The following is a 230,686-nucleotide window of genomic DNA, read 5'->3' as shown; positions in this document are numbered from 1 at the left end:
CAAAAGTAGTGGGACTTCCGCAGAGGTGCGAAGTCCCGCCCACCGGTATTCGGACGTGCGGTTTTGTGTTTCCGCCGTAAGTCGGGCGCGTGACTGTCTGTCCGATGATACCGTCATGGACAGGTCGGGACTGTAACCAGTTGCCGACGGCTCCACAAGCGCCGGGCCGGTTTTTGAGTCTGTCCCCGGCGCCTCAGCATCCACCCAATAATAAGGTCATACCATGTCAACGAATGTTTCGATCATTGTCCGCGCCTGCCTGATCAGCAGCCTGTTCAGTCTGGTGGCCTGCGGGAGCTCCGGCTCCACGCCCGAGCTTCCGAGCTCCAGCAGCGAAGCGAGTTCCAGCAGCAGCTCGGAAACGTCCTCCAGCGCCAGCGCACCGGCCATGACCGCGCCCGATGACCCTCTGGAGCCTCACGCGACGGTGGCGGAGATGGGTATCGGTATTAACCTGGGTAACACGCTGGACGCTTACCCCAATGAGGGCGACTGGGCGCTGCCCGCTCAGGAGCGGTATCTGGAGGATTTCAACGAGGCCGGCTTCCAGCATGTCCGTATCCCCGCCACCTGGGATGATCACACCGCTGAATCCGCGCCCTATACCGTCGACAGTGGGCGTATGAATCGCGCTGAAGAAGTGGTGGACTGGGCGCTGGACCAGGGCTTCTACGTCATTCTCAATGCGCACCATGAGCGCTGGATCTGGGAGGGTGAAGGCCTGACCGAGGAAAAGCGGGCGCGCTTCCAGGCCATCTGGACTCAGATCGCGGAAAGCTTCAGTGGCAAATCCCACCGGCTGATATTCGAAATTCTGAACGAGCCCATTGGCTTGAGCGCCGAACAGACCAATGAGTTGAAAGCGGACATCCTGCCCATCATCCGGGCGCAGAATCCGACCCGTCTGGTGATCATTTCGGGGCACAACTACAGTGGTGTTCACACCCTGAGTGATATCAACCTGCCGGAAGATGACTACCTGATTGCCAACTTCCACTCCTACGACCCCTGGGCTTTTGCCGGCCAATGCACGCGCCGGTGGGGCAGTGAGGCGGATCGAGCGGAGCTGGCCCAGATCTACGCCACCGCCGCCGCATGGCGTGAGCAGAGCGGCGTGCCGGTGATGCTCAATGAGTTTGGGGCAGCAAAGTTCGACTTCCAGAACCCGGAGAACGTCTGTGAGCTGGAAGACCGGCTGGCGTATATCGGTCACCATGTGAATTTGGCGATCGAAAACGGCATCCCGGCCACTTTCTGGGACGACGGCGGCTCCTTCTCCACCTACGATCGTGAGGCCGGAACCTGGGGGCCGGAGAAGGATGTGCTGGTTGCCCCCAACAATCCCTGAGCATTACGGTTCCAGCCCCCGGCTCTATCCGACCGGGGAGCAGCCGGTGTCCGGCGCCATTCTGGTGCAGTATTTGGAGTTGCACGGGCGCGTGCTTCATTTAGGTGCCCACGATAATATTCTTTCGCGTCAGCTAGCGGTTGCCATGAACCTGGGACTACACTTTATAGAAGGGACTCGCGCGGTTGGGAGTGGCTGGCATGGGAATTGCCCATCGGAATAGTGTAGATGGGCTTTTGCGGTGCGGTGGCCGAGTGGTTTCAGCGGCGAAAGAAGTCCTGCAAGAGACACAAGAGACAACCCCGATTCACCGGTGAGGGGATGCACGATGCAGGCCCTCCCGATTGACAGGACAACAGCGAATGGCCAAAAACTTGTATATGCTGCCCGAGGGCTTACCGGAGCCTCAGGACGATGGCGCCTGCGATCATCTGCAGGGCATGGCAGTTCCCAGTCTGGCGCTCCCGAGCACCGGGAAGGAAACGGTAGACCTCAGTGCAATCAGCGGCACCGCCGTGGTGTTCTTTTACCCCATGACCGGCAAGCCGGAACAGCCACCCATGAGAGGTTGGAACAAAATTCCCGGGGCACGAGGGTGCACCACCCAGTGTTGCGCGTTCCGGGATCGGTATCCGGAGTTCCAACAAATGGGGGTGGAAGTGTACGGGGTGAGCGCCCAGCCCCTCGAGGATCAGCGCGAAACCGTCGCGCGCTTGCGCCTGCCGTACCCCCTGCTCAATGACAGCGAGCTCAAGCTTGCTCAGGCACTGGAGCTCCCCACCTTCGATTACGATCAGTCCCGTTACATCAAACGGTTGACGCTTTTGATCGAGGGGGGCGTGATCCGGCAGGTGTACTACCCGGTGTTTCCGCCCCACCTCAATCCCACGGATATTCTCACTAAGCTCAGGCGTTGAGACGCAGGCCGATATCCAGGTTGGCCGCCAAGCAGGGCCAGCGACGCAGCTCCTCGGACCAACCCCGGTCCCGGTGCTGCGCAATATAGGCGTTGAAGTTATCGCCCTCGAACGGGTACTCGTTGAGCAGTAGTTCGGCGGAGAAGAGTACCGCCTGATCCAGCTCGTTGGCGAAAGGTTCCCCGATCAGTTCATGAGCAATGACGTTGGCGCGGGTGGTATCCATGGGCGCCAGTGGAATGCCGCAATAGCCGATGAAACGGTCGTTGACCTCTTCAAGCAGGCGGTGGGCCAAGTAGGCTTCGTCCAGCAATGCCACCAGATGACTGCGGCCTCTGACCAGATCCGGGGGGGACAGAAAATAATCGCAGGCGATATTGAGCAGTGGCGCCACCCGATCATTGACCCCCGCCTCCCGAGTGAGGGCATCAATGGCCCCGATAAACGCGGGCACATGCTCCACGTAGCGCACCACGAAATCATGAAGTGCGGCCTCGGCCTGAAGGGGTGGTAACTGAATCGCCACGTGCAATCGATCCGCCCGACGTTGAATGATCCGGCTCAGTTGCCCTGTCTCCAGGTCCTGTTGTTTCGCGGCCTGAATCAGGGCGCGAATGTCGTCGAGTGGTCGCAGACACATGACCTTGGCATGAACCTCCCGGCCCGTGATGGTAAATGCTCGATGAGTGTGGCGGTGGCGGTATGCACCGCGGTCGGCGTCCAGCCAGGGTCAGTCGGGTGTCGACTCGGCCGGTAATGCGTCGGCGGGGGATACCCGCAGAGCGAACAGTCGCACGGCGTGTGCTCACCCTTAAACTTAATTCAAAACCCGGTAAATACAAGGCGGTTTTAAGAGTGATTGCTTATAACCGTTGGCGAAAAACGTATGGAACGTTACTTGGGTCAGGCCGGTAGCAGCCAGCGACGGCGACGATTCAGGTAGTAATACACCGCACCCAGGGAAATCCCCCGGGCGCCGTTAAAGGCCAGAAACGCCAGCCAGAGGCCGTGATTGCCCAGTGGCTGCAGCCACCACCATAGCGGCAGAAACACCAGCAGCGCCGACCCGACGACGGAGTACTGCATGATAGCGGTCCGGCCGCTGCCCAGGTAAACCCCGTCCAATTGATAACCCCAGACGCCCACCAGAGGAACCAGGCAAATCCAGAGGTAGTGCGCCCGGACCTGTTCGAGGACCGGCTCCAGGCTGGTGAACAACCCGGGCCACCAGGGCGCGCCGGCGATAAAAACCAGACTGATCAGCGCCGCGCAGGCCAGGGCCCAGAGGGTAGTCAGCCGCACCGTCTGGCGCAGAGCGTCAGCCTGACGGGCGCCCAGCGCTCGACCCGCCAGCGCCTCGGCGGCGTGAGCGAAGCCGTCCAGTGCGTAGGAGGTCAGCATCAGGAACTGCAGCAGAACCGCATTGGCCGCCAGTATCTGGTCGCCCAGTCGGGCCCCCTGGGCGGCAAAAAAGGCAAAGACCAACAGCAGACACAAGGTGCGGACAAACAGGTGGCGATTGACCTGCAGCAGTGCCCGGTAGGCGTGCCACTGGCGCAGATGGAGCCGATCAAGCTGTCCGGGAAGCCGAATCAGGTGGTGCCTGAGCAGGCCCAGACCGACCAACAGCCCACCATACTCGGCCAGCACACTGGCCCAGGCGGCACCGTCGCTCTTCATCCCCAGCCCCAGAATCAACAGGGCGTCGAGCAGGATATTGAGCAGGTTGGTGGTCAGCAGAATCATCAGCGGGCGTCGGGTATCCTGACGGCCAATAAACCAGCCGATCAGGGCGAAGTTCATCAGGCTGGCCGGGGCGCCCCACAGGCGGATCTCGCCGTAACTCTGGGCCAGCGCGGCCACCTCCGGGCTGGCTCCCATCCAGCCCAGCGCCGTGGGGATCAGCCAGGGGCCGAGGGCGATGATCAGCAGTGCCAGGCCCAGGGCGAGTATCAGACTCTGGGCGAGCACCAGGCGGATGGCGTCATGGTCTTCCGCGCCGGTCGCCCGAGCGGCCACGCTGGTGGTGCCCATGCGCAGAAATCCGAAGGACCAGAACAAGAGTGTCAGAACGCTCGCCCCCAGGCTCACGGCACCGAGATAAACCGGGCTGCCCAGGTGGCCGAGAATGGCGGTATCCACGGCGCCGAGCAATGGAATGGACAGGTTGCTCAGCATCATCGGCCAAGCGAGTTGCCAGATCTGTCGGTGGTTGGGGCGGGTATCGGTCATGGCGGCAGTATCAACTTGGAGGTACCCGTTAAGGCCCGGGCGGAGCGGGAGTGTAACGCCTGTCTACGCAACAATAAATAAACGCTAAGGGTATAAAAGCATTGACTTTTTTTTGTCGCTATGGCCTCCTTGTTGTCGGTGGTTGCGACAATTAGCCGCAGTGCACTGGCCGTACCCCGCCACGCGAACCCGTTGGTTATTCAGCCGACATTGACTCTTACCCCTGATTGCCGATGAATGACGGCAAGTGAGGGAGTGTCGTATCGTGTGTCGGTTGATCCCGGGCCGCGGGGCGACGCGTCGCAACGGTGGGGCATTGAAAGAGCCCCGGTAGTTTCACAATAAACATAAGCTAGCTACACGGAGAATTTGGGCGATGTTTAAACGAGCGCATAGGCGGTCTGCCTGGCTGCTTGCCCCTGCCGTGCTGATGACCAGTTATCAGACCCTGGCAGACGAGGTTGAGCGTTGGAAGTTTAATATGACCGAGGGGGTAACGCCGGTCAGTCGCGAGATCCAGGGTCTCCATATGGAGATGTTCTGGTGGTGCGTGGCGATTGGTGTAGTGGTCTTCGGGATCATGTTCTACAGCATGATCATGCACCGCAAATCCCGCAACGTAAAACCGGCCAACTTTCACGAACACGTCGGCCTGGAGATTCTCTGGACGGCCATTCCGCTGGTGATTCTGGTCATCATGGCCATTCCTGCCACCAGTAGTCTGATCAAACTTTACGATTCCACAGAAGCGGAAGTCGATGTCCTGATCACCGGCTATCAGTGGCGCTGGAAGTATGATTACGTCGAAGACGATGTCAGCTTTTTCAGTAACCTGAGCACCCCGCGGGACGAAATCGACGGCTTTGCCCCTAAAAACCCCAACTATCTGCTCGAAGTGGATGAGCCTCTGGTGTTGCCTGTGGGTCAGAAAGTCCGCTTCCTGATTACCGCCTCGGACGTGATTCACGCCTGGTGGGTGCCGGATCTCGGAGTGAAGAAAGACGCTATTCCCGGCTTCATCAATGAATCCTGGGCGCTGATTGAAGAGCCCGGTATCTACCGCGGTCAGTGCGCCGAATTGTGCGGCAAGGACCACGGCTTTATGCCGATTGTGGTCGAGGCGCTGCCGGAAGAAGAGTACAACCAGTGGCTCGCGGACAAGAAGGCCGAGGCCGAAGAGCTGGCCAAACTGACCGAGCAGACCTTCAGCTTTGATGAACTGTATGCCCGGGGTGAAGACGTCTACGGTCGCTGGTGTGCCGCCTGTCACCAGGCCGACGGCTCGGGTGTGCCGGGAGTCTTCCCATCCCTCAAAGAGGGAAGCTTGGCGGTGGGTGCGATTGAAGATCATATCGATGTGATCGTCAATGGCGTTCCGGGTACCGCGATGCAGGCGTTCGGCGAACAGCTCAGCGAAGTGGACATCGCCGCGGTGGTGACCTACGAGCGCAACGCCTGGGGCAACAACATGGGCGACGAAGCCCAGCCCATTGATATCTATAACCATAAACAGGGCAACTAGGAGGTATCGCAATGGCTCACGGCCCCGCAAAAGGTATTACTCGCTGGTTGTATACCACCAACCACAAAGACATTGGTGCAATGTACCTGTGGTTCAGCTTTGCCATGTTCTTCCTGGGCGGCCTGTTCGCCCTGGTGATTCGTGCCGAGCTGTTCCAGCCCGGTCTGCAGATTGTCGAACCCAACTTCTTTAACCAGATGACCACCATGCACGGCCTTGTGATGGTCTTTGGTGCGGTCATGCCGGCCTTTGTCGGCCTGGCCAACTGGTTGATTCCGGTCATGATCGGTGCCCCCGATATGGCGCTGCCGCGGATGAACAACTGGAGTTTCTGGATTCTGCCGTTCGCGTTTCTGATGTTGGTGTCCACACTGTTTATGCAGGGCGGTGCCCCCAACTTCGGCTGGACCTTTTACGCGCCGCTGTCCACCACCTACGCGCCGCCGTCGGTGACCTTCTTCATCTTTGCCGTCCACATCATGGGTGCCAGTTCCATCATGGGGGCGATCAACATCATTGCCACCATCATGAATATGCGCGCCCCCGGCATGACCATGATGAAGATGCCGCTGTTTGTCTGGACCTGGCTGATCACCGCCTTCCTGCTGATTGCGGTCATGCCTGTATTGGCTGGCGTGGTGACCATGATGCTGATGGACATCCACTTCGGCACCAGCTTCTTCAACGCCGCCGGTGGCGGCGACCCGGTACTGTTCCAGCATGTGTTCTGGTTCTTCGGGCACCCCGAGGTGTACATCATGATTCTGCCGGCGTTCGGCATTATCAGTGCGATCATCCCCACCTTCGCGCGCAAACCGTTGTTCGGTTACTCCTCCATGGTGTACGCCACCGCGTCGATCGCCTTCCTGAGCTTCATCGTCTGGGCGCACCACATGTTTACCGTGGGCATGCCCATCGCCGGTGAGCTGTTCTTCATGTACGCGACCATGCTGATCGCCGTGCCCACCGGGGTGAAGGTATTCAACTGGGTGGCCACCATGTTCCGCGGTGCCATGACGTTTGAAACACCGATGCTATTTGCGGTGGCCTTTGTGATTCTGTTTACCATTGGCGGCTTTTCCGGCCTGATGCTGGCCATTGCCCCGGCGGATTTCCAGTATCACGATACCTACTTCGTGGTCGCGCACTTCCACTACGTATTGGTGCCCGGCGCCATCTTCTCGATCACCGCTGGCGTCTACTATTGGCTGCCCAAATGGTGTGGCCGGATGTACAACGAAACCATGGGCAAGACCCACTTCTGGCTGGCGTTTATCGGCCTGAACCTGACCTTCTTCCCCATGCACTTCTCCGGCCTGGCGGGTATGCCCCGGCGGATTCCGGATTACCACATGATGTTTGCAGACTGGAACATGATCTCCTCCGTGGGCGCCTTCCTGTTCGGCGCAGCACAGGTACTGTTCCTGTACATCGTGGTATCCACCATTGTTCGGGGCAAGCCGGCTACCGCCAAAGTGTGGGATAACCCGGAAGGTCTGGAGTGGACGCTGCCCTCACCGGCGCCGTACCACACCTTCAGCACGCCGCCGGAAATCAAGTAAACGGCATCATCAAGGGGGCATGGTATGAAATGGCTTTTCCCCAATAATCCGATCGCCGCACTCAGCGCCAAGCTGGGTGTGACGGTGGTGGGCATGTTCGTCTTTGCCATCTGGATCATGCCGCCCCTGTACGATGCTTTCTGTGAAGTAACGGGCCTGAATGGTAAAACCGGTGGTCGCTATGAGGCGACCGACTCCGGTATCGATACCAGCCGGACCATCAAGGTCCAGTTTGTGTCCACCAACAATGAAGGTATGCCCTGGGAGTTCAAGCCCGCGGTGCGCACGGTGACGGTTCACCCCGGTGAGCAGAAGCGGATCGACTATCTGGCACGGAACCCGACCGACAAGACCATGGTCGGTCAGGCGATTCCCAGCCTGGTGCCCTTCAAGGCGACCAATTATTTCCACAAGACCGAGTGCTTCTGCTTCGAGCAGCAGCCCTTGGAGGCAGGGGCGTCGGCCGAGCTGCCGATGTTTTTTATTGTCGACCGGGACATCCCGAAGCACATCAACACCATCACCCTGTCCTATACCTTGTTTGATGTCACGGACCGGTTTGGTGATGACCACAATGACTTGGCTAGTTTGAAACAATAAAAACGAGCGCGGAGTAATCGATATGGCGACAAGTGAAGGAACTTATTACGTACCGGAACAGAGCCGGCTGCCCATCTGGGCCAGCTTTGCTCTGTTTCTGACGGTATTTGGTGCCGCGAACTGGATGAACGGCAATGCCACTGGCCCCTACCTGTTCCTGGCGGGCGGCCTGGTATTTGCGGTTGTGCTGTGGAACTGGTTCGGTTCGGTGATCAATGAAAATATGGCCGGGCTGAACAGTGCCCAACTCAAGCGCTCCTATGTGTGGGGGATGGGTTGGTTCATTTTCAGTGAAGTGATGTTCTTTGCCGCGTTCTTCGGGGCGCTGTTCTATGTGCGCAACCTGGCGCTGCCCTGGTTGAGCGGTGAAGGCAGTAATGCGGCGACCAACGAGTTTCTCTGGAATGGCTTCGAAGCCGCTTGGCCACTGATGACCACGCCGGACATGGCGGTCAATGGGGACGCGGCTTCAATGCGCGGGCCCGAGCAGAACATGAGCTATTCCGAGGCCGGTTCACTCTGGACCTGGCTGCCGTTCTGGAACACCGTACTGCTGTTGACCTCAAGCGTGACGGTACACTTCGCTCACAGCGCCATCAAAAACAATGCCCGCAAAGCGTTTAACTGGTGGCTCGGCGGCACCATCGTGCTGGCGATCGCCTTCCTGATTCTGCAGGTTGAAGAATATGTTCACGCCTACACCGCCATGGGGCTGACACTGGATTCCGGCATTTACGGCACCACCTTCTTCATGCTCACCGGCTTCCACGGCATGCACGTCTTCCTGGGGACTTTCATGCTGGCGGTCATGTGGTTCCGCTCGGTGCTTAAAGGTCATTTCAAACCGGATGATAACTTCGGTTTTGAGGCTGCCAGTTGGTATTGGCACTTTGTCGACGTGGTCTGGGTCGGTCTGTTCTTCACGGTCTATATCTTCGGTTGATGATATGCCCTGGCTCGCGTCTTAAAGACGCGAGTCCCAGGGAGCTGAGCTGGTCAGAATGCCGCTGTAGAAACCATAGAAAACACACAGCATCATCACACTGGCCAGCACGATACGAATGCCCAGGGCGTAGAGTGTCCGTTTGGATTCCGGGACCCCGGCGTCCTTGAGCAGAAAGCGAAGGCCGCTGGTGAGGCTGGCCAGAACGCCGACAAACAGCACCAGGATAATGATTTTAAGCCACATAAAAATGCCTGTTGTTGAGCGTGTTGAGTTGTAAATTGTATTAGAACGGCAGCTCCCTCCACTGAGCGTCGGTGAGAGCTCCCCGAGGTATCCAGTGTGAACTCCCAGCCAACGTCCGCCGCGCCACAGTGTAGCACTGCCTTCCACTGGAAAGTCACACTGCTGTGCCTGCTGACCTTTCCCGTCCTGATGGCGCTTGGCTTCTGGCAACTGGACCGCGCCGAGCAGAAGCGGGCCCGGGAAGCCGCCCTGGATGCGGTGCGCATCCAGCCGCCGGCGAGCCTGCCTGGCACCGAGCTGGCCGATCTCCAGGAACAGCGCCGGTTGTTGCTGCAGGGACAATACCTGACGGGACGCAACTGGCTACTGGATAATCGCCAGCGCGACGGCCAAGTGGGTTACGAAGTGATAACCCCGTTTGAGCTGAGCGATGGTCGAGTAGTGTTGGTTAATCGCGGCTGGGTGGCCGCCGGCGATGATCGCACCGATCGCCCCAATCCACTGGCGCCGAGTGGCGAGCACACGCTGTTCGCCCGCTGGCAGACGCCCAGTGAACATCCGTTACTCGACGGTCGCACAACGGATGCCGATTGGCCCAAGGTGATTGTTGCCATAGATACGGAGGCCATGGCCGGGGTTTTGGAGTCTCCGGTATTGGATCATTACGCCAGGCTGGATGACGGCAGCCCGGGTGCCCTGATCACAGAGTGGCAGAATTTGGAAGTGAGCGCCGCCAAACACCTCGGTTATGCGGTGCAGTGGTTTGCCATGGCGGCCGCCGTGGTAATCTGGTTGCTTGCGACCCTCATGGGCCTGCGCAAACGCAGGCGTACAACAACAGCGAACTCCGCAGAATGCGGTAGCGGGAGTAGCCCTAATGACTGATCAAGATCCTAACGAACGCCAACGCCGGTTCAAGCGTCGGGGCCAGATTACCGCCATTGGCTTAATGACGGTAGTGGCGCTGCCCATGCTGATTGCCTACGTGTTGTTCCAGACCGGTGTGGGTATCCCCGACGGGCAGGTCAATCAGGGCGAGCTTTTGGACCCACCCCAGCGGTTTACGCAATGGCAGCCCGAGACCCTGGCGGGCGAAGCCTGGACGCTGGATCCGGAGCAGAAACGCTGGCGCTACGTGATCCCGGTGGACGCAGAGTGCGGCGAGCGCTGCCAGACCAACCTTTACCTGACTCGCCAGGTGCACGTTCGTTTAGCGGATAAGGCCTATCGGGTCAAACGCATCATACTGCCGGTCGGCGGCGAGCCTTCGGACGCACTGCTGGAGCAGTGGCGGGAGGAGCATCCGGGCACCGAGGTGCTGCGCCCGGATATGGCCGCCATGATGGCATCACTGGCGGACACCAACCTGCCGGGTAACCCGGTGAGTGAAGGTCGGTACTTTCTGATGGACCAGGAAGGCTTTGTGATGATGGGCTATGGCCCCGATCACACCGGTAACCAATTACTGAAAGACATCAAGCGCTTGCTGCGCTACTCCTACGAAGATTGATGGTCCGAGGAGACTGAATCGTGGCGCCAATAAAAAATCAACAAAAACACGGCTATCGCTGGGCCCTGTTTGCCGCGGCTCTCTGCGCGGTGGTGGTGGTACTGGGGGCATTCACCCGGCTGGTGGATGCCGGCCTGGGCTGCCCGGACTGGCCGGGGTGTTATGGTCACCTGACCTGGCCGAGTTCGGACGAGCACGTGGCCAGGGCCGAAGCCCTGTTCCCTGAAGCGCCGGTCGAGCACGACAAAACCTGGCCGGAAATGGTGCACCGGTATTTTGCCGGTACCCTCGGGTTGGTGATTCTGGGGATCACCCTAGCCACCTGGCGCTTCGCCGCCCGGGCGCCGGCCATGAACTATCCGCGTTGGCACGCTACCGGCTTGTTGGCTCTGGTGATTCTTCAAGCGGCCTTTGGCATGTGGACGGTCACGCTCAAGCTATGGCCGCAGGTGGTGACCGCCCATCTGCTCGGTGGCTTTGCCACTTTCAGTCTGCTCTGGTTGCTGGCGCTGCGCCTGCAGGATCGCCCCTGGAGCCTGTCCGGCAACAGTCATCGACGATTGTTGGGGCTGCGCCCGCTGATCTGGCTGGCGCTGATTGTGGTGGTCATGCAGATTGCCCTGGGGGGCTGGACCAGCTCCAATTATGCGGCTCTGGCCTGTACTGATTTCCCCACCTGCCACGGCGAGTGGTGGCCCGATACTGACTTCCAGCGGGGCTTCAACTTCGCTCAGAGTGTCGGCCCCAACTACTTGGGCGGGCTGCTGGAAGGTGACGCCCGCACCGCGATTCATCTGACCCACCGCATCGGTGCCCTGGTGGTGACCCTGGTGCTGCTGGTGCTGTTGTATCGCCTGTGGCAGGTGCCACTGAGTCGCACGCGGCGTTTGGCCGGAGTGATTGGCCTGTTGCTGGTGGTGCAGATCACGCTGGGCATTACCAATGTGCTGGCGTCACTGCCGCTGTCGGTAGCGGTTGCCCACAACGGGGTCGGTGCGTTACTGTTGCTGAGCCTGGTGACTCTGGCCCACCGGAGTTATTCGGCGATACGAATCTAGGGGTATAAAAAGCAGGAATCCCATGGCGAAAATAATTGATAACACGCGCACCTCCGGATCCAGCATGAGCTGGCGAGATTATTACGAGCTGTGCAAGCCCAATGTGGTGTTGCTGATGATCCTGACGTCGGTCATCGGCATGCTGTTGGCCGTGCCCGGTATGGTTCCGTTGGATGTGCTGCTGATCGGCAATCTGGGTATCGCGCTGTGCGCCGGTTCTGCCGCCGCCGTGAATCACCTGGTGGATCGCCATGTGGACCAGAAAATGGCCCGCACGTTTAACCGCCCCGTGGCCAAAGGCCGGGTCGAGCCCCTGCAGGCGGCGACTTTCGCTCTGGTCATTGGTAGCCTGGGTCTGGCGCTGCTGGTGGTGTTCATCAACACGCTGACCGCCGTGCTCACTCTGGTGTCGCTGCTGGGCTACGCCGTGGTCTACACCCTGTTTCTCAAGCGCGCTACCCCTCAGAACATTGTCATCGGTGGTATCGCCGGTGCCGCGCCTCCGCTGCTGGGGTGGACGGCGGTGACCGGTGAAATTCACGGTCATGCGCTGCTGCTGGTACTGATCATTTTTGCCTGGACGCCCCCGCATTTCTGGGCCCTGGCGGTGCACCGCAAAGACGAGTACGCCAAGGCGGACATTCCCATGCTCCCGGTGACCCACGGCGAGCAGTACACCAAACTGCACATCCTGCTGTACACCGTGATCCTGATATTGGTGACCATGCTGCCCTATATCACCGGCATGCTGAACTGGCTGTACCTGCTCGGTGCCCTGGTGCTCGGGGCGGGTTTCCTCTATTGGTCCCTGGCATTGATGTTCAGCAAAAAGCCCTCAGTGGGGATGGATACTTTCAAGTACTCCATCATCTACCTGATGGCGCTGTTTGTGGTGATGTTGCTGGACCACTACCTGCTGCCCGTGCCGACCGACTATCTGCGCCTCTGACCAATCCCTGATGTACCGGAGTCAAGCCTGTGAGTGACACTGCCCCCACCCCCGACAATCGCCGCGCTCGACAGCAGCGCGGAATCCGCCGCACTGTGGCTATTCTGGTTGCTGTCGTGGCAGTGGTCGTCGGCCTGCAGGTTTACAAGGTGACCCGGGATCCGCCGCTGGATCGGGAGGCGCTGCGTGAACAGGGTACCCTGGTGTTCGAGCAGCCCCGTCGGGTCAGTGACTTTGAGCTGGTGGACCATCGGGGCGAAACATTCACTCCGGAGCAGCTTAAGGGCCAGTGGACACTGGCCTTCTTCGGCTTCACCCAATGCCCGGATATCTGTCCCATGGCGATGGCGGAATTGGCCCGGACCATGGATGAACTTCCACCAGAGTTGGCCGAGCGCACCCAGGTACTGCTGGTTACCCTGGACCCAGCGCGGGACACTCCGGAGGTACTGGCGGAGTACGTGCCCTATTTCCATGAGGACTTTGTCGGCGTCACCGGCGAGTTCCTGACCCTCAAACGACTGGCCAATGAGGTCAACGTCGCTTTTGCCAAGGTCACCCTGAGCGACGACGACTACACGGTCGATCACAGCGGCAATATCGTCCTGTTCAACCCCATGGGCGACTACCACGGCTTCTTCAAGCCGCCGTTTGACCCGGCCAAGCTGGCTGAACATTACCGTTCCATCAGCGCTGCCTTCGCACACTAATACCCTCGCTTTCCCCCGATCTCTCCCCGCTCCGGCCATCGCTGGAGTGGGTGCGTACCTGTGGCTCTTCCTAGCCCACTCTGGGTTATGAAAATTTTACATAAGAAATAATTTGCACCAATGAAACTTTTTAGTTATAACTAAGACGTGAAAATTGGCTTTGCCCGAATCGGGCAGGCGAACTCCCAATACAACAATGATAGAGAGCCAGAGGAGCAGCAGAATGATAAAACCCAAACAGCGAGGATACCCCCGGGGTGTCGCACTGATCGGCACCTGTGTATCCACCGCCGCGTTGATGGCTCTGGGGGCATTGACCCCGGCCCTGGCGCAAACCAGTGATGCTCAACAGCAGACCATTGAAGAGGTGGTGGTCACAGGCCTGCGTGCCAGCCTGCAGTCCGCACAGGCGATCAAGCGGGATTCCAGCGTGATCGTGGACTCCATTGTCGCCACCGATATCGGTAAGTTGCCTGACGTCAACGTGGCCGAAGCCCTGCAACGCATTTCCGGTGTCCAGATTGCCCGTAATCGGGGTGAGGGTAGCGAAGTCTCCATTCGGGGCCTGACTCAAGTGCGAACAGAGCTGAATGGCCGGGATATATTTTCCACCACCGACGGTCGGGCCTTGAGCTTTGAGGACGTGCCCTCCGAATTGCTCGCTGGGGTGGACGTCTACAAAAACCCGGCTGCCAATCAGATTGAGGGCGGTATCGGGGGCGTGGTGAACCTGCGCACCCGGATGCCGTTTGACGCCGACGGGCGTCTGATCAGCGCGGCCGTCAGTGGCACTCATTATGATGTGCGTGACGATGAGGGCTACGGCGCTTCGGCACTCTATTCGGACCGCTGGGAGACTGACGCAGGGGAGTTTGGCTTTCTCGCCAACCTGTCCTACAGCGAAGCCCTGTTCCGGGAAGACGCGATTATCGTTGAACCCTTCTTTACCCGGACCGATATTCCCGGTTTCATCGACCAGGAAGTGGAAGTGGCCTCCGGGGGCGGTATCTCCTCCTGGAACGGCGATCGCGACCGCACGGGCGCGGCGCTGGCCTTCCAGTGGGCGCCCAATGATGACCTGGAACTTTACGCGACCTACCTTACCTCCCAGTACGAATTCTATGATCCCCAGACGGGCATTTTTGCCTACGGTGCCGGTGAAGGCGGCAGCCTGACACCGGTGGAAGACAGCTTCAGTTTCGACAGTGACGGCAATCTGCTGACCGGCGGTTTCGCCAACCCACCGTTCCAGAGCTTCACCCGTGATGCCATCCGCGATTCGGAAACCACCGACTACGCCACCGGGTTTGTCTGGCAGGTGCGGGATGACATTCAGTGGAGCGGCGACCTCCAGTATGTGGACTCCGAAACCACCTATCGGGACGTCACCGGTTTTGGCGGTTTTACCGCTGAGCGTGAATTTTATCTGGACCTGACCGGTTCCGAGCCCGAATTCCGTGTCGAACCGACCGGTGTGTTGGAGAGCCGGAGCGGCTACGTTTACGAAGCCATGATGAACCGCACGGCGGACAATACCGGTGATGAAACGGCCGTGCGCTCTGACCTGGAATGGGATTTCGATGAAGGTGGCCTGATGCGCTCCTTTACCACGGGCGTGCGCTACACCACCAAGGATATCGAAACCCGGGATTCGGGCTTCGTCTGGTCAGCCATTTCGGGGCCGCCAGCCTGGGATGGCAGCGATCTCTCGGTGGCCGAATACGAAGAGTTTCCCGAATACAGCGTTCTGGACCCTCATCAGGACAGCTTCTGGCGAGGCGACGGTGCCCAGCGTAATTTCGGACCACACTTTGTCATCTCCCCGGACCTGATGAGCAATCATGCCCAGGCGCTTGAAGTGCTGGGTAACCTGAACCCGGATTCCGGTGCGCCCACCGAGTTCTCAGAGAAAAATCAAATCAATATCCAGGGCGAAGAGACCAGCGCGATATACGCGATGGTGGACTTCGGTATGGATGATGCGCCCTTGCCATTTGATGGCAACCTCGGGGTGCGTGTGGTCAGCACCGATGTCGAGGCCAGTGGTGTTCGTACCCTGACCTATCGCACCGCCGATGACACCGGCACTGACGTTCAGGAGCAGTCGCCCATTGTGGTGGATCAGAGTTACACCGAAACGCTGCCCAGCCTGAACCTGCGATTTTTCCTTCGGGACAATCTCTATTGGCGTATTGCCGCGTCCAAGGGCTTGTCCCGACCGTCGTTCGCGAACCTGTCCGCCAACTTCACTCTCAGTGAAAACTACGTTGACGACGACAGCAATCCGGAGACGCCGCCCGTCTACGAAGACTCCACCGGTTCTGGCGGCAACCCGGGTCTCAAGCCACTCACCGTGGACCAGTGGGACACCGCGCTTGAGTGGTACTACAGCCCCTCAAGCATGATGTACGCCACCCTGTTCCACAAAGATGTGCAGAACTTCGTCCAGAATGGTGTGTACGACGCCCAGTTCGAAGTGCCCGGCAAAGGCGTTCAGACCTTTGAAATCTCTGCGCCGGTCAACGGGGAAAAAGGCACGATCAAAGGGTACGAGATCGGGCTGCAGAGTTTCTTCGAGTTCCTGCCCGCGCCCTTTGATAATCTGGGTGTCCAGGCAAACTACACCTACGTGGATAGCGAAGCACCCAGTCCGACAGCAGTGGACAGTGAGGGCAATCCGCTGTTGGTACCCCTGGAAGGCCTCTCGGAAGACAGTTACAACCTGGTGATGATGTACGAAACCGACAACTGGTCGGCACGCCTGGCTTACAACTGGCGCGACTCCTGGGTGATCACCACTTCGGGCAACGGAACGGGCAACCTGCCCATCTATAACGACGACTATGGTCAGATGGACGCCTCATTGAGCTACGACTTCAATGATACTTACAGTATGTCGTTTGATGTGGTAAACCTGCTGGATGAAAACAACTTCACCTATCAGGCGTTTCCCAACCGGCCACGGGATTATGTGCTCAACGACCGACGCATAGGGCTGCGCTTCCGGGCCAATTTCTGATAGGTTGATCGCGATGTTTGGGGCTGCTTTGGCAGCCCCTTTTTTCCGATTGACGGGATAACAAGAATGACCCAGACCAATAATTTTGTTCGCCGGATCGCCATTGTCGGTGGTGGTACGGCGGGCTGGATGATGGCCGCCGCTCTGAGTAAAACCCTGAGCCGGCATCCCTGCGAAGTCGTACTGATCGAGTCCCCCGATATTCCCACCGTCGGCGTGGGCGAAGCCACCATTCCCCCCATCCAACTCTTCAACCGTCTGTTGCAGATTGACGAACACGAATTTCTGCGGGAGACCCGGGGCACCTACAAGTTGGGCATCGAGTTTGTGGACTGGTTTAAACAGGGACAGACTTACTTTCATCCCTTCGGGCGCTATGGCGCGGATATCCATAATGTTCCCTTCCACCAGTACTGGCGCAAACTGCACCAGTTGGGTGAAGGCGGTTCGCTCGGTGAATATAGCCTCCCGACCGTCGCCGCCTATCGCGGCACTTTCTCCCCGCCGGACGACAACCCCCGTTCGGTGCTTTCCAAGATGGCCTACGCTTACCACCTTGATGCCGGGCTCTACGCGGATTATCTGCGTCGTTACGCCGAGGCCCGGGGAGTGCAGCGTCTGGCCCGTCGCGTTCAGGGTGCCACCGTGCGCCCCGACGATGGCTTCATAGAGTCGGTGGTGTTTGACGATAACAGCCGACTGGAAGCGGATTTCTTTATCGACTGTTCCGGCTTGCGGGGTCTGTTGATTGAGGAAACCCTGCACACCGGTTACGAAGACTGGCGCCATTGGTTGCCCTGTGATCGGGCCGTGGCCATGCCCTGCGAGGCACCGGAAGCGCCGCGGCCCTATACCCGTTCCACCGCCCGGGAGGCGGGCTGGCAGTGGCGTATCCCTTTGCAGCATCGACTGGGGAATGGCTATGTGTACTGCAGCGATTACCTGACCGATGATGCGGCCGAGAGTACTTTGCTCGCCAACCTCGAAGGCGCGCCTCTGGCCGATCCCAAACGGCTACGCTTTACCACCGGTCGGCGTAAGCAGGCCTGGAATAAGAACTGTCTGGCGGTCGGGTTGTCCGCCGGGTTTATGGAGCCCCTGGAGTCCACCAGCATCCACATGATCCAGACGGCCATTGCCCGATTGATGACGCTGTTTCCGGATAACGCCTTCGATCCGGTTGATATTGCGGAGTACAATCGGTTGTCCGACATCGAGTACGAACGCATCCGCGATTTTCTGATCCTGCACTACAAAGCCACGGCGCGGGATGACAGTGAGTTGTGGCGCTATACCCGAGACATGGCGATTCCCGACAGTCTGCAACACAAGCTGGACCTGTATCAGAGTCGGGCCCGGGTGTTTCGCTATGACGAAGAGCTGTTTGCCGATACCAGTTGGATCGCGGTGTTTGAAGGGCAGGGCGTGGTGCCGCGCCGGTACGATCCGCTGGTGGACACCTATGACCTGGAGCAGCTCAGGGCCGTGGCGGCCAGGATGCGGCAGACGATCATCGCCGGCGCCGACAGCCTCCCTCGCCACGAGGAGTACCTCGCGCGGCACTGTACCGCCTGACGAGGCCTGGATAACACGGCCCGAACAAGAGGTTTCAATAATAAATATAGTTTTACATGTAAATTATTCCTGTGCTATACAGGAACCATAATAATCCCCTGCCGTAGACGGCTGGTCTGCCCCGGCAGGAGGCCACCCATTAGGAGAGTCAGTCCCATGCAGCCATCCTCCCGGACGACGTATCGGGCTCAGGTGCTTTCTGGTGCCGCTCTGTGGCTACCGCTTGTGCTGATCGTCAGCCTGTTCTTCATGTGGGGTGTGGCCAATAACCTCAATGACATCCTGATCACCCAGTTCAAGAAGGCCTTTGTCCTGAGTGACTTTGCCTCTGGTTGGGTGCAGTCGGCGTTCTATTTTGGTTACTTTGCGCTGGCCATTCCCGCTGCCCTGGCGATGAAACGCTTTGGCTACAAGGCGGCGGTGATTATTGGCCTGTTGTTGTACGGGCTGGGAGCGAGCCTGTTCTACCCGGCGGCGCTGGCGCATGAATACAGCTATTTTCTGCTGGCGCTGTTTGTCATTGCCTGCGGTCTGGCCTTTCTGGAGACCTCTGCCAACCCGATGATCGTGGCCATGGGCGACCCCGAAACCGCCGAGCGGCGTCTGAATTTTGCCCAGTCTTTCAACTCCCTCGGGACCATTTCCGGAGTACTCATTGGCCGGGAGTTTATTCTTTCCGGCGTGGAGCACAGTCCCGACGCGCTGGCGCTGATGAGTGAGGCGCAGCGAACCGCCTTCTACACCACCGAAGTGCAGGCCGTCGCCGGCCCCTATCTGGCCATTGCGGCGGTGGTCTTCTTCTGGGCGCTGGCCGTCGCTTGCGTGCGCTTTCCCCCTTTGGGAAATGGTCGTGAAGAGGAGGAGCGGGCTTTTCGGTTGGCTGACTTCCGGGCGCTCTTGAAAGAGCGTTATTACCTGTTCGGGGTCACGGCCCAGTTCTTTTATGTGGGCGCCCAGGTGTGCATCTGGAGCTATATGATCCGCTACGGTCAGACTGCCTTGCCCGGTGCGGGGGAAAAGACGCTGGCCGACTACCTGGCAGCCTCTCTGGTGGCGTTCATGATAGGCCGGTTCGTGGCCACCGCACTGATGGGACGCATTGCCCCGGCGCGCCTGATGCTCGCCTACGCCCTGATCAGCGTTGGTCTGTGTGCGGTCGCCATGCTGTTCCCGACGCAACTGGGGCTGCTGGCGCTGGTGTTCACCAGCTTTTTCATGTCCCTCATGTTCCCCACCATCTTCGCGCTGAGTATCAAAGGCCTAGGTCCATTGGCCAAGTCGGGATCCTCCCTGTTGATCATGGCGATCATTGGTGGCGCCATTATTACCGCATTGATGGGTCTGGTGTCGGACCTGACCCGTATCAATGTGGCCGTGGTCGTCCCTCTGGTGTGTTTTCTGGTGGTGGCGGCCTTTGCCCGGCGCACGCTGAGAGGCGCGCAATGACCGGCCTGGGAATCATTGATGCGCATCAGCACTGCTGGCAGCTGGCGCGACCGGAGTGCGCCTGGCCCACGCCGGAACTGCGGGCGATCTATCGCGATTTTGGCCCCGAGGATTTCTGGCGGGAAGCCTCTCCTAGGGGCGTGGTGGGCTCGGTACTGGTGCAGTCCCAGCCGAACGAGGCCGATACCCGGTATTTATTGACCCTGGCCGAGCGTTGGCCCTCCATCCTTGGGGTGGTGGGTTGGACGGACCTGGCCCGGGCGACGGCACCTGGGGCCGTCAGGGCGCTGGCTCAGACGCCCTGGCTGAAGGGGTTGCGGCCCATGCTCCAGGCGCTGCCCGCGGATGACTGGATTCTGCACCAGGCCAACCCCGACGCGCTGTCCACCATGGCCGAGCAGGGGCTGGTGTTCGATGCCCTGGTGTGCCCGAGACACTTGCCGGTTTTGTTGGCGTTGGCCCATCGCCACCCGGATCTGACCATTGTGATTGATCACGGGGCCAAGCCGGATATCGCCGGAGGGGGATTGAAAGGCTGGCAGCAGGCCCTGAAGGCACTGGCGGCCTGTCCCCGGGTGTACTGCAAACTCTCGGGGCTGGCGACCGAGTTGGCAGAGGGGCAGTCCTGGGAGGACTTGCCCCCCTACATTGATTCGGTTCTTGAGATCTTCGGCCCCGGGCGGGTGCTCTGGGGCAGTGACTGGCCGGTATTGAACCTAGCGGGAGACTACACTCGCTGGTTGGCCTTGGCTTGGCACAGGGTCAATGCCTGTGCTCCGAGGCAGGAGGCGGCCATATTCAGAGACAATGCCCGAAGGATATATCGTCTGGCGTTATAGCCCCGGTTCCAAAAAATGGCGCATCGTGACGCGCTACCTTGAATGATCGGTAATGGGATTCCTTGGATGAACGACGACAAAACTCGCAGAAAACCCGCAAATAGTGAGGCGGACGACGAACGTAAATACAAAGCGCCTGCACTGGAAAAAGGTCTGGACGTGCTGGAGTTGTTGGCGAGCAGTCGTGAGCCCATGACTACCTCCCAGATTGCCGCTCGTCTGGGGCGGTCGGTGAGTGAGTTGTTCCGTATGGTCCTGGCGTTGGAGTATCGGGGTTATATCGTGCCGGCGGAGGGGCGGGATGGTTATACCCTCAGCAACAAGCTGTTTGCCTTGGGCATTGCCCGGGCACCCACAAAAACCCTGATTGAACTGGCGCTGCCGGTGATGTCGGCGCTGGCCCGGGAAATCAGCCAGTCTTGCCATATCGCCATGGCCTCCGGAGACCAGATCGTCGTGATTGGGCGGATCGAGAACCCGGGAGATCTGGGGTTTTCGGTACGGGTCGGCTATCGGCGACCCCTGATCAAGGCAGCGTCGGGGCTGGCACTGTACGGTTTTCAGGCCGAAGACACCCAGGCGGTGATGCGCGGACAACTGGCGGCAGCGGGCGAAGCAGCCCTGGCGGAATTTGTGACCCGGGCTGAGGCCGCCCGTGCCCAAGGGTACGTGCGTACGCCCAGCGATTTTATCGATGGTGTGACCGACCTGTCGGCACCGCTGGTCGGTACACGGGGTGCGGTAGCCGCACTGACGGTACCCTTCGTGCGCTATCAGCCCGAGCGTTGCACGGTGGATGAGGCGGTTGAAAAGCTTTGCGCGGCGGCGGCCGGCCTCTCGACCAAACTCAGACAGCACAGCCTGTAAAGGGGCGTCGTTTGTGCCCGTCGCCATAAATCGGTTGACAGGGAGCCGATTTTTAATTTTACTTGTGATTAGGTTTTTAATTATAAAAACTTGTTCACAATGCATCAGGCGACTTAAAAAGGGCTATCGTGACGCAATCTCGCTCTCTGCAACGCCGACCACTGGGCCGCACGGCACTGACACTGCCGAAACTGGGGTTTGGTGCGGCACCCATCGGCAATCTTTACCGCCCGCTTTCTGAAGCCCAGGCACTGGCCACTGTTGCGAAGGCGCTCGACGAAGGTATCGACTATTTCGATACCGCACCCCACTACGGCTTTGGCTTGAGCGAACAGCGCCTGGGCTCGGCTCTGGCGGGCCGACCGTTAACCCTTTCGAGCAAAGTGGGCCGAACCCTTGAGCCTCTGGAGTCCCAGGCGAGTGACCAGGTCCGTTTCGGTTTTGCCGGTGGAGCCAATTTCACGCCGGTTTTTGATTACCGTTACGAGGCCGTGCAACGCCAACTGGATGAGAGTGCCCGGCGACTTGGCCGCCTTCCGGATATCGTTTATGCCCACGACCTGGGCCCCGTGACCCATGGTGCGCAGGATGGGGCTTACTGGCAGCAATTCTGCACCGGGGGTTACCGGGCGCTGGTCGAGCGTAAGGTCTCTGGTGACATTAAGGCCATAGGGCTGGGCGTCAATGAAATTGGCGTCTGTGAGCGGGCGCTGGCGGAGCTGGATCTGGACGTCCTGCTGCTGGCCGGTCGCTACACGCTGCTTGAGCAGGAAGCACTGACGAGCCTGCTTCCCGAGTGCGAGGCCCGGGGCGTGTCAGTGGTCATCGGTGGTGCCTTCAATTCCGGTGTACTAGCCACCGGGGTGCAAGTTCCCGGTCCTCATTATTACAACTATGAGCCTGCTCCGGCATCGGTCATTAAACGGGTCGCGGCGTTGGAGGCCGTGTGCACCGAGTTTGCCGTGCCGCTGCCCGCTGCCGCACTGCAGTTTCCCGCCGCCCACCCGGCGGTGGTCTCGGTGATCGCTGGCTGTGCCAGCGCCGCGGAAGTCGGCCAGGCCCGAGCCTGGATGGATGAGCCGATTCCTGCTGGATTCTGGGCGACGTTGAAATCCCGGGGGCTGCTCTCAGCTCAGGCACCCTGCCCTGCGGGAGTCCTATGACCCATGCGTGAACACCGTTCCGTATCGAGCGACGCTCTGATCCTGTTGCACCCGGACGACAATGTTCTGGTGACTACGCGAAGCTTACCCGAGGGCGCGACGATGACACTGGATGGCCAGCCGCTGGTGTTGACCGGCGCACTGCCTGTCGGCCACAAACTGGCTCGCCGCACCCTGGCTGCCGGCGACAAAATCTTCAAGTACGGGGTGCCCATCGGTTCGTTACTGGCACCGGTTGCCCGCGGTGAGTGGGTCCATATGCATAATATGACTAGCGATTACCTGGCCAGCCACACCCGGCAGTCTGGCAATCAGACCACCTCATCGTCACAGGAGTCGCACTCGTGAATGAATCCGTCGCCCCACTGCAGGGCTTTGTTCGCAGCGATGGCCGCAAAGGCATTCGCAATGTCGTGGTGGTCGCTTATCTGGTGGAGTGCGCGCACCACGTCAGCCGCCGGATCGCGCAACACTTTGACGATCTGGATGTGCACCTGATCGGTTTTCCGGGGTGCTTTCCCAACCAATACGCCAGTCGGATGATGCGCGCATTGACCACCCATCCGAACGTGGGCGCGGTGCTGCTGGTGTCCCTGGGCTGCGAGAGCATGGACCGGGATGCTCTGCGAGAGCATATTGCCGGCTCCGGCCGGCCGGTGGACCTGCTGGTGATTCAGGAGACCGGCGGCACGGCGGCCACCATCGCCGCCGGCATCGAAAAGGTCGGGGCCATGCGCACCGAACTGGCTGGTCAGTCCCCCGTACCCATGAGTCTCGATGAGCTGGTGGTGGGCACCATCTGCGGGGGCAGCGATGGCACCAGCGGCATTACCGCCAACCCCGCCGTGGGGCGTTGTTTTGATCACCTGGTCGCCGAGGGTACTGCCTGTGTTTTTGAAGAGACCGGCGAGCTGATCGGCTGCGAAGATATTATGGCGGAGCGGGCCGTGACCCCCGAGTTGGGCGAACTGATTCAGGCCTGTGTGGCCAAGGCGGAGCGCTATTATCGGACCATGGGGTTCGGCAGTTTTGCGCCGGGTAATGCCGATGGCGGACTCACGACCCTGGAAGAAAAATCCATGGGGGCCTACTCCAAATCCGGCGCCTCACCCATCAGCGGCCTGATCAAGCCGGGGGACATACCACCCAGCGGAGGCCTCTATCTGCTCGATGTGGTGCCGGATGGCGAGCCCCGGTTCGGTTTTCCCAATATCGCCGATAACGCCGAGATTGTGGAAATGATCGCCAGTGGCTGTCACCTCACGCTGTTTACCACCGGTCGGGGCTCGGTGGTGGGCTCGGCCATCTCGCCGGTCATCAAAGTGTGCGCCAACCCGGAAACCTATCAGCGCCTGAGCGAGGATATGGATGTGAATGCCGGTAAGATTCTGACCGGCGAGGCCAGTCTGGATGACGTTGGTGAAGAAATCTATCAGCGTGTCAAAGCGGTCGCCGCCGGTGAACGCAGTGTGTCCGAAGCACTCGGGCACCAGGAATTCATCCTCACCTACAAGTCATTTGAACCCATCGGACCCGGCTGTCTGCCGGTACGGCAGGTGTAACATGGCCCGTCTCTCTGGAAAAACCGCCCTGGTAACCGCCGCCGGGCAGGGCATCGGCAAGGCCACCGCCGAGCACTTCGCCCGGGAAGGCGCGCGCGTCATTGCGACCGATATCAATGCCGGGGCACTGGAATTGCTGGACATGGAAACCCGGCTACTGGATGTCACCGACGCCGTCGCCGTGAATGCGCTGGCGGAATCACTCGGCCGCATTGATGTGTTGTTCAACGGTGTGGGCTATGTGCATTCCGGTACCGTGCTTGACTGTGATGAAGCGGCCTGGATGCGGTCATTCGAAATCAATGTCTCCTCCATGCATCGCACCATCCGCGCTTTTTTGCCGGGTATGCTGGCGAGCGGTGGCGGTTCAATTATCAACATGTCCTCCGTGGCCAGCTCCATCAAAGGTGCGCCCAACCGCTATGCTTACGGCATGACCAAGGCGGCAGTGATCGGGCTGACCAAAGCGGTGGCCGCGGATTTCATCACCCAAGGGGTACGCGCCAACGCGATTTGTCCGGGTACCGTCCAGACGCCCTCCCTGGAGGAGCGGCTTGAGGCGACCGGTGACTATGAGGCGGCCTACCAGGCCTTCGTTGCCCGCCAGCCCATGGGTCGCATGGGGCTGGCCGAGGAAATCGCCCAACTGGCCGTGTATCTGGCCTCCGATGAGAGTGCCTTCACCACCGGCACCATCAACGTGATTGATGGTGGCTGGAGCAACTGACCGTTTTCGACACAAAAAGGGTTTTACTATGAAGTTATTGCGCTACGGCGAGCCGGGCCAGGAGCGTCCGGGTTTGCTGGATGCTCAAGGGCAACTGCGGGACCTGTCAGACCGGATTGAGGATGTCGCGGGCGCGATGCTCTCCGATGTCGAGCTGACCCGCCTCCGGGCGATTGATCCCGAAAGCCTTCCGCTGGTGTCGGGCCAGCCCCGTCTGGGGCCCTGTGTAGGGCAGGTGGGTAAATTCATCTGCATCGGTCTGAACTATGTGGACCACTGCGAAGAAACCGGTCAGGCCGTTCCTGAGGAGCCGGTGGTATTCATGAAAGCCACCAGTGCCATCTGCGGCCCCAACGACGGCATTCTCACTCCCCGAAAATCGGAAAAACTGGATTGGGAAGTGGAATTGGGGGTGGTGATTGGCCGAGAGGCCCGCTACGTCTCTGAGAGTGAGGCGGAAAGCTGCATCGCCGGCTACTGCGTGGTGCACGACGTATCTGAGCGTGAGTTCCAGTTGGAACGTGGTGGTCAGTGGGACAAGGGTAAGGGCTGTGACACCTTTGGTCCCCTCGGTCCCTGGCTGGTCACCCGCGATGAGATCGATAATCCGCTGGATCTAGGCATCTGGCTGGAAGTCAATGCTCAGCGCTACCAGCAATCCAACACCCGGAATATGGTGTTCAGCCCCCACCAGTTGGTGGCTTACCTCAGTCAGTTTATGAGCCTGCAGCCGGGTGATATCATTTCCACCGGCACACCGCCCGGTGTAGGGCTGGGGCAGACCCCCCCTGTCTATCTGAAGCCCGGAGACCAGGTGTGGCTGGGTATAGACGGGTTGGGTGAGCAGCGTCAGACCGTGTTGCCACCGCTAGAATGAGTGCCCGGTGCCACGAGATTAATAATCACAATGAGGACAATACCCATGATTCGAAGGACTCCCGCGCTTTTACTGATACTACTGGCAACCCTCTCGGGCTGTACCACCTCCGGCGAGCCGGACCACAAGACTGAGCAACAGGAGGCCACCGTGCCCGCCTTGACCCTGGCGCCCCTGGAAGAGGAGTGGGCCATCGACTGGTGGATGCCCCGTCACGAGGAAAAGTTGGCCGCCCGGGCGAGCGATCCGGAACTGGTGTTTCTGGGCGATTCCATTACCCAGGGCTGGGAAGGTGAGGGGGCCGAGGCGTTTGAAGCGACGTTTGGTCAGTGGCGTACCCTGAACCTGGGGTTCAGCGGCGACCGCACGGAAAACGTGCTTTGGCGGTTGGAGCACGGGGAAGTGGAGGGCATTGATCCGAAGCTATTGGTGATGATGATCGGGACCAACAACACCGGACACCGGATGGATCCGCCGGAGGATGTGGCGGCCGGCGTCACGGCGATCGTCAACGAGCTGCGCCGCCGGTTGCCGGACACCAAGATTCTGCTGCTGGCCATCTTTCCCCGGGGGGAGACACCCGCCGATGAGATGCGGGCCAACAATCGCGACATCAACCGGATGATCCGTTCTCTGGCGGATGGCTCCGAGGTTTTTTACGCCAATGTGAACCGGGTGTTCATGGACGGACAGGGCCAGTTGCACTCCGACATCATGCCGGACCTGCTGCACCCCAACGCCGAGGGCTACGAGCGCCTGGCGGAGGCGCTGAAGCCGATGGTCCAGTCCCTGATGACCCGGGGAACGCTGCCGGCGCAAGAGCGCTGATCCCAGTCCCCGGGCCTGCCGGTGCTCACTTCCGGGAGATGGCTCAGGCGGCCTGAGCCGTTTCCGATGACGCCAGCGCCTCTTCGGGGGCGCTGGTGTGCCACTGCACCTGATCACTGTAGTGCAGCAGATGAATCTGTCCCTGGTGATCTTCCAGCAGGGCGGTGCAGCTCTCGATCCAGTCACCGGTGTTGGCATAGTGCATGCCGTTCTGCTCCAGCAGCGCGGCGGCGTGGATATGCCCACAGATCACCCCGTCAAAGCCCCGCCGCCGGGCCTCTTCCATGGCCTCGGTCTGGTAGGTCTCAATCGCCGCCCGGGCACCTTTGATATTGCTTTTGATCAGCCCGGCCAATGAAAAATAGGGACGACCGAACCAGCGCCGGAAACGGTTGGACCAGCGGTTGATGAACAGCAGCAGCTCGTAGGCCAGGTCGCCACCAAAGCGGGTAATCCAGCTCAGGTTGATGTAGGCGTCCATGGCATCGCCGTGCATGATCAGCCAACGTCGGCCATCGGCGCTCTGGTATTCGTGCTCCTCGGCGATTTCGATCGGCCCGAACAGGTCGCCGTCGAAGCGCCGCATGGGCTCATCGTGGTTGCCGGGCACGTAGATCACCCGCACGCCACGTCCGGCAAGCTCGTACAGCTTGAGCATCACCTGGTAGTGTTCGGCGGGCCAGCAGAAGCGCTTTTTCAGCGCCCAGAAATCGATCACATCACCCACCAGATAGAGCGTTTCACACTGGATGTCGTCCAGAAAGCGCAGCAGATATTGCGCCTTGCAGTCCCGGTTACCCAGGTGCAGGTCGGAAATCCAGATGGTTCGGCTGTTGATCAGTGGTGAGGGGTGTTTGGACGCCCGGTTTGGGGCTCGCATTGCGGGAGAGGTTGCGTCGGTCATTGAGGGTGTCCCGTCGGCCTGTGATGAGATCAGTCTGGCGGTGGGCAATGACGAAACGACAACAATGTGATGAAAATTTGATGACAGGAGCGCACTGCGGCGCCCCGGGTCGGGTCAGTGAGGTTCGCCGCTCTGGCTCAACCAGTCCAGCACCGCATAGCGGCTTTCCAGCATATCCCGATACACTTTCAGTACCTGGGGGTTGGGATTGGTCTGGCTTTCGAGACGGTGGAGGCGGTCGGTAAGGAAGGCAATATCCTGATGCACCTTCGCGGCGATAGCGTCACCGCGCACCGATTCTCTGCCGATGACGACGTTGGGGCTGGCCATAAGCACGTTCCTTCTGCACAACGTGAGTAGATAACCCAGTATTGCACAAAAATCGCACAATGAAAGCCGTCCGACGAAAATAATTTGCCCGGCTAAACCTCCGCCCGGCGCAGCAGCGAGAGGACAAACAGCCCCGTGGCGCACAGTACAATGGAGGGGCCCGCCGGACTGTCCCAATAGAAGGACGCCGCCAGCCCGCCGAGCACCGACAGCGCGCCAAGTAGGCTGGCGCCCAGAGCCATGGTTTCCGGGGTGTGGGTCAGCCGGCGGCTGGTGGCGGCGGGGATGATCAACAGGGCGGTGATCAACAGCACCCCGACCACCTTCATGGCGATGGCGATCACCAGGGCCATCAGCAGCATCAGAGCGGTGCGCACGGCGGTGACCGGAACCCCTTCCACCCGGGCCAGATCTTCATGCACGGTAATCGCCAGTAGCGGTCGCCAGAGCAGGAACAGCAGGACGGAGACCAGTACCGAAATCACCCAGATGGTGACCACATCCCCGGCGCTGGCGGAGAGGATGTCCCCGAACAGGTAGCCCAGCAAATCGATGCGGCTGTTGGTAAACAGGCTCACCATGACCAACCCCAGCGCCAGGGTGGAGTGAGACAGGATCCCCAGCAGGGTGTCAGTGGCCAGAAACCGGTTGTGCTGCAGAGCCACCAGAATCAGCGCCAGCAGCAGGCAGCCCAATGCCACGGCAAGATTCAGGTTGATATTCAGAAGCAGCCCGAAGGTTACCCCGAGCAGTGCGGAGTGGGCCAGGGTGTCGCCAAAATAGGCCATCCGGCGCCAGACCACGAGTGCCCCCAGGGGGCCCGCGACCAGAGTTACTCCGAGGCCGGCCAGCAGAGCATAGAGTAGAAAGTCAGGCATGCCGGTGTTGGTCCTTTTCCACAATGTTGCCGTGATCGTCGTGGGTGTGATCGTGATGGTGGGTATAGGGCGCCACCAGGGGCTTGGCGCTCTCGCCGAACAGGGCAATATACGCCGGGTCGTTGGTCACATGCTCGGGGTGTCCGTGGCAGCACACGTGCTGATTCAGGCAGATGACCGTATCGGTGGTCGCCATGACCAGGTGCAGATCGTGGGATACCAGCAACACCCCGCACTGGCGCTGGCGACGGATATCATTGATCAGCCGGTACAGGGCTTCCTGTCCGGTCACATCCACTCCCTGAACGGGTTCGTCCAGAACCAGGAGATTCGGGTCGCGCAGCAGCGCCCGGGCGAGCAGCACCCGCTGGGTCTCGCCGCCGGACAAGTTACTCATGGTGGCCCCGGTCAGCGACTCAATGCCGGTCAGTGCCAGGACCTCGTCCAGGGGCAGGCGAGGTGTGCCGCCCAGGGTGAGAAAGCGTTTGACGGTCAGGGGCAGACTCGGGTCGATATGCAGTTTCTGGGGCATATAGCCAATGCGCAGCCCCGGGCGGCGTTCGATCAGGCCCTCATCGGGCTGGATCAGCCCGAGTACGCAGCGCACCAGGGTGGTCTTGCCCGCGCCATTGGGGCCAATGAGGGTGACGATTTTGCCCGCTTCCAGGGTCAGGTCCGCACCCTGAAGAATCTCTCGTCCGCCCCGGCGCACCCCGACTTGGCGGGCGGTCAGAAGAGGTTCACTCATGCGCATGCTCCCGGCAGTCGGGGCACAGGCCGGTCACCTCCAGGGAGTGGCCTTCCAGTTGAAAGCCGGCGTTGTCCGCATTGGCCTGAATGGCATCGGTAATGGCGTTGCTTTCCATCTCCACGGCGACGCCGCAGGCCCGGCAGAGCAGAAAATGACTGGGGTGGCGGTGTTCCGGGCTGGGGCAGCCGACATAGGCGTTCAGGCCGTTGATCCGGTGGATCAGCCCCTGCTCCAACAGGAAATCGAGCGCCCGGTACACGGTGGGGGGAGCCACTCGACGGGTGGAGGCCTCCGCCAGCTGATCCATCAACTGATAGGCGCCCAGGGGTTTGTGACTTTGCCAGACCAGCTCGAGCACCTGCTCGCGCAGCGGCGTCAGGCGCGCTCCGCGCTCGGCGCACAGGCTGCGTGCGGACGCCAGGGCACTGCGCACGCAGTGGCCGTGGTTGTGATGTCGAAAGGCGATGGGGGTGTCGGTCATGGCCGTGCCTCGAAGCAAATGCTTTACTGCAAAGATGTTACACTATAACCTTTTACGCCCAATCACGCGAGTGTCTGACTATGCTGCCACCCAAGCCCCTGTTGTCATTCTGGTTTGCCGGATCTGCCGGTGGACGCGGCGTCGGGTACGCGCTGCTTTTATTGTGGGCTCTGGCGGCACCGGCCCGGGCCGAGGTAGAGGTGTTGACCAGCATCAAACCGCTGGCGCTGATCGCCGAGGCGGTGGTGGGGGACCAGGGCCGGGTGAGCCACCTGTTGCCGCCCAACGCCTCCCCCCACGACTACCCACTGAAAGTCTCCGATATGCAGCGGCTGGAGCAGGCCGACCTGGTGCTCTGGGTGGGGGAGGAGCTGGAGACCTTTTTGCGCCGCCCCCTTGGCAACCTGCCCGAAGACCGCCGCATGACCCTGCTCGACTTGCCCGCCCTGCACTGGCCGGATCGGGAGGAGGCGCACGAAGGTCACGGCCATGAAACCGATCATTTGGGCGGGCATCATCACGACCACGGCGGCCGGGATCCTCATCTCTGGCTGAACCCGGAGAACGGTCGAACGATCGCCACCGCGCTGGCCGAGCGCCTGGCGGTACTGGCACCGGCCCAGGCCGAGGGCTTTCGGGCCAGAGCCGCGGCACTGGCTGAGGTGCTTGAGGCGCTGGATCAGCGCCTCGAGTCCCGGCTGCATCCGCTGAGTGAAAGACCCTTTGCGGTGTATCACGAGGGATACAGCCATTTTGTCAGCCACTACCACCTGAACCAGGTGGCCTCGGTCACCGTGTCCCCGGAGCGGCGTCCGGGGGCGCGACATCTGTACGAGCTTCGCCAGCAATTGCAGGGCGCTGTGTGCCTGTTCACCGAACCCTATTACGATATGAGCTCTGCCCGCAGCCTGGCGGATGAGCTCGACCTGAAACTCGGTGAGCTGGATCTGCTGGGCGCGACCGAGTCGACCGACACTTACCCCGAGCTGTTGGAAGCGCTCGGCGAGGCGGTGGCGACCTGTCTGCAGTAGCCGAAACGCGGGACAAAAAAATCCCCGCTGGGCCACAGGCCGGGCGGGGAGACAAGCGAGGAGAGTAAGTCGTTACGACGCCCGGTAGCAGCCACCGGGCAGGGAGAAAACAAAGTGCCCGCCGGAAGCGGGCGCAAGCGAGGGGTTAAAGATCCGCCTGCAACTGACGGCTGAGCTTCTCGTTCAACCGCTCGTTGAGTTTTGCTTCCAGTTTCTCGTTCAGTTCCCGGGACTGCTTCTCCAGGTCCTGACGCATCAGGGTGTCCTGCTCGGTGCTGTCGCTTTCCGGAAGATCCCACTGCATGGCGACGCCGGCTTCTGCCGCGGCGATAGCCATGTTGGGTTGAGCGCCGGCAGTAACCCCTTCGGCGGCCGCGTTGGCGGCAAACAATACAGATACGATCATCAGGCCAAGTGTCTTCATGGTTTCGCCCTCCATGGGTTTCCCCAGATGGAAGCTGCTCACCTTGGTATAGAGCAGCTTGTGAATGTGTGTTTAGAGGGATCGCCTCTATGTGTTACCTATAGTAACACAGTTGTTACTATAGTCTAGTGGTATTTCATATTGATGATAAAAACGTGAGCGTTTTGTTAAGTAATTCGCATAGTTAGCGGTAATTCTGGAAGTGAAGCCTCAAAAATCACCGGGTAACAAGCCAGTAACAGACATCTGGTTATAAGGCGCGGCTGAATCCCCGCTCGGTTTTGGGGTATGCTTGCCCACAACCACATAGGATTAGACGCACAGCGTTGCAATTCAGATTCAGACTCAGAGACAAGAGACCTTATGACCCAGAAAGCCCCCCTGGTGTTGGTGGACGGCTCCTCCTACCTCTATCGCGCCTACCACGCCCTGCCGCCCCTGAATAACGCCAAAGGCCAGCCCACCGGGGCGGTGAAAGGTGTCATCAGTATGCTGCGCCGGCTGCTCAAGGACTTTCCGGAGAGCCCCGTTGCGGTGGTGTTCGACGCCAAGGGCAAGACCTTCCGCGATGAGCTGTTCGCCGAATACAAATCCCAACGCCCGCCCATGCCCGATGACATGCGCCCCCAGGTCCAGCCGATCAAGGACATTGTGGAGGCCATGGGCTTACCTCTACTGGTGATTGAGGGCGTGGAGGCCGACGATGTGATCGGTACCCTGGCCCACCAGGCCAGCGAGCAGCAGCGGGATATGATTGTTTCCACCGGTGACAAGGACATGGCGCAGCTGGTCAACCGCCACATTTCCCTGGTCAACACCATGACCGGCAGTCACCTCGATGAAGATGGGGTGAGGGAGAAGTACGGTTTTGAGCCGCCCCTGATGATCGACTACCTGGCCCTGATGGGGGACAAGTCCGACAATATTCCCGGCGTGCCGGGGGTCGGAGAAAAGACCGCCCGCGCGCTGATTGAGGGCCTGGGCGGCCTGGATGCAATCTACGACAACCTGGAGGCGGTGCGGGAACTGGGTTTTCGCGGGGCCAAAAAGATGCCGGAAAAGCTCGAGGAGAACCGGGATCAGGCCTACCTGTCCCGACAGTTGGCCACCATCAAAACCGATGTCGAGCTGGACCTGAGGCCGGAAGATATCGCCCGCGGAGAGCCGGATAACAATCGCCTGCGCGAGATCTTCACCGAACTGGAGTTTCGCACCTGGGTGGCGGAGCTGGAGCCGGCCGCCGAGGAGGGGGAGGCGCCGGCGGCCAGCGAGCCCGAGGTGGCGGTGGATTACGACGTGGTGACCGAGCAGGCGTCGCTCGATGCCTGGCTGAAGGCGCTCAAGAGTGCCGAGCTGTTTGCGTTTGATACCGAGACCACCAGCCTGCACGCCATGGAAGCCAAAGTGGTCGGACTGTCATTTGCCGTGGAACCCGGCAAGGCAGCCTATGTGCCCCTGGCGCACGATTACATGGGCGCGCCCGATCAGCTCGATCGGGACTCGGTGTTGGCGGCACTCAAGCCCCTGCTGGAGGATCCGAAAAAAGCCAAGGTGGGCCAGAACCTCAAGTACGACCGCAATGTGCTGCGCAATCACGGCATCGAGCTGCGCGGTATTGCCTTCGATACCATGCTGGAATCCTATGTGCTCAATTCCACCAGCGGCCGTCACGACATGGACAGCCTGGCGCTGCGCTACCTGGATTATCGCTGCACATCATTTGAAGACATTGCCGGCAAGGGCGCCAAACAGCTCACCTTCAACCAGATCAAAATTGACGACGCGGCCCCCTACGCCGCCGAAGACGCCGATGTGACCCTGCGCCTGCATCGCCGCCTCTGGCCCGAGCTAGAGAAAAACGATTCCCTGAAGCGAGTGTTCACTGACCTGGAAATGCCCCTGGTTCCGGTGCTGGCCAATATCGAGCGCAACGGCGCGTTGGTGGATGCCAAGGTTCTGGGGGAACACAGCCGGCAGTTGGGTGAGCGTCTGGCGCAGTTGGAAAAAGAAGCCCACGAGATCGCCGGTCGGCCCTTCAACCTGGGCTCCACCAAGCAACTGGGGGAAATCCTGTTCGACGAGCAGAAGCTGCCGGTGCTCAAGAAAACCCCCAAGGGTAAACCCTCCACCGCCGAAGAGGTGCTGCAGGAGTTGGCCCTGGACTACCCGCTACCCAAACTGTTGATGGAATACCGGGGCCTGAGCAAGCTCAAGAGTACCTACACCGACAAGCTTCCACTGATGATCAACAAGGCCACGGGGCGGATACACACCTCCTATCACCAGGCGGTGACCGCCACCGGTCGGCTGTCCTCCTCGGACCCGAACCTGCAGAACATTCCCATTCGCACCGAGGAAGGCCGGCGCATCCGCCAGGCGTTCATCGCCCCCAAGGGCTACAAGGTTCTGGCGGCGGACTACTCCCAGATCGAGCTGCGCATCATGGCGCACCTGTCGGAGGATAAAGGACTGCTGAACGCCTTTGAGCAGGAGCTGGACGTTCACAAGGCCACCGCCGCCGAGGTGTTCGGTACCGAGCTGGATAAGGTCACCCCGGAAATGCGCCGGCGCGCCAAGGCGATCAACTTTGGCCTGATCTATGGCATGTCCGCCTTCGGTCTGGCCAAGCAGCTGCACATTGGTCGCCAGGAAGCCCAGGAGTACATCGATCGTTACTTCGATCGCTACCCCGGGGTGCTGCGCTATATGGACAATACCCGCGCCCAGGCCCGGGAGCAGGGCTACGTCGAAACCCTACTGGGGCGGCGCCTGTACCTGCCCGAGATCAACGCCCGCAACGGCAACCTGCGCCAGGGTGCCGAGCGTACCGCCATCAATGCGCCCATGCAGGGCACTGCGGCGGATATTATCAAGGCGGCCATGATCGATGTGGACCGCTGGCTGCTGAAGGAGAAGCTGGACGCCCGGATCATGATGCAGGTGCACGATGAACTGGTGCTGGAAGTGGCCGAAGGCCAGCTGGACGCGGTGCGCGAGGGTATTGTCGAGCGGATGTCGAAGGCCGCTGACCTGAAAGTGCCGCTGCTGGTAGAGGCCGGAGTGGGGGATAATTGGGATCAGGCCCACTGAATTCTGGCCCTGTGATGCCGCGGGTAAAAAAATTTTCAGAGGGAGTGAACTTTCGGGGAGTATGCCTGGTCCGATAAAACATGAACAGTGTGTTTCATGTGCAACTCCCCTAACGTGGCATGACGCCACTTGGCTAACCGCTTTACTCAGCTACCCCGACCACTGGTCGGGTTTTTTTTGCCCGTCGATTGTGTGGCGCCGAGGCTTTACAAAACCTGACACACTCCGGAAGGCGGGGCCGGAACTTTCCTGAATGACCATCGTCTTAAAGAACAGACGCAACGATTGCAGTCTTTCCTCCGCTTAACTGGCGCCACCCCAAGGGTGCCAGTCATTGCCCCCGGCGGCCGCCCCCTGGTCGCCGGTTTTTTTATGTCCGGGGCTCAGAATCCTCACTTTCCTGTGCAACTTCCTGCACCGGCGTCAGCCATTCGGTCAGCTTGCGCTTCAGGTCGTCCACCCCGGTGCGCTTGAGTGATGAAAAACACTGGGCGGTCACCAGATCGCTCACGCCCGCCGCCTGCATCTGCTTGCGCACGGCCAGCAGGGTGCTGTTGGCCGGCCCGCGCTTGAGCTTGTCCGCCTTGGTCAGCAGGATATGCACCGGCATCTCCACTTCCACGGCCCAGTTGATCATCATGGAGTCAAATTCCTGCATGGGGTGGCGGATGTCCATCAGCAGCACCAGCCCCTGCAGGCAGTCGCGTTCCTGAAGGTACTCGGACAGGTTGCGCTGCCACTCCTCTTTCATGGCCCGGGCGACTTTGGCGTAGCCGTAGCCGGGCAGATCCACCAGGCGCTGGCCTTCGCCCACGCTGAAAAAGTTGATCAGTTGGGTGCGCCCGGGCGTCTTGCTGGTTCGGGCCAGTTTGGAATTGTCAGTCAGGGTGTTGATGGCACTGGATTTGCCCGCGTTGGAGCGCCCCGCGAAGGCGACTTCCAACCCGTTCTCCGGTGGACACTGATGAATACTGGGGGCGCTCTGTTCAAATGTGGCGCCGCGGAAGTTGATCTCTGTGGTCATAAAACCCTGCAAAAGCCTGTGTTATCCCATATAATGCGCGGTGCCCCGTTGGGGCCCCGGCGCGAAAAGTGGCCCTGGGGCCGGGTGGGGCAGCCGATTGTAGCCCGTAGGCGGCCAAATGTCGCCCGAACACTGCGGAGCGGGCCCCACAATAAACGAATTGACAGGTTAGCCAATGAAATATTCAGTGAAGCATTTGCTCCTCGCGCTGGGCGCACTGGTTTTGGTTCCGGGCGCAAGCGCCGCCGGTGACCCGGAAGCGGGCTCCGAAAAAGTGGCTGTATGCGCCGCCTGCCACGGTCAGGATGGTAACAGCCCGGCGCCGAGCTTCCCGAAGCTGGCCGATTTGGGGCAGCCCTATCTGTACAAGCAGCTTCAGGACATCCAGGCCTGGGATAATGCCACCGGAGAGGCCAAGGCCACGACTGGCCGTGAGGTGGTGCAGATGACCGGCATGCTCAAGGGCATGAGCGATCAGGATCTGCAGGATATTGCCGCTTACTATGCCAGCCAGAGCATGCAGTTGAGCGGTGCCCAGGAGATGCAGGTGCAGGTGAACTCGGGCGCTGAAGTTGATGCGCTGGCCCTGGGTGAGCAGATTTACCGCGCCGGCAATCCGGAGACCGGTGTGCCGGCCTGCATGGGCTGCCACGCACCGAATGGTCAGGGTAATGAGCCCGGTGCCTTCCCGCGCCTGGGTGGCCAGTACCCTCAGTACATTGAGGCCCAGCTGCGCGCCTTCCGCGCCGGCGACCGTATGAATGATGGTGAGTCGATGATGATGCGTCTGAGCGCCAAAAACCTCAGTGACGCCGAAATCAAGGCGGTGGCGAACTACATCGGCGGCCTGAACTGATTGCACGGCGGGAACTAAACCCGCCGGTTCGGGCTCTGAGTCACGTTGACCGGGCCCGAGCCCTCCGATAATGAATAACGTGGAGCCAACTATGCGCATTGTGTTAGCTGTTCTGGCGATGATGGTATCGCTGACCGCCGTCGCCCAGACCCCCGAGAACGGAACCGACTATAAAGAAGGCGAGCACTACGAGACCCTGGCCGAGCCGGTCCCCACCAGCACCTCGGACAAGATTGAAGTGGTCGAAGTCTTTGCCTATACCTGTGGCCACTGCTACAACTTCGAGCCGCTGATCCGGGCGTGGAAAAAAGAGCAGAAGGATGATGTGGCGGTCGTGCAGACTCCCGCCATGTGGAACGCCACCATGGAGGCCTATGCGCGCGGCTTCTATACCGCAAAGGCCATGGAGCTGCTGGATGAAGTGCATATGGCCGTGTTCACCGCCGTGCATCAGGAAGGCAAACAGTTCCGCAGTGCCGAGCAGTGGGCCGACTTTCTGGAGACCTATGGTGCGGATCGCGAGCGGGTACTGAAAACCTTCAACTCGTTTGGCATCACCAGTCAGGTGCGTCAGGCCGACGCCCGGGTTCGCGGTTACAAGATCACCGGCACCCCGGAAATGGTGGTCGATGGCAAGTACCGGGTCAGCTCCCGGATGACCGGCAGCCACAGTGAGATGCTGCGAGTGGTGGATCACCTGGTTGAACAGATTCGCCAGGGGGCGCTCTGAGTTTCAACGCCTCTGCCTCGATAGACTGACAACGCCCGCTCCCAGAGCGGGCGTTGTCGTTTCCGGGTAAGGAAAAGGTCGTTTTGGCCGACAGTGAGGGCGGGGAGCGGCTATACTGTGTGGGCAGTTTTCAGCGAACGCGGGATTTTTCATGACCCTCCGAACAACGGATGACGATACTTGGCGAGAAAAGTACCTGGATGCTCTGGACGCCCACGACGCGCTTGAGCGTCAGGCCGATGAACAATACCAGCGATTGCGTCGGGCCCTGGTGCAACTGAGCATTATTGCCGATGGGCAGGACCGCCAGTTGGACGAATTGCTGGATGAGTTGCGCAAAACTCTGCGCGGCGACCAGGCGTTGGAGCGTCTGCCCGAGCTGACCGATCGGCTCGACCAGAGCGTCAGAAGTTTTGAGAACCGAAAAGAATCGGCCGATGCCGAGGTCCTCGATGCCTTGACGGCGCTGGTCAAGCAGCTGCAATCCCTGGGACCACCCCGGGAACTCAAGCGCGAACTGAACCATTACCTCAACCGGTTGCCCATGCGCAGCCAGAAGTTCTCCCTCTTCCCGGCCCTGCTCCAGCAGCTTGCGGAACTGCAGCAACAGGCACTGACCCTGACCCGCGAAGCCAAACCCGGCCTGTTGGGACGGCTGCGTGGTGAGCGGGCGGCGGAACCGGGTTCGAGTGAATCCCTGTGCGATGAGATCAATCAGGTGCTCGAAGGTCTGATGAATGCCGTGAATACCGAATACATGGGGCCTGAGACCCTGGAGGGTATGATGGTTCGCCTCAAGCAGGGCATCCCTCTGGACCAGTTGCCGGGTTTTCTCGAGGAGGTGCGGGACCTGATCATGCACTCCTGGCTGGCGGCCAACCGGGTGTTTGCCGGCTACCTCAATTCGGTCAACCGGGAGCTGGCAGACATCGCGTCTCTGATTGATGGTGCGGCCAACCACCAGGCCAGCCAGCGGGCTGCGGGTCGACACTTCTCCGAACAGATGGCCGAGCGCTGTGACTCCCTGGCGGGCAGTGTCGAATCTGCCCGGAATCTGTCGGACCTGAAAAACCAGGTGGCCTCTCAGTTGGGACAGATCCGCGAGAGCCTCAGCCAGTACCAGCGGGCCGAAGCCGACTCGGAGCCGCTCACCGACCAACTGGCCCAGCTTGCCTCCCGGGTCCAGCAGATGGAGCACGAAGCCGAGGAAAATCGGGAGAGTCTCCGTCGCCATCAACACAAGGCACTGCACGATCCCCTCACACAACTGCCCAACCGGGAAGCCTACGACGAGCGTCTGGCCCACGAGGTCAAACGCTGGGAGCGCTATGGCCACCCGTTGGCCCTGGCGGTCTGCGATGTCGATCATTTCAAGCGTATCAATGACCAGTTCGGTCATCAGGCAGGCGACCGGGTGCTCAAGGTGATCAGTAAAGCCATTCGCCGACGCCTGCGGGAGGTGGATTTCTTTGGTCGCTACGGGGGCGAAGAGTTTGTGATTCTGATGCCGGAAACCCGAGCTCAGGACGCCCTGCAGGTCCTGGATGATGTGCGCGGGGCGCTGGCGGATACGGCGTTCAATTACCGCAAAGAGCCCTTGCAGATCACCATCTCGCTGGGCATCTCTGAATTCAGGGAGGGCGATACCGCCGACGAGGTGTTCGGTCGGGCCGATCAGGCGCTCTACGCGGCCAAGGCCGCGGGTCGCAATCAGTGTCAAATCGGCTAGAATGAAGGATTCTGTGCCAGCCAGTCTGTGGTTGGTTGTCGGCTTTTGGCCAATGAGGAAGTTATGACCCTAATTGCACGGGTAGTGGTGGCGCTTGTGGCCTGGTTACCGGCGGCTGTCATCGCCTCATCGCTCACCATTTCGGTGACCGATGGCGGGGGACAGCCACTGGCGGACGCGGTGGTAACCCTCTATGCCGATGATGATCGCCCGAGCACTGAGGCGGCCCCCGAGGCGGTCATGGATCAGCGTGATCGCCAGTTCGTCCCCCAGGTGCTGGCCGTGCGTACCGGTACCCTGGTGCGCTTTCCCAACAGTGACAACATTCGTCATCATGTGTACTCCTTTTCCCCGGCCAAGCGCTTTGAGCTCAGGCTGTACCACGGCACCACCGCCGAGCCGGTGCAGTTTGATCAGCCCGGCAAGGTGGCGCTGGGCTGCAATATTCACGACGCCATGCTCGGCTACATCTATGTGGTGGACAGTGAGCGGTTTGGGGTCACCGGCCCCGATGGGCAATGGACTTTCGACGCGCTGCCGGAGGGCGACCTGGAGGTGCAGATTCAACACCCGCGCCTTGCCGAGCCGTTGACCAGAACTCTCACGATCACTGGAACGTCCCGGAGCGAGACGGTTGCACTGGATGGGTTGCAACCCGACCCCCGTCAGCAAGCGCCACAAACCGATCTCGAGCGGTTGTTTGACCGTTAAGGCCAGGGGCTGATTTGATGCGCACAAGCTACCTCGCCAAAGTCCTGTTACTGCTGCTCGGCCTGGTCCTGCTGGTCGAGCTGTCCTCCTATACCGCCACCCGACTGGTGGTACGCGACACCGTGACCGACAATGCCCGCCTCGAGTTGCAGCGTGGTGGCGAAGTGTTCGCCGAGTTGATCCAGGCCCGGGCGGAACAGTTGTCCCTGTCGGCGGAGGTGCTCACCGACGACTTCGGCTTCAAGGAGGCAGTGGCGGTGGCCGATGCCCCCACCCTGGTGTCCGCCCTGGAGAACCACGCCGCCCGGATCAATGCCGATATCGCTCTGGTAGCCGATCAGCAGGGCGACCTGGTGGCCAGCACCCAGCCTTTATCCGAGGCCAGTTGGAACTATCTACGGCGGTACACCCAGGTACAGGAAGCTCGGACCCAACAGCGCTCCCTGATGATTGATGGCCGCCCTTACCAGTTTGTCATCTCCGATGTACGCGCCCCCTTACCCCTGGGTGTGGCGGGCCTGGGCTTTGAAATCGACAATCGGCTGACGGAAACCCTCAAACGCCTGACCGGTCTGGAAATCTCGTTTGTCAGCCTGGAGGAGGACGGGGCCCGCTATCTGAGCGGCACACTGTCCGGTTCGCAGCGACAGGCACTGCTGGGCTGGTTGAGTGAAAGCTCACCGGCGACCGAAACGGTCATTACCACCGAGCAACACATGACCCTCATGCTGCCGGTGGCGGAGCAACCCACGCCCCTGGCAGCGGTGCTGCAGGTACCCCTGGAGCAGGTCATGGCGCCCTTTGCCCGGCTCAACGGCCAACTGCTGTGGATCGCCCTGGGCTTCTCCATCATTGCCGCGCTGCTGGCGGTATTGCTTGCGCGCAGCGTCACCCAGCCGGTGAGCGCGCTGGCCAACGTGGCCCGCCGTATCGCGGGGGGTTACTACGACACGCCGGTGCCGGTGCGCTCCCGGGATGAGCTCGGGGAGCTGGCCCAGGGATTCACCCGGATGCAGAGCGCCATCGCCGAACGCGAGCAACAGATTCTGTATCAGGCCCGGCACGATCAGCTCACCGGCCTGATCAATCGCAGTCAACTGTTTCCGGAGCTGGAGTCCGCGATAGAAAAAGCCACCTGGTCCGAACAGCGCTTTACCCTGATGGTGCTGGATATTGACAACTTCACCCGGGTGAACGATGCCCTGAGCCCGGAAATGGGCGACCGGGTATTGGCCGAAGTGGGGCGGCGCCTGCTCGATCAGGCCGGCCCGGACGACCGGGTCGCGCGCCTGGGCAGCGATGAATTCGCCCTGATGCTCTGGCAGGTCGGTGAGGACGAGGTGCAGACTCGGGCGGAGGCGTTGCTGGAAGGCTTTGCCGACAATATCCAGTTGGATGATCTGCATCTGGGAGTCGACATCAACCTCGGGGTGGTGCTCTATCCGAACGATGGTGACCAGCCTGAGACGCTCCTGCGCCGAGCCAACCTGGCCCTCAATCAGGGCCGCCTGGAACAACAGCGCGTTTCCCGGTATGAAACGGGCTGGGACGAATCCCATCTGCGCCGGTTGGCGTTGTTTGGTGAATTCCGCCAGGCGCTGGAAGACTCGCAGCTGGACGTCTACTACCAGCCCAAACTCTGGCTGGACGACAGCGGCTCGCTCGGCGCCGAGGCCCTGGTGCGTTGGCGGCACCCGGAGATGGGCATGATCAACCCGGAGGAGTTTGTCGCGGTGGCCGAGAGCACCGGACAGATTGGCCTGCTCACCCGCTGGGTGCTGCGCCGGGCCATCACCCAGGCCGCCAACTGGTCGGTGCCGGCGCATCTGTCGGTCAACCTGTCGGCACTGGATCTGCTCGATGATGACCTGCCCGACTTTGTCGTCGGTCTGCTGAGCGAGACCGAACTACCCCCCGAGCGCTTGTGTCTGGAAATTACCGAGAGTGCCATCATGCGCGAGGCCGACAAGAGCCTGCACAACCTGGAGCGGTTGCGGGCCCAGGGCATCAGCCTGTCGATTGATGACTTCGGCACCGGCTATTCCTCCCTGTCGCAGTTGAAAAAGCTGCCGGTCTCGGAGCTGAAAATCGACAAATCCTTTATTCTCAACCTGGACCAGAGTGAGGATGACCAGTTGATTGTCCGCTCCACCATCGACCTCGGCCACACCCTGGGCCTGACCATCACCGCCGAAGGGGTGGAGAATCAGGCGATCGAGAAGCTTTTGCTGGCCTTGGGTTGTGATCGGGTTCAGGGTTTTTATTACAGCAAACCGCTGCCGCACCGGGACTTCCTCGACTGGTTGTCCGGCGCCGAGCGTCTGGAGGTCAACGCGTGAGAGTTCGCTACTGTGTACTGCTACTGATGGTCCTGTGCGGAACCGCTGGCGCGGACAGCCAGCGTAGCCAGCTGTTGGCCACCGGTGGCGCCACCACCCTGGAAGGGGCCGCCGGCGGCGGGGTTGTACCCATGGCGGTGCTCTCCGGTTACGGTACCCGGGAAGAGCAGGGTGGCACGGTGACCGCCAGCCACGTCAGCACCGGCGAGTATTCGTTGTCGGTGCTCGGGGCGAGCTGGAGCTGGCGCAACCGGGTCGAGCTGTCTCTGGCCGAGCAGCGCCTGAGCCACCAGCCTCTGTCCGAACGATTGGGGGTCGGGCCCTCGAGCATTCGCCAGCGGGTTTTCGGGGCGAAAGTACGCCTCCTGGGTGACCTGATTTACACCCGATGGCCCCAACTGAGTCTCGGCGTTCAACACAAAAAAAATCGGGACTTTTTTGTGCCCTCGGCGGCGGGAGCCCGGGATGATTCGGGCACCGATGTATACCTGAGCGCGACCAAACTGTTGCTCGGCGGCCTGGCCGGTCGAAACCTGCTGCTCAATGCCACCGCCCGGCACAGCAAGGCCAACCAACTGGGGTTGGTGGGCTTTGGCGGCGACCGGAACAACGATGCTGAGTGGTTGGCCGAGGCCTCCGCCGGGGTGTTTATCAGCCGCCATTGGCTCGTGGGTGCCGAGTACCGGCAGAAGCCTGACAATCTGTCTTTTATCCGCGAAGATGACTGGCAGACCGCCTTTGTCGGCTGGTTTCCCAACAAACAGATCTCGGTGGTGGGCGCCTACGTCGATCTGGGTGAAGTGGCCAGCTTTCCCGACCAGACCGGCTGGTATCTGTCCGTCCAGGGGAGTTTCTGATGCGAGTGTCTTTATTAGCGCTGGTGCTTTTCCTGAGCGCCTGCACCTCAACCGGCGGTGACCGAACCCTCTACCAGGCCCTCGGTGGCGCTGAAGGCGTGGATGCCATTGTTTACGACCTGATCGTGCGCATCGCCGACGATGAGCGGGTGGTGGACCGTTTTCACAACGTGGATATCAATCGCTTCAAAAGCGGGCTGGAAACCTATATCTGCAGCGTTTCCAATGGCCCCTGCGAATACACCGGTGATTCCATGCAGGTGGTCCACGCCGGCCACCAGTACACCGATACCGAATTCAATACCATCGTCGAGTTGTTGATCGAGGCCATGGAAGCGCAGGGTGTGGCGACGCCGACCCAGAACCGCCTGCTGGCCCGACTGGCACAGGACTACGAGGATGTGGTCTATCACTGACGGCGGGCCGAACCGGCGATTGCGCTCCGGCCAGAAAGTGTTATAACGTAACATTTTCACGAATAAGCAGGAGCGCGATCACGCCATGACCACCGCAGTGCCCACCAATATCATCACCGGCTTTCTTGGGGTGGGTAAAACTACCGCCATTCAGCACCTGTTGCGCCACAAACCGGCCGGGGAAACCTGGGCGGTGCTGGTCAATGAGTTTGGCGAAGTCGGCATTGACGGTGCCCTGCTACGCGACGGCGGCGCCCGGGTGCGGGAGGTGCCCGGCGGTTGTATCTGCTGCGTGGCGGGACTGCCCATGACCGTGGCGCTCAATCAACTGTTGGGGCGGGAGCGCCCGGACCGGCTGTTGATAGAACCCACTGGCCTGGGACATCCGGCCCAGATCATGTCGACACTGACCGGCCCCTTTTACCAGCAGGTACTGGACGTGCGGGCGACGGTGACGCTGGTGGACCCGCGTAAGCTGGCCGACAGCCGCTACACCGACAACGAACACTTTCAGGATCAGATCGCCATCGCCGATGTACTGATCGCCAACAAACAGGATCTGTGCGCGCAGTCCGATTGGACGCGATGGGAGGCACTGGCGGCTGGAGCGTCACCGCCCAAGGCCTTGGTCGAGCGGGTGCGCCAGGGCGCCATTGATCCCGCCTGGTTGGAATGCCCGCGTTCGGAGCGGCCGTTACACCACCCGCACCTTCACCAGAACAACCCTCTGAAGGCGCCCACCGCGCCAGTGGAAACCCTGGCCTTTTTACCGGACGGCGAAGTCATGGCCCGGCGAGTCAATCAGGGCCAGGGGCATTTCAGCGTGGGCTGGGTGTTCACCCCGGACTGGGAATTCGACTATGACCGCCTGTTCAGTTGGCTCAATGGCTTGAGCGTTGCGCGGGTCAAAGCGGTGATGATTACCGGGGACGGTATATTCAGTTTCAATGGTCAGGACGACGTGGTCAGTGTCAGTGAGCTGGACGAAACCCCGGACAGCCGCATTGAGTTGATTGATGATAAGCCGATTGATGCGGATGACGTTGAGCGCACGTTGAAATCGCTAGTGGCGTAGGGCGTGGTAAGCCGAAGGCGCACCCGCCGTAACCCAAACGTTCAACGCGCACCCAACTATTCGGTGTACTCCACAATCTCCGCCGCATCCATCGAATACACCGACAGCGCCATATCGTTTTCGGTGCGCTCAAGCTTCAGTGTCCCGGACACCCAGAAAGGCGTGTACAGTGCATCGAGTTGGAAACCCTCCGGGTAGCTCACGAAAATGATCTGATTGGGCGGTGGGGGCGGCACATGAATGCAGGCGCCGTAATACGGCACCAGAAAGAACTCGCGGATGTTCATCTCGTCGTCGAACTCCAGCGGCACGATAAACCCAGGCAGGCGGATCTCGGTGTTGTCGAATTCCGGCCGGGTGTTGGTGGACACCAGAGCGTCTTCCCAGGTGCGGCCGCCCTCATTGGCGGTATCGCCCATGGCCTGGGCGATGGCATTTTCGACCTCGCCAGCCAGATCCCGGTCCTGAGGGCGAAGCGACTGGTTTGCGGGGTCTTCCGCCAGCTCCTCATCGCTCAGGTCGCCGTGATCGACGGTGGGCATGGATTCGAGCAGGCGCAGGTCCTCCTCTGGCATCAAGTCGGTCCACTCGATGGTTTTCGGGGAATCCGCGAACGAATTGAGAGTCCATAGGACTCCGAATATCAATGCCGCGCTCAGGTACAGGGGACGACGCATCTTCTAACAACTCCAACAACAGCTTTCAGGATTATGGACACTGACCACAAAAACACCCCAATGACTCCGGCCATCGCCCTGCGTGATGTGCAATTTGCCTGGCCCGGCCAAAGCGCGCCCGTACTGGATATTCCGGACTTCAGTCTGGCGCCCGGTGAGCGCCTGTTTCTGTACGGTCCCTCCGGCGCGGGTAAAACCAGCCTGCTCAACCTGCTGGCGGGTATTGTCCTGCCGCAACGGGGCGAGGTGACCCTGCTCGGGCAGTCAATGGCCGCGCTTAGCGGTCGCCAACGGGACCGATTCCGGGCCCGACACATCGGGGTGGTGTTTCAACAGTTTAACCTGATTCCCTACCTGACCGTGTTGGCCAATGTGTGTCTGGCCGCGCATTTCGCCCGCCGCACACCGGAGGACGGCACCCCGGCGACCCCATCGGACGTCCGTAATCACGCCCGGGAACTGCTTTGTGCCCTGGGTTTACCCCTGGAAATCGCGGAACAGCCGGCCAGCAACCTGAGTGTCGGACAACAGCAGCGGGTGGCCGTTGCCCGGGCCCTGATTACCCGTCCGGAGATTCTGCTTGCCGACGAACCCAGCTCGGCTCTGGACAGTGACCACCGGGACGCCTTTATGGAGGTGATGCTCCGCCAGGTGGCTGAAACCGGCAGCACCCTGATATTTGTCAGCCACGATCGCTCCCTGGCGACCGCGTTCGACCACCAGCAGGATCTGCGCGAGCTGTCCCGGGTATCCGTCGGGGAGGAGCTTTGAGATGTTGACTCAGATTGCCCGAGCCAGTCTCTGGAACCGTCGTACCACCGTGGCATTGACGCTATTGGCCCTGAGTATCGGTGTTGCGCTGCTTCTGGGGATCGATCATTTGCGCCATCAGGCCAAGGACAGCTTCCGGCAGACCCTCTCTGGCACCGATCTGATTGTGGGGCCACGAGGAGGCCAGACCAACCTGCTGCTCTATTCGGTGTTCCAGATGGGGCAACCCAGCACCAGCTTGAGCCCGGACGCGTATGAGCGCCTAGCGCACCACCCGATGGTGGACTGGGCGGTGCCGATCGCTCTGGGCGACGCGGTCCAGGGCTTCCCGGTGTTTGCGACTCACTGGTCCTACTTTGAGCGTTACCGCTATGGCCAGGACCAGCCTCTGGTGTTTGCCGAGGGCCGGCCTTTTGCCGCCCACAGCGATGATCAAGTGGTCCTGGGCGCCGCGGCCGCCCGCGAGCTGGGTTACGGGCTAGGGGATTCGCTGGTGGTGGCCCACGGCAGTGCCGGGGTGAGCTTCACCCACCACGATGATCATCCCATGACCGTGGTGGGCATTCTTGAACCCACCGGTACGCCCGCGGATCGGCGGGTGCATATGACATTGCTTGCCATGGAAGGCTTACATGGGGGTGAGTCATCGGATGCACACGATGATCACGGCCATGCCGAGCATGGAACGGCCGGGCACGACGACCATGACCATGGGGGTCATGCCCATCATGATCATCATCAGCAGCACTCCGAGGCACCCGACCAGTCGATGGAGCCGGTGCCGGGCAATATCAATGCGGTGCTTCTGGGCCTTAAAAGCCGGCCCATGGTCTTCGCCCTTCAGCGGGAACTGAACACCACCCGGAATGAGCCCATGACCGCGATCCTCCCCGGCGTGGCGCTGACCGAGCTCTGGCAGCTGCTGGCGGTGGCGGAGAACCTGCTGTATCTGATCAGCTTCCTGGTGTTGCTGGCGACGCTGGCGGGGATGATGACCATGCTGCTGGCGTCCATGGGGGAGCGGCGAAGGGAGCTGGCGATACTGCGCACGGTCGGTGCCAGCGGCCTGACCCTGGTGCTGCTGATCGAGCTGGAGGTTGCTCTGATCACTCTGCTCAGTCTGGTGTTCGGAACCCTGTTGCTGATGGCGGGATTGGCGCTCGCCCAGCCCTGGCTGGCCAGTGAATTCGGCTTGTTTATCGCGATTAATCCGATGAGCGCACAGACCGCGTATCTAATGCTGGGCATACTGGGGCTGGCCCTGGTGATGGGGCTGGTGCCGGCGCTGGCGGCTTATCGGCGCGCCCTGGCGGCGGGGTTGAACCCCCGCCAGTAAGCCCGCCCGGCCAGACACAAAATTGTCCCCAAGGGGATCGCAAATTACGCTATTGTTAGGACTGTGTGGGCCGGAGTTCGAGCCCGACGTTGGAGAATAAGGGAGAAGGTTATGGTTTTGCTGTCCATTGTAGTGCTGTTGGTGGTTATCGGTGTGGTCATTTACCGGCGCATTCCGCTGCCGTTGGGCTCCGCTGCGGTGGCCCTGACCTGGTATCTGCTGGGGTATCTGACTCCGGCCTTCTGGTCTCTGTGGCTTGTGGTACCACTGGCGGCGGTTCTCCTGATTCTCAACGTTCCGGCGCTGCGCCGGCCCCTGTTGTCCAAGCCGGTGTTCCAGGTGCTGGGCAAAGCCATGCCGAGCATGAGCACCACCGAGCGCGAAGCGCTGGAGGCGGGCACCACCTGGTGGGAAAAAGACCTGTTCAGCGGCCGGCCCGACTGGCACGAGTTCGCGCAGATCGGTTTGCCCCAGCTGACCCAGGAAGAGCAAAGCTTCCTCGATAATGAAGTGGAAGAGCTCTGCGGCATGCTCGATGAGTTCGACATCCACCATCATCGTAAAGATCTGCCGGAAGAAGCCTGGCAGTTCCTGAAAGACAAGGGCTTCCTGGGCCTGATCATTCCCAAGGAGTTTGGTGGTAAGGACTTTGGCCCCTACGCCCAGAGCCGGATCATGAGCAAGATCGCCAGCCGCTCCGGCACCACCGCCGTGACCGCCATGGTGCCCAACTCCCTGGGCCCCGGTGAGCTGTTGATGAAATACGGCACCGACGAACAGAAACAACGCTGGCTCCCCGGGCTGGCCAACGGGACCGAAATCCCCTGCTTTGGCCTGACAGGGCCGGAAGCGGGCTCCGATGCCGGCTCCATTCCCGATGTGGGGATCGTCTGCAAAGGCGAGTTTGAAGGCCAGGAAGTGCTGGGTCTCAAGCTGACTTTCAGCAAGCGCTGGATCACCCTAGCGCCGGTGGCCACTGTGGTGGGCCTGGCGTTCAAACTGCACGATCCCGACGGCCTGCTGGGTGATTCCAGTAAATCCGACTACGGCATTACCTGTGCCCTTTTGCCCGCCAACCATCCGGGTGTGGAGATCGGCAAGCGCCACCATCCGGGCTCGCCCTTTATGAACGGTCCGATCAAAGGCCAGGACGTGTTCATTCCCGTGGACTGGATCATTGGTGGCGCGCCCATGGCTGGCAAGGGTTGGCGGATGCTGATTGAGTGTCTCGGTGCCGGGCGCGGCATCTCGCTGCCGGCGTTGGCAACCGCCAGCGGGGAAATGCTCTATCGTACCGTGGGGGCCTACGCCCGCATCCGTCGCCAGTTCAATACCGAAGTGGGCAAGTTTGAAGGGGTGCAGGAAGCGACGGCGGACATTGCCAGTTGCGCCTACACCATGGAAGCCTTCCGTCAAATGGTGACCAAAGGGCTGGAAACCGGTTCGCCTTCCGTCATGACCGCCATGGCCAAGTACCATGCCACCGAAATGATGCGCCGGGTGGTCAACCACAGCATGGACGTGGTGGGTGGTCGCGCCATCCAGCACGGCCCGCGCAACTTCCTGGCGTTGCCCTACCAGAGCGTGCCGGTGGCCATCACCGTTGAGGGGGCAAACATTCTGACCCGCTCGCTGATGATCTTCGGCCAGGGCGCCATGCGCTGTCACCCCTACCTGTTCGATGAGCTTCAGGCCATTCAGGCCAGTGATCAGGAACAGGGGCTGAAAGATTTCGACAAGCTGTTTATCCGCCACATGGGGCATCTGTTCAGCAACCTGTTGCGGGTCAAACTTTTTGGGATTACCCGCGCCCGATTCAGCGGGGTGCCGGAGAATGCCAACGAATTCAGTCGCCGCTGGTACCAGCGCATCAACCTGCTGAGTGCCGGCCTCGCGGTCACCTCGGATATGGCCCTGGGCATTCTCGGTGGCGACCTGAAGCGCCGGGAACTGTTGTCCGCCCGACTGGGTGATGTGCACAGCCAACTGTTTATCGCCTGTGCCATTCTGAAGTTCCACTCCGCCCATGCCCGCACCGATGAGGAGGATGCGCACGCGGAATACGCACTGCGTTACGCCCTCTACACCGCTCAGGAAGCGCTGTACGATTTTTATCGCAACTTCCCGAAGCGCACCATGGCCTGCGCACTCAAGTGGATGGTATTCCCCCTCGGCCGGGTGCTCACCAAGCCCGACGACAACGCCATCCGCACGCTCGGCGGCTTGATCCTGGAAGACAACCCGGTGCGCAAAGCCTTCCGCCCGTTTGTGTATGAAAACGATAAGGCCGACGACCCCATTGGCCGGGTGGAAACCACCTACCAGATGTTGCTGTCACTGGAGCCCACCTGGAGCACCTTTGTTCGCGCCCAGGCGAAAGGGGAGCTGACCGGGGAAACACTGGATGAGCGACTGGATGATGCCGCCGCGAAAGGCCTGATCCGCAACGAGGATATCGCCCGGCTCAAAGAGTACGATGCAAAACGCTACGATTGCCTGCTGACCGACGCGTTCGATAAGCTGTAGAAAGACGACGAAAGGTTTCTTCTGGTGGCGGATGCGCGCTTGCGCGCTCCGATGCGTCGGACCGATCCGCCCTACGGGGAGGCTCGCAAGGTTTGCGTAGGGCGGATAAGCGCAGCGCATCCGCCGCATCGGAGTGCGCATCCGCCGTTAATTAGGTTCCCCAAAACAAAAAAGCCCGAGCTACGTAGGTCGGATTAGGCCAACGGCCATAATCCGACTTTTACCACCGCGCTCGATATCGGATTACGTTTCGCCTATCCTGCTGAGTGGACCGGCCGAAGGCGTCGTGTGACGCGCCGGGTTACTCGTTTACCAGCGGACATCAACGCTCTGCCCACCGACACAAAAAACGGTTTTGGATCGTCCAGACACCAATACTGAAAGACGTTTCGCCCCAGCAGGGAACGAAGCCACGCCCAGGTACTCCAGTCCCCGTGTTTGCGATAGTCGAAAAACGCCCGGATATCGTGACTGAAGAACACATAGTTGACACCCTCCTTCTGTCGGGGACGAGGTGGCAGATCCATTCCGAGCGTTTCCAGGCATGCCAAGTAAGGCAGGTTCACTCCACAACGTTCTGCCAACAGGTTCCAGGAACTGGCGCGAGGGTTTATCTCAAGCAGCTTGAACTCTCCCGTGCGACTGTCTTGCTTGAATTGCAGGAGCGCCATGCCGGTGTAGTGAAGTTTTCGTAGAATATCGATACCAGAAGATACGATGTCTGGCACGTAAACGCTGCGAACAAAGCAGCCAATGCCGGCGTATGTGGGGTAGGTCCGAATCTTTTGGCCAGTAAAATACGCCACGGGTTGGCCCTGACGGTCCATATAGATGTGAAGCGAATAAAGTCGATCATCCCTGCCGGGAATATAATCCTGAATTGCCATGTCTTTATTCAGAGGGGCTATGGCTCTGTATCGATCAATCAAGGCTTCCGGTGTGTCAATGACTAACGCTTTCTTTTCATCCACGATACGCTGTATCTCGGGTTGACTCCATGTTTGGGGTACGAGTGGCTTGAGAATGGTTGGATAACTGATTGAGTGGGAAAGCTCTATCAGCTCATCGAAGTCGTTTGGTGCGTGGGTGTGAGGGATCGGAAAGTTCAGGTGCTTGGCAAACTCGAAAAATTTTCCTTTATCAAGGCAGGTGTCAATAAGCTCCCGAGTAGATAAGAACAGATGGAAGTGAGGTTCCAGCTTATCTCTGAGGTTAGATAATACCGTCAAATCCGGATCAGCAGTGGGGAAGATGATGGGCTTATGCGCTTCGCTTTCAGCAATCTTCATAAGACACGCCAGTGCAGAGTCCGGGTTCTGGGTAAACCCGGGCTCATGGATCATCCGCACGGCGTAGCGGGAGTACTGGGCGATACTGGAGGCGTATTCGGAAAGAAGAATGACTGAAACGCCCGTTCGCCCCAGCGCTCTAACGACGCCAAGATCTCCCTGGGAACCTCCCATACAGGAGGTGACTATGACTTTGTTGGGAAATGTGGTCATTACTGCCCCCTGAAGCTCATTATTGATTTCAGCTGACGGCTGTACCGCCTGGTGATTCTAAGCAAATTTCGTATTGCTGATAGTAGGTTAGTGAAAATGAGTAATGGTCGGCTGAACAGACAGTAGCCGTTCACTATATGGGCCCGATCGGGCCAGAATTTTTCAATATAGGAATCATGGGATGAGCCGCTATCGACATAGTGAATGGAGTTTCTGTTTCGATCCAGATAGTGCAAAAATTCGTACTCATTCAACATGCCAGGACTGAAGGATCGGAAATCGACATCCCAGGATACCTTGAAGGCGAATACCCTGTTATCTATACGGAAGTTACAGGTAGACGCGATGATTAACTCGTCAATGAGTATTTCAGTGAAAAATATCCGGCTTTCCCCGGAGAAGTTGTAGACCATTTCACGAAAGAAGGCCTCTTCACTTGGGGAGGATCGGATCGATGTATTTTTTTCACCCTTCCAGCCCTTGTTCTCAAGATCAAGAAATGCCTCAACAGTATCTTCCGTAATGTCTGATCCTTCGACAATTCGCCAGTGATAGACTCCTTTTTTCCTGAACTTTCGCTTGCATCGTTCCAGGTCCTTGACTTTCTTATGGTCCAGTGCGCCGACCAGAGAGCGTGTCGTGGACCGAAGGTCAATGACGGCCCTTCGGTAGGAATCGTGTAGATAGACTCCCGAAAAAAGCGTGTTTGACAGGTGGTGGTAGACGTTGGAGCTTATGTACAAGTCATCAATATACAACGCTTTATACTTTGATCTACTTGATCGAAAGTAATAAATAATCGTATCAAATACTTCTTTCTGATGCGTCTTACTGATCAAAACGCCACCAATAAAAGAGTGGGGGGACTTGAACAGCGCATAATGGCGAAATGGAAACCGCAGGTTTGCGGATCGTTCGGTAATAACTAAAATTCCTCTCAAACAATACTCTGGGTCACTGATTGCAACCATGAGGAGTGATGTCGGGTTGCTCAGGTGCCGCGCCGCCGGGATGATAAAGTCAGCGGATAAGTAAGGGTTTGGCTCAGAGGCGTTGGCTTCCAGCGTTTTCCAGCGATCAATCATGGATGAATCAATGTCCGCCAGCTGTGTGATCGACACCAGGTAACCGTTGGGGGATCTCAGGTCCGAAGCGGTATCGGACCTGATCTCTGGAGTGGCTCTCAAGTTCTCCGATGGATGCGACGGATGCATGTTCATCAAGAATATCCTGAATGGTCAGGAATGAATGCGGTTCCTCGCATGAGGATGCGCGCAGTTCGGGAAACTGAAGCGCTGGATATTCGTATCTCTTTAAGCTTCTGTTCGAAATCCACGGTCGTGCACATCGTTCCACTGGGGTGCCTGATTCTAATTCTGGCAGGGGAGGGGCCCGACGGGCAGAAGTTGTGAGCGATCGTTTCGGGAATGACGGTAGCGGTGGAAAGACAGATTGCCCCTGAAACGGCAAACGCTTTGTGAACATTGAAGGGGTTTATGACTTTCGCAACAATATCCGCTTCAGTGTCTTTCGCATCGGGTGCCGCCAGCACGGCAATCTTCAGATCTTTTTTGTTCAGTAATCGGGAGCTAGAATCAACGCCGGGTTGATCACGCTCTTTCTCATTGAATGCTTCGACCACTCGGTCTCGAACGACATCGGCACATGCTTTAAAAGTCATGTTGCAGTCAAGTTCGGCGGGCGTTTCATGTCCGGTAATTCCCAGATCTTCTGCCATGAAAAAGGCATAGAGAGTTCCGGAGTCGATGAGTGAGTAACTCAGTCTTTGACCGTCACTCAGGGTGATCACAGACAGTGGTTCATCCATGGGAAGTAATTTTCCGGTTACCGCCCCGGCCGGATCGATAAAGTTCAGCCTGACCTCGGGTCCGCTTCCCGGAACACCATGGATAGTGTAGCTTCCGTATAAATCCGGGATTCCGTGAGCACTTGGAATTGAGGCTATGATCGTTTTTCCATTGTTCCTGGAATAGATGGCAATGGCGGTTTCGGGAGACGTTGTGTTGACCATTCCTTCCGTGATGGCAAAATAACCGACCCCCGCAGCCAGGTTCCCACACATGATGCTGTTGTTCAGCGTACCCTCTGAAATTCCCACCTCAATGGACTCATACTCAACATTGATGCCGGGTCGACTCGATGGACAAACCAGAGCCAGCTTGCTGGTCAGGGGGTCTGCACCGCCCAAACCGTCAATCTGACGACCATGTGGGCTTCCGAACAGCTGTAAAATCTGCTGCTTTCTGACGATCGGATCTATTGCTAGATCTCCGTCCTGAACGAAAATACCCTTGGATGTTCCGCCCCGAATGATTGAACAAGACAGCTCCATGGGATGCCCTCCCGAAAAGGGTTACAGGTTGTTGTTGGGTTTACGGTATATCCACAAGCTCACATCAGACAGCCATTTACCCAAAGAACTGTGTAAATGAACGGATTTAAGGAAACGATCAATGGCTCGATCGAACTTTATAGACCGGCGATGGGAAAAAATCGGTTTACCATTCCAGCGAAAGGGGCCCATACCAATACTGGTGTGGGCTAAATACTCAAAACCTTCTCGCTCTATGTCAGAGCGGACCGCCTTGAACTTGAGAAAACGACCCACCGAATTGTCGTCTTCGTGCTTTCTGAGTAACCATTTGACGAATGTCTTTAATCCGATAATTGGGTCAAAAAGCACCGGGTTGTAGGTGTTCCTGAAGCTGATGATCAACGTACCGTCGGGCTTTATTATTCGATACAGTTCTTTAAGTGCTGGCTGATAGTCCTGAATGTAGCTAATGACACCGAGGCAAACAATGATGTCAAAATGGTTGTCGGGGAAAGGTAGAGCCTGACAGTCCGCCTGAAGCAGCGCGGTATTGTGCTGCTGGGACTGATTGAGAACGTCCCGGGAAAAGCGAAGCATGTCAAAAGAGTAGTCCAGCCCGATGCAGTCACGATCATTCGCCAGCAGGCGGCTGACCACGGGGGCGGCTCCGCAGCCAACATCAATTATAGTGGAGGCCGGGGTCGAATGAGACAGGACGTAATTTACGGTAAAGTCCCGCCGGCTCTGAAAAAGATGCTCTTCAAAGGTGACCGGGTTGCTGCGATATAGGTCGTTCCACAGTTTCCCGTCTTTTCGGCCGGAAAACATACTGGTTACTTCGTCTTGCCACGCCATAAACATGCTTCCTTACGGAATGATTATGAGCGTCACTAGAGACTGCAAGAGTCACGGGATCGTGGCTCCTCTGTGGGCGCTGAAATGTGTATTCATGCGTCTGAGTATAGGCAGTCATTTGAGGGGTTGGCAACTGACGGTTTTTTTATCACTCGGGCACTGCAGCAGGGTTCAGGGTGCCGTCTTCGCAGCTTGTAATACGCTCGAAGTCCTCCCTTGATTCCGGGCCGGAATAGCGTCTGAACTGGTCGATCAGGCGCGCCAGACGGGAAAGTCTGATCAGTTTTTCCGCTTGAGTATAATCCCTGCCAAGCTGAAGTTTCTGCGCGTTGAGCGCCTCCACTTCGCTTTGAAGGCGAACAAGATGGTTGTACTCTTCGAGTGTCTGAATCTGTTCAGCTAAAGCTTCCAGACTCTTGGGGGGCAAGTCCTCTAGTTGCATGGGGTCGAGGGGCTTTTCAATCAGCCCCCTGATGTGTTCTTGCTGCTCTTTTAGGGCTTGGCGAGCATTCTTCAGCTCACGAGTTTTTTCCTGTTCGGATCGCTCCAGATCCCGGCGCTTGAGCAAAAGTTTCAGCCCTTCTTCCGGGAGCTTGTGTTCAGACCGTACAGCACTTGCAGCATAAGAGTAATCATTGCTGGCACCGGTCTTGGCAAAAGAGTTCCAGCGCAGGAACCACGGCTCCCATTTCTCTATATAGGTCTCTCTGGTCGAGCGCGAGAGATCAGTGCTGTATGCGTGGGCAAGGGTGTAAATGTGTGCTTCGTGGAAGCTGACATCACCTGAGCGATCCAGATCGACCTCCGTCAGGGGAATATTCTCCCCAATTCGTGTTTCCTGCTGCAGGGCGGCGAAAAAGTAGGTGGTGTAATCGCGGAACTCCGCTTGATTGGTGCCCAGGTCGCACCCCTCCGCTTCGCGGCGATCTGATTCGGCCAGGAATCCGCAGCGGAGCTGCTCTGATAGCGTATCGCTATAAGGGTTTTCGTAAATCAGCGAGCTGAAAGACCCGGAAAAACATTGTGTCAGCACGAACCTTACGGGAACGCTGGCTGGAGTTTGATCCAAAACCTCGTCGAGCTCCTTGATGGACAGTCGGGAATCCTGCCATAACATCAAGTTATTCTTTCGAGTATCGTTGGTATTGATATCGCCATGACCGTTGTAGACCAACAACACCGAATCATCATCATTTAACGATTGGAAGTCTTCGATGAGTGCGCTGGTCAGTTCTGATTTCTCAGTACTCCCGTCTATGTTCGTAAGGCTGTTTCGACGGGTCCGTTGCGCATACGACAGTCCGCTACCATAAACACGCAGTACGGGCTCCCAGATTGGGTCCCGCTCCTCGGAGTGAGCAAAGTAAACCACGTCGTGGTCTTTGCCGCTCCCATCGGTGTAGAAGGTCTTAACAGAAACCCCCTGCTGGCGGAAGACCGATTGTAACCAGCGGACATTTTCCTCAATTTGACCCTGGGAGTTTTCCAGAGTGTTGCCACCTCCTATGAGCCATACTCGTGTTTCTGCATGCAGGAAAGCTGAGTGGCTCAGTGCGATTAACGCGAGGAACGTCAATAAGGCTGATCGAACGAATACAGGACTCATGAGTTCCCCCGTTGCCACAGAGGGTGAAAGAAGAGGTTAAAAATTCCGGCCCAGAGCAGGAGTGCGCCGAAAATCATGGGCAGGTGGGGAGGAACGACCGAAAGCGCGGTAGCAATCATTCCAGCCGGTATTACAAAAGCATGAACCCAACGGGAAGGGAAGTAGCGGGTCAGTCCGCGCACGAGAAACCACAAGGGAGTGGCGATCGGGAGCGCACTGGCCCAGTCACTGAGGATGGTGATTACGAGTTCTCGACGTGACCCGAAGAGCAGCTCATTCAGCAATTCGGCCTGACCCAACAAGGTATCGGCAATAATTACCATCGCAAGCGCGGCCGGGTAGAGGATCAGGCTTAGAAGCACTGTAACGGTGCCGTAGGTGATGTTTCTGTTCATTACCAAAGTCCTCTGGCCTTCTCCAGACGATAGCCGACTTTGCGACAGCCCTTCAGATTGAATCCTGCGTAACGCTTTTTACCCAGAAAATAGGCGAAGTAGCCGATCACCTCTGCGCCAACAGAAGCGGTGGTTCGACGAGAACTGAAATTGTTCGAGTCGATAGCGACCAGTACGCCCTTCTTGCCCTGCTTCTGGTAAAGGTCCAGTGCGTAATTCTTCACCCACCGCTGAATGTGTTGACCCCTATACTTTGGGATCGTGAGATTCTTGTAGGCGTATGCATAATCTTTGTCGAAGTAAGTCGTCAACCGGTTCGAGGAGGTTGACGGATTCTCTGCATACCACGCGTAGGAGCATAGTTCTCCATTCATAAATGCACCGATGCATTTGTCCTTGTTGGCCAGTGCCTGGTCGACATGCGAGTGTGGTAGTTCAAGCCCGGGCGAGTCAACGTAACGACCGAGCTCCTCTCGGGTCATTTCGTGAATCTCCAGCTTGTCGGGTTTCTCCTCCCCAAGATCTGTGATCTGACTGTGGAGATAAATGAACATAAGCCGAAAGCGGATAATCTTTTCGATCGCACTAATGACCATGTCGTGGAGCATCGGCCCTAGACCAAATCGTCTGTAAATAGCTTTATAGGCTGATAGGTTCATGCCACGTTTCTCCTGGATCGGGACCGAAGTGCTTTGAGCCTTGCCTGAACCTTCCATACCAAATGTAGCGCCCGGGCAATCATCGTCTTGTTAAAGAAGGTTGCTGACCACTTCTGTTCGATTGAAAAGTGCCACCGACTCGCCCAGGGAGGGTTGGTCACGAGGTTGACTTCCTGGCTTCCGGATTGCTCTGACTCCAGGCAGTGAAGCAGTGTGATACCCCCGGGGCCAACATCGCGGAAGCGTTCATCGAAGCCGATTTTCAACAGCGATAATTGTTCCCCGGTGCGTAAGCCGATCTGGGCGGCGACGGGGGTGTCGTTGAACCTGAGTAGGTTGATGAGTGCCGAGCCCGTCTCAGAAAAGGCGCTGAGCACTTCGAGATAAAACGCGTTGGCGTTTGGCCTTAGCCTGATGGCGCTTTGCGTGCCTTGCTCCCCTTTCCAGCTTGCGGCTTCCACGGTAAGAAATGTGTCGTAAGCCTCTTCAATCAATGCCTTGTCGGTGATTGATTGGAAGTGGGGTAAACCATACTGAGCCCCGGCATTCTTTAGGTGTCGACGGGTGTTTTTAACCTGCTTTTTCGAGAGTGGGGTTATCAGATCGCCAGTCGGGCCCTGTTTCACATAGGCGGTTCCCAAGGCCATGGCACGAGCGTTACTGCCCACCAGCCGGTGAGTCGCCGAACGGTCCCCAAAGTGCGATAGTTCCAGGATATCCCAAGGCTCCGGCGGGTGGCGCGTCAGGTGTCTGAGAAGGGCGTTGAATAACGAGGAGTCGGCAAAGTCACGCTTGACCAGGCAGTCCGCGACATCGATAGGCGTGTCATAGGGAAATGTAAGGTAGCGGACGGCCATCCCCAGACGCTTTCGTTTGTTCAGGGTCAGGGGGATAACGGCAACCAGCTGGGCTTTCTGGTAGATCGCAAAATAGTAGATTGGGCCACTACACAAGTGGCTCTGAATGGCGTGATGCCAGCGCCAATCATTGTAGAAGGAGGGATTTTCTGCCTCGGCAAATAGCGCCTGCCACTCGGGCTTCAGCTCTTTGAGTCCCTCTAATCCTGTAAAACAACGGACGTAAGTATCCAAGCGCGACCTTCCCGGGAGCCATCTTGTCAGGGTGTGCTTACTGCTAACTGGTGGCAGGAGGATATCACTTAACAAAATACCGCACCAGCACAGCGCCCGAGCCGAACGGCACCGGGCTGTGCCCGGCGGCAGGACACCAATCGGTCTGGAACCGATTGGGACGCCACTTGGCGCCCGAAGGGCGAGCGGCAAGGATGCTGCTCGTCTATCCGCCAGTGCCTACAAAAAAGCCCGAGCGCTAGCTCGGGCCTCTTTAATGTGGCGCACCTGGCAGGATTTGAACCTGCGACCAACGGCTTCGGAAACCGCTACTCTATCCAACTGAGCTACAGGTGCGTGTTCTGCGGGCTCAACACCCGAAGAGGGGCGGATTTTACATAAGCGAGCGGCGTTCGTCTATCCATCAGGCCGTGGTTGGCGCTTTTTCGCCTTCCAGATCCCGTAAATCCAGCGTCTTGGCCAGCTTCACCGTTCCCAGACTCTCACTCATGGTCCCGAACGGAAAGTCCGTCAGCATCCGCTCCAGTCGCGGCAGGCAGCGATGCAGGTTGGTGTAGTGACGAAACCGCGAGAACCAGCGGGCGTTGGGGATCCGGGGTTGCTCCGGGTCGATCTCCCAGGGGTGGAGGTAAAAGATCTGCGGTTTCTGGCCACCGTTGCTGGCCTTGCGGAACAGCCAGCGGGATAGGGCATAGGGATATTGGCGGAAATAACCTCCGCCGGCTGCGGGCACCGCCTGACCCAGCACTTTGGCGGTGGTCAGCGGAAACTCGGTCAATTCGGCACCGCTGGACGTAATGATTCGGTAGGGCTCTTCAGGGCTGCCCGGAATACCGTAGTTATCATGTCGGGTCGGGAAAATACTGGAATCCCAGGTAAAACCCAGCTCTGCCAGGATATCCAGCGCCCAGAGCGATTGACGGGTGATGGAGTAGCTCGCCGCCCGATAGCCGGTCACCGGCTGACCAGTGAGGTCCTCCAGAATGCGCTTGGAGCGGGAAGTTTCCTCCCGGAACAGTTCGGGAGTCTGGGTGTAAATCAGCCGATGACTGTAGCCGTGGGAGGCGATTTCATGGCCCTGGGCGTGAATCCGCTTGACCAGCTCCGGGTGCCGTTCGGCCACCCAGCCGAGAATGAAAAAGGTGATCTTGATACCCGCCTCATCGAACAGCTGGAGGAGCCGATCGGTATTGGCTTCAACCCGCGACGGCCAGTGCTCCCAGTCCTCGGGTTTGACCACGTCAAAGAAAGCGGCGACCTGGTAGTAGTCTTCGACGTCGACGGTCATGGCGTGGGTGACGGTTGATCGTTCCATGTAGCACCTTATCAACAAAGCGGAAAACTTGGGTTACGGCGGATGCGGGCGTTGGCCTTATCCGCCCTACGCGTCCTTATTGCGGCAATGAGGCCCGGCGAGGGAATACCCTTTCAAGACCGTAAGCGGCGGGATTCCGCGCGTCGAGCCCCCAGGGATGGGTTTACGGCGTGTCTTGAAAGGGTATTCCCTCGCCGGGCCGGACTCTACGCTTGGTAATAATCCCGATACCAACGCACAAAATTCTCAATACCCACTTCCACCGGCGTGCTCGGCTTGTAATCCACATCCTCAATCAGCGCGTCCACATCGGCATAGGTATCCGGCACATCGCCCAACTGCAGCGGCAACAGGTTCTTCTCCGCCTTCTTGCCCAGGCAGTCTTCCAGCACCTCAATATACCGCAGCAGCTCCACCGGGCTGTTACTGCCGATGTTGTACAGGCGGTAGGGCGCCTTGGACGTGGCGGGGTCCGGCTGATCGCCGCTCCAGTCCGGGTTGGCTGGGGCCACATGATCGAGGGTACGGATCACGCCCTCGACGATATCGTCAATGTAGGTGAAATCCCGACGATGGTGGCCGTAATTGAACACGTCGATCGGTTCGCCGGCCAGAATCTTACGGGTGAAAATGAACAACGCCATATCCGGGCGTCCCCACGGGCCGTACACGGTGAAGAAGCGCAGCCCGGTGGTGGGAATGCCGAACAGGTGGCTGTAGGTATGGGCCATCAGCTCGTTGGACTTTTTGCTGGCGGCGTAAAGGCTCACCGGGTGGTCCACGTTGTTGTGCACCGAGAAGGGCATCGCCGTATTGGCGCCGTAGACCGAGCTGCTGGAGGCGTACACCAGGTGCTCGGTGCCGAAGTGGCGACAGGCCTCCAGGATATTGATGAACCCGGTGATGTTACTGTCGATGTAGGCCTGGGGGTTCTCCAGAGAGTAACGAACCCCGGCCTGGGCCGCCAGATTGACCACCCGGTCGGGCTTGTGATCCTTGAACACCTGATCAATGGCGGCCTTGTCCTGCAGATCCGCACGGATATCGGTAAAACCCTTATGGGGGGTAACCCGCGCCAAGCGGGCTTTCTTGATATTCACATCGTAGTAGTCATTGAGGTTATCGACCCCAATCACCTCATCGCCCCGCTCCAGCAATCGCAAGGCCAGATGGTTGCCAATAAAGCCGGCGGTGCCGGTAACCAGTACTTTCATAACGTAATCCCGTTGTTTTTGCCGGCGCTACAGGCGTCCGTCCACCTGCTCTTTGGGCAGAATATGCTTCACATCATAAAGCACATGCTGTGCTTTCCCCAGTTTCCGAATGGCGTCGGGGCCCATGGCGCGGAACTCCCGGTGCCCGACGCATAATACGATGGCGTCGTAGTGCCCCTGATGGGGCTCGGAAACCAGTTTGAGGCCATATTCCAGCTCCGCCTCCTCGGGATCCGCCCAAGGGTCGTAGATGTCAACGTTGGAGTGGTATTCCTGGAACTCTTCAATGATATCCACCACCCGGGTGTTGCGAAGATCCGGGCAGTTCTCCTTGAAGGCCAGCCCCATGATCAGCACGTTGGCGTCCACCAGGTGCAGCTTCCGCTGGGTCATCATCTTGACCACCGAGGCGGCGATAAAGTGGCCCATCCCATCGTTGATGCGCCGGCCGGCCAAAATCACCTCTGGATTGTACCCGACCTGCTGGGCCTTGTGGGTGAGGTAGTAGGGGTCCACACTGATACAGTGGCCACCCACCAGGCCCGGCCGGAAGGGCAAGAAGTTCCACTTGGTGCCCGCCGCTTCCAATACCTCCAGGGTATCGATGCCCAGCCGACTGAATATCAGTGAGAGCTCGTTCACCAGGGCGATATTGATATCTCGCTGGGTGTTCTCGATGACTTTGGCGGCTTCAGCCACCTTGATGCTGCTGGCTTTGTGGGTGCCCACGGTGACCACCCGGCGGTACAGCGCGTCGACATAGTCCGCCGCTTCCGGCGTAGACCCGGAAGTCACTTTGATAATGTTGTGTACCCGGTGCTCTTTATCGCCAGGGTTGATTCGTTCCGGGCTGTAACCGGCAAAAAAATCGCGATTGAAGGTCAGCCCGGAGCCCCGCTCAATGATGGGGACGCATACCTCCTCGGTACAGCCGGGATAAACCGTGGACTCAAAGATGACCAGGCTGTTTTTTCCGATGACGCGGCCCAACAGCTCGGAGGCCCGCTCGAGAGGAGTGAGGTCGGGCTGTTTACTGTCGTTGATGGGCGTCGGGACGGTCACGATATACACGTCGCACGCTTTGATGTCGTTTTCCTGGGACGTAAAGCTCAGTCGCTCGGCGGCTCGAAGTTCTTCGGGGGAGACCTCACGGGTGTGGTCCCGCCCCGCCTGCAGCTCGGCAACCCGTTTCGGATTAATATCAAATCCCCGGGTCTGAATCTGTTTTCCAAATTCGGCCGCCAGTGGCAAACCAACATAGCCCAGACCGATAACGCAGAGGGTGGGTTCGGTAGCGAACATAAGGCATTTTCCTTGAGCAAACGGGTATATCCTGCGCGTGTCAGCCACGCTTTTGACGCTTTAACTTAGCATATTTTCAGGGCACAAAGCGAAATAGCGAAACCGCCTTTTTGACTGTCGGAAATCTTGTCACTTTTGCGGTCAAAAAGCGTTCCCGAGCGGTCGAGAAAGGCCGCGGAAACCCGCTATAATGAAGTGCTTCTGACGCAAAACACACCCTAAAAAGGACGCGGGTCTTGTCTTACATTCGGCTGAATAAACACTACATTCATTTACCCTATCTGTTTCTGGGCGCTATCGAGTTCGGGTTGCTCATCGTGGCGGCGTGGGGCGCTGAATGGTGGTACACGCAATTGAACACGCTGGTACTGCTGTGGGCCGATTCATGGGCTCCGAAAGTACTGTTTGCGGTGGTATTGAGTTGCTGCACCTTGTCCATGGGGGTCTATCCTGCGCTGGTACGGGAAGGGTATTCCAGCATGGTATTGCGCACCCTGGTCAGTTTCTTTCTGCTCGCCAGCCTGACCCTGTTCGTTCTGGCCGCTCTGGGGCCTGAGGGGTTCTTGCCCCAGGGTGTGATTTTCTGGGGGGTTATTTTTTCCACGGCTCTGGTGTTGTTGGCCCGAGCGATTTTCCTCAAGCTGGTGGATACCAATGAGCTCAAGCGCCGGGTCGTTATCTACGGTGCGGGCACCCGCGCCCAGCAGCTGCTGGACAACCTGGCTCCGGAACGGGACGTGATCGGGGTAGAGGTCGTCGGCTGCATTCCCGGGGAAACCGAAGCGCCAGCGGTAGACCCGGCTCTGGTTATGCCCGTCCCGAAGGATTGGGTCCGTTTTGTCAAAACCCACCATATATCGGAAATCGTGGTTTCTCCTGACGAGCGACGCCAACGTGAGGGAGGCGGCTTTCCTCTGAATGAGTTGATCGACTGCAAGTTGGCCGGCGTGCCCACCAGTGACGCCCTGGGGTTCTGTGAGCGGGAGCTGTGTAAAATCGATATCCGGCTGCTGAAGCCGGGCTGGATGCTGTTTTCGGATGGCTTCAAGTACTCCAAGCGCCGCTCCGCCGCCAAGCGCCTGTTTGATATCGGTCTTGCCGGGCTCTTTGTGTTGCTCCTCTGGCCTTTCATGTTGCTGACGGCCCTGGCCGTGATGCTGGAAAGTGGCCGGCCGGTGCTCTACTTCCAGGAGAGGGTTGGTTTAAATGGCAAAACCTTTCGCATCTATAAATTTCGCAGTATGCGCCAGGACGCGGAAAAAGGGGGCAAAGCGGTCTGGGCCCAGAAAAATGACAGCCGCGTGACCCGGGTCGGGGCTTTTATCCGGAATACACGGCTGGATGAGTTGCCCCAGTTATACAATGTGCTGAAGGGTGATATGAGCTTCGTAGGCCCTCGCCCTGAACGGCCTGAGTTTGTTGAGGACCTATCGGAACAAATTCCGTTTTACGGGATGCGCCATAAGGTAAAACCAGGGCTGATGGGCTGGGCACAGCTAAAATACCCTTACGGCGCATCGGTAGAAGACGCGCGCAACAAGTTGCAGTACGATCTGTACTACACCAAAAACCACAGCTTCCTGATGGACATGTTGATCCTGATACAGACTGTTGAAATTGTTCTGCTGGGAAAAGGGGTGCACTAGCATCCTGCCGGCCGAACGTCCCGAGAGGAGATGAGGCGTGACAATGATAAATGTATGGTCCAAAGCCGCTTACGGACTGCTGCTCGCACTGGCAGTACTGCTTTCTGCCTGCTCCAATAAACCGGTAGCGCCGCCTCCGCAGACAACGGATGTGCTGGATGAGTACCGAATTGGGGTGGGGGACTCGCTCCGAATCAATGTCTGGCGGAATGCTGAGTTATCCAGCGAAGTCCCGGTCCGGCCGGATGGAATGATTTCCCTACCTTTGGTTGGTGATATAAAGGCTGCTGGGCAAACCACGGCTGAGTTATCGGCCGCCCTGACGGAAGCGCTCACCGATTACGTCCGTAACCCCCAGGTGACCGTCATCGTGACCAACCCCAGTAGTTCCGATTTCCAGCGCCGGGTCAGGATAACCGGTGCGGTGCAAAGTCCCCAGTCAGTGCCTTATAGAGAGGGCATGACGGTGCTGGATCTGGTTTTGATGGCGGGCGGCCCCAACGAATTCGCCTCCGCCAACAAAGCCAAGTTGTACCGGCGGGTCGAAGGGGAAGTAAAGGTTTACCCCATTTACCTGAATGATCTGATCGAGAAAGGTCAGGTACAGACCAATTACTCATTGCAGCCGTCGGATATCGTGACGGTCCCAGAACGGGCGTTCTAACGTCGAGCTGACTTATGGATAAAACGTTTATTGCTGACCTTCTCAAGTCCCTGAAGTTTGAAGCCATTCGCTTCAGGGTCTGGGTTGTCCTTATCTTTATTGCGGTATCATTTGGTCCGCTCCTGGTGGGCTATTTCTGGCCCAATACCTACGCGACCAGCGCACTTCTCTTCGCCGATGAAACCAACATCATTGAACCATTATTGAAAGGCCGAGCGTCGGTCACTTCGGTCGATCGGGCCAAGCAGGCTCAGGAAGTGCTCTATTCCCGTCGCGTCATGGAAGATGCTGCCGAAGCAGCGGGATTGGTGGATGAAGATTACAGTGTTGACCAGATGGCACGAGCCGTTCGGCACCTGAGAAGCGGTGTTCGGGTTGAGACGCAAGGCAGCAACCAGTTCCGGGTCAGCTACAGCGCGACAGATCCGGATAGAGCATTCACGGTGCTCAACAGCGTGGTTAACGTTTTTATCCAGGACACGGCCCGCCGTAAACGGGAGGAGAGCTTGGGGGCTTTCAACTTCATTGACAGTCAGGCAGATTCCTATCGCCGTCAGTTGGAAGAGGCAGAGCTCAAACTCAAGGAGTTCCGGGCCCAAAATACGGACGGGACAGAGGCTCAGGTCACCTCCCGAATCAATCAGCTGCGCAACGATATTGAATCCCTGAAACTTGAAATCCAGGATTCTGAATCCCGGCTAACGTCCATAAAGCAACAACTTAACGAAGAAAGTCAGTATCAGCAGGCGAAAGGTCAGATTGATCTCTTGCGGGACCGTCGACGAGAATTGAGTCGACAACTCGATCAATTACGTCTCAGTTATCAGGATAGCTACCCCGATGTGGTTTCTGTCCGACAGCAGATTCAGGATCTGGATGAAGAAATCGCGCAGCTTGAATTCGCCGGCGATTCATTCAGCCGGGGGGAGACGGTTGAAAATCCTCTGTATGAAGAACTCCGCAAACAGCAGTCAGTGGTTGAAGTAGACCTGTCGGCGCAGAAGCGGCGGATGGAATCCCTGGAGGGGATGCTCCAGCGGGAGTTGGAACGGGCCGAACGGGTCGCGGCCAACCAGGCGGAACTGTCTGAGCTGACCCGGGATCTGGATGTGTTGCGGGATATATACAATGAAATGCTGCAGAGGAAGGAATCTGCGCGGCTGTCCATGACACTGGATATTGAGGGGCAAGGCGTCAGTTACCGAATTCAGGACCCGGCGACCTTCCCGTTGGACCCGTCTGGCCTTCGCTATGTGCATTTCGCCATCGTAGGGCCCTTCCTGGGATTTCTGGCACCGTTTGGGCTTCTATTTGTATACGTGTTTCTTGATCCACATATTCGCTCGGCGCGATCGCTTCAACAGCAACTCCCACAGGGAATTGAAGTGATCGGGGTAATCCCTCATTACAACACGCCACTCGCTGAGCGTCTGGTAAAGAAAGATATGATTCTACTGCTTGGCATCGCGCTGCTGGCAATGATTGCATACGCGGCGCTGGGTGTAACCTGGTACGACGTCAAGAACTGACGGGGTGAACGATGAGTGACGATAGCAGAGAAACCGCTGATCGAAAGCCAGGCCGGCCGGAGCTTAGCCTGCGTTCGTTTATAGAGAGGATCGAAACCGTGAAAGACGATCACCCACAGGATCCGCTGATCAAAAGTGCGGTTTCAGAGCATCGCAAACGCGAACAGATCAAGAGCATGTCCACGCCGGTGGTCTGGACGCAGGATGAGCTCTACGAAAAAAAGGTGATTTTCACTGGCATGCGTCAGCGGGAGCTGCTGAATGCGTTTCGCGAAGTCCGGATTCGTATACTTCAGAAAAGTAAAACCGACAATGTTGTGGTGATGGTGTCATCTATTACGGAGGGCGGTGGTGGCAGCTTTGTGGCTTTCAACCTGGCGGCAACCTTTGCGCTGGATCGCCATAAAACGGCACTGTATGTTGATTGCAACCCGTATCACTCATCGGCCGAGCAGTTTACCGTTACACCAATTGAGGCAGGCCTGACACAGTATCTGCATGATTACACGGTGCCTCTCAAACACATAATCTACCCGTCGGGCGTAGAGCGTTTGCGGGTTATTCCGTCCGGAGCGGGGAGTGAGTCTGCCGCAGAATTTTTCAACTCCAAGCGCATGGAAGTGCTGATCTCGGAAATCAAAACACGCTACCCTGACCGGTTTATCGTGCTGGATGCGCCGTCCGTTCAGTCTTCGACGGAAGCGCGAATATTATCCCAGTACAGTGATCATGCGCTGCTGGTGGTGCCTTTCGGAAAAACAACCCAGTCCGATATTCTTGCCGGTATTGATGCCGTGGGTAAAGAAAAGTTTTCAGGGCTGATATTCAATCACTGACCTCTGCGTATGGAGAGGATCGTCGGCGGGCAAGGAGTGAGTATCATGGCAATTGACGTACATCGTAAGTCTTATCGACCTACGGACATAGCGCTCTGGACAATAGTGACGACCGGTCTGTCCTGTGCGTCCTCTGCCACCCTGGCTCAGGCGGATTGGGAACTCGCCGTCGGCATTGGAAGCGAATACTCGGATAACGCGGCGAAGTCACAGACGGATACGCTATCCGAGCGCCGGGATTCGGCCGAGCTTCGCTTGAATCTGGACTATACCAATCAACTTCTTGCGGCGGAAGCAAACTATCAGGCCACAGAAACCCGTTATGACAAAGGTTCGCAAGAGGACCGCAGCGTGGTGGAAGGGTCGAGTCAGCTTCAGCTTGGCCAACCGCGCCATCCAGTCGACCTTCTGGTGACCCACAGTCGTCGGCGTGTGCTTAACGCTCCCGACGCCGTTGACCTCCTGGCCAACAACGACGAACGGGAAATTCTCACCGCTGCACCGGGACTCCGCTGGCGTGCCAGTGATGTGGACCTGTTGGCCCTCCGCGGGCACTACTCAACCATTGAATATCGCTTCTCTCCCGACTTGGAGTCCGAGCGCACCGGCGGCAGCGTGTTCTGGTCGCGACGGTTGTCAGAAACCGACCAGATCGACGTGACTGCCCAGACGATGGATGTTGCGTTCGACGCCTTACCGACGCTGGATTATCGCTTTGATGTCTACGATATTGGCTACGAAGTCAGCCTTCGCCGACTGCAGTATCGACTACAGTTGGGCTATAACGAAACGACGCCAGAGGTTGGAGATCGTCTGTCCAGTCCAAGTTTTCTGGTTGAGGGGTTGTACACAAGCGGCCTCCATAGTTGGCAGCTGAATGCACAAAGGTTTATCACGGACAGCTCCAGCGGCAGCGGCAACCGGGGGGATCTCAGTGAGTTTCTGCCCGGGGATGCCACTACGGGTGAAATTGATCAGATAGAGCGCACTGAAATTGAGCTTGAGTGGTCCACCGAAGCGTTTTGCCAACGCTGCGATACCAGTGTGGCGCTGTATACCCGGTCCGATGATTATCGCCAGGTCGATGAAGACGGCAGCGCCTCGGGCGCGCGCATCAACATGCGGTATGAACTCAGTCGCCGATCGTCTGCCAGCTTGACCTGGTCGCTCCGCGATCAGTCGTTCGAGTCCGATGTGGCACGGGAAGACTTTACGGACCAACAAACCCGCTTGACGTACCAGCGCCGTTTTCAGAATGACCTGGAATGGTCGGCAACCGTTCTTTATATTGACCGCGATTCTGATGACCTGAGTAGGCGATATAATGAAACGGTGGGAGGAATGCGGATTGGGTATGTCTTCTGAAACCCCTTTATAACCATATGGCTGCATCTCAATGGCTGGATAGAATCATAAAGACTTATATGCCATTAAGTTATAGCATGCGCCAAATTTTTTGGGGTGTGTTCCGCATTGAGGTTGCGGGTTGTTTCCCGAATTATAAAAAAATCCCTGTTTAGTCATGAAATTACCGGCCCCGGATGGTACAAAGTGCGTAAGGAATTTCGACGAGAAGGAGATGTACACCACTTTGAAAGGCCCAATGGCCGGGAAACAACCCATGAATCTTCACACCGCGCTCACCGATTCCATCACCCTGCTGGCGGCCCGTCGTCTGGCGGCTTCTCTGTGTTTGGCGTCAACGGTTGTATTGGTGGCCTGTGGCGGCGGTGCCGGCACAGACAGTTCGCGCCTGGACAACCAGAGTCCGCAGCCGGACAGCAGCTCCTCATCCTCCAGCTCAACGGACAGTAGCCAGTCGTCCTCCAGCGCATCATCGGAGCAGTCTGAACCGGAGGAACCCACTGATCCGGAGCCCGAAGACCCGACTGACGGCGGGTCAGATGGTGGGGACGATAACGGGTCCGATAATGGTAGTGATGATTCTGACGACGGAACCAATGATAACCCTGACAACGGCTCCGGTAGTGATGACGATAGTGCCGATAGCGGTAATGATGACGTCATCGAAGATGAGCTGGTTGAGGTTAATGGTTCTGTCTTGCTCGAATGGGAAGAGCCTAAAGTTCGCGAGAATGGCGATCCAATTTACAATAGTGAACTGGGTGGCTATGAAGTCCGGTACCGTGAAGTCAACCAGGAACAGTTCATCTCACAGATTATCGATGAGTGGTCTGTTCAATTTGCTGAAATCCACGACCTGAGTGGAACCTACGAATTCGAAATCGCGGCGTACGATACGAATGGCCTGTACAGTGAGTTCGTGAATATCCTACCGGCTCAGTGAGCGTTGAAACCCACAGGTCTCAGACAGAGGCCTGTGGGTGTCAAAATATCCGGCATGTTTAATCCGCTCCGGTGGCGGCGTATACTTCGACAAAGACCTATCCTAACAAGGTTACTTTGCCGAAGGGACCGCCATGCACATCCTGCTACCCCGCCTTTCCCTGATCTTACTGATTATCCTCTTTTCCCTGATCGGCTGTAGCCGCGAGGGCGATGGCCAGCAAGCTGAAGACTATCTGAAACGGGCCGAGATTTACCGCGACCAGGGGCAGTACCGTGCGGCGCTCATTGAGGTGACCAACGCAATCAATAGCGCGCCAGATGACCCCCGTTACGCGGTAGCGATGGCTGAAATCTATACCACCTTGGGTGCTGCCAAGCGCTCGTCCGATCTGCTGGAAGGGTATCTCCCGCAGGCGCCTCAGGTAGTGGCATTGGCGTTGGCGGATGCCTATCTCCAGCAAGGTAAATTCCTCTCGGCGGAAGAGGCCCTGGCACAGTTCACCCCTGGAGAGGAAGAAGAAGCCTGGCGACACGCCATGTATCGGGCGGATGCGCAGCGCATGAGAGGGCGACTGGAAGACAGTGAAGCGAGCTATCGCGAGCTGTTGCAGACTTACCCGGATAACCTGGATCTCGCGCTGAGACTGGCTCAAACCTTACTTCAGCAGGGGCGCTCTGAAGCCGCGGCCGAACACCTGACCGATCTGCGAAATGCGCACCCCGAGGAGGCGGAGGTTTATTACCTGAGCGCCCTTTTGGCTCTGGGGGAGGACGACCGGGACCGGGCAGAGCGCCATCTGACCCAGGCGTTGGCCCACACGCCCCAAACGGATCTGATGTTGCCCGAGCGGGCCATGATCCTCAGGACTCTGTCAGAGACGTTGACGGCGCAGGGGCGGACGTCCGAAGCGCTCATTTATAACAAAATTCTGGCCGAAGAGTCCCCCGAAACCATAGAAGCTCAGCAGCGACTTCGGGAAGCCACGCTCGCCGCCGAGTCCGGCGACTATGAACAGGCCGAGACATTGCTGACCAGATTGCTGAGCGACAATCCGGACAGCCAGTCAGCGACCTTGTTGCTCGGGATGGTCAACCTCAGTCAGGGCAACCTTTCGGAAGCCGAAGCCCTGTTGTCGCGCAGCGTGGATGTGGAGACTGCCGATACCGACGTGATTCGGGCTACGGTCATGGCCCAGGCCGAAGTAGGCAATCTGGGGCAGGCCCTGGCGACATTGGAGCGGTCCCTGGAGGTCCGCCCCGATGACCCGATACTGTTGTCGATCTATGGCATGTTGGCACTCAATCAGCCGGAGGCTGAAGAGAAAGGTTATCTCAGCCTGCAAAAGGCGCTGGCCCGGGACCCTCATCGAGGTGGTGTAAGGTTGGCTCTGGCTCGTTATCACCTGCAAAAGAACGAACCCGAGCAGGCAATGGCGCAACTGCGAGCCGCGTTCAGTTACCAGCCCGCCGATTGGCCGGTGACCAATGTCTATATGGATCTGTTGTTTGCTCGCGGCGATATGGCGGAAATTGCCCAGGCGCTGGAGCAGTTGAAACAAGCTGATCCCAAAGCCAAAGAAACCGCCTTGTTTGATGCCCAGTATCAGTTCCGCAATAACACACCGCAACAGGGCGTTGAGCAGCTTAGAACGTTGCTGCGTTCAGAGCCGACCTATACACGAGGTCACGCCGTGCTGGCTCAAATGTACCGGGAAACGGGTAATGAGGCTGCAGCACTGGAGACGGTCGAGCGTTTGGCTAAGCTGGAGCCTGGGAACCTGCAGGTGCTCAGAGCCGGGTTGGACATTATTGCGAGCCGTCCACAGTTGGGGCCGCCACACGACTGGCTACAGGGGCTGGCAAATCATTCGCCAGAGTTGAAATCGACCGCTCATGCCATCAGGGCCTTACTGTACCGGGATGCCGGGGAGTACCAGCGGGCAGTGGAGTTGATTCGGAGCCTGCCTCCGGAAAGCGGTGACGAAATCCTCGAGATTAAAGCCCAGGTGTTCCGCGATGGTGCCAGAGCACTTGCGGGAAATGAGCAATACTCGGAAGCCCGATCGCTGTTGATGGAAGCGCTGGAGCGAACTCCGACCAACAAAGCTCTGAATATGGACCTGGTTCAGTTAGACGTCGCTCAGGGACGCCACGAGCAGGCCCGCATTCTGCTTGACGACCTCAAGGCGCGTCACCCGGATGATCCTGAAGTGGTGGTATTGAATGCCCGGGCGATGCAAGTGATGGAAGGGCCGGCCGCCGCTTACCGAGAATTGAGCCAGGCCTGGGATGAGCAACCGAGTAGCGTCATTGCGGTGCCGTTATTGGCCCTGGCCCGCCAAGAGGAGCCGGAGGCGGTACCCGGTATTCTGGAAGCCTGGGAGCAGGCGGATCCGCAAAACCGGGGACGGATGTTGTATATGGCGGATCAGTACCAACGCCAGGGGGACGAAACCGCCGCGATTACAACCTACGAGACCCTGCTGGCCAACGAGCCGAACGATCCGGTCGCGCTCAATAACCTGGCCTGGTTGCTGAAGGACAGGGATCTGACCCGTGCGCGAGAACTGGCGGCGCGGGCGGTGCGCCTGCAACCGAATGCACCGGCCATTCTGGACACCTACGGTTGGCTGTTGTACCTGAGCGGTGAGCGCAATGAAGCCCTGAAGCAGCTAGAGCGAGCACTTGAGCTGGCACCAAACGCCACGGAAATACAGAAAAATCTGGAGACGGTGAGACGCGGATAGGGACATGATGAAAACCTTGCCCCTATTGTTGACCCTGGGATGGTTTGGCCTTTATAGCCGTACCTTCGCAGACCTCTGGGAGCGATGGATACGCTGGGACAGTGAAATGGCGCATGGACTGCCCGTGATGCTCATTTTTGTTTACCTGCTGTGGCGTGATTGCACCCAAACCACCTGGGCCGAAAAGCGTGCCGGAAGAAGGGTTGCTCTGGTAGCACTGGCTGCCTGTTCACTGATGTGGTTCCTGGCGGCCCTGATCAACATCCAGATTGTTGAGCAGGTGTTATTGATCCCGATACTTGCCAGCGCACTGGCCAGCCTTTATGGATGGCCGGCAATATGGCAGCGTCGGCTCCTGTTATTGTTTCCCATCTTTGCTATTCCTGTGTGGGGCAGCCTGAACGAAGGGCTGTTGAGTCTCGCGAGCCTGGTGGTGGGCGAGTCGGTGAGGCTCATGGCCATACCGGCCCTGATTCAAGGCAACAGCATTTACTTGCCCTACGGCCACATTCTGATTGCCGATGGCTGCTCCGGCATCCGCTACTTCGTCATCGCGCTGACCCTCGGGTACCTGATTGCTTACCTGAACGGTTATAAAGAATGGCGAATGCTTCCCATGTTGTTGGTGGCCGGCTTTCTGGGGCTACTGACCAACTGGGTCAGAATATTCGTGCTTATCGTCATTGGCCATTACACCGAAATGCAAAGCAGTCTGATGGAAGACCACGAACTGTTTGGCTGGTTGTTATTTGCCGCGTTTATCCTGCCCGCCGTCTATTTTGCGCCTCACGCCTCGTCGTCTTCTGCCGGGCCAGCCCTCTCGGCGCGAAGCGTACCTGGGGCGCGGCTTGCGATAATGACCTTGTTGGCAGTGATGGGACCTCTGCTGATAATCGTTTATGGTGGGCATTTCAATCGGATTGATCGACCTGCGCCGATCAGTGACGCCACGCCTACCAACCAACCCCGTATGCCGATGATGGTTCGAGCACCCGCTGGCGCCTTGACCGAGATTAACGCCCTGGGAAATACGGGCGTCATTCGAACCGATCATTATTGGCGCGACTCCCTGGAGGACAAGTTGGTCCCTTATCTTCCCCGCCTGTTTGATCACGAGCTTTGGCAGCAAGTCACCCAGACGTCGGTCAACATCGATAGCACAGGCGTTTCTCAGGCTGTGTATGTAGAAAAGGGCGGTCGTCGACGGGTGGTTCAGCTGCAGTGGTTCGAGGTGGGAGGTCAACGGACATCAAGTCGCACCTGGGCGAAAATTCTGCAGATCCCCGCGACGCTGGGAGGGAGAAATGAATTCTCCATTGTGACCCTCCAGGCCGAATGCCGCAGAGAGTCGTGTGAGGAGGAGGCCGAAGAACTACAACGCCATGCGCAGAGCCGGATCGTCGCCGTTACCCGGCCCGACCAAGCTCTCTCAAAATCTCGCTGATAATGAGAGCCTGATGTCGGGCCGTGACCCGGGAGTGAACCGGGAGGGTCAACAGACGCGATGCGAAGTCAGTGGCGTTCGGGCAAAGCCCCCCCTTGCGCAGATCCCCGGAATTCACGAAAGCATCGATGGTTCGCTGATAAAGCGTCGTCACACCATACCCTTTGAGCCTCGCCATTATCCTTTGTTGTGTGACGGCATCGGGCACCAATATAGGGTAACGCAGCAGGCGCCGCCGACGGCCCGAGAATAAACCGGTCAGTGCGTTGACGCCCTTAAGCGCCTGATCGTAAGCCTGTTCCGCCGCGCAGGCGCGAGCACGGTGCTGAACAATGTTACGGTCGAGCAGCGAGTAGCGCAGATCGTCCATCCCTTCGATGTTCCCCAGTGGGCTGTAACGGGTCTCTCCCAATTTGATCAACGGGTTACGACTGAGCACCTGATAACAGAGAGGCTTTAACAGCTGATTGTAAGCGGCGTACTTGAGGCGAAGCGTCAGCCGCTGTGCGGCGGAGAAGGAACGCGGGGCGGGAGTCGATACCTCCAGTGGATTCCGATGCAGTAATACCCCTCCACCGAGAAGGCTGACGGGTTTACCGCGCCCGAAGGAAAAGACCACATAATCCCCCGTCAGCCGAGATGTATCGCTGGCATCAGGGAACCACTGCGCATTATCCTCGATCAATACCACCTCCGGAAAATGACTGAGCCGCGACCGGAGGGCTCCGAGATCGTCGGATAACCCGAGGAAATTGACAGCAATAACGGCACAGGTGGTATCGGACAACGCGCTGGTCAGGCTGCCGAGGTCATACCCACAATCATCGGCGGCCAGGTCAACCACGACGGGAAATAACCCGGCATAATGGATGGCGGCGACAAGGTCGGGGCAACAGTAGGCTGGAATGATGACCTCATTCCGCCCCTCCCGACGCTGTCTTTGGGCAATGTCCAATAAGCCCAGCGCCAGCGCCGATGTACCCGAGTCCACCCAGGTAGCGACATAGCCAGGAAACTGTGTGGCTTCTGATGCGGAAGACGCCGGGCCAACCAGCACGTTCTCCCCGGCCGGGGGCAGGTGCCCCCGGACTAGCGAGCCGAGGGCTTCCATGTGGTCATCCGATTGCCGCGCAGGAATTTGATCGATGCATCCAGAATCGCCAGGTTCACCTGAATAAAGAAGTAAATGATCTTCACCAGCGACTGCTCGCGTGTTGTGGGCCAGAGCTGACCGATGACCGCGACCAGGTAGAATGCCACCTGCCCGATCAACGTCAACGAATAGATGGGATCCGTACCCAGCAGAAAAACGTTGCTGATCAACAACCCGAGCAGAAACCAGGGAACCAGCCAGCGCATCAGCTTGTGGGAGAATACCTGGAAGGCGAACAGGCCGAACTTGAACGGGTTCAACACCTCGCTGTGTCGTGCCAGGCCTGCCATGCCCCGGAGTACGGTGCGGACCTTGCGCATATACTCCTTTCGGGGGTCTTTCAGGTCCTTGTAATACCCAAGCACATCGGGGGCAGTCACCGCCCGAAGTTTGAGTCGGGCGGTATTCAGAGCGGTATTGAAATCACTGGGGGCATAGATATCCCACTGCTCACAGACCTCACGCCGGGCGGCAAAAAAAGACCCGCTAAGACCGACCAGACCCGCCAGCCGGGACTCCTGACGCCGAAGCCACATCTCGTACCGGACGTAAGCCCCCTCACCAGCCACTTTGCCGTCGGTACTGATAAACCGATCCTCACTGGATACCGCGCCGATCGAAGGGTCCTGAAAGTAGCGCTCCAGCGCCAAAAGGGCATCGCTTGGAATCTGCGTAGCAACATCGGAAAACACCAGGATATCGCCCTGGGCCGCCTGAATCGCAGTCTTCTGTGCGTTCTCCTTTCCCAACCGATCCTGGGCGCGCACCAGCTTTACACCCTGTTCGGCGTACTCTCTGACGATGTCGTCAGTACCATCGTCAGAGCAGTCAGAGGCCACGATCAACTCCAGCCGGTCCGCGGGAAAATCGAGTGCCAGGGTATTTTCGATCTTCTCCCGTATTCGGTCTTTCTCATTAAACGCGGTGACGATAACCGAGAGTGATAATGGAGTCATTGGTGTTGTCGTTGGCAGCCCGGAGGTGTCATTCTTCGGAAAGAGTTTCAAAAGCAGCGGGTACAGAAAGTAGCTGTAGACGGAGCCCAGCACCATTGTCCAAAACAGTAACTCTAACATTAACCACCCCTTCCAGGCTTTCGGTAATAATCGTTTAAAGGTAGTATGCACTCACTTGGAAAGCGCTCAGTAAGGAATCCTTGTGGCCAAACCTGATCCCCGACTACGTGTAATGCACATCATTTCTGGCGACCTATGGGCCGGTGCTGAAGTGCAGGCTTACACACTCTTAAGCCAGCTTCGGCATTACTGTGAGCTGCAAATTGTCCTCATGAACTCTGGTCGTCTGGCTGATGAACTGAGCGCATTGGATATATCCATCATTGTGCTGGATGAAAGTCGTATCGGCAGCTTTCAGATCATCCGCGCTTTACGCGAGGCCATGAACCGCTTCCAGCCGGATATAGTCCACACACACCGGCAGAAAGAAAATATCCTTGGGTCAATTGCCAACCTCACCAGTGTTAGAGCCAAGTGCCTAAGAACGACGCATGGCGCTCCTGAGTTCTCCGTCGGCGGCCTTCAGAGAATTCAGCGCGACGTAGACCGTCTGGTGGGCCGGTATCTCCAGCAGGCGATTATCGCCGTCTCTGCGGATCTTGGCCAACAGCTTGCGGCCCACTTTCCGCCTTCCCACATACATATCATTCACAATGGCGTGGATTCCGATGTGTTGCGGAAGTCAGCCGTGGGTACTGCCGACTTTCGCCAGACCCAGCCGGACAGCCTTCACATTGGCATTTTGGGTCGGCTTGAACCTGTCAAGCGGGTTGACCTGTTCCTGAAAATGATACCGTTGCTCAGATCCCAAAGGCCCGATCTCTCCCTGAGGTTCCATGTCATAGGTGAAGGCCGACTCCGCTCTTCATTAGAGGCAATGGCGCAGTCACTCGACGTGAAAGAACAGGTGCACTTCCACGGGCACCGCCCGGATATTCCCGCCTGTATTTGCGCACTGGATGCCGTCATCATGTGCTCTGATCATGAGGGAACACCCATGGCTGCGCTTGAGACCCTGGCGTTGGGAACCCCGTTGATTGCTCATGATACCGGAGGACTGTCCGAAATTCTTCAGAGCCATCCAGACTTTCTGGTACAGGAGCACAACGAACATGGATATGCCCGGGCGGTCATGAATTGGCTTCAACGTCCTGAGGGAGAAAATCCCGTCCTGGGATTGGACTATGAAGCAAGCCATAATGCCCGCAGGACCGCATCCTTGTATCGCCGTCTCAATCAGGTCTGACGGCCGCCAAGTCGCTCATAACCAAACCGCTCCAGACAATCCCCTGCAATTTCGTTGATCGTATCAATTTGCTCGGCTGTCAGCTTCTCGATGCTGACAGCGTTAAGGTCTTTCACCGAGTCTTTTCGTTCATGAATACGGAAGGCTTCATCTTCAGGTAACGCCGGGAACGGCTGCAACCCCAAGAATTCTGCCAGCTGATCAAGCGTACTCTGCGGGTTGCCGGTCAGATCCTCATACTTTACCCAAGTGAAGTGCTTCAAGTACTCTGAGTCCTGATCCAGCACCTCATTGCCGCGGGCCCATTGGCGCGCTGATCGATCAATAGGCCATCCGTCCTTGATATGTTTGGGGTTTCCCTTGCGGCTGATACCCTCCGCCACCGCGTAGCCATTTCTGACCAGGCCGATGAAATGGGCATTTTCAAAATGCTTTTGCAGCCAGCGAGTGCGGGCACTGTTGGGAGGGGACTTCTCGAGCAGAACTGGTTTAGACAAGTCCAACCGCATACCCCACTCCTTTTTTATCCGAATCACGTCGGGGCCCGAGTCTGATTCGGTCAGGCGGAAAAGATCTTCCCTGTCGACCCACATGCGTGGCAAACCGATGTCGAAATCCTTAACAAACTGATCGGTAACAAAATGACCTTCAGTCGGCATTGCTGATATGTCTGGGTGTCGCCCCATCAGCTCAGCGAGCAGCGTTGTTCCGGAGTTGTAACAACCGACTATAAATACCCATTTCTTTGGTTTTGGTACGGGAGTAAACGCTATCTTCAGCTCCCGCCAGAGGTTGCCGGTACTTTCCCGAAGTACAGCACGAATTCGAGTGCCTTGCATGATAAGTTCCTTGTTGGATCCTGCCGCTAGCGTATGCCCGATCCTGACAGCGGCGGCGGTGCATAACCATATTGCTCAATAATAAACGATTCCCTGTCCTGAACAAGCTGGATCGTTTCCTGGTCGTAATAAAAGCCCGTTTCCCTCCGTGTAGACGTGTTGGTTTTTTTTACTTTCCCCTGTTCAATGAGCGCGATATCGTCCTCGGTAAGTGGTACGTTTGCGCAGCGAAGGGCCTCGATCAAATCCTCTTCCAGGGATTCATTGCGAATAATAAAGTTCGTAATATTATGCGTAGCCCATAAGTCGGATAATGTAACGCCGTTCGACAGTGTCGAATTTTGATACAGTTTGTCGCTCAGGTTGGTAAACAGTTTGAAATAACGATAGGTCAATAATCCGTTGCTTTGGGCCAGAGGGCTGAAGCCAAACCCCTCGCCAATATCGAAACGCCGGGCGGGGTTGAGTATCATCTTCAGCCAGGCTCTAAAGCCCTCGGGGTCCGCGCTGTCCTTGTAGCTGGCGCGCCACAGGGAAACCGGCTTGTTAACGTCCGCCAGAAGCTGACGGCCATACTGGCCTGGAGAGAGCCAATTAGTCCCCATTTCCTTATTGATCTGGCGCCAGTAATAGTTAGCGTCAAACCGGCGAGTGGTCCGGTGGTAGACGCTGCCATTTCCGTCACAGCCGAAACCCCATAGGGATACATACCAGTCCCATGGGTTTCTGATTGACCCGAGGATAAAGCGATGATGAAGGTTGGCCGGGACGATATTGTGTTTGCCTTGCTGATGGCCGTCCAGTATGGTCCTTAGGCAGCGACCTATGTGAGAGCCACCGGTTTTATGAAGCTCTACAAAAATAAGGGGTTCCGATATGAACATGCGGCCTTAATCTTCCTGGTTCAAAGTAGTTTTGTTATTGGAACTGCGATAGTATATCCGTCTCAGGAACGGAGTCGACTACAATGCCTTTGTTGAGAACACTATATAACCGACTGCTTTCAAATGAAAGCCGTTATTGGCTATACAAACAGCGCCATAGAAAGGAATTTGAGCGCCTCAAGACCCGGGTCAACCACCACCCAAAAGGGGACTTTTCCCTAAAGGGTTTTTCCGAACGAAAGGCCATCTTCGTACATATCACAAAATCGGCCGGCACATCGGTTGCCTTGAGCCTTTTTGGGGCGCTGCCCTATCACTATACGGCCTCTCAGTACCGGGTGATATTTGGCCGTAACGACTTCAATCGCTTCTTCAAATTCACATTTGTTCGGAACCCCTGGGACCGGCTCTATTCGGCGTACAGCTACCTCAAAAATGGCGGCTGGGACGACAACGACAGGAAATGGTCAGATGAGAACCTGGGGCATATAACGAGTTTTGAGCAGTTCGTCATGGAGTGGCTTACGGTGGAACGTTTGGAGAGCCACAAGCATTTTTGGCCCCAGTCCTGGTTCATCAAAGATGCCAATGGGAACGTTCTTGTGGATTACGTGGGGTACTTTGAAACAATCGGAGCGGATTTCCGCCTGATTTCCGAAAGGGTGAACCCACAAGCAGAACTCGCTCACACTAATGCCTCTAAACGCGGAAGTTACCGAGATATCTATGGGGCAGACACCATCCGACGGGTTGCTGAGCTATATCATGAAGACATTGAGTCGTTGGGCTACGATTTTGATCGGTTTGACCGGCGTCAGGTGAAGAGCCGGAGGTTGGTCCCCTATGACGAAGGTTGATGCGAGCAGAAAGCCCGGCCTGCTCATGGTCGCCAACTGGGATTCCGATGTCGGTTATGCCTGGTGGTTGATGGAAAGCTATTGGGCAATGATCGCATCGGAATATGACTCAACTATGAGATCCATTCTGGCTTACCCCAGCATTAGCCGGATTCCGGATGTTATCAGAGATGCCCCCATTGATCCGGTGGTCGAAGATTTCTCCAGACTCAAGCTGTCGACTCTGCGGAGGCAGTGGGTGTTTCTCAAGAGGAACCGGGTAAAGCTGATCTACCTCTCGGATAAACCTGCGAGGCATTGGATCTACTTGGCCTTTCGGTTGGCGGGGGTCAAAGCGATCCTCGTCCATGATCATACCCCCGGTCAGCGAACCGCTCCCACCGGCCTGAAGCGATGGTTCAAGTTGGTACTTAACCGCATGCCCGGACTTACTGCCGATGCCTGCATCGGGGCAACCGACTATGTAAGGAAGCGCTACCTCGAGGTTGCCTGTATGCCGGAGGAAAAATGCTATGAAGCCAGTAATGGGATACGGCTAGGTCTGCCAGCTCCCATCAGTCTGCACCGTACATTGGGTATACCAGAGGGTCGGAAGGTCATCGTAACCGCTGCAAGAGCCAATCGGTACAAAGGGGGGGATTTCGCACTGCGCGCATTATCCAGAGTCAAGGACCTGATCGGTAATGACAGCTGGCACTATGTGTTTATGGGAGATGGCCCCCACCTGGAAGATTTCCGCGATATGGCAAAGAACCTCGGGCTGGAAGACAATGTCAGCTTCCCGGGGCGCGTTGAGGGAGTTCCGGCACTACTTCAGACGGCCACTTGCGCGTTTCACCCCTCCAAAGGGGAGGTGGGATACTCCTTGTCGATCCTGGAGTACATGTTAGCGGGCCTGCCGGTAATTGTGCCTGATAATCCATCAGTGAGTGGCGCAACGGAAAACAACGTGACAGGAATCATATACCATGATGAGGACGTGATGGAAGCGGCTCACGCCATAGTACAAATGATTCAGAAGGTGGAAGTCGTAGAAAGAATGGGCCAGGCAGCGAAGGAAAGAGTCCGGGAAAAATATTCGTTAGATGAAACTCATCGAAAACTTCGCAATATTTTCCAGTCAGTTCTGGAAACAGGGCTGCATTCATGATTCCTCAAAGGTCCAGCAAAAAACGCGCAGCGCAACATATTGCCATTTACTCCGCAGGTACCATTATCCGGCAACTGGCCGGATTCATAATGTTGCCAATCTATACCTCCTATCTGACGCCGGCAGATTATGGTGTTGTTGGTCTTTTGGTTGTTATGGTGAGTCTTTTTGAACTGCTGATCGGAGCAAGGTTCGCTCAGGCGGTTCCGCGATTTTTCTATGAACAGGAAAGTAGCGAAGGTCAGAATACTGTCGTTTCAACGGCACTCGTCATTACCTTTTCTATAAGTATTCTATCTACCACTCTTGTATTTATCTTCAGCAACACAATATCGAATCTATTCTTTGGAACACCTTCATTCTATCATTATGTTTCAATTTATGGATTTATATTGTTATTTGGTGCGGTTGAGGTCTATGGGCTAACGTTTTTCAGGCTTAGAGAAAGTCCAATACTTTTCATCGTAAACTCTATCAGCAAGCTAATTCTTCAGTTGGTGTTGAATATAGTTTTTGTAGTTAATCTGGAGATGGGTGTTGCGGGCGTTGTATACTCAAGCGTAATTTCGTCACTTGTTTTTGCGATAATTTCTGCGTTCTATATTCTTTCTCATACTGGACTATCTGTTGATTATTCACTGATACGTCGTTTTATCATATTTAGCTGGCCATTATGGTTAGCCGGACTAGCTGGCTTATATATAGGGTCTTCCAATAGGTTTTTCATCAGGATCTTTTCAGACCTTGACCAAGTGGGTCTTTTTGAGTTGGCTGGGAAATTTGCTGCAATAATACCAATGCTCTTCTGGAAACCATTCTCCCAGTGGTGGCAAACTGAAAGATTTAAAATATATCAGAGTGAAGACAAAGGCATCAGTGTTTACCCTAAAGTATTTGATGGAATGGGGATTCTTCTGGTGATAATAGCATTAGGAATCTCGGTGACATCGGGCCCTATAATTAAACTAATGTCTAGTCCTTTGTTCTATCAGTCTATTCTGGCTATACCGCCGTTAGTCTATGCAGCTTTGCTTACGGATATGACCAACTTTTTCACTTTTAGCTTTCTTGTTTCAGACAAGAACATTTACATAACGTATATTAAGTATTTGTCGGCTCTCTTTATAACAGTACTATACTTCATTCTAGTCCCAATATTTGGGTATATTGGCGCCTCTTATTCTCTTTTGATGGCTACAATTTTTGTCTTTTTGCTTTCATATAACAAATCCAAAAAGTTCTTCGATAATAATATAAAAATTAAGTATTTTCTTTCAATTGTTTCGGTATCTTTCGTTTTTTCTATTATTGATCAATGTTTTTCATTATCCATAGATAGCTTGACTATATTGCTGTCATTAAAAGTGATATTAATCTTTGTTTTCTTTTTATTAATTTACTTATCTTTGTTCTTTAAAAAGGAAACGAAGATCGTGGTCGACAGTTTCATAAAGACAATTTGGGATGTCGTATTTGCTAAAGTCAGCCGTTAATAAATTAACCCCTTGGAATGAGTATGGACAAAAAAGCGAAAGTTATAGTTGTAGCTCCTAGGTTCCCTGCAATTAATCAGCCGTGGATTGATACATACTTGGAGCAACTTCTAAAAAATAACTTCGATGTTACTATTTACTCAGAAAACTATAGTAATGATATATACGGTGAGAAAGTTGATACATTAAATCTTACCGATCGAGTAGTTAGATTTCCCTTCGAGAGGAAAAATTTAATAACTCCGGCGATTGTAAGTCTCATTCGTCCCTGGAGAATCATGAAAAGTGTTGAAATCTCAAAGGCTATTTCAAGCGATACCAAGTCGTTTATTAAGAACATTTTCTATGCGCTTAAATTTTTTTCCAAAATTGAAAGTTTCAAAGACGCTAGCATTATACATTCACACTCAGAGGGGTTGACTTACAAGTTTTTAATTCTATCAAAAATTCTAGATATTCCGATTATACAAACCTTCCATGGATTGCCGCCAATGGGAGTTAAACAGCTAAACGAGAAGAAGCGAGAAATACTGTATAAAAATGTTAGCCGGGTTTTAGTTAATACGAGTTTCTCGTCTGAGCAGGTTCAACAACTGGGATGTGATAAAAAAATAATCACCATTATTCCTCAGGGGCTACCGCTATCAGAATTTCCTTTTTCCCCAATGCCAAAACCCTCTCCGGAAGGTGGTCTGAATGTGATTACTGTCGGAAGATTTCATAGGGATAAAGGGCAGGGGTACGCCATAGGTGCGTTAAAGAGATTGATGTCCAGTGGTGTGAACATCAAGTGGACATTTATAGGGGTTGGCCCCGACATAGATAGGCTAAAGCGCCTCGCTATGAGGTTGGGGGTCAGCAGCAGAACTAGCTTTATAAGCGGATTGTCCTCCAAGAAATTAGTAGAAAAATATAGCTCTAATCATGTTTTAGTTCTTCCTAGCATTTCGTCTAAAGAAGGGCATGTTGAGACTCAGGGTGTAGTAATACAAGAGGCCCAGGCAACTGGTTGCCTTGCTGTAGTTAGTCGAACTGGTGGAATCCCGGAGTGTGTAAACGAGGGGGATGACGCGATTCTGTTCAGGCAGAGATCGTCCCGTGATATAGCAGAATCTATATGTAGATTAATGACCGAAGAGTTTCCTTGGGAAGAATTTCAGAATAAAGCACGATTAAATGTTGAAGAAAATTTTTCCGCTGATGTTATTGGGGAACGCATGGCAACCATTATTATGAAGCTTATTGAAGCTTGAGGATATACCGGAGAAACTAAATGACTAACCTGATATTCATTCATATACCAAAGACTGGCGGAAGTACATTTCACTCAATTATTAACAAGAGGTACGATAGCTCTGAAATATACAATGTCTTTGGCAGTAAACAGAACGACGAAGAGATTAGAAAATTTATTGATTTGCCTACATATGAAAAAGAAAGGATTAAGCTTCTTAAGGGACATATGCCTTTTGGGCTACATTCCTATTTGAACAACAATTTTTCATACATAACGTTTTTGAGAAATCCCATAGATAGAGTTATATCCCAGTACTATTACATCAAAAAAAATAAGAATAACCCTAATCACGAAATAGTTGAGGGGGACGCCATGTCGATTTCCGATTTTGTTGAGAGCGGAATCGTCACTGGGATGAATAATGGGCAAGCACGATTTATAACTGGTGATGTGAACAGACTACCGTATGGTGATGATACTGATTTGCTAAATGATGCTAAAGAGAACATTAACAGATTTTTCCGGTGGGTCGGAGTTACGGAAAGATTTGATGAGTCAATGATATCCTTGTGGAAGATTTTAGAATGGAATAAAAAACCGTACTATATAAAACAGAATGTATCGAAAGTACGGAAGTCACTTTCTGAAATTGATGAAAAAGATCTTAAAGTTGTAAAGAGCTATAATAGTGTAGACGAAAAATTATACGAATATGCAAATCAATTGTTAGATGAGTCGTTATCCAATATACAAGATTGCGACAAAATTTTAGAAAGCTATAAAAAACATAATGAAAAAATTTCGAATAGGTGGTCTTGGCTACCTGAAAAATATCAAAGATTCTTTATATAGAAAAATTGAAGATGTGGAAGGTTTGCAGTTGGATCTATATGAGATTTTATTATGCTAAGCTTAGATGAATTATACAAAAGATCTCCTTATGCTATTCAGCACATTGGGTTCAATTTATATGCCGGAATTCTACATCACAAAAGATACGGGACAAACTTTAAAAAGATAAAATCGCACATTGATTCAACTGAACATTACTCGAGTGATGAGATAAAGGAATATCAGTATCAAAAATTAATGAAAATATTGCTGCATTCTTACGAAAGCGTTCCGTTCTACAGAAGGAAATACTCGGAGATCGGAATTCACCCTGAGGACATAAAGTCTTTAGAAGATATGGAGAATATTCCTCTTATAACCAAAGAGGATATAAAAAAGTATCCAAACGAATTTATAAGTGAACGGTTTAAAAAATCATCTCTCGTTCATGGGCATACATCGGGAACTACCGGGGCGCCTCTGAATTTGTACTGGGATGAGCATACTTCTGTCTTTAACAATGCACTGGATTGGAGACAGAAAAGCTGGGGGGGTATCACAATTGGTGACAAGATAGCTGTTTTCCTAGGAAGAACTATTGTATCTCCCTCAAAGAAAAGTCCACCGTTCTGGCAGCTTGATAGATTTCATAACATGATGTGGTTCTCATCATTTCATCTTTCAGACGATCATATTGATTCGATACTGAATACGATGAAAGAGTTTTCTCCTAAAGCCATTGAAGGATATCCTTCGACTATATCTATAATCGCTAAATATGCTTTGATAAGAAAAATCAAAATAAAAGTGCAATCCGTTTTTACCTCTTCGGAGCCTTTGCTTGATAATCAAAAATCTGTTATCGAAGAAGCTTTTTCATGTGAAGTATTCGATTTTTACGGTATGGCCGAAAGGGTTGTATTTGCTACGCAGTGCGCTAAAGAGCATAACTACCACCTAAATTTTGAATTGGCATACAACGAGATTGTTAGCAGTGATGGGAACGTGATGAAACCAGGTGAGAGAGGGTATGTTGTTGGAACCTCTCTAACCAACTATGCCATGCCGTTAATCAGGTATAGGACAAATGATATTTCGTCAATTTCAGAGGAAAAGTGCAGTTGCGGTATTGAAATGGATATTCTTGATTCTGTGGCGACGAAGGAAGAAGATATAATCGTTACTAAGGATGGAAAGATGATATCGTCATCGGCGTTAACGCATCCGTTCAAGCCCATAACAACTATAGTAAAGTCTCAGGTAGTGCAAACATCATTAGAAAATATCACTATAAAGGTAGTGTGTGGTGAAGGATTCAGTAATTCCGACATATCAAATCTTGTTAGATCTTTCAAAGATAGAGTTGGCCATGACATGAATGTTGAAGTTGTAGTGGTCGAAGATATACCAAGAACTGAGAATGGAAAGTTCAGGTGGCTGATATCAAAAGTTAAGTTGCCCATTTGAATAGAAAAGCTTAATGTTTATAGGGTTATCATAATGAAGATTCTTTTTGTTGGCGACATTAACTTGGGCGAATACTATCCCTCAATTGGAAATGGACCAGGGACCTTCGCTGAAACAAACTACTTATTTTCGGAAGTCCAAAGCATTATTGACGAGTGTGACTTCTGTGTAGGAAATCTTGAAGCATCTATTACTTCAAAAGGGTGGTCTTCAAATAACCCTGAAGACTTAATACTGAAAGTAAAGCCATCAGTGGCAGGTCAACTAAAAAAAGCAAAGTTCAAAGTTCTTCAGGTAGCAAACAACCACGCAATACAGCATGGTGATGAATCATTCAATGAGTGCTTAAAGATACTGGATGACCTGAAAATAAATCCAGTGGGCTTGAAAAGTCAAAAGCTCGTTAGAGTTTCTGCTAATGATGTTAGCATTGGGTTTTTGGCGGCTTCGGATGTACCTGATAATACATATCGTGATCAGGATACTTATCAAAAAATAAATGAAGAGTTTTCCCGGCTAGTTAAAGAGTCAGTTTCGGAAGTTGATCATTTGGTTGTAATGTTGCACTGGGGCTTAGAGGAGTCGCCTGTTCCACTACCATATCAACGCGAGTACGCAAAACAACTTAAAGAGATGGGCGTCTCCGTTATAATAGGAAGTCATCCACATATATTTTATGAAATAAGTAAGGTTAATGGTTTCATGTCAGCCTATTCTTTAGGGAACTTCATTTTTGATCTGTGCTGGGATGAAAGATTATCTAGATCTGGCGCTCTTCAAATTGAGTTTAGTAAGAACAGTATTTCAGGAAAGGTGTGGCCTATCTCTCTAAAGAAAAATGGCTCGTTGCCAACTATAACAGGATCTCCAATAACTATAGACGATAATGTTGTATTGTATGACAATGGGAAAAGCGTTAAATGGCAGAGAGTTAGAAAAGTAGTTTATATGGCAAAGAATATCTTAAAAGGAAAAACTAGACAAAAAATTAGATTTCTTATGTCTAAGGTAGTTTCAACGATAGGGATAAGTAAATGAATACCGGTCTCCCAAGTGTTTCAATAATAATACCCACTTTCAACGAAGAAGAATATTTGTCGAATTGCTTGCGGTCGGTAAAAAGCATTGATTACCCAAATGAAAAGTACGAAGTTATAGTAGTTGACAATGGCTCTGAAGATTCGACTTTAGAAATTGCACGTAGTTATGGTGTTAAAGTTTATGTAAAAGAGAACATTAAAGTAGGGGCTGTTAGAAATTTCGGTGCAGAAAATTCCTATGGTGACGTGCTCGTTTTTCTGGATGGTGATTGTGTCGTTGATAAGGGGTGGATTCGAAGAGGGTTGGAGTTACTGGACAATAATTCTGTGGTTGGAGGGCAGTACTTTCTTAGAGAAAATCCGTACTGGGTAGAAAAGTATTGGATTCTAAATCCTGACGGTGCGTCCTACGAGACCTCCTCTTTAGTGGGAGGATGTATAATGATTAGACGGGACGACTTTTTGAAGGTAGGTAGGTTCAACGAAAGTCTGAATTCTGGCGAGGATAGCGAGCTTACCCATAGATTAAGGAGAAGTGGCGTAAACGTAAGAGTTACGAGACAGTTTAGCGTTACTCATCTAGGATACCCTACAAGCCTCACAGGTTTCGTAAAACGTCAAATTTGGCACTCTATTGATTACGGCTTACATACTGAGAAGTCGTTTAAAGACAAAATATTTATTCTGACGTCATTCTATGGATTTGGATTGATATTCTCAGTCGTAGGGTTGTTAACATCTGCAAAATTATTACTTATAGGATTAGCTTTGGCGTTGATTTGTCCGGCATCGCTTTCAGTAAAAAGGATTAGAAGAAGTAAATACAAAGGTTCACTAAAAGACGTGTTTTCGATTTTCCTTATAGATAATGCATATCTGTGGGGTAGATTAGCAGGGTTATTATCAGGTCTTTTAATGAGAGTGAGATCTAGAAAGGGTGAGAAGTATTTTAGAGGATAAACGAAAGTGCGTTAATATTTAAATCCAGTAAGATAAATTGTTTTCTATGAGATTAAACTTGAATAGTTGAACCCGACCCACTTTAGCGTTAGCTATATGTTAAGTGAGTCGGAATTCAAACTGATTCTTACAGCAAAAGCATCGTTAGTTTTCAATAACGGGTCGATTTACCGGGCCGATTGTCATTTCCGGGTCCGTAAATGTTTCAATTTTTATGTTGTCAAAGTACGCGTATCCTTTTACTTCGTTGCTATGCTGCCAGTTTCCGGCGATAGACATCCGTACCAACTCGCCAAGAGTAAAGTTATTTGCTTCCACTACTGGACGTGATACATCTTTATCGATCTCGCTCACGAAAAGTTGATACCTGGCATCATTCGCACCAGAGCTTGATTCACGCGTAAATACTTCTTCGAAGTAGACCCAAGTGTCTTTAGGCATGAAAAAGGCGTCTGAATCGTTCATTGATTTCGCGTACTTATCACCGTTAGGCATTGTAAGCTCAAGAGTCAGATCTCTCTGTACCGATAGCTTGAGGGTTACAGCCCTGGCGTTCTGTCCGGGAGATTGCCAGTATGAGTAACCAAGCTTCATTGTAGTGTTAGGAAGTTGAGTCTCGTTCGGTATGTAAAGATAAAAGCGCCTGGCTATCGACTCTCCGTAACCAACTGTTGAACGATCCACATTATCGAGATAATTGATTGCTTTGTTGCAGTCGGAGCGTCTGTTAGTTGAACCACCAATCGTCCCATTTACACCGCAGACTTTGGGCAGATATATCTCATCTCCGACTGATACCGAAGGATCAATCCCGTGAATGGGCTCCTGGTGAGGGGCTGAGATATCAAAGCATAGGTTACCGTTTGACTCGTTAGTCACCTTCCAAGTGCTGAATTGATTACTTTTGTTGTAAACAATAGTTTCATGAGGTCCGTTGGGGGCATTAACACACGCGGTAGAACCTGAAATACTAGCTACCGTCACGTCATCTCCACCACAGACGTTACAAAAGCCGTTCCGACCGTTAAAGTCCATTTGCAACGAATTCCGGTACGAAAGAAACTGTTCCCCCTCAACGACTTGATAAATATCTCCCTTACCTACCATCATTCCGTTTTGCACGTCACTTGTTACATTCCAGGACCAGACAGGATTCGGTGAAGAATTGACTACTTTTGTAGAAAAGTTCTCTTCAAAGAGTACCTCGGCACTTGAAGCAGGGATGATTTGGATTGCGAGTGGCGCCATAATCATTATCGAGAAAGCTCGACGCAGGACTTTCAAAACATCGGTAATCATAATTTGACCCAAAAGAAATACATTAGAAAAAAACACACATCCATATACTGATTAACGATATATTCAATTACAATGGTTAGTGTCGGATTATTCCTTATATGCAGAACAGTTCACCAGAAAGCTGTGATCCACCTTGAATACCGACAGGCATTGTTATAACCGTAATTAGATTATAGTCTTCAACTGTGGATTAGGAGACAATTTTATGGTCGGGTTATGCCAAAATATTATAAAGAGAGTGGTTCTTATTTTCTTTGTGGCGTTTCCCTCAGTCTCGTCCTCTCTAGGCCAACTCCCGTATACAGGTCTTTGGAGACCAACGAAATGAAAGAAAACAAGGATCCTAACCCTCTAGTTTCAGTAGTAATCCCAACCGTAAATAGAAAGATTTGGGTCACCGAAGCGTTAGAATCTGTATTGTCCCAGACTTTCAAAGATTATGAAATTATAGTTATTGACGATGGGTCTACCGATGGTACCTATGATTATTTAGAGAATCTATACGGTAGCAGAATAAAACTCTTTAAAAATGGAGGTTCAAATCCACCTACGGCAAAGAATATTGGTGTGAGTTACGCCAGAGGGAAGTATATCGCCATATTGGACGATGATGACTTATGGTATCCCAATAAGCTTGAGCGGCAGGTGGCATTAATGGAGGAATCTGATCAGTCCGTCGCCATTGTTGGTGGTGGCTGTGATTACATAGATGAGTTTGGAAATAATTTTTGGAAGGAAACTATACCCAATGAAGAGATCAAGTACAGCGAACTTTGTATAAAGGTTCATATGCCAGGAAGCGGATCAAATGAATTAATAAGACGAAGTGTTTTTAACGAACTGGGGGGGTTTGATAATAGTCTGTCCCGGGGTGAAGATAGGGATTTCTGGATAAAGGTGTCTCGAAAGTATCGAATTTTAATGATCAGAGAAGTTTTATGTACCATCCGTATCCACAAGACAGCTCGGAAAGGCGTTGATTTTGACGTGATATATAGATGTAGGAAGGAGATTAACAGGCGAATTCCGGAAAGATATTTGAGAATAAAAGCAGACGCATGGCTGTATTATTATTTATTTACTCTTCAGTGGAAAGAGAATAAATCTTTAGCACTCTGGTATATGGCCAAGTCATTCTTGATATACCCCGCACCACTTGATTTAAAAGTGAGTAGGATAAAAGGAATTTTTGAAAAAGTTTTGACTAGAAACAACTAATTTAAATCTCCTTTCTAAAACAGTTTTGGAGCGAAACATAAAGGGCTAGGCCTATCCACATAAAGGGATAGTAAACAACGCTGACAAACTGGCCGGCCACGACAAACCCGAGTATTCCTATTGATATTCCCTTTTGTATATTTAGGAAGAAAATGTCGTCTTTGGAGTTTCCAGTCGCCTTCTTCTTCAATAAAAATCTTGATAGCATGACGATGTAGATAAAAAGACCTACTAATCCGGTATCGGTTCCAACCTGAATGAATATGTTATGAGGTAGCTCGGCTTCCGGATATAGCATGTCACCGTAATAATATCTTTCGTAGTATGGCACGAAATTAAAGAATCCTACTCCAAAAAATGGATGATCTTTTATCATTTCGATGCCGTTTGTCCAATAGAGGATCCGTTGCTCCGAGGTCTTGTCATCTCCCATAGTCCTAAAGCGTTCTTTCTGCTCTTCTGGAAGCAAAGACATGACGACAAGCACTGATATCGAAATTCCTAAAAGAACTTTGACTCTAAATATTTGCTTGTAAAACATAACAATACATTGAATTGACAGTGCTAGCTGCGCGCCTCTAGAGCTTGCGCCCAATATTGTCATAACAGGTGTTATTATGAATAATAGTAAAATAAACTTTTCCCAAGGTTTTACATAATCTTTCAGCGCTATAAAGAGATAATACGCAACAGGGAAAAAAACTAACATCTGGATGCTAAGCTCGCCTGAATTGCCAAAAAAACCTCTTGGTCCAGTAATGCCCCACTTTGTAAAGCCAAACCCTCTCGACACCCAAACTTGGGCTCCATGAGATGAAAGCTTAAAGCTTGCAAGAAGGAAGATAAGCAGGAAAATATAAAATCGTTCTTTTGTCGTTACCGTGTTAATTATGAGGAAGTATATTATTAGCCACGTATAGAAGAACTCTAAATAATGTCTGGAGATTGCTGTGTTGTAACCTGTGTATGTGGAAACCAGTATTACAAGATAGAAAGCGATAATCCATTTGTTGAGCCGATCAGAAACCCATTTTCTATTGCTGTCGAACAACAACCCTAATGCTGATAATAGAATGAGAATGGATGTCCAAGGTAAGAAATTTATCGACGGTACGATGCTTTGTGGTCTGACATATTCGAAGAACAGATATCCACATATCATCCAGAAAGAAAAACCTTCCTTCCAGAATTGATTCCATAAAGGTTTTACCTTTAGAAAATACAGCTCCTGCATGATCTACGATGCCCTAGAGGATAGATGCATGGCAGACAGAGCAACTTCGCGCTCACACCGGTCAAAAAACATATCGCAGGTGTTGTGTGGGTCATGTATGTAGGGCTTAGCTTTCGGCAGCCATAAACCCGCCAATGTAATGGTTGTTGTAGGTGGAATTTCCCTGTCTCTTAGTGCGGCCAAGTGGCTGGGTTCCATGCCAACGATCAAATCACCTGATTGGTATGTATAATCCTGGAAGTTTCTTGTTATGTGCAGGGAAAGATCTAAGCTGATAGACTCTGCAAAAGACCGTGCTCTAGGGTCAGCCGGGTCTCCTCCTCTGCAGTGCAGGCCGTAGGACACTGAGGGAAATCCCATGCTGTTGGCCACCGCTTCCGCCAGAGGGCTTCTGCATATGTTCCCTGCGCAAATAAATACGAGGCGTTCAACTGAGTCGAAATCGACACTCTGGTAAGGTCGATACTTTCCAAGCATCATCGAACTATAGTGCCAGATGGCTCTGGCCATCCCCTTCTTTGATCCAAAGGAGTTTTTGATTTTCTGGTCTAATCTTTTTAACACGATTCGTGGTCCATTTTAGCGATTCCTTTGATCTGCGATAACATCAGAAGCCCCTGCTTTCCTGGATGACAATCTCGACCGAGGGCTGTGAAGTAAAGACTGGTAGATCAGTCTGTACTCCTGAAGAGATTTCTCAAGGGAGAATACTTTCCTGACAGCATCCTTACCTGTATTCGCCCATCGCTCACCGGTTTCGGGATCCTCAATGAGAGTGATGATTGCGTCAGCTAATTCTTCGGGCGAATTTGTGTTAACTAGGCATCCGGTTTCGTTGTGTCTAATGATTTCCTCTGGTCCGCCACATTTTGTGGCAATGATGGGCAGCCCTGTTGCCATTGCTTCTATTGTTGCGATAGAGAAGCCTTCCGATGACGACGATAGTGCAAAATAATCGACTTGTCCCAGAAATTCAGCGGTGTCTGAGTGGAAGCCGATAAAATGGACGTTGCTCTGGACATTGGTTGCTTCCATTTTCCGGTTGAGCTCTTCCATCAGTTTGGCTTTTTGATGGCCTGCAATGACAAAGTGAACCTTGGGATTATGCGCTATCACTGATTTGGCTGCAGAAATCAAAACATCATAGGCTTTGGCCGGTCTGACGTTTCCAAGGCTCCCAACAAGGATCGCATCACGTGGGAGGCCTAGACTTTGCTTGATCGTCTGCTGGGTGGTTCTTCGGTACCTATCGACCTGTATCCCGTTGTAAATAATGCGGATCGCATCTTTATGAAATAATCCTCGCTGCTCAATATACTGAGCGAGATCTTCGCTAACGGCTACCAGTCTATCAACACCGGCACGCATGATGCGGTTCTTCAGGTAAACCCGGCGTTCGTTGGGGTTCACATCGACTTTTCCGTGGATGGTGGCTACCAGCGGAATGCGCCGTATAAAGGACAAGAGTGAATAAGTAAGGGTTGAGCCAAGTAGGTGAGCCTGTATAAGCGCAACCTGCTGTTCGCGCAGGATCTGGAACAGCCTCCAATAGTATTTCAGAGAAAGAAACCCTTCGGGTTTGACGATGAGGTAGGGAATGTTCCGACTTTTGAGTTGGTCCTCCACCCAGCCTGGTCCCTTGATAATGGCTATCGTGCCGTAGCCTTCAATAGCCAGATGCTGAGCGAGATCCAGGAAAACTGTCTCAGCACCTCCGGGTCCAGTCGTATCAATGGCGTGTAATATTGTGGGTTTTTGGTTTATCATTCCAGGGAGCCTGACCGGTGTATTCCGGGTTTCAATTTACTATAAAAGGTGTCCTTGCGGCTAGCGCCATTTGCGATGCTGAGGTCCCCTGTTGTATTAGCCACTTCGGTGTTAAACCTAAGGAAAGTAGTAAGCCCGTGACTTTTAATCGTGTTCTGGTATTGGACGCCGCACAACGCAGTGCGCTTGCGGTTACCCGTTCTCTTGGCAAGGCCGGTATAGAGGTGAGCACTGCGGATGCACTCCCTCGGTCATTGGCCGGCTGCTCGCGTTATAGCCATCAATATTATCAGTGCCCCAGCTCTGAGAAGGAGCCCTCTGCCTTTGTCGATTGGCTGTCGAATTTATTGACAGAAGTTCCCTTCGATATGGTTCTGCCCGTCACAGAAATTACCAGCCAGTTGTTGCTGATCAATCGCGTGCGGCTCGGTCCTACATTATACCCGTTTGTCGATTATGACGTTCTCATGTCCTTGGCAGACAAGGGTGAGCTGGTCAAGCGAGCGAACGAGCTGGGGTTGCGGTGCCCCGAGTCCCGCAGATACCACAGTGCTCAGCAGCTTGATATCGACGCGCTGGATTTTCCTTTGGTTCTGAAACCTTGCCTCTCAAAGGTGTATGTCGGTGGTGGTTGGATTTCTACCCGGGTCCGCGTTCTATACTCGAAAGAGGATCTTGAAAGAGAGCTTCGGTTGTCTCCCTATCTGGATACGCAGCCATTCTTGCTTCAGGAATACATTCCTGGAAAAGGAGCTGGCGTTTTTTGTCTGTACGATCGGGGAAGGGCGGTCAGCTTCTTTGCACATCGTCGTTTGCGAGAGAAGCCCCCAGAGGGTGGTGTGAGCGTTCTCAGTGAGAGTGTATCCGTTGATTCAGAGTTGAAAGAGTTTTCTGTAAAATTGCTCGACAGCGTGGGGTGGCACGGTGTTGCCATGGTTGAGTTCAGAGTAACTGACGATGGAATACCCTATCTGATGGAAGTGAATACTCGATTCTGGGGGTCGCTGCAATTGGCGGTTGATTCTGGTGTCGACTTCCCGCTCTGGTTATGGCAGATTGAGAGTCAGGACAGGACAGCCACTTTTCCCGATGAGTATGTGGTGGGGCAGCGGTTGCGATGGCTTCTTGGAGACCTCGATAGCTTGTATTTATACTGGCGTGGGGAACGTTCCTTTTCGTCGAAGCTCCGTAGACTGCTGCAGTTTATTGCCCCCCAGGGTAGACGGTGTCGTCATGAGATCAACCGTCTCGATGACATGGGGCCGGCAAAATTTGAGTTTCAACAATATATAAAGCAATTACTGGGTCATTGATTCAGTGAGGAGTCTGGTCATCAAAGGTCTGCTCAAGGCGGGTATAAGGTCCATGGCGAACACGCTGGGTCCTCATCGGAATCCGGTCTTATCAGGTCGTCTATGGATCTTGATGTACCACCGTGTCCTACCGCGAGACGATCGACGGTTTTCCCTGGAAGAGCCGGGTATGGTCGTTCAGCCCGAAACGTTTCAGATGCATTTGAGAGAGCTGAAGAGACACTTTGACCTTGTGTCGCTCGCGGACTGGGTAAATGCGAAAGATAACGATGAGCCGTTACCCCAGAAAGCCTGTGCGGTCACGTTTGATGATGGCTGGCTGGACAACTACGAATACGCTTTTCCGATATTGAAGGAAGAGTCTGCTCCCGCCACTCTGTTTGCGGTAGCCGACAAGATAGGAACTGATTTCCAGTTCTGGCCAAACATCATTGTTGGGCTGATGTTCTGCGACGGCATAGGCGCGATGCGGGATAACGCAGTATTAAGGAGTGCCCTCTCTTCGTGTGATCCTGTATCAGGGCGGGTAAGCGGAGATCAGGTCGCTTCGGTGATAAAAGCACTGAAAGCGCATACGGATTTGGATATATTTCACGCTTTGGAGTCTATTGGCTGGCGTAAGTACTGTGGTGAGCACTTGGGGTGTGCGCTCATGGGCTGGCAGCAACTCAATGAGATGAGGGGCTCGGGACTTGTGACTGTGGGGTCACATACCAATACTCACCGTCGGCTCACCTCTTCGGTTACTTTACCGGATATGGAATATGAGATTGTTGATAGCAAACGGAAGTTGCAGCGCGAGACGGGTGACAGTATTGATCTATTCTGCTTCCCAAATGGCGACTATAACCAGGAAGCGCTGGATATGGTACGAACCCACTACAGAGCGGCGGTTACCACTCGAAGGGGTATCAACCTTAACCGCTCGGCCAACAGGCACGAGCTGACCAGAATCGGCATTCACGAAGATATCGCCAGTAATCGACGACTTTTTGGAGCAAGGATTTCCGGTTGGGTTTAAACTGATACGTATCTGGTTCGGATAAAGGCGGTTGTTATGAACAGATGGATTCGCCGGGCAATGACCAGTCGTGGGTTGGAGAGATGTTTTTCCGCGCTCTCAGGACCTTATGTAACGATATTCATGTTGCATCGTCCCCTACCGGGGGACCGGTCGTACCATGGAACCTCAGAAAAGCTGCTTGAAGAGTGTCTTCAGTTTGCGGTAAAGCAAAAATACGATTTTATTGCACTGGATGACCTGATCGACCGGGCGGTGCAAGGTCAACGGATAAAGCGGCCTACGTTGTGCTTTACACTCGATGACGGGTATTCCGATCAGGTGACCAGGTTGATACCCGTGTTGTTGAAATACGACGCAAAACCCACTCTGTTTGTTATTACGGATTTCATCGATGGAAAGGATTGGCCCTGGGACGCGAAGATAAGCTTTCTGATAAGAAATAGCCGCCTCAGAGAAGCATCAGTTGTTATGCAAGGCAGCGAGATACCACTAAAACTGGATTCGGTAAAGGATCGTGTGCATTCCAGGCGACTTCTGAGTGCTTACGCCAAGAAAATCCAATCTTCAGATATTCCTGAGTTTGTTGATCGTATCAGCGCAGCCCTGGATGTTGAAACGCCCTTCTCTGCGCCAGAAGACTACCTTCCTGCGAGCTGGGATCAATTGCGAGAAGCAGAAAAGGCTGGCGTGACTATTGGTTCACATGCTCGTTCTCACTTCGTTCTTAGCGCAATGAACCCAGGGAGGATATCGGAGGAGCTGGTCTATTCCAAGGCACGATTAAAGGAGGAGCTTCAGAGCCCCTCTCAGATATTCTGTTATCCGTCGGGTACCACTCAAGACTTCAGCCGAAACCACGAGCTTATGGTGAGAATGGCACATTATCGCGGTGCTGTAAGCACAATATCCCAGACGTCTTACTTGAAGGATATCAGGAGGAATCCGTACAGAGTTGCGCGTATAGGGTTTCCTGGCGACTTTGATCAGTTTATGCGGTATGCGTCCTGGATCGAGGCGCTGCGTAGCAAGCTTCCGGTGTAAGCCCGTATGAGGACACTATGACGTCGAGGGAATCAGATACTGTGAGTCAACTCGGTACGGCTTGCCATTCTGGGGTGGGCCTTTCAACTGACTCAAAGGTATTAAAAGCAGAGTTGAAAGCACTGAAATCAAGAAAAGCGGAAATCGCCAGAGGTTTTAAATCGGTCGAGCCCGATAGCGACCAACGCGAGGCTTTGATCGCCGATATGACAGCGGTTTCTGAGCGTATAAAAGCGGTCGAGGATGCACTGAAACCGTCCCGATCGCAGCCTGCAGTGCAAGCGTACCAGGAAACGAAAGCTCCCCCCTTTTATCGTATATCGAACGAGTCAGAGTATACTCAGCCTTTTCAGTTGAGAGAGCTCAATAGTGAAGAGTATGACGCCTGGTTTCAGTTTGTAAGAGACGAAACCGCAGCACCACTTTATATGCATCGTTCCTGGGGCGGTCTTATTCAGAAGTCTTTTGGGCACCCCACTCGAATTTGGGTGGCAATGACCCCGGAGGGGCGTATCGTTGGTGGCGTTCCTCTGACGTTCTTTTCGAGTCGGCTGTTTGGTCGGTTTGCCGTTTCAGTTCCGTATTTTAATTATGGTGGAGTATTAAGTCCTTACTGGAATGTGGCGAAGGCGCTGTTAACCGGGTTGCAGAAGGTAGCTCATCAGGAGCAATTGACGCACATAGAGGTGCGAACCATGCAGGATGGACTATGGCCCAATAGTAGCGATAGAAAGGTATCTATGGTGTTGCCTCTGCCTGAAACGCTCGAGGCCTTGGACCGGCAGCTGGGTAGTAAGGTGCGGGCACAATCCAAAAAAGCTGAGGAGCACCATCCTACGGTTGCCTTTGGTGGTTTGGAGCTCCTAGATGACTTTTACCGGGTCTTCGCTCGAAACATGCGGGATCTGGGGACGCCGGTGTACGCCAAGAGTTGGTTCGCCAATGTGCTCTCTGAGCCCGGCCTGGCGGCAACCCTGGTGGTGGTCAAGGTCAGGGGGCGGGCTGTGTCGGCCGGCTTTCTGCTCGGGCATGGCCCAATGCTGGAGATCCCCTGGGCATCAACCATCAGACCGGCCAACGCGTTGAACACCAATATGTGGATGTACCGCCAGATACTCGACTATGCCGTTTCCGAAGGCTATGAGTTTTTTGATTTTGGCCGATCAACGCGGGGTGCGGGTACCTACCATTTCAAGAAGCAGTGGGGCGCGAAGCCCTATGAGCATCACTGGTACTACATTACGCCGGATCACTCAAAGCCGCCGGAATTGAACCCGGATAACCCGAAGTTCCGTCTGATGATCGCACTCTGGAAGCGAATGCCGGTATGGTTGAGCCGGTTGGTGGGCCCTCCGATCGTCAAGCACCTTCCATAGTCGTAGGCTTCGACAGTCTGTCCTGTAAGCGATAGGCCAGTTTGAGCAGGGGGTGTCGAACCAGCATTAGGGTGATCAGGTCGGCGTGGCAGTTGGCGAGGGAGGCCTTATATTGCGTGTTTTTACCTTCACCCGCCATGAAGTCATAGTGGTCGTACTTGGCCTGAAACGCTTTCTCGATCTGGTAGCCAAGGTGCAGGGTGCCAAGCGAGACGTTTTTCACAAGGTCTTCTGCATACCCTGCCTGAAGGTTGTAACAGCGCCCCTGAGCGGCGATATCCAGCGTTGTTGACACCGGCTCTCCGTCAAGGGTGATGACCGATAGATCGACGTGTGCTCCAGCTTGGTCGAGCCGGGTCAGCAGGTCTTCAATGAATGTCTGGTTGCGGCCGTGATAGCACGGTTTCCCCCACCGTTTCTGGTGGAACTGGTTGAGAAGTTCGTAAAAGGCGTTTCGCCGGTCGGGCCACCAGTTTTCGAGTTCGACCTGTCCGGCTTCCTCGAGCTTCTTGCGTCGGTTGAAAAGCTTTAGCCGGGTGTTTTTCCCAAGGCCTGTCAGGTAACTTTCAAATCCCCCGACGCTCAGATCGACAGCAAAAGCCGTGTTGCGTTCTTGTTCTCGCACTTGTAATCCCAGATTCCTCGCTGCGGTCTGAATGGCTTCGAACTCCGGGGAGCCTTCGGGTATATCGGGGAAGCAGAGTTGGTGCCAGTTCTTTTCGGCCGTCAATTTTTCCAGGAATTGTTGCGCCTCCAACACGGTTTCGGCACCAGACAAAACCAGGTATTCGGCCCGGATGCTGCGGGTTCCGGGAGAGGTGGCGCCGATCGGGGTGGCGCTTCGGACTGGCAGAAGTCCTTTGAGTTTTTGTGGGTAGGTATAAAGGCCCGCTTCGGGATGCAGTTTGATGGCGGGGTGGTTGCCGTAGGCTTCTTGCCAGGCTTCTAGCCAGGCTGAGGAGTAGAATAGGCCTTGGCGGTGGTGGGGTGGGAAGAATTCATCTGGGTGTGGGGTTTCTGTCATCGAGGCCGCTAACTCGGTTGCGGCGGATGCGCGCGTTGCGCTTATCCGCCCTACGGAGATCATGGGAGCTAAAGGTTAGGGACTGTGTTGCTGCCTAACGGGATATCGTGTTTCTTGATCAAGTCGTAAAACGTCGGCCGGGTAATGCCCAGCAGCTTGGCGGCGGCCGAGATGTTGTTGTCGGTCATGGCCACCGCCCGGAGTATGGCGTGGCGCTCGGCTTCCTGACGCACCTGGCGCAGGTTGAGCGACAGGTCTTCGCCGTCGGTGATCAGGCCCAGGTCGTCCCGGGTGATGTGTTTGCCGTCGGCCATGATGACCGCGCGTTTGATCTTGTTTTCCATTTCCCGGATGTTGCCGGGCCAGCCGTAACATTCGATGGACTGGACCGCATCGGGGGTAAAGCCTTTGATCTTCTGATCGTGTTCTTTGGCGAATTTGAGCATGAAGTGTCGTGCCAGTAGCACTTTGTCGCCTTGCCGGGTTCTCAGCGGGGGAATCTCGACCGTCATCTCGCAGATTCGGTAGTACAGGTCCTCACGGAAACTGCCTTCGTCTACCATCTCTTGCAGGTTTTTGTTGGTCGCACAGATGACCCGGACATCCACCGGAATTTCCTCGCGGCCGCCCACGCGTTCGATGACGCGCTCCTGCAGGAAGCGCAGCAGCTTGGATTGTAGGTTGAGCGGCATGTCCCCGATTTCGTCGAGGAACAGGGTGCCTTCGTGGGCGGTTTCGACTTTACCCAGGGTCTGTTTGCCGGCACCGGTAAAGGCGCCTTTCTCGTAGCCAAACAACTCGCTTTCGATCAGGTTTTCCGGCACGGCGGCGCAGTTGATCGCGACAAAGCGCTTGTTGCGCCGAGGGCTCAGGTGGTGGATGGCCCGGGCCATGACTTCCTTACCGGTGCCACTTTCTCCCAGCAGGGTACAGGTGACGTTGGTGGGGGAGATCTTTTCCAGCATGCGGCAGATCTTGAGCATCTGGGGGTCGTTGGTGACCAGGCCTTCCAGTGGGGTTTGCTGGAGGCGGGCCAGGCGGCGGTTTTCTTCCTCCAGCTCGAAAATGTTGAAGGCGCGCTGGACGATCAGGTCCAGCGTCTGCGGGTCCACCGGCTTTTCGTAGTAGTCGTAGGCGCCCATCGCCACTGCGCGGATGGCGTTGTCGTGATCGGTTTTCCCGGTCATGACGATAATCTTGGTGGTGGGTGACATGCGCAGAATGTCCTGAATGCACTTGAAGCCTTCGTCCACACCGTCCTGGTCGGGGGGCAGGCCGAGGTCCTGAATGACCACGGGTGACTCGTGCAGCCTTAGGGCGGCGATGGCATCCTGCCGGTTCTCGGCAAATACCGTTTCGTAATCCTCGAAATGCCAACGCAGCTGGCTCTGCAGGCCTCGGTCGTCCTCGATAATCAACAGGGTGTGCTTGTTGTTTTTACTCATAATGCCTTAGCCTTTTTGCGGAGGTGTGTTCACTCCGTGGGGCCGCTCCCGGCGGTGGGCACCGAACCGGCCATGTTCGTTTTACTCTTGCGTGACCGGTAAGGTGACGGTCACGGTGGTTCCTTCGCCGACGGCGCTGATCACATTCAGTGTGCCGCTCAAGTCATTAATATACTCGCGGGACAGGTAGACGCCAATCCCCATACCCTTGCCGGACTTGGTGGTTTCAAACGGCTTGAACAGCCGGTTGTGAATGAAATCCCAGTCCATGCCGCTACCGGTATCCTCGATGGCAATCACCGCTTCGTGATCGTCGCACCGGAGGGTGACGTGAACCCGGCCGTCGTCCGGCGTCGCTTCAAGGGCGTTTTTGATGAAGTGGGTGAAGGTCATTACCAAACGCACTTCGTCCGCTTCAATGTACCTTATATCGTCGCTGATTTCAGCCGTCAGCATGGGTTTTTGTCGCCAACATTCGGCGACGGCTTTTTTTACAATGTCGTTGATCGACAGGCGGGTAATCAGGTCTTTACCGTCGGTACGCAGCTTTTTGAGGAGGTTGTTCATCCGATCGACGGAGTTGCTGATGGTATGAATGGCATCGTCGATGAACTCGGGTTTGTCCTTGTGTTTTTCCGCGTTTCGTACCACCAGTGCCTGCTGGGCAATCAGGTTGTTCAGGTCGTGAATGATGAAAGCCACGAGCTTGTTATAGGTGTCAAACTGGCGTCCCTCGGCGAGCTGTTCGGCCTGCTGGTGCCGTTTGAGGTAACTGGCCAGCTGGCGTCCCATGGTTTTCAGCAGGTCCAGGTCTTCCCAGGTCAGGGAGGCGTCCGCCACAGGCTTGGTCAAGGCCATAAAACCGATGAGTTCGTCACCGACAATAAAGGGGAACAGCAGCCACAGATCGGGAATGTTGTGCACCCAGGGTGGCAGGTATTCGTTGTACTGACTCAGGGCGAGGTTGTCGCCACTTTCGGGAAAGAAAACCCACTCGGATTGTAAAAAAGTCTGACAGAAAGGGCTGTCCACCGGCTCTTCCTGAAGGTCAATGTAGCTGGGGAGGCCACTTTGGTAGACCGGTTCATAAAAGCCCTGCTTACGAATCCAGATGGCGCCGCCCGGGGTTTTGGTCACCGAGGCCACCGCAAAGAAAGCCCGTTCATTGGCTTCGCTGGTTTCCGCCGGCTGGGCCAGATAGTTGATCAGGCGCAACCATTCACTGCGGTAATCGTATTTGTGCCGGAACAGGTGTTTGTTGATCAACACCGACAGGCGGGAGCGGATGGTGGTGGACACGAACACGGTGGTGATCAATAACACCGCACCGATCAACACCAGGCTGTAGATGACGGTTCCCCAGTTGCCGCCATACAGGCGCACGTAGTAACCACCAAGGGCGAGAATGGTAATCAGCACCCCGACGGCAATCAGGGAGGTGGTGTAAAAGGCAATCGGTCGGGACAGGGTAAAGTTGGCCGGCCGGTCATTGCGCTGGAGAAGCAGCAGGCCGCCAAGGGCCATAAACAGACAGGTGGCAATGGAAACGGCGGCCCGGGATTGCCACAGCAGTGGATCAATCTGCTGGAAAATCAGCGCATGGGTAAACAGATAGATGTCGTACAGGAACAACGCGGCCAGGTTCATGCACAACAGTTTGATCTGCCGATCGTTGCCGGCGGCGTAACGGAATAGCTGCTCTACACTCACCAGCCCGATTACCGCCAGGGACAGAGTCAGCCATGCCTCCAATGAAAAGATCAGCTCCCATTGGGTGGCGGACGCAACCAGGGCAAACAGGGTCACCGGCCAGCCGATCAGAAACAGAATCTTGAGGCTTCGGGGCAGGGCACTGTTGGATGCGCTGGCTTTCAGGGTCAGGTAGACCGAGAGCGTCCAGATATTGTAGTGCAGGCACTCGAAGAAAAACGTCCAGTGGGTGGCCGGCCAGGGCTGACTGATGCCGGCGACGATGACCAGCAGGTTCAGGGTGTGTACTGCCGCCGCTGGGGCGAAGATGGCTGTCTTCTGTTCTTTGAAGAACTGATAGATGTACGTCAACGTCAGCAGCGCGGCGACGACGGCTGCGCTCAGGTACGCCATAAAGGTAACGTTGTCGTATTCCATCAGAATCAGATTCCTGCCTTCTTTATTCCTTGAGCATATCACAGTGCCTGTCTGGCACAGCAGGTGCCATTCTAAAGCGGAAAGCGGTGCCAGTTCCAGTTTGGTGCAAAGTTGGTGCGCACCGGGGCGGTGCATGCGCCATGTTGGTGCGAAGTGGCTGGTTGGCGCGCGACTCCCAATCGTAATTATTCCCTAAGTCTTTGAATAATAAGTTTTTTATCTTGTTGGCCTGCTCTATGCACTGTCCGGGGTCAGGCCGGCAATATCAGCTGTTTTTTCAACTCACAATCCATAAAGACGGGGAAAATGCAATGGAAGAAAATATTTTTCATTTGCAGTATGCGATCGACACGTTTTACTTTCTAGTATGTGGGGCTCTGGTCATGTGGATGGCCGCGGGCTTCTCTATGCTGGAGGCGGGTCTGGTCCGTGCTAAAAACACCACAGAGATTCTGACCAAAAACGTCTCTCTGTTCGCCATCTCATGCATCATGTATCTGGTGTGTGGTTACGCCATTATGTACGACGGGGGAATTTTCCTCTCCGGTATCCAGAACGTGGATGTCGCCTCTACCCTGGGTGAGTTCTCCGAACGTGGTGACTTCACCGGTGGTTCCATCTATTCCGGCGCTTCTGACTTCTTCTTCCAGGTCGTGTTCGTGGCTACCGCCATGTCCATTGTCTCGGGTGCAGTCGCTGAGCGCATGAAGCTGTGGGCCTTCCTGGCTTTCGCCGTTGTCATGACCGGTTTCATCTACCCGATGGAAGGTTCCTGGACCTGGAACGGTGCTGATGTCTTTGGCATGTATAACCTGGGCGACCTGGGCTTCTCTGACTTCGCCGGTTCCGGTATCGTCCACATGGCCGGTGCGGCCGCGGCTCTGGCTGGTGTACTCCTGCTGGGCGCCCGTAAAGGCAAATATGGCCCCAACGGTGAAGTGCGCGCTATTCCCGGTGCCAACCTGCCGCTGGCCACCCTGGGTATGTTCATCCTGTGGATGGGCTGGTTCGGCTTCAACGGTGGTTCGGTGCTGAAACTGGGCGATATTGCCAACGCCAACTCCGTTGCCATGGTGTTCCTGAACACCAACGCCGCGGCGGCAGCTGGTCTGGTGGCTGCGTTGATCCTGGGCCGCATCCTGTTCGGCAAGGCTGACCTGACCATGGCGCTGAACGGTGCTCTGGCCGGTCTGGTAGCGATCACCGCTGAGCCTTCTACCCCGAGCGCTCTGGGCGCCAGCATCATCGGTGCCATCGGCGGTATCATTGTGGTCTTCTCCATCGTGGGCCTGGACAAGCTGAAGATCGACGATCCGGTCGGTGCCATCTCCGTACACGGTGTGGTCGGCCTGTGGGGTCTGCTGGCGGTACCTTTCACCAACAGCGACGTCAGCTTCCTGGGACAGATTATCGGTGCACTGACCATCTTCGTCTGGGTATTCGTGACCAGCCTGATCGTCTGGGGTGTTCTCAAGGCGGTGATTGGCCTGCGGGTTTCCGAGGACGAGGAATACGAAGGTGTGGACCTGTCCGAATGTGGTATGGAAGCCTATCCGGAATTTGTCAGCAACAAGTAAAGACCGGCCGGGGGTGTTCTGCACCTCCGGCGTTCAAGCCACTTGCTTTTGAGTGGCGGGAGATGACCCAAACCGCTGTAACGTGTATCTTAGAGGCATAGGGCATTTCAACACCGTCACTTTAAAGTCGTTTAAGTAAGGAACTCACAATGAAACTGATCACTGCTGTAGTAAAACCGTTCAAATTGGACGACGTGCGCACCGCACTGTCCGAGGTAGGCGTTCAGGGCATGACGGTCACCGAGGTCAAAGGTTTTGGCCGCCAGAAAGGTCACACCGAGCTGTATCGGGGTGCCGAGTATGTGGTGGACTTCCTGCCCAAGGTAAAGGTAGAGCTGGCTGTTGACGACTCTCTGGTCGAGCAGGCGGTGGAAGCCATTACCAAGGCCGCCCAGACTGGCAAAATCGGCGACGGTAAGATCTTTATCACGCCGCTGGAGGAGATCATCCGTATCCGTACCGGCGAAACCGGCCCGGACGCGATCTGATCCTGATCGCTCCAGTACTACCCAAAACCGGCGCCTCAGGGCGCCGGTTTTGTTTTATGGGGAGCGAACCGCTCAGTCCCGGGTTCGCGCCAGGATGGCATCCACTTCGGGCCTCAGTTGGGCCACATACTGCCGATGGCGCAGCACCATGAAGATGGGCAGCACCACCACCATGATGATCCCCCCGGTCACCGGCCGCCCCAGCCCTAGCGCCGGTCCCGCCACCAGCGCGATAAACAGCGATACCGCGCAGATCCACACCAGGCTGATGATGTTTCCCCGCCAGTGGGTCAGTTTTCTCTCGGGCGCATAGGCGCGCTCGTGGGCCTGCTGCAGAATCGCCGCCTGTTCTTTTTCGGGCAGCTCAGCCAGTTGGGGGAAGTGTTTACTCAGTAGCCGAACATTCATAACTGCTTCCGTTAGTGGTTGAAGGTGCGCCAGGGGCGCGCTCCATAGGGTGGTCTGTGGGACTATACGCCGGTTTCAACGGTGTCGATGTGTCGGAACGATCTGAGGACACCCGCCGGTAATAACCAAAATTTTACCCCGGTTCCCTGCTAAGGTAAAAAAAGCCTAAAAACACCACCAAAAACTCATGACGTCGTCGTTTTCTTGCGCTATAAATTACGCGAAAACGGGTCAAAATCGGCCACTCGAAAACGGTCGTTATGGCCTGGGTTGACGTGCAACTGGCGTGGTGGAGGTGTCACTATGGCAAGTCAATATCCCCTTAACGACAACGATGTGGATGATGTGCTCGAGGATGAAGACAGTGCCGACGATGAGGCGCTGGATGAGTCTGAAGTTGAGCTGTCGTATTCCGCTAAATCGGAAGCCCATGAGGACTTCAGTGTGGCCGCCCGCCAGAGACTGCGCGATGAGTTGGCTCGCCAGGTGGAGGCCTTTCTGGCCCGGGGTGGGCACATCAGCGAAATTCCCTCTAGCCTGAACAATGCGCGGCCGAAGAAGCCGGTGTCGGATTATGGTGATCGAATGATGTGATGTGATGGGGTGGTTGGGTTACGGCGGATAAGCGCAAAGCGCGCATCCGCCGTAACCCGACTCGGCAGCATCCGCCGTCACCACCCTACGCCGCTACCCCGAAATCAACTATTCCGCGACTTGAAGGTCCGGATTGCCTCGTTAAACTCCGCCGCGAAATCCTCCAACGCCGAAATTTCCTTCCGCTTCTCACCGCCACTCATGCGGGCACAGCCCAGGTACTCCTCCATGGCCTTAACGTAAGCCTTCACTTCGTTGTTGGCTTTGACCATCTGAGCGGTTTCCGCCGTCATCGGGTCAGGAATGGCCGGCTTGGCGTCCGGGGCGCTACATGCCTGAGCCAGGCCAGGCAGACTGAGGGTGGCTACCACACTGCAAAGAAGTAGTTGTTTTTTCATGACGCTTGTTCTCTCTGGCTTATGGTTTTTGGTGCGCTGTCCTATAGCTTGAAGCGGTTCACCAGGCTGGTGAGTTTTTCCGCGGTTTCCGCCAGGCTGCTGGTGTTGGAATTGATCCGGCTGGAGCTCTCCGCCGTGCTCAATGCAACCTGGGAAATACTGTCGATGTTGCCTTCAATCTGTTGAGTGGCCGAGCTCTGTTCCTCCGAGGCCACGGCCACCTGGTTGGTGCGATCGCGAATCACGCTGACCAGCTCGGTAATATCCACCAGGGAACTGGTGGCTTCACCGGCTTTCTCCACCGATGCTTCCGCCTGGCTGGTACCCTCGGCCATCATTTCCACGGCTTCTTTGGCACCCACCTGCAGGCGCTCGATCATCTCCTGAATTTCGGTGGTGGAGCTCTGGGTGCGCGAGGCGAGGGTGCGCACTTCATCGGCCACCACCGCAAAGCCACGACCTTGCTCGCCGGCGCGGGCGGCCTCAATAGCGGCGTTCAGGGCCAGCAGGTTGGTCTGTTCGGCCACTCCACGGATCACATCGAGTACCGAGCCGATGCTGACGGTTTCTTTGTTCAGCCGGTCGATGACTTCGGCGGCCCGGCGGATTTCCGAGGCCAGGTTCTCGATCTGGCGGGTGGTAGCATTCACCACCTGCTTGCCATTGGCGGCGGACTGATCGGCCTGGTGCGCCTTCTCGGCGGTTTCGCTGACGCTCTCGGTTACGTCCTGCACCACATTGGCCATCTGCTTGATGGCCACCACCACCTGCTCGATTTCGGCTTGCTGGTTCTTGATGGCGTTTTCGTTTTCGTTGGACAGCTGGGACACCATATGGGCGTTTTCGCTGACTTCCTGGGCGGTGTCGGCCACACTGGCGATGATGCTGTGCAGACGCTCCACAAAGGTGTTGAAGCAGGTGGCCAACTCTGCAATTTCATCACTGCCGCTGACCGGCAGGCGCCGGGTCAGGTCGCCCTCGCCTTCGGAGATATCACGCAGCGCCCGTACCACCTGATTGACCGGCTTGGTAATGCTTGCCTGAACCAGGTAGGCAATCGACGCGGCAATGATGCTGATCACAATGATGAGGATGACGGCATCGCCCACGGCCTCGCCGACCAGGTTGTCCAGCTCGCTCATGTCCACGCGGGCGGCAATAGTGCCGATCCGGTTGTCGCCATCCATGATGGATTCGGTCATGACGATATCGCCATCCAGCTCCAGCATGCCCGCCTGACGTGGGCTGCGGGGAATATCGCTGGGCAGCTGGTCACCGTCGGCATTGCGCACAAACCAGGCGAACGGCTCGCCATTGCTGTAGATCACGGCGTTCAGAATACGCTCGCTTTCGGTGAGTGCTTCCAGCGATGCCTTGACGGTGGTGCTGTCTCCGAAGCTGATGGCACCGATATTGGACGTGCCCAAGACCTGGGTCAGGGTGCGAGTGTCTTCAATAATCGTCTCTTCCGTGGTGGCAAGCCCGGCTCGGACGGTAACCACAGTCGTCACGATAACCGCCAGAATACAGGTCAGGGTGACACTCAGAAGGATTTTCCATTTCAGCGATAGATTGTTCACGATACCCTCATTTTTACTATTAATGGCCGACGCGTTGTTCCCGCTGATCCGGAAAGTGCTCCGTGGCGTATTTTCTTGCATTTTGCCACAGTGGTTCCGATCAGACACGGAATGTTCTAGAAAAAATTGTGATAAAAATCCTGAGGTTCGCTGATTCGGAGCATAGCGAACCCCGTATCAGGCCAGAATTTGGGCTAATGGACCTGATGGCGGGGCGTCCTGCTTTAGGGTTAGCGGCCGGAAATGATTACTCTTGAGAGCTTCTTTGTCGGCGCTGCTCGGGTGGGGGCACTTGCCTGACGTGGGTTGCGGGTGGCTCGGGGTTGCCCGACAGAGATTGGGAGCTGGATTCAAGCAGGCCCCCCAGAATACCCAAGGTGAAATCCAGCCCGGTGCGGTCGGCGTCGGTCACCTCAATGATCTGTTCACGCTCCAGGCTGGGGTAGGCCCCACACTGCTCGCCCAGCTGGCAGATGATGCCGTCGGCGTCGATATCGGAGCCCGCGACCACAGAGTAGCGGCCCGGGAGTACTCCGGTGATTTCGAAGGTGGCTTCTTCGTTGGTGGTGTCCGTGGGGAGGGCCACCGCCTGGTAGGCCGTGCCTTCGGCGTCGTCCTGATCAATCAGCAGCACGTAGGTTCGCGTGAGCTGGCCGGTGGTTGAAACCGTGCCGACCTCCATGAAGACTTCCAACGTCAGTGTGCTGTCGCTGTCCACGGTAAACAGCACCCGACCCCGATAAAAGCCCGGGCTGTCTTCCAGGGACGCGCGGTCGACGCTGACCCGGTAACGGCCCAGGCCATTGGGCTCAACCTCAAAAGGCTCGACCGCCAGCCAGGGTACCTCGGTGTCAACGGTGATCGAGCCCGGCTCTCCCTCTCCCTCTGAGATCAATTCGACCAGCGTTTCCGACGTGGTACCCAGGTTGACCCGGGATGGCTGCACGTTCACCCGCGCGGGCCATTCGAAATCGCCATTAGCGATACCGAATGCGGTGCCCACAGCGCGCTCAGCGTCAATCTGGCCATAGCCCAGCTCATCGCTGCGCGTGCCATCCCCCGAGGTTAGCTCCCCCTGTTCCAGCAGTTGAGTAAATTCCGAGGCGGTCAGCCCGGGGTATACGGCTTTCATCAAGGCCGCAACCCCGGCCACATGGGGTGCCGCCATGGAGGTGCCCTGGTAGGACAGGCTGTAACCGGGCTGAATGGCGCCCGTACCATCTCGCTCTGCACTGGTGCTGAGAATACCGTCGGGAATCGCATCACCGTTGGCGTCTTCCTGCAGATAGCCTCCCGGCGCGACCAGATCGAGCGTTGCGCCGAAATTGGAATAGGGCGCACGTCGCCCAGCGGCGGTGGTCGCACCCACAGAAATGACCGTGGGGTAGCTCGCGGGAAACAGCGGCTCGGAGGTGTTTTCATTACCGGAAGAGGCGACGATCACTATGCCCAGGGTCTCACTGATCTCCCGGAAGGTGTCCGCTTCGATCTGGGAGTTACCGGGGCCGCCCAGGCTGAGATTGATGATATCCGCCGGGCGTTCGGGCAGGGTGCCGCTGTCGTTTTCCAGCCCGGCGGCATACAGCACGCTCTGTAAAATGTCGTAGCTGGTGCCTCCGCCAACCCCCAGAGCGCGAAGGGGCATAATCTGCGCTCCCCAGGCAATCCCGGCACCGCCCCGGCCGTTGTCGCTGGCTGCCGCCACCGTACCGGCCACGTGTGTGCCGTGCCAACTGTCCGGGTTCAGGCCATCGCCATCGCCCGGATCGTTGGGGTCCGGATCAATACCTGGTTGGTTGTCATTAGCGACCTCGTCGTCCCGGATAAAGTCATAGCCGTCGAGCAATTGCCCCTGCAGATCGGGGTGTTCGAGCAGCACGCCGCTATCCACCACCGCGACAATGGGTGGATCACCGCTGACCGGGGTCCCCGTGGTCAGATCCCAGGCGCGGGGCAGATTGATGGCGTCGTAATGCCACTGCAGGTTGTAGCGCGGGTCATTGGGAACGCGCTGGGCGTGGCGCAGGTAATTGGGTTCCGCCCGGGCGACGGCCGGATCCAGACGCCGGGCCTTGATGGACCGCAGGGTGGTGAGCTTCTGGTAGGCGGTGGGGTTGCGGAGGCTGAGGCTTGCCAGCGCGCTGCCCGGACGATGGGCGGCGCGTGCGCTAAACGGCGCGCTGTGTTCAAGTTGCACTCGCACCCGGTTCGCCGTGTTCAGACGCTTCTGGCCGGTCTCGGCGGGTATCACCAGCATCTGTCCCGGCACGAAGTCGCCGCTTTGGGTCTGGCTCAGGTCGGTCTGCGGTGCGGTGCCTTCGGGGAGCAGGCGCAGTATGTACTTGGAGGTGCCCTGGGCCGCCGCGACTTCAATCAGGTAATCTCCGGTTGCACCAATGGTCAGCTCCTCAAACTCTCCGGTACCGGTGGAGCTGCCGACCAGGTCCTCCGTGGCCGAAAACAGGTAGAGATCCAGGTCGCCCTGATAGCGAGGCTCATCTCCCTCCACCGGGGCGTAATCCACCACCTGCAACTGGATCAGCTGGCCTTCCTGCAGGCTGACTCGATAGTAATCCGCCGGGTTGGCGGTGTCTGCGAAGTGCGCCGGGAAGCGCGGGTCGATGTCGGCAGGTTCGGCGGTAGCAAAGCCGGCCAGGGTGGTGCGGTTATTGATGAATTGGGGGGTATCGAAGCTGTCGTTCAGCACCAACTCGGTGCTGGCGTCATTGAGCGTGCCGTCAAACTGATTCAGGGCGGTGGCGTTCAAGGTCCCGCTCACGGTATACACGTCTGGCTCAAAGCGGGCATTGATAGTGCAGTCAGCCTGTACGTTGGCAACGGTATATCGGTCCTCTTCGAGACTGCCGCCGCAGCCGGAAATGCTGGCCAGGCGGTAATCTTCGGCGGGAAGCACGGCAAACTCGGTGATATCCTCAATGGTGACCAGAGCAGACTCTGGAGACAGCGTGCCCGAGCCGCTTACCTGGGTGCTGACTTGATAATCGCTGAGTTCAAAGCGGGCGCTGACGGTACAGTCACTTTGAACCGTATCGGTGGTGAAGATATCCCGGGTGCGCTCGCCGCCACAGCCGGTAATGCTCTGAAGCTCGTAGCCCGGCTCGGGGGTGATGGTGAAGCTGGTGGTCTGACCCTCCTCCACCTGGCGCTGACTGGGCGTGATCTGCCCGCCCTGATTGTACTCCGCGCGCACTTCGTAAACCGTGGGCCCCGGATTGCCGCTGCAGGCGACCAGTGCCATTGTCAGGGCGAATGGCCAAGAGGCTCTGGTGATGACAGACATAGCGAATACCCAGCCGGTGGATCAGTCTTTAAAGGCTAGTATACGTCTGGGATATACGACAGGTTGTGCGGTGGGTGGCAAAATGGTGTGAAATGCGCCAGAAGAGATTGGTTTGGGTGTGGTTACGGCGGATGCGGCCTTCGGCCTTATCCGCCCTACGCGTACCTCCGCAGCTTGAGTAGGGCGGATAAGCCGAAGGCGCATCCGCCGTTAGCCCGTAGGTCGGATTAGCGCGCAGCGCGTAATCCGACAAACCGCCCCCGAGGCGAGGGCGAAGTACCTAAGATCTACTTCTTGAGACCTTTACCCGTGGCCGCCCACATCAGGCCGCCATAGATATGCTCCAGAAACAGTCGGTCTCCATAGGTGGCGGGAATATGCCCCAGGGCGGTGTAGAAGGCGCGGCCGCCATCATACTCGTGGTACCAGGCCATGGGCCGGAAATCCATGTCCTGGCTTTCCTTCTCGCCCCACTTGGCGTAAGGGTCATAGCTATCGCCATCCACGGACAGAATGTAGTTCAGCGTATCGATGCGCTCGGTGCCGAACTCATAGAACTCATCGGTCCACCAGAACTTGTCGGGCATGCGCTCCAGACCCGGGAATTTGCGATCCAGTACTTCGAGCTCAGCGGTCTGGTTGCGGGGGTGAATGTGGAACGTGCGGCCCACCATCTTGGTGTACCAGTCCCAGTCGTATTCGGTGTCCGAGGCGCTGTGGATACCCACGAAGCCTTTGCCGGACTGGATGAAGCGCTCCATGGCTCCCTGTTGCTCTTCGTTCAGGATATTGCCGGTGGTGAGCAAAAACAGGACGACGTCGTATTGTTCCAGATTCTCGTCGTTGATCAGCTTGGCATCTTCGTGCCAGTCAACGGCGAACTCGTGCTTTTCGGCCATTTTGCGAATGGCGGCCACGCCTTCATTCACGGATTTGTGATGAAACCCGTCCGTCTTGGTGAACATCAGGACTTTGAATTGCGGGATGGACTGGGCCTGGACGCTGGTAAAGGTAAACAGCAGACCGAGTACGCAGGCGGCGGTAAACAGATACTTCTTGAGCATTGCCGTGGATCTCCGGGTGTTGGGTTATAGTTAGTGTGACGCTATTGTGCCTTGGGTTGATGAGTATTGGAAGGTTTGGGTTATGGCGGATGTGGCTGGGCGTGGTTACGGCGGATGCGCTTCGCTCCGATACGTCGGACCGATCCGCCCTACGCGGAGTTATACCGCTGCGCTCGGCCGTAGGGCGGATAAGCCGAAGGCGCATCCGCCGTAACCCACCGTCACAATAACCTCCGCAGGCACGCGTGGGGCGGATCGGTCCGACGTATCGGAGGGCAAAGCCCGCATCCGCCGTAACCCAACTATTCCGCCTGCCGAAGCAGCGGCGTATCCAGTACCTTTGAGGGTTTACCCATCACCTCGGCCACCACCTCTACAAACATCCCGGTGGTCACCGTACGCTTCTCTATCAACACCCGTGTGACGTCATCCAGGTTGCGCTCGCCGTCTGTCACACTCTGAATTTCCCGGTCCAGCTCATCGAGCAGCACCACCGCCCGGGCGCTGGTGGCGCCGGCCGAACGTTTCTTACGCAGGGTTTTCACTTCGCTACCCCAGTCGGCCAAACCTTCCATAATTCGCGTGCGTCGGGCTTCGGTCAGCGACCCGGCCCGATACAGCAGTTCCACCGCATAAAATTCCGCCAGCCCCTCGACCAACCAATCGCTTCTATCACGGCTGTCTATCCGGGTGACCACATGGATCAGCTCGTGAATGACCGTGCTGGTTCCGTTTTCGCTGACCATGGGCCGGTCGCCGTGGAGAAACAGGGCATTGGGGCCAGACAGGGCGCCGCGCCACATGGGGTCGCCGTGCCCGATGACCGCGAATTTGGGAGGCGCGGTTTGAAACGCTTGTTCGACCTCGGGCCAGACGTTGGTGATCAGGGTCACCACATCCATCCGCCGCAGGCTGCTGCCCTTTGGCGCACTGACCACCAACTCGGTATCCCCCAGCTTCTCCCGGCGGGTGCCCAGTTGTCCGGCAATCATCCAGCCAGTGGGCCGGTCGAAGCGCCGCTCGGGGTTGTCGATCCGAAACCGGCGTGCCCCCTCTTTATCCCAGCCGGTGGTGACGCTGGTCCAATGCTTCGGTAACGAAAATTCCAGCCAGGCCTCGGCGTAAACCTTGCCTGCTGTCCGCACGCGGGCCGCCGGAATGATGTCGTCGCCCCGAAAGATGGCCCAGTTCTCGGTCATCAGAGAGTCGTACTCGCCCGGGTCGCGCTCGTGGGACACTTCTACGTGCAGGGTTAAACGGGCGTTGCGCTTGGGCGGCGTCCAGAGTGCGCGATCGTCTTCGATTTTCAGCTCGCCGTTGGCTTCCAGATTGGAATAGCGGCCGGAGCTGAGATCAAAATCCAGTAATTTCAGCAGGCCCCGGTGGTCGCTTTCAATCACCACCTCGGCGCGGTCGTGCTCGGGGTTTAAGGTGACGTGGTAGTGGATTGGATAGGTGGGGTTCTCTGCGTTGGCCGCGAGAGAGATAATGAAGATTAAAATTATAGAGAGTAATCGCATGCAGTTCGCCGGTAGGTGGACGTTTGGTAACGGCGGATGCGGGGTCTAATCGCTGCGCTCGGCCCCTACGCGGACTGCCGTGGTATCCGCCGTAACCCAACTACGAATCTATCCCCAACTCATCCCACAACGCATCCACGCGTTGTTTGATTTCGGGGTCCTGCACAATAGGACTGCCCCATTCGCGATCAGTTTCACCGGGCCACTTGTTGGTGGCATCCAGCCCCATCTTCGAACCCAACCCGGATACCGGCGAGGCGAAGTCCAGGTAATCAATGGGGGTGTTATCCACCAGCACCGTATCCCGACTCGGATCCATGCGGGTGGTGATTGCCCAGATGACATCCTTCCAGTCCCGGGCATTCACATCATCATCCACCACAATCACAAACTTGGTGTACATGAACTGACGCAGGAAGGACCAGACGCCCATCATCACCCGCTTGGCGTGACCGGGGTACTGTTTCTTCATGGTCACCACCGCCATGCGGTAGGAGCAACCTTCCGGCGGCAGATAGAAGTCCACAATTTCCGGGAACTGCTTGCGCAGAATCGGCACGAACACCTCGTTCAGTGCCACGCCGAGAATGGCCGGTTCATCCGGCGGGCGGCCGGTGTAGGTACTGTGATAAATCGGATCTTTGCGGTGGGTGATGCGCTCCACGGTAAAGACCGGGAAGCGATCCACTTCGTTGTAGTAACCGGTGTGATCCCCAAACGGCCCCTCATCGGCCATATCGTCCGGGGCGAGATAGCCTTCCAGAATGAATTCGGCGGAGGCGGGCACCTGAAGGTCGTTGGTCTGGCTTTTCACCACTTCGGTTTTATCGCCCCGCAACAATCCGGCGAACCCGTACTCGGACAAAGTGTCTGGTACTGGTGTGACCGCGCCAAGAATGGTGGCCGGGTCCGCGCCCAGCGCGATGGAGACCGGGAAGGGCTCACCCGGGTGGGCTTTCTGCCAGTCCCGAAAATCCAGAGCGCCGCCGCGGTGGGCGAGCCAGCGCATGATCAACCGATTCTTGCCGATCTTCTGCATCCGGTAGATGCCCAGGTTCTGTCGCTCTTTTTCCGGGCCCCGGGTAATCACCAGCGGCCAGGTGACCAGCGGGCCGGCATCGCCGGGCCAGCAGGTCTGAATGGGGAGCCTGTCCAGATCCACTGCGTCGCCTTCCAGCACCACTTCCTGACAGGGCGCCTTGCGCACGACTTTCGGGCCCATGTTCAGGACCTGTTTGAAAATCGGCAGTTTCTCCCAGGCGTCTTTGAAGCCTTTGGGGGGCTCGGGCTCTTTCAAGAAAGCGAGTAGCTTGCCCACTTCCTGCAGGGCTTCCACGGAATCTTCACCCATGCCCAGTGCCACCCGTTCAGGGGTGCCGAACAGGTTACCCAGCAGCGGAATATCGTAGCCCTTGGGGTTTTCAAACAGCAGGGCCGGGCCACCGGCACGCAGGGTGCGGTCGCAGATTTCCGTGATTTCCAGGTAGGGATCGACTTCGGCGGTGATGCGTTTGAGTTCGCCGCGTTGTTCGAGCAGGTGGATGAAGTCTCGGAGGTCGCGGTATTTCATAGGCGAGGGGCGTGGAGGCAGATTATGTTAGGGGCGTTTTGGTAACGGCGGATGAGCGTCGTGGTGTGGTTACGGCGGATGCGGCCGTTGGCCTTATCCGCCCTACGCCTGCCACGGCAGGCCGCATCCGCCGTTGCCCAACGTTTACTTCCGCTTCATGGACAGGAAGAACTCATCATTGGTCTTGAAGTCCTTCAGCTTGTCCACCAGGAACTCGGTCGCGGCCACGTCTTCCATGTCGTGCAGCAGGCGGCGCAGAATCCAGGCGCGCTGCATTTCATCTTCCTTCATCAACAGATCTTCGCGACGGGTGCCGGAGCGACGTACATTGATTGCCGGGTAAATACGCTTCTCGGCGATTTTCCGATCAAGGTGCAGTTCCAGGTTGCCGGTGCCTTTGAATTCCTCGTAAATCACTTCGTCCATCTTCGAGCCGGTGTCGACCAGCGCGGTGGCGATGATGGTCAGGCTGCCGCCCTCTTCAATATTCCGGGCCGCACCGAAGAAACGCTTGGGACGCTCCAGAGCGTGGGCGTCCACACCACCGGTCAGCACTTTACCGGAGGAGGGAATCACGGTGTTGTAAGCGCGGGCGAGGCGGGTGATGGAGTCGAGCAGAATGATCACGTCTTTCTTGTGTTCCACCAGGCGCTTGGCCCGCTCGATCACCATGTCGGCGACCTGCACGTGACGGGCCGGCGGCTCGTCAAAGGTGGAGGCGACCACTTCGCCGCGCACCGAGCGCTGCATCTCGGTCACTTCTTCCGGACGCTCGTCAATCAGCAGAACGATCAGGTGGCACTCGGGGTTGTTGCGGGTAATCGCCTGGGCAATGTTCTGCATCATCAGGGTCTTACCGGCTTTCGGCGGTGCCACGATCAGGCCGCGCTGGCCTTTGCCGATGGGAGAAATCAGATCGATAATGCGCGGAGTCAGATCTTCGGTGGAGCCGTTACCGGCTTCCAGGCGCAGGCGCTCATCGGGGAACAGGGGGGTGAGGTTTTCAAACAGGATTTTGTGTTTGGAGCTTTCGGGCTTGTCAAAGTTGATCTCGTTGACCTTGAGTAGGGCGAAGTAGCGTTCGCCTTCCTTCGGGGGCCGGATCTTGCCCGCAATGGTGTCGCCGGTGCGTAGGTTGAAGCGGCGAATCTGGCTGGGGGAGACATAGATGTCGTCCGGCCCGGCCAGGTAAGAGCTGTCGGCCGAGCGCAAAAAGCCAAAGCCATCCTGCAGGATTTCCAGGACGCCGTCGCCGTAGATGTCTTCACCGCTTTTGGCGTGGCGCTTCAGGATATTGAAGATGATGTCCTGCTTGCGCGAACGGGCCATGCTTTCCAGCCCCATTTCCCGCGCGATGTCGATCAGTTCTTCGATGGGTTTGGTTTTCAGGTCGGTTAAATTCATACAGTGTGACTTTGGTGTGAAGGTTAATGGATTTGTTGTTGCACGAAAATTGTGATTCTGAGCGTGCGGGACTGGCGGTGCCGGGGTGCTGTTATCTCTGCTTACAGGCTGACTGCAGGCCAGGGTGGCTGAGCCACAGAGCGCCGAAACAGGGAGAACAAGCGGGAATTTATTGGAAATCAACTGGCGTTTCAGTCAACTCCCCGGAGCTGCCCATCGATTTGGCTGGTCCATCGATCTGGATGGTGGTTCAGAGCTGAATCAAGGCCGGGCAAACATCGAATGAAGGGAGTATAGCGATAAACGCCGGGTAGTGCAAAGGCGCCGGTCACTGCTTGCCGTGCGCCCGGCAGCCACCCGCCAGGCGGGGGCTGCCGACGGGGTTCGGGCTTACAGAGCGCCTTCGATAAACTCGACCAGCTGCTGCTTGGACAGTGCGCCCACCTTGGTAGAGTCCGGCTCGCCGTTCTTGAAGATGATCAGCGTCGGAATACCACGGATGTTGAACTTGCCCGGGACTTCTTTGTTGGCGTCCACATCCATCTTGGTGATCTTGATCTTGTCACCGTGGGTGCCGGCCAGCTCGTCCAGGATCGGAGCGATCATTTTGCAGGGACCGCACCAGGCTGCCCAGAAATCCACCAGAACGGGCTTGTCGGACTTCAGAACTTCGGCGTCGAAGCTCTCGTCAGTGACGTGCACAATAGCGTCGCTACTCATAAAGCTGTGTCTCCAAATCGGTATCGTGAGTGAAGCGGTGTCGACCGCGCCAAGCGGGTCGTGGCCGCTTTATACGTGTGCCAGCATAATAAGGATTGCACTGCGGCCAGGCAAGGGGCAAAAAGCAATGGCGCTTATAAATGCCAACAATATAAAAACCTATACTGGTAGTAACGTTTAATTATATATGGGGATGACTGGCCGAATTTCAATGTCCCGGGCGGCTTCAGTCCCGGTACTCCTCAAGAGCCTCGAAGGGGCGGTTCAGGTCCTCAACCCGGGGTGCCAGAGCGTCCAGGTCCTCATCGTCCCCCTCGACCCTCGAGGCGGCGGTGGGCAATAGCACCCGGAAGCACACCCCGGCGACATCCAGCGGCGTAAAGGTGAGCTTGCCGCCTTTGCGCCGGGGCTGCACCTCCAAGGCCCAGCGGGGGGTGGCCGGGTTTTGAGGGTCCAGCCGGGTCTCCCGGCCGCCGGAGGGGTCCAGCTCGAGGGCGAGGGTGTCCTGACTGCCCGTCGGGGTCAGCTCCACGCGGGTGATGGCCTGGTCGAAATCCCATTCCAGCGTTGCCGCTCCCGGCTCGGAGGGGGCGCTGAGGGTCTGGGCCCGCCGACACTGAGGCTGGCCGTCTTCGTTCAGGGTGACTTCAATCACTTCGGTGGTCAGCTGGCCGTCGGCCAGGGCAATGCGCAGGGAATAATAGGCGGGTCGGTTTTCAACGTTCTCGACCTTTACCCGACCTTCATAGCCTTTGACGATCTCCTGGACAAAGAACAATCCGAGCCCCTTGCCGTGGTGCTCCCGGGCGCGGCGGGTGGAGTAGCCGAGCTGAAAAATCTGCTCCATGGCGTCGGGCTCGATGTGGGGGCCCCGGTTGTACACCGCGAGCTCGACCCGAGCGCCCAACTGGCCGAGGGTGAGCGCCACCCGGTTGTATTTGGATTTGGCCTTTTTACGGGCAAAGAACTGGGCGTTTTTCAGCAGGTTTTCCAGCATCAGGACAAAGTGGTTTTCGTTGCCGAGCAGGCTGTCGGTCGGGTCCAGATAGGCACGAAACTGGGGGTCGTCGTCCAGTACCAACCGCTCGGTTGAGCCCTCATCCAGGGCTTCGAGCCGGCTCGGTGATTCCTGCAGCAGGGGCGCGAGCGCCTTCAGTGTGGCCCGCCTCGGCCGGTAATCCGGGCGATGGGGTACGGCTTCGGAGGCGTCATCGTTCAGCAGGCGCTGGTAGTAGTGCTCCTCACACTCGCACAGCTGGTTGCCGATGTGCAGGGCAATGTTGTCCGTGGTGGACAGGTCCAGCAGGTCCCACAGATAGCGCATCGCTTCGAAGGCGTCGCGGTCTCGGCCATGAGTCTCCTCGTCCGGATACTGATCCTGTTCCAGGTGGCTCTGTAAGGCGGTCTGCACCTTGTCAAAGCAGATGACTCCGTTGTGACGCACTTCGGCGGCGATGCTTTTGAAGTGCAGAAACTTCTCGTCGTACTCGATATATTCCAGCAGCTTCTCGCTGATAAACAGTTTCAGTTTGTCGGCGTGACCGGCATAGGTGTGGGCTTTGAGTTGCAGTTGTTTCTTGCTCTGCCAGACCTGGTTCAGCTCGGTGCGCAAGCGCTCGATATCCCGGTCAAAGGCGCGTAGGCGCCGGCTGTGATGGAATACGTCGCGCAGGATCAGCAAGGCAAAGATCAGCAGCGCCGCCAGTTTGATCTCCAGCTCCTGGAGCAGTGGGTGCAGACGGTAGCCCTCGGGCATCAGGCCCAGTTCGCGCAACAGCTGGGGCTCGCCCGCCGCCAGCAGGTAGGCGCCCAGCGCCAACCCGGCCAGGCTGCTCAGCCAGGGAAAGGCCAGCCGGCGCGGGCGTACCGACGGAGGGTGGGAGGTGGTGTTGAGGGCAGTATTGTCGGGGTCGGCCACGGTGAGGCTCCTTACTCTGATTGGACCGGCTTCCAGCAATAGGCACCCAGGTCCCCAAAAGTGACGATCCCTTCGCCTTGCTGACACAGGGCCATGAAGTCCCGCTCTGGCTGGGCCTGTTGAACGGCGTGGCGCAGGGTTTTGATGTGCTGGCGGTAATTGGCGTAGGAAAACCGCTCCGGGTCGGCTTCCAATGCCTCGGCCATCTGCAGGGTGGATACCGGCCGGGGGGAAGCCTCCACCAGGTAGCGCAGAATTTTCCGGGGCGTCGGGCCCAGAGGGCGGCGGGGATTGTTGGGGTTCATCAGCTTGTGGCCGTGCCAGAAGACTTCCCAGGTGAGCTTATCCAGGGTCAGGGGCCCGCTGGTGAGCTGTTCGGTTGTAGGTGCTTCGCGCTGGCGCAAGGCGGCCTTGATGCGCCAGCACAAGACCGCTTCGATATTGCGTTGATGCTTGGCGATAAAGTCCTGAATGCCTCCCTGCTCGAACGCGCTCTGCTCAATATCCGTGCCGCTGTACTCGGACAGATAGACCTGGGGGACGTCGGGCCATTTGCGCTGCAGTGCCCGGGATACCGAGGCGCCGGCGCTGTCCCGGCCGTTTATCTGAGCGTCCAGCAAGGCAATATCCGGTGCCTGGCCGGCGCCGCTCTGCTTGATGTGCTGACAGGCCGCTTCGGCAAACCGGAATACCTGCACACGGGTGGGCCGGCCATCAAAATTGGTGGCCTCGAGCACCGGCTGGAACTTCTCGATCCAGTGGGACTGATCTTCAACCCAGAGTATGTCTGCCATGGCCAAAGTGTAGCATTGGCTGCCAGAAAGGCTGTGATGGCGGTCACTGTTGGGCAAAGCCGCCCGCCTCTGAGGTGGTATCAGCCTGCTTGCCTGACCAACTCACCGATTTTTCACCCACGTTCGCGATACTTCGACTCAAGCCAATCCGCTGGTTGGCACAATCATTGATTCGGAGGATTCATCATGTTCAATCAACTACTGACCCTCTGGTCGGATTCGCCGGCGCTCTCGCTGGCAATCTGGCTGGTGATTCTGGTGGTGGTGCTCTATCTGGGGCGCCGCCATGCCCATCAACTGTTTCGCGCCAGTGGCCGGGCCGTGCATGGGGCCATGCGCCTGTGGAGCCGGTCCATCGGCCAATTGGAAAGCCGCCTGGTGGCGCGCAACCGGGACGTGCTGCTGGCCATGGGGCGCCGCTCGGCGGAAGCCGCCATTGAGCGGGACTTTAACCGGGTGCATACCATCATGGAGCGGGATCTGAGCCGCTACCCCAATCTGCACCGAAAGATTGCCGACGCCATCGAGAAAATCGAGGCCGACTATCAGGAGGCCAGCGATGCGCCGCCTTTGCCGCCGGCCTGGTCGGAGGTGATCGAAACTGTCTCCGGCCTGCCCGGCAGCAGTGACCCGGCGGTACACAAGGTGTTGGAAAATATCCGGGAGGTGATTGAAGACGCCCATAAAGAGACCTTGAAGCTGTACCAGAAAAGCAGTCGGGAGCGGCACCGGATTCTGGCCGGGATGCAGCCCCAGTGGCGCTCCCTGGATCAGAACCTGAGCCAGGTGAAGCAGACCATTGATGGGCTGGATGAACGCAGCAAGACCATTGATGAGCAGATGCAGGAATACGCGGCGATTCGTGCCGGGGAAGACAAAGCGGTGAATTCCCTGACCGCGTCCTCCATGACCCAGTTCCTGATTGCCGGGCTGGTCTTGGCCGTGGCGCTGATGGGCGGGCTGATCAACTTCCACCTGATTGCCATGCCCATGTCGGAAATGGTCGGCAGCAATAGTTATGTGGGGTCCATGCGCATTTCGGACGTTGCCGCGCTGGTGATCATTCTGCTGGAAGTGGCCATGGGGGTGTTCCTGCTGGAGTCCCTGCGGATCACCCATCTGTTCCCGATCATCGGCAGTATGGATGACCGGATGCGCCGGCGGATGATGATTGTCAGCCTGACGCTGCTGACCATCTTGGCCAGCATTGAAGCCTCCCTGGCCTATATGCGCGACCTGCTGGCTCTGGACCGCGAGGCGCTCAACCAGACCCTGACCGGAGCCGCGGTGGTGGAGGCCCAGTTCCGCTGGATTCCCTCCATCGGTCAGATGGTGCTCGGTTTCATTCTGCCGTTCGTGCTGGCATTTGTGGCGATTCCGCTGGAGTCGTTCATTCACTCCCTGCGCACCGTGGTGGGGGTTATGGTCGTGGCACTGCTACGGGGGCTGCGCCTGGTCGTCCGTCTGGTGGGCGGCATGGCCAATCACCTGAGCAAGATGCTGGTGCACCTGTACGACATGCTGATTGTGGTCCCTCTGGCCATCGAGCAGCGGGTGAACCGTCCGCGTGCCAGTGAGCGCAAAGCCGACCGCGAGGACCCGCCCTGGGATGACAGTGAGGATCTGGAAGCAACCAAGGTGGTGGGGGTGAAGCCATGAAGCGAACTGTGGAAACAGCCATGAAGCGTACGACGAAGACAACCATGAACCGTTATTCCGGTTGGCTCCGGCGCGGCGTTGTCCTGGCCGCGCTGCTAAGTGTGCTGGGAGTGATCAGCGCCTGCAGCGACACCCAGCGAACAGACAACCGCGCCGTGTACCTGCTGCTGGATACCTCCGGGACCTACACCGAGGAGCTGGACAAAGCCCAGTCATTGATTGCCTATCTGCTGGGTAGTCTGGACAGCGGCGATTCCATGGCGGTGGCCCTGATTGACGGCGGCAGCTTTACCGAGAAAAACATCGTTGCCAAAGTCACTTTTGACGATCGTCCGAGTGTGGCCAATGGCCAGAAGCGGGCCTTCAAGGAAACCCTGGATGAGGTGTTGGGGGGTATCGAGCGAGGTGCCGCCAATACCGACATCACCGGCGGGGTGATTCAGGGTCACGACTATCTGACTGAAACCGGCGCCGGGCAGCGCTACCTGTTCGTGTTCTCCGATCTGGAGGAAGACCTTCAGGAAGGGCAGATTCGGGACTTCCCCATCGACATGTCCGGGGTGGAAGTGGTTGCCCTGAATGTCACCAAACTGCGCCGGGACAACATCGACCCGCGGGACTACGCCAAGCGCCTGGAGCACTGGCAGGGCCGGGTGGAATCCGGCGGCGGCCAGTGGCGGGTGATCAATGACCTTGAGCGGCTGGGCGAAATGATTCAGTGGCGTTAGTAGAAACCTTGGTGGATGAGTCCGAGTAGGTCGGATTAGGCCAAAGGCCGTAATCCGACACAATACAGACGCCCTTGTCGGATTACGGCCTCCGGCCTAATCCGACCTACGTGGGGTGCGGTTGTCCCGCACCGGCTTTGGATATACCGTCTACACCCGGAAATGCGCGATCTGAGTGGAAAGATGCCGCGACAGCTCATTGAGATCCCGCGCGGTTTTGGTGGACCCCTGGGCGCTCTGGTGGGCGCCCTGAACCAGCTCCACCACCCGCTCAATGTTCTTGTTGATCTCCTCGGCGGCGTAGCTCTGCTCCTCGGCCGCCGTGGCGATCTGGGCATTCATCTCACTGATGCTGGCCACGGCCCGGGTAATTTCGGCAATCGCCTCACCGGCCTCACCGGCACTGGCCACGGTATTCTGGGCCTGTTCCTGGCTGGCCGCCATGGCGGACATGGCGTTGGCGGCGCCGGCCTGCACCGCATCGATGATTTCCGCGATCTCCCGGGTGGAGTCCTGGGTCCGACGGGCGAGAGTGCGCACCTCATCGGCCACCACCGCAAAGCCGCGCCCCTGCTCACCGGCCCGAGCCGCCTCAATGGCGGCATTGAGGGCCAAGAGGTTGGTCTGCTCGGCGACGTTCTGAATCACTTCGAGCACACTGCCAATCCGGTTGGTTTCACCCTCGAGCTGACGCATGGCCTCGGCCACGGAATTCACATCGTTGGACAGATGATTGATCGAATCCAGCGTGGACTCCATCACCGAGCGCCCACGTCGCGCTCCCTCATCGGCCTGATTGGCCGCCTCGGCGGCCCCGGAGGCGTTGTTGGCCACCTCCTGCACCGTGGATGACATCTCGTTGACCGCCGTGGCCACCTGATCGGTGGACTGTTCGGTATCGCCGGTCAGCCGGGTGATTTCATCGGCGTTCAGGTTGATGTGCTCGGAGGCGCGGTTGAGTTTGAGCGCCGAGTCTTTTACCGAACCGATGACACCGCCCATCTCCGATTGTAACCGGGTCAGGTTGTCGCTCAGTTGTCCCAGTTCATCGGCCCGCTGAATACGCACCTTGCCGGTGAAATCCCCCTGGGCCATTTCCTGAATATGGTCCATCAGGACTTTGAGGGGGCGCAGGAAGGCGGCCCGCAGCGTCCACCACAGCAACACCACCACCAGCAGGGCGACGCTCGCAATGGCCACTTGCGACCAGAAGCTGACCTGGGCGCTGCCCTGTTCGACCTCGCGGGTGAGGGTGGAGACGGTGGTGCTGATGTGTTCTGCAGCGTCGTTCAGCAGCCGACTGGGCTCCCGGTCGATGCCGGAGACGGCGTTATCGCCCACTGTCGGGTCGTAGTTGTTGGCGCTGAAGGCTTCAAAGCCGGCGCGGTATTCGCGGAACAGTGTCTGGTGGGCGTCGAGAAAGTCGGCCACTTCCTGGCGCACGGTGCCCGGTTCCATTTGGCTGAGCAGTGCCTGCCCTTCGTCCTGGATGATGTTGTGCTGTTCTTCGAACTGGTTCCAGTACCGGACGCGCCGGCTGTCGTCGTAGCCACGCAGGAGGACGTTTTTCCATTCCTGAACCTGGACTTTAAAGTCGAAGTTCATCTGGTTGATGGCTCGTTCCTGGGCGATGTTGACGGTAATCAGTTCGTTGTAGCGGTCCAGCCGCTGGTTCAACTGGCTGATGGCGATCACTGCCGTCACTAGCAAGCCCCCCAACCCGAGCCCCACCACGGCCATCAGCCGAGTCTGCATACTGCGCTTGATCCAGTTCATGAAAGCTTATCCTTTGATTGGATTGAGTGTGGGGCATTGAGTCTGGTCTACCCCTCAAGCGCCCTCAGTGCCAGCACCAACTGCGGTGGCAAATGTACATAGATTATAGAGGCGCTATCGGCAGGGTGAGGCCAATCTTAAGAGTGGCTGTTCGCGATTAAGTCCGAGTAGGTCGGATTCGGCCGAAGGCCGCAATCCGACGTCGAGTGCCAAGCGTCGGGTTACGCGCTGCGCGCTAACCCGACCTACGCGAGTTTGATGTGAAGCGCGAAAGAGGGTGGTGAGCGTTTAGGTTTGTCGATGGCACTGAGGTCCGGGGTGGGGTGTATCTATCCCGGACCGTAAGCGGAGGGACTCCGCGCGTCGAGCCCCCAGGGATGGGTTTACGGCGTGTCCGGGATAGATACACCCCACCCCGGACCGGACTCGCTTCGAAGCTATCGCAGTTAATACTTGGGCTTGATGGTCTTCACACCCTCAGCGGTGCCCAGCAGCAACACATCGGCGCCGCGTCGGGCGAACAGGCCGTTGGTGACCACCCCGGCGATCTGGTTGATCTCCGCCTCCAGCTTCTTCGGCTCCATAATCTCCAGGTGATGCACATCCAAAATCACATTCCCGTTATCCGTCACCACACCCGTGCGATACACCGGATCACCGCCCAGCTTCACCAACTCGCGCGCCACATAAGAGCGCGCCATCGGAATCACCTCCACCGGTAGCGGGAAAGCACCCAGCACATCCACCCACTTGCTCTCATCAGCGATACAGACAAACTCCCGGGATACCGCCGTGACGATCTTCTCCCGGGTCAGCGCCGCGCCACCGCCCTTGATCAGCTCCAACTGGGCGTTGCTCTCATCGGCGCCATCAACGTACACCAGCAGCTCGCTGACCTCATTCAGGTCATACACCGTGATGCCCAGCTTCTGCAGACGCTCCGCCGAGGCATCCGAGCTGGCCACGGCGCCCTCGAAATCGTCTTTGAGCTTACCGAGAGCGTCGATAAAGCAATTGGCGGTGGAGCCGGTGCCCACGCCGATGATGCTGTCGCGCTGGAGTTTCGGGGCGATGTAGTCGACGGCTGCCTGGCCGACTGCCTTCTTGAGTTCGTCCTGGGTCATGGTCACCTCGCTGTTGTGGATGCGCGCATTATACGCGATGGATGCCAGCGGTTCGCAAATTGTTTACCATGGGGGTTTGCCGTCTCACACAGCTTTGGTGCAATACACTCCTATGCCCGATTCCTACATCAAACGTATCCTCAATGCCCGCATCTACGACCTCGCCGTCGAGACGCCACTCGATCCGGCGCCGCTGTTGTCCCAGCGCACCGGCAATCAGGTGTTGCTCAAGCGCGAGGACCTGCAGCCGGTGTTCTCCTTCAAAATCCGGGGCGCCTACAACAAGTTGCTGCAACTGAGCCCGGAGCAGAAGGCGAAGGGCGTGATTGCGGCCTCGGCGGGCAACCACGCCCAGGGGCTGGCGATGGGTGCACATCATCTGGGCATCAAGGCCACCATTGTGATGCCGCGTACCACGCCGCCGATCAAGGTGGACGCTGTGCGCGCCCGTGGGGGCAAGGTGGTCCTGCATGGGGACAGCTACGATGAAGCTTCGGCCCACGCCAAAAAACTGGTGGAAGAAAAGGGCATGACCTATATCCACCCGTTCGACGATCCGGACGTGATTGCCGGCCAGGGCACGGTGGCGATGGAGATTCTGCGCCAGTACCCGGGCCATATCGATGCAATCTTTGTCGCCGTCGGTGGGGGTGGTCTCTGCGCCGGTGTGGCGGCCTACGTGAAATACGTGCGCCCGGATGTGAAAGTCATTGCGGTGGAGTCCGATGAATCCGCCTCGCTCAAGGCCGCGATGGAGAAAAAGCGGCGGGTGACTCTGCCCCAGGTGGGCATCTTTGCCGATGGGGTGGCGGTGGCCCAGATCGGCAAGGAAACCTTCCGGGTGATCCGCAAGACCATTGACGGGGTGATCACCGTCAATACCGATGAAATCTGTGCCGGTATCAAGGACATTTTTGAAGACACCCGCTCCATCGCCGAGCCCGCCGGCGCCATCAGCGTGGCGGGCATGAAAAAGTATGTGGCGGAGAACGGCATTACCGGTCAGACCTTCGTTGCCATCGATTGCGGGGCGAACATCAACTTCGACCGGTTGCGCTACATTTCCGAGCGCACGGAAATTGGTGAGCAGCGAGAGGCCATTCTGGCGGTCACCATTCCGGAGCGCCCGGGTGCCTATAAAGAGTTCTGTAAGGCACTGGGTAAGCGCAATATCACCGAGTTCAATTACCGCTACGCGGATAGCCAGGAGGCGAAAATCTTTGTCGGCATCCAGGTGGGCAGCGGCGGCCACGACCGCGCCGAGCTGGTGTCCGAATTGCGCGAGCAGGGCTATGACCTGGTGGATATGACCGACAACGAAGTGGCCAAGATGCATATCCGCCACATGGTCGGCGGGCACGCGCCGAACGTGGGGGATGAAATGGTATTCCGCTTCGAGTTCCCGGAGCGTCCGGGAGCGCTGCTCGCCTTCCTCAATCGGGTGGCCGGGCACTGGAATATTTCCATGTTCCACTATCGCAACCACGGCGCCGCCTATGGGCGGGTGTTGATCGGTATGCAGGTGCCCAAGAAAGAGCGGGCACAGGTGCGCAAATTCCTGGATGAAATCAATTATCCCTATTGGGATGAAACCGACAATGAGGCCTATCAGTTCTTTCTGAGCTGAGGCGCACGGAGAGATAGTTGAGTCGGTGGATGACGGGCGAAGCCCGTCATCCACCAAAAAAACCGCAAAACCCGCCCTAAAAATGTGATTTTCAACACATTTGCCTCAAAAAACGTCCATTTTTCCGACGTTTTTCTTGATCTGTCACGATTTTCGACTAACCTTAGACTTCGTTGCGATAAAACGGTACGCCAACAGGGAAATTTAGTTCTGGACGGATGTCGATTAACTGAATACCTGAACGGTTAAAAAAGAAGGTTCCGAATAAAATGAAAACCGATATCGTTACTCTGGTCATTTTTGTGTTCTGCCTGGGCGTGCTGATCAGTGCGCTGGATCTGGGCAGTTGGTTTGGTGATGACGACAGCAGCGCTGCCTCGGTGGTCCTGCAGCAGGCCGATAATTCCTAGCGTCCGTCGCTCAGCAACACCCACCTCTTATCGAACAACACCCCGATCGGTTACCACCGCTGTCAGGGAAATATCCCATGGTTCAATCGGCAGCGCGGGTACTTCCTGACAGGCGTGTGCCAGGCCAAACAGGTCCGGGCCGTACCCGGGGATGTGACCGTCACCGGCCTTGAACGCGAAGGTCCGATCGTAGAAACCGCCGCCCATGCCCAGTCGCCCTCCGTTCGCATCGAAGCCCACCAAGGGTAGCAATACCAGATTCAGAAAGGGTGCCGCCAGGCGCGGTTCCCGGTAGGGATTCGGTTCCGGAATACCATAGCGGTTGGGGTAGAGCGGGGTGTCGCGCTGCCAGAGCACAAACCAGAGTCGCCTTGGTTGAATGGGGTGTAAGACGGGCAGGTAGCACTGCTTACCCAACTGCCAGGCTCGCTCCACAATGGGGGTGGGATCAATCTCGCCGTCATTGGGCCAGTACACAGCGATCCGCCGACTGCGAATGAATTCCGCGGTGCGACTTATCTGACGCGCCACTGCGTGGGCGGCGTCCCGGTGTTCCTGGGCCGTCAGGCCATTGCGGCGGGCGCGCAATCGTTGGCGCAGTTGTTTCTTGTCCGGTGCGGGAAATTCGGAAATCGTGCTCAAGGGCGAGACGTCCGCGGTTGAATCGTCCTAAAGGAATCACCGGACCCAAACCGGACCGGCAAGAGAAAGGAGAACCCCAAGGTGCCGCTGTCAATTGGGCCTTGAACCCTAAGGCTCAAGGTGGCGATGTTCGCGGTCCATCAGGCTTCCCGTTCGCGCGGTAATGCTCAACAGGACCTACAGAACAACGCCTGTACTGCGGTTATCGGCTCAAGGACGTGTTGACTGGCGAACACCCCAGGGCGTGCTTTCAGTATAACCCGGAAGTCGGGGGGCAACGCAACCGGATTCGGCACCGGCAAAAGGTGGGGGCTCAGTGCTGCTCGAACTGCTCCAGGCTGCGATCGATTTTGTCGTTCAGGCGCTGCAGTTCGTTCTGGTCCAGATCCAGCGAGGGCTGTTGCGGTTGGCGTTTGGCCTGCAACAATTCGTGGCTCAGGTTCAGGGCCGCCATCACGGCGATCCGTTCCAGCCCGATTACCGATCCGCTGCGCTTGATGGCCCGCATGCGCTCATCGAGCAGTTCAGCAGACTCCTGCAGTGCCGCGCGCTCCTCTCGGGGGCAGGCCACCTGATAGTCTTTATCCAGAATTTTTACGAAAACCGTTTCGGTGCTCACGAGTCAGCCTCCAGGCTCTTCAGGCGCGTAATCATGGCCTCTACCCGGCCGCGGGCCAGCTCGTTTTTCTCGATCAAACGCACCCGCTCCCGCTGCCAGTCATTGGCTTTGGCCCGCAGTTCGTCGTTCTCCTGCTGCAGGCGTTCACAGACCTGGATCAGACGATCCATCTTTGCTTCCAGGGCTTCTAGCAGTTCATCGGACATGATTTCGGGGACCGGGTTCATTATTCGCGTGCAGCTACTATATTGCGCCCTTCGCAGAGGGTCAATCTTCGCCCCGTTGGGTCACGGCGGATGCGCCTTCGGCTTATCCGCCCTACACGAACCACGGAGGTATGCGTAGGGCGGATAAGCCGAAGGCGCATCCGCCGTAACCGGACTCGAAGACATCCGCCGTAACCATACTTGCCGCCGTCAAATCGGGATTCGTGTTAGCATATCCGGTCAACGACACGAGGTGCCCATGACGACCGAACCCGAAATAACCCCCCTGAGTTATGAACAATTGAGCGAGCTGTTACAGCCGCTGGGTATTCTGATCAACCCGGCGGAATTGCAGGGGCTGTTGTGCGGGAAGTTCTGTGGTGGGGCCAAACCGGATGAAACCGAATGGTTGCTTGAGGCGGTGGAAGAGCTGGACTTTACCCAGGCGCCGGACGAGTCGGTCCGCAATGCGCTGACCCAAGTGTACCGGGATACCCGGGCGCAACTGACCGGCAACGGCTTTGCGCTGCAACCGCTGCTGCCCAAAGATGAGCGGGAAATCACCCTGCGGGTGCAGTGCCTCGGGCAGTGGTGTCACGGTTTTCTGGTGGGCTTTGGCAGCGCTGGGCACGCCGGCGACACTAACCTTTCGGACGAAGCCCGCGAGGCACTGGAAGATCTGGCGGCCATTGCCCAGGTGGAGCTGGACGATGAAGAGTCCGCCCGTGAAGCCGAGAACGATTACGTCGAAGTGGTGGAATATGTGCGCATGGCCGCGCTGTCGCTGTTTATGGAGTTTGGCGCGCGGGCGCTGGTGGATGCCAATGTGCCCGGTGCCGAGGCGACCCAGACCCCATCGGCGGATGAACCCCCGACCCTGCATTGATGTCGTTACCCCTTTTTCGCGTTACCTAACGGCTGAGCCCTAAGGTCGATCCATGAAAATCACACGTCAGGAGTTCGCCCGTCGGCGCAAGGCGCTGATGGAGGTGATGGAACCCAACAGCATTGCCATAGTGCCCTCGGCGCCGGAACGTCAGCGCAGTCGCGATACCGAGTACCCTTACCGCCAGGACAGCGACCTGCACTACCTGAGCGGTTTTCCCGAGCCCGGCGCGGTGTTGGCACTGATTCCCGGGCGGGAGCACGGCGAATTCGTCCTGTTCTGCCGCGACCGGGACCCGGACCGGGAAATCTGGGACGGCTACCGCGCCGGACCCGAAGGTGCCTGCCGGGATTACGGCGCCGACGATGCGTTCCCCATTGATGACATCGACGATATTCTGCCGGGTCTGCTCGAAGGCCGGGAGCGGGTTTACTACGCCATGGGCAAAGATCGGGAGTTTGATCGCCAGGTCATGGACTGGGTGAACAGTATCCGTGCCAAGGTCCGCTCCGGTGCCACCCCACCCGGGGAGTTTCTCGATCTGAATCACTTTCTGCACGACCTGCGCCTGATCAAAAGTGCCGCCGAGCTGCGCCTGATGCGCCACGCCGGGGAGATTTCCGCCCGGGCGCACAGTCGCGCCATGCGCTACTGCCAGCCGGGGGTGATGGAGTATCAGCTCGAGGCGGAGATTCTGCACGAGTTTGCCATGGCCGGGGCGCGCTTCCCGGCTTACAGCAGTATTGTGGGCGGCGGTAAAAACGGCTGCATCTTGCACTATATTGAAAATAGCGCCGCACTGAAAAACGGTGACCTGGTCTTGATTGATGCCGGCTGTGAGTACGAAACCTATGCCGCGGATATCACCCGGACCTTCCCGGTCAACGGCACCTTCAGTGCGGAGCAGCGGGCTTTGTACGAATGGGTCCTCAAGGCGCAGCGAGCGGCGATTGCCGAGATCCGCCCCGGCAACCACTGGAACCGTCCCCACGAGGTGTCGGTCCAGGTGCTGACCGAAGGTCTTGTGGAGCTGGGGCTCTTGCAGGGTGAAGTGGATGAACTGATCGCCAACGAGGCCTATCGCGAATTCTATATGCATCGGGTCGGTCATTGGCTCGGGTTGGATGTGCACGATGTGGGCGACTACAAAATCGATGGCCAGTGGCGACTGTTGGAGCCGGGTATGGTCATGACCGTGGAGCCCGGACTCTATGTGGCGCCGGACAATGAGCGGGTCGCCCGGAAGTGGCGCGGCATCGGGATTCGGATCGAAGACGATGTGGTGGTGACCAAAGAGGGATGCGAGGTTCTGACCGACGGTGTGCCCAAGGAGCCGGATGACATCGAGGCACTGATGGCTGATGCATCGCGATCGCGGTAATGACCGCCACTGTTCCTGTGTGAGGCCTGTCCATGAATGAATCGCTTGCCCTGCCGGACTACGACATCGCCATTGTGGGCGGTGGCATGGTGGGGTCTGTGTTGGCCGGACTGCTGTCCGCCAGCGGTGCCGGCTGGCGGACAGTGTTGATCGACGCCCGCTCTCCCGATGGGTTGGTGAGTGATCACTACGAACCTCACTATGACAATCGCTCCACCGCCATTTCCGCTGGCAGCGCCGATATTCTGCAGCGTCTGGGGCTATGGTCTCGGCTGAAAGCCCACGCGACGGCCATCACGGAGGTGCATGTGTCCGATCAGGGGCACCTTGGCGGGGCCCTGATTGACGCCCGTGAGCAGGCCCGGGATGCCCTGGGTTACGTTCTGGAAAATGCCTGGCTGGCACCGACCCTGCGAGCGGCGGCCGATGGCGCGCCGGAGGTCAGGGTGCTGGCCCCGGCGCAGGTGACCGGCCTGTTGCCGGGGCGGCACCTGAGCACCCTCACCCTGAAGGGTGAGGGTGCCCCGGGAACGCTCACCGCGCGGCTGGTGGTGCTCGCGGACGGAGGCGCTTCCGATCTGCACCGTCGGTTGGGCATAGAGCAGGTCCGCCGCGACTATCAGCAGCATGCGGTGATTGCCAATGTCTCGTTCGAGCGACCTCACAGGGGTCGCGCCTACGAGCGCTTTACCCCCCGGGGGCCCCTGGCGCTGTTGCCGCTGGATGAAAGCCCGCAGGCCCGTCGGGCCGCGCTGGTCTGGACCCTGCCCCCGGGCGAGGCCGAGGCACTGCGCCGCGCCCCGGAGCCGGAATTTCTTGACGCCCTGCAGCGGGCCTTCGGCTGGCGTCTCGGGCGCCTGACCCGGGTCGGCGAGCGACAGTCCTGGCCGCTGGCGCTGGTTCAGGCCCAGGAGCAGGTGCGCTCGCGGTTGGTGTTGCTGGGCAACAGTGCCCACTATCTGCACCCGGTGGCAGGGCAGGGGTTCAACCTGTCACTGCGCGATGCGGCGGCCCTGGCGGCGGTCTTGCGGCGGGCGCGTCTGGAGGGAGGTGATCCCGGGGCGCTGCCCGTGCTGAATCGTTATGTGGCGCAGCGCGCCCAGGATCAGCGTCTGACCATACAGCTGAGCGATAAACTGGTGCGGGTGTTTTCCAACCGCCGTCTCGGTCTGATGGCGTTGCGTCATCTCGGGTTTGTCGGGTTGGACTTTCTGCCCGGGGTAAAAGACTGGTTTGCCGCCCAGACCATGGGCACGGCCGGGCCGCGTGCGCCCTGGGAACCTCCCGTTCAACGGCTGTCGGAGATGGGGCCATGAGTGAAACCACGTACGATGTCATTGTCGTCGGTGCGGGGCAGGTCGGGGCCACCCTGGCACTGAAACTGGCGCCCCTGCTGGCGGCCCGTGGCCTGCGCCTGGCGCTGGTGGAAGCCAGCGACGCCGAGCCGGCCGTGTATCGGGGGGAGCAGTTCGATCCCCGGGTGGTGGCGCTGACGCCGGCGTCCCGCCGAATCTATGAGCAGTTGGGCCTATGGCGGCACATAGAGGCCGAACGGGCCTGCCCCTACCGGGATATGTTGGTGTGGGATGGTGAGGCCAGCGGGCGCATCGGTTTTCACGCGGATGAGCTCAACTGCGACCATCTGGGCCACATTGTGGAAAATAGCGTTCTGGTGCGCCACCTGCGTCAGGCCTTGACCTACCAGTCCACGGTCGAGTGGTTCCGGCCGTCGGCGGTGGCGACCCTTAAGCAGCGCGATGACGGGGCTGCATCGGTCGGCCTCGATACCGGGCACACGCTGGTTGCGCCTTTGGTGATTGCCGCCGATGGAGCTCACTCCCGGGTGCGGGAGCTGGCGGGTTTCAATATCCGGGAGTGGCCCTATGAACAGAGGGCCATTGTCACCACCGTGCGGACCGAGCGGCCCCACGGCCAGACGGCCCGCCAGCGCTTTATGCGCACCGGGCCCCTGGCGTTCCTGCCCCTGCGCTGCCACTGGGGTGAGGCGGATGCCGGTGAACACCCCTGGGATGAGCACTACAGCTCCATCGTCTGGTCCGCCGACTCGGCTCTGGCCGACGAGTTGCTGGCCCTGGACGACGCGGCATTCTGCGACCGCCTCGGACGGGACTTCGAGTACACTCTGGGGGCGGTCACCGGTACGGATCGCCGCCACGGTATTCCGCTCTACCAGCGCCACGCCCGGGATTACATCCGCCCGGGCATCGCCCTGGTCGGCGATGCGGCGCACAGTATTCACCCCCTGGCCGGTCAGGGGGTGAATCTGGGGCTGAAGGATGTGCAGGCCCTGTATCAGGAAATTGAACGGGCGTTGACTCGCGGCCTGCCGCTGTCGGAGCCCTCGATACTGCGCCGTTATCAACGCCAACGCCTGGGGGACAACCTGGGCATGATGGCGACCATGGAAGGTTTCAAACGACTCTTCGGCAGTCGCTCTCCCGCCTGGATCGCCCTGCGCAATAGTGGGCTCCGGCGGGTGGACAATCTGCCACTGATCAAAAACACGCTTGCTCAAAAAGCCATGGGAGTATGAGCTGCTATGAATATCAACCCCCATCTGGAACTGTCCAACCTTCTCAAAGACCTGGGTGTGAAGCCCGGGGATACCCTGATGGTGCACGCATCGCTGCGTTCACTGGGGGAGGCCATGCCCGCCGATATCGTATCGGCCGGGTTGCGCCGGGCCCTGGGGCCTGAGGGCACCTTGGCAATGCCCACGCTCAGTTATGAAACGGTCAACGCCGAAAATCCGCTGTTCGATACCGAGGAAACCCCCTCCTGTGTCGGCAGCCTGAGTGAGGCGTTCCGGCGCCAGCAGGGTGTGGTGCGCAGCCTTCACCCGACGCACTCGGCGGCGGCGATCGGTCCCAATACCTCGGACCTGCTCGTGGGCCACGAAAAGGACCACACTCCCTGCGGTGAGCATTCGCCTTTCGCCATCTTGCCGAAGCTCGGCGGCCGGATACTCTTTCTCGGGTGCGATTTCACCGTCAACACCATGATGCACGCGGTGGAAGAACAGGTGATGCCGCCGTACCTGTTGGAAGAGGAGCCTGTGGACTTCATTCTCACCGACGCCCGAGGCCGGCAGATCACCAATGCCGTTCGCTGTCACAGCTTCAAAGGCTATGTGCAACGCTACGATCGCCTGGAGTCGTTGCTGCCCGAAGGCGCCATCAAGCGTGGCCAACTGCTCGCGGCCGATTGCATGTTGGTGGATGCTCAGGCGGCCTGGGATGCGGCACTGGCCGCCATCAAAAAAGATCCTCTGTACTTCGTGGACAAGGAATAACGCCGACTATGCCGCTACTCACCCCCGAGCGTAAGCGCCGACTGGACCTGTCGCTCAATGCTCTGTTGATCCTGTGCCTGCTGGTTGCCGGTGCGGTGTTTCTGGGCTACTCAGAGGGCTATGGTATGTTACTGGCCCCGGTGGGCTGGGTGGTGGCGCTGGGTGTTTTCCGGCGCTGGCGCTGGGCCTACTTCGCCAGTGCCGTCTGGGCGCTGGCCTGTTACCAGTTGGCCAAGGAAGGACTGGAGTTTGAAGTACTGAAGCGCGTGGTGATGATATTCAGCATGCCTCTGGTGGTGCTCTCCATCTACCTGCACGAAGTACTCGCCCGTCGGTAGCGCACCCATGTGGTGCCACACACCTTTTTCGGCACCCCATGGGTGCCGTGCACTGTCGCTTCGGAACCCGCTCAAAGTTTCATCAAATTATGCTTGAACTGCCTGGAGCGAAGTGCTTTAATTTTTTTGCTAGAGATTGTGAACGGCCAAAGGCTAGGCTCCCGCGAGGCACCCTCCAGTAACTTTGTTCGACCCTTCCCTTAGCACAACCCCTGGGGTTGTTTCACCCCGGCTTTTGCGTTGCTCGCCCAGGCGTTGACCAAGGTCGGTTTATGTCAGGCAGGTTCGTCGATGTTTTCGGATCTGCATTTGTTTGCTAGACGAGGAAAGTATGTCAGATCAACTGGTATCAGGTGTTGTTAAGTGGTTCAACGACGACAAAGGTTATGGTTTCATCGAGCGTGAAGGTGGTGCAGACGTGTTTGTTCACTTTCGTGCCATTAATGGTTCAGGTCGTCGCACGTTGAAAGAAGGCCAGAGCGTCACTTTCGAAGTGACCCAGGGCCAGAAGGGACCACAGGCGGAAAACGTCACACCGCTGTAATCTGACCGAACGCAATCACCTGCGCGGCCGCCGGTTCCGGCGGCCCGCATTGGGTCAGAGTGCTCTTCGCTCTGGCTTGCCCCCTCTGCTTTTCGCTCGCGTTAAGCCAAACGTTTCTTATGCTGAAAATTTTTCTCTCGGGGTGGTTCCGCGAGTCACCAGACGGTATCCTTCGGGTTTGTCCGGGAATCATGAATTCATGCTCGATTTGAAAGCGTTGATCTGGCTGACCGTTCTGGGCCTGTTCATTTATTACAGCTGGCGCGCCTTCCAGGCGAAAGACCGGGCGTTCATCGCGGCCCGTCGTCACTGTGAACAGATGCAGGTGCAGATGCTGGACCAGAGTGTTTATCTGCGTAAGCTCTGGATCAAAAAAGACGCCCGGGGTCGCCCCGGTTTATGGCGTGCGTTCTATTTCGAGTTCACCGTCACCGGTGGTGATCGCTACTTTGGCCGGGTGTTGATGCTCGGTCGACACATCCAGCGCGTTGAGCTTGACCCCCACCGTTTGCATTGACCCCTGAATGTCTCCCCCAAATGATAAAGGTGATTGTGTGACTGATAGGATCGGCGGCTGGCAGCGCAAGTCGACGCGCTGCGTGTATGAAAACCCCTGGATTAAAGTGTCCCACGAGGAGGTGATCACTCCGGCTGGTACGGATGGCATTTATGGCGTGGTGCATTTCAAAAATACCGCGGTCGGAGTGGTCCCGATTGATGAAGAAGGCAACACCTGGCTGGTGCGTCAGACCCGTTACACCATGGGTGAATATACCTGGGAAATCCCGGAAGGCGGTTGTCCCCGCGATGAAGACCCATTGAGTGCCGCCAAGCGTGAGTTGCAGGAAGAGGTGGGGCTCTCGGCCCAACACTGGGAGATGTTGCAGGAGCTGCAGTTGTCCAATTCGGTCACCGACGAAACCGCGATCATTTACGTGGCCCGGGATCTGCAAACCGTCGAGCAGAGTCTGGATGATAGCGAAGATATTGAAGTGAAAAAGTTACCGCTGACCGACGCCATCGCCATGGTAGATCGCGGCGAAATCACCGATGCGATTTCGGTCGCTGCGTTATTGCGTTTGGCTCGGTGGTACTAAAGGAGCTTCGTCGTGGAGCGCTCCGCCTGGGTAACCCCTTGTGAGACACGCCGTAAATACATCCCTGTAGGCTCGATCGCCTGCCGTCCAGGCAGGCGACGGTCTCACAAGGGGTTACCCAGCCTCCGCGGTGCCAACGTAACGTTCCGGGAAGTAGCACGTTTCGAACTGCACTTTGGGTTACGGCGGATGCGGCCTTTGGCCTTATCCGCCCTACACGACCTGCCGTGCTATGCGTAGGGCGGATAAGCGAAGCGCATCCGCCGTAACCCAAGGTAATTACCCCTCCATCTCCTCCAATTCCTTCCCTTTGGTCTCATGCACCATCATCAACACGAACACCACAGAGAGCGCGGCGAAGAAGGTGTAGATACCGTAAGCGGCGGATAAACCAATGCCCGCAAGAAGAATCGGAAAGGTCCAGGTGACCAGGAAATTGGCCAACCACTGGGCCAGACCGGCAACGGCCAGACCAGAGCCGCGAATCTGGTTCGGGAACATCTCCCCGAGCATGATCCACATCACCGGGCCCCAGGACAGGTTGAACAGGAACACATAAGCATTCGCCGCAATCAGGGCCAGCAGGCCGGCATTGTCGGACAAGTTCAGGTTGCCGGTTTCCACGTTCACCGGTGCACCGGCAAAGGCGTAGGCGACCAGGCCCAGAGTGATGGCCATACCGGCCGAGCCGAACCACAACAGCGGCTTGCGTCCAATTTTGTCGACAAAGAAAAAGGTGAACAGACAGGCCGCGATGCTGATGCTGCCGGAGATGACGTTGATGGCCAGGGCGTCGTTTTCGGAGAAGCCCGCTGCCTGCCAGAGTACTGCACCGTAGTAGAACACCACATTGATGCCCACGAACTGCTGCAGTACCGCCAGGCCGATGCCGATCCAGACGATGGTGCGCAGCTTGCCGGTCTGTTTGTTGATCAGGTCGGACAGCCGCGGGCGGTGATGGTCTTTGGCCAGGGAGGTATTGATTTCTTCGACTTTGGTCTCGGCCGTGCTGCGCCCATACAACCGGGCCAGTACGCCACCGGCTTTCTCCATCTTTCCAGACGCCACCAGATAGCGGGGACTTTCCGGAATAGCCAGAAGAGCAAAGAAAAATATAGATGCCGGGATCAATTCCATCCAGAACATCCAGCGCCAGGTTTCAAAGCCCAGCCAGAACTCCCGGGTGGAGCCGCCGGCGAATTTGGCCAACAGGTAGTTGCTGAAGAACGCCATGGTCAGGCCGGTGATGATGGCGATCTGCTGCACTGAGGTGAGCATACCGCGGTAGCGCGCTGGAGCCACCTCACTGATATAGGCCGGTGCCATGACGCTGGCGGCACCTACGGCGAGACCGCCCAGAATGCGATAGATGACAAATTCAACAGTGCCACCAGCAACGCCGGAGCCCCACGCGGACACGATGAAAAAGACCGAGGCGACGATCAGCAGGGAGCGACGTCCGTATTTGTCCGCAAGGTTACCGGCAAAGAAGGCGCCGACGGCGCAGCCGAGCAACATGGACGACACGCTCAACCCGGTACCGGCACTGTCGGAGTTGAACGCGGTTTGCAGGCCTTCGACCGTGCCGTTGATGACGCCGCTGTCAAAACCGAACAGAAAGCCGCCGATAGTGGCGACGCAGCTGATCAACACAATAAACAGCGTACTTCCCTGTTCAGGGAGAGTTGCATTTGTAGTCATGGAGTGAATACCTATGGTTTTTTTGGGTTCCAAAAATTGCCAGACCGTGGTTGTTATCGTTGAACTGGTTGTTGCCCCATGTTGACCTGAAACTGACCGTAGGCGTGGCGCCCGGCGGCCAGTCCCTGTGCAACCCGGCCATTATTGTCTGTCTTTAAGGCCGGGTGCGTGTGTAGCTTATCAGGGCAGAGCGCGATACACCATGTTACTGAAGCGCACTTTACCTTCACCGGCCGCGTAAAGGGCCGGGCGCAGACTCATAAAGCCATAAGCCACATTGTGGTGGTAGCCGGAGACTTCCATCTGGGTCGGATACTTGATCCAGGTTTCCCCACCATCGGTACTGGTGTGGATGGTGAGAATGTGCCGGTCATTGGTGATCCGCATCCGCAGTTGGGTGTCCATGCCGTCGGGCTTGGGGGCGGTGCGCTGGTCCATGCCGTAGCGGTGCAGGACGAAATGCGCCTTGTTGACCCCAACGCCGGCGTAGAGCTTATCGTTGTAGAACACCATGGCGCCGGCCTGAGCGCCCTCGTCAAAGTCGATATCGACTTCAAACTGATAGGAGTGATCGCCGGCGATGAAGGTCAGAGGCGAGCTGTTGCTGGGTGAGTCGCCCTTGGCCTCCAGCTCCAGAACGCCAGCGTCGTGATCGTAGTGCACCCGTTCGTTTTCGGTAATATCCCCTCGGAAAAAACTGTACTGGATGCCGAACTTGTTGGTGCTGAAATCATCGGAAAGTGGGATGCCGTGCGTGAGCGCGGTGCCACCTTCGGGCTTGGGAATGGGCTGGCTCATATCGTAGCCTTTGGTGACCAGCCAGCCATCGTCGGTCCACTTCACCGGCTCCATCAGGGTCTGACGGCCCAGGGTGTAATAACCGTTTTCATAACCGTGGTACATCATGTACCAGTCGCCGTCGGTCGGGCCTTCCACCAGGGTGGCGTGACCGCGGGACCACCACTTTTCCGCGGCGCTCTCGGTGCGCACAATCGGATTGTGGGGCGAGTCTTCCCAGGGGCCGTGGATGGATTTGGAGCGGGCGTGAATCACCATGTGACCCGTAGGCGGACCGGCGGTGCCGCCTACGGCGGTGATCATATGGTAATAGCCGCCGTGCTGCATGATCTTGGGCCCTTCCTGACAGTCGCATTCCACGTCCCAGTGCTCGGGATAATCCCAGGCGTCATAGACGTGTTCCATGTCGCCGGTAATGCGCAGGCCATCGTCAGATAGTGGCACACGATAACCGGCGGACAGGAACAGGTAGCGCTTGCCGTCTTCACCCACGGCGTGACCCGGGTCAATCAGGTCGTTATCCAGCGCGATCGGATCGGACCAGGGGCCTTCGATATTGTCCGCATAGACCACATAGATATTGTTGTTGCCCGGAAACTTTGCCGGAATGTACAGGTAGTAGCGTCCGTCGTGCTTGGTCAGCTCCGGCGCCCAGATGCTGCCGACATACTCGGTCAGGGCCGGGCCAACCGGCTCCCAGTTCACCAGGTCTTTGGAGTGCCAGATCGTCAGGGCCGGGTAGGCCTCAAACGAGGAAAACGTCATGTAGTAGTCGTCGCCGTCTTTGAGAATACTCGGGTCGGGGCGATCGCCGGACATGATGGGGTTGAGATAAGTACCGTCACCGAGATCCGCCTGGCGTTGACCCTCGTAGGTGGTCTCCCACTGTTGACAGTGTTTGACGTAAGGGTTGCCAAGGTAAGGACTACAGTCTTCGGCGTCGGTTTGGGATTGATCGGGGTTGTTGGCCGATGTGCAGGCGCCCAATAGCAGCGCTGCCCCGGCAAGGGATAGCCATGTTTTCATTGTTTTTCTCTCTCATGTTTTTGGTTAACCAGTGTCTGGTTTTATCGTTGTATATAGTGGTGTTACTTTTCGTGCGTGTCTTTTTTGGGTGTCGATTCTCCATCAAGTTGAGTTGAAGGTCTGAAACCGGAGCGAGGGGGCGACATTCAATGCCGCCCCCTCGCTCTGGCTGCCTATCGCAAGCCTATGGTGGGGCAGCGATAGGGGTTCTGCTTAGCGTACGAAACGGTTGATGATGTTTTCGTACAGCTCCTGCTGGCCGCTGGTCTGCTTGGGCTCGCCCAGGGCGTTACCAATCTCGGCCAGTTGCTCCAGAGACAACTTGCCCTGTTCGAAATCGGCACCTTTACCGTTGTCGAAAGAGGCGTAACGCTCGGCGCGCATTTTCTCCAGCGGCGACTTCTGGATCAGGTCGTCGGCGATCAACAGTGAGCGGGCGAACACGTCCATACCACCGATGTGACCGAAGAAGGTGTCGTTCAGGTCGGTGGAGTTACGACGACGCTTGGCATCGAAGTTTACACCGCCGCCCTGGAAACCGCCGTGGCGCAGCAGAACCAGCATCATCTCAACGGTTTCGTTGATGTTGTACGGGAACTGGTCGGTGTCCCAGCTGTTCTGGTAGTCACCGCGGTTGGCATCGATGGAACCGAGCATGCCGGCGTTGGCCGCTGCCTGCATTTCGTGGTCCATGGTGTGCTGGGCCAGGGTGGCGTGGTTGGTTTCGATGTTCAGTTTGAAGTCTTTGTCCAGGCCGTGATGACGCAGGAAGCCGATGACGGTTTCGCTGTCGAAATCGTACTGGTGCTTGGTGGGCTCCATCGGCTTGGGCTCGATCAGGAAGTTACCCTTGAAGCCGTTCTTGCGGCCGTAGTCACGGGCCATGGTCAGGAAGCGGGCCAGGTGCTCCTGTTCGCGCTTCATGTCGGTGTTGAGCAGGCTCATGTAACCTTCGCGGCCGCCCCAGAACACGTAGTTCTCACCGTCCAGTGCAATGGTCGCGTCCATCGCGTCTTTCAGCTGGGCGCCGGCGAAAGCGACCACGTCAAAGTCCGGGTTGGTGGAAGCACCGTTCATGAAACGCGGGTTGCTGAACAGGTTGGAGGTACCCCACAGCAGTTTTACGCCGGATTCTTTCTGCTTGGCTTTCGCCAGCTCAACCCAGTTCTGCAGACGCTTCTGGGTTTCCGCGCGGGAATCACCCTCTTCAATCACGTCCACATCGTGGAAGCAGTAGTAGGGCACGCCCAGCTTGGTGAAGAATTCGAACGCCGCGTCCAGCTTCATGCGGGTGCGGGTTTCGTGGTCCTTGCCTTCGCTCCAGGGGAAGTGGAAGGGGCCGGGGCCGAAGGGGTCGTGGCCTGCGCCGCAGAAGGTGTGCCAGTAGCACACGGCAAAGCGGAAGTGCTCTTTCATGGTCTTGCCGGCCACTACGCGGTTCTCGTCGTAATACTGGAACGCGAAGGGGTTGTCGGACTCAGGGCCTTCGTAGGCAATTTTGCCAACGCCGGGGAAATACTCTTTATCGCCTAGGGTGATGCTCATGGTAATGACCTTTTGTGCTTTGTGTGAAAAGAGGTGGGCGGCGGTGGAGCCACCGCCCGGTTTCGGGTGTCCTTATCGGGCCTCGGCAAGGCGGCGCTCGACCGCCTCACGCCAATGGCCATAGAGTTCCTGATAACGGGATTGCAGCGCTGCCTCCGGCTCGAGAATCGCCTTGCGGGTCAGGGTGCGGAACACATCCTCACGGGAGGTGTAGTAGTCGCAACCCCAGGCCGCGGCCCGGGCGACGCCCTCGGCGCTGTCGGTCTGATACAGCTCCAGCGGAGCGCCGGTCAGGTTCACAAAGGCGCTGCTGAAAATCGGACTCAAAAACATGTTGCTGTGCCCGGCGCGCACCACGCGGGTTTCTGCGCCCAGGCCCTTGATCAGATCAAAACCCAGGTTCATGGCATAGGCCACGCCTTCCTGGGTGGCGCGGGCGATGTGGTTGACGCTGTGACGGTTCAGGTCCAGGCCATCCATCTGGGCGGACAGCAGCTTGTTGCGCATGATCCGCTCGGCGCCGTTCCCGAAAGGATAGACGTTCAGGCCGTCACTGCCAGGTTCCACAGATTCGCCCAGCTCGTTCAGTTTCGGGTAGGAGACTTCACCGCCGGCGCTCAGCACGCCGCGCAGCCAGCTGTTCATCCGACCGGCGCCGTTGATGCAGGCCAGCAGGCCCTTGTGCACTTCGGCCTCGCCTTTGTTGACGTGGCGGAAGGTGTTGATGCGCTGATCGGGGTCGGCAATGTTCTTGTCGGTGACCGCATAGACCACGCCGGAGGTGCCGGCAGTGGTGGCCACATCGCCCGGCTCCAGTACGTTCAGGCTCATGGCATTGGCCACCTGGTCGCCGGCGCGGAAAGCGATTTTGGCGCCGGGGTTGATGCCCAGCTCGCGCGCCGCCTGTTCGTTCACTTCGCCCTGCACGCCCAGGTTCGGGACCTGTTTGGCCAGCAGGCTTGGATCGATATGCCAGTGCTTGAGCAATGTGTCGGAGGCTTTGTTTTCGGCAAAGTCCCAGAACACGCCTTCGGACAGGCCGGAGGCGGTGGTGGTGCACTCGCCGCTCAGTTTGTAGGCGATGTAGTCGCCGGGCAGCAGAATCTTGTCGATTTTGGCGTAGGTATCCGGCTCGTTTTCCTGCACCCAGCGCAGCTTGGCGGCGGTGAAGTTGCCCGGGGAGTTGAGCAGGTGCTCCATGCACCAGTCTTTACCCAGTTCCTCAAAGGCTTTCTCGCCGGTGGCGACCGCGCGGCTGTCACACCAGATGATCGAGGGGCGCAATACCTCGCCTTGCGCATCCACCGCCACCAGGCCATGCATCTGATAGGAGATGCCGATGGCGCCGATCTTGTCTTTTGCTTCGGGGTGCTCGGCCCACATCTGGGCGCAGCCCTGACGCACGGCGTCCCACCAGGCTTCCGGGGACTGCTCCGCCCAGCCGGACTGCGGGGCACTGATGGTCATTTCCTGGGGCGGGTAGGTGGCGCCCACCACCCGTTCGCCGGTTTCGCCATTGATGACGGCCAGTTTGACCGAGGAGCTGCCGATGTCTAATCCTAAAAAGTACATAGTTCTACTCTTTTGTCTGTTGGGTGCTGTCTGTTGGGTTTGAGCCGCTTGCCGCCCATCTTATAGTTTAGTTGACTACCAGTAAATCGGTGTTGCTCGATTCAGGCCATCCGTTCCGCCGACTGATTCTGCGCCTGGCCGGAGGTATCGGAGCGCGGTGGCGCGGTGGAATCCCGCACGATCAGCCGGTGCTCCACGATTTCCGGTGCCTCGCCAATATCGTGGCCCTCAATGGCGCTGATCAGACGGCGCATGGTGCGCTCGCCGATCTCTTCCGTGGGCTGCACCACGGTGGTCAGGGGCGGATCCATGATGGCCGCGTAGCGGGTGTCATCGAAGCCCACCACCGAAATGTCTTCGGGGACGCGCAGCCCCCGGCGTTTGATTTCATAGATTGCCGCCATGGCCATTTCGTCGTTGGCGCAGAAAATGGCGGTGGGTGCCTCCGGCAGGCTGAGCAACTTGCGGGTGGCCCGTCGAGCACCGTCGATGGTCTGGTCACCGTTGACCACCCACTCCCGGTGTTCGCCCTGGGGGCTGGCCTTCATGGCATCGAAGTAGCCCCGCTCCCGGTCCCGGGTCAGCAGTGAACCGCGCGAGCCGGCGATAAAGCCGATGCGCTGGTGACCGAGCTGGAGCAGATACTGGGTGGCCTCGCTTGAGGCGCGACGGTTGTCGACCCGTACGCTGGGGATATGGGCCATTTCGTCGGTGACGTTTTCGCAGCCGAGCACGATCGGGGTGCGCCGTGCCTGGGTGGAGTACTGGCTGGTGCCGGAAATGGGCGAGGGGCTGGCGAGCACGATGATGCCATCGGCCTCCTTGGACATGACCATCTTGCAGTAGTCGTCCAGCTCGGGCTGGCTGCTGGCGGTTTCCCGGATCAGGATCGAATAGCCGGTTTCCCGGGCGACGCCATTGATGCCGCGCATCACGCCTTCCCAGAAGGGCAGGCCCACGGATTGAAGCACCACCAGAATCAGCCCGGTTTTGCCTCGACGAAAGTTGCGGGCCAGGGCATTGGGGGCGTAGCCGGTTTCCTCAATAGCCGACTGAACGGCGGCCAGGGTCTTGGGTTTGACCTGGTCCGGGCTGTTCAGGCACCGGGATACCGTGGAGATGGATACCCCGGCCAATTTGGCCACTTGTTTGATCGACACGGTTTCGCTCCGTTAGCGCTGTGTGCTTTGACGCCCCGGCCGGGATGAGACTATTCATAAAACGTTTATGAAAACGTTGCCATTCCGGCTTATGGTCGTAAAGACACTGAATAAGGCAGATTATGGACCCGTTTTTAGGTGATTGGCAAGTGGCTGAGTCAAAAAAATAGAAACGTTTTCATTTTGAGTGGGAAAATGTCGTCTTACCCTACCGGCCATTGCTTTAAGGAGCAGACGGCTAATGAGAGGGGGCGGTGGCTGAGGACCAGAGCTTCCGAGCGGAAGTTCTGGTCTCTTCAGGTTGGAAGCTTCATGCTCCTGAGACTAGCGTGTCAGCCTACTGGTTCATGGTCAATTGCCATGACCAGTGGTTGCCTCAGTGGCTTCATCGCCGCTACCGCCTCAGGTGCCCGAGCTTCCTGAACCCGCCTCCACGCCGGTCGGCCCGACTCTGTCAAAAAGGATAGGTTGCTCTTCGCCGCCATTGTTCTCTGTTTCCAGGCTTTCAATCAGCACCAGCTGGTTGGTCTCGGCATTGAAATTGATGGTAGTAATCGTATCGCCGCCACCATCCAAACAATCCCGTACTCCAGGAGCCGTGCCGGGGCAGGGGTGTGAAAGGCCCCATTCGCCATTGGTGTCTGTCGCCTGGGTGAACGTGGCGGCGCCGTTGTCGCTGTCGATGGTGTATTGGCCGCGCTCTATGCCTGTCTGTCCGGCATCATCCATTGGCGACTCCTGAAGCATGGCGTACAGGCCGCTTTCAAACAGGTGGATAAGAACGAATTCCGTCTCGGTTTCAATGCTCCAGGTGCCCACTCGTCCGTCGGTCTCGCTGTACAGGCGGGAGAACTCAATGACTTCGGCGCCGTCACCTTCTTCATCGCAACCTTCGCCTACGCCGGTATCGGCGCCGATCAAGAGCTTGTCGTCGCCAGGGTTGTCGCCCGTGACCAGGTCGAAAGTGAACAGGCTGTCCTCCTCCGAGGCGCAGGTGCTGCCGGCCAAACCAATCTCGCCGTTGTAGTCGCGCACGTTCGACAGGGTGATCTGGCCATTGTTGATGTTCCAGTCGAGGTCACCCACTTCGAAACCATCCATTTCGGGCCAGTCTTCGTCATTAAATATGGCGAAGCGACCATCGGCGAACAGGGTCAGCACGATAACAAACTGTTCTTCCACATCCGCCGCCGAGGTATCCACGTAATACCAGCTACCTACGGCCTGGTCGCGCACATCGTCGATTGAGGTCTGCAAGTGAGCCTGCGCGTCCTCGGCGGTCACCAGTGCGGTGTTGTCGCTGCCGGAGTTGGCAACCAGATCGGCCACCAGATCATCGAAGTCCCCGGCTGAGAAGTCCACCGCCGTGGCAAAGTCGGCGGCCTGGCTGGCGATGTCGATGCCGTTGCTGGCGTCGCCGTCAAAATCGAGGGTCTGCAGCAGGCGGGCGATATTGGTCGCCACCACATCGGTGGGGTCATCGGTGCCGGCGATGGTCAGGGGGGTGATGACGCCGCGTGCGGTGGTTGGGGGGAAGCTCAGATCACCAATGGAGAAGGTCACGGTATCGCCCGGCTCAAAGGTAAAGCGGCCCTGGGCATCGGTGGTGCCGGTGACGCCGCTGGGCGCGTTGGTGAAGGTTACACCCGCGACCGCGCTGTCGATAAAGGTGCCGGTACGGCTGCCGGCGGTGGGCTCGTCGTCCCCGCCGTCATCATCGTTGCCGTCGTCGCCATCGCTATCGTCGTTGGTGTCACCACCATCGTCGTCATTGGTATCGCCGCCGCCGTCGTCGTTGGTGGGTGGGGTGTCACCGCCGCTGCTGCCGCCGCCGCAAGCGGCCAGCGTTATCAGGGCGAAGCTCAACAGTAAGGTTCGAATGAATACAAGCATGATCTGGCTCCAATATGATTATGAGAGGTCGGTACCGAATCCTGGTCCGGACGGGTCCCTGTCGCTGCCGATGGAGCGGAACAGCGGCTCCGGCGCGAAGCTGTCGCTAAACTCCTCCCGGCAGTCTAGTACAGGTGGGGTAGAGGGGCATCACCCATTTGAGGTATGACGGACCGGAGGTGGCGGCAGCCAGACCGACGGTTTGGCAAAAACCCCTTGCACTCGGGGCCCTAACACTGAACAATTCCCGTTTCGGCGGAGGTCAGATTCCGCACGCCCCTCCGTCCTGTGACGTTGAGTGACGACTGCAAGGTGATCAATGACAGAGCTGTACATTTTGCGCAATCAGCATGGGTATTTTCTGGGTAAACAGAAAGATTGGCTGGACGGTCGGGACCGCGGCGCCCTGTACAAAACACCCCACAAGGACGAGGCCATCAATTTGAAGGTGGAAGTGAGCGCCAAGGATTTTGAGCAGCGGATTCATATTCTGCCCTGTCAGCCCGATGAGCGTGGTCTTCCGGTGCTGGCGGTGGATGACATGCCCCCGCCGCGGGCCCGAGTGAAGCCGGTCCGGGCAGACAGTGCCGAGCTGGCGCCGGAATCTTCGCCCGAGCCATCCGAGTCCGCCCAAGAGGCGCAAGACTAACGCGTTTTCAATACCGGCCGGTTCGTGCTGTAAAGGAGCCAACCTTGTCCCAATCCGAGCGTTTCCGCCATCTTCTGACGCACTTCGCGTCAACCGCCAATCAGACGCTGGGCGGTATTCGCCGGGGCGTGGAAAAAGAGAGCCTGCGGGTGACGCCCGAGGGCGAACTGTCCCAGGCGGTTCACCCCAAGGGGCTGGGCTCGGCGCTGACCCACCCGCATATCACCACCGATTACAGCGAAGCGCTGCTGGAATTCATTACCGAGCCGTTCACCCGGGTCGATGCACTGCTCAAGCAACTGGATGATATTCACCGTTACACCTACAGCGTGCTGGACCGGGAACTGCTCTGGCCGGCCAGCATGCCCTGTGCGCTCAAGGGCGAGGACGGGGTGCCGGTGGCACTCTATGGCAGCTCCAACAGCGGCAAGATGAAAACCGTGTACCGCCTGGGGCTGGCCCACCGCTACGGGCGGGTCATGCAGACCATTGCCGGCGTTCATTACAATTTCTCGCTGCCGGACGACTTCTGGCGAACCCTGCAAGGCGAAGAGGGAGATGCCGGCTCCCTGCAGGATTTCAAAACCCGGCGTTACTTCGATCTGATTCGCAACTTCCGGCGCTACTCCTGGCTGTTGATCTATCTGTTCGGCGCCGCCCCTGCGGTCTGTCGTTCATTTGTGCGCAATCGGCCGCACAAACTGGTGCCGTTTGAGGGCGATGAGCATACCCTGCACGCCCCTTACGCCACCTCGTTGCGCATGGGGGATCTGGGTTACCAAAGCGATGCCCAGCAACAGATGATTGTCTGCTACAACGATCTACCCCCGTACCTTCAGACGCTGTGCAAAGCCATCACCCAGCCTCACCCGGCCTATCAGGCCGTTGGCGTGAAGGGGACAGACGGCGAGTACCAACAGCTCAACACCAGTCTGCTGCAGATCGAGAACGAGTTTTACAGCAGCGTGCGTCCCAAGCGCACCACACGGCGTGGCGAGACGGCGCTACAGGCGCTTCGGCTGCGCGGCGTAGAGTACGTTGAGGTGCGCTGCGTTGATCTGAACCCCTATGAGCCCTTGGGTATCAGTGCCGAGCAGATACATTTTCTGGATGCTTTCCTTCTGCACTGCCTGCTGTCGCCGAGCCCGAAAGCCGACGACCAGGAGTACCGCAACATTCAGGAAAATCAGGCGCGGATTGTTTACCGTGGTCGGGAACCCGGTCTGACCTTGTGTCGTGGAGAGGGTGAGGTTGCAATGGCCGAGTGGGCCGAGACGTTGTTGCAGGAGATGGGTGACTGTGCGGGGCTGCTGGACCAGAGCGCCGGTGACGGGCACTTCCGGGCAGCAGTGGGGCAACAGCGTCGCAAGGTGGAGGATCCGTCCCTGACGCCCTCTGCGCGAGTGCTTGAGGATATGCGGCGGGACAAACTGACGTTTTTCCGTCACGCCATGGGATTGGCCGAGAAGCACCGGGACGCGTTCCTTCAGCGTCCGCTGAAGCCGGAGCAGCAGGCTGCCTACGCGCAAATGGCTGAACAGTCACTGAGCGACCAGGCGGCCGTCGAAGCGGCGGATCAACTCAGCTTTGAAGACTATCTGGCGGACTATTACCGCCAGTATCAGGACTGCGGCTGCGCAACACCGGTTCCGGAAGCTTAGCGCTGAGCACGGGCCTCAGCGCTGTACAACAAAGTTTCTGAACAGCAGATCCCGGACCACGTCTTCCCGGCCTTCCTCCTGCGCGAGCAGTGCATTGGTTTCCGCCAGCGCGGTCTGGCGAAGTTGCTCGCGCCCGCTCTGGGTATTGATCTCTTCCTCCCCCTGGCGACTGAACAGCATCACCAGGTGGTGTCGTATCAGTGGCATGTGATGGCGGATCACACTGGCGTCCCGGGATTTATCGAGACGTAGCGAGACTTCGGCCCGTAAATACTTGAGCCGCCCCGGTCCGCCGTAGTTGACCACCAGTGGCTCACTCAGCGGTACATAAAGCTGGCCGTCTTCCAGTTCATCCTCCTGGGCGCTGGCTGACCAGCTCAACAGCAGACCGACGCTGAGCGCCAAGGACAGAAAAAAGCCTGTCGACGGTCGGTTAGACGCATATTTGAAGATCGACATCGAAAAACCTACCGGTGATTCATTTCGGGAATCTGTGCGCTAAATGGTGGCGCGCTCAGGGCGTTATTGCGTACCATTGTAGCCTAAAGGCGGCGCAGTGATAGCGCCTTGTGATGGCCCCACGAGACCTGATTATGCCATTGACCATTCGTATGACCAACCTGCTCATCGTGCTCGCGGTGGTGGCCATGATGGCCGTTGCACTGTATATGGAGCACGCCATGGGGTTGGAGCCCTGTCCCCTGTGTGTCAGTCAGCGAATTTTCGTCATTCTGGTGGGCGTCTGGGCGCTTCTGGCGTTTTTACACCACCCGGGACGTATCGGACGGGGTATTTACGCGGGGCTGGGGGTGCTGTCGGCGGTCGCTGGTGGTGCCGTGTCCAGTCGCCAGCTGTGGCTGCAGAGCCTGCCGGCCAGCGAAGTGCCCGCCTGTGGTCCGGGGGTGGATTATATTCTGGATACCTTCCCGCTGCTGGATGCACTTCGGGTCATGCTCACCGGTGACGGCAATTGCGCCGAGGTGGCCTGGTCACTGTTCGGGATCAGCATTCCCGGCTGGACGCTCATTGGATTTATACTACTGGGGCTTGCACATCTGTGGCAGGCCCTGCGTCGGCGCTGAATCGGGCGTCGATGTTTCTCTCGGTTAAGGACGGGTTATGTTAGACAACTGTAAAGATGCAAAAGAGCGCTGGGGCGGCGTGAGTACAATCATTGATCGCTGGCTGGAAGAGCGGCGCAAAATGCTGGTTCAGTTTTGCGACCTCAGTGCGATGAAGGCCGGTGAGGCCGACGAAGAGTTGCGAGGTCATAAACTGCGCCACCTGTGCGAAATCATGGTGGATTACGTGTCGGCCGGGCACTTTGAAGTGTATGACCAACTGATCAAGGAAGGGCGTGAATTCGACGACGAGGACGCGCTGAAAGAGGCCAGCCAATTGTTCAAGGTGGTGGATCTGACCACCCAGGAAGTGCTGGACTTCAACGACAAGTATCTGGAGACCGATGACCTGGAAGCCTTGGATCGGGATCTGTCGACACTGGGGGAAACCCTGGAAACGCGGTTTACCGCTGAAGATCGCATGATTGCCGTGTTACATACTGCACATAAAGATCTGGTGGCCTGATCCCCGATCACTAAAACGAGCGAGACCCGCCTATGCGTAACGCTGCGTCCGTGGTTCGTCATTTCTCCCGCTTGGGCCTGTGCTCGCTCCTCGGGCTGACACTCGCCGGGTGCGATCGGCCGGCGGAGCCGGTGGCCAGTCTCGAAGTGGCCTCCCGCAGTGTTCAATCGGGCGCCCTGTCCCGCAACGGAGCCTGGGCGGTGGTCGGTTCCGGCTATCAGGGCGGCAGCCTCTGGGCCCTCGACACGGATGAGCGTCGCTATGACTGGAATCACAAGGCCGACAGTCTCACCCTGATCACCTCGGCAAGCTTCTCGCCAGAGGGCAACTTCGCCCTCACGACCGATGAGCGCACGCTGGTACTCTGGAATCGTCAGATTGGCCGGGCCGAACAGTACTGGAGTAGCCCGTCGGAGATTCTGGCGAGCGACCTCGGACCTGAGGGAGAACACGCGCTGTTGGGGTTGGCCGATCATCGCGCTTCGGTGTACAACGTCCGCCGTGGTGGAATCATCCGCAACCTGCACCACAGTGACCGGGTATCGGCGGTGTCTCTGAGTGCTGATGGCACCCGCGCCCTGACTGGCTCCGATGAAGGAACCTCTACCCTGTGGAATCTTGAGACCGGCGACCCAATTGTCTCCCAGCAACATGATTCCCCCGTACAGTGCGTGGCGATGAGTCCGGACGGCAGGAAATTGCTCTCGGCGGCCCGCTATGAACGCCCCAGGTTGTGGAGTGCGGAAGGCGATCTGATCTGGGAATTGCCGCTGCCCGAGGAGCGTGTCAAGCGCGGCACCCAGGTGACCGTGGCGCGCTTCAGTGACGATGGCGATTGGCTCTTGACCGGGCAGCCGTCGGGTCGCGTCGATCTGTGGGATTTGCAGCGCCGGGCGGTGGTGTACAGTTGGCAGTTGCCCAAGAGGAAAGCCTTTCATCCGACCGCCGTGGCGGTGATGGATCTCGCCTTTACCGACAACCCGGACGTTTATCGAGCGCTCAGTTCCGATGGCTTTGTGCACGATCTGACGTACTGATCGATACCAGTTTCTACCGGGCATTAAAAAAGCCGCCCTTTTGAGGCGGCTTTTTTAAGACGGGGACTGAATCAGTGGTTATTCAGCGCCTTCGCTATCAGCGTCGGCCTGGTCGTCAATTTCGAGCAGCTCAACTTCAAAGATCAATGCGGCATTGGGCGGAATGGGACCATTGCCGCCGGGGCCGTAGGCCAGATCGGAGGGGATGTACAGCTCGTACTTGGAACCTTCCGACATCAGCTGCAGCGCTTCGGTCCAGCCGGCAATCACACTGTTCAGTGCGAAGGTGGCCGGCTGGTCGCGCTCGTAGGAGCTGTCAAACTCGGTACCATCGAGCAGGCGACCGCGGTAGTGAACGGTCACGGTGTCGTCGGCTCCGGGCTTGGCGCCGTCACCCTCTTCGAGCACTTTATACTGCAGGCCGCTATCGGTCTGACTCACGCCCTCAGCGTTGGCGTTTTCCGCGAAGAAAGCTTCGGCTTCCTGCTTGTTGGTTTCCGCGGCCGCTTCCTGCTCGGCTTCGCGGCGGGCCATTTCCTGCTCCTGGAAGGTCTGCATCACTTCGCGCATCTCTTCCTCGCTCAGGCGCGGCTCTACGCCGTCACGCTTGTCGCGCAGGGCCTGGGCAAAAGCATCGGGCTCAATGGTCACGCCGCCCTGAGCCAGGTTTTCGGCCAAATTGGTGCCGAAAACGTAGTTGACCTTTTCTTCCAGAGTTTCCAGTTTGGCGGGTTCGTTCTCGGGTTCGGCCTGATTGCAGCCAACCATCAGAGCGGTTGCACCGAGCAGGCCCGCGATCAATCGTACATTGCGTTTCATGCGTTGCACCTTCTTTTATAGTGGTTTGTCAGTCTGCCCGCTTAGCCAGCGGTGTCAAAGAGCGCTCCATGGTAACCCAAACCGGGGGGCAATGGGCGCCTTTTTGCGGCGCTAACTGGCCACAATGAGAACCCGTTGGTCCACATTTTCGCCGGTAGGTTCCATCGAGTGCACTAAATGGCGAAAATTTTTGCCAATCTGGCCCAATTCGGCGTGCTGCCATACACATTTTTGCTCGACGATACTACAATACCAGCACAGGTTTACGCGGTTAATCGCTCACTTTCCAACTGCACAGGAATTTCACTATGGCTGCCAAGAAAAAAGCTACCGTCAGCGTGTCCGATCTGGAAAAGCAGGTCGAAAAAGTCCAGTCGCAGCTGGACCAGGCGCGCGCCAAAAAACTCACCCAGGCTGAGAAGGCCGCCACCCAGGCCAAAAAGGCTCTGGATACGGCCAAGCGCAAGCTGAAAACGCTGCGCAGCAAAAAGGCCGCCGCCGGCAAGGTCAAGGCGAAAACCGCCGCCGCTCAGCAGCGGTTGCGCAAGGCGTCCGATGCGGTAGTCGCCCAGCAGAAAGTGGTTGATACCGCACAAGCCACTCTGGATGTAGCGAAGCAGACACTGGCTTCGGCCAAGGCGGAAAAGAAACAGGCGGATCAGTTGGCGCGTGAAGTTCGCAAAGCGACCCGCGCGGTTGAGAAAAAAGTGAACAAGAAGGCGGCGAGCAAGCGCGGTACGCGCAAGAAAACCGCCAGCGCCAGTGCAAAGAAAACCACCGCCAAAAAGGCCACCGCCAAGAAGGCAAGCACCAAAAAAGCCGCCGCCAAAAAGACTGCGGCGAAAGTGACCACCAAGAAGGCGAGCACCAAGAAGAAGGCTGCGGCCAAAAAGGCACCGGCGAAAAAAGCGCCGGCCAAGAAAGCAGCCAGTAAGAAAGCCAGCACAAAAAAAGTGAGCACCAAAAAAGCCGCGAGCAAGGCATCCACGACCCAGTCGGCGACCCCGAAAAAAGCCGCGGCCAAGAAGGCTCCCGCCAAGAAAGCAGCGGCGAAGAAACCGGCCGCCAAGAAGGCACCCGCGGCCCAGAAGTCCCCTGCGAAGAAGGCGCCTGCGAAAAAGGCAGCGTCCAAACCAGAGCCCCAGAAGCCGGCCGCACCGGAAAGCACCACTCCCGCAGCGGGCGCGACCAGTGAGAGCAACGCCGGGGTGAACCGCAACCCGGAGGCACCACCGGTACAGCCGGCCCAGGAGCATCCCCATGAGCCGGTTCCCGGTCACCAGAGCACGGAGCTGATTGAGCCGACCGGCAAGCCCAAGGCCGAGCCTGTTCCGGATCGTCCCGCATCGGGCAGCCTGTTTGGTCGCGACTTTTTCGACAGTGATGACAAATTCTAGGGGCTGAGTCTATCCGGGCCGCAGGCCCGGGCAAGGCCAACGAAACACGACTCTGGAAAAACGCACAACGGGAGGCTCAGGCCTCCCGTTGTGCGTTTGGGGCTTGTGTTGGGCTCAGGCGCGGATCAGCACCTCAAGCATCTCCCGGACTTTGTCGTCGGGAAGATGTAGTGCTCGAGCATAGACGGTCAGGTTGGCGCCCGGTGTCACCGACGCTTTGCGCTGGCTGCCGAGCCAGGTGCGGGCGAGTTTTTCCAGTCGGGCCTGAACGGCCTGTTCGGCCTGCAGTTCGGCGGCCTTGATCGCCTGACGGCTGGCTTCGATGGTCCGGTCTGACGTGCCGTAATGGCGCTTGATATGCTGGCGCATGCGCCGTAAGGGCTCGACGATCTCCGTACGCCAGGGGGCGATGTAGGCCTGGGCAAGGCGCAGCCGGGTGTCGTTGATGAGGAAGCCTTCCTGTTCCAGCCAGCGCAGCCAGAGTAGAATATTCACATCGCCGCCCCATCCATCCTGCAGGCTCAGGCACAACGACTCCACACCCGGCTGCTGATAGAGCTGGAGCGAGAAATCCCACAAATGGGTCTGGAGGCGGGCGAGGTTCATTGCCAATGTCCTGTTGGGCCACTCAACGGCCAGCCGGCCATTCAGAACGTGTAGAATACGCGCCATGATCCAATTACAGCAAGTTTCCCTGCAGCGCGGCCGGCAGTTTCTGCTCGATCACGCCGACCTCACCCTTTTCCCCGGTCAGAAGGCGGGCCTTATTGGCCCCAACGGTAGCGGCAAGTCCAGCTTCTTTCAGTTGCTTCTGGGCGGCCTGCAGACCGACAGCGGCCAATGGGATATCCCGCGCCAGTGGCGCGTCGCGCATATGGCCCAGGAAGTGGAAACGCTGGATCGGCGGGCGGAGGATTATGTCCTCGACGGTGATACCGAGCTGCGGCGTCTTGAGTCGGCCATCGAGTCCGCCCATGACGATGGCGAGCGACTGGCTCGGTTGTACGCCGAGATGGAGAACATCCAGGCTTACTCGGCGCCGGCCCGGGCCCAGCAATTGCTTTCCGGACTGGGGTTTGCGCCCGGGGATGGCGATCGCCCGGTGTCAGACTTTTCCGGCGGTTGGCGCATTCGCCTGAACCTGGCCCAGGCCCTGATGTGTCCCTCGGATCTGCTGCTGTTGGACGAGCCCACCAACCACCTGGACCTGGACGCAACCCTGTGGCTGGAGCAGTGGTTGCAGCGTTATCCGGGGACATTGATCATCATCTCCCACGACCGGGACTTTCTGGACAACGTGGTAGACCGCATTGTGGCCCTGGAAAACGCCAAACTGAATCTGTACGTGGGCAACTATTCCGCCTACGAACATCAGCGGGCGGAGAAGCTCGCTCAGCAGGACGCAGCGTTCAAGAAGCAGCAGGAACAGATTGCTCATATGGAAGCCTATGTACGCCGCTTTCGCGCCCAGGCCAATAAAGCCCGGCAGGCCCAGAGCCGCCTGAAGGCGATCGAGCGGATGGAGAAAATTGCCCCGGCCCATGTCGACTCACCGTTCAGCTTCCGGTTTTCGCCCGCAGGGAAAATGTCCAGCCCGCTGATCAACCTCAGTGAGGCCGATATCGGTTACGGCGACAAACGCATCCTGAGTCAGGTGAATTTGGGGATTCTGCCCGAAACCCGGATCGGTTTACTCGGCCCCAACGGTGCCGGCAAGTCCAGTCTGATAAAAACCCTCTCCGGTGAGCTGCCCTTGCTGAGCGGTGAGTGTCACACCGGTGACAATTTCCAACTCGGCTACTTCGCGCAGCACCAGCTGGACGCGCTGGATCTGGATGCCTCCGCCGCGCAACACATTCTGCGCATGACCCCCACGGCCCGAGAGCAGGAGGTGCGGGACTTCCTCGGGGGCTTCGATTTTCACGGCGATCGGGCCTTCGAGCCCATTACCCATTTTTCCGGTGGTGAAAAAGCGCGCTTGGCGCTGGCGATCATCGTCTGGCAGAAGCCCAACGTGCTGTTACTGGACGAACCTACCAACCACCTGGATCTGGAAATGCGCCAGGCGCTGACGCTGGCACTGCAGGATTTTGAAGGGGCGGTATTGGTGGTGTCGCATGACCGTCATCTGTTGCGCAGCACCGTGGATGAATTTCTGCTGGTGGTCGATGGCCAGGTCGCCGCATTCGATGGCGATCTGGACGACTATTACCGTTGGTTGTTGCAACGTCGCCAGGATGACAATGCGGCGGATCGGGCAGCGGCGCCGCCCCCGCAACAGGATAAAAAAGCCCAACGGCAGGAGGCCGCCGCCCGTCGCGCGCAACTGAAGCCGCTGACGGATAAGCTGAAAAAAGTGGAACGCCAGATGGATAAGTTGAATCAGTCGCTGTCCGGTATCGAAACCGAGCTGGCCGATCCGGCGATCTACGATGCCGAGAACAAGCAGCGTCTGCAGGAACTGCTAAAATCTCAGGGAGAGACCCAGGCACAACTCGACGAGTGCGAGGAACAATGGCTCGCGCTCAGTGAAGAATTGGAACACTACGCATAGGGTAACTGGATGTTCAATCTGTCCCGCCTGTTTGGTGCCCGCGCCAGCCACATCGCCGCCATCGATCTGGGATCCAACAGCTTCCATATGATTGTCGCTCGTTGGGAAAACGATCAGCTCACCTTGCTCGATAAACTGCGTGACCCTGTACGTCTGGGTTGGGGGCTGACCGAAGACGGTCGCCTGGACGATGAAGCCCGTGACCGGGCCATGGCCTGTCTGGACCGGTTCGGAGAACGGCTGCGGGATTACCCCTCCCGCAGCGTGCGGATCGTCGGCACAAAAACCCTTCGCAGCATTGAGGACTCTAGCGCCTTTCTGGGCGATGCCCAGAGTCGACTCGGGCATCCGGTGGAAATCATTTCGGGTGAGGAAGAGGCCCGCCTGGTGTATCTGGGCGTGGCACACTGCATCGCCCCCGGAGAGGGGCGCCGGATGGTGGTGGATATTGGCGGCGGCAGCACCGAGGTGATTCTGGGCCAGGGCATGCTGCCGGAGCTCAAGGAAAGCCTGAGCATGGGCTGTGTGGCCCTTACCAAACGCTTTTTCTATGACGGCAAGGTTACCGACAAACTGATCAAAAAAGCGCGCCTGGCCTGCCAGCAGGAAATTGCTCCGGTACTAGACCGTTTTATCGATCAGGGCTGGCAGGAGGTGCTGGGGGCTTCCGGCACCATCAAGGCGGCGGCCAAAGTCTGCGAACAGAATGGCTGGACTGATGGCACTATCACTATTGAAGGTCTGAAGAAAATCATCAAGGCCTATCAGGATCACGGAAAGCTGGACCTGAACTTGAAAGGGCTTTCAAGTGACCGGGAATCGGTATTTCTCGGTGGGGTGATTGTTTTGACTTCGATTTTCGAAAGCCTGGGTATTGAAAAAATGCTCGCCGCCGATTGGGCACTGCGCGAGGGTTTGTTGTACGACCTCAAGGGCCGACTGGAAAACCGGGATATCCGTCAGGAAAGTGTCGACGCCCTGGCCAAGCGCTTCCATGTCAATATCCCCAAAGCCGACCAGGTCGAGCAGACCGCCCGGGTGTTGCTCGATCAGGTGGCCGAGGCCTGGGGAATGGACAATGTTGAGGCGGGTAAGTTACTGGGCTGGGCAGCGCGGCTGTACCCTGTGGGGCTGGATATTTCCCACACCGATTATCATAAGCACAGTGCCTACATTATCGATAACGTGGACCTGGCGGGTTGCTCAAAAGCCGAACAGGCGCAATTGGCGGCGTTGGCGCTCGCGCATCGCAAGCGTTTCCCGCTGAAAAAATTTCCGATGGATAATACCGAGCTGGTGCTGTTGGCCATGGTGCTTCGGCTGGCGGTGATTTTCAATCGGGCCCAGAAGAAAACCGATAACCCGCCCATACAGTTCAGCGTGCAAAAGCAGATCTTGACCTTGAGTGTTCCGGGGCAGTGGGTGGAGAGTAATCCGCTGACCCTGGCGGACCTGGAAACCGAGGCGGGGTATGTGAAAGATATCGGTTACCAGCTGGATATCGTTGCGGTGTGATGGTTGGGTAACGGCGGATGCGCCTTCGGCTTATCCGCCCTACGCGGACTGCCGTGCCACCCGTAGGGCGGATAAGGCCGAAGGCCGCATCCGCCGTAAAAGAACCCGCCGCACCCGCCGCCCTCAGCCACCAACCCCTCTAAACCGACGTCAATTGCCGCGCCGCCCAGCGGTCCAACAGAATCGCCTGAGAATCAACCGCCTCTTCTCCGCCCTTGGGCTGCAAGTGCTGGTAGCTACCGTTGGATTGCAGAATCCAGGCGTGGGTATTGTCCTGCAGGTACAGCTCCAGATCCTCAATAATCCGATCGCGAATTTTCTTGTGCTTGATCGGAAAACAGGTCTCCACCCGGTGAAACATATTGCGGATCATCCAGTCGGCGCTGGAACAATAAAGTTCCGGGTTGCCGTCATTTTCAAAATAGAACACCCGGCTGTGTTCGAGCAGACGCCCGACAATGGAGCGCACCTGAATATTATCTGACAACCCTTCGACACCGGGGCGCAACTGACAGATGCCGCGCACAATCAGGTCGATTTTTACACCGGCCCGGGCGGCCGCGTAGAGCTCGTTGGTGAGCTCCTCCTCATACAGCGAGTTCATCTTGGCAATGATACGCGCCGGCTTGCCCTTTTCCGCATTCTCTTTTTCCGTGCGAATCCGTCGCACCATCCCCTTGTGAAGGGTAAAGGGCGCGTACAGCAGGCAATCCATCTTGGATGCCTTGCCCAGGCTGCTCAGTTGCAGAAACACCCGGTACACGTCTTCCCCGATTTCCCGGTCACTGGTCATCAGACCGTAGTCGGTGTACAGCATGGTGGTTTTCGGGTGGTAGTTGCCCGTACCCAAGTGCACGTAGTAGCGCAGTTTGTTCTCTTCCCGACGGGCCACCAGCAGCATCTTGGCGTGGGTTTTAAATCCGACCACGCCATAGATGACATGAATACCGTACCGTTGTAATCGTTCAGCCAGGGCAACGTTCTGCTCCTCGTCAAAGCGCGCCCGCAGCTCGACAATGGCGGTCACTTCTTTGCCCGCTTTGGCGGCGGCCACCAGGGCGTCCACCACCGGCGAGTTGGATCCGGTGCGATACAGTGTCTGCTTGATCGCCAGAACGTTCGGGTCGGTGGCGGCTTCGCGCAGAAAATCCACCACGGCATGGAAGGAGTCGAACGGGTGATGAAGCAGGATGTCCTGCTTTTTCAGCGCCGAAAAATAACTGTTCGCCCGCTTGGGCAATCGGGGCATGTTCTGCACAAAGGGAGTGAAGTAATAGGCGCTGTCCTTGATCAGGTCAAACAGGTCCGACAATCGGTTCAGGTTGACCGGGCCGTTGATGCGATAGACATCCCGCGGCTTGATTTCGCAGCGCTGCATCAGAAAGTCTTCCAGCTCTTTGGGGCAGGTGTCCGCGACTTCCAGACGCACTTCGTCACCGTACTGGCGATACACCAGCTCCCCCTGAACCGCCCGCAGGAGGTCTTCGCTTTCCTCTTCATCGAGAAAAATATCGGAGTTGCGGGTCAGGCGGAACTGATAGCTGTCGATCACCGTCATGCCGATAAAAATTTCCGACATGAAATAGTGAATAATGGAGGATACGAACACGAAGGTTCGTCCTGCACCGCCGACTTCTTCCGGCAACTCGATCATATGGTTGAGGGAGCGGGGCACCTGCACGATGGCGCGGCCGGAGCTGCGCCCGAAGGCATCTTTGCCATCGAGCTTGACGATAAAGTTCAGGCTTTTATTCAGAATGCGCGGGAAGGGGTGGGCCGGGTCCAGTCCGATGGGGCTGAGCAGCGGCAGGATGTCGGTTTCAAAATAGTCCTGCAGGTACTCAATCTGCGCGTCGTTCCACTCGTCCCGACGGAGGATTCGGATGTGATTGTCCCGCAGCAGGGGAAAGAGCTGATCATTGACGATCCGATATTGCTCATCCACCAGGGCGTGAGCCCGCTCGGATACCTCGGTCAGGGTCTGTTCCTGACTCAGGCCATCGGGTCCGGCGGGGCTGGAGGCATTGAGCTCCAACATTTCCACCAGACCACCGACCCGGACCTCGAAGAATTCGTCCAGATTGGTGGCAAAAATGCAGACAAAGCGGAGCCGTTCCAGCAGTGGCAGCGAATGATCGTAGGCCTGATAGAGGACTCTTTTGTGGAACTCAAGCAGACTGAGTTCGCGATTGAAAAACGCGTTGGACACGGTGTAACCCTGTTGCGCCATAAAACGAAGGCCCTACCTTATTGCAGAAATATGACAATCATAAGTCAGGCGCCAGGGCATCCCCTTTTGGCCACGCTCATGTCGTCCTCAGTATAGCACCCGTCGGGTCCCGATTTTCCTGGGCTGCAATCGATTGCAGTGTGTGACGGGGCAGGCTATGCTTGCCACAGAGCCGGGCACTATCAGACCCGGAATTGCCAATAATAACCACTGCGCCCAATGTGGCCGCGGCCCAACGCGAGGACTTTCCCCATGACATGGCCCATGACTCGTCGCGCCTTCACCCGCAATGCCCTCACGGCCCTTGGTCTGACACTGCCCCTGGGGAGTGCCCAGGGAGCTGAACGCCCGCCCAATATCCTGGTGCTGGTGGCGGACGACGCCGGAGCCCGGCACTTTGGCTGCTATGGCAACCCTGAGATCAAAACCCCGCACATCGACCGTCTGGCGCGAGATGGGTTGACCGCCGATAACGCCATTCTGACCACGCCCCAGTGCAGCCCCTCCCGGATCAGTATTCTCACCGGGCGCTACCCGCACGAAACCGGGGCCGAAGACCTGCACATGCCCCTGCCGGAGGGCGATCCGATTGTTCCGGGATTATTGCAACAGGCTGGCTACTTCACCGGGCATATGCAGAAAACCCACTATGGACCTCACGCGGATGCCCAGTTCCAGTGGTATGACCCGGGGCTGGATCAGCTCGACGGGTTCATCGACGCGGCGCAGGGCAAGCCGTTTTTCATGTGGGTCGGATTTGACGATCCGCACCGTCCCTATCAGGACAATACCATCCCCGAGCCGCACGACCCGGCGCGTCTGCCCCTGGCTCCCTGGCTGGCCGATACCCCCGAAACCCGCCGGGACCTGGCGCGTTACTACGATGAAATCGCCCGGATGGACGGGGTGATCGGGCGGATGATGGCCACGCTCGCGGCGCGCAACCTGGCCGAGGAGACGCTGGCGGTGTTCCTGAGCGACAATGGCGCCCCCTTCCCCCGGGAAAAAGGCGCCCTGACCGATGCCGGGGTCAAAACCCCATTGATCTTCCACTGGCCGGGCAAAGTGCCCGTAGGCAAGCGGACGGCGGATGTGATCAGCGTCATGGACCTGGCGCCGACCTGGCTGCAACTGGCGGGGCTGGATCCGTTGGAGAACATGGGCGGCAGCTCCCTGGTGCCCCATATCCTGGGGCTGGAGCCCTTTACCCGGGATGCGGCCTTCAGCGAGCGCAATTGGCACGACACCGACGAGCATCTGCGCAGTGTCCGTACTCGGCGGTACAAGCTGATCCACAACGCCTATATTCACCTCCCGTTCGGCTCCCCGGCGGACGTTTCGGAAAGCCCCTCCTGGAGGGCCCTGTTCGAGCTCAAGCAGAAGGGGCAGCTCAGCCCGGAGCAGGCGCTACTGTTCCAGTCACCCCGCCCGGAGATCGAGTTCTACGACCTCGAGCAGGATCCCTGGGAGCTGAACAACCTGGCCGGTGACCCTGCCTATCGGGACCGACTGCGGGAGCACGTCAGGCTGCTCGAAGCTTGGCGCGAGACTACCGGCGACTTCCCGCCCTCCCGGCGCCAGCGCCGGGGCCATACCGACCGGATTCGCGGGGTGTTTTTCTCCGATACCATACCGCCGATGACCGATCCCTAGCCGATTTGGTGATAATCTGGAGGCGCCAGATGGCGGATTTTGCTTTCACGGTCGTCCTACAGACAACGAGCCCCGGCGTCGGCTGTGCGGGGATTGCGTGATACGACCATAGACGCGAAAATAAGTATGACAAATAAAGAGAGCTTGGAGAACGTATACCTTTCGATCAGAAAAGGGCTGATAAGGGCTGTTTCCCGGCTGGTGCCTCCCAAGGAGATAGAGGACATCGTCCAGGAAACCTATGTCCGAATTTGCGCGGTCAAGCAGACCGAGCAGATCCGGCACCCTCGCTCGTTTCTGTACCGGACGGCCCGCAACCTGGCGCTTGATCATCTCAAGCGGGCCGAGACGCGGGTGGGCGTCAGTATGGAAGATGACAGCGTAAACCTGGATTGGGCTACCGATGATGTTGACCAGGTATACAGCCAGGTATCGGCCAAACAGGAGTTTGAACAGTTTTGTGAGGCGGTTCGACATCTGCCCCTGCAGTGTCGACGAGCCTTTGTGTTGAAAAAGGTGTACGGATACTCCCAGAAAGAGATTGCCCAGAACCTGAATATCAGCGAGAACACCGTTGAGAAGCATATTGCCACGGGCATGAGCCGGTGCAGGAAATACATGAAACAGGCTTCGGCCAATGTGAACAGGAATCCGGGCTCGTTCAAGAGCCAGGAGATAAAGTGATGAGTAATATTTATCAATTTCAGACAGAAGAGCAGATGTATGAGGATGCGAGCCTGTGGGTAGCGCGTCTTGATCGCGGTCTGTCTGAAGAAGAGACTGCCGCCTTGCGCCGCTGGCTCGACGTCAATCCCGGTCATCGTGACTGCCTGCTGGAAATGGCGGAGCTCTGGGACCGCATGGACAGCCTGTCGGTCCTGTCGGAGCTGTTTGATCCCCCGGTGGCTCAGCAGCAGCGCTCGCGGGCGGTGGGACGCACGGTATGGGCGGTCGCCGCATCCATTCTGGCAGTGGTGTTTGCCGTCAATTTGCTGTTGCCCATGTCACCCTGGAGTGGGGCGAACTCCGAGGGACCGGCACTGAGCAATCTCGAGACCTCAGACACCCTTTACGAAACCGGGGTTGGCGCTCACTCAACGGTCAACCTGCCGGACGGCACCAGAATGTTACTCAATACCAATACGCAGGTTTCGGTGACCTACAGTGATCAGGAGCGCCTGCTGGTGCTCAACCGGGGGGAGCTGCATGTTGAAGTCGCTCACGACAAACAGCGCCCGCTGCGCGTGCGGGCAGGCAGCAATGTCGTGGAAGCGGTGGGCACGGCGTTCAATGTCTATCTCAAAGAAGACGAAAGTGTTGATGTGATTGTCACCGAGGGGCGGGTTCGGGTTAAACCGCTGCCGCACAGCGATGACGTATCAGAGCTGGCTGATCAGGTCCGCGACCTGGTTCGCGGTCAGAAGCTGACCGTACGGGACAGCCAGGCGCTGGCTGTTGAAGAGGTCGACTCGACGTTGATCAATGACCGCCTCTCCTGGCGCGATGGCAATCTGGTGTTTCGTGGAGAAACTCTTCGGGAAGCGCTCAACGAACTCAGCCGATATACCCCGGCGACGTTCAAGGTGGTTGATTCACGCATCCGGGACGTTCGCATAGCCGGATTGTACAAGGCGGGCGACGTTGACGGATTGCTGTTGGCACTGAAAGAGAATTTCAATATTGACCATCGGCGGACCGGTAGTGGCGTCATTGAGCTGTCTTTAAGGGACACTCCGGAGTCAGTCAAATCGGAAGGCTGACAATGTTGGGCGGTCTAAAAGCGAACCCATAACTCTAACCCCCGTGAACTGGAGAACAACCTATGTCATCAAGGCAGCAGGTAATGAATCGTATTGTCCTGGCGTTGGTCGGTGCGGCGCTGGCGGTCTCGGCCTCGATAGCGAACGCCGATGAAGAACGTCATGCTGGCACTTCTGTTCAGCTGTGGTCGGTCAAAGATCAGGTCTCAGAGGATATCAGAGGCACCCTGGAAGATCTGGCGGATATGGGGTTCGATGGCATTGAGTTGGCCGGAAATCTGGGGGAATTCACGGGCGAGCCAGAGGCTTTCAAAGCGTACCTGAATTCTCTTGGCCTGGAAGTCAGCGGCGCGCACGTGGGCGTTGATCAGTTCAACGACGCCAATTTTGCGGACACCATAGAACTGTACCGCACACTCGGCGTGGATCGACTGATTGTACCCATGGATGCCCGCGCCTGGGACCCGAAGCGAATAGACGATCTGATTGCTGACCTGAACCGGATCGCCGAGCAATTGAAACCCTACGGTATGAAAACCGGTTACCACAATCACCATCGAGAGTTTGATTCCTATAAAGACACCACCTTCTGGGACTACCTGGCGGACAACACCGCCGATGATGTGCTGCTGCAGTTGGATGTAGGGTGGACCTACTTTGCAGGTAAGGACCCCGCCGAGGTGATCGAACGCTACCGGAGCAGAATTGAAACGGTGCATTTCAAAGCGCAAATGACCCGCTATGCGGATATACGCGATCAGGCTCAGGCAGCGGCCGGGGCGGATAATCCGTTTGGTGAGTTCGGTGTCATTTTTCAGCACAACCAGAAAGCGGCGGATAGCAGTGACACCCATCAACCTTTGATTGGTCAGGACTCATTGGACTGGCAGGCGATTATTGAAGCGTTGGAAGGAGAGGGCGTTCCGGTCTGGTATGTCGTCGAGCAGGAAATCTACCCCAATGACATGCCACCGATGAAAGCCGTCGAGGTTTCGATGGACGGCTTGCAAGACGAACTGAACAATAACTAGAGAGGACGAGTTATGTCTGATAACCACTATGACGCAATTGTGGTCGGTTCCGGCATCAGCGGCGGCTGGGCCGCCAAAGAGCTGACCGAAAAAGGCCTGAAAGTGCTCCTGCTGGAGCGCGGTCGCAATATCGAACACGTCAAGGACTACAAGAACGCCACCAAGGAAGTCTGGGATTATCCCCATCGCGACAAGCCCACCCAGGAAATGAAAGAGAAGTTTCCGGTTCTCAAACGTGACTATCCCCTCAATGAATCCACATACGGCATGTGGGCGGATGAGCAGAAGAACCCCTACATCGAAGAAAAACGCTTCGATTGGTATCGGGGTTATCACGTGGGTGGCCGTTCCCTGCTGTGGGGCCGCCAGAGCTATCGCTTTAACCGGATGGACTTTGAAGCCAACGCCAAAGAAGGTATCGCCGTTGATTGGCCGATCCGCTATGACGATATAGCGCCCTGGTACGACTATGTCGAAAAATTCGCGGGCATTGCCGGTACTCGCGAAGGTCTGGATGTTCTTCCCGATGGACAGTTTCTACCGCCGGTAGAGCTGAACTGTGTCGAGAAAGATATTGCCAAGCGAATCGGAAAGAGTTTTGACGGGCAGCGTCACCTGATTCACAGTCGCACCGCGAACATCACCAAGCCCATGCCCGAGCAGGGCCGGGTCAACTGTCAGTATCGCAACAAGTGCTGGCTGGGCTGTCCCTTCGGTGCCTACTTCAGCACCCAGTCTTCCACCCTGCCGGCGGCCATGAAAACCGGCAACCTGACCCTGCGGCCCTTCTCGTTGGTGAAAGAAATCATCTACGACAAGGACAAGAAGCGGGCCAAGGGTGTGGAGGTGATCGACACCGAAAACAACCAGACCTACGAGTACACCGCCGATGTGGTGTTCCTGAATGCCTCGACCTTCAATTCCACCTGGATTCTGATGAACTCCGCCCGGGATGTATGGGACGGCGGTCTGGGCAGCAGCTCCGGTGAGCTGGGTCACAACGTCATGGACCACCATTTCCGTTGCGGCGCCAGTGGCGATGTCGACGGCTATCTGGATAAATACTATTACGGTCGCCGACCGGCCGGTTTTTATATTCCGCGCTTCCGCAACGTGGGTGGCGATCAGCGTGACTATGTGCGCGGTTTTGGCTATCAGGGCTCAGCGAGCCGCGAACGTTGGGATCGGGAAGTGGCCGAATTTGATGTGGGCGCCGATCTGAAACAGGCGCTGAGTGAGCCGGGCGGCTGGACCATTGGTATGACCGCCTTCGGTGAAATGTTGCCTTACCACGAAAACCGGATTGCGCTGGATCACTCGGTCACGGACGCCTGGGGCTTGCCGGTATTGTCCATGAACGTTGAGATCGGGGACAACGAGAAACAGATGCGTAAGGACATGATTCAGGACGCGGTGGATATGCTTGAGGCCGCCGGGGTTAAAAATGTCCATGGTAGCGATTGGGGTTACGCTCCGGGCATGGGGATCCATGAAATGGGCACCGCCCGCATGGGCCGGGACCCGAAAACCTCGGTGCTGAATGCCCACAACCAGGTGTGGGACGCGCCCAACGTTTACGTCACCGACGGCGCCTGCATGACCTCCGCCTCCTGCGTAAACCCGTCCCTGACCTATATGGCACTGACCGCCCGTGCTGTGGACCACGCGGTGAATGAACTGAAGAAGGGGAATCTGTGATGAATCGACGTGAACTCCTCAAACTGATCACCGCTGCCACCGGCACCGCCATGATTGGCGCGACCGGCACGCTCGCCGGTTGTGCAAATGAGGCTTCAAAAGCGGCTCCCCTGACGTTCACCGAACAGGACGTGTTCCTGCTCGATGAGGTGGCGGAAACCATCCTGCCACGCACCGACACCCCGGGGGCCAAAGACGCCGAAGTGGGCCAGTTCATGACCGTGTTTGTCCGGGACTGCTACACCGAGGCCGAGCAGGCGATCTTCCACAGCGGCATGGATCAGCTCAATGCCGCGGCCAACGAGCAATACGGCAGCGACTTCGTGAACCTGAGCGGCGATCAGCGCACCGATTTCATCCGCGCGCTGGATGCCGAAGCCAAAGCGGTGGCCGCCGCCGGCACCACCCCGCCGCACTACTTCACCATGATGAAGCAGCTGACCCTGTTTGGTTTCTTTACCTCCCAGGTGGGGGCCACCCAAGTGCTGCGCTATATCGCCATCCCAGGCCGTTACGATGGCTGCATGCCTTACGAGGAAGGCGACCGGGCCTGGGCGACCTGATTCAGGGGCAGGTAACGGCGGGTGCGCTTCGCTTACCCGCCCTACGCATGATTATGGAGGTGTCGTGGATTTGGTTATGGCGTGCTGCCGTGGTATGCGTAGGGCGGATAAGGCCGAAGGCCGCATCCGCCGTAACCACTCTTCCCGCTTACCCAAAGCCGTAGGGTGGATAAGGGCGATAGCCCGTCATCCACCGCTTGGCTTCCTTTCCACGCTACGTCTTCTGAAAATCGATCACTATCTTAAACGTCGCAGATCTTGATCGCCGCTTTCAACGACTCAACCTTCTCCTCATCCGTCGCCCGCGCCGGAATAAATTCCTGGGCCACATACCCTTTGAAATCCACCTCCTGAATGGCCCGCATGATTGCCGGATAGTACAGCTCCTGGGAGTCGTCAATCTCGTGACGTCCCGGTACCCCGGCGGTGTGGTAGTGGCCGAAATATTGATGGCTGTCGCGGATGGTGCGGATGATGTCGCCTTCCATGATCTGCATATGATAGATATCGTAAAGCAGTTTGAAGTTTGGTGAATCCAGCCGCTTACACAGTTCAATACCCCAGGCCGAGCTGTCACACAGATAATCGGGATGGTCCACCTTACTGTTGAACAACTCCATCTGCAGCACAACGCCTCGCTTCTCGGCCTGTGCCAGAACTTTCTTCAAGCCTGTGACGGCGGCTTTCAGACCATCTTCCGGGTCCATGCCCCGAGCGTTACCGCTGAAACAGATCAGGTTGGTGTAACCCGCGTCGCTGACCAGATCAATGTGCTTACGATAGCTTTCGATCAGGGCACTGTGGTGCTCGGCATTACCAAACCCTTCCTCAAGGCTGAGCTCGGCGCCGTTACACATGGACGAGTCCACTCCATGCTCTTTGAGAATGTGCCACTCCTTGGGGCCGATCAGGTCGATGGCCGAAAAGCCGATTCGTTTGACCAACTGGCAGAGCTCCTCCACGGAGAGGAAATCGTAGGTCCACCGTGCCACCGAGTGGCGAATATTGCCCTTGAGCTGATGAGATTGTCCGTGGTGGTCGGCCAGTGCCCGGGGTCCCAGAGCGCTCAGGCTGGTAACGCCAAAAGCGCTGGCGACGGCACCGCGCAGCAGGGCGCGGCGGTTGAGAGAGTCAGTCATGCTTACAGTCCTCTTATGGTTTTGTTGTGGTTACCCCTCAGCGGCGCTGAAGCGTAATTTTCTGAATCGGATTGACCGAATTGTGTTCCTTGTGTCGCTGAATAAGACGGTTCAGCTGGAAGAGGGACGTCAGCATGCTGTTCATCGCCATCAGGTAACCCCGTTTCTGGAGTTCCAGCAGGTCTTTGTCAGGCAGCGACGATAACCTGTCCTGATCCAGTGTGTACAGTCCTTCAAGAGTTCGGCTCTTACCGTCTTTGTACAGCACGGTGATGCTGATGGGCTGAATGAGGTTCAGCCCATTGAGGTGTTGGCAGAAAGCCCGGGTGGCCGCAGCGCCGGAGAGGTCTTCATGCAGGGCATTTTCGATTGCTTTGAGATAGTCCGTCGGCTGGCCTTGATCGTCGTAAAGTCCGGCTCCGGAATCCGAAAGGTCTTCAGCCCGAACCGCGACGCTGACGCCTTCTGGGCCGTCGGCTCTGGTGAGCCGCACCGGGTAGGTCCGAATGGACAAAGGCGTATAGACGCCCTGCCATCCCTCATCACCCACAAAAAGGTTGGATTCCGGCTCAAGGGACGTCAGTGCAGTGATATCCCATTCTCCGAACTGGGGGTCTTTGGTGATCAGCACCGGAAAACAGCAGCCCGCGTTTCCGACCTCGGGAACCCTTAGTCGAACCACCTGGGCCTGGCGAAAATCATTGATCGCGCGCCGGGTATCTATAAACCGGTGCTTATGCTCTGAGGGTGATAGTGGAATCAATGTTGACATTGTAACTCCGGGAATCGATGAGTGTTCAGTCAGGCGGCCTGGCCCAACCAGCGGTCGATCAGGTCGCGGTGGCTCGGCAGCGAATCCAGAAGCTGCCGGGTAAGCTGTTGATTGCGGGTGAAGACCTGCTGGGCCAGTCGCTGTTGATCATACAGCCAGGCCTGACTTGAAAAGTCGGGTCTGAAGCCCATGCCATAAAGAACATACTGATAGCTGGCGGCGGGGAACAGTTCCAGAGCGCTGTCAAAGTCCGCGGTCTGGGGGCCACGGGTTGCCCAGACCGCAAGATCCTCCTTAAGGCTTTCGGGAATGCTGGCCGGGTCCCGGTGCGCCCTCCAGTATGGCTCGGGGCGATCGTTCAGCATGTAGTGCAGCTTCAGGAAATCGATGATTCGCTGCCAGCGGTAGGACATCGCCTGATTGAAGCGCTTCTCCATGATGGCCATGGTGTGGCGGTCGGCCGGCAGGTTTTCAGAAATGAACCGGGCCGACAGCTCAACCAGCATGATGGCGGTGGCTTCCAGGGGCTCGACAAATCCGGCGGACATGCCGACAGCAACACAATTTTTCTTCCACCAGCAGGCCCGGTGGCCAGAGGAGAACTTGATGACTCTGGAATCTGCCTCGGACTCGCTCAGGTCAAGATACTGACGCAGGGTAAATTCGGCTTCATCTTCGCTGATAAAATCACTGGAAAAAACGTGTCCGGTGCCGCGGCGGTGCGTCAACCCGATATCCCAGATCCAGCCGGCCGCTTTGGCAGTGGCCAGGGTGTGGCAGGGGATGGGACTGCGCTCGTCCGGGTAGGGCGCCTGTACGGCAATGGCGCGATCATTGAACAGGATTGAATCCATCGGCTTGAAGGGAACACCCAGGGCCTGGCCCAGGAGTCTGGACGCAAAGCCCGTGCAGTCGACAAAAAAGTCTCCTTCCAGTTTCCCTGTCTGCTCCAGGGTGATTGCGTCGATAAATCCATCGCTGGACAGGGACACGTTCGACACTGTGTCAACGAGATGATGGACTCCGAGTTTCTCCGTGGCGTGTTGCTTGAGTAGCTCGGCGAACTCGCCGGCATCCAGGTGATAGGCGTAATTGCAGGGGCCCTGAAAGTCGGGATCCGTCAGGGATCTCGGCCCCAATCCCGCCTCACAGATGTGATGTTGAAAATTCGTTTCCGGTGCAAAGTGAGTCAGGTCGTTGATGTAAGGCGCCAGATCCAGCCGCTCATAGGCGATCGGTACGGTGAATGGATGGTAGTAGGCATCGTTGTTTCCGGTATGCCAGTCGATGAATTTTCCGCCCTGCTTGAAGGTGCTGTGGCAGCTGGCAAAAAAGGTTTTTTCATCGATTCCAATTTTCTGCAGCGTGTTTTTCATGGTGGGCCAGGTGCCCTCGCCCACGCCGACGGTAGGTATGTCGGAAGACTCCACCAGTGTCACCTTCAGTCCGTCCGGGCGGTGACCGTTATGATGGGCGGCGATCATTGCGGCACTGAGCCAACCGGCGGTGCCTCCGCCGACGATAACAACGTGACCAATGCTTTCCGTCATGATGACTCTTCTCCTGGCTTATCGTTATGGTTTTAAGGCGCGTGCAGTTTCAGCAAAAAAGACCCGACAGCATGATTGCTGCCGAGCCAATCAGACACTGAGCTTTCGCTTCAGAAGTCTCCATGAACCTCCGGCGTCCCTGCCGGACTCACCGGTTTAGAAACGGGCGCGCAGACCGACCGAGTAGCGAGCGCCGGTATCAAAGACCGAAATGATCTGGTCTTCCTCACGGCCGCGGCTGACCAGCTCTTCTTCGGTGACGTTCACACCCTCAAAGTATACCGAGAAGATGTCGTTCACGTCGTAGCTCGCGCTCACATCCCACTGGCCGTAGGTGTCCACCGTAAGCGGCTCGCTGGCGGGACCATTGTTGATCGCCTGCAGGAACTGCTCCCGGTTGTTGAACGCGACCCGAGCCTGGAATGGGCCACGCTCATAGAACACTACCGCATTCTGCGAGTCGCCGAGACCAATCAGGGCGAAGGTCTGATCGCGATCCTCAGATAGTTGCGCGTTACTGTCGGTTTTGGTGGCGTTCAGTGTCACACCAAAGCCATTATCCCAGAGGTGTGTCCAGGCCAGTTCCAGACCGTTGACTTCGGCGGTCTCGGCGTTGCGCGGACGGGTAACCCTCAGGGTTTCAGACAGACCGCGCAGTTCGTCGGGAAGCCCTTCGTCGGCAGCAATGTCGGCGCACTGGTCAGTGGCGCAGATGTTGTCCGGTGTCTCTGCGCGGTCGGCCAGGGTAAACTCTTCATCCGCAGCGAGGGTGACAATAAAATTCTCCACCTCTTTATTGAAGTACGCCACGGACAAATAACTGGCGTCACCGTAGTACCACTCGTACGAAATGTCCCAGTTTTCCGCGGTAAAGGGTTTGAGGTTCGGGTTGCCGCCTGACGCTGTCAGGTTCTGCAAACGAGGCTGGCCGATATTCAGCGCCGGAGACAGCTCGGTCAGGGTCGGGCGAGTAATGGTTTCATAGCTTGCAAAGCGCAATACCATATCGTCCTGAAGATCGATTTTGGCATTGATGCTGGGCAGCAGGTTGGTGTAAGAGTTGCTCTCGGTGACCTCGGTCGGCGAGCCCTCTACGGTCTCAAACAGCGTCGGGTCGCCGGTGGCGACAATATCGCTAAGAACCGTTTGCACGGCATCGACCGACGTGGACGTTTCGGCATAACGGGCACCGACATTCACTGTCCATGGCAGATTCATGACATCACCTTCAAAGGTGAAGTCCAGATACAGGCTGGAGATATCTTCCCGAACGGTATAGCGATCGTCATTCACTGTCAGCTCAAACATGTTCCCATCCTGGAGGGCCTGCCAGGTGGTGCCAATGTCGTTGCCCCGCATTTCGTCGTTCTCGTTGGCCTTTTCCTCGGTGAGCATTACGTCGTAAAGCTCCCAGTTGTCAAAGGTCCACCAGGTATCCTGAGCGCCGGGGAAGAAGCTGGGTGCGGTGAATTTGGTCATCAGCTCTTCGGGAGCGGATGCGTAGTAACCGCCATACAGGGAGCCGTTATCAACACCCACTGAGTAGTAGGCTTTTTCCCGCTCCTGGCGGTAGGCACCGAAACGCATTGAGGTAAAGCCACTGGTATTGTAGGGCGTGTATTCAAAATCCGCGCGAAGCTCGTTGATCTCATCCTGGCTGTTGGGGCCACCGGGAGAACCAACATGCATCTTCATGATGGAGCGATCCGGGATTTCACTGCCGTTGTAGCCTTCATGGTTGGCCAATGGGCGTCCGGAGCTCAGATCAAAATCATAAGTGTTGATATGACCGATTACGCCGAAGTTCTCTTTCCCGGCCATATCGTTCTCGGCATCCGAGTAAGACGCATCGAACTTGGCCACCAGCTCGTCGGTAACGTCCCACTCCACATTCAGGCCGAAGGCGTTGAGGGTGACGAACTTACTGTCCCCGTGGTTGACAACGAAATCGGTCGCGGCGCGGGTGTCTTCGGTGCCGACGTTATTCATGTAGGTGACGGTGCGGGTTTCGTTGTTGAAATCGACATCCGTGACCCGGTTGGGTTCGAACCAGGCGGCCAGCGCGTTCAGCTTGGCGTCGACTTCATAGTTGGAGTGGAAGCCGTCGAAGGTGACCGTCACATCATCGGAGGGCGCGTACTGAAGTGAAACGTTCGCGTTGGTGCGGGTCCGCTTCTGTTGCTCGGTACGCATATCCAGGTTTCTGGGCGGCGTTACGTTGCCCGCCTGCAGATCGCCCTGTTCGTTGAACAGATTCAGTCCGGGCCGATAACCGGCGGTGAACAGGGAGTTGACGTAGTTCTCCCGCTCAGAGTGGGACACCGCCAACAAAACCCCCAGGGTGTCATCGGCAAAGGTATTACTGATCAGGCCCGATACGGTCGGGTAGGTTTTTTCATTCAGGCTCTCATAGGTGCCTTTGATCGAGCCGAACATTTCCAGGCCATTGAAATCAAACGGTCGGGCTGTCTGGACATCAATGGCCGAGCCGATACCGCCGGACGCCATGGATGGATTGCTGGTTTTGTAGACGTTCACGCCGCGAACCAGTTCGGCCGACAGTGTGTCAAAACTGAATGCCCGGTCCTGGTTCTCGGTCGCCATCTGCCGACCGTTGACCATCACGGTATTAAAGGAGGGACCGAAACCTCGCACGGTGACCGACTGGCCTTCGCCGCCACTGCGGTCGATTGAAACGCCGGTAATCCGCTGCAGGGATTCGGCCACGTTGGTGTCGGGAAATTTACCCATGTCCTCGGCGGAAATAGCGTCAACCACGCCGGACGAATCCCGCTTGATGTCCATGGAACGTTCGAGCGAGCCGCGAATCCCGGTTACAACCACTTCTTCAAAATTGCCGTCGGCGGCGTCCTGGGCAATGGCTTGAGCGCCTGCCAACGAAGACATGGCCACGATGATAGCGCTGGATAACTTATTCTTTTGTAGCATTGAATCTTTCCCCTTAGAGTCGTCATCGGTGCGGATAAAGAGCTTGCCGCTGCCGCTTACGGAGAGATTCAGTCCAGTGCCTTCAATCAGATGGAGCGCCGCTTCCACAATGGTGTAGTGACCTTGTAGCGGCTGGGTTTTGATATTCACCACCTGCTCGAACGGGACAATAACAGTCATATTTGACTGTTGTGCAAACTCCGTGAGCGATACGTCTGCTCTGCTTTCAGAGATGTTGAATTGTGCGGTTTCCCCCAGACGCGACGCATCCCCAGACGCATGAACTGCGCATGTGATCAGCTGGGTCAGCAGCACGGTCGGTGTTATTTTCAATTCAACGTTCTCCCCAACGGATCAGCTCCGTTGTATTACAGTGACGAACGGGTTGGTGTTTTCCGCTACAGGGTTCTGTATTTGTATCCGGTTGCGTGTTTGTTCAAAAGGGAGTAAAAGACGCTAAGGTCTTGTCTGCCGCCAAGAGCGGCGCATAATCCCCTGACGAGTATATAGTCCCATTTGCGGGCCCGCGAATGGAACGTGGTGGTACTATAAAATAAGATGAGTGACTTTTCCCGTCGGATTCTGCCTGTGTTCAATTGGCTCACTTTAATGGTCATTAAAACCATAAGGGGTGGCTTGGCTCACCTTTCCCGAGTGGCGCTGCTGACGCTTCTGTTTGCGGCTGGCGTAACGGCATCGGAACCCCAGTCAATAGTGCTTGCCCCCGGTTTGACGCTTCTGCCCCCCAGCGCTCTTTCACTTGAGCCCGTGAGAAGTAACGCCCCAGACGGACCGCTGGTATTGGTAGGGCATATTGAGGGGGAGCCGGGCTATTTTTTGGTGGCAGACAGAGTCACTGGTAAACAGCGCGTCTCGGTGCTGTGGGAAAAGCTGGATATCGAAATGCGCGGCCGCGCAGATGCACGTTCAATCGAGGTGGAGGATCGGGGCGTTTTCCTGACCCAGAGCGAGGCTAAAGTCTGGTATCGCACTTACCGGTACCGTCTGGGCGGTGTCAAACTGCGGCCGGTGTATTATTTGATTCGGCAGGATGATCAGAGTTATTGGCTGACGCTGACCACGGCGGATGGCGTTGATCTGGAAGTGGTCAAGCCTATCGTCGATGTGATTCTGAAGCGGGTAATCATCAGTAGCGAGACGGGCCGGCACTGAAGCTGCGCAGTGGAGGCCCGGCGTAACCGGGCCCCGAATGTATTACTGACAGCGGTAGATGGAGAATGTCTGGCGGCCATCCTCAGGCCCGCCCTGAGGCACGATGGTGTCGCCACCCAGGCGAATGGCTTCGTTCTTGCCCATGTTCAGCAGCTCGGTCGCCACTTTCTCTTCGCTACGGCTGATCGGACCGATGCTGTCGGCGACGCTGACGTTGGTGTCGCTGAGCTTCTCGCAGCCGCGCACGTTGGCTTCTTTGCCGACGACGATGTCTTCGGCTTTCTCATCCACTTTCACCCAGGTGCAGGCGCTGGCCAGGCTGGCCATCAGGATCAACAGAGATAATTTTTTCATGGAGGTGTCCTCTAGCAAAGGGTAAGTGTCCGTTTGGTGCCGGTGAGACCACGTGGTGGCGGGTTGGGTTCCGGCGTTGTAGGGCATCTTATACCAAAGCCGGAGGTGGCGTCACAAGCGACTGGGCCGCAACCCTGAGGGTTGGCGGCCCGGAGAGAGGGGCGGGGTTCAGCGTGTGGGTTGCCGCCAGGCCATCAGACCCAGTGCCAGGGCGGCGAGCAGCAGGCCGGCGTTGATGCCCGGCGCCGCACCGGTGAAAGCGTCGGCGCCGAAGCGCAGGGCGTGGCCCAGCGCGAGCAGCACCAGGCCGGCGCTGGTCAGCCCCAGCAGCCAACGCTTGGTGGGGGGGTGCCGGTCGCGCCATTGCGCGAGGATCATGGCGGCCAGGATCACGCCCCAGAAAATCCACTTGGAGGGCCACTGGAGCAGTACCTGGGTGATGGCGCTGACGGCAAACGCCAGGGGCGTGCCCCAGACAATGCCGGTCCAGAGGTTGTTCAGGGCATCCCGGTGTTTGCGTTTCGCCAACCAGATATTGATGCCACTGACTGATACCACGGTCAGCGCCAGGCCCAGTGCCACCCAGAGCAGTTTCACGCCCAGGCCGCCAAAGTGCCCAAAGTGGATGCGATAGACCGAGAATATCGCCTGCCGCCCGGGTTCTCCGTCGCTAAAGCCCACCTTGTTAAGGAAGTTGCCCGCGCCGTCGTAGTAAAACTGCTCGGCATAGATGAGTCGATCCGGGTAGTGAGTGCCCACCAACAGGTGCTCCTCGTCGGTATCCGGGTGCTCAACGGTGACGTAGATGGGGCGGGTGCCTTCCGGTGCGCGCGCGATGCTGTCCTGAAGGGCGCTAGCAATACCCAGAGGGCCCTCGCGCTCGGGCAGGTTCTCCGGGTGACCGCCGTACACCGTCTCAATCACCGCGTCGGTATCACCGTCGTAAAAAGCCTGCGCCGCGACCCAACTGAGCATGGCGGCGAGACCGTAAAAGGCACCGGTGACGGCAATCATGATGTAAAAGGGCAGCCCCCAGACGCTCAGGCGGTTGTGCAGGTCGGTCTGCTCCAGGCGCGCATTGCCCTTGCGTCGGAAGTGAAAGGCATCCTTGAACAGTCGCGGGTGGGCCAGGACGCCGGAAACAATCAGGGCCAGCAGCATGGCGCCCAGTGTACTCACCAGCACCATGCCCCAACTGCTCGGCAAGTGCAGGTACAGATGCAGGTCGGTCAGTATGTGAGTCCAAGGGTGTGCAGCGGGCTCCCCCAGGGTGCCGTCGGCATTGAGCACCCGGGCGCTGTGGTCGGACATCAATACCGTGCGGGGCATGCCGGGGCGGGGCAGCAGCACGTAGGCGTGCTCGGTGGGCTCCTGGCCCTCCATGAAACGCTGGTAGGCGCTCTGGATGGCCTCGGGGTTTACCTCGGTGTATTCCGACACCGTCGGTGTCTCCCAGCGCTCGAACTCCGGATAGAGTACGGCCAGCGTGCCGGACAGGCACACCCAATACATCAGCGCGCCGATGGCGATGCCCATCCAGCTGTGGCTGGCCAGGGAGTTTTTTACCAGTTGGGGAGATAGTCTGAAGGCCATAGGAGAGCGTCGTTATAGAAGAAAGAGGTAGCCGGCGCTAATCACGCCGGTCGCGATCAACGCCAGGGTCGGGCGCCAGAGTCGGGTGTCGGCCAGTACCCAGTAGCTGGCCAGGCCCCAGAACACCGGCATCATCAGCACCCCGGTCACCAGGCGATTGACCGCTTCCCAGGGCAGCAGATCGGTGACCATAAAGCTGAGCAGGGCACTGACAAAACCCGCCATAGGCACGCTGATCACCAGTTTGAGTAACTGCACACCCAGCACCGTGAGCCGGGGCCAATTGAGCGTCCGCTGCTCGAGTTTGGTGTCTCGCGCGGGCTGCCGGTCGGGGCTGGCCCAGCCGATCCAGAGCCAGGCGAGCAGGGCCGGGACGGTCAGGGCGAAGCACACGGCAAACTCCACCGGCTGGGCCCAGAGCCAGGCGATCAATGACAGCATCAGCAGTATCCAGCCCAGACGGCGCCAGTGCGTCGGCTTGGGTGCAGGCAAACGCCAGCTGCGGTAGAGACTCAGTATGCCGGCAAAGCCGGTGGCGGTGGCCAGGGTTCCCAGTATCCAACTCATGACTTAAAACTCGACCGAGGCAGACAGAACCAGGCTGCGCGGCTCGGACAGCACCAGGTAGTTCGAGCCCGGGAAGCCGCCAACCGAGGCCCAGTAGTTTTCATCCGACAGGTTGTTCACTCGGGCTCGCAGGGTCAGGCCCCGGCCGTCCCACTCGGTCTGATAGCGGGCGCCCAGGTCCCAGCGGGTCCAGGCGGGGGCACTCACGGTGTTATCGGCATTGGCGTACTGGTCATCGGTGTGAATGATCCGGGTATCCAGGGTCAGGCCGGGCAGGGCGGTCAGGTCCCATTCCAGGTTCAGGTTGAGTTGGAACTCGGGTACTCCCACCGCCTGCTTGCCATCGTAAAGGCCGCCCTGGGTCTGAGTCTGTTCACTGTCCAGGAAGGTCAGGCCACCCAGCACACGCATTGTGTCCAGCGGCTGGCCGAAAACGCTCAGCTCCAGCCCTCGGTTGCGCTGCTCGCCGTTAACGGAAAACCGGTTGTTCTCCACATAGCCGCTGGGCAGCGCGGTATCAAAGAGGCTGATGCTGCCGCCGTAGGTGTCGGTGTCGTATTTGAGCCCCACTTCGATCTGCTCGGCCTGGTAGGGCTCGAAGACTTCGCCGGCATTGTCGACCGGCTCACCGCCACTGGTGGCCGGGGCCACCTCGCCGGGCATCAGGCCCTCGATGTAGTTGCCGTACAGGGACACCTGGTCGCTGGGCTGATAGACCACGCCGGCGACCGGGGAGAGACGACCTTCGTCGTACTCCGAGGTCAGATTGCCGCTGGTGTAATCATAGCTTCGGGTGTGAATATCCTGATAGCGGGCGCCCAGCGTGACCAGCAGGGTGTCGCCAAGCAGCCCCAGCATATCGGCCAACGCGACACTCTGATTGTCCACCCGCTCGGTCACACCGGGGGCGGACAGATCACCGCCGACAAAGAAGTCGGGGGCGGGAGGGGCAACCGGTTCGGGGTTGTACAGGTTGCCGGAAAAGCCGGCAAAGTCTGAGAACGCATAAGCGTTTCGGGACTCGGAGGAGAAGTCCGTTGCCGACCCCACCAGTCGGTGGCTGACCGTGCCGGTCTGGAATTCACTTTTCACGCCGATTTCGGCGGAGCGCACAGAATCCTCCCGCACGTTATCAAACCGGTAGGTACTGGTGTTCCCTTCAGCGTCGCTGTTGGGGTTGGCCAGAATGTTGTCTTCCTCCCCCTCTCGGAGCCCGGCGGCGGCCCAGCCGGTGATGTGGTCGGTCAGGTCATACTCGGCCCGCACCACACCAAACAGTTGTTGTTCGTCGGTGTAGGTCCAGGGCTGGGCGAAATTGCGGTCCGAGTCCGGTGCCTCGGGCAGCTCGCCGGTGGGGGTCACACTGGGGCGGGGCGCATCAATGCGGTGATCCTGAAATCCCAGGTCGGCGGACAGGCGCAGGCGCTCGCCCCGATAATCGGTACCGATGGCGGCCAGGGTCAGTTCCCGCTCCTGGTTCTCGACGGCGGTCTCGCCATCCCGGCGAACCAGATTGGCGCGCACCCCGGTTTCCTGCCCGGCGCCGAAACGTTCGCCGATATCCAGCGCGGCGTAGCCCTGGCTCTGGCCCTCAAGGCCGAGCGTGGCCCGGCGCACGCCGTCCTCCGGCGCCCGCTTCGGTACCAGATTCACCGATCCGCCGATGCCACTGCCGCCGGGCGCCGCACCGCTCAGGAAGGTGTTGGCACCGCGAAAGACTTCCACCCGCTCCAGCAATTCCGAGGCAACGTACTGCCGGGGCAGAATGCCGTACAGGCCGTTATAGGTCATGTCGTCGGAGAACACCGGGAAGCCGCGGATCACATAAAGCTCCTGGAAGTTGCCAAAGCCTTTGGCCACCCGGACCACCGGGTCGTTCTGGAGCACGTCCGCCACGCTGCTGGTCTGTTGATCCAGCATCAGCTCAGCGGTGTAGTTGGTGCTGGTAAACGGCGCATCCATCATGTCCAGGTTGCCGAACACGCCCACGCGGCCACCGCGGGCCACCTGACCACCGGCATAGGCCTCGGGCAGCAGCACCTGGGAGCCGTCGGCGGTGACGACCATCTCTTCAATGCGCTCGGTCGACCCGGTCTGCGCCAGCGACGGCGAACACAGCGCACCGGCTGAAATCATCAGGGCGAGCGATTTGAGGTTAAACAGGGACGACGAGGAATTGCGCATAGCGGGTTCGGTTCCGGAGAGTCATTAAGCAAGAGGTGTTGAATAAGGCGCATGATAACGAGATAGTTTCTCATTTACAATAAGATTTGTTTCCAGTGCTGGGTTGCTTTGTCATCAAGGCGGAGACCGCTGCCCAAAAAGTCCGACGGGTCGATGTAAATTAGTGTTAAAGCGTCGGCCGGAGTCGTCTGGTGTGGTGTGACTGGGCGTAAAATCGAGGGCTTACCCGACGATCCCCCGACGAGCATGCACCTGATGAATAAACCCCTGGCGATGACCCTGTTGATTCTGTCTCTGTTCCCGGTTGGCGTGGCGCACAGCCAGTCCGGTGATCCGGGGGTCGTCGTCCAGACCGTGGTTCAGGAGCCGATCCGCAACCGCATCGAGGCGCTGGGTACGCTGCGCGGCAATGAATCCATTCACCTGACCTCCAATGTCACCAAAACGGTCACCCGCTTGAACTTTGAAGACGGCGAGCGGGTAGAAAAGGGCCGGGTGCTGGTGGAAATGACCAGTGCGGAGGAGATTGCCCTGCTCGAGGAGGCGCGCACCAACGCCGAGGACGCCGAGCGGCAGTGGCGCCGGGTGCGTTCGCTGGTGGATCAGGGGGCGGCGTCGCAATCCATGCTGGACGAGCGGCAGCGCGAATATCATTCGGCCCAGGCCCGCTACAACGCCCTGGAGGCGCGACTGGAAGACCTCCGGTTGCGTGCCCCCTTCGACGGGGTGGTGGGGCTGCGCAATATCAGCGTCGGTGCCCTGGTCACCCCGGGAGATCTGATTACCACGCTGGTGGACGATCGTCAGATGAAGCTGGACTTCACCCTGCCGGCGGTACACCTGCAAGCGGTGGAGCCGGGGCTGGAGATTCGCGCACGCAGTCGGGCCCTGGGTAACCAGCTGTTTGAAGGTGTGGTATCCAGTATCGACAATCAGGTGGATCCGGTCTCGCGATCCTTTATGGTGCGGGCGGTGCTACCCAACGATGACGGGCAGCTCAAGCCCGGGTTGTTGATGACGGTGGAGCTGTTCACCCGCGAGCGCGAAGCGGTCATGGTGTCGGAAGCGGCGTTGATGTCCGAAGGTGGCGGCCACTATGTGTTCGTGATCGTGAACCCGGACAGTGAGCCGGTGGCGGAGCAGCGCCCCGTCAAAATTGGGCAACGGTTTTTTGGGCGAGTGGAAATTCTGGAAGGCCTGTTGGCGGGAGAAAAAGTGGTGACCCACGGGTTACAGAAAGTGCGCGCCGACCAGCCGGTGGTCATTACCGCCGAAGACAGTGGCAGCGACCCCTTACCCGAATTGCTCAATCAATCCCAATAACCGAGGAGACACGCCATGTTGTTGTCCGATGTCTCCATCAAGCGGCCGGTGTTTGCCTCGGTCATCTCCCTGATCCTGATCGCCCTGGGCCTGCTGGCCTACGATCGATTGACGTTGCGTGAATACCCGGATATCGATCCGCCGGTGGTGTCCATTCGCACCAACTACCCGGGCGCTGCGGCGGCGGTGGTGGAAACCCGTGTGACCCGACTGCTCGAAGACCGGGTGGCGGGAGTCGAGGGCATGGAGTACATCGAGTCCTCAAGCGAAAACGGCCGTTCGGATATCACCATCCGCTTTAATGTCGACCGGGACATTGATGCCGCCGCCAACGATGTGCGTGACCGGATTTCCCGCGCCCTGAACAATCTGCCCACCGAGGCCGATCCGCCGGAAGTACAGAAGGTCAGTTCCGACGAAGACGTGATTGTCTGGTTCAATCTGGCCGGGGAGGGGCGCACCGTGCCGGAGTTGTCGGATTATGCCGAACGTTACCTCTTGGACCGCTTCTCGGTCATAGACGGAGTGGCCCGCGTTCGTATCGGCGGGCAGCAGCGCTACGCCATGCGCATCTGGCTGGACCGTCAGGAAATGGCCGCTCGCGGTCTGACGGTAGCCGATGTGGAAAACCGCCTGCGCGCAGAAAACGTCGAGTTGCCCGCGGGCAGTATCGAATCGGATCAGCGGCATTTCACGGTACGAATGGCCCGGCTCTATCGGGAGGCCAGTGATTTCGATCAACTGGTACTGGCCGAGGGCAGCGATGGGTATCTGGTGCGTCTGAAAGATATCGCGCGAGTGGAAAAGGGCACCGAGGAGGACCGCAATATTTTCCGCGGTAACGGCATTCCGATGGTGGGCATCGGCATCGTCAAACAGTCCACCGCCAACACCGTGGATGTGGCCCGCGCGGCGCGCGAGGAAGTCGAGCGCCTCAATGAAACCCTGCCTGAGGGCATGCGTCTGGAGCAGAGTTTCGACAGTTCGGTTTTTGTCGGGCAGGCGATCAAGGAAGTGTATTACACTCTGGCGTTTGCGATCGCCATGGTGATTCTGGTGATTTACCTGTTTCTCGGCAGCGCCCGGGCCATGTTGATCCCGGCGGTGACCGTACCGGTATCGGTGATCGCCACCTTTACCGTGCTGGCGGTACTCGGCTTTTCCATCAACCTACTGACGTTGCTGGCACTGGTACTGGCCATCGGTCTGGTGGTGGACGATGCGATTGTGGTGCTGGAGAACATCGTTCGCCACATTGAGGAAAAAGGCAAACCGCCGTTGCTCGCCGCCTATCGTGGCACGCGGGAGGTAGGCTTTGCGGTGGTGACCACCACCCTGGTACTGATATCGGTGTTTGTGCCCATCGCCTTTCTGACCGGCGATGTCGGGCGGCTGTTTTCCGAGTTTGCCCTCACCATGGCGGCGGCGGTGGGCTTCTCCTCGCTGGTGGCGCTGACGCTCTCGGCCATGCTCGCCTCCAAGCTGATCAAGAAAAAGGAAAACACCTCCTGGCTGGTGACCAAACTCGATCAGGGCATTATCTGTTTGCGTCACTATTATGGCAAAGCCCTGCACCAATGCCTGCGCCACGCGCGTATTGTGGCGGTGGTGTTTGTCGGGTTGCTGGCGGGCACCTGGTGGGTGTCGCAACAGCTGCCCCAGGAGTACGCACCGCGGGAAGACCGGGGGGCCTTTTTTGTCATTGTCGATGGTCCGGAAGGGGCGAGTTACTCCTATATGGTGGAGTACATGGACGAGATCGAAAAACGCCTGATGAAATACGTCGACCAGGGGGAGATGGCCCGTCTGCTGGTCCGTGCGCCCCGGGCCTGGGGGGCACTGGAGCGGTTTAACAGCGGCATTGTGATTGCGACCCTGACCGACTGGTCCGAGCGGCGCAGCGGTTTTGACATCATGGATGATGTGCGTGCGGATCTGGCCGACTTGCCGGGCGTGACGGCCTTTCCGGTGATGCGTCAGGGCTTTGGTTCGTCCACCCAGAAGCCACTGCAGTTTGTGATCGGTGGTGGCTCCTATGAGGAGTTGGCCGAATGGCGGGATATCCTGCTGGAAAAAATCGAAGCGGATAATCCGGGGTTGACGGGCATTGACTGGGATTACAAGGAAACCCGTCCGCAGGTCGAGGTGATTGTCGATCAGGACCGCGCCGCCGACCTGGGTGTGAGTGTGGCCAACGTCGGGCGCACGCTGGAAACCATGATGGGCTCGCGTCGGGTCACCACCTTCATTGAAGACGGCGAAGAATACGAGGTGATGCTCGAAGGTGAGCGAAGTGAACAGCGCACACTGGACAGCCTGGAGAATATTTTTGTGCGTTCCGAACGCAGTGGCGAGCTGGTGCCCCTGGCGAGTCTGGTAGAGCTGCGGGAGTTTGCCGACGCCGCTACGCTGCGACGCTATAACCGGATTCGAGCCATCACCATTGAAGCCAACCTGACCGATGGCCTCACCCTGGGGAATGCCCTGACGCATATGGAAGGCCTGGTGGCGGAGCACCTGCCGGAGAATGCGGTGATCGACTACAAGGGCCAGTCCCGCGATTACAAGTTGGCCGGCGGCTCGGTGGCCTTTATTTTCATGATCGGCATTCTGATCACCTTCCTGGTGCTGGCCGCACAGTTCGAGAGTTATATTCACCCCTTCGTGATCATGCTGACGGTGCCACTGGCCATGCTTGGCGGACTGCTGGGGTTATACCTCACCGGCAACTCGCTCAACCTTTACTCCCAGATTGGTCTGGTCATGTTGGTGGGGCTCGCAGCCAAAAACGGCATTCTGATCGTGGAGTTTGCCAACCAGTTGCGGGACCGGGGGATCGCCTTTGATGAGGCCTTGGAGCAGGCCTCCCTGGCCCGTCTGCGGCCCATCCTGATGACCGGCATCACCACAGCGGTGGGTGCCGTGCCCCTGGTGATGTCCTCGGGCGCCGGCTCGGAAACCCGGGCGGTGATCGGGGTGGTGGTGATTTCCGGGGTCCTGGCGGCCACCTTGTTTACCCTGTTTATCGTGCCTACGGCCTACAGTCTGCTGGCCCGCCACACCGGTTCGCCCAACGACGTGAAACGCGAGCTGGAACGGGTGGCGGATGAGTACGATCGCAAACAGCAGAAACATCCCTCCTGATGGACTGACCTGCCAGGGATGGCACGTTTTTCCACTTTCTTGCCGGGCCGGCCATCCAGACCGATCGCCAGTGCGTATATAAAAGCACTCTCAATAACGCACAAATGGAGCCTTCTCCCATGACCGATCTCGTTCAGGTGGTTTACATCAGCCGGGCCACGTTCAAAGCCATGCCCGCCTCCGGCGGTGTGGAGCCGCACGTGGCGCGCATTCTGCAACAGTCCCGCACCAACAACCCCCGCCTGGGGCTCGGCGGTGTGCTTTATTATGGGGAGGGGTGTTTCTTTCAGTGTCTGGAAGGTGAGCGCGAAGTGGTGGATAAAATGCTCGCCAAGCTGAAAGGCGATGATCGCCACAAGGACTTCAAGGTCGTGCTCCAGCGCAATATCACCGAGCGGCAGTTTACCGACTGGTCCATGAAGTACATTCCCACCAATGCCACGGTGAAAGGGTTATTGGCACGGGCAGGGTATGACCGGTTTGATCCCTACCAGTTCGACCAGAAAACCATTGAAGACCTGCTGACCACCTTCCGCGAACTGCGCGCTCAGGCCGATCGGGCCATTCCCAGTCACGCCGCCCAGCCCGAGGTGCGGGCCAACGAGTCGGGTGCCATGCCCTATGTGGTGGCTGGCGTGGTGGTGTTGGCGTGTGCCGTAGCGGTGGGCTGGTTCGTGTTATAGCGAGTTACCACATCAGGTCGTCGGGGATAACATAGTCCTTGTAGGGATCGTCCTCGTCGACCGCTTCCTGGGTTTTCTGGTTGGCGACCACAATGTAGTCCGGGTCGCGCTCGGAGATCTTGTCGGATACCACTTTCGGAATCAGTTCGTAGTTATCCCCGGCGCGGACCACAATGAGTTGGCCGCGAATGATCTGTTGTTGCACCCGAGGGCTGACCAGCAGCTTTTTGATTTTGGTGCCGTCGGTAAAGTTGTACTCCACCTCCCCTTCACCGCTGCCGCGCTTGGCCTGTTTGTGGGTCTGAATCAACTGGCGGATTTGCGCCTCAATGGCTTTTTTCTCGGCGGCGGCCTGGCGTTCGCGATTCAGCGCCCGATCCCGTTCGGCCTTCTCTTCGCGAGTCGCCTGCGCCGACTGGCGGATTTCCGCGTGGGGGTCCTCACCGGTATGGCGGGCCTGCTTTTTCTGTTTGCGCTGTTCTTTCTTAACCTGCTTGGCTTTCTTGTCGTCCACCAAACCGGCTTTCAGCAGTTGATCCTGTAGGGAAGGCATAAGAGGTACCGTATGGGTTGTGCTCGTTGACGGTCATTATGCCAGCTTGGCGCCCATCGAGAAACGACGGGCGCCTTAGTGGCGGAGTGCACTAGACTTTAAGCGCCGCCAACTGCTGTCCCAGGCTCTGGGTGTCTTTCTGCAGATGCCGCGCGGAGTTGCGCAGCTCGCCGCTGGTGCGGGTGCTCTCGTCCGCGACGCGGGAGATGTTGGTGATGTTCTGGTCGATTTCCTGAGCCACCTGGGACTGCTCCTGGGCGGCGGTGGCGATCAGGGTGCTCATTTCCTGAATCCGGTCGATGGCTTCCACCACGTGCTCCAACGCCTGGTTGGCCTCGCTGATCTGCTCGGCACTGGCGTGGGCCTTTTCGGTGCTCGACGCCATGGAGGTCACCGCCCGGTTGGATTGTTTCTGCAGGCGCTCGATGATTTCCTGAATGTCCGCCGTGGACTGCTGAGTGCGCTGGGCCAGGGTGCGCACCTCGTCCGCCACCACGGCAAAGCCGCGCCCCTGTTCCCCCGCCCGGGCCGCTTCAATGGCGGCGTTCAGGGCCAGCAGATTGGTCTGCTCGGCAATGCCGGTAATCACGGTCAGTACCTTCCCGATTTCCTGACTGTTGCGGTCCAACTCCTGCATGATGCCGACGGTGTCGCTCATGGTGGTGTTCAGTTCATCAAAGGTCCGGTGAGTGTTGCGCACCACGCCGTGGGTGCGGCCAACCTCCCGGTTGGCATCATCGGCTTGAGCGGCGGCGTCGCTGGCATGGCTGGCCACTTCCCCGACACTGGCGGACATCTCGTTCATCGCCGAGGCGGCCTGCTCCAACTCACGGCTCTGGCTCTGGCTGCTCTGCTCGGTATTCGCCGCGGCCTGCTCGAGGGTCTCCATCTGGGTGACGATGGTCCCCGAGAGCTGCTGAATCCCCCGAGTCAGGTCGCCCACCTGCCGAATCACCGTGTTGTAGGCGGAGAACATCTGGCCCACTTCATTGTCACTGGCTTCTTCGGTGATAGGGCTGGCGAAGTCACCCGCGCTCATCTTGTTCAAGTGTTTGCGCAGTAAAGTCACTTGTTGCACAAGCCAGGTCAGCCCCAACTGATGAGTAATCAGCGCGACGACCACGATACCTGTATTCAGGAGCGGAATCAGGCTGGAAGGGTTCGATCGATAGCTGAGGACTGCGGAAGTCATCGCCAACGAAATGATCACCAGAAAGGACACCGCGAACTGAGCGTTGATGGATTTGAAGCCTAGAGCACGCATCAATGCGTTCAGTGCAAAGGCAAGCTGGTTGCGCATGGGTAAGAGACCACCGTCAGAGAAAGGAGATTGTCGTGAGTGCGGCCGAAGCGGGCTCGACATCAAAGGCTATCGGCACAGAGGGGGCATTATTGAGGGAAATCGGCTCGGGATAAACCCGGGCCGCGGCGTTATCGGCGCCGGTTTTGACGCAGGTCAAACCTCAGATAGAATGAATTATGTGCCAGTCTCTAGTTGCACCGGAACGGACTTGAACGCCGGAGTCTGACTGCGGGGATCCTGCTCGGTGCCGATCAGAATGTTCGCCTCCGGGTAGTAGGCGAGCAGAGAGCCGGTGGGCAGGTTGAACGGGTAGACCGTCAGGTTTTCCATCACCCCGTGAGCCGAACGCAAAGTGGCTTTGTCGCCGGCTTTCAGGCTCAGGCGTTCCCGGTCTTCCGGCCCCACCAACACACACCAGCGATGCTCGGTGCCCCGGTAACTGTCGGACTCTTCGTAAATGATGGAGTTGAACTGCCCCTCACTGCGGATACTGGCCAGGGTAAAAGGAAAATCCGGCTCGCGGGCGACCGGCAGAGAGTGCACCTGAAAACGGGCCTTGCCGTTGGGGGTGTTGAAGGTTGGCGATGTCAGCAGGCGACCGCCAATGGTGAATTCCTGATGGCTGGTGCCGATATCGGCCAGCGCCTCCATGCCGGGCACCGTCGCGGCTATGGCGGAACGCACCCTGTCGTGTTCCCGAAGGGCCCCGAAATCAAAAGGCCCGGCGGGCAGTAAGCGCTTACCCAGTTCCGCCAGAATGGCCACCTCCGAGCGCACATTGGTCAGGCGGCGAATACCGCCATCGCTCAGTCGTACATAGTTGAACATGGATTCCTGGGTGGTGCTCTGGGGCTCTTCGTCCCGGGCGGTCACTGGCAGAATCAGTGCTTCGCTGCGCTCCATGCCGTGGATGTGCCCCTGGTTCAGGGTGGTGGTCAGATACAGCTTGAAACCCACCCGATCCAACGCCCTCCGGGCAAAAGTGGCGTCCGGCGTCGCGGCGTAGAGGTTACCGCCCATCAGCAGGGCCGCGTCCATTTCCCCGGCGTTGGCGGCGCGCAGGCAGGCGAGGGTGTCCAGCCCCTGAGTGCGGGGCAATTCCAGATCGAAATGGGATTCCAGCGCCGCCAGCACATCCTCGGAGAGCACCGGCTTTACCCCGATGGTGCCGATACCCTGAACGTTGCTGTGGCCCCGCAAAGGCAGCAGGCCCGCCGACGGTTTGCCCAGCATGCCGCGCAACAGCGCCAGATTGGCGATGGCCTCGACATTGTCCACGCCATTGCGGTGGTGGGTGATGCCCATGCCCCAGGCAAACACCGCGTGCTCGGCCCGGGCGTAGTCGGCGGCCAGGGCTTCGATGTCGCTCTGATCGAGGCCACAGGCGGATGTCAGCGACGCCCAGTCCGTCTGTTCCAGATCCGTCCGGTAGGCATCGAAGCCCTCGGTGTGGGCTTCGATGAAGGTGGTATCCAGCGCGTGCTGTTCGAGCAGGGCTTTGCCCACGGCTTTGAGTAGAGCGAGGTCCGAGCCAATGTTCGGTTGCACATAGCGCGAGGCGATCCAGGTGCCGCCACTCAACATGGAGCGGGCACTCTTGGGCACGGCAAAGCGCACCAGCCCCGGCTCTCTGGCCGGGTTGATCACAATCACCTGGCCGCCGCGCTCGCGGCAGTGCTGCAACTGGTGCACAAAGCGGGGGTGATTGGAAGCCGGGTTGGCGCCAATCACAAAAATCAGGTCCGCCCCGCCCATGTCTTCCAGGCTGATGGTGGCCGTGCCGGTGCCGATCACGTTACCCAAGCCCACGCCCGTGGCCTGGTGGCAATAATAGGAGCAATTGTTGACGTTGTTGGTGCCATACAGTCGGGCCAGCAATTGCAACACAAAGCCCGCCTCGTTGGAGGAGCGGCCGGAGGAGTAGAAAAAACTGCGGTTGGGCTCGGTGGCCGCGAACCGCTCGGCGGCCAATGTCAGGGCCTGATCCCAGTCCATGGGCTGGTAGCGATTACTGCCAGCGGGCTTGTACAGCGGCGTGTTCAACCGCCCGAGGTGTTCCAGCTCATGGGCGGAGAGCTCTTTGAAATCATCCAGCGTATGCTCGAACAGCTCGTTGGGGATGGGTGGCTGGATATCCGAGGACTGGGCCTGAATGCTTTTATTGCACACCGAGGGGAACTCATCCAGCTCGTTGGTCATACCCCCGTGCTGGCCACCCATGCCCAGCCCGCAGGCCTTACAGGTATTGCGTGCCTTGAGTGCTTTGGTGGAGTTGAGCAGTCCGATCCGGCTCAGGGTGCGCAGCGTATACAGCACCTTCTTGGGGCCACCCCCGACAATGGTGATGGGGTCGGCAGAGGTTTCGGAGGCACGCTCGGACATGGCAGACTCTTGGGTTACGAATGGCAACTGACAGACTATGCCGAACCGGCAAGCGAGGCAATACGTTGATTGACGCTAAACACTATCTGATTCAGGGGCGGGTCCAGGGCGTTTCCTATCGCGCCAATACCCAACGCAAAGCCCGGGAGCTGGGTCTCACCGGCTGGGTTCGCAACTTGCCCGACGGCCAGGTCGAAGCGCTGGCTCAGGGGGCTCCCGAAACACTGCAAACCTTCGAAGCCTGGCTTTGGCAGGGCCCGGCGTTGGCAGAGGTCACTCGGGTGGAGGTCAGCGAGGCCGAGGGCGAGCCGGCCGGTTCAGATTTCATCGTGCGCGACTGATCCGCTGGATCCATTCTCATGGCCAAAGCCCGTAAAAAGCGCGACCTCCCCACCAAAACCTGCCCGGTGTGTGAGCGGCCTTTCACCTGGCGGAAGAAATGGGAGAAGGATTGGGAAAACGTCAAATACTGCTCCGAGCGCTGCCGCCGAACCGGTACCAGGCGCGACGATTCGCGTAGGTCGGATTAGCGAAGCCTAATCCGACAAAGCCCGCCCACTCACACAACAGGCCGCTTAAACCGCTTACGCGCCTTATCAATCTCATGCCGCATACAGCACTCGTGGGCATGATCATTCACCAACCCCATCGACTGCATAAACGCATACACCGTGGTCGGCCCGACAAACTTCCAGCCGCGCTTCTTGAGATCTTTTGATAAAGCGACCGACTCCGGCGAGGTGCTCAGCGTCTGCGGATCCACATCCGGTCGCTCCTGGGGCTCAAAACGCCACACGTAGGCCGCCAATGAGCCCTCCTCGGACACCAGTTCTTTGGCCCGCTGCGCGTTATTGATCACCGCCTCGATTTTACCCCGATGACGAACAATGCCGGCGTCTTCCAATAAACGCTCAACATCCTTCTCGGTAAAGCGGGCCACCTTGTGAAAATCAAAGTTCTTGAACGCCTTGCGGAAGTTGTCCCGCTTGGCCAGAATCGTGCGCCAACTCAAACCGGACTGAAAGCTCTCCAGGCACAGCTTCTCAAACAGGTGGCGATCGTCATCCACGGGAAAGCCCCACTCCCGATCGTGATACTCAAAAAACTCCGGTGCCGCCTTGCACCAGAAGCAGCGCGGCTGGCCATCGGGGCCGGGTATAGTGTTGGTCATGGTGCCGTCTCCTTGTAGCAATGGTCGATAGGGGTCAGGGTAATAGGAAGGTCATTTCCCGGCTGGCTTTGTTCGGAGTCACTTCGAGGATTTCCGAATCGACGACCTGTTCCGCGACAAACGGATCCCGGCTGACTCGCTCCACAAGTGCTTCTTTGGAGCAGTTGTGCGCCAGTATGGCCCCGCCTCGCTTGGGTTGTAGGCTTCCGGACACCAGAAAAACGCCGTCGTCAAAACCCTGAGTGAGCCATTGATTGTGGAGTTCCATTAACTCGCCGGCTCGGGACTTGTTGTGTGAAAATTTCAATAACACCATAAACATGGGATTTCCCTCCTGTTAAGTCACTGTTGGATGCTCGAGGTTGGCCTTGGCCACTTGGGTGCTTAGCCATTCACACAATTGCTTTACTTCCTGATCGACAAAGAACTCGTCATGAAAGGCGTTAGCCAAGGTGGCGACGCCCTGACTGCGGGCCAGTAGGTGCATGGCCAACTCGTCCGCCTGGTCGGGGCCGACGAGCCGGGTGAATTGATACCCCAGCCAGGTGCGAAATAGGGTAAACAGCTCGCGGGCTTCAGCCTGGGCGGGGTGCCCGAGCTTGGCAAGTTCGCCACACAGCGTGCCCACCGGACAGCCGTAGCGAAGAATCTTGGTCTGGTTGACGATCAGGATTTGAATAAAGCGGCGAATGCGCTCTTCGGGGCCGTCTTCGGCGGCTTCCCATTGATCCAGCATATCGCGGGTATTGGTCAACCGCTGAGCGATAACGGCATCCAGGATGTCATCCTTGGATTTGAAGTGGTGGTAGAAGTTACCGCGTGATATGCCCACGTTTTCAGCGATATCCGCGAAAGAGGTATGCTCAAAACCCTGTTGGTAAAAGAGCCGGTCGGCGGCTTCGATGATGTGTTGGCGTGTCGCGGCTTTGGGCATGGTGGATGTCTTTGCTTAAGGGTGTTACCTCAATTTAGGACATTTGTCCTAGATTGGTCAAGTATTCTTCTGCTTATTAATGTTGAATTTGGAGGTTTTGGTTATTTCGAATGTTTCGAATATTTCGAATATGCTATCATCTGGTATGTAGCCAAAAAGCTATAAATCGCGCCAAAAGGCTATTTAACGGGGAAACGGTTATGGCAGCACACAATATCGTTCACTTACCAACGCCAGCTGAGATGGAGCAGGCAAAGGTATCAAGCCGTACACTGTCCAAGTATGCGGATACCGATCGGGTTCAGCTCGCGTTGCGCGGCAGTAATGGAGAGTCCGATGATCTGGTCTTGCCAGGCCACGTACTTCAGATCTTACTGGATGTGCTGTCCGAGATTTCCAAGGGCAACGCCATCAGTTTAATTCCCCATCATCAGGAGGTGAGTACTCAGGAAGCGGCCAACCTCCTGAATGTCAGTCGCCCCTTTCTGGTCGGACTGCTAAAGCAGGGCGAAATACCCTATCGGAAGGTAGGCAGTCATCGTCGTGTGTTGTTGACTGACATCATGAATTACAAAAAGCGTGTAGATCAACAAAGGAGCCTGACACTGGATGAGTTGGCGGCGTTGTCCCAAGACGAGGATATGGGGTATTGACGCCCGATGAGCAAATTCACGGTAATCTATGATGCCTGTGTGCTGTATCCCGCTCCTTTGCGGGATACGTTGATGCGATTGGCCCTGACTGATCTTTTCAAAGCACAATGGACGGACCATATTCATGAAGAGTGGATTAATGCAGTGCTGCGTCAGGGCAAGCACACCAGAGAGAAGCTCGAACGGGTCAGAACCCTGATGGATAGAAATGCCAGGGATGCAAAAGTGATGGGCTACGAACCGATAATTGAAAGCCTTGATCTGCCAGACCAGAACGATCGGCATGTGCTCGCGGCAGCTATTTGTTGCAGAGCCGATGCTGTCGTTACGTTCAATCTTAAAGATTTTCCCGAGGAAGTGCTGAGTTACTATGGTATCGAAGCTATCCACCCGGATGACTTTATTTACTACCAGCTCGATATGGCGCCTTCTATCTGTTGTAATGCCATTCGCGCCCAGCGCCTCTCACTAAAAAATCCCGAAGTCAGTATCGATGCCTTTCTGGCAACACTTCAAAAACAACAGCTGCCGCAGACGGTGTCCAAGCTCCGAGAGTTTATTGAGTTCCTTTAGTGTACCCCGTCTTTTCAAACTCATACTGCAGAGGCAGCTGCCGCCGTATTTCGTCCATGATCGCCATAATGTCTACCGTTTCTGCCACGGGAATCACCGGGCTTTCTCTCAGGTCGGCGCGCAGGCAGCGGGCGGCTTCCCGGACCTGAAATATAAAGCCGTTGTCCGCGTTTTCCGTGCGGATGGTCTCTTCGCGGTCGATGGTTCGATCCTTCAAATACTTGACGGTAAAGGCGTCGCTCTGCTGAAACTCCGGGTAGTCAATATAGCCCTTGTCACCAAAGAACAGCGCTTCCTGACGCATCAACAGATTGAAACTGGTGTTTACCGTGGCAATGCAGCCCGAGGGGAAAACGAACTGGTAGGAGGCGATTTCGTCGACGCCGGTGTCGCTGAACCGGGCGGTGGCGTGAATGCTGGCGGGCCGTTCGCCCAGCACGTAGCAGAGCATACTGATCGGGTAGATGCCCATATCCAGAGTGACGCCACCGGCCAGTGCCGGATCAAACAGTCGTCCCCGGTAATGCTCCGGGGCAATGCCACCGAAATTGATCGTGGCGACTTTCACTTCGCCAATGGTGTGGTTCCTGATGGCCTCACGCAGCGCTTTCATACTGGGCAAAAACCGGGTCCAGATAGCCTCCATCAGGAAACAGCTCTTGGCCTCGGCGGCATCTTTCAGGCGACGGGCCTGCTCGGCGTTGACGGTAAAGGGCTTTTCGATCACCAGATGTTTGCCGTGCTCCAGCGCCATGAGCGCGTTGTCCGCGTGGAAGTTGTGCGTCGTGGCAATATAGATGACGTCAACATCTTCGCGCTCCACCAGCGACTCATAGGTGTCGGCCTCGATGGCATACTCGCGGGCGAACGCTTCGGCTTTTTCCGGGGATTTGGAGGCAACGGAGATCAGCGCGTTGTCCGCCTCCAACTGAATGGCATCGGCCATTTTATGAGCGATGACACCCGCGCCGATAATACTCCAGCGAATCGTCTTGTCTGACACAATAAGTTCTCCTGTTGATGAGCGCTCTCACGGTAACCCATTGCGGGCTGGATCTGAACCGGGATACCGATTATCGTATGCCCTCAATGTTCACCCATGACAAAGAGATACGATTATGCCTCAAGCAGCCGCACGTCACATCCTGGTCGACAGCGAAGCCACCTGTAATGAATTGAAAGCCAAAATCGAAGCCGGTGAGGATTTTGCCAAACTGGCGCAGGATCACTCCAAGTGCCCCTCGGGCCGCAATGGGGGTGACCTGGGCACCTTTGGTCCGGGCCAAATGGTACCGGAGTTCGACAAGGTGGTTTTCAGCGCGCCGGTCAACGAAGTGCAGGGCCCGGTAAAGACCCAATTCGGTTACCACCTGCTGGAAGTCACTCAGCGCCAGGACTGAGCCTGATCGAATCGTCAGCGGCACCCATGGGGTGCCGCTTCCCTCGCTATCCCTTCTGAACGCGTCCGAGCCCTGACCGCAATCGTCCAAACCGGACACCAAATTTCATTTGACTGAGCATCCAAAACAAAGTACTTTGTAAAACAAAGCATGGATGTACTCAGTGCCTCCTGAGAAGTGGGCTTTACGTCAGAGCGCTGAAAGATGCTTTTATTCTTTTGGTTAACAAGGAGAGCGAGATGACTGAACGTGCACAAAGCGACCTGGCTTACATTCGGGAGCTGATGAGCGAAACCCGCCGGGCGGCCTGTATCAGTGGCGGCTATTTCATAGTTTGGGGCGTCGTGGTAAGCGCGGGGCTCCTGCTGACCTGGTTACAGGTGGTCGGTGTTCTACCCTATGCACCCTACGCGACCTGGGTGCCCTGCATGATCCTGGGCATGCTCGGGAATGTCATTCTGGTGCGCCGGGATAGGCGCGAACCGGTGCAGAGCTACGCGGGACGGTTAGTTGGCATGGTCTGGGTAGCGCTGGGTATCACCCAGCTGTTGTTCTTTTTTGTGGGGCTGGGGCAAGGGGCTTTGCCTGGCGCCTATCTTCCTGCCGTATTTGGTGGGCTGATTGCCGTGGGCATCTTTCTTACCGGCATACTGGCGGGGCTTGGCTGGTTGCGAAACATGGCCTTTGGCTGGTGGCTTGGGTCTCTGGCAATGTTTATCTGGCCGGGTGAAACCGCCATTTTATTGATGGGTGTTCTGTTGTTGCTGTTCTACGTGCTACCCGGCGTACTCTTGATTCGGATGCGTCACCACCGGTTGGACGCGGTGGGAGCCTGAGGTGTCGGATTTTGATCATACCCAGATCGACGATCTGATTCACTCGCGCATTCGCTTGGCGGTCATCGCAGTACTGGCCGGTGTGGATAAAGCAGAGTTCACCTTTATCCGCGACCGGGTCAAAACCACTGACGGTAACTTGAGCACTCATTTACGCAAGCTGGAAGGTCGTCGGTACGTGGCAATTGAAAAACGCTTTGACGGCCGCAAACCGGTCACCGAGGTATCTCTGACCGATTCCGGTCGAGAGGCGTTTGAGCGCTATTTAGCTCACCTTGAGTCAATGCTTGGGGCAGCGCAAGGCAGGGGCCAAAGCTGAAGGCGGTATCATCGACCGCCCGCGGCCAGAAGGACGTTGCGCAAGTGGTCGAACCCGTTGTCTGGTTCTGCCGGAAGCGTTACAGAGCGGGTACACCGCGCCGCTCAAGGGCCAATAACCAGGCTTTGCGTTCAACACCGCCGGCATAGCCGGTCAGCTTGCCGTCTTTACCGATAACCCGGTGGCAGGGCACTACAATGGCAATCGGGTTAGCGCCGTTGGCGGCGCCGACGGCCCGGACGGCCTTGAGGCGCTGGATGAGTTTTGCCTGTTCGGCATAGGATCGGGTCTCGCCGTAGGGAATGGTCTGCAGGGCTTGCCAACAGGCCCGCTGGAAGTCGGTTCCCTCGGCGGCCAGCGGCAGCTCGAACGTCCTGCGCTGACCGGCGAAATAGTCGCTCAGTTGTTGGCGGGCGAGTCGGGTCAGGGCGTTGTCTGGCTGGGCGGACGCCGCACCGGCATCGATAAAATCGATGTGGGTGATGGCATCGTCACCGCCGAGAATGCGCACCGTGCCGATCGGTGTGTCCAGCAGGCTTTGGTAACGGGCTGTCATAACAGACTCCACAGATAAACGGTCAGATAACTCTGCCAGGGCGAGGCATCCTCCGGCCGCCATCGGCGGCTTTGTTCCCCCAGCGCTTTTTGCACACCAAGATCGGACCCGAGCCAGACATCGCTGTCGCCCAGGCCTCGCATCCGCGCGTAGTTTACCGTCCAGGGGCCGATGCCGTTGAGCGCGAGCCAATTTTCAGGGGCTGCCGCCCGCGCTGGCTGGCTGTTGAACAGCTCCGCCAGGTCGAGCAGGGTCTGGCGCCGGCGCCCCGGTATTTTCAAGCTCCCGAGATCATGACCGGCCAGCATGGCCGGGCTTGGAAATAGCCGGTACTCCTTGTGTTGGCTGGGTGCCGGCTGGCCAAACTCCGAGACTACTTGGGCGACGAGGTTGCGCGCGGCCGCGACACTGATTTGCTGCCCGAGAATGGCGCGAACGCCGGCTTCAAACGGATCCCATATACCCGGCAGCCGTAAACCCGGCCGCATTGGACCCAGCTGCGCCTGGACCGGCGCCAGGTGAGCGTCGATGGTGCCGCTGTCGGCATCCAGGTCCAGTAGGCGACGAATGGTACGGACCACCGGCAACAGAGCGGTTGGTTGGCTCAGTTCCAGGCTGACCTCGAAGCCAAAGCGCTCGGGCCGGTGCCGGGCGGTAAAACGACCACTGTGCCCGTTGGCCAAGCGAAAGGTCCGGCCGTAGTAGTTATCTCCGCACCACTCCAGGGTATCGATCAGGCGGGTTTTGAGAAAGTCGCGCAGCGCTGGCCAGTCGTAGGGTGGCCGGTAACTGAGCAAGAGGCGGATGCCGGGCTCCGGGTGCTGGCTGTGAGCTTGGCGTCGCAGGGCACTGGGTGTCAGTCGCAGCGCGCTGGCAAAACAGTCATTGAAGCGGCGCACGCTGCCGAAGCCCGAGGCCAGGGCGATTTCAGTAACCGGCAGCCGGGTCTGTTGCAGCAGGCTCTTCGCGAACAGCACCTGTTGATAGAGGCCGTACTGCTTCGGGCTGGTGCCAACGTTTTGCTGAAACAGTCGGCCGAGGTAACGGCTGCTGATGCCGAGCCGGTCGGCGAGGTCAGTCACGCTGCCCGTCAGCAGGGCGCCATCATCAATCAACCTTAGCGCCCGCTCCAGGGTGGTGTCGGTACCTTTCCAGGCCCAGGAGGTCGGGGCGCTGTCGGGCCGGCAACGCAGGCAGGGGCGAAACCCGGCGTTGGCGGCAGCAATGGCGCTGTCGAAATAGAGAACGTTCCGCTCTTTCGGCGCTGGGGCCGGGCAAATCGGGCGACAGTAGATGCCGGTGGTTTTCACCGCAACAAAAAACCGGCCATCGAAACGATGGTCGCGAGCCAGTCGGGCTTGTCGGTAGTGGCTGTTGGTCACGGTGCCGTCCCCCAGATCAATGAGGACAGTGTACCCCGGAACCGGGGAAAAGCTGGCCGGAAACGGAACTCAATTTGAGGTTAGCCGACAGGCCAATTGACGCCTGAATCTCTTCGGAATACTTGATTGGTCGGATATACTAGGTGCGCCTATTCGATAACGACTTTTTATGCTTGAACGTATCGATGAGCATGGAAAGGGATTAATGACTACGGATTACCCAAAGGAGCACGCTGCATGGCAACGGAAAAGGAAAAAGCAATACTGCGCAAGAACCTGGAAAAGTACGAAGGGAAAGTGTCACATATGTACCTGGACTCTAAAGGCTTTGTTACGGTAGGAATCGGACACCTTTTGAGTACAGTGGCGTCCGCTCAGCTTCTAGCCTTCAAAAACAGTAAAAATCTGCCAGCTACCCAAGAAGAAATAAAAGCGGATTACGACAGTGTCAAAAAACAACCCGCCAATCGACTGGCCTCAATGTACAAAAAACATACAAAACTGAGGCTGCCCGACGCTGAAATTGATAAACTGACAAATAAACATATCCAAAGTTTTGAAAGTGAACTGAAAAGAATATATAGCGATTTTGACAGCTTCCCCAGTAAGGCTCGCCTGGCTTTGTTTGACTTGATATTTAATCTCGGAATGACTGAGCTCAATAATAACTGGCCGAACTTCAATGCCGCAGTAAAAGCGAAGGATTGGCAGAAAGCCGCGGACAACTCAAGTCGAAAATCTCCCATATCTGATGCTCGGAATAAATACGTCAAAGACCTCCTGGAAGCGTGTGTGGACGACTCCAAGGAAGCCGCTGGTTCAGGTAATTCAAAGTAATAGGATCACTTCTATGTTTTCTGTCAAAGGCAAAGACATCGCTCCGGCGGTGGTTCTAGCACTTTTTCTATCTTTACTGGTAGGCTGTTCGGCGGGTGGAGTTGAAGAGAAACGCGCATATCCCGTCCTGTGGCACTCTGGTTTCAAGATGCCGGAGCTCTTGTCTGAACACGTGGATGTTGAGCGAAGAGACCAACTATCCGGTCTGCTAAGCAAGAATTGGTATGCTTCGATTGACGTAACCAACACCCGCGGTGAAGGAGAAGAAGCCTTTTCGAATTGCGAGGAGTTCCTTCAAGGTGTCACCCCAGAGACCCGTACTGTGCGTGATCATGAAATGAACGCCTTTGTTGAGTTGGCTGTCATGTGTCGGGCGACGGAACTTCTAAGGGACGCAGACCGGTCTAGTATCTCCTATATTCCAGAGCCAATTCTAACCGACTCTAGTCCGGACAATTTTCCTTCGGATTTGGCATTTGAAACGTCGAAGACGGAGTCCGAAGAGAACCGACGCGACCCGGAAGTTAAGTATTGGAGTGATATCAATGAAATTCGAAACGTGGACGTCATTTCTCCACAGGTTGTAGATTTTTATACTACGGGAGGCTTGCAGCGACTGGAGCTGGTCGGTCGTGGGGATTTTGACGGCGATGGAGTCGAGGATGTCCTTATTTCTTCCCGGGATTCCGTGGATGGAGGAAGTTATCAACATCTTAGGCTTTTTGTCCTTTCAGTTGACGCTGAGGGAGACTGGCGGACAATTAAGAGCTACCAGTGAATTGTTAACTTGCTGGGGACAGTTTTTGCTGCATGCGTACGCTCTTCCCCGGCCCGGGCCCGGTGCAGCACCACACGCTGCCCGGAGGTATCCAGCTGCGTGAGCTAAGACGGATGGGGAGCCACTTCCCTGTGGCGGCTCGGGATCAGTGCACGGCGTTGAGCGCAGGGGCTCGAGTCAATTCGTGCACCAGTACGTTCCCGGGCAGAACGCCGATGCTCGGGCAGGCCTGGGAAGCCGCATCCAGTAGATCTTCCTCGCGCCGCTCCAGGTCGTTGAATTCCCGCATGATGGCACCGTTGCGCGGATCGGGGAGGGTGATTCCGGTGAGGAAGCCCGAAAGAATCGCCTCTTGGCCTGGTTGGGTGTTGTAGTGTAAGTGCGCGAAGTTGGTGCCCGTTTCGATCTGGTGGCAGCCACTACAGGTGTTGACTGCCAACCCCTGCAGAGCCTCATCCTCGTTGCTGGCTCCGGGGTTGCTTGGGGGCGGATTGGCGGGCACGTTCAGTGCACTGGCCGGGGCGTTCCAAAGTTGAGGGGTGGGTGCGCTGCCGGCAAGAAAGTCGTTGTGACCGGCGAAGTTGTCGGGAATGGTGTGGGTGTGGTTGATTAGCTCAATCCAGTTGAGGTTGACATAATCCGCGAGCACCGTGGTGTTGTTATGGGCCATCAGAGGCTCCTGCTTGACCGTGGTTTGCTGGAGCAGCCCGCCACCGTCCGGTAGCCGGAATTCACGCATTTCCCACAGCGGCGATAGTGGCAGGAATTCGTTGGTCCGGACCTGACTGATGGCGCTGCCATTCGGGCTCGACGGGGCAGCGCCGGCGCTGGCAAACACCTCCGTCAAACTCGCCAGATCACTGTTGTAGTTGCTGGAGCCGTCCAGATCAATCCACGCTTGTGCCCACTCTTTGGTGGCCTGACAGCTATTGATCGGCACCCGGTATTCAAGGATCAGGGTTTTGCCCATGGAGTTGCAGTTGCCATCGTGCAGAGAGAACACGAACCGGCCTTCACCCGCATCGCCACCGCCATAGACGGACGAGGGGCCACGGAGGTCGGCCCGGAGTACGATTCCTAGCAACTTGAACGGGCTGTGTTCTGGTTGCAGGGCAGCACCGGAGCCCCCGCTGCGAATCTCCCACTGTTCAATAATGTCCTGATACACATGGGGACGGGCGTTGACGATATGGTTGTTGATGAGCTGGTTGCTGTTCCAGTGGTCAAACATCTTTTTAATGAAGTCCGAAGTGGATGTCTGGCCATTGTTGATCTGTGCCATCAGTTGCCAAAAGGTCCACTCGCCCATCGGGTTGCCATTTGGGGGTTGGTTGGTACTTTCGCAGAACCAGGTCCGGTCTGGGTCGTTGACCACATCCAGTCGGGTGATCATCAGGGATTCGGATGCGTCCACAGAGGTGGCGCGTGCAGGCTTGAACGGCAGGCCCAGCTCCGGTCCGAGCACCGGAAGCTCGATGGGGCGACGAAACTCGATGGCGTCCAGGCTCAACGGCAACACAAACTGCCGAGGCTTTTCGGCCAGGTGCTGCTCGATGATCATATGTTCACCTTTGACAGAAACGGTCTGCACACCGATTGACTCTCGGCCACCGGGAGTGAACAGCGTACGTTTGCGCTCTAGATTGACCTCGGCAAATATACGGTTCGCCTCCACAAACTGCTCGCTGTCAAATTTCGTTGCGGTGGAAAATATGCCATCTTTCGGTTTCTCATCACCGTTCTCTCCCCGGTCGTTAAGGACGATGCGCTCATCTCCCAGCACGATGGCGACCTCGGTGCCGGGTTTCTGGTGAGGGAAACGCGTGGCCACCACCGCCTCGCCTTTGTTCATTGGAATTAACCATAACTCGGTTGGCTTGGGATTCCGGATAGAGTTGTCGTCGGATTTTTGCGCCTGGGTGAAGGCCGAAAAGCCGACTAACGTACAAATGGTGATTGTGACGAATGTGTGAGAGAACGTCCTCTTCATCGTTTGATTCCTCCTGATTGGGCCCCACGGCAGGGATTATTTTGTTGATGGTCCCGTCTCTGATCAGCTTTTACCAGATTCGTAGCCAGGACAAGCCGCCGGGCTTTTCACCCGTCGGCCCATTAAAGTCTTAGGAAGGAACCGGACGATCGTCTAATGCGCGAGACCACTTTTTGTAAAGACGTGAACCGTACCTCAAAAAGCGGAGGACTCTGAGGACAAGTGAAAAAGTCAGACGCCAGGTCCTTGCGTCCTACACGGTAGTGGCGGTGTCAAATTCACACAGTTGTCATTTAGCTGGAACCTTTCTGTCACATATCCCCTTCAAGATATGCGCACAAAGATTATTACGCCAAAATTTTGTGTTGTTTAGTTATAAGGGGATGTTATGAATTTTCGCCAAATGCCATTGGCAATCGCCGTTACGGCCCTATCGGCGGGCAGTACTTCGTTGTCATATGCGCAACAGCCTGTGATACAGGAAGAGCTGGTCGTTACTGGTCAGCGCGAAGCGCGCAACGAAGCCATTGATCTGTACCGCGACTCGGACAGCATTACCAACTTTATTGCCTCAGACGCCATGGGTCAGTTTGTGGACCAGAACGTGGCCGAGTCCCTGCAGCGCCTGCCGGGTGTGTCCATCTCCCGTGACCAGGGCGAAGGTCGCTTTGTCAGCGTGCGCGGTGTGAGTGCGGGGCTGAGTTCGGTGTCCATTAACGGTATGCGCATCGGTACTCCGGAAGACGGCTCCCGCGCGGTGCCGCTGGATGTGATTCCCACCGGCTCCGTTGAGCTGATCGAAATCACCAAGGTGCCCACACCGGATATGCCCGGCGATGCCATTGGCGGTGCGGTGAATGTGAAGTCCGGGTCCGCATTCGACTATGACGGCGACACTTTCCGTTACCGTGCCGAGGGGTCTTACAACGAGCTGAGCGAAAAGACCAGCCCCAAACTGCAGGCCAACTACACCGACGTGGTGAATGCCTTTGGAGGCTCTGAGAATTTCGGTATTTCCCTCGGCGCGAACTTTCTGGACCGCGAGTTCCAGTCAGACAATATTGAAGCCGCCTATTACGAAAACGATGATCTCGGCGAGACTGTCAAGGCCCTGCAGGAAGTCCAGCTGCGTAAGTACTACGTCAACCGCGAGCGTATCGGTGCCAACGTCAACCTGGAATATCGCCCGGATGACACCAGCCGCTACTACATGAATACCGTGTTCAGCCGTTTCAGCGATGCCGAAACCCGTCAGCGTAGCATCTATGTATTTGAAGACGGCACCCTGGCCGATTTCGATGGTAACAGCGGTACCTTTGAAGACATCGCCGAGGACGGCTTCCGTCGACGCATCCGCTTCCGTACCAAAGAGCAGGACACCACGGCCCTGGCCCTGGGCGGTGAGCACATCATGGAATCCATGGAGCTGGATTATCAATTGGGTTACTCGGTGACTCGCGAGAAGGTGCCCGATGAAACCGAGGGCCGATTCGAGTACCAAACGCAAGAACTCGACGGTGAATTCACCATCGGTCAGGGTATTCCGTCCTTCCGTATTCTGAACCAGGGCGCCGAAGATATCAGCCACCTGAATCACGCCGAGTACCTGCTGGATCGCGTGGTACTGGAGCCGAAATTCATCGACGATGACGACCTGAATTTCTCGGCCAACGCTCTGTTCCGTGATGCCTTTGGTCAGCGCAACTTCTCTCTGAAGACCGGTATCGATTTCCGGGCCAAAAGCAAAGATGTCGACGTCAATGAAATCGAGCTGCGCGATGTGCCGGAACTGGGCCTTGAGCCCTACACCATCGGCGCGCCGGACTACCCCTTCGCCAATCTCGGGGAGGGAATCAGTGAATCAATGTTCCTGAGCGATTTCTATGCCGACCGCGATGCATTCCAGATTCGCCCGCAGGATGAGGACGAAGCGCGCGAGTTGCAGCAGGCTGAAGATTTTGTCGCCGATGAAGATGTGCTCGCCGGCTACCTGATGGGCACCTGGCAGGCCGATAACTGGCAGTTGATCGCCGGAGCGCGAGTGGAGTACACCGACTACAGCGCCACGGGCAATCAGTTGGAGTTCGATGAGAACGGCGATCTGTCGATCACCAGTCGTTCTGTGGAGTCCGACTACTCCAATGTACTGCCGGGGCTGCACTACCGTTACAACCTGAGCGACGACATGGTGTTGCGTGCAGCCTGGAGTACCACCATCGCCCGTCCAAGCTTTTCCGATATTTCGCCGCGTTTTTCCATCAACCGGGAAGACCTGGAGATCGATGCCGGAAACCCAGATCTGGACCCCTACCAGTCCACCAACTTTGACATCATGTTTGACTGGTACCGCGATGGTGGTGTGATGTCGGCCGGTATTTTCCACAAGGATATCGACGATTACATTGCCGAGTTCACCACCACCAACAATGCCCAGTTTGCCGGTTACGAAGTGACCACGCCGGTCAATGGCACTGACGCCTCGGTGACCGGGGTGGAGTTCAATCTGGAAGAACAACTGGGTGCGTTTCTGGTCGGCGGTAACCTGACTTTCCTGGATACCGAGTTGTCGCTGGAGCAGCGGGACGGGGAAACCTTTGCCCTGCCCGAGTCGGCCGAGCAGTCCGGTAACCTGTATGTGGGCTACGAGATGGGTCGCTTCAGTACGCGCCTGAGTATTTCTCACCGTGATGAGTATCTGAGTGAGGTGGGTGACAGTCAGGCGTTTGATATTTATGTGGCGCCGCACACCCAGGTGGACCTGACGGCGTCGTATCGCCTGGCGGAAAGTCTGGACCTGGTGTTTGAGTTGGTGAATATCAATGACGAACCGCTGGAGTTGTATCAGGGGTCTGAGGGTTACACCTACCAGTTGGAAGAGTACGGTCGGACCGCGTCGTTTGGGGTTAAGGGGAGTTTTTAGTCCGGGGGAAAGTGGTCGGGTTGGGTAACGGCGGATGCGGGCTTAATACCGCTGCGCTCGGCCCCTACGCGACCTGCCGTGGTGGATCGGTCCGACGCCTCGGAGCGAAGCGCATCCGCCGCAAACCCACCCACAACCGTGCGGACACCCAAAAAACTTGCGTAGGGCGGATAAGCGCAAAGCGCGCATCCGCCGTAACTGAACCCAACGCCCTACCAAACAAAAAACGGCACCCTCGGGCGCCGTTTTTTTATGCATGCTTCGCAGGCTGAGTCTTAAGCCCCTTCACTCTCCACCGCATTCCGATACCCATCGGCATCCAGCGCATCGTCCAGCTCCGCCGTATCGGTCGGCTGCACGCGGAAGAACCAACCATCATCGTAGGGCGAGCCGTTCACGGTTTCCGGTGAATCTTCCAACGCGTCGTTGATGGCGATCACTTCGCCACTGACCGGCGAGTAAATGTCCGAGGCGGCCTTCACCGATTCCACCACGCCGGCTTCCTCGCCCTTGCTGACGGTGCTGCCCACTTCCGGCAGTTCCACAAACACCACATCACCCAGGCTGTCCTGGGCGTGATCGCTGATGCCGATGGTGACGGTGCCATCTTCTTCCAGCCGCGCCCACTCGTGGCTGGGCAGGTATTTCAGTTCATTGCGAATCTCGCTCATGGCTCGCTTTCCTGTGGTCAGTTGAATAAAAATTAAATGAGGGCTTTGCCGTTGCGGACAAACGCCGGTTTGGTGACCGACACGGTCACCCACTTGCCGCGCAGTTCCACTTCGCACTGCTCGCCCACCTCGATGGGCGCCCGGGCCAGGGCAATGCTGTGGCCCAGGGTCGGGGAGAAACTGCCGCTGGTGATGACGCCTTCGCGCTCACTTCCGGAAACGCGGACCCGCTGACCGGCACGCAGTACACCGCGCGCGGTCATACTCAGGCCCACCAACTTGTCCTGCACACCGGCCGCCTTCTGGTCGGTCAGCGCCTGACGGCCGACAAAGTCCCGCTGCTCCGGTACCCAGGCGATGGTCCAGCCCATATTGGCCACCAGCGGCGAGGTCTGCTCATCCATTTCGTGACCGTACAGGTTCATGCCCGCTTCCAGGCGCAGGGTGTCCCGCGCGCCCAGACCGCAGGGCGCTACCCCGGCCTCAGCCAGGGCTTTCCATAAGGCTTCCGCCCGCTCGCCGGGCAACACGATTTCCAGTCCGTCTTCACCGGTATAGCCGGTTCGGCCGATAAACCAGTCGTCCGCCTCATACGCCTGAAAGATGCTCAGTTGTTCAATGCCTTCGGCGTACTGGGGCAACACTTGAGTCACCCGGGCAATCGCCTCGGGGCCCTGCACCGCAATCATCGCCAGGTGAGGGCGCTCATCGATTTCGACATCGTAATCCTGACCGACCTCGCGCATCCAGGCCAGATCTTTCTCCCGGGTGGCACAGTTCACCACCAGGCGGTAGTGACCCTCGCGCAGGAAGTGTCCCTCCCGATTGTAGGCAATCAGGTCATCGACCACGCAACCCTCGTGATTGAGCATACCGCTGTACAGGGCCTTGCCGGGCTTGCCGTCGAGCTTGGCCACATCGTTGGCCAGCAGGTACTGCAGGTAGGGTTTGGCGTGGGTGCCGCAGACGTCCACCACGGTCATGTGGGACACATCGAACATGCCGGCGGCCCGCCGCACCTGGTGGTGCTCTTCCATTTGCGAGCCGTAGTTCAGCGGCATGTCCCAGCCGCCGAAATCAACGATTTTCCCACCCATGGCGACATGGGTGTCATACAAAGGGGTGCGGTTGCCCATAGTGTGCTGGTCCAGAACGTGGGATCGGGCGGAAGCCGTAGCTCCCGTAAGACCGGTAAAAGGCCGCTATTTTAGCGGCCCGGGGGCGTTTTAACCAGTGGTGACTCGTTGGCCGGTCAGGGTTTCGGGCCGGAACCGGAGCTGAGGGTGGTGGCGGTGCGCGCTGGCAGCCGACTCTGGCGGATCATCAACATCACGGGCGCGATACTCAGGATTACCAGGGTCAGGGCCGGCAGGGCGGCCCGGCGCCACTGGCCCTCGCCGGTGAGCTCGTAAATGCGCACCGCCAGGGTGTCCCAACCGAAGGGGCGCAACAGTAGGGTGGCGGGCATCTCTTTCATGGTGTCCACCAGAACCAGCAGCGCCGCGGTCAGTAATCCGGGCGTCAGCAGAGGCAGGTACACCCGCAGCAATACCCGCCACTGATTGGCGCCCAGGCTGTGGGCGGCCTCCTGGTAACTGGGGCGAATGCGCTCCAGGCTCGACTGCACCGGGCCAAACGCCACCGAGAAAAAGCGGATGGCGTAGGCGAGAATGAGTGCCAGCAGGGTGCCCACCAACAATTGTTGGGTCTCCAGGCCCAGCAATGCCTGGACGCGGTTGATGATTTCCCGGTCGATGAACGCAAAACCGATCATGATGCCCACCGCGAGCACCGAGCCGGGCAGGGCGTAGCCCAGACTGGCCAGGCGCACCGCGCCACTGACCTGATGCTTGCCCAGCAGGCGCTGGCCGTAGGCCACCAGCAACGCGAGCAGAGTGGTGGCCAGCGCTGCGACACCGCCGAGAATGAAGGTGTGGCGAATCAGGCTCCAGTAGCGGCTGTCCAGGGCGGCGGCGCCTTCGGCCCAGGTCCACAGGGCCAGCTGGCCAATGGGGATGGCAAAGGCCACCACAAACACCGTGATGCAGTAGCCGCTGGCCAGCCAGGCCTGGACGCCCTTGAGAGGGTAGCGCTGGGTTTCCCGGCGCGGAGTCTGGTGGAAGCGGCTGCGGCCCCGGCCCTTCTGTTCGGCGAATAACGCCAGGGCGACAAACAGTAACAGGAGCGAGGCGAGCTGGGCGGCGGCGGTCAGGTTGAAAAAACCAAACCAGGACTTGTAGATGGCGGTGGTGAAGGTGTCGTAATTGAACACTGCCACCGCGCCAAAATCCGCCAGAGTCTCCATCAGCGCCAGGGAAATACCCACCGCAATGGCTGGTCGGGCCATGGGCAGGGCGACCCGCCAGAAGGCACCCCAGGGGCCTTCGCCAAGCAGCCGGGCGGCGTCGGTCAAGCCGCGGCCCTGAGCGATAAAGGCACTGCGGGCGAGCATGTAGACATAGGGGTAGAGAACGCAGGTCATGATGAACACGACCCCGAGCGGGCCCCGGACCGGCAGGAAGGCGACGTCCGGGCCGAGCCAGGCGCGCCAGAGGCTCTGAATGGGCCCGGCGTAATCGGTAATCGCCAGGAACACAAAGGCGACCACGTAAGTGGGTACCGCCAAAGGCAGCATCAGCGCCCAGTCCAGCCAGCGTCGGCCGGGAAAGTCACAGACCGCCACCAGCCAGGCGAGACTGACGCCGAGCAGGAGCGTCCAGAGTCCGACCCCCACCACCAGAATCAGGGTGTTTTCCAGTAGCCGCCCGAGCTGGGTCTGAATCAGGTGCTGCCAGATATCCGTCTGCGCATCCCCCCAGCTCAGGACGATCACACTCACCGGCATCAGCACCAGTACCGCCATGAACCAGACGGGCAGGTGCCACAGGCGGGCCTGCCAGTAATGGCGGCGGCGTTCGCGCTGAATCACGCTGTGAGTCATGGCTGGATTGGTCAATCGAGGACCCTGAAGCACGGGTTTAAAAACAACAACGGGAGCCGGCCCGGTCAGGCCGACTCCCGATACGACGGTACCTGCGGGTACCGATTACCGATAGCCGGCGCGATCCATCAACTTGATGGCATCGCTCTGAAGGCGACCGGCGGATTCTACATTGACCGAGTCCGCTTTGAAATCGCCCCAGGCGGCGACGAAGTCAGAGGGCTCGACGCTACCGTTGGCGGGGTACTCCTGATTGGCCTCGGCAAATTGCTCCTGGGCTTCCGGGCTGGACAGCCACTCGAGCAGGGCCTGAGCCGCTTCGGGCTGTTTGGCGTGCTTGGTCAGGCCGGCGCCGGAGACGTTGACGTGCACCCCGCGACCGTCCTGGTTGGGCCAGAAGATGGCCAGTTTCACCTCCGGATTATCTTTCTGAAGGCGGCCGAAGTAATAGGTGTTGACCAGGGTGACATCACACTGACCCGCCAGCACCGCTTCCATGGCCGAGGTGTCGTTGGAGTGCGGAGCGGTGGCCAGGTTGTTCACCCAGCCGGAAACGATCTCTTCCGTCGTCTCTTCTCCCAGGGTGTTGATCATGGTGGCGACCAGAGACTGGTTGTATACCTTCTTGGCGGTTCGCAGGCACAGGCGGCCCTGCCATTGATCATCGGCCAGCGCCTCGTAGGTGCTCAGCTCGCTGGGGTCAACCCGCTCGGTGGAGTAGACGATGGTGCGGGCACGCACCGACAGGCCGAACCAGTCGTTGTTGTCCGCCTGCAGATGGTCGGGAATATTGCGCTCCAGCACCTCTGACTCAACCGGCTGGAACAGGCCTTCCTGGGAGGCCTGCCAGAGGTTGCCCGCATCCACGGTCAGCAGCAGGTCCGCCGGGGTATTGCTGCCTTCGGCCTTCAGCCGCTGGATCAAGGCACCGGCGCTGTCGGTAATGAAGCGGACCTTCACGCCGGTTTCCTCGGTGTAGCGCTCGAAAATCGGCTGGATCAGGTGTTCGGCGCGGGCCGAATACACCGTGACGGTGGGTTTGGCCTCGGTCTGCTCGGCCTGGCCTTGGTCGCCGGAGTCGCTGCAGGCCGCCAAGAGCAGGCCGGTGGTTCCAGCCAGCAGGCCGCCAATCAAAGTGCGGGTCAGTTGTTTCATAAAGAAGCCACCTAATGTGCAGAGAATGCTGATATACAAACAGGAAGTGTAACGCTGCATAAGATGATAAGTATTCTTATTTACAGAAGCAAACGCTTTCTTAACGTTTTTATACCGCGGTTGCGACGTTGAGACGTCTACACTTGGGCTGATTTCGCTTTGGGCTTACACTGAGCCCTTTTCCATCACAATTTCCGCCATAGTGCGACAGGGGAGTGCCGGGTGAAACTGTTAAGACGTCTGTTCAAGGTTCTGGTAGCGCTGGTGCTGTTGATTGTGATCGCCGCAGTCGCATTGGTGTTTGTGTTCGACCCCAACATGTTCAAACCACGCCTCGAGAGCCTGGCCCAGGAGCAGGGGGTTGCGCTGGAGATCAACGGCAATCTGGGCTGGCAGTTATGGCCCGCCCTGGGGGTGGAGGTCAACGATATCCGGGTCGCCGCGGTGAGCGCGCCGGATGACGCCATTGCGGAGCTCAACCAGGCCAGCCTGCGCCTGGCCATTCGCCCGCTGTTGCAGGGCGAAGTGTCGGTGCACCACATTCTCATTGATGGTGCGGCGCTGGACCTGATAGTGGACGAGCAGGGGCAGGGCAATTGGGAAGCGCTTCTGCCGGAGGAGAGTACTCCGGAGCAGCCCGCGCCGGAACCCGCAACCGCCAGTGAAGCCGAGTCCGGCAAGGCGCTGCAACTGGCTGTGGAGCAGATCACCCTGAGCAATGCCTCACTGCACTATCGCGACCTCGGGACCGGGCAGGACCTCACCCTCTCGCCGCTGAACGTGGGCATTACCGGCTTCAACCTGCAGGGCCAGCCGTTCAATCTCGCCCTGGGCTGGGAAGCGTCCATTGAAGACCCGGCCACGCTCGGCAATGAACCACTGGCGGTGGCGGGAGAACTGGATGGGCGGATCACTCTGGCGCAGGACTTTTCTCATTTGGAGCTGAGCAACGGCCGTTTGCGGGTCGAGTTGGCTCGGGCCGGCGCCTCCGACGATATTCGCCTGACCATCAACGCCCGCGTGGATGAGCTGCTGACCAGTCCGCGTTATCAGAGCGACCTGACCCTGGAGCCGTTCAGCCCGAAGGCGCTGATGGCGGTACTGTCCTTACCAGCGCCAGAACTGGCGGACCCGGAGGCTCTGTCCCGGGTTGCGGTGAGCGCCCGGGTCGAAGGCACCACCGAGCAGGTATCGGTCGATCCGCTGCGCCTGGAATTGGATGAAACCACCATTGAAGGGCGGGCGGCGATCACCGATCTGTCGCAAATGGCTCTGAACGTCGCACTGACGGGCGACCGGATCAATATCGACCATTACCTGCCGCCTCCGTCCGAGGAAGCGGTGGAGGAAGAAACCGGGAGCACCGGAGACGAGCCCCTGATCCCACTTGAGCTGATCCGCTCACTGGATGTCGCCTTTGGTCTGGATTTCGGCGCCCTGACGGTCAAGGACCTGGAAATGCAGGACCTGAGCGTGCGCCTGCTGGCTCGCGACGGCGTGGTCAATCTGGAACGGGCCACGCTCAACGCCTACCAGGGCCGGCTCGATGCCAATGCCCGCCTGGACGGTACCGGTGAAACAGCAGTGGTGGATCTGGTGGCGGACCTGAGCGGGCTGGAACTCGGCCCTCTTCTGACCGCCCTGGAGTTTGATGAAAAGCTGCAACTGACCGGCGCATTGAACGCCGATGTGGCCGCGGATACCCGGGGCCTGACCCTGAATGAACTCACCTCGGCGTTGGATGCGCAGGCCGCCTTCTCCGGCGCTCAAGTGCGGCTCGCGCCGCTGAACGTCGAGCAGAAGTTCTGCGAAATCGTCAACCGGGTGACGCAGGCGCAAGCCGATCCGCAGAAAGCCTGGGCGGATTACACCGAAATGAAAGCCCTGTCCGGCAAGGTTACCATCCAGGATCAGGTGATTCGTCTGGAATCCCTGCAGGCCGGAGTGGAGCGCCTGACCCTTGGGGCCCAGGGTAAACTGGACATGAAACAGGCGCTGTACGACTTTACCCTGCCCATGCGCCTGGGCAGTGAGGGCACCAGTGAAGGGGGCTGTCAGGTCACCAGCAATTACTGGCTGGACCGGAGCCTGTCGCTGCTGCGCTGCCGGGGTTCACTGGATGACCTCAACCCACTTGGCGACTGTGGGCTCGACAGCGACGGAGTGCAGTCCCTGATCAAGGACTTCGCCGCCTACAAACTCAAAGAGCAGCACGGCGAGCGCATTGAAGCGGAAAAGGCCCGCGCCCAGCAAAAAGTGGACGAGGAGAAAGCCCGCGCCCGGGAGAAGCTCGATGAGGAAAAACGCGAGCTTGAAGACCGGGTACGCGAGCGCCTGCTGGGTGGCGACGATGAAGAGGCGACCGATGAGTCCGGCGAGTCCGAACCGAGTGCGGAAGAGCGGCTGAAAGATCTGTTCCGCCGCTGATGGTCGCGACGGTGTGTGTGGTACCCGACTGAAGTGAAACGAGCCGTAAATGAGTGATACCCCCTTTGCCCGTGCCGTGCTGCGTTGGTTTGATCGTCACGGGCGCAAGCATCTGCCGTGGCAGCAGAACATCAATGCCTACCGGGTCTGGTTGTCGGAGATCATGCTCCAGCAGACCCAGGTGACCACGGTCATTCCCTATTTCGAACGATTCATGGAGCGCTTCCCCACGGTCGAGGCACTGGCTGAGGCCCCCGTAGATGAAGTGCTGCACCTGTGGACCGGACTGGGCTATTACGCCCGGGCACGCAACCTGCACCGCTGCGCCCAGCAGGTGGTGAGCGAGCATGGCGGGGCCTTCCCCCGCAGTGTCGAGGCGCTGAGCGATCTGCCGGGTATTGGCCGGTCCACCGCCGGCGCCATTGCCAGCATTGCTTATGGTGAACACGCGGCGATTCTCGATGGCAACGTCAAACGGGTGCTGGCCCGTCACTATGCGGTACCCGGCTGGCCGGGCCAGACCGCTGTGCAGAATGCCCTCTGGGAGTACGCCGAGGTCAATACGCCAAAACGTCGGGTGGGGGATTACACCCAGGCCATGATGGATCTGGGGGCGACCCTGTGCACCCGCACCCGACCGCAGTGCGACCAGTGCCCGGTGAATGACAGCTGCATCGCCCGGGCCCAGGGTAATCCCACCGATTATCCGGGCAAGAAACCGAAAAAAGACAAACCGGTCAAAGCCGTGCAGTTCCTGATGTTGCGCAACCCTGCGGGAGATATACTGTTGCAGCAGCGCCCACCGCAGGGAATCTGGGGTGGCCTCTGGGGGTTCCCGGAGCTGGCGCGGGAGGAAGACGCCCAGGTTCATGTGCAGGACCACTATGGCGAAGTCGTCGATCGGGAAATCTGGGACAGCTATCGGCACACCTTCAGCCATTATCACCTGGATATCACCCCCGTGCTGTTGCAGCTGGCGCGGGAGCCGGACAGGGTGGGCGAGCGGGCTCAGACCTGGTATCGGCTCGATCGGCCCGAAGCACTGGGGTTGGCCGCGCCGGTCAAAAAGCTGTTACAGCAATTGGCGGAGCTGGACCCGCGCGCCCTGACTGCGGCGGAATAAATACCACAGGAGATTCAGATGAAAACGATAATAATGACCGCCTTGAGCACCCTGCTTGGGCTGACATCGCTGGCGGCATCGGCAACGGAATTTCAGCCCTTTCAGACCTACACTCGCCCGGCCCTGCCGTTGAACGGGGAGTGGAAAATCATCGTCGACCCCTATGAGAACGGCTATTACAACTATCGCTACGAGCCGTTTGACCAGATGGACAATCCGCCGCGCAGTGCCTATTTTCGCGATGCCAAACCGCGCCACTCCGGCGAACTGATCGAATATGACTTTGACGCCTCCGAGAGCCTGACTGTGCCGGGGGACTGGAATACCCAGAAAGAAAAACTGTATTACTACGAAGGCTCCATCTGGTATCGCAAACTGTTCAATGCGCCCGCGACCGAAGGTAAGCAGCGCACGTTTCTGCATTTTGGTGCGGCCAACTATCGCGCCGATGTGTACCTCAATGGCGAAAAGCTCGGGCACCACGTCGGCGGTTTTACCCCGTTCTATTTTGAAACCACCGGCAAGCTGAAACCCCAGGGTAATTCCCTCGTCGTAAAGGTGGATAACAAACGCCAACGTGACGGCGTGCCCACTCTTAACACCGACTGGTGGAACTATGGCGGCATCACCCGCAGTGTGCGCCTGCTGGTGACTCCCGAAGTGTTCGTGCGGGATTACAAAATTCAGCTCAATGACCACAAAACCGGGGAGCTGTCCGGCTATGCGGTGGTCGATGGTGCCGGCGCCGGTCGGGAAGTGCGACTGACGTTACCGCAACTCAATATCGATGTTCGGGCCACCACCAACGCTGAGGGCGTTGCGACCTTTAGCGCTCGAGCCGTGGGGGCTCAACTTTGGTCGCCGGACAGCCCGCGTATGTATCAGGTCATCGTGCGCACGGGCAACGACCGGCTGGATGACGAAGTGGGGCTGCGCACCATTGAAGCTGAGGGCAAACAGTTACTGCTGAACGGCAAGCCGATCTTCCTGCGGGGGATTTCCCTGCACGAGGAATACGCCGTGGACGGCGGTGGTCGCGTCACCTCCGTGGAAGAAGCCCGCAAGCAGCTGCAGTGGGCGCGCGACCTGAATGCCAACTTTGTGCGCCTGGCACACTACCCGCACAACGAACACATTGTCCGTCTGGCCGACCAACTGGGCGTCATGCTCTGGTCGGAAATTCCGGTGTACTGGACCATCAACTGGGACAGTGAAGAAACCTACCAGAATGCCCAGGCGCAACTGGAAGAAATGATCGGACGGGACAAAAACCGCGCCTCGATCATTATCTGGTCACTGGCCAATGAAACGCCCGTGAGTGAGGCGCGCAATCGGTTCCTGACCCGTCTGGCCGACCGGGCCCGTTCCCTGGACAGTAGCCGCTTGATCAGCGCCGCCATGGAAAAGCACTACGACCCCGAGAATCCTGAGCGTGCCATCGTGGAGGATCCCCTGGCGGAGTTGATGGACATTGTCAGCTTCAATCAATACATCGGCTGGTACGATGGATTACACGAAAAAGCCGAGCGGGTCACTTGGCACATACCGTACGACAAGCCGGTGTTTATCAGCGAGTTCGGAGCCGGTGCCAAGCAGGGCCTGCAGGGCGACTCCAACACTCTCTGGACCGAGGCCTATCAGGCCGAGTTGTACCGCAAAACCCTGGCCATGCTCGACAAGATCGATGGTTTTGTCGGTACCTCACCCTGGATTCTGGCGGATTTCCGCTCGCCGCGTCGTACGCTGCCGGGAGTTCAGGACGACTTCAACCGCAAGGGCCTGCTGTCCGAAACCGGTGTCCGCAAGGAGGCCTTTGGCGTGCTCCGCGAATACTATCGCCAGCGCGCTCTGGAGCGGGTCACTGTGGAAAAGGCCGAACAGAGTGAGTAGTATCCCGGCCACATTGAAGGCTTAGGAGGCACGCCGTATGTCCCGCACCGTATTCTGTCGCAAGTACCAACGTGAGCTGGAGGGCCTGGAGCGTCCTCCACTGCCCGGCCCCAAGGGGCAGGACATCTATGACAACATCTCCCGCCAGGCTTGGCAGGAGTGGCTGGCGCATCAGACCATGCTGATCAATGAAAAGCATCTGAATCTGATGGACATGGGTTCGCGTACTTACCTCAGTGAGCAAATGGACAAGTTTCTCTCCGGGGACGACTACGACAAGGCCGAAGGCTACGTCCCACCCAGTGACACCGACGGCGCATCCTGACGGCCGCCCCCGATGGCCAGCGCCATTCGCACCCTGCTGATCATCAACCCCGGTAGCCGTCGGGGTTCCGAGGCGACGCTCGATGAAGGCGTAGAGCGCCTGCGCAGCGCCGGGTTTGAGGTCGAGGTCTATCTGTCCGAGGGGCCGGAGCAAAGCCGCCGGGCGGTGCGCGAGCGTCGCGAGCAACTGGAGCTGGTCATCATGGCCGGAGGCGATGGCACCATCAGCTCCATGGCCCAGACCCTGTATGAATGCCAACTGTCGCTGGCGATTCTGCCGCTCGGTACCGCCAACGACCTCGCCCGAACCTTGGGGGTCCCTCAGGAGTTGAACGCCGCCTTTGACGTCATTGCCGCCAACCCGCGCCGCCGGATCGACCTGGGCGTGGTCAACGACCAGTATTTTTTCAATGTGGCGAACCTTGGCCTGGGGGTGCAGGTCACAGAAGAGCTGACCGACGAGGTCAAGAAACAGTGGGGCGTGTTCAGCTATCTCAAAGCGTTCTTTGCCGCGCTGCTGCGCCGCCGTCAGTTCCGCGTCCGACTGACCGTCGATGGCCAGCGCCAGAAACTGCGCTCCATCCAACTGGCGGTGGGCAACGGCCGTTACTACGGTGGCGGTAACGTGGTCCGGGATTGCGCCAGTATCGATGATGGCCTGTTATCGCTATACAGCGTGCGTCCTTTGGGCGTCTGGGAGCTTCTGACGCTGGCACCGCTGCTGCGCGAAGGCCAGTATGACCTGGACCACCGGGTCGTGACCGCGCGGGGTCAGCGGATCGAGATAGAGACCCGTCCGACCGGTATGTCGATACACGCGGACGGCGAGCCGGTAACCGCCACGCCGGCACAGTTCCACTGCATCCCTGGTGCGCTGGAAGTGGTGGCGCGGGAGAACAATGCTTTTGAAACCGACAGGCCAATGCTATGAATCTGCTCAGAACCGATCTGCAAACCGCCCTGCAAAACCTGCACGTTGGGGTACAGGAAAGCGCGGACAACCTGCGCGACCTGGCGGAGTTCATTGACGATGATGACGTGGCGGCCCTGTTTTCAAGCCTGGCCGATGCCCGCGACAGTCTGTCCGACGGCCTGGCCGACGCCATCCGCACCGCCGGCGACCTGCCGGCGGCCCCGAACAGCGAAAAAGAAGCCGGTGAACATCTGATCCACCGCATCCGGGCCCTGTTCTCGGCGGACCAGACCGTCAGCCTGATTAGCCAGTGCCTGGAGGCGGAAGAACACCTGCATCAGGTACTGACCGACTGCGACGCCCTGAACCCCGAGGCGCCTTATCCCCACTGGCGGGAAAAAGTGAGTGCCCACTTGGACGAAAGCCGTGCCCAACTGGAGCAGTGCCTGAAAAAACACGGCGGTTAGGCATCAGTCCTCAGGAATTTGCCAACCCCTCTTGACTCATTGAGTCTGAAACGGTTTAATACGCGCCTCTTGTCGCCGAGCCCCCGGGGCTGGCAGACCAAGACAAGAAAAGCCCGGATAGCTCAGTCGGTAGAGCAGTGGATTGAAAATCCTCGTGTCGGTGGTTCGATTCCGCCTCCGGGCACCATACTTTGAAAAGACCCCGTTAGCCCCCATGGCTGCGGGGTTTTTTATTGCCTGAGGAGTGGCGAAATCGAACGCTCCTTATGGTGGTTCGATTGACTCGGGCCTTCCTGGCCCTCGCCCTTCGGGCAGCTGCGCTGTCAATCGCGGCTGTCCTGCCGCGCTTTCCGCCTCCGGGCACCATACAAAAACCCTCGCCTGCAAAGGTGGGGTTTTTTTTATGGTGCCAGGTGGCTGGATGAGAACCACCGCCTGGTTCGACAAAATTGTCTGGAACAACCGGGCTGGCGCACCAGTTTGGACGCCCGAAGGCTGAGCCCCATGGATGGGGCGAGCATTCCGCCTCCCCCTCCGAGCCCTTTCCCCTTCAATCCAGTTGGCTTCTAATGTGGCTCCAGAAGACCGTGACAAGTGTTACAGGCCCTTTCCGACGCTTGACCAGGCGCATGTTCTGCCGTCCGCCCCTTTTTGGTGCGTATATTTGACATGAAAATACACATAATGATAGAAATGTCTTCCGTCCAAACATTGGGATGGCAAATAACGACACTATGGAGCTTTAATATGAAAACAAAAATGGTTTTAATCAGTGGTCTTACGGCCGCCTTGTCTTTGGCTAGCGCAGGAGCTTTGGCTCAAAACGGCGAGGTTGGAACAGGTCCAAATCCATTCTCAGACTGCGGCATCGGTGCTGCCGTATTCCCGACTAACGGTGTTGCTGCGGCGCTCTCTAACGTGATCTGGGACGTGGGCACCACCGCCGTAACCTCGGCAACCGCAAGCCCCGAGACTTGCAGCGGCAAGAATGTGCAGGCGGCAGCTTTCATTATGGAAAGCTATGATAACCTCATCGAGGAATCTGCCCAAGGCAATGGCGAGAACCTTGCTACCTTGATGAGCATCATGGATGTCTCTGAGGAGCAGCGTGAAGCGGTTACCCTGAGTCTGCGTCAAGAGGCCGCGGACGTTGTGGGCTCGGAGGAGTACCTGACGTTGTCTTCTCAACAGAAAGCTGAAGCTTTCTACAATGGTCTTATGAAAGCCGTTTCTCAGACTGGTTAAGAGCCTCCCCTCCGCAGGCTGGGGCTATCTTTTGGCCCCAGCTTTCGTTTTACCTCAATGTGATTATCCGAATGCGTTATCGTTGGCTGGTGTGGGTCGCGAGCTTGCTCGCGATATCGTGCGCCTTGGCAGACGGTCCGTTGCCATCATCATTAAACAGATACGACGACCGTAAAATCTTGACACTCAGTAAAGAGATGCAGTGGCGCCGGCTGCTGGGGTTCTCTTCACCCCAATCCAGGGTCAGCGACGTAAAAGCGACTGCCTTTTTCTTGTCCAGAGACGGCCGTCGAGACCCACTGAGAGAAATGAACGCTACCCTTAGCGCCTTTTATTCCTCTTCGCCTCAAGACCTGAATGACCATGCTGTGTGTCGTTTTCCGGCACGCTTTCTGTGGCTGTCTCAGCATTTTGACTTTCAGGAGATTCCCGTCACACCGGACGAGTGCCCAGGGTATACCGATTTTTCTCTGAATGGCGATGTCGAGTCGATTAGCCTCATTTACGCAACCGGGTACCTTGGCAATCCGGCTTCATACTACGGACATCTTCTGGTTAGATTGAACCGCCATGGCGAGAATGTCCGGGAAAGTCTGGATGATACGGCCATCAACTTCGGCGCCATCATTCCAGACAATGAAAATATGCTGGTTTACATTGGGAAGGGAATCTTCGGCGGCTATGACGCGGGCTACACACACCGGGAATATTTTTACCATACACACAATTACGGTGAAAATGAGCTGAGGGACTTATGGGAGTATCGGTTAGCGCTAAGCGACTCTGACAGAACGCTGCTTGTCGCACACCTGTGGGAGTTATTGGCCAAAGAGTACACCTACTACTTTTTTAACAGAAATTGCGCTTATCAAATCGCCCAGCTATTCACGGTAGTAACAGGTGAGAACTACACTAACGCAAACCGACCTTGGGTGCTTCCCCAGCAGATAGTGCAGGCGGTTAATGGTTCGGCCTATCGAGGTACCGGCCTGGTAGAGTCGATTGATTATATACCTTCAAGGCAATCGAGACTCTATGCCCGCTATGAAGAGCTCGGTGCCAAAGAGCGAAAACGGGTAGAGCAAGCCGCCCATCGAGGTTCACCGGCCCTGGAGGAAACCATTGTTGGCGCCGAAGAAAGCCAAAAACGCGTCCTGGATACACTGCTCGATTATTATCAATTTCGGCAGGTGAAAGCAGATGTCGATGAGGTGCCAGATATTGAGAGAGAGCACCGTGCTGTACTGATGAGGCGTTTTGAACTTGAGCCAGGCGGTGGAGCATTGGATTTACAGGGGGAAGATGCCCCTCACGAAGGGCGGCCACCAAGCTACTTTTCGGTGGGCCTGCAGGACGGGCCAGGCGCTGCTCCACGGTACACGGTCCGAGTCAGGCCAGCCTACTATGACTCATTGGATGCGCAAGGCCGAAGCGTCGCATTCTCGACTCTGGCGATGGGAGATATCACCGTGTCTTTTGGGGAAGAGGGGAGCCAGCTGGAAAAGTTGACGATCGTTGAAGTGGAGAGTATTCAGCAAAATAAAACGGGTTTACCTGGCGATAGGGGGCACTCCTGGCGACTTTCGGTCGGCGCAGAACAGAAATCGTTCAGCTGTGCGGACTGCCTGGCCGCCAAAGGGATGGCGGCAGCCGGTTATTCTTCGTCATTTGGTTCTGACCGTATGGTGCTCTCTGGATTTATCGGAGGTGGCTATTTTGCTACTACTGATACCAGCGAGGGATTTTTCGTTGAGCCGTCCTTGCAGCTTAATTGGCGCTTAAGCGGGAAAGTGAACCTCCAGGCGTACTGGGGGGAACAGCACTTCTATCACTCTGACAGGCAACGGCAGGCCCGGTTGGATGCTCGGGTATCTTTGACAACTAACACCGACTTGCGATTATTCTTTGAAAACCGAGACGTCCACTTCTTTGGTCTCTCAGTCGGTTACTATTGGTAGCCTTGGGTGACAGGCCACCGTATGGCGAGTGGCCGAAGGTGCCAGGGCACTCCACGCATAAACCCAAGAGCCACCGTGTTGAAGTTGCCCAGCTTCGGGAACACGCCTGTGAAGCCTACGCTGGCTCAGGTCTCGTCATCGCGGTCCGGTTGTACCGGGTCCTGCGTGTTGTCGGGGCCAGCTCTGGCGGTCGGTTGGGCTCGGATGACCTGTTAGGGGATAGTTCGGGCGGCTCAGGGGCTCGTTCGAGAAGTTATCGGGCTTAAAAAGAGCGCTTTAGCCCTCAAAAAGTTCTTGACGTGTGCCACAGAACAGATACTATGGGTCCTGCTAGAAAGCTTGTTTTATATTTATGCACAACCATTTCGATTCCTGCCTGTAGCAAGTCGTCCTGTCCGTCATAAGTAATAGCACCATTTCCAGCACAACCGACCCTCGGGTCATCTACATTTTTTGATTGATTAAGGTAAGACTATGTCTACAGTTACTGGTACCGTTAAGTGGTTCAACGAAGCAAAAGGTTTTGGTTTCATTGAGCAGGAGTCCGGTCCGGACGTTTTCGCTCACTTCAGCGCCATTCAGGGCACTGGCTTCAAAACCCTGGCCGAAGGCCAGAAAGTAAGCTTCACCGTGACTCAGGGCCAGAAAGGTCCTCAGGCGGAAAACATCCAGCCTATGTAAGCGATTGTCGCTTCGTTAGGTCGCCTGCTCCTCAAGGCAGGCAATGAAAAACGGCGCTCCTCGGGGCGCCGTTTTTTTATGCCCGGTGTTCATGGCTTTGCCGCCGGATTTGCTACACTGCGCCCATTACCGATGCCCGCGTCGGGCGTAAGATCAGGACACCACCATGCTGGAAACCATTGGTATCAACCCCGCCGAACTGGCCGCCTCGGAAACGCTGCTGAAGCTACTGATCAGCACGGCGTTGCTGATTACCGTGGTGGTGGTGGTCCGGGCGCTGTCCGCCCGCTACATCCGCCGCAACGTCGCCTCCATGGAGTTGCGCCGCCGCTGGCTGGTGCACTCGCGTAACGGCCTGCTGCTGTTCATGCTGCTGGGGTTGATCATCATCTGGGGGGAAGAGCTGCGCACCCTGGCACTGTCAGTGGTGGCCATCGCCGTGGCGTTTGTGGTGGCCACCAAGGAGCTGATTCTGTGTGTGACCGGCTCCATCCTCAAAGCCGGGGCCGGGTCCTTCAATATCGGGGACCGCATTCAGGTGAAAGACTTTCGCGGCGATGTGATCGACCAGAGTCTGCTCGCGACCACCATTCTGGAAGTGGGCCCGGGCAAGCTGACCCACCAGCGCACCGGGCGGATGATCGTCATCCCCAACGCCCTGTTTGTGGCCGAGCCGGTGATCAACGAAAGCTACACCCACGACTATGTGCTGCATGTGTTCACCATCCCCTTCAAGCGCACTGCCAACTGGCAGGCTGCGCAACAGGCGCTGTTGGCCTCGGCCAATGAACACTGTGCGTCTTATCTGGCCGAGGCCAAGCGCTACCTTAAAAGACTGAACGAGTATCGCGGCCTGGACGCCCCCTCGGTGGAGCCACGCATTACTCTTCAGATGCCGAGCGCCGAAGAAGTTCACCTGGTGGTGCGCATCCCCGTGCTGACCGACCGGCGTAGCTCTATTGAACAATCCATTCTGTCGGAGGTGTTCAGTCAGCAGGAGTTCTCCGGTGCAAAAGAGAAGGCTCTGGAGCAGGAGGGCTCGGCGCCCACGGGATGAAACCCGCGACCGCCTGTGCTTTAATGAGGTGAAGCACACAGTTCTTTGACCCTCAGGAGTCGGCGGTGCCCCTTGCCAAACCCACAGCCCCGGACTTACTCGAAAGCCTCTATGACGGCGCGATGAACCCGGAGCGCTGGCCCCGGTTTCTCGGCCAATTGGCCACCCGCTTCGACGGTGGAACCGCTTCTCTGCGCATTACCGATATCGAAAAACCACGGGTTTACACCTCTTTCACTCAGGGGTTTGATGCCGAAGCCAATCGGCGCTACATGGAAGAATCCGTGGCGGTTGACCTGTTTCGTGACGCGCTGTCGGCGGCGCCCTTGGGCACCACACTGGCCAGTCACGAGATTGTGTCCGACCGGGAGTTTGAGCGCAGCGCGCACTATCAGATGGTGTTTCGTCCCAACGGGAACTTCTATGCCATGGGCGCCCAGTTCGAGCGCCAGGCCTCCCGGGCCGCGCATATCGGCGTTCACCGCCCCCGCCGTGCCGGGCCTTTCTCCCGCTCGGAACAGCGCGAACTGGATATCTTTTATCCCCACCTGAAACGCGCCGCCCGCATGATGCAGTTAATGGGGGAGTTTGAAGTCGCGTTGGGGCAGGCGAGAGCCGCGCTGGATTGCCTGCCCTACGGTGTCTGGCTGGTGGACCGGCAAAGGCGATGTCAGTGGTCCAACGCTGTGGCTGAGGAGGCGATGCAGACGCATGTTTATGGCCTTGGGCTCAGCGGCGAACGGTTGCAGTTGCGGGATGCCATGGAAGAGTCCCGGTGGCGATCTGTCTGTGACCGGGTGAGCCGTGGTGAGATCAGCGCCGATGTGATGCCCCTCGGCCACTCTGGCGCCACGCTGGTGGCCATGCAGTATCGCCGGCCGTCTGCCCGTGCCCTCATGGGGCCCGAGCAGGAGGCATTACTGGTGTTTCTGTTGGACCCGGAGCGACCGGTCAAACCCAACGCCCAGCGGCTTCACACCCTCTATGGCCTGACCCAGGCGGAAATTCGTCTGCTGGGGGAGTTGTTGCGCGGCTATGAACTGTCCGAGATCAGCGCCTGCCTGAACCTGTCCATTCATACCGTTCGCGCCCAGTTGAAATCGGTCATGCGCAAGGTGGGCGTTACCCGCCAGGCGCAACTGATTCGCAAGCTGTTGATGGTGTGTGCGGCGCTGCCATCGGATGGAGATGCACATTGACGATTGAAGGTTTTATCGACCGACCGGATGGGCGCCGCCTGCGTGTGCTGGAGCAGGGCGAATCCGACGCGCCGGCATGGCTTTATCTGCACGGGCTTCCGGGGTCGGCGGATGAGGCCTGGTTGCCTGGGGCTGTGGCGGACCGGGTGCATCTGCTATCTTTTGATCGGCCCGGTTATGGCGGGTCCACGACATGCTCCGAGTACACCCTGGCCATGCTCGCAGAGGATATTGGCGCGATTGCTGATGCGTATTCGGTGCCGACGATCCGCTTACTGGGTTTTTCGGCCGGCGGTCTGTTTGCCCTTGCCGCGGCCCGACTGCTCGGCGAGCGGGTGTCCCGGGTGGTATCAGTGGGCGCTCCGGCGCTGCACTGGTTGGATGATCCCGATCGGGAAGCGGCAGCACTGACCGCCGGCGCCTGGCAGGGCGCCCGGGATAATCCGGAGCAGCTTGCCGAGGCTCTTACCGCACTGACCCGAGACGGGGCGACTTTACAGGAAGCCATGCGTGACAGCCTTTCACCGGAAGATATCGCGATCATTGATCAGCCTGGCATAAGGCATCGGTTTGCGCAGACCATGGCTCAGGCTACCTGCCAGGGTGCGATCACGTCGGCGGCAGCCTTCGCCAGTGAACTGCAGTTGATGGTGTCACCCTGGCGCTATGAACTGGAGACGCTACCGGCATCGGTCAACTTTATCCATGGCGATAGCGATCAGTTGCTCACCGTGCGCCACCTGGAAGCACTTCACCAGAGCTGTCCTCACAGTCGCGCCGTTATTTTGCCGGGAGAGGGGCATTACTCGCCCCTGCTGGGACCCGGCGCGTCGGCATTATGGACCGACTGGATTCTCGAAAACGCCTGACAACAAAAGCCTTGAGCGGCAATAAAATCGCTTGTCAAAACCGACACGTTGAGGGCAAAATTCGCGCCTCCCGCGGCTCGCCGTTTCTTTGAGTCTTTGTCATGCGTTTCGCCAGTTTCGATGTGTTTCGCACCCTGGGGTTTCCCGATACCCGCCATTTCAAACCCGATCACCTGTTCCGCCATCAGTCCGAACTGAGTGCGGCTGAGTGGATATTGTTTCCCGAATACTGGCAGATCAATGCGTTGATCTACGGTATGGGCTGCCGGGTATTTCCCAGCCAGGCCAGTTATCTGCTGGGACACAACAAAATTGAAATGACCCGGGCGTTTCAGGCCGTCGCGCCGGCCCACGTACCGGTGACCCACATTCGCGCGAATACCCCGGACAACGCCGAGGAACTCTGGCAGGAAATAACCCACCCGTTTGTCGCCAAGCTCGCCAAAAGCAGTATGGGGGAGGGCGTGTGGTTGATCGAAGAGCGGGATCAGTGGCGCGAGTATCTCGGCCGGACCAACACCCTCTATGTGCAGGAGTGGCTGCCCATCGATCGGGACGTGCGGGTGGTGATCGTCGGAGATCAGGTGCTTGCGGCCTACTGGCGACTGCAATCCGGGTTCAGCTTCCACAATAATGTGGCGCGCGGCGGGAGCGTGGATTACAGCCCCGTGCCGGCGGTGGTGACAGACCTGGCGCTGTCGGTCGCCCGTAAGCTGGGGGTGGATCACGCCGGATTTGATATTGCTCTGGTGGGCGATCATCCCTACCTGCTGGAATTCAACCGCCTGTTCGGCAACCAGGGCATTCCGGGCGGTGGCCAGCGTCTGCGCGAGGCGATTCTGGGCTATCTGGAGCGTCAATCCGCGCAGAGTGACGACCCCAGTCGCCCGCCGGAGCCAGTAGCGGCCTGAAAACAGGCCGCTCAATTTATACGATCTTCAAATAAACCCGCCTTTCCTATATTTCATTTCATTGTTAAAACAGCGCTCAAAGTGTGATGGTTCCCGCAATCATCGCCATTTGGATGGGTTTGGCGTCAATCCGGTCGTCTGGTAGTAAGTAACAAATAATATTTATATATTTGTAAGAAACTATCTAATGTGGTTTTATCCCTCCTGCCTTCCGAATCAAAACCGACCGGTTGCGATGCGAAAGGCCTGCGTCTACTCAAATTCACACCACGAAAGGGGTAAATAACAATGAAGACTCAGTGGTTTAACCATCTCACCAAAGCATTCAGCGTCGGGTGCCTGACTCTCGCGGCGGCGGCCGCTCCGCAGTGGGCCAGTGCCCACGGGACCATCACCTCTCCGGAAAGCCGGATCTGGAACTGTAAGGAGCAGGGCCAGAACCCGAGCTCCGCGGCCTGCGCGGCTGCCATTGCCGAAAGCGGCACCCAGCAGATTTACGACTGGAACGGCATTCGCCAGGGCGCGGCCGATGGCGACCATCAGTCAGTCGTACCCGATGGGCAACTGTGCAGCGGCGGTGACCCCGGCACCTTCGGTGGCATGGATCTGGCGCGTGCCGACTGGGAGGCCACGCCCGTGTCCGGCTCCCAGACCTTTACCTGGTATAACTCGGCCCCGCACAAGTCCCTGTACTATCGCTACTACATCACCAAAGAGGGATACGACCCCACCCAGCCGCTGGCCTGGAGTGACCTGGAATACCTGATGGAAACCGACCCCAAGCCGGGTGAGACCTACCCGAGCCACACCGTCAGCCTGCCCAGTCGCACCGGCAAGCATGTGGTGTACGCCATCTGGCAGCGCTCCGACAGCCCGGAAGCCTTCTACGCCTGTGTGGATGTGGAGTTCAGTGGCGGCAGTTCAAGCAGCTCCAGTTCTTCGAGCTCCTCGTCCAGCAGTTCCAGCTCTTCCGACAGCGGCAATACCTGCGTCGGTATTCCCAACTGGGATTCGGAAGCCGTCTATCTGGCAAACGATCAGGTGCGCTACAACGACAACCGGTATGAAGCCAAGTGGTGGACTCAGGGACAAGTACCGGCGGACAACAGCTCTGAATGGGCGGTCTGGATCGACCAGGGGGGTTGTACCGAGTAACGGAGACGTTTCAGTAAGGAAACAAAAAACCGCCGGGGTAGTTGACCGGCGGTTTTTTTGTGCTCAGTCGTCCAGTGGGCGCGGAGGTTGATCGGGCTTGGCGTAGGCCAGCCGCTCCAGGCGCTCGGTGCGATGGTAGCTGTCCAGCCCGGAAATGGTCACCGCGTCCAACGCTTCGATATCCACGTAGCCGTCCGGTTGAATCACATTCGGCTCCACATGCACTGCGACGATTTCACCGACGATAAAATCGGTGTTGTTGAACTCCAGGTGTTTGCACTCCAGCAGCTTCAAACCGATCTTCAGGCGGCTCTCGTCGACATAGGGGGCCGGGTGATCTTCAAGATAGCTTGGTTTTAACCCGGTGGCATCGAATTCCGATTGCCCGCGCAGGTAGCGAGCGGAGGTCTGATGGGCCGGGCGGATCATGCCGCCATGCACCTGATTCAGAGTGTAGTAACCGGTGTCCAGAATATTTTCCACGCTGTGCCGCTCTACCGTGCGCGGGCGCGTCACCATGCCCATCAGCGGTGGATTGGCCCCCAAATGGATGACCGAGTTGACGATTGCCAAATTTGGGTGGCCGTCCTGGTCCACAGTGCCGACCAGATTGGCGCTCTTGAAGCCCGCCAGGGAGTTGATGAATTGCGCGCGGTAGCGCTTTTCCATCTGGTCGATGCTTGGGCGGTCAAAGTACAGGGAAGAAGTCATAGTCGCTCCACAATGGCTTGTGGAAACACTATACGACAAGGTGGGGGCAATGGGTCAAAAAAAGGGGGTGGTCGGGGCCACCCCAAAGGATCGACTTCATGAAGCAATGAAGAAGTCGGCTCTTGCAGAGACGGGGGTCAAATCTGAATGTGCACTACGCCGTTTTCCACGCGAACCGGGTACACCGGTACCGAGTGCGCGTCGGACTCCAGGCACTCGCCGGTGCGTAGATCGTAGTGCTCCTTGTACAGCGGAGAGGCCACCACGGTGCGCTCGCCCAGAGAACCGATAATGCCCCGGCTCAGCACGTTGGCTTGGCCAATCGGATCGTAGTTGCCGATGGCAAAGACTTCATCGAGGGTCTTGCTGTAGAAAATCGCGACCTGTTTCTGATGGATCAGGGCACACAGGCCGCTGTTGGGTTGCAGGTCGGATTTGCTGCACACCTCAACCCAGGTCTGTTCCACTTTCTTGGCGACGGCGGTATTCATATTGATGTTCTCCTTAAAGGCAATCGGTCATTGAGCACAAACTTCAGGAACGGATTTCCACCAACGGGATGCGGTTCTTGCGCTCCTCATCGGTGGCAGGGCGACGCTGACCGCGCTCGGCCACATAGGCGAGGTTGTCATCGATCTCGTCACTGTTGATAAAGTGGCGGAAGCGCTTGAGCTTTTCCGGATCTTCCAGGGTGGTCTTCCACTCGCACTGGTAGTTGGCCAGGTTGCGGGTCATGTCATCTTCCAGTTCCCGGCCGATATTCAGCTTGTCTTCAATCACCACTTCTTTCAGGTAATCCAGCCCGCCTTCCAGGTTCTCCATCCACACCGAGGTGCGCTGCAAGCGATCGGCGGTGCGGATGTAGAACATCAGAATCCGGTCGATGTACTGAATCAGCGTATCGTCGTCCAGGTCGGTGGCGAACAGGTCCGCGTGGCGCGGACGCATGCCGCCGTTGCCGCAGACGTACAGGTTCCAACCTTTTTCCGTGGCAATTACGCCGATGTCTTTCGATTGGGCTTCGGCGCATTCGCGGGTGCAGCCGGATACGGCAAACTTGATTTTGTGCGGTGCGCGCAGGCCCTTGTAGCGGTTCTCGATGGCGATGGCCATATCCACGCTGTCCTGCACCCCGTATCGGCACCAGGTGCTGCCCACACAGGATTTCACCGTACGCACGGATTTCCCGTAGGCGTGGCCGGTTTCAAAACCGGCGTCGATCAGTTTTTTCCAGATGATCGGCAACTGGTGCAATTGCGCACCGAACAGGTCCACCCGCTGACCACCGGTAATTTTGGTGTACAGGTTGAACTCCTTCGCGACCTCACCGAGCACGATCAGTTTTTCCGGGGTGATTTCGCCCCCGGCCACTCGGGGCACCACGGAGTAGGTGCCGTCCTTCTGCATATTGCCCAGATAAATGTCGTTGGTGTCCTGCAGGCCCAGGTGCTCTTCCTTCAGAACGTAATCGTTCCAGAAGGAGGCGAGAATCGACCCGACCGTGGGCTTACAGACTTCGCAGCCCAGGCCCTTACCGTGACTCGCCAACAGCTCATCAAAGGTTTTGATCTGTTTGACGCGTACAATATCGGCCAGCTCCTGGCGGCTGTATTCGAAGTGCTCGCACAGGTGGTTGTTCACCTCCACACCCAGGGCGCTCAGCTCGGCGTCCATCACCTGCTTGGTCAATGCCGCGCAACCACCACAGCCGGTGGCGGCGCCGGTGCAGGACTTGATGCCCCCCATATCGGTACAGCCATTCTGCACCGCATCGCGAATCGAGCCTTTGGTAACGTCGTGGCAGGAGCAGATCTGGGCCGTGTCGGGCAGGGCATCCACGCCCATGCCCACCGGTGCCTCGCCGTCGGTGGCGGGCAGAATCAACTGCTCCGGTGAAGCGGGCAGGTCCATCCCGTTTACGCAGATCTGTTGCAGCGTGCCGTAGGCGTCGGTGTCGCCCACCAATACCGCCCCCAGCAGTTTCTTGCCGTCTTCGGAGACGATCAGGCGTTTGTACACTTCGGCCACACCGTCGCTGTAGGTATAGCTCTGGGCGCCGGGTGTCATTGCCAGGGCATCGCCGACACTGCCCACGTCCACGCCGAGCAGTTTAAGCTTGGTGCTCATGTCGGCGCCGGTGAAGGATTGCTCGGCGCGGCCCTGAATATGCTCAACGGCAATTTTGGCCATCTGGTAACCCGGGGCCACCAGGCCGAAAATCTGGTTGTTCCACAGGGCACATTCGCCAATGGCGTAGACGTTGTCCGCCGAGGTCTGGCAGTGGTTATTGATGGCGATGCCGCCGCGTTCACCCATTGCCAGGCCCGCCTGCTTGGCGAGTTCATCCCGCGGGCGAATACCGGCGGAGAAAATCACCATATCGGTTTCCAGGTGTGAGCCATCGGCGAAGTTCATCCGGAAGCGGCACTCATCACCTTCGATAATTTCCTTGGTGTTCTTGCCGGTGTGCACACTTACACCCAGTTTTTCGATTTTCCGGCACAGCAGTTGGCCGCCGCCTTCATCCAACTGACGGGCCATCAGACCATTGGAAAATTCCAGCACGTGGGTTTTCAGTCCCAGGTTCTTGAGCGCATTGGCCGCTTCCAGGCCGAGCAGACCGCCGCCGATGACCGCGCCCACCTGACTGTTCTGGGCCGAGGCGGTAATGGCTTCCAGGTCTTCAATGGTGCGGTACACCAGGCAGTGATCCTGATCCCCGCCGGGAATGGGCGGCACAAACGGATAGGAGCCCGTGGCCAACACCAGTTTGTCATAGGCCTCGGTACGGCCGCTCGCTGTGGTCACCGTCTGCTCGTCCGGCTGGATGCTCACCACCTTATCGTTCAGGGTGTACACCACGCCGCGCTCGCGGTAATCGTCCTCGGTGGTCAGCGCCAGATCCTCGACTGTGGAGCCGTCAAAGTAGCTGCTCAGCTTGACCCGGTCATAGGCCAGGCGCGGCTCTTCGGAAAAGGTGATGATCTCGTAATCACCGGCGTTCTCCACACTCAATAAAGTGTCGATAAACTTATGCCCGACCATGCCGTTGCCGACCACAATAATGCGCTGTTTCATAAAACCACTCCTGACTAAACTCAAAATTCTGATTCCGGTTTTACCGGTATTGGTGGATGACGGCCTTCGGCCTACGCAATCGACCGCTGCTGCGCCTCACTCAAAAACTGCTCCGGCGCCAACTGGTCCGCCAACCGCACCACATCCCCCACCACAATCAACGCCGGGGATTGCACCGCGTCGCGCTCGGCGGTCTCGGCCAACTCGTGCAACGTGGTGGTCAACACCCGCTGATTCGCCCGGCATCCGTTTTCAATAAACGCGGCGGGCGTATCGCCACTCAAACCGTGGGTCATCAATTGCCCGGCAATCTCTTCCGATCGGCTCACGCCCATATAAAACACCAGGGTGTGATTCAACTGCGCCAGCGCCTGCCAATTGGCGGTCACTTCGGTTTCGCCGTGGCCGGTCACCAGGGTGCAGCCCTGGGATACACCGCGATGGGTCAAGGGCATATGGGCGCTGCTGCTGCAACCGGAGGCGGCGGTAATACCCGGTACCACCTCGGCGTTCACACCTGCCTGGCGCAGGGTCATCAGTTCCTCACCACCGCGACCAAACACGAAGGGGTCGCCGCCCTTAATGCGGCATACGGTTTTGCCCATCAGTGCCTGGTCCACCAGGCGCTGATTCAGATCGTCCTGCGCAATGCTGTGATGATTTTTCGACTTGCCGACATAAAGTGCGGGGGTGCCGCTCGGAAACAGCGCGCGAATATCCGCACTCACCAACTGGTCGTAAAAAATGATGTCCGCGCTTTCAATTGCGCGCAGCGCTTTCAGGGTCAGCAACTCGGCATCGCCGGGACCGGCACCCACAAGCCATACTTTCCCGGTTGATGCGGGAGTCGAGCGGGTCGGCTTGGACGAGGGAATCAATGGTTCAATGTTCATGGAGTTCATAACGGTTGCCCTGAAAAATCATTTTACGAATGCATGGTTGGGCTAGAGCAAAGACAGTGCCATTCACTGACAAACCCCATGAAAAAGTTTATAACCCCTTATTTTTCATGCGCTTAGCGGGCACACATTCTGCAGCGCGGGATTTTTATACGTTACAAGTTCACGCGAAACGAGCACCACGGCCGTGCAAAGGTGCGCTGAAATAATGCAAAACGGTGCAGGCGGGCGATGAACAATTTGCGTTGAAAGTGTGCAAGTGGTGGTGCGTAGTGCGCTATCCCGGTGCTCTTGCAGATTTTTCGTTGGAATGAGTGCGTGAACTGAGGTGAATTCGGCCGAACGACCGACATTTAATGGCAGGAAATGAAATTGGCGTGGCGATTGCAGTGCTTGAAGGCGTGATGACAACAAACACTTTCTATATTGCAGGTTGATCCATGACAGTTCATCGGTACGAACCCATTCCCACCGCCCAAGCCGAGTCCACGGTACAGACCACCTGTGCCTACTGTGGTGTTGGCTGTGGCATAAAGGCCACGGTGAATACCGAGGAACGGAAGGTGTTGATCGAGGGAGACGAGACCCATCCGGCCAACCTGGGGCGGCTCTGCTCCAAAGGCCTGGCGCTGGGGGAGACCCTGGTGGACACCGGTCGACTGCTCCACCCGAAAGTGCACGGCGAACAGACGAGTTGGAATCACGCGCTGCAGACCGTGGCTCAGGGTTTTGTGGATACCATTGTCGAGCACGGCCCGGACTCGGTGGCCTTCTATGTGTCCGGGCAACTGTTGACCGAAGACTACTATCTGGCCAACAAGTTGATGAAGGGCTTTATCGGCAGCGGCAATATCGACACCAATTCCCGCTTGTGCATGTCCTCCAGCGTGGCCGGGCACAAGCGCGCCTTTGGCAGCGATACGGTGCCGGGCTGCTACACCGATCTGGAACAGGCGGACATGATCGTGCTCACCGGCTCCAATCTCGCTTGGTGCCACCCGGTATTGTTCCAGCGCATCAAGGCCGCCAAACAGCAGCGCCCTCATATGAAGGTGGTGGTGATCGACCCGCGCCGAACCGACACCTGCGATATCGCCGACCTGCATCTGCCCATTCACCCGGGTACTGATGTGGCGTTGTTCAATGGTCTGCTCAGTTATCTGGCCCAACACAACGCTATTGACGAAGACTTTGTCCAGGCCCATACCGAGCATTTTACCGAAGCCCTGGTGGCCGCCATGGAAGACGCTGGTCAGCGCCCGGTGCTGGCCGAACAACTCGGCGTGGCCGACTATCAGTTGGAAACCTTTTTTCAGTGGTACGCCCAGACCGAGAAAACCGTCACCGTTTACTCCCAGGGGGTAAACCAATCCACCGCCGGCACCGACAAGGTCAATGCCATCATCAATTGCCATTTGGCCACCGGCCGTATCGGTCGACCGGGCATGGGGCCGTTCTCCGTCACCGGCCAGCCCAATGCCATGGGTGGGCGTGAAGTCGGCGGGCTGGCGAACACCCTGGCGGCCCATATGGAGTTCGACCATCCGGAGCATTGGCAACTGGTGCGGGACTTCTGGAAAGCGGACAACCTAGCCACCCGTCCCGGCCTGAAAGCCGTGGACATGTTCGACGCCGTCGCCTCCGGTAAAATCAAAGCCATCTGGATCATGGCCACCAACCCGGTCATGAGTCTGCCTAACGCCGACAAAGTCAAGCAGGCCTTGAAGGACTGTCCGTTGGTAGTGGTGTCCGACTGTATTGAAGACACCGACACCACGCGCCTGGCCGACGTGCTATTGCCCGCCGCCGGCTGGGCCGAAAAATCCGGCACCGTCACCAACTCCGAACGGCGCATCTCACGCCAACGGGCCTTGCTGCCGCCCTTGGGGGAAGCAAGGCCGGACTGGTGGATCATCGCCGCCGTGGCCAAACAGATGGGCTACGGGCGCGCCTTCGACTACGCCAGCGAAGCCGAAGTGTTCAGCGAATACGCCCGCCTGACGGCCACCGACAATAATGGCACCCGGGATCTCGATCTGGGTCACTATAGTCACTTGACCCTGAACGACTACGACAGCCTGCCGCCGCGGCAATGGCCGCTGCCGACGAAAGCCCCGTTGCCCGATGGCGACCAGCGCCTGTTTGGCGATGGTGTGTTCTTTACCCCCTCCGGCCGGGGGCGGTTCGTGTCGGTACGCTATCGCGCACCGGCCACCCAGGTGGATAGCCACTACCCGCTGACCCTGAACACCGGCCGCATCCGCGACCAATGGCACAGCATGACCCGCACCGGCCTGGCCTCGCGCCTGTGCGGCCACCTGCCGGAGCCGTTTATCAGCATTCACCCCAAGGATGCCGGGCGCTACCAATTGAAAGATGGTGCTCTCGCGGACGTCACCAGCCGACAGGGCCAGGCGCGGGTGCGCGTGCAGCTCACCGACCAGGTCAACCTGGGTGAAGTCTTCATGCCCATGCACTGGAATGACGTGCACGCCAGCCGCGCGCGGGTGGCCGCCCTGGTAGGTGAATACGTCGACCCCACATCCGGCCAGCCGGAAAACAAATACACCCCGGTTCAGGTCCACCCCTGGTACGAACAGGCCGAAGCCCTGCTGGTCAGCCGAACCCCACTGCCCGAACTGGACGCCGACTACTGGGCCATGCGTCGGGTCAACGGCGGCTACCTCTATCGTATCGCCAGCGAACAGCACCCCGCCGACCTGGATAAACAACTCCAGAGCCTGTGCCAGCAAGGGGACCAACAGCTCGCCTTCGGCCACCCCGAGCGCGGCGAATTCCGGCGCGCCTTTGTGCGCGAGGGCCAACTGTACATTGCCTTCTCCGTCGCCAAACAGTTCGGCACCCGGGATTTCAGTTGGCTCGGCGACCTGCTCGAAGGCGACTTCGCCGCTACCGCCATGCGCGCCCTGTTAAGCGGCAAGCCGGACCAGCAACACAGCCAGGGCAAACTGGTGTGCGCCTGCAAACAGGTGGGCTACAACACCCTGTGCAACGCCATCCGCGAAAAAGGCATCGACACCGTCGACGCCCTCAGCGCCGAAACCACCGCCGGCACCGGCTGCGGCTCCTGCCTGCCGGAGCTGGAGCAGATTATTGCCAGGGAGCGTGCGCACGAGGCAGCCTGAACTTAAAGCCAGGGAAGGTTAAATTCTGATCAATCCATACAGTATATTGGCAGCCGAGCCAAAATCGGGCACACTTTGTAAACCGAGCACGCTCGTTTACACACCGTGGCTTATAAAAAAGACAATAAATTCAATGCATTACCAAACCGGGCAGTAAATTAACGCGCACTGCCCGTCAGAAAAACGCGCATGCACGCTTTTTCACCCTGACAACTTGGATGTTCAGCATGAAAATACCCGAATATCAGATAGTTGCGAAAAGCTCTTCGAGTGAATGCTCGGAGGGATATTGCGCATGCGCGATATACAAATAATGAGATGGACGCCCCTCTCTAGTCGGCTAGTCTTAAGTGACTAAGCCACAGTGGAGGGTAAGAAAATGAAAG

At 57.6% G+C, this 230,686-nt stretch carries 201 protein-coding genes, 2 tRNA genes and 1 other RNA gene; 117 read left to right on the top strand and 87 right to left on the bottom strand.

The features are described 5' to 3' along the window. The first annotated feature begins 223 nt into the window (after positions 1 to 223). Both EDC38_RS15545 and EDC38_RS15540 read left to right on the top strand, forming a co-directional pair. Positions 224 to 1,348: a glycoside hydrolase family 5 protein gene (locus EDC38_RS15545; RefSeq protein ID WP_123639450.1), complete on the top strand. Its 1,125-nt coding sequence runs from the start codon at positions 224 to 226 to the stop codon at positions 1,346 to 1,348. A gap of 362 nt (positions 1,349 to 1,710) precedes the next feature. Next, positions 1,711 to 2,265 carry a peroxiredoxin gene (locus EDC38_RS15540; protein ID WP_123639449.1) on the top strand — a complete coding sequence of 185 codons (555 nt, stop codon included), beginning with the start codon at positions 1,711 to 1,713 and terminating at the stop codon, positions 2,263 to 2,265. On the opposite strand, the gene EDC38_RS15535 is transcribed toward EDC38_RS15540, so the two are convergent. Together EDC38_RS15535 and EDC38_RS15530 are read right to left on the bottom strand one after the other, a co-directional pair. Next, positions 2,255 to 2,905, bottom strand: coding sequence for a hypothetical protein (locus tag EDC38_RS15535; protein ID WP_123639448.1), 651 nt, complete (start codon positions 2,903 to 2,905; stop codon positions 2,255 to 2,257). The genes EDC38_RS15540 and EDC38_RS15535 overlap by 11 nt on opposite strands. Before the next feature lie 263 nt (positions 2,906 to 3,168). After that, positions 3,169 to 4,497 (bottom strand): MATE family efflux transporter, encoded by a 1,329-nt coding sequence (locus EDC38_RS15530; RefSeq protein WP_123639447.1) that lies wholly within the window; start codon positions 4,495 to 4,497, stop codon positions 3,169 to 3,171. 376 nt (positions 4,498 to 4,873) lie between these two features. Here EDC38_RS15530 and coxB point away from each other — a divergent pair, with 376 nt between their 5' ends. The 4 genes from coxB to EDC38_RS15510 are packed head-to-tail and all read left to right on the top strand — an operon-like array spanning position 4,874 to position 9,124. After that, on the top strand, positions 4,874 to 6,019 hold the full coding sequence (gene coxB, locus EDC38_RS15525; protein WP_123639446.1) for a cytochrome c oxidase subunit II: 1,146 nt from the start codon (positions 4,874 to 4,876) through the stop codon (positions 6,017 to 6,019). 11 nt (positions 6,020 to 6,030) lie between these two features. Then, entirely contained in the window at positions 6,031 to 7,581 is a 1,551-nt protein-coding gene (gene ctaD / locus EDC38_RS15520; RefSeq protein ID WP_123639445.1) for a cytochrome c oxidase subunit I, read from the top strand. Between the two features lie 24 nt (positions 7,582 to 7,605). Further along, complete coding sequence (locus EDC38_RS15515) at positions 7,606 to 8,181, top strand: cytochrome c oxidase assembly protein (RefSeq protein ID WP_123639444.1); 576 nt, start codon at positions 7,606 to 7,608, stop codon at positions 8,179 to 8,181. A 22-nt stretch (positions 8,182 to 8,203) separates the two neighbouring features. Continuing rightward, complete coding sequence (locus tag EDC38_RS15510) at positions 8,204 to 9,124, top strand: cytochrome c oxidase subunit 3 (RefSeq protein WP_123639443.1); 921 nt, start codon at positions 8,204 to 8,206, stop codon at positions 9,122 to 9,124. Between the two features lie 21 nt (positions 9,125 to 9,145). Here the strand turns inward: EDC38_RS15510 and EDC38_RS15505 are convergent, their stop codons facing one another. Beyond that, positions 9,146 to 9,370 (bottom strand): DUF2909 domain-containing protein, encoded by a 225-nt coding sequence (locus EDC38_RS15505; protein WP_123639442.1) that lies wholly within the window; start codon positions 9,368 to 9,370, stop codon positions 9,146 to 9,148. A 96-nt stretch (positions 9,371 to 9,466) separates the two neighbouring features. On the opposite strand from EDC38_RS15505, the gene EDC38_RS15500 reads away from it, so the two are divergent. The 16 genes from EDC38_RS15500 to EDC38_RS15425 all read left to right on the top strand — a co-directional run bounded on the left by EDC38_RS15500 (position 9,467) and on the right by EDC38_RS15425 (position 26,500). Continuing rightward, positions 9,467 to 10,255, top strand: coding sequence for an SURF1 family protein (locus EDC38_RS15500; protein ID WP_123639441.1), 789 nt, complete (start codon positions 9,467 to 9,469; stop codon positions 10,253 to 10,255). After that, complete coding sequence (locus EDC38_RS15495; protein ID WP_123639440.1) at positions 10,248 to 10,880, top strand: hypothetical protein; 633 nt, start codon at positions 10,248 to 10,250, stop codon at positions 10,878 to 10,880. Before EDC38_RS15500 ends, EDC38_RS15495 begins: the two co-directional genes overlap by 8 nt. A gap of 20 nt (positions 10,881 to 10,900) precedes the next feature. Continuing rightward, positions 10,901 to 11,938, top strand: coding sequence for a COX15/CtaA family protein (locus EDC38_RS15490; protein ID WP_342769076.1), 1,038 nt, complete (start codon positions 10,901 to 10,903; stop codon positions 11,936 to 11,938). 22 nt (positions 11,939 to 11,960) lie between these two features. Beyond that, a complete protein-coding gene (gene cyoE / locus EDC38_RS15485; RefSeq protein WP_123639439.1) occupies positions 11,961 to 12,887 on the top strand; it encodes a heme o synthase in 927 nt (308 codons plus the stop codon). Between the two features lie 29 nt (positions 12,888 to 12,916). Then, the gene (locus EDC38_RS15480) at positions 12,917 to 13,597 is read left to right on the top strand and encodes an SCO family protein (protein WP_123639438.1); all 681 of its coding nucleotides are present in this window, start codon (positions 12,917 to 12,919) and stop codon (positions 13,595 to 13,597) included. Between the two features lie 223 nt (positions 13,598 to 13,820). Next, entirely contained in the window at positions 13,821 to 16,616 is a 2,796-nt protein-coding gene (locus EDC38_RS15475) for a TonB-dependent receptor (protein ID WP_170162968.1), read from the top strand. A 66-nt stretch (positions 16,617 to 16,682) separates the two neighbouring features. After that, positions 16,683 to 18,191 (top strand): tryptophan halogenase family protein, encoded by a 1,509-nt coding sequence (locus EDC38_RS15470; RefSeq protein ID WP_123639436.1) that lies wholly within the window; start codon positions 16,683 to 16,685, stop codon positions 18,189 to 18,191. A 156-nt stretch (positions 18,192 to 18,347) separates the two neighbouring features. Beyond that, complete coding sequence (gene fucP, locus EDC38_RS15465; RefSeq protein WP_123639435.1) at positions 18,348 to 19,637, top strand: L-fucose:H+ symporter permease; 1,290 nt, start codon at positions 18,348 to 18,350, stop codon at positions 19,635 to 19,637. Beyond that, the gene (locus EDC38_RS15460) at positions 19,634 to 20,476 is read left to right on the top strand and encodes an amidohydrolase family protein (protein WP_123639434.1); all 843 of its coding nucleotides are present in this window, start codon (positions 19,634 to 19,636) and stop codon (positions 20,474 to 20,476) included. The genes fucP and EDC38_RS15460 overlap by 4 nt, the downstream gene beginning before the upstream one ends. A 66-nt stretch (positions 20,477 to 20,542) precedes the next feature. Beyond that, the gene (locus EDC38_RS15455; RefSeq protein ID WP_123639433.1) at positions 20,543 to 21,343 is read left to right on the top strand and encodes an IclR family transcriptional regulator; all 801 of its coding nucleotides are present in this window, start codon (positions 20,543 to 20,545) and stop codon (positions 21,341 to 21,343) included. Positions 21,344 to 21,471: 128 nt separating this feature from the next. After that, positions 21,472 to 22,506: an aldo/keto reductase gene (locus EDC38_RS15450; RefSeq protein WP_246004470.1), complete on the top strand. Its 1,035-nt coding sequence runs from the start codon at positions 21,472 to 21,474 to the stop codon at positions 22,504 to 22,506. 3 nt (positions 22,507 to 22,509) lie between these two features. Further along, positions 22,510 to 22,854, top strand: coding sequence for a UxaA family hydrolase (locus EDC38_RS15445; protein WP_123639431.1), 345 nt, complete (start codon positions 22,510 to 22,512; stop codon positions 22,852 to 22,854). Continuing rightward, positions 22,851 to 24,068 carry a UxaA family hydrolase gene (locus tag EDC38_RS15440; protein WP_211331159.1) on the top strand — a complete coding sequence of 406 codons (1,218 nt, stop codon included), beginning with the start codon at positions 22,851 to 22,853 and terminating at the stop codon, positions 24,066 to 24,068. Before EDC38_RS15445 ends, EDC38_RS15440 begins: the two co-directional genes overlap by 4 nt. A 1-nt stretch (position 24,069) precedes the next feature. Continuing rightward, complete coding sequence (locus EDC38_RS15435; protein WP_123639430.1) at positions 24,070 to 24,795, top strand: SDR family oxidoreductase; 726 nt, start codon at positions 24,070 to 24,072, stop codon at positions 24,793 to 24,795. A gap of 28 nt (positions 24,796 to 24,823) precedes the next feature. Next, positions 24,824 to 25,672 carry a fumarylacetoacetate hydrolase family protein gene (locus EDC38_RS15430; RefSeq protein WP_123639429.1) on the top strand — a complete coding sequence of 283 codons (849 nt, stop codon included), beginning with the start codon at positions 24,824 to 24,826 and terminating at the stop codon, positions 25,670 to 25,672. A 45-nt stretch (positions 25,673 to 25,717) separates the two neighbouring features. After that, entirely contained in the window at positions 25,718 to 26,500 is a 783-nt protein-coding gene (locus tag EDC38_RS15425) for a platelet-activating factor acetylhydrolase IB subunit (protein WP_170162967.1), read from the top strand. 43 nt (positions 26,501 to 26,543) lie between these two features. On the opposite strand, the gene EDC38_RS15420 is transcribed toward EDC38_RS15425, so the two are convergent. From EDC38_RS15420 to EDC38_RS15400, 5 genes are all read right to left on the bottom strand, one after another. Further along, on the bottom strand, positions 26,544 to 27,404 hold the full coding sequence (locus EDC38_RS15420; protein ID WP_246004469.1) for a UDP-2,3-diacylglucosamine diphosphatase: 861 nt from the start codon (positions 27,402 to 27,404) through the stop codon (positions 26,544 to 26,546). A gap of 114 nt (positions 27,405 to 27,518) precedes the next feature. Next, positions 27,519 to 27,734 carry a hypothetical protein gene (locus tag EDC38_RS15415; RefSeq protein WP_123639427.1) on the bottom strand — a complete coding sequence of 72 codons (216 nt, stop codon included), beginning with the start codon at positions 27,732 to 27,734 and terminating at the stop codon, positions 27,519 to 27,521. 92 nt (positions 27,735 to 27,826) lie between these two features. Continuing rightward, positions 27,827 to 28,612 (bottom strand): zinc ABC transporter permease subunit ZnuB, encoded by a 786-nt coding sequence (znuB, locus tag EDC38_RS15410; protein ID WP_024461895.1) that lies wholly within the window; start codon positions 28,610 to 28,612, stop codon positions 27,827 to 27,829. Continuing rightward, on the bottom strand, positions 28,605 to 29,360 hold the full coding sequence (gene znuC, locus EDC38_RS15405) for a zinc ABC transporter ATP-binding protein ZnuC (RefSeq protein ID WP_024461896.1): 756 nt from the start codon (positions 29,358 to 29,360) through the stop codon (positions 28,605 to 28,607). Before znuC ends, znuB begins: the two co-directional genes overlap by 8 nt. Further along, entirely contained in the window at positions 29,353 to 29,844 is a 492-nt protein-coding gene (locus EDC38_RS15400; protein WP_024461897.1) for a Fur family transcriptional regulator, read from the bottom strand. The genes znuC and EDC38_RS15400 overlap by 8 nt, the downstream gene beginning before the upstream one ends. A gap of 80 nt (positions 29,845 to 29,924) precedes the next feature. Here EDC38_RS15400 and EDC38_RS15395 point away from each other — a divergent pair, with 80 nt between their 5' ends. Next, a complete protein-coding gene (locus tag EDC38_RS15395; protein ID WP_123639426.1) occupies positions 29,925 to 30,875 on the top strand; it encodes a zinc ABC transporter substrate-binding protein in 951 nt (316 codons plus the stop codon). Between the two features lie 145 nt (positions 30,876 to 31,020). Here EDC38_RS15395 and EDC38_RS15390 read toward each other — a convergent pair whose 3' ends face one another. Then, positions 31,021 to 31,299 (bottom strand): hypothetical protein, encoded by a 279-nt coding sequence (locus tag EDC38_RS15390; RefSeq protein ID WP_123639425.1) that lies wholly within the window; start codon positions 31,297 to 31,299, stop codon positions 31,021 to 31,023. 363 nt (positions 31,300 to 31,662) lie between these two features. On the opposite strand from EDC38_RS15390, the gene polA reads away from it, so the two are divergent. After that, positions 31,663 to 34,389, top strand: coding sequence for a DNA polymerase I (polA, locus tag EDC38_RS15385; RefSeq protein WP_024461900.1), 2,727 nt, complete (start codon positions 31,663 to 31,665; stop codon positions 34,387 to 34,389). Between the two features lie 370 nt (positions 34,390 to 34,759). Here the strand turns inward: polA and yihA are convergent, their stop codons facing one another. Beyond that, positions 34,760 to 35,413, bottom strand: a complete 654-nt coding sequence (yihA, locus tag EDC38_RS15380; RefSeq protein WP_123639424.1) for a ribosome biogenesis GTP-binding protein YihA/YsxC — start codon at positions 35,411 to 35,413, stop codon at positions 34,760 to 34,762. Between the two features lie 175 nt (positions 35,414 to 35,588). Here yihA and EDC38_RS15375 point away from each other — a divergent pair, with 175 nt between their 5' ends. The 8 genes from EDC38_RS15375 to EDC38_RS15340 all read left to right on the top strand — a co-directional run bounded on the left by EDC38_RS15375 (position 35,589) and on the right by EDC38_RS15340 (position 44,126). Then, positions 35,589 to 36,269 (top strand): c-type cytochrome, encoded by a 681-nt coding sequence (locus EDC38_RS15375; protein WP_123639423.1) that lies wholly within the window; start codon positions 35,589 to 35,591, stop codon positions 36,267 to 36,269. 91 nt (positions 36,270 to 36,360) lie between these two features. After that, positions 36,361 to 36,999: a thiol:disulfide interchange protein DsbA/DsbL gene (locus EDC38_RS15370; protein ID WP_123639422.1), complete on the top strand. Its 639-nt coding sequence runs from the start codon at positions 36,361 to 36,363 to the stop codon at positions 36,997 to 36,999. A gap of 151 nt (positions 37,000 to 37,150) precedes the next feature. Continuing rightward, positions 37,151 to 38,728, top strand: a complete 1,578-nt coding sequence (locus EDC38_RS15365) for a GGDEF domain-containing protein (protein WP_123639421.1) — start codon at positions 37,151 to 37,153, stop codon at positions 38,726 to 38,728. A gap of 63 nt (positions 38,729 to 38,791) precedes the next feature. After that, the gene (locus tag EDC38_RS15360; RefSeq protein WP_123639420.1) at positions 38,792 to 39,439 is read left to right on the top strand and encodes a methylamine utilization protein; all 648 of its coding nucleotides are present in this window, start codon (positions 38,792 to 38,794) and stop codon (positions 39,437 to 39,439) included. 17 nt (positions 39,440 to 39,456) lie between these two features. After that, the gene (locus EDC38_RS15355; RefSeq protein ID WP_123639419.1) at positions 39,457 to 41,778 is read left to right on the top strand and encodes a putative bifunctional diguanylate cyclase/phosphodiesterase; all 2,322 of its coding nucleotides are present in this window, start codon (positions 39,457 to 39,459) and stop codon (positions 41,776 to 41,778) included. After that, positions 41,775 to 42,635, top strand: a complete 861-nt coding sequence (locus EDC38_RS15350) for a DUF3034 family protein (RefSeq protein WP_246004468.1) — start codon at positions 41,775 to 41,777, stop codon at positions 42,633 to 42,635. Before EDC38_RS15355 ends, EDC38_RS15350 begins: the two co-directional genes overlap by 4 nt. A gap of 5 nt (positions 42,636 to 42,640) precedes the next feature. Next, entirely contained in the window at positions 42,641 to 43,051 is a 411-nt protein-coding gene (locus tag EDC38_RS15345; protein WP_170162966.1) for a group I truncated hemoglobin, read from the top strand. 85 nt (positions 43,052 to 43,136) lie between these two features. After that, positions 43,137 to 44,126 (top strand): CobW family GTP-binding protein, encoded by a 990-nt coding sequence (locus tag EDC38_RS15340; RefSeq protein WP_123639417.1) that lies wholly within the window; start codon positions 43,137 to 43,139, stop codon positions 44,124 to 44,126. Positions 44,127 to 44,182: 56 nt separating this feature from the next. Here EDC38_RS15340 and EDC38_RS15335 read toward each other — a convergent pair whose 3' ends face one another. After that, entirely contained in the window at positions 44,183 to 44,803 is a 621-nt protein-coding gene (locus EDC38_RS15335) for a DUF3299 domain-containing protein (protein WP_123639416.1), read from the bottom strand. Positions 44,804 to 44,836: 33 nt separating this feature from the next. On the opposite strand from EDC38_RS15335, the gene EDC38_RS15330 reads away from it, so the two are divergent. The 3 genes from EDC38_RS15330 to EDC38_RS15320 all read left to right on the top strand — a co-directional run bounded on the left by EDC38_RS15330 (position 44,837) and on the right by EDC38_RS15320 (position 49,436). Next, positions 44,837 to 45,574, top strand: coding sequence for an ABC transporter ATP-binding protein (locus tag EDC38_RS15330; RefSeq protein WP_246004467.1), 738 nt, complete (start codon positions 44,837 to 44,839; stop codon positions 45,572 to 45,574). A gap of 1 nt (position 45,575) precedes the next feature. Next, positions 45,576 to 46,910, top strand: coding sequence for an ABC transporter permease (locus EDC38_RS15325; RefSeq protein WP_123639415.1), 1,335 nt, complete (start codon positions 45,576 to 45,578; stop codon positions 46,908 to 46,910). Between the two features lie 111 nt (positions 46,911 to 47,021). Further along, the gene (locus tag EDC38_RS15320; RefSeq protein ID WP_123639414.1) at positions 47,022 to 49,436 is read left to right on the top strand and encodes an acyl-CoA dehydrogenase; all 2,415 of its coding nucleotides are present in this window, start codon (positions 47,022 to 47,024) and stop codon (positions 49,434 to 49,436) included. A 254-nt stretch (positions 49,437 to 49,690) separates the two neighbouring features. Here the strand turns inward: EDC38_RS15320 and EDC38_RS15315 are convergent, their stop codons facing one another. From EDC38_RS15315 to tviB, 12 genes are all read right to left on the bottom strand, one after another. After that, positions 49,691 to 50,938: a carboxylate--amine ligase gene (locus tag EDC38_RS15315; protein ID WP_123639413.1), complete on the bottom strand. Its 1,248-nt coding sequence runs from the start codon at positions 50,936 to 50,938 to the stop codon at positions 49,691 to 49,693. Further along, positions 50,938 to 52,158, bottom strand: coding sequence for a GNAT family N-acetyltransferase (locus EDC38_RS15310; protein WP_123639412.1), 1,221 nt, complete (start codon positions 52,156 to 52,158; stop codon positions 50,938 to 50,940). Before EDC38_RS15310 ends, EDC38_RS15315 begins: the two co-directional genes overlap by 1 nt. Continuing rightward, the gene (locus tag EDC38_RS15305; RefSeq protein WP_123639411.1) at positions 52,158 to 53,291 is read right to left on the bottom strand and encodes a PrpF domain-containing protein; all 1,134 of its coding nucleotides are present in this window, start codon (positions 53,289 to 53,291) and stop codon (positions 52,158 to 52,160) included. Before EDC38_RS15305 ends, EDC38_RS15310 begins: the two co-directional genes overlap by 1 nt. Before the next feature lie 21 nt (positions 53,292 to 53,312). Then, positions 53,313 to 54,128: a class I SAM-dependent methyltransferase gene (locus tag EDC38_RS15300; RefSeq protein ID WP_170162965.1), complete on the bottom strand. Its 816-nt coding sequence runs from the start codon at positions 54,126 to 54,128 to the stop codon at positions 53,313 to 53,315. 148 nt (positions 54,129 to 54,276) lie between these two features. Next, positions 54,277 to 55,734 carry a hypothetical protein gene (locus EDC38_RS15295; protein WP_123639409.1) on the bottom strand — a complete coding sequence of 486 codons (1,458 nt, stop codon included), beginning with the start codon at positions 55,732 to 55,734 and terminating at the stop codon, positions 54,277 to 54,279. Continuing rightward, positions 55,731 to 56,129 (bottom strand): hypothetical protein, encoded by a 399-nt coding sequence (locus tag EDC38_RS15290; RefSeq protein ID WP_123639408.1) that lies wholly within the window; start codon positions 56,127 to 56,129, stop codon positions 55,731 to 55,733. The genes EDC38_RS15295 and EDC38_RS15290 overlap by 4 nt, the downstream gene beginning before the upstream one ends. Beyond that, positions 56,129 to 56,788 (bottom strand): hypothetical protein, encoded by a 660-nt coding sequence (locus tag EDC38_RS15285; protein WP_123639407.1) that lies wholly within the window; start codon positions 56,786 to 56,788, stop codon positions 56,129 to 56,131. Before EDC38_RS15285 ends, EDC38_RS15290 begins: the two co-directional genes overlap by 1 nt. Then, positions 56,785 to 57,879 carry a GNAT family N-acetyltransferase gene (locus EDC38_RS15280; protein WP_123639406.1) on the bottom strand — a complete coding sequence of 365 codons (1,095 nt, stop codon included), beginning with the start codon at positions 57,877 to 57,879 and terminating at the stop codon, positions 56,785 to 56,787. Before EDC38_RS15280 ends, EDC38_RS15285 begins: the two co-directional genes overlap by 4 nt. Positions 57,880 to 58,138: 259 nt before the next feature. Beyond that, positions 58,139 to 58,215, bottom strand: a tRNA-Arg gene (locus EDC38_RS15275). Positions 58,216 to 58,282: 67 nt separating this feature from the next. Next, a complete protein-coding gene (locus EDC38_RS15270; protein ID WP_123639405.1) occupies positions 58,283 to 59,194 on the bottom strand; it encodes an XrtA system polysaccharide deacetylase in 912 nt (303 codons plus the stop codon). 206 nt (positions 59,195 to 59,400) lie between these two features. Continuing rightward, positions 59,401 to 60,408, bottom strand: a complete 1,008-nt coding sequence (locus EDC38_RS15265; RefSeq protein ID WP_123639404.1) for an NAD-dependent epimerase — start codon at positions 60,406 to 60,408, stop codon at positions 59,401 to 59,403. Positions 60,409 to 60,435: 27 nt separating this feature from the next. Beyond that, positions 60,436 to 61,710 (bottom strand): Vi polysaccharide biosynthesis UDP-N-acetylglucosamine C-6 dehydrogenase TviB, encoded by a 1,275-nt coding sequence (gene tviB, locus EDC38_RS15260; RefSeq protein ID WP_123639403.1) that lies wholly within the window; start codon positions 61,708 to 61,710, stop codon positions 60,436 to 60,438. Between the two features lie 236 nt (positions 61,711 to 61,946). On the opposite strand from tviB, the gene EDC38_RS15255 reads away from it, so the two are divergent. The 8 genes from EDC38_RS15255 to xrt all read left to right on the top strand — a co-directional run bounded on the left by EDC38_RS15255 (position 61,947) and on the right by xrt (position 72,886). After that, a complete protein-coding gene (locus tag EDC38_RS15255) occupies positions 61,947 to 63,356 on the top strand; it encodes a TIGR03013 family XrtA/PEP-CTERM system glycosyltransferase (protein ID WP_170162964.1) in 1,410 nt (469 codons plus the stop codon). 43 nt (positions 63,357 to 63,399) lie between these two features. Beyond that, positions 63,400 to 64,020, top strand: coding sequence for an XrtA/PEP-CTERM system exopolysaccharide export protein (locus EDC38_RS15250; protein WP_123639492.1), 621 nt, complete (start codon positions 63,400 to 63,402; stop codon positions 64,018 to 64,020). Between the two features lie 14 nt (positions 64,021 to 64,034). Further along, a complete protein-coding gene (locus EDC38_RS15245; protein WP_123639402.1) occupies positions 64,035 to 65,549 on the top strand; it encodes an XrtA system polysaccharide chain length determinant in 1,515 nt (504 codons plus the stop codon). Between the two features lie 11 nt (positions 65,550 to 65,560). Next, positions 65,561 to 66,385: a tyrosine-protein kinase family protein gene (locus EDC38_RS15240; protein ID WP_123639401.1), complete on the top strand. Its 825-nt coding sequence runs from the start codon at positions 65,561 to 65,563 to the stop codon at positions 66,383 to 66,385. Between the two features lie 45 nt (positions 66,386 to 66,430). Beyond that, complete coding sequence (locus EDC38_RS15235) at positions 66,431 to 67,750, top strand: porin family protein (RefSeq protein ID WP_123639400.1); 1,320 nt, start codon at positions 66,431 to 66,433, stop codon at positions 67,748 to 67,750. Between the two features lie 256 nt (positions 67,751 to 68,006). Continuing rightward, a complete protein-coding gene (locus EDC38_RS15230) occupies positions 68,007 to 68,693 on the top strand; it encodes a fibronectin type III domain-containing protein (RefSeq protein ID WP_123639399.1) in 687 nt (228 codons plus the stop codon). 133 nt (positions 68,694 to 68,826) lie between these two features. Continuing rightward, positions 68,827 to 71,442: a tetratricopeptide repeat protein gene (locus EDC38_RS15225; RefSeq protein ID WP_123639398.1), complete on the top strand. Its 2,616-nt coding sequence runs from the start codon at positions 68,827 to 68,829 to the stop codon at positions 71,440 to 71,442. A 4-nt stretch (positions 71,443 to 71,446) separates the two neighbouring features. Next, entirely contained in the window at positions 71,447 to 72,886 is a 1,440-nt protein-coding gene (xrt, locus tag EDC38_RS15220) for an exosortase (protein WP_123639397.1), read from the top strand. On the opposite strand, the gene EDC38_RS15215 is transcribed toward xrt, so the two are convergent. Both EDC38_RS15215 and EDC38_RS15210 read right to left on the bottom strand, forming a co-directional pair. Beyond that, the gene (locus EDC38_RS15215; protein ID WP_123639396.1) at positions 72,849 to 73,997 is read right to left on the bottom strand and encodes a DegT/DnrJ/EryC1/StrS family aminotransferase; all 1,149 of its coding nucleotides are present in this window, start codon (positions 73,995 to 73,997) and stop codon (positions 72,849 to 72,851) included. The two genes, xrt and EDC38_RS15215, sit on opposite strands and share 38 nt — an antisense overlap. Further along, the gene (locus tag EDC38_RS15210) at positions 73,976 to 74,995 is read right to left on the bottom strand and encodes a glycosyltransferase family 2 protein (RefSeq protein WP_246004466.1); all 1,020 of its coding nucleotides are present in this window, start codon (positions 74,993 to 74,995) and stop codon (positions 73,976 to 73,978) included. The genes EDC38_RS15215 and EDC38_RS15210 overlap by 22 nt, the downstream gene beginning before the upstream one ends. 202 nt (positions 74,996 to 75,197) lie before the next feature. Between EDC38_RS15210 and EDC38_RS15205 the strand changes: the two genes are divergently transcribed. Beyond that, the gene (locus EDC38_RS15205) at positions 75,198 to 76,301 is read left to right on the top strand and encodes a glycosyltransferase (protein ID WP_123639394.1); all 1,104 of its coding nucleotides are present in this window, start codon (positions 75,198 to 75,200) and stop codon (positions 76,299 to 76,301) included. On the opposite strand, the gene EDC38_RS15200 is transcribed toward EDC38_RS15205, so the two are convergent. Next, the gene (locus tag EDC38_RS15200) at positions 76,292 to 77,140 is read right to left on the bottom strand and encodes a sulfotransferase family protein (protein WP_123639393.1); all 849 of its coding nucleotides are present in this window, start codon (positions 77,138 to 77,140) and stop codon (positions 76,292 to 76,294) included. The genes EDC38_RS15205 and EDC38_RS15200 overlap by 10 nt on opposite strands. A 26-nt stretch (positions 77,141 to 77,166) precedes the next feature. Beyond that, a complete protein-coding gene (locus EDC38_RS15195) occupies positions 77,167 to 78,024 on the bottom strand; it encodes a hypothetical protein (protein ID WP_123639392.1) in 858 nt (285 codons plus the stop codon). Positions 78,025 to 78,107: 83 nt separating this feature from the next. On the opposite strand from EDC38_RS15195, the gene EDC38_RS15190 reads away from it, so the two are divergent. The 8 genes from EDC38_RS15190 to EDC38_RS15155 are packed head-to-tail and all read left to right on the top strand — an operon-like array spanning position 78,108 to position 87,059. Beyond that, positions 78,108 to 78,881, top strand: a complete 774-nt coding sequence (locus EDC38_RS15190; RefSeq protein WP_123639391.1) for a sulfotransferase family 2 domain-containing protein — start codon at positions 78,108 to 78,110, stop codon at positions 78,879 to 78,881. Beyond that, positions 78,868 to 80,031, top strand: coding sequence for a glycosyltransferase family 4 protein (locus EDC38_RS15185; protein WP_123639390.1), 1,164 nt, complete (start codon positions 78,868 to 78,870; stop codon positions 80,029 to 80,031). The genes EDC38_RS15190 and EDC38_RS15185 overlap by 14 nt, the downstream gene beginning before the upstream one ends. Beyond that, a complete protein-coding gene (locus EDC38_RS15180; RefSeq protein ID WP_123639389.1) occupies positions 80,028 to 81,524 on the top strand; it encodes a lipopolysaccharide biosynthesis protein in 1,497 nt (498 codons plus the stop codon). Before EDC38_RS15185 ends, EDC38_RS15180 begins: the two co-directional genes overlap by 4 nt. Positions 81,525 to 81,547: 23 nt before the next feature. After that, a complete protein-coding gene (locus EDC38_RS15175; protein WP_170162963.1) occupies positions 81,548 to 82,777 on the top strand; it encodes a glycosyltransferase family 4 protein in 1,230 nt (409 codons plus the stop codon). 20 nt (positions 82,778 to 82,797) lie between these two features. Beyond that, positions 82,798 to 83,613, top strand: a complete 816-nt coding sequence (locus EDC38_RS15170) for a sulfotransferase family 2 domain-containing protein (protein WP_123639387.1) — start codon at positions 82,798 to 82,800, stop codon at positions 83,611 to 83,613. Between the two features lie 51 nt (positions 83,614 to 83,664). Then, the gene (locus EDC38_RS15165; RefSeq protein WP_123639386.1) at positions 83,665 to 85,059 is read left to right on the top strand and encodes a phenylacetate--CoA ligase family protein; all 1,395 of its coding nucleotides are present in this window, start codon (positions 83,665 to 83,667) and stop codon (positions 85,057 to 85,059) included. Positions 85,060 to 85,092: 33 nt separating this feature from the next. Further along, positions 85,093 to 86,097, top strand: coding sequence for a CapA family protein (locus EDC38_RS15160; protein ID WP_123639385.1), 1,005 nt, complete (start codon positions 85,093 to 85,095; stop codon positions 86,095 to 86,097). Next, the gene (locus tag EDC38_RS15155) at positions 86,094 to 87,059 is read left to right on the top strand and encodes a glycosyltransferase family 2 protein (RefSeq protein ID WP_123639384.1); all 966 of its coding nucleotides are present in this window, start codon (positions 86,094 to 86,096) and stop codon (positions 87,057 to 87,059) included. Before EDC38_RS15160 ends, EDC38_RS15155 begins: the two co-directional genes overlap by 4 nt. Before the next feature lie 144 nt (positions 87,060 to 87,203). Here the strand turns inward: EDC38_RS15155 and EDC38_RS15150 are convergent, their stop codons facing one another. Continuing rightward, positions 87,204 to 88,358, bottom strand: coding sequence for a hypothetical protein (locus EDC38_RS15150; protein ID WP_123639383.1), 1,155 nt, complete (start codon positions 88,356 to 88,358; stop codon positions 87,204 to 87,206). A 324-nt stretch (positions 88,359 to 88,682) separates the two neighbouring features. On the opposite strand from EDC38_RS15150, the gene EDC38_RS15145 reads away from it, so the two are divergent. Beyond that, positions 88,683 to 89,576: a glycosyltransferase family 2 protein gene (locus tag EDC38_RS15145; RefSeq protein ID WP_170162962.1), complete on the top strand. Its 894-nt coding sequence runs from the start codon at positions 88,683 to 88,685 to the stop codon at positions 89,574 to 89,576. A gap of 1 nt (position 89,577) precedes the next feature. Here the strand turns inward: EDC38_RS15145 and EDC38_RS15140 are convergent, their stop codons facing one another. The 3 genes from EDC38_RS15140 to EDC38_RS15130 form a co-directional block, all read right to left on the bottom strand. After that, complete coding sequence (locus tag EDC38_RS15140) at positions 89,578 to 90,810, bottom strand: O-antigen ligase family protein (RefSeq protein WP_123639381.1); 1,233 nt, start codon at positions 90,808 to 90,810, stop codon at positions 89,578 to 89,580. A 3-nt stretch (positions 90,811 to 90,813) separates the two neighbouring features. Then, positions 90,814 to 91,287, bottom strand: coding sequence for an arsenate-mycothiol transferase ArsC (locus EDC38_RS16755; RefSeq protein ID WP_425462040.1), 474 nt, complete (start codon positions 91,285 to 91,287; stop codon positions 90,814 to 90,816). A 102-nt stretch (positions 91,288 to 91,389) separates the two neighbouring features. Beyond that, positions 91,390 to 92,577, bottom strand: coding sequence for a glycosyltransferase family 4 protein (locus tag EDC38_RS15130; RefSeq protein ID WP_123639379.1), 1,188 nt, complete (start codon positions 92,575 to 92,577; stop codon positions 91,390 to 91,392). Between the two features lie 137 nt (positions 92,578 to 92,714). Here EDC38_RS15130 and EDC38_RS15125 point away from each other — a divergent pair, with 137 nt between their 5' ends. The 4 genes from EDC38_RS15125 (at position 92,715) to EDC38_RS15110 (ending at position 97,331) form a co-directional block, all read left to right on the top strand. After that, the gene (locus EDC38_RS15125) at positions 92,715 to 93,890 is read left to right on the top strand and encodes a carboxylate--amine ligase (RefSeq protein ID WP_123639378.1); all 1,176 of its coding nucleotides are present in this window, start codon (positions 92,715 to 92,717) and stop codon (positions 93,888 to 93,890) included. Between the two features lie 169 nt (positions 93,891 to 94,059). Further along, positions 94,060 to 94,911, top strand: a complete 852-nt coding sequence (locus EDC38_RS15120) for a polysaccharide deacetylase family protein (RefSeq protein WP_170162961.1) — start codon at positions 94,060 to 94,062, stop codon at positions 94,909 to 94,911. A gap of 36 nt (positions 94,912 to 94,947) precedes the next feature. Further along, positions 94,948 to 95,955 carry a polysaccharide deacetylase family protein gene (locus EDC38_RS15115; protein WP_123639376.1) on the top strand — a complete coding sequence of 336 codons (1,008 nt, stop codon included), beginning with the start codon at positions 94,948 to 94,950 and terminating at the stop codon, positions 95,953 to 95,955. A 41-nt stretch (positions 95,956 to 95,996) separates the two neighbouring features. After that, a complete protein-coding gene (locus tag EDC38_RS15110) occupies positions 95,997 to 97,331 on the top strand; it encodes a FemAB family XrtA/PEP-CTERM system-associated protein (protein ID WP_170162960.1) in 1,335 nt (444 codons plus the stop codon). Here EDC38_RS15110 and EDC38_RS15105 read toward each other — a convergent pair. The 3 genes from EDC38_RS15105 to prsK all read right to left on the bottom strand — a co-directional run bounded on the left by EDC38_RS15105 (position 97,315) and on the right by prsK (position 101,927). Further along, on the bottom strand, positions 97,315 to 98,355 hold the full coding sequence (locus EDC38_RS15105) for a GNAT family N-acetyltransferase (protein ID WP_170162959.1): 1,041 nt from the start codon (positions 98,353 to 98,355) through the stop codon (positions 97,315 to 97,317). The two genes, EDC38_RS15110 and EDC38_RS15105, sit on opposite strands and share 17 nt — an antisense overlap. 68 nt (positions 98,356 to 98,423) lie before the next feature. Continuing rightward, positions 98,424 to 99,800 carry a PEP-CTERM-box response regulator transcription factor gene (prsR, locus tag EDC38_RS15100; RefSeq protein ID WP_123639373.1) on the bottom strand — a complete coding sequence of 459 codons (1,377 nt, stop codon included), beginning with the start codon at positions 99,798 to 99,800 and terminating at the stop codon, positions 98,424 to 98,426. 81 nt (positions 99,801 to 99,881) lie between these two features. Further along, positions 99,882 to 101,927, bottom strand: coding sequence for an XrtA/PEP-CTERM system histidine kinase PrsK (prsK, locus tag EDC38_RS15095; RefSeq protein WP_123639372.1), 2,046 nt, complete (start codon positions 101,925 to 101,927; stop codon positions 99,882 to 99,884). A 311-nt stretch (positions 101,928 to 102,238) separates the two neighbouring features. On the opposite strand from prsK, the gene EDC38_RS15090 reads away from it, so the two are divergent. Together EDC38_RS15090 and EDC38_RS15085 are read left to right on the top strand one after the other, a co-directional pair. After that, on the top strand, positions 102,239 to 103,504 hold the full coding sequence (locus EDC38_RS15090; protein WP_123639371.1) for an ammonium transporter: 1,266 nt from the start codon (positions 102,239 to 102,241) through the stop codon (positions 103,502 to 103,504). A gap of 149 nt (positions 103,505 to 103,653) precedes the next feature. After that, complete coding sequence (locus EDC38_RS15085; RefSeq protein WP_024461944.1) at positions 103,654 to 103,992, top strand: P-II family nitrogen regulator; 339 nt, start codon at positions 103,654 to 103,656, stop codon at positions 103,990 to 103,992. A gap of 72 nt (positions 103,993 to 104,064) precedes the next feature. Here the strand turns inward: EDC38_RS15085 and EDC38_RS15080 are convergent, their stop codons facing one another. Further along, complete coding sequence (locus EDC38_RS15080) at positions 104,065 to 104,400, bottom strand: hypothetical protein (protein WP_123639370.1); 336 nt, start codon at positions 104,398 to 104,400, stop codon at positions 104,065 to 104,067. Positions 104,401 to 104,703: 303 nt separating this feature from the next. Between EDC38_RS15080 and EDC38_RS15075 the strand changes: the two genes are divergently transcribed. Continuing rightward, entirely contained in the window at positions 104,704 to 104,994 is a 291-nt protein-coding gene (locus EDC38_RS15075; RefSeq protein WP_123639369.1) for a hypothetical protein, read from the top strand. A 104-nt stretch (positions 104,995 to 105,098) separates the two neighbouring features. On the opposite strand, the gene EDC38_RS15070 is transcribed toward EDC38_RS15075, so the two are convergent. The 10 genes from EDC38_RS15070 to EDC38_RS15025 form a co-directional block, all read right to left on the bottom strand. Continuing rightward, positions 105,099 to 105,392, bottom strand: a complete 294-nt coding sequence (locus tag EDC38_RS15070) for a hypothetical protein (protein ID WP_024461947.1) — start codon at positions 105,390 to 105,392, stop codon at positions 105,099 to 105,101. A 41-nt stretch (positions 105,393 to 105,433) separates the two neighbouring features. Beyond that, complete coding sequence (locus EDC38_RS15065) at positions 105,434 to 106,972, bottom strand: methyl-accepting chemotaxis protein (RefSeq protein ID WP_123639368.1); 1,539 nt, start codon at positions 106,970 to 106,972, stop codon at positions 105,434 to 105,436. A gap of 247 nt (positions 106,973 to 107,219) precedes the next feature. Then, positions 107,220 to 110,273 (bottom strand): S8 family peptidase, encoded by a 3,054-nt coding sequence (locus tag EDC38_RS15060; RefSeq protein WP_123639367.1) that lies wholly within the window; start codon positions 110,271 to 110,273, stop codon positions 107,220 to 107,222. A 287-nt stretch (positions 110,274 to 110,560) separates the two neighbouring features. After that, positions 110,561 to 111,337 carry a ThuA domain-containing protein gene (locus EDC38_RS15055; RefSeq protein WP_123639366.1) on the bottom strand — a complete coding sequence of 259 codons (777 nt, stop codon included), beginning with the start codon at positions 111,335 to 111,337 and terminating at the stop codon, positions 110,561 to 110,563. A 302-nt stretch (positions 111,338 to 111,639) separates the two neighbouring features. After that, a complete protein-coding gene (locus EDC38_RS15050) occupies positions 111,640 to 112,857 on the bottom strand; it encodes a M61 metallopeptidase family protein (protein WP_123639365.1) in 1,218 nt (405 codons plus the stop codon). Positions 112,858 to 112,957: 100 nt separating this feature from the next. Beyond that, entirely contained in the window at positions 112,958 to 114,427 is a 1,470-nt protein-coding gene (gene ubiD, locus EDC38_RS15045) for a 4-hydroxy-3-polyprenylbenzoate decarboxylase (RefSeq protein ID WP_123639364.1), read from the bottom strand. A 144-nt stretch (positions 114,428 to 114,571) separates the two neighbouring features. Further along, complete coding sequence (rho, locus tag EDC38_RS15040) at positions 114,572 to 115,831, bottom strand: transcription termination factor Rho (RefSeq protein WP_024461953.1); 1,260 nt, start codon at positions 115,829 to 115,831, stop codon at positions 114,572 to 114,574. Between the two features lie 390 nt (positions 115,832 to 116,221). Continuing rightward, positions 116,222 to 116,551 (bottom strand): thioredoxin TrxA, encoded by a 330-nt coding sequence (gene trxA, locus EDC38_RS15035; RefSeq protein WP_024461954.1) that lies wholly within the window; start codon positions 116,549 to 116,551, stop codon positions 116,222 to 116,224. A gap of 226 nt (positions 116,552 to 116,777) precedes the next feature. Next, on the bottom strand, positions 116,778 to 118,469 hold the full coding sequence (locus EDC38_RS15030) for a sensor histidine kinase (protein ID WP_123639363.1): 1,692 nt from the start codon (positions 118,467 to 118,469) through the stop codon (positions 116,778 to 116,780). An 11-nt stretch (positions 118,470 to 118,480) separates the two neighbouring features. Next, complete coding sequence (locus tag EDC38_RS15025) at positions 118,481 to 119,320, bottom strand: response regulator (RefSeq protein ID WP_246004465.1); 840 nt, start codon at positions 119,318 to 119,320, stop codon at positions 118,481 to 118,483. Positions 119,321 to 119,449: 129 nt separating this feature from the next. Between EDC38_RS15025 and EDC38_RS15020 the strand changes: the two genes are divergently transcribed. Both EDC38_RS15020 and EDC38_RS15015 read left to right on the top strand, forming a co-directional pair. Then, positions 119,450 to 120,922, top strand: a complete 1,473-nt coding sequence (locus EDC38_RS15020) for a hypothetical protein (RefSeq protein WP_123639362.1) — start codon at positions 119,450 to 119,452, stop codon at positions 120,920 to 120,922. Between the two features lie 20 nt (positions 120,923 to 120,942). Continuing rightward, the gene (locus tag EDC38_RS15015) at positions 120,943 to 121,650 is read left to right on the top strand and encodes a vWA domain-containing protein (protein WP_246004464.1); all 708 of its coding nucleotides are present in this window, start codon (positions 120,943 to 120,945) and stop codon (positions 121,648 to 121,650) included. A gap of 150 nt (positions 121,651 to 121,800) precedes the next feature. On the opposite strand, the gene EDC38_RS15010 is transcribed toward EDC38_RS15015, so the two are convergent. Both EDC38_RS15010 and rpiA read right to left on the bottom strand, forming a co-directional pair. Next, positions 121,801 to 123,426, bottom strand: a complete 1,626-nt coding sequence (locus EDC38_RS15010) for a methyl-accepting chemotaxis protein (RefSeq protein ID WP_123639361.1) — start codon at positions 123,424 to 123,426, stop codon at positions 121,801 to 121,803. A gap of 446 nt (positions 123,427 to 123,872) precedes the next feature. Beyond that, positions 123,873 to 124,550, bottom strand: coding sequence for a ribose-5-phosphate isomerase RpiA (gene rpiA, locus EDC38_RS15005; RefSeq protein WP_123639360.1), 678 nt, complete (start codon positions 124,548 to 124,550; stop codon positions 123,873 to 123,875). Between rpiA and ilvA the strand changes: the two genes are divergently transcribed. Both ilvA and EDC38_RS16370 read left to right on the top strand, forming a co-directional pair. Then, a complete protein-coding gene (gene ilvA, locus EDC38_RS15000) occupies positions 124,549 to 126,177 on the top strand; it encodes a threonine ammonia-lyase, biosynthetic (protein ID WP_339619392.1) in 1,629 nt (542 codons plus the stop codon). The genes rpiA and ilvA overlap by 2 nt on opposite strands. 269 nt (positions 126,178 to 126,446) lie before the next feature. Further along, the gene (locus EDC38_RS16370) at positions 126,447 to 126,587 is read left to right on the top strand and encodes a hypothetical protein (RefSeq protein WP_170162958.1); all 141 of its coding nucleotides are present in this window, start codon (positions 126,447 to 126,449) and stop codon (positions 126,585 to 126,587) included. A gap of 27 nt (positions 126,588 to 126,614) precedes the next feature. On the opposite strand, the gene EDC38_RS14995 is transcribed toward EDC38_RS16370, so the two are convergent. The 4 genes from EDC38_RS14995 to EDC38_RS14980 form a co-directional block, all read right to left on the bottom strand. Next, complete coding sequence (locus EDC38_RS14995; RefSeq protein ID WP_246004462.1) at positions 126,615 to 127,229, bottom strand: 5-formyltetrahydrofolate cyclo-ligase; 615 nt, start codon at positions 127,227 to 127,229, stop codon at positions 126,615 to 126,617. 69 nt (positions 127,230 to 127,298) lie between these two features. Continuing rightward, a non-coding RNA gene (gene ssrS, locus EDC38_RS14990) (6S RNA) lies at positions 127,299 to 127,476 on the bottom strand. 66 nt (positions 127,477 to 127,542) lie between these two features. Then, entirely contained in the window at positions 127,543 to 127,848 is a 306-nt protein-coding gene (locus EDC38_RS14985; protein WP_024461963.1) for a cell division protein ZapA, read from the bottom strand. After that, positions 127,845 to 128,075, bottom strand: a complete 231-nt coding sequence (locus tag EDC38_RS14980) for a TIGR02449 family protein (RefSeq protein WP_369755570.1) — start codon at positions 128,073 to 128,075, stop codon at positions 127,845 to 127,847. The genes EDC38_RS14985 and EDC38_RS14980 overlap by 4 nt, the downstream gene beginning before the upstream one ends. Positions 128,076 to 128,313: 238 nt before the next feature. Between EDC38_RS14980 and EDC38_RS14975 the strand changes: the two genes are divergently transcribed. The 9 genes from EDC38_RS14975 (at position 128,314) to EDC38_RS14935 (ending at position 135,613) form a co-directional block, all read left to right on the top strand. After that, positions 128,314 to 128,940 (top strand): UPF0149 family protein, encoded by a 627-nt coding sequence (locus tag EDC38_RS14975; RefSeq protein WP_123639359.1) that lies wholly within the window; start codon positions 128,314 to 128,316, stop codon positions 128,938 to 128,940. Positions 128,941 to 128,992: 52 nt separating this feature from the next. Beyond that, positions 128,993 to 130,321: a Xaa-Pro aminopeptidase gene (pepP, locus tag EDC38_RS14970; RefSeq protein ID WP_123639358.1), complete on the top strand. Its 1,329-nt coding sequence runs from the start codon at positions 128,993 to 128,995 to the stop codon at positions 130,319 to 130,321. A 32-nt stretch (positions 130,322 to 130,353) separates the two neighbouring features. Beyond that, complete coding sequence (gene ubiH / locus EDC38_RS14965) at positions 130,354 to 131,637, top strand: 2-octaprenyl-6-methoxyphenyl hydroxylase (protein ID WP_211331158.1); 1,284 nt, start codon at positions 130,354 to 130,356, stop codon at positions 131,635 to 131,637. Further along, on the top strand, positions 131,634 to 132,875 hold the full coding sequence (locus EDC38_RS14960) for a UbiH/UbiF/VisC/COQ6 family ubiquinone biosynthesis hydroxylase (protein WP_123639357.1): 1,242 nt from the start codon (positions 131,634 to 131,636) through the stop codon (positions 132,873 to 132,875). The genes ubiH and EDC38_RS14960 overlap by 4 nt, the downstream gene beginning before the upstream one ends. Positions 132,876 to 132,881: 6 nt before the next feature. Continuing rightward, complete coding sequence (locus EDC38_RS14955; RefSeq protein WP_123639356.1) at positions 132,882 to 133,634, top strand: AAC(3) family N-acetyltransferase; 753 nt, start codon at positions 132,882 to 132,884, stop codon at positions 133,632 to 133,634. Positions 133,635 to 133,642: 8 nt separating this feature from the next. Then, positions 133,643 to 133,972 carry a hypothetical protein gene (locus EDC38_RS14950; protein ID WP_123639355.1) on the top strand — a complete coding sequence of 110 codons (330 nt, stop codon included), beginning with the start codon at positions 133,643 to 133,645 and terminating at the stop codon, positions 133,970 to 133,972. 331 nt (positions 133,973 to 134,303) lie between these two features. After that, positions 134,304 to 134,516, top strand: coding sequence for a cold-shock protein (locus EDC38_RS14945; RefSeq protein WP_024461971.1), 213 nt, complete (start codon positions 134,304 to 134,306; stop codon positions 134,514 to 134,516). Between the two features lie 199 nt (positions 134,517 to 134,715). Then, the gene (locus EDC38_RS14940) at positions 134,716 to 135,033 is read left to right on the top strand and encodes a DUF3301 domain-containing protein (protein WP_024461972.1); all 318 of its coding nucleotides are present in this window, start codon (positions 134,716 to 134,718) and stop codon (positions 135,031 to 135,033) included. Positions 135,034 to 135,040: 7 nt separating this feature from the next. Continuing rightward, positions 135,041 to 135,613 (top strand): NUDIX domain-containing protein, encoded by a 573-nt coding sequence (locus EDC38_RS14935; RefSeq protein ID WP_123639354.1) that lies wholly within the window; start codon positions 135,041 to 135,043, stop codon positions 135,611 to 135,613. A gap of 279 nt (positions 135,614 to 135,892) precedes the next feature. Here the strand turns inward: EDC38_RS14935 and EDC38_RS14930 are convergent, their stop codons facing one another. The 6 genes from EDC38_RS14930 to EDC38_RS14905 all read right to left on the bottom strand — a co-directional run bounded on the left by EDC38_RS14930 (position 135,893) and on the right by EDC38_RS14905 (position 145,308). After that, positions 135,893 to 137,314, bottom strand: coding sequence for a sugar porter family MFS transporter (locus tag EDC38_RS14930; RefSeq protein WP_123639353.1), 1,422 nt, complete (start codon positions 137,312 to 137,314; stop codon positions 135,893 to 135,895). Between the two features lie 180 nt (positions 137,315 to 137,494). After that, entirely contained in the window at positions 137,495 to 139,138 is a 1,644-nt protein-coding gene (locus tag EDC38_RS14925) for a family 43 glycosylhydrolase (protein ID WP_123639352.1), read from the bottom strand. 213 nt (positions 139,139 to 139,351) lie between these two features. Then, positions 139,352 to 140,683 carry a xylose isomerase gene (xylA, locus tag EDC38_RS14920; RefSeq protein ID WP_123639351.1) on the bottom strand — a complete coding sequence of 444 codons (1,332 nt, stop codon included), beginning with the start codon at positions 140,681 to 140,683 and terminating at the stop codon, positions 139,352 to 139,354. 72 nt (positions 140,684 to 140,755) lie between these two features. After that, positions 140,756 to 142,255, bottom strand: coding sequence for a xylulokinase (locus tag EDC38_RS14915; protein ID WP_123639350.1), 1,500 nt, complete (start codon positions 142,253 to 142,255; stop codon positions 140,756 to 140,758). A 101-nt stretch (positions 142,256 to 142,356) separates the two neighbouring features. Then, complete coding sequence (locus EDC38_RS14910) at positions 142,357 to 143,415, bottom strand: LacI family DNA-binding transcriptional regulator (protein ID WP_123639349.1); 1,059 nt, start codon at positions 143,413 to 143,415, stop codon at positions 142,357 to 142,359. A gap of 402 nt (positions 143,416 to 143,817) precedes the next feature. After that, positions 143,818 to 145,308, bottom strand: a complete 1,491-nt coding sequence (locus EDC38_RS14905; RefSeq protein WP_123639348.1) for a hypothetical protein — start codon at positions 145,306 to 145,308, stop codon at positions 143,818 to 143,820. A 319-nt stretch (positions 145,309 to 145,627) separates the two neighbouring features. Here EDC38_RS14905 and EDC38_RS14900 point away from each other — a divergent pair, with 319 nt between their 5' ends. Both EDC38_RS14900 and gshA read left to right on the top strand, forming a co-directional pair. Then, on the top strand, positions 145,628 to 145,957 hold the full coding sequence (locus EDC38_RS14900) for a hypothetical protein (protein ID WP_123639347.1): 330 nt from the start codon (positions 145,628 to 145,630) through the stop codon (positions 145,955 to 145,957). Between the two features lie 44 nt (positions 145,958 to 146,001). Further along, the gene (gshA, locus tag EDC38_RS14895; protein ID WP_123639346.1) at positions 146,002 to 147,618 is read left to right on the top strand and encodes a glutamate--cysteine ligase; all 1,617 of its coding nucleotides are present in this window, start codon (positions 146,002 to 146,004) and stop codon (positions 147,616 to 147,618) included. A 15-nt stretch (positions 147,619 to 147,633) separates the two neighbouring features. Here the strand turns inward: gshA and EDC38_RS14890 are convergent, their stop codons facing one another. After that, positions 147,634 to 148,077 carry a flagellar basal body-associated FliL family protein gene (locus EDC38_RS14890; protein WP_246004460.1) on the bottom strand — a complete coding sequence of 148 codons (444 nt, stop codon included), beginning with the start codon at positions 148,075 to 148,077 and terminating at the stop codon, positions 147,634 to 147,636. A 134-nt stretch (positions 148,078 to 148,211) separates the two neighbouring features. Between EDC38_RS14890 and EDC38_RS14885 the strand changes: the two genes are divergently transcribed. The 3 genes from EDC38_RS14885 to EDC38_RS14875 are packed head-to-tail and all read left to right on the top strand — an operon-like array spanning position 148,212 to position 150,242. Beyond that, the gene (locus EDC38_RS14885; RefSeq protein ID WP_123639345.1) at positions 148,212 to 148,700 is read left to right on the top strand and encodes a disulfide bond formation protein B; all 489 of its coding nucleotides are present in this window, start codon (positions 148,212 to 148,214) and stop codon (positions 148,698 to 148,700) included. Between the two features lie 37 nt (positions 148,701 to 148,737). Further along, complete coding sequence (gene rsd / locus EDC38_RS14880; protein WP_123639344.1) at positions 148,738 to 149,205, top strand: sigma D regulator; 468 nt, start codon at positions 148,738 to 148,740, stop codon at positions 149,203 to 149,205. Between the two features lie 32 nt (positions 149,206 to 149,237). Further along, positions 149,238 to 150,242 carry a WD40 repeat domain-containing protein gene (locus tag EDC38_RS14875; RefSeq protein ID WP_123639343.1) on the top strand — a complete coding sequence of 335 codons (1,005 nt, stop codon included), beginning with the start codon at positions 149,238 to 149,240 and terminating at the stop codon, positions 150,240 to 150,242. Positions 150,243 to 150,320: 78 nt separating this feature from the next. On the opposite strand, the gene bamJ is transcribed toward EDC38_RS14875, so the two are convergent. Then, positions 150,321 to 151,061: a BamJ family beta-barrel-assembly machinery protein gene (gene bamJ, locus EDC38_RS14870; protein WP_123639342.1), complete on the bottom strand. Its 741-nt coding sequence runs from the start codon at positions 151,059 to 151,061 to the stop codon at positions 150,321 to 150,323. A gap of 308 nt (positions 151,062 to 151,369) precedes the next feature. On the opposite strand from bamJ, the gene EDC38_RS14865 reads away from it, so the two are divergent. After that, positions 151,370 to 152,458 (top strand): histone H1-like repetitive region-containing protein, encoded by a 1,089-nt coding sequence (locus EDC38_RS14865; RefSeq protein ID WP_123639341.1) that lies wholly within the window; start codon positions 151,370 to 151,372, stop codon positions 152,456 to 152,458. A 114-nt stretch (positions 152,459 to 152,572) separates the two neighbouring features. Here the strand turns inward: EDC38_RS14865 and EDC38_RS14860 are convergent, their stop codons facing one another. Further along, entirely contained in the window at positions 152,573 to 153,064 is a 492-nt protein-coding gene (locus EDC38_RS14860) for a TIGR02444 family protein (protein ID WP_170162957.1), read from the bottom strand. 64 nt (positions 153,065 to 153,128) lie between these two features. On the opposite strand from EDC38_RS14860, the gene EDC38_RS14855 reads away from it, so the two are divergent. Both EDC38_RS14855 and EDC38_RS14850 read left to right on the top strand, forming a co-directional pair. Further along, positions 153,129 to 155,012 carry an ATP-binding cassette domain-containing protein gene (locus EDC38_RS14855; protein ID WP_123639339.1) on the top strand — a complete coding sequence of 628 codons (1,884 nt, stop codon included), beginning with the start codon at positions 153,129 to 153,131 and terminating at the stop codon, positions 155,010 to 155,012. A 9-nt stretch (positions 155,013 to 155,021) separates the two neighbouring features. Further along, positions 155,022 to 156,527: a Ppx/GppA phosphatase family protein gene (locus tag EDC38_RS14850; protein WP_123639338.1), complete on the top strand. Its 1,506-nt coding sequence runs from the start codon at positions 155,022 to 155,024 to the stop codon at positions 156,525 to 156,527. A 139-nt stretch (positions 156,528 to 156,666) separates the two neighbouring features. On the opposite strand, the gene ppk1 is transcribed toward EDC38_RS14850, so the two are convergent. Next, entirely contained in the window at positions 156,667 to 158,757 is a 2,091-nt protein-coding gene (gene ppk1, locus EDC38_RS14845) for a polyphosphate kinase 1 (RefSeq protein ID WP_170162956.1), read from the bottom strand. A gap of 252 nt (positions 158,758 to 159,009) precedes the next feature. Between ppk1 and EDC38_RS14840 the strand changes: the two genes are divergently transcribed. From EDC38_RS14840 to EDC38_RS14815, 6 genes are all read left to right on the top strand, one after another. After that, positions 159,010 to 160,410 (top strand): sulfatase family protein, encoded by a 1,401-nt coding sequence (locus EDC38_RS14840; RefSeq protein ID WP_170162955.1) that lies wholly within the window; start codon positions 159,010 to 159,012, stop codon positions 160,408 to 160,410. A 126-nt stretch (positions 160,411 to 160,536) separates the two neighbouring features. Next, positions 160,537 to 161,094 carry an RNA polymerase sigma factor gene (locus tag EDC38_RS14835; protein WP_123639336.1) on the top strand — a complete coding sequence of 186 codons (558 nt, stop codon included), beginning with the start codon at positions 160,537 to 160,539 and terminating at the stop codon, positions 161,092 to 161,094. Beyond that, positions 161,094 to 162,170 carry a FecR domain-containing protein gene (locus EDC38_RS14830; RefSeq protein WP_123639335.1) on the top strand — a complete coding sequence of 359 codons (1,077 nt, stop codon included), beginning with the start codon at positions 161,094 to 161,096 and terminating at the stop codon, positions 162,168 to 162,170. Before EDC38_RS14835 ends, EDC38_RS14830 begins: the two co-directional genes overlap by 1 nt. A gap of 83 nt (positions 162,171 to 162,253) precedes the next feature. Continuing rightward, positions 162,254 to 163,201, top strand: a complete 948-nt coding sequence (locus tag EDC38_RS14825; protein WP_123639484.1) for a sugar phosphate isomerase/epimerase family protein — start codon at positions 162,254 to 162,256, stop codon at positions 163,199 to 163,201. A gap of 12 nt (positions 163,202 to 163,213) precedes the next feature. After that, entirely contained in the window at positions 163,214 to 164,899 is a 1,686-nt protein-coding gene (locus tag EDC38_RS14820) for a GMC oxidoreductase (RefSeq protein WP_123639334.1), read from the top strand. Then, positions 164,899 to 165,462, top strand: a complete 564-nt coding sequence (locus EDC38_RS14815) for a gluconate 2-dehydrogenase subunit 3 family protein (RefSeq protein WP_123639333.1) — start codon at positions 164,899 to 164,901, stop codon at positions 165,460 to 165,462. Before EDC38_RS14820 ends, EDC38_RS14815 begins: the two co-directional genes overlap by 1 nt. A gap of 242 nt (positions 165,463 to 165,704) precedes the next feature. Here the strand turns inward: EDC38_RS14815 and EDC38_RS14810 are convergent, their stop codons facing one another. From EDC38_RS14810 to EDC38_RS14795, 4 genes are all read right to left on the bottom strand, one after another. After that, a complete protein-coding gene (locus EDC38_RS14810; protein WP_123639332.1) occupies positions 165,705 to 166,601 on the bottom strand; it encodes a hydroxypyruvate isomerase family protein in 897 nt (298 codons plus the stop codon). 37 nt (positions 166,602 to 166,638) lie between these two features. Continuing rightward, complete coding sequence (locus EDC38_RS14805; RefSeq protein WP_123639331.1) at positions 166,639 to 167,373, bottom strand: SapC family protein; 735 nt, start codon at positions 167,371 to 167,373, stop codon at positions 166,639 to 166,641. A gap of 29 nt (positions 167,374 to 167,402) precedes the next feature. Then, positions 167,403 to 168,923 carry a tryptophan halogenase family protein gene (locus EDC38_RS14800; RefSeq protein ID WP_123639330.1) on the bottom strand — a complete coding sequence of 507 codons (1,521 nt, stop codon included), beginning with the start codon at positions 168,921 to 168,923 and terminating at the stop codon, positions 167,403 to 167,405. Between the two features lie 156 nt (positions 168,924 to 169,079). Then, positions 169,080 to 172,052, bottom strand: a complete 2,973-nt coding sequence (locus EDC38_RS14795; RefSeq protein WP_211331157.1) for a TonB-dependent receptor — start codon at positions 172,050 to 172,052, stop codon at positions 169,080 to 169,082. 588 nt (positions 172,053 to 172,640) lie between these two features. Here EDC38_RS14795 and EDC38_RS14790 point away from each other — a divergent pair. Beyond that, positions 172,641 to 173,045: a hypothetical protein gene (locus tag EDC38_RS14790; protein WP_123639329.1), complete on the top strand. Its 405-nt coding sequence runs from the start codon at positions 172,641 to 172,643 to the stop codon at positions 173,043 to 173,045. 42 nt (positions 173,046 to 173,087) lie between these two features. Here the strand turns inward: EDC38_RS14790 and EDC38_RS14785 are convergent, their stop codons facing one another. The 4 genes from EDC38_RS14785 to EDC38_RS14770 form a co-directional block, all read right to left on the bottom strand. After that, positions 173,088 to 173,399 carry a DUF4156 domain-containing protein gene (locus tag EDC38_RS14785; RefSeq protein ID WP_123639328.1) on the bottom strand — a complete coding sequence of 104 codons (312 nt, stop codon included), beginning with the start codon at positions 173,397 to 173,399 and terminating at the stop codon, positions 173,088 to 173,090. Positions 173,400 to 173,567: 168 nt separating this feature from the next. Then, positions 173,568 to 174,992, bottom strand: a complete 1,425-nt coding sequence (locus EDC38_RS14780; RefSeq protein ID WP_123639327.1) for a PepSY-associated TM helix domain-containing protein — start codon at positions 174,990 to 174,992, stop codon at positions 173,568 to 173,570. 12 nt (positions 174,993 to 175,004) lie between these two features. Further along, positions 175,005 to 175,559, bottom strand: a complete 555-nt coding sequence (locus tag EDC38_RS14775) for a hypothetical protein (RefSeq protein ID WP_123639326.1) — start codon at positions 175,557 to 175,559, stop codon at positions 175,005 to 175,007. A gap of 3 nt (positions 175,560 to 175,562) precedes the next feature. Next, positions 175,563 to 177,743, bottom strand: a complete 2,181-nt coding sequence (locus EDC38_RS14770; RefSeq protein ID WP_123639325.1) for a TonB-dependent receptor — start codon at positions 177,741 to 177,743, stop codon at positions 175,563 to 175,565. A gap of 255 nt (positions 177,744 to 177,998) precedes the next feature. Here EDC38_RS14770 and EDC38_RS14765 point away from each other — a divergent pair, with 255 nt between their 5' ends. The 3 genes from EDC38_RS14765 to EDC38_RS14755 all read left to right on the top strand — a co-directional run bounded on the left by EDC38_RS14765 (position 177,999) and on the right by EDC38_RS14755 (position 182,893). Continuing rightward, complete coding sequence (locus EDC38_RS14765; protein WP_211331156.1) at positions 177,999 to 179,066, top strand: efflux RND transporter periplasmic adaptor subunit; 1,068 nt, start codon at positions 177,999 to 178,001, stop codon at positions 179,064 to 179,066. 15 nt (positions 179,067 to 179,081) lie between these two features. After that, positions 179,082 to 182,210, top strand: coding sequence for an efflux RND transporter permease subunit (locus EDC38_RS14760; RefSeq protein ID WP_123639324.1), 3,129 nt, complete (start codon positions 179,082 to 179,084; stop codon positions 182,208 to 182,210). 119 nt (positions 182,211 to 182,329) lie between these two features. Continuing rightward, complete coding sequence (locus EDC38_RS14755; RefSeq protein WP_170162954.1) at positions 182,330 to 182,893, top strand: BLUF domain-containing protein; 564 nt, start codon at positions 182,330 to 182,332, stop codon at positions 182,891 to 182,893. 4 nt (positions 182,894 to 182,897) lie between these two features. On the opposite strand, the gene EDC38_RS14750 is transcribed toward EDC38_RS14755, so the two are convergent. The 3 genes from EDC38_RS14750 to EDC38_RS14740 all read right to left on the bottom strand — a co-directional run bounded on the left by EDC38_RS14750 (position 182,898) and on the right by EDC38_RS14740 (position 187,131). After that, on the bottom strand, positions 182,898 to 183,446 hold the full coding sequence (locus tag EDC38_RS14750; RefSeq protein ID WP_123639322.1) for a DUF2058 domain-containing protein: 549 nt from the start codon (positions 183,444 to 183,446) through the stop codon (positions 182,898 to 182,900). A 91-nt stretch (positions 183,447 to 183,537) separates the two neighbouring features. Then, positions 183,538 to 184,746 (bottom strand): methyl-accepting chemotaxis protein, encoded by a 1,209-nt coding sequence (locus tag EDC38_RS14745; protein WP_170162953.1) that lies wholly within the window; start codon positions 184,744 to 184,746, stop codon positions 183,538 to 183,540. 177 nt (positions 184,747 to 184,923) lie between these two features. After that, on the bottom strand, positions 184,924 to 187,131 hold the full coding sequence (locus EDC38_RS14740; RefSeq protein WP_123639320.1) for an FdhF/YdeP family oxidoreductase: 2,208 nt from the start codon (positions 187,129 to 187,131) through the stop codon (positions 184,924 to 184,926). A gap of 20 nt (positions 187,132 to 187,151) precedes the next feature. On the opposite strand from EDC38_RS14740, the gene EDC38_RS14735 reads away from it, so the two are divergent. Together EDC38_RS14735 and EDC38_RS16670 are read left to right on the top strand one after the other, a co-directional pair. Continuing rightward, positions 187,152 to 187,472 carry an acylphosphatase gene (locus tag EDC38_RS14735; protein ID WP_123639319.1) on the top strand — a complete coding sequence of 107 codons (321 nt, stop codon included), beginning with the start codon at positions 187,152 to 187,154 and terminating at the stop codon, positions 187,470 to 187,472. A gap of 18 nt (positions 187,473 to 187,490) precedes the next feature. After that, positions 187,491 to 187,661, top strand: a complete 171-nt coding sequence (locus EDC38_RS16670; RefSeq protein WP_123639318.1) for a DUF2256 domain-containing protein — start codon at positions 187,491 to 187,493, stop codon at positions 187,659 to 187,661. A gap of 29 nt (positions 187,662 to 187,690) precedes the next feature. Here EDC38_RS16670 and EDC38_RS14725 read toward each other — a convergent pair whose 3' ends face one another. The 3 genes from EDC38_RS14725 to EDC38_RS14715 are packed head-to-tail and all read right to left on the bottom strand — an operon-like array spanning position 187,691 to position 189,236. Then, entirely contained in the window at positions 187,691 to 188,302 is a 612-nt protein-coding gene (locus tag EDC38_RS14725) for a DNA-3-methyladenine glycosylase I (RefSeq protein ID WP_123639317.1), read from the bottom strand. A gap of 34 nt (positions 188,303 to 188,336) precedes the next feature. Continuing rightward, positions 188,337 to 188,618: a YciI family protein gene (locus EDC38_RS14720; RefSeq protein ID WP_342769077.1), complete on the bottom strand. Its 282-nt coding sequence runs from the start codon at positions 188,616 to 188,618 to the stop codon at positions 188,337 to 188,339. Positions 188,619 to 188,639: 21 nt separating this feature from the next. Then, complete coding sequence (locus EDC38_RS14715) at positions 188,640 to 189,236, bottom strand: TetR/AcrR family transcriptional regulator (RefSeq protein ID WP_123639315.1); 597 nt, start codon at positions 189,234 to 189,236, stop codon at positions 188,640 to 188,642. 200 nt (positions 189,237 to 189,436) lie between these two features. On the opposite strand from EDC38_RS14715, the gene EDC38_RS14710 reads away from it, so the two are divergent. Both EDC38_RS14710 and EDC38_RS14705 read left to right on the top strand, forming a co-directional pair. Then, the gene (locus EDC38_RS14710) at positions 189,437 to 189,889 is read left to right on the top strand and encodes an excisionase family DNA-binding protein (protein WP_123639314.1); all 453 of its coding nucleotides are present in this window, start codon (positions 189,437 to 189,439) and stop codon (positions 189,887 to 189,889) included. A gap of 6 nt (positions 189,890 to 189,895) precedes the next feature. Further along, positions 189,896 to 190,462 (top strand): PIN domain-containing protein, encoded by a 567-nt coding sequence (locus EDC38_RS14705; protein ID WP_123639313.1) that lies wholly within the window; start codon positions 189,896 to 189,898, stop codon positions 190,460 to 190,462. Here EDC38_RS14705 and EDC38_RS14700 read toward each other — a convergent pair. Continuing rightward, positions 190,446 to 191,465 (bottom strand): Gfo/Idh/MocA family protein, encoded by a 1,020-nt coding sequence (locus tag EDC38_RS14700; protein WP_123639312.1) that lies wholly within the window; start codon positions 191,463 to 191,465, stop codon positions 190,446 to 190,448. The genes EDC38_RS14705 and EDC38_RS14700 overlap by 17 nt on opposite strands. Before the next feature lie 115 nt (positions 191,466 to 191,580). On the opposite strand from EDC38_RS14700, the gene EDC38_RS14695 reads away from it, so the two are divergent. The 3 genes from EDC38_RS14695 to EDC38_RS14685 all read left to right on the top strand — a co-directional run bounded on the left by EDC38_RS14695 (position 191,581) and on the right by EDC38_RS14685 (position 193,017). After that, positions 191,581 to 191,862, top strand: coding sequence for a peptidylprolyl isomerase (locus tag EDC38_RS14695; protein ID WP_123639311.1), 282 nt, complete (start codon positions 191,581 to 191,583; stop codon positions 191,860 to 191,862). A gap of 239 nt (positions 191,863 to 192,101) precedes the next feature. Further along, entirely contained in the window at positions 192,102 to 192,698 is a 597-nt protein-coding gene (locus EDC38_RS14690; RefSeq protein ID WP_123639310.1) for a hypothetical protein, read from the top strand. 1 nt (position 192,699) lies between these two features. Continuing rightward, a complete protein-coding gene (locus EDC38_RS14685; RefSeq protein WP_123639309.1) occupies positions 192,700 to 193,017 on the top strand; it encodes a winged helix-turn-helix domain-containing protein in 318 nt (105 codons plus the stop codon). A 79-nt stretch (positions 193,018 to 193,096) separates the two neighbouring features. Here the strand turns inward: EDC38_RS14685 and EDC38_RS14680 are convergent, their stop codons facing one another. Both EDC38_RS14680 and EDC38_RS14675 read right to left on the bottom strand, forming a co-directional pair. Next, positions 193,097 to 193,573: a methylated-DNA--[protein]-cysteine S-methyltransferase gene (locus tag EDC38_RS14680; RefSeq protein WP_123639308.1), complete on the bottom strand. Its 477-nt coding sequence runs from the start codon at positions 193,571 to 193,573 to the stop codon at positions 193,097 to 193,099. Further along, positions 193,570 to 194,955, bottom strand: a complete 1,386-nt coding sequence (locus EDC38_RS14675; RefSeq protein ID WP_123639307.1) for an AlkA N-terminal domain-containing protein — start codon at positions 194,953 to 194,955, stop codon at positions 193,570 to 193,572. The genes EDC38_RS14680 and EDC38_RS14675 overlap by 4 nt, the downstream gene beginning before the upstream one ends. Before the next feature lie 237 nt (positions 194,956 to 195,192). On the opposite strand from EDC38_RS14675, the gene EDC38_RS14670 reads away from it, so the two are divergent. Further along, positions 195,193 to 195,792 carry a lysozyme family protein gene (locus EDC38_RS14670; RefSeq protein WP_123639306.1) on the top strand — a complete coding sequence of 200 codons (600 nt, stop codon included), beginning with the start codon at positions 195,193 to 195,195 and terminating at the stop codon, positions 195,790 to 195,792. Positions 195,793 to 195,805: 13 nt separating this feature from the next. Further along, positions 195,806 to 196,570 carry a hypothetical protein gene (locus EDC38_RS14665; RefSeq protein WP_123639305.1) on the top strand — a complete coding sequence of 255 codons (765 nt, stop codon included), beginning with the start codon at positions 195,806 to 195,808 and terminating at the stop codon, positions 196,568 to 196,570. A 145-nt stretch (positions 196,571 to 196,715) separates the two neighbouring features. Here EDC38_RS14665 and EDC38_RS14660 read toward each other — a convergent pair whose 3' ends face one another. Beyond that, positions 196,716 to 198,422, bottom strand: coding sequence for a hypothetical protein (locus EDC38_RS14660; RefSeq protein ID WP_246004458.1), 1,707 nt, complete (start codon positions 198,420 to 198,422; stop codon positions 196,716 to 196,718). 526 nt (positions 198,423 to 198,948) lie between these two features. Between EDC38_RS14660 and EDC38_RS14655 the strand changes: the two genes are divergently transcribed. Further along, positions 198,949 to 201,480: a TonB-dependent receptor gene (locus EDC38_RS14655; RefSeq protein ID WP_123639304.1), complete on the top strand. Its 2,532-nt coding sequence runs from the start codon at positions 198,949 to 198,951 to the stop codon at positions 201,478 to 201,480. Between the two features lie 275 nt (positions 201,481 to 201,755). Here the strand turns inward: EDC38_RS14655 and gcvH are convergent, their stop codons facing one another. From gcvH to EDC38_RS14635, 4 genes are all read right to left on the bottom strand, one after another. Beyond that, a complete protein-coding gene (gene gcvH / locus EDC38_RS14650) occupies positions 201,756 to 202,151 on the bottom strand; it encodes a glycine cleavage system protein GcvH (protein WP_123639303.1) in 396 nt (131 codons plus the stop codon). Positions 202,152 to 202,183: 32 nt separating this feature from the next. Next, a complete protein-coding gene (gcvT, locus tag EDC38_RS14645) occupies positions 202,184 to 203,287 on the bottom strand; it encodes a glycine cleavage system aminomethyltransferase GcvT (RefSeq protein ID WP_123639302.1) in 1,104 nt (367 codons plus the stop codon). Positions 203,288 to 203,403: 116 nt separating this feature from the next. Further along, the gene (locus EDC38_RS14640; RefSeq protein WP_211331155.1) at positions 203,404 to 205,107 is read right to left on the bottom strand and encodes an ABC transporter permease; all 1,704 of its coding nucleotides are present in this window, start codon (positions 205,105 to 205,107) and stop codon (positions 203,404 to 203,406) included. A gap of 90 nt (positions 205,108 to 205,197) precedes the next feature. Further along, positions 205,198 to 206,247 carry a Fe(3+) ABC transporter substrate-binding protein gene (locus EDC38_RS14635; RefSeq protein WP_123639301.1) on the bottom strand — a complete coding sequence of 350 codons (1,050 nt, stop codon included), beginning with the start codon at positions 206,245 to 206,247 and terminating at the stop codon, positions 205,198 to 205,200. Between the two features lie 222 nt (positions 206,248 to 206,469). Here EDC38_RS14635 and EDC38_RS14630 point away from each other — a divergent pair, with 222 nt between their 5' ends. The 15 genes from EDC38_RS14630 (at position 206,470) to EDC38_RS14560 (ending at position 222,466) form a co-directional block, all read left to right on the top strand. Then, the gene (locus tag EDC38_RS14630) at positions 206,470 to 208,674 is read left to right on the top strand and encodes an AsmA family protein (RefSeq protein ID WP_123639300.1); all 2,205 of its coding nucleotides are present in this window, start codon (positions 206,470 to 206,472) and stop codon (positions 208,672 to 208,674) included. Positions 208,675 to 208,723: 49 nt separating this feature from the next. After that, the gene (gene mutY / locus EDC38_RS14625; protein ID WP_123639299.1) at positions 208,724 to 209,797 is read left to right on the top strand and encodes an A/G-specific adenine glycosylase; all 1,074 of its coding nucleotides are present in this window, start codon (positions 208,724 to 208,726) and stop codon (positions 209,795 to 209,797) included. An 18-nt stretch (positions 209,798 to 209,815) separates the two neighbouring features. After that, a complete protein-coding gene (locus EDC38_RS14620; RefSeq protein ID WP_211331154.1) occupies positions 209,816 to 211,687 on the top strand; it encodes a glycoside hydrolase family 2 protein in 1,872 nt (623 codons plus the stop codon). A gap of 37 nt (positions 211,688 to 211,724) precedes the next feature. After that, positions 211,725 to 212,012 (top strand): oxidative damage protection protein, encoded by a 288-nt coding sequence (locus EDC38_RS14615; protein WP_024462030.1) that lies wholly within the window; start codon positions 211,725 to 211,727, stop codon positions 212,010 to 212,012. A gap of 12 nt (positions 212,013 to 212,024) precedes the next feature. Beyond that, positions 212,025 to 212,942 (top strand): lipid kinase, encoded by a 918-nt coding sequence (locus EDC38_RS14610; protein ID WP_123639298.1) that lies wholly within the window; start codon positions 212,025 to 212,027, stop codon positions 212,940 to 212,942. Then, positions 212,939 to 213,391: a hypothetical protein gene (locus tag EDC38_RS14605; protein ID WP_024462032.1), complete on the top strand. Its 453-nt coding sequence runs from the start codon at positions 212,939 to 212,941 to the stop codon at positions 213,389 to 213,391. Before EDC38_RS14610 ends, EDC38_RS14605 begins: the two co-directional genes overlap by 4 nt. 111 nt (positions 213,392 to 213,502) lie before the next feature. After that, positions 213,503 to 213,578 (top strand) — tRNA-Phe (locus tag EDC38_RS14600). 560 nt (positions 213,579 to 214,138) lie between these two features. Continuing rightward, positions 214,139 to 214,636 carry a DUF3015 family protein gene (locus EDC38_RS14595; RefSeq protein ID WP_123639297.1) on the top strand — a complete coding sequence of 166 codons (498 nt, stop codon included), beginning with the start codon at positions 214,139 to 214,141 and terminating at the stop codon, positions 214,634 to 214,636. Between the two features lie 71 nt (positions 214,637 to 214,707). Further along, positions 214,708 to 216,594 carry an Lnb N-terminal periplasmic domain-containing protein gene (locus EDC38_RS14590; protein ID WP_123639296.1) on the top strand — a complete coding sequence of 629 codons (1,887 nt, stop codon included), beginning with the start codon at positions 214,708 to 214,710 and terminating at the stop codon, positions 216,592 to 216,594. A gap of 474 nt (positions 216,595 to 217,068) precedes the next feature. After that, positions 217,069 to 217,275 (top strand): cold-shock protein, encoded by a 207-nt coding sequence (locus EDC38_RS14585; protein ID WP_024462033.1) that lies wholly within the window; start codon positions 217,069 to 217,071, stop codon positions 217,273 to 217,275. A 166-nt stretch (positions 217,276 to 217,441) separates the two neighbouring features. Further along, a complete protein-coding gene (locus tag EDC38_RS14580) occupies positions 217,442 to 218,332 on the top strand; it encodes a mechanosensitive ion channel domain-containing protein (protein ID WP_123639295.1) in 891 nt (296 codons plus the stop codon). A gap of 65 nt (positions 218,333 to 218,397) precedes the next feature. Continuing rightward, on the top strand, positions 218,398 to 219,531 hold the full coding sequence (locus tag EDC38_RS14575) for a helix-turn-helix transcriptional regulator (RefSeq protein WP_123639294.1): 1,134 nt from the start codon (positions 218,398 to 218,400) through the stop codon (positions 219,529 to 219,531). Continuing rightward, positions 219,528 to 220,400, top strand: a complete 873-nt coding sequence (locus EDC38_RS14570; RefSeq protein ID WP_170162952.1) for an alpha/beta fold hydrolase — start codon at positions 219,528 to 219,530, stop codon at positions 220,398 to 220,400. Before EDC38_RS14575 ends, EDC38_RS14570 begins: the two co-directional genes overlap by 4 nt. 101 nt (positions 220,401 to 220,501) lie before the next feature. Then, on the top strand, positions 220,502 to 221,311 hold the full coding sequence (locus EDC38_RS14565; protein WP_123639292.1) for an ATP-grasp domain-containing protein: 810 nt from the start codon (positions 220,502 to 220,504) through the stop codon (positions 221,309 to 221,311). 288 nt (positions 221,312 to 221,599) lie between these two features. Then, positions 221,600 to 222,466, top strand: coding sequence for a lytic polysaccharide monooxygenase (locus EDC38_RS14560; RefSeq protein WP_123639291.1), 867 nt, complete (start codon positions 221,600 to 221,602; stop codon positions 222,464 to 222,466). A 63-nt stretch (positions 222,467 to 222,529) separates the two neighbouring features. Here EDC38_RS14560 and EDC38_RS14555 read toward each other — a convergent pair whose 3' ends face one another. The 4 genes from EDC38_RS14555 to cobA form a co-directional block, all read right to left on the bottom strand. Then, on the bottom strand, positions 222,530 to 223,177 hold the full coding sequence (locus EDC38_RS14555; protein WP_246004457.1) for a flavin reductase family protein: 648 nt from the start codon (positions 223,175 to 223,177) through the stop codon (positions 222,530 to 222,532). Between the two features lie 137 nt (positions 223,178 to 223,314). Beyond that, the gene (nirD, locus tag EDC38_RS14550) at positions 223,315 to 223,668 is read right to left on the bottom strand and encodes a nitrite reductase small subunit NirD (protein ID WP_123639290.1); all 354 of its coding nucleotides are present in this window, start codon (positions 223,666 to 223,668) and stop codon (positions 223,315 to 223,317) included. Positions 223,669 to 223,711: 43 nt separating this feature from the next. Further along, on the bottom strand, positions 223,712 to 226,255 hold the full coding sequence (gene nirB / locus EDC38_RS14545) for a nitrite reductase large subunit NirB (protein WP_123639289.1): 2,544 nt from the start codon (positions 226,253 to 226,255) through the stop codon (positions 223,712 to 223,714). Between the two features lie 71 nt (positions 226,256 to 226,326). Next, on the bottom strand, positions 226,327 to 227,157 hold the full coding sequence (gene cobA / locus EDC38_RS14540) for a uroporphyrinogen-III C-methyltransferase (RefSeq protein ID WP_425462035.1): 831 nt from the start codon (positions 227,155 to 227,157) through the stop codon (positions 226,327 to 226,329). Positions 227,158 to 227,594: 437 nt separating this feature from the next. On the opposite strand from cobA, the gene EDC38_RS14535 reads away from it, so the two are divergent. Next, a complete protein-coding gene (locus EDC38_RS14535; RefSeq protein ID WP_123639288.1) occupies positions 227,595 to 230,300 on the top strand; it encodes a nitrate reductase in 2,706 nt (901 codons plus the stop codon). Positions 230,301 to 230,686: the final 386 nt, after the last annotated feature.

This window comes from Marinimicrobium koreense (assembly GCF_003762925.1).
GTDB lineage: Bacteria > Pseudomonadota > Gammaproteobacteria > Pseudomonadales > Cellvibrionaceae > Marinimicrobium > Marinimicrobium koreense.
The sequence above is the reverse complement of the archived record's forward strand: the minus strand, read 5'-3'. Positions and strand labels throughout refer to the sequence as shown.

Bases quoted from the DNA above. Each gene is read 5' to 3' on its own strand.
- EDC38_RS15545 (WP_123639450.1), top strand. From the start codon at position 224: ATGTCAACGAATGTTTCGATCATTGTCCGCGCCTGCCTGATCAGCAGC.
- EDC38_RS15540 (WP_123639449.1), top strand. From the start codon at position 1,711: ATGGCCAAAAACTTGTATATGCTGCCCGAGGGCTTACCGGAGCCTCAG.
- EDC38_RS15535 (WP_123639448.1), bottom strand. From the start codon at position 2,905: ATGTGTCTGCGACCACTCGACGACATTCGCGCCCTGATTCAGGCCGCG.
- EDC38_RS15530 (WP_123639447.1), bottom strand. From the start codon at position 4,497: ATGACCGATACCCGCCCCAACCACCGACAGATCTGGCAACTCGCTTGG.
- coxB (WP_123639446.1), top strand. From the start codon at position 4,874: ATGTTTAAACGAGCGCATAGGCGGTCTGCCTGGCTGCTTGCCCCTGCC.
- ctaD (WP_123639445.1), top strand. From the start codon at position 6,031: ATGGCTCACGGCCCCGCAAAAGGTATTACTCGCTGGTTGTATACCACC.
- EDC38_RS15515 (WP_123639444.1), top strand. From the start codon at position 7,606: ATGAAATGGCTTTTCCCCAATAATCCGATCGCCGCACTCAGCGCCAAG.
- EDC38_RS15510 (WP_123639443.1), top strand. From the start codon at position 8,204: ATGGCGACAAGTGAAGGAACTTATTACGTACCGGAACAGAGCCGGCTG.
- EDC38_RS15505 (WP_123639442.1), bottom strand. From the start codon at position 9,370: ATGTGGCTTAAAATCATTATCCTGGTGCTGTTTGTCGGCGTTCTGGCC.
- EDC38_RS15495 (WP_123639440.1), top strand. From the start codon at position 10,248: ATGACTGATCAAGATCCTAACGAACGCCAACGCCGGTTCAAGCGTCGG.
- cyoE (WP_123639439.1), top strand. From the start codon at position 11,961: ATGGCGAAAATAATTGATAACACGCGCACCTCCGGATCCAGCATGAGC.
- EDC38_RS15475 (WP_170162968.1), top strand. From the start codon at position 13,821: ATGATAAAACCCAAACAGCGAGGATACCCCCGGGGTGTCGCACTGATC.
- EDC38_RS15470 (WP_123639436.1), top strand. From the start codon at position 16,683: ATGACCCAGACCAATAATTTTGTTCGCCGGATCGCCATTGTCGGTGGT.
- fucP (WP_123639435.1), top strand. From the start codon at position 18,348: ATGCAGCCATCCTCCCGGACGACGTATCGGGCTCAGGTGCTTTCTGGT.
- EDC38_RS15460 (WP_123639434.1), top strand. From the start codon at position 19,634: ATGACCGGCCTGGGAATCATTGATGCGCATCAGCACTGCTGGCAGCTG.
- EDC38_RS15455 (WP_123639433.1), top strand. From the start codon at position 20,543: ATGAACGACGACAAAACTCGCAGAAAACCCGCAAATAGTGAGGCGGAC.
- EDC38_RS15445 (WP_123639431.1), top strand. From the start codon at position 22,510: ATGCGTGAACACCGTTCCGTATCGAGCGACGCTCTGATCCTGTTGCAC.
- EDC38_RS15435 (WP_123639430.1), top strand. From the start codon at position 24,070: ATGGCCCGTCTCTCTGGAAAAACCGCCCTGGTAACCGCCGCCGGGCAG.
- EDC38_RS15430 (WP_123639429.1), top strand. From the start codon at position 24,824: ATGAAGTTATTGCGCTACGGCGAGCCGGGCCAGGAGCGTCCGGGTTTG.
- EDC38_RS15425 (WP_170162967.1), top strand. From the start codon at position 25,718: ATGATTCGAAGGACTCCCGCGCTTTTACTGATACTACTGGCAACCCTC.
- EDC38_RS15420 (WP_246004469.1), bottom strand. From the start codon at position 27,404: ATGACCGACGCAACCTCTCCCGCAATGCGAGCCCCAAACCGGGCGTCC.
- EDC38_RS15415 (WP_123639427.1), bottom strand. From the start codon at position 27,734: ATGGCCAGCCCCAACGTCGTCATCGGCAGAGAATCGGTGCGCGGTGAC.
- znuB (WP_024461895.1), bottom strand. From the start codon at position 28,612: ATGCCTGACTTTCTACTCTATGCTCTGCTGGCCGGCCTCGGAGTAACT.
- znuC (WP_024461896.1), bottom strand. From the start codon at position 29,360: ATGAGTGAACCTCTTCTGACCGCCCGCCAAGTCGGGGTGCGCCGGGGC.
- EDC38_RS15400 (WP_024461897.1), bottom strand. From the start codon at position 29,844: ATGACCGACACCCCCATCGCCTTTCGACATCACAACCACGGCCACTGC.
- EDC38_RS15395 (WP_123639426.1), top strand. From the start codon at position 29,925: ATGCTGCCACCCAAGCCCCTGTTGTCATTCTGGTTTGCCGGATCTGCC.
- EDC38_RS15390 (WP_123639425.1), bottom strand. From the start codon at position 31,299: ATGAAGACACTTGGCCTGATGATCGTATCTGTATTGTTTGCCGCCAAC.
- polA (WP_024461900.1), top strand. From the start codon at position 31,663: ATGACCCAGAAAGCCCCCCTGGTGTTGGTGGACGGCTCCTCCTACCTC.
- yihA (WP_123639424.1), bottom strand. From the start codon at position 35,413: ATGACCACAGAGATCAACTTCCGCGGCGCCACATTTGAACAGAGCGCC.
- EDC38_RS15375 (WP_123639423.1), top strand. From the start codon at position 35,589: ATGAAATATTCAGTGAAGCATTTGCTCCTCGCGCTGGGCGCACTGGTT.
- EDC38_RS15370 (WP_123639422.1), top strand. From the start codon at position 36,361: ATGCGCATTGTGTTAGCTGTTCTGGCGATGATGGTATCGCTGACCGCC.
- EDC38_RS15365 (WP_123639421.1), top strand. From the start codon at position 37,151: ATGACCCTCCGAACAACGGATGACGATACTTGGCGAGAAAAGTACCTG.
- EDC38_RS15360 (WP_123639420.1), top strand. From the start codon at position 38,792: ATGACCCTAATTGCACGGGTAGTGGTGGCGCTTGTGGCCTGGTTACCG.
- EDC38_RS15355 (WP_123639419.1), top strand. From the start codon at position 39,457: ATGCGCACAAGCTACCTCGCCAAAGTCCTGTTACTGCTGCTCGGCCTG.
- EDC38_RS15340 (WP_123639417.1), top strand. From the start codon at position 43,137: ATGACCACCGCAGTGCCCACCAATATCATCACCGGCTTTCTTGGGGTG.
- EDC38_RS15335 (WP_123639416.1), bottom strand. From the start codon at position 44,803: ATGCGTCGTCCCCTGTACCTGAGCGCGGCATTGATATTCGGAGTCCTA.
- EDC38_RS15330 (WP_246004467.1), top strand. From the start codon at position 44,837: ATGGACACTGACCACAAAAACACCCCAATGACTCCGGCCATCGCCCTG.
- EDC38_RS15325 (WP_123639415.1), top strand. From the start codon at position 45,576: ATGTTGACTCAGATTGCCCGAGCCAGTCTCTGGAACCGTCGTACCACC.
- EDC38_RS15320 (WP_123639414.1), top strand. From the start codon at position 47,022: ATGGTTTTGCTGTCCATTGTAGTGCTGTTGGTGGTTATCGGTGTGGTC.
- EDC38_RS15315 (WP_123639413.1), bottom strand. From the start codon at position 50,938: ATGACCACATTTCCCAACAAAGTCATAGTCACCTCCTGTATGGGAGGT.
- EDC38_RS15310 (WP_123639412.1), bottom strand. From the start codon at position 52,158: ATGAACATGCATCCGTCGCATCCATCGGAGAACTTGAGAGCCACTCCA.
- EDC38_RS15305 (WP_123639411.1), bottom strand. From the start codon at position 53,291: ATGGAGCTGTCTTGTTCAATCATTCGGGGCGGAACATCCAAGGGTATT.
- EDC38_RS15300 (WP_170162965.1), bottom strand. From the start codon at position 54,128: ATGGCGTGGCAAGACGAAGTAACCAGTATGTTTTCCGGCCGAAAAGAC.
- EDC38_RS15295 (WP_123639409.1), bottom strand. From the start codon at position 55,734: ATGAGTCCTGTATTCGTTCGATCAGCCTTATTGACGTTCCTCGCGTTA.
- EDC38_RS15290 (WP_123639408.1), bottom strand. From the start codon at position 56,129: ATGAACAGAAACATCACCTACGGCACCGTTACAGTGCTTCTAAGCCTG.
- EDC38_RS15285 (WP_123639407.1), bottom strand. From the start codon at position 56,788: ATGAACCTATCAGCCTATAAAGCTATTTACAGACGATTTGGTCTAGGG.
- EDC38_RS15270 (WP_123639405.1), bottom strand. From the start codon at position 59,194: ATGGAACGATCAACCGTCACCCACGCCATGACCGTCGACGTCGAAGAC.
- EDC38_RS15265 (WP_123639404.1), bottom strand. From the start codon at position 60,408: ATGAAAGTACTGGTTACCGGCACCGCCGGCTTTATTGGCAACCATCTG.
- tviB (WP_123639403.1), bottom strand. From the start codon at position 61,710: ATGTTCGCTACCGAACCCACCCTCTGCGTTATCGGTCTGGGCTATGTT.
- EDC38_RS15250 (WP_123639492.1), top strand. From the start codon at position 63,400: ATGATAAATGTATGGTCCAAAGCCGCTTACGGACTGCTGCTCGCACTG.
- EDC38_RS15245 (WP_123639402.1), top strand. From the start codon at position 64,035: ATGGATAAAACGTTTATTGCTGACCTTCTCAAGTCCCTGAAGTTTGAA.
- EDC38_RS15240 (WP_123639401.1), top strand. From the start codon at position 65,561: ATGAGTGACGATAGCAGAGAAACCGCTGATCGAAAGCCAGGCCGGCCG.
- EDC38_RS15235 (WP_123639400.1), top strand. From the start codon at position 66,431: ATGGCAATTGACGTACATCGTAAGTCTTATCGACCTACGGACATAGCG.
- EDC38_RS15230 (WP_123639399.1), top strand. From the start codon at position 68,007: ATGAATCTTCACACCGCGCTCACCGATTCCATCACCCTGCTGGCGGCC.
- EDC38_RS15225 (WP_123639398.1), top strand. From the start codon at position 68,827: ATGCACATCCTGCTACCCCGCCTTTCCCTGATCTTACTGATTATCCTC.
- xrt (WP_123639397.1), top strand. From the start codon at position 71,447: ATGATGAAAACCTTGCCCCTATTGTTGACCCTGGGATGGTTTGGCCTT.
- EDC38_RS15215 (WP_123639396.1), bottom strand. From the start codon at position 73,997: ATGGAAGCCCTCGGCTCGCTAGTCCGGGGGCACCTGCCCCCGGCCGGG.
- EDC38_RS15210 (WP_246004466.1), bottom strand. From the start codon at position 74,995: ATGACTCCATTATCACTCTCGGTTATCGTCACCGCGTTTAATGAGAAA.
- EDC38_RS15200 (WP_123639393.1), bottom strand. From the start codon at position 77,140: ATGCAAGGCACTCGAATTCGTGCTGTACTTCGGGAAAGTACCGGCAAC.
- EDC38_RS15195 (WP_123639392.1), bottom strand. From the start codon at position 78,024: ATGTTCATATCGGAACCCCTTATTTTTGTAGAGCTTCATAAAACCGGT.
- EDC38_RS15190 (WP_123639391.1), top strand. From the start codon at position 78,108: ATGCCTTTGTTGAGAACACTATATAACCGACTGCTTTCAAATGAAAGC.
- EDC38_RS15185 (WP_123639390.1), top strand. From the start codon at position 78,868: ATGACGAAGGTTGATGCGAGCAGAAAGCCCGGCCTGCTCATGGTCGCC.
- EDC38_RS15180 (WP_123639389.1), top strand. From the start codon at position 80,028: ATGATTCCTCAAAGGTCCAGCAAAAAACGCGCAGCGCAACATATTGCC.
- EDC38_RS15175 (WP_170162963.1), top strand. From the start codon at position 81,548: ATGGACAAAAAAGCGAAAGTTATAGTTGTAGCTCCTAGGTTCCCTGCA.
- EDC38_RS15170 (WP_123639387.1), top strand. From the start codon at position 82,798: ATGACTAACCTGATATTCATTCATATACCAAAGACTGGCGGAAGTACA.
- EDC38_RS15165 (WP_123639386.1), top strand. From the start codon at position 83,665: ATGCTAAGCTTAGATGAATTATACAAAAGATCTCCTTATGCTATTCAG.
- EDC38_RS15160 (WP_123639385.1), top strand. From the start codon at position 85,093: ATGAAGATTCTTTTTGTTGGCGACATTAACTTGGGCGAATACTATCCC.
- EDC38_RS15155 (WP_123639384.1), top strand. From the start codon at position 86,094: ATGAATACCGGTCTCCCAAGTGTTTCAATAATAATACCCACTTTCAAC.
- EDC38_RS15150 (WP_123639383.1), bottom strand. From the start codon at position 88,358: ATGATTACCGATGTTTTGAAAGTCCTGCGTCGAGCTTTCTCGATAATG.
- EDC38_RS15145 (WP_170162962.1), top strand. From the start codon at position 88,683: ATGAAAGAAAACAAGGATCCTAACCCTCTAGTTTCAGTAGTAATCCCA.
- EDC38_RS15140 (WP_123639381.1), bottom strand. From the start codon at position 90,810: ATGCAGGAGCTGTATTTTCTAAAGGTAAAACCTTTATGGAATCAATTC.
- EDC38_RS16755 (WP_425462040.1), bottom strand. From the start codon at position 91,287: ATGCTTGGAAAGTATCGACCTTACCAGAGTGTCGATTTCGACTCAGTT.
- EDC38_RS15130 (WP_123639379.1), bottom strand. From the start codon at position 92,577: ATGATAAACCAAAAACCCACAATATTACACGCCATTGATACGACTGGA.
- EDC38_RS15120 (WP_170162961.1), top strand. From the start codon at position 94,060: ATGGTCGTTCAGCCCGAAACGTTTCAGATGCATTTGAGAGAGCTGAAG.
- EDC38_RS15115 (WP_123639376.1), top strand. From the start codon at position 94,948: ATGAACAGATGGATTCGCCGGGCAATGACCAGTCGTGGGTTGGAGAGA.
- EDC38_RS15105 (WP_170162959.1), bottom strand. From the start codon at position 98,355: ATGACAGAAACCCCACACCCAGATGAATTCTTCCCACCCCACCACCGC.
- prsR (WP_123639373.1), bottom strand. From the start codon at position 99,800: ATGAGTAAAAACAACAAGCACACCCTGTTGATTATCGAGGACGACCGA.
- prsK (WP_123639372.1), bottom strand. From the start codon at position 101,927: ATGGAATACGACAACGTTACCTTTATGGCGTACCTGAGCGCAGCCGTC.
- EDC38_RS15090 (WP_123639371.1), top strand. From the start codon at position 102,239: ATGGAAGAAAATATTTTTCATTTGCAGTATGCGATCGACACGTTTTAC.
- EDC38_RS15085 (WP_024461944.1), top strand. From the start codon at position 103,654: ATGAAACTGATCACTGCTGTAGTAAAACCGTTCAAATTGGACGACGTG.
- EDC38_RS15080 (WP_123639370.1), bottom strand. From the start codon at position 104,400: ATGAATGTTCGGCTACTGAGTAAACACTTCCCCCAACTGGCTGAGCTG.
- EDC38_RS15075 (WP_123639369.1), top strand. From the start codon at position 104,704: ATGGCAAGTCAATATCCCCTTAACGACAACGATGTGGATGATGTGCTC.
- EDC38_RS15070 (WP_024461947.1), bottom strand. From the start codon at position 105,392: ATGAAAAAACAACTACTTCTTTGCAGTGTGGTAGCCACCCTCAGTCTG.
- EDC38_RS15060 (WP_123639367.1), bottom strand. From the start codon at position 110,273: ATGTCTGTCATCACCAGAGCCTCTTGGCCATTCGCCCTGACAATGGCA.
- EDC38_RS15055 (WP_123639366.1), bottom strand. From the start codon at position 111,337: ATGCTCAAGAAGTATCTGTTTACCGCCGCCTGCGTACTCGGTCTGCTG.
- EDC38_RS15050 (WP_123639365.1), bottom strand. From the start codon at position 112,857: ATGCGATTACTCTCTATAATTTTAATCTTCATTATCTCTCTCGCGGCC.
- ubiD (WP_123639364.1), bottom strand. From the start codon at position 114,427: ATGAAATACCGCGACCTCCGAGACTTCATCCACCTGCTCGAACAACGC.
- rho (WP_024461953.1), bottom strand. From the start codon at position 115,831: ATGAATTTAACCGACCTGAAAACCAAACCCATCGAAGAACTGATCGAC.
- trxA (WP_024461954.1), bottom strand. From the start codon at position 116,551: ATGAGTAGCGACGCTATTGTGCACGTCACTGACGAGAGCTTCGACGCC.
- EDC38_RS15020 (WP_123639362.1), top strand. From the start codon at position 119,450: ATGTTCAATCAACTACTGACCCTCTGGTCGGATTCGCCGGCGCTCTCG.
- EDC38_RS15015 (WP_246004464.1), top strand. From the start codon at position 120,943: ATGAAGCGTACGACGAAGACAACCATGAACCGTTATTCCGGTTGGCTC.
- EDC38_RS15010 (WP_123639361.1), bottom strand. From the start codon at position 123,426: ATGAACTGGATCAAGCGCAGTATGCAGACTCGGCTGATGGCCGTGGTG.
- ilvA (WP_339619392.1), top strand. From the start codon at position 124,549: ATGGTCACCTCGCTGTTGTGGATGCGCGCATTATACGCGATGGATGCC.
- rpiA (WP_123639360.1), bottom strand. From the start codon at position 124,550: ATGACCCAGGACGAACTCAAGAAGGCAGTCGGCCAGGCAGCCGTCGAC.
- EDC38_RS16370 (WP_170162958.1), top strand. From the start codon at position 126,447: ATGAAAACCGATATCGTTACTCTGGTCATTTTTGTGTTCTGCCTGGGC.
- EDC38_RS14980 (WP_369755570.1), bottom strand. From the start codon at position 128,075: ATGAACCCGGTCCCCGAAATCATGTCCGATGAACTGCTAGAAGCCCTG.
- EDC38_RS14975 (WP_123639359.1), top strand. From the start codon at position 128,314: ATGACGACCGAACCCGAAATAACCCCCCTGAGTTATGAACAATTGAGC.
- pepP (WP_123639358.1), top strand. From the start codon at position 128,993: ATGAAAATCACACGTCAGGAGTTCGCCCGTCGGCGCAAGGCGCTGATG.
- ubiH (WP_211331158.1), top strand. From the start codon at position 130,354: ATGAATGAATCGCTTGCCCTGCCGGACTACGACATCGCCATTGTGGGC.
- EDC38_RS14960 (WP_123639357.1), top strand. From the start codon at position 131,634: ATGAGTGAAACCACGTACGATGTCATTGTCGTCGGTGCGGGGCAGGTC.
- EDC38_RS14955 (WP_123639356.1), top strand. From the start codon at position 132,882: ATGAATATCAACCCCCATCTGGAACTGTCCAACCTTCTCAAAGACCTG.
- EDC38_RS14950 (WP_123639355.1), top strand. From the start codon at position 133,643: ATGCCGCTACTCACCCCCGAGCGTAAGCGCCGACTGGACCTGTCGCTC.
- EDC38_RS14945 (WP_024461971.1), top strand. From the start codon at position 134,304: ATGTCAGATCAACTGGTATCAGGTGTTGTTAAGTGGTTCAACGACGAC.
- EDC38_RS14940 (WP_024461972.1), top strand. From the start codon at position 134,716: ATGCTCGATTTGAAAGCGTTGATCTGGCTGACCGTTCTGGGCCTGTTC.
- EDC38_RS14935 (WP_123639354.1), top strand. From the start codon at position 135,041: ATGTCTCCCCCAAATGATAAAGGTGATTGTGTGACTGATAGGATCGGC.
- EDC38_RS14930 (WP_123639353.1), bottom strand. From the start codon at position 137,314: ATGACTACAAATGCAACTCTCCCTGAACAGGGAAGTACGCTGTTTATT.
- EDC38_RS14925 (WP_123639352.1), bottom strand. From the start codon at position 139,138: ATGAAAACATGGCTATCCCTTGCCGGGGCAGCGCTGCTATTGGGCGCC.
- xylA (WP_123639351.1), bottom strand. From the start codon at position 140,683: ATGAGCATCACCCTAGGCGATAAAGAGTATTTCCCCGGCGTTGGCAAA.
- EDC38_RS14915 (WP_123639350.1), bottom strand. From the start codon at position 142,255: ATGTACTTTTTAGGATTAGACATCGGCAGCTCCTCGGTCAAACTGGCC.
- EDC38_RS14905 (WP_123639348.1), bottom strand. From the start codon at position 145,308: ATGCTTGTATTCATTCGAACCTTACTGTTGAGCTTCGCCCTGATAACG.
- EDC38_RS14900 (WP_123639347.1), top strand. From the start codon at position 145,628: ATGACAGAGCTGTACATTTTGCGCAATCAGCATGGGTATTTTCTGGGT.
- EDC38_RS14890 (WP_246004460.1), bottom strand. From the start codon at position 148,077: ATGTCGATCTTCAAATATGCGTCTAACCGACCGTCGACAGGCTTTTTT.
- EDC38_RS14885 (WP_123639345.1), top strand. From the start codon at position 148,212: ATGCCATTGACCATTCGTATGACCAACCTGCTCATCGTGCTCGCGGTG.
- rsd (WP_123639344.1), top strand. From the start codon at position 148,738: ATGTTAGACAACTGTAAAGATGCAAAAGAGCGCTGGGGCGGCGTGAGT.
- EDC38_RS14875 (WP_123639343.1), top strand. From the start codon at position 149,238: ATGCGTAACGCTGCGTCCGTGGTTCGTCATTTCTCCCGCTTGGGCCTG.
- bamJ (WP_123639342.1), bottom strand. From the start codon at position 151,061: ATGAAACGCAATGTACGATTGATCGCGGGCCTGCTCGGTGCAACCGCT.
- EDC38_RS14865 (WP_123639341.1), top strand. From the start codon at position 151,370: ATGGCTGCCAAGAAAAAAGCTACCGTCAGCGTGTCCGATCTGGAAAAG.
- EDC38_RS14860 (WP_170162957.1), bottom strand. From the start codon at position 153,064: ATGAACCTCGCCCGCCTCCAGACCCATTTGTGGGATTTCTCGCTCCAG.
- EDC38_RS14855 (WP_123639339.1), top strand. From the start codon at position 153,129: ATGATCCAATTACAGCAAGTTTCCCTGCAGCGCGGCCGGCAGTTTCTG.
- EDC38_RS14850 (WP_123639338.1), top strand. From the start codon at position 155,022: ATGTTCAATCTGTCCCGCCTGTTTGGTGCCCGCGCCAGCCACATCGCC.
- ppk1 (WP_170162956.1), bottom strand. From the start codon at position 158,757: ATGGCGCAACAGGGTTACACCGTGTCCAACGCGTTTTTCAATCGCGAA.
- EDC38_RS14840 (WP_170162955.1), top strand. From the start codon at position 159,010: ATGACATGGCCCATGACTCGTCGCGCCTTCACCCGCAATGCCCTCACG.
- EDC38_RS14835 (WP_123639336.1), top strand. From the start codon at position 160,537: ATGACAAATAAAGAGAGCTTGGAGAACGTATACCTTTCGATCAGAAAA.
- EDC38_RS14830 (WP_123639335.1), top strand. From the start codon at position 161,094: ATGAGTAATATTTATCAATTTCAGACAGAAGAGCAGATGTATGAGGAT.
- EDC38_RS14825 (WP_123639484.1), top strand. From the start codon at position 162,254: ATGAATCGTATTGTCCTGGCGTTGGTCGGTGCGGCGCTGGCGGTCTCG.
- EDC38_RS14820 (WP_123639334.1), top strand. From the start codon at position 163,214: ATGTCTGATAACCACTATGACGCAATTGTGGTCGGTTCCGGCATCAGC.
- EDC38_RS14815 (WP_123639333.1), top strand. From the start codon at position 164,899: ATGAATCGACGTGAACTCCTCAAACTGATCACCGCTGCCACCGGCACC.
- EDC38_RS14810 (WP_123639332.1), bottom strand. From the start codon at position 166,601: ATGACTGACTCTCTCAACCGCCGCGCCCTGCTGCGCGGTGCCGTCGCC.
- EDC38_RS14805 (WP_123639331.1), bottom strand. From the start codon at position 167,373: ATGTCAACATTGATTCCACTATCACCCTCAGAGCATAAGCACCGGTTT.
- EDC38_RS14800 (WP_123639330.1), bottom strand. From the start codon at position 168,923: ATGACGGAAAGCATTGGTCACGTTGTTATCGTCGGCGGAGGCACCGCC.
- EDC38_RS14795 (WP_211331157.1), bottom strand. From the start codon at position 172,052: ATGACTGTTATTGTCCCGTTCGAGCAGGTGGTGAATATCAAAACCCAG.
- EDC38_RS14785 (WP_123639328.1), bottom strand. From the start codon at position 173,399: ATGAAAAAATTATCTCTGTTGATCCTGATGGCCAGCCTGGCCAGCGCC.
- EDC38_RS14780 (WP_123639327.1), bottom strand. From the start codon at position 174,992: ATGGCCTTCAGACTATCTCCCCAACTGGTAAAAAACTCCCTGGCCAGC.
- EDC38_RS14775 (WP_123639326.1), bottom strand. From the start codon at position 175,559: ATGAGTTGGATACTGGGAACCCTGGCCACCGCCACCGGCTTTGCCGGC.
- EDC38_RS14770 (WP_123639325.1), bottom strand. From the start codon at position 177,743: ATGCGCAATTCCTCGTCGTCCCTGTTTAACCTCAAATCGCTCGCCCTG.
- EDC38_RS14765 (WP_211331156.1), top strand. From the start codon at position 177,999: ATGAATAAACCCCTGGCGATGACCCTGTTGATTCTGTCTCTGTTCCCG.
- EDC38_RS14760 (WP_123639324.1), top strand. From the start codon at position 179,082: ATGTTGTTGTCCGATGTCTCCATCAAGCGGCCGGTGTTTGCCTCGGTC.
- EDC38_RS14755 (WP_170162954.1), top strand. From the start codon at position 182,330: ATGACCGATCTCGTTCAGGTGGTTTACATCAGCCGGGCCACGTTCAAA.
- EDC38_RS14750 (WP_123639322.1), bottom strand. From the start codon at position 183,446: ATGCCTTCCCTACAGGATCAACTGCTGAAAGCCGGTTTGGTGGACGAC.
- EDC38_RS14745 (WP_170162953.1), bottom strand. From the start codon at position 184,746: ATGCGCAACCAGCTTGCCTTTGCACTGAACGCATTGATGCGTGCTCTA.
- EDC38_RS14740 (WP_123639320.1), bottom strand. From the start codon at position 187,131: ATGTCCGAGCGTGCCTCCGAAACCTCTGCCGACCCCATCACCATTGTC.
- EDC38_RS14735 (WP_123639319.1), top strand. From the start codon at position 187,152: ATGGCAACTGACAGACTATGCCGAACCGGCAAGCGAGGCAATACGTTG.
- EDC38_RS16670 (WP_123639318.1), top strand. From the start codon at position 187,491: ATGGCCAAAGCCCGTAAAAAGCGCGACCTCCCCACCAAAACCTGCCCG.
- EDC38_RS14725 (WP_123639317.1), bottom strand. From the start codon at position 188,302: ATGACCAACACTATACCCGGCCCCGATGGCCAGCCGCGCTGCTTCTGG.
- EDC38_RS14720 (WP_342769077.1), bottom strand. From the start codon at position 188,618: ATGGTGTTATTGAAATTTTCACACAACAAGTCCCGAGCCGGCGAGTTA.
- EDC38_RS14715 (WP_123639315.1), bottom strand. From the start codon at position 189,236: ATGCCCAAAGCCGCGACACGCCAACACATCATCGAAGCCGCCGACCGG.
- EDC38_RS14710 (WP_123639314.1), top strand. From the start codon at position 189,437: ATGGCAGCACACAATATCGTTCACTTACCAACGCCAGCTGAGATGGAG.
- EDC38_RS14705 (WP_123639313.1), top strand. From the start codon at position 189,896: ATGAGCAAATTCACGGTAATCTATGATGCCTGTGTGCTGTATCCCGCT.
- EDC38_RS14695 (WP_123639311.1), top strand. From the start codon at position 191,581: ATGCCTCAAGCAGCCGCACGTCACATCCTGGTCGACAGCGAAGCCACC.
- EDC38_RS14690 (WP_123639310.1), top strand. From the start codon at position 192,102: ATGACTGAACGTGCACAAAGCGACCTGGCTTACATTCGGGAGCTGATG.
- EDC38_RS14680 (WP_123639308.1), bottom strand. From the start codon at position 193,573: ATGACAGCCCGTTACCAAAGCCTGCTGGACACACCGATCGGCACGGTG.
- EDC38_RS14670 (WP_123639306.1), top strand. From the start codon at position 195,193: ATGGCAACGGAAAAGGAAAAAGCAATACTGCGCAAGAACCTGGAAAAG.
- EDC38_RS14665 (WP_123639305.1), top strand. From the start codon at position 195,806: ATGTTTTCTGTCAAAGGCAAAGACATCGCTCCGGCGGTGGTTCTAGCA.
- EDC38_RS14660 (WP_246004458.1), bottom strand. From the start codon at position 198,422: ATGAACAAAGGCGAGGCGGTGGTGGCCACGCGTTTCCCTCACCAGAAA.
- EDC38_RS14655 (WP_123639304.1), top strand. From the start codon at position 198,949: ATGAATTTTCGCCAAATGCCATTGGCAATCGCCGTTACGGCCCTATCG.
- gcvH (WP_123639303.1), bottom strand. From the start codon at position 202,151: ATGAGCGAGATTCGCAATGAACTGAAATACCTGCCCAGCCACGAGTGG.
- gcvT (WP_123639302.1), bottom strand. From the start codon at position 203,287: ATGGGCAACCGCACCCCTTTGTATGACACCCATGTCGCCATGGGTGGG.
- EDC38_RS14635 (WP_123639301.1), bottom strand. From the start codon at position 206,247: ATGAAACAACTGACCCGCACTTTGATTGGCGGCCTGCTGGCTGGAACC.
- mutY (WP_123639299.1), top strand. From the start codon at position 208,724: ATGAGTGATACCCCCTTTGCCCGTGCCGTGCTGCGTTGGTTTGATCGT.
- EDC38_RS14620 (WP_211331154.1), top strand. From the start codon at position 209,816: ATGAAAACGATAATAATGACCGCCTTGAGCACCCTGCTTGGGCTGACA.
- EDC38_RS14615 (WP_024462030.1), top strand. From the start codon at position 211,725: ATGTCCCGCACCGTATTCTGTCGCAAGTACCAACGTGAGCTGGAGGGC.
- EDC38_RS14610 (WP_123639298.1), top strand. From the start codon at position 212,025: ATGGCCAGCGCCATTCGCACCCTGCTGATCATCAACCCCGGTAGCCGT.
- EDC38_RS14605 (WP_024462032.1), top strand. From the start codon at position 212,939: ATGAATCTGCTCAGAACCGATCTGCAAACCGCCCTGCAAAACCTGCAC.
- EDC38_RS14595 (WP_123639297.1), top strand. From the start codon at position 214,139: ATGAAAACAAAAATGGTTTTAATCAGTGGTCTTACGGCCGCCTTGTCT.
- EDC38_RS14590 (WP_123639296.1), top strand. From the start codon at position 214,708: ATGCGTTATCGTTGGCTGGTGTGGGTCGCGAGCTTGCTCGCGATATCG.
- EDC38_RS14585 (WP_024462033.1), top strand. From the start codon at position 217,069: ATGTCTACAGTTACTGGTACCGTTAAGTGGTTCAACGAAGCAAAAGGT.
- EDC38_RS14580 (WP_123639295.1), top strand. From the start codon at position 217,442: ATGCTGGAAACCATTGGTATCAACCCCGCCGAACTGGCCGCCTCGGAA.
- EDC38_RS14565 (WP_123639292.1), top strand. From the start codon at position 220,502: ATGCGTTTCGCCAGTTTCGATGTGTTTCGCACCCTGGGGTTTCCCGAT.
- EDC38_RS14560 (WP_123639291.1), top strand. From the start codon at position 221,600: ATGAAGACTCAGTGGTTTAACCATCTCACCAAAGCATTCAGCGTCGGG.
- EDC38_RS14555 (WP_246004457.1), bottom strand. From the start codon at position 223,177: ATGACTTCTTCCCTGTACTTTGACCGCCCAAGCATCGACCAGATGGAA.
- nirD (WP_123639290.1), bottom strand. From the start codon at position 223,668: ATGAATACCGCCGTCGCCAAGAAAGTGGAACAGACCTGGGTTGAGGTG.
- nirB (WP_123639289.1), bottom strand. From the start codon at position 226,255: ATGAAACAGCGCATTATTGTGGTCGGCAACGGCATGGTCGGGCATAAG.
- cobA (WP_425462035.1), bottom strand. From the start codon at position 227,157: ATGAACTCCATGAACATTGAACCATTGATTCCCTCGTCCAAGCCGACC.
- EDC38_RS14535 (WP_123639288.1), top strand. From the start codon at position 227,595: ATGACAGTTCATCGGTACGAACCCATTCCCACCGCCCAAGCCGAGTCC.